Raw genomic sequence first — 226093 nt, forward strand, 5'->3', positions numbered from 1 at the left:
GAACCGGTGTACTTCCTCGACGGCTTCCAGCCCACGCGCTGACCCCGTCGATCACCGTGCCCGCGGGCACCCGGGTGTCAGTGCTTCCACCGACATCCCGGGAGGCACCATGCCCGCTCTCTCCGCCGCGGTCGTTCTCGACCGCCTCTCCTTCTGGTGGCCGGACGGCACGGTCGCGCTGACCGAGGTCTCCGGCACATTCGGCACCGGCACCACGGGCCTCGTCGGACGCAACGGCTCCGGCAAGACCACTCTGCTGCGCCTGATCGCGGGCGAGCTGCATCCCACATCCGGTCAGCTCACCGTGGACGGCGACGTGGCCGTGCTGCCGCAGCGGCTCACCCTGGACGCCGACCGCCCCGTCGCCGATCTGCTGGGCCTCGGCGAGGTCCTGGCCGCTCTGCGCGCGGTCGAGGCGGGCGACGTGGACGCCCGCCACTTCGACACGATCGGGGACGACTGGGATGCCGAAGCGCGCGCCGTCGCCGCGCTCGACGCCGCCGGGCTTCCCGGCGATGCCCTCGACCGGCGCATCGGGCAGCTCTCCGGAGGCGAAGCCGTGCTTGTCGCGACCGCGGGGCTGCGGACCCGCCGGGCGGCGGTGACGCTTCTCGACGAACCGACCAACAATCTCGACCGCGCGGCACGCGTCCGCCTGCGTGGCCTGCTCGCGGACTGGCCGGGCGCCCTGATCGTCGTGAGCCACGATGTCGCGCTGTTGGACGGGATGTCGGAGACGGCGGAGCTGTACGCAAACCGCCTGACGCGTTTCGGTGGCGGCTACCGCGCGTGGCGCGAGCACCTGGAGAACGAGCAGGATGCGGCACGCGCCGCCGAGCGAGCCGCCGCATCCGCCGTGCGGCGCGAGAAGCGCCAGCGGATCGAGGCGGAGACGACGCTCGCCCACCGCGTGCGCACCGGCAACAAGGCACAGGTCGAGAAGCGGGTGCCGGGAATCATCTCCGGTGCACGCAAGCGCTCCGCGCAGGTGTCGGCAGGCAAGCTCCGTGGCATGGTCGCCGATCGCGAAGCCGCGGCGCGCACGGCGCTCGAGCGTGCCGAACGGCGCGTCCGCGACGACGAGAGCGTGCACCTCGATCTGCCCGACCCGCAGGTCGCCGCGGGCAGGCGGCTCGCCGAGATCGGCGACGATTCCCGCACATGGATCGTGCAGGGCCCGGAGCGGATCGCGATCGTCGGACCGAACGGCACCGGCAAATCGACTCTTCTCGAGCGGCTGGCGGCCGGAGCGGCGCGCGAGTCAGCCGAAACGGGCCCGGATGCCGGGGGCGGCGACCGTCAGGTCGGCCCGAGCTGGCTGCGTTCAGCTCTCGCGGTGCTGCTCACCGATCGGTTGGGCTACCTCCCGCAGCGCCTGGACGGGCTGGACGACGACGCGACGGTGCTGTCGGTCGTCACCGACGCCGCACCGAACGTGCCGACGGCGCAGCTGCGCAACCGGCTGGCGCGATTCCTGCTGCGGGGCGCCACCGTGGACCGCACCGTGGCGACCCTCTCCGGCGGTGAGCGGTTCCGGCTCTGCCTCGCACGCCTGCTGCTCGCCGACCCGCCGCCGCAACTGCTCCTGCTCGACGAGCCGACCAACAACCTCGACCTGGAGACCGTGGACCAGCTCGTCGATGCGCTCTCCGCCTACCGCGGTGCGGTGATCGTGGTCAGCCACGATGACGACTTCCTGTCCCGCCTGGGCATCGACACGGTCATCGAGATCGACGAGGAGGGGATGCGGGAGGGCGAACCGTTCATAGATGACGTATAGGAGCGTCAAGGGCGCCGCCTGACCCTGTCGGACACGATCGAGCGACAACACCCGCCGACATGTCAGGAGAAGACCGTGGCACGCATCCCGGATGCCGAGCAGACCCCCCGAGGCCCCGCCTACGAAGGCCGCCTGCTGGATCGGCCGGGCGAGGAGGTCGTCGACCAGGGCGCCCCGTTCGATGTCCGCACACTGATCACCCGTCGCGGCATCCTCGGACTCGTGGGACTGGGGCTGGGCACCGCGGCTCTCGCCGCCTGCGCTCCCGTGAGCTCCGCGAGCACGACATCGACCGCGACACCGACGCCCTCGGGCTCCGTCACGCCCGGATCGGCATCGGGAACGCTCCCCGCGGGCGAGATCCCCGACGAGACGGCGGGCCCCTACCCCGGCGACGGGTCCAACGGACCTGACGTGCTCGAGCAGAGCGGGATCCTGCGCAGCGACCTGCGGACGAGCATCGGCTCCTCGACCGCGGTCGACGGAGTCCCCCTGACCTTCACCCTCCGAGTGACCGACATGGCGAACGGCGACGCGCCCTTCGCCGGGGTCGCCGTCTACGCCTGGCACTGCGACGCGCAGGGTCGGTACTCGATGTACTCCGAGGGAGTCGAGAACGAGACCTGGCTGCGAGGCGTTCAGGTGGCCGACGCGAACGGGCAGGTGACGTTCACCTCGATCGTCCCCGGCTGCTACACCGGCCGGTGGCCCCACATCCACTTCGAGGTCTACCCGAGCATCGACGACATCACGGACGCGACGAACGCCATCGCCACCTCGCAGCTGGCGTACCCCGAGGCGCCCCTGGCGGACGTCTACGCGCTCGCCGCCTACGACGGCTCGGCCCGCAACCTCTCCCAAGTGTCGCTCTCCAGTGACAACGTCTTCGGCGAGGACGCGGGCGCGCTCCAGGTCGCCACCGTCACCGGGGACACGACGAACGGCCACACCGCCGCGCTCGCCGTCCGCGTCGACACGACGACGACGCCGTCCGCGGGCCAGGCGCCCGGCGGACGACGTTGATCAGCGACCGCCGTCGCGCCCGGCTCCGCCGATGCCGGGCGCGCCCGGCTGGCCGTAGGGACCGTGGTCGCCCGTCGCACGGTGGTCCTGGATCGGACGCACCGACGATCCGACACCGCGCATCATGCGCCATACCCAGACCGCGGTGAGCGCCCCGATCACCACCACGACGGCAAGGATCACCGCGAGGCTCTGCGTCACGATGCCGAGGACGACGGCGAGCACGGCGGCGAGTGCCAGCATCCCGAGGACCACTCCCAGGATCGCGCCGATCGATGGACGCCGGAGCGGCTGCTGCTCGTCATAGGGCGATGTGTCGTTCGTCATCCGTTGGCTCCCGTCGATGAGGAACCGCCCACGTTACCCAGGCCCACCGTGTTCGGCTGGCCGAGCGGCCCGAACTGTTCATAACCCGGACGCTCGCCGGGGCGGTGCTCCGGCGGCGGGGTATCGCGCAGGACGCGGGGCACCCACAGTGCGCCGAGCACGACGACGACGGCGCCGGCGATGATCGCGGCGACCGGGCTCTGGGTGACGGCGGCGGTGAAGCCGCCGATGACACCCGCCAGGACCAGCATGATGGCGGCGAAGGCCACGACGCGCCACGCCGAGGAGCGCACCGGGCGATCGTTCTCGTGATTCGTGTCCATGTCCGCCACGGTAAGCGCGGGGCCGTCACCTCGCACCCCGGTTGACCTCGGCGCCACCGGCGTCTAGGCCTGCGCTCTGAGCGCAATCCCCGCCCTGGTGTCGGCGGCTGCGGCCACAATGATCGGGTGAGTGATGTGCTCGGCCAGTTCTCCCCTGCCACGCAGGACTGGTTCCGGGGCGCCTTCGCCGCTCCGACGGATGCGCAGGCCGGAGCCTGGCACGCGATCTCCCAGGGACGCCATGCGCTCGTGGTCGCACCCACCGGCTCCGGAAAGACCCTGTCGGCCTTCCTCTGGGCGATCGACAGCGTGTTCCGCGAGCGGACGGCGTCCCCGGCCCCCGCCAAGGATGCGCCACGCACCCGCATCCTCTACATCTCCCCGTTGAAGGCGCTCGGCGTCGACGTGGAGCGCAACCTCCGCTCCCCGCTCGTGGGCATCGGCCAGTCCGCCCGGCGCCTGGGCCTCGCCGCACCCGATGTGCGGGTCGGCGTGCGCTCGGGCGACACGACGTCCTCCGATCGACGCAAGCTCGTGAGCGATCCGCCCGACATCCTCATCACGACACCGGAGTCGCTCTATCTGATGCTCACGAGCCAGGCGTCCGAGACCCTGCGCGGCGTGCACACCGTCATCATCGACGAGGTGCACGCGGTGGCGGCCACCAAGCGCGGGGCGCACCTGGCCGTCAGCCTTGAACGCCTCGATGCGCTGCTCGAGACTCCGGCGCAGCGCATCGGCCTGTCGGCGACGGTCCGCCCGATCGACGAGGTCGCACGGTTCCTGGGGGGCGCGGCACCCGTCGACATCGTCGCCCCCCGCGCCACCAAGGCCTTCGACATGACGGTCGTGGTACCGGTCTACGACATGCTGCATCCGCCGCCGCCTCCCGGGCAGCCGGCAGAAGCCCGGGGCGAGGACTGGTTCGCGTCGGACGGGGGCGAGAGCACCGAGGTCACGGGGTCACTGTGGCCACACGTCGAAGAGGCGATCGTCGACCGCATCCTCCAGCACCGCTCGACGATCGTCTTCTCGAACTCGCGCAGACTCGCCGAGCGCCTCACCGGCCGCCTGAACGAGATCTACAGCGAACGGCTGGGGCTCGACCTGCCCGACCCTGCCGTGCCTGCGGCGATGATGGCGCAGGCGGGGTCGACCGCCGGTGCCGAACCGGTGCTCGCCAAGGCGCATCACGGCTCCGTCTCCAAGGAGCAGCGCGCCATCGTCGAGGACGAGCTGAAGTCGGGCGTTCTTCGCTGCGTCGTGGCCACGAGCAGCCTGGAGCTGGGCATCGACATGGGAGCGGTCGATCTGGTGATCCAGGTCGAGGCGCCGCCGTCGGCCGCATCCGGACTGCAGCGCATCGGCCGCGCCGGTCACCAGGTCGGCGAGGTCAGTCGCGCGGCGCTGTTCCCGAAGCACCGCGGCGATGTGCTGCACACCGCGATCGTCACCGAGCGGATGCTGGCGGGTCGGATCGAGTCGATCCGCGTGCCGCAGAACCCGCTCGACATCCTCGCCCAGCAGACCGTCGCGGCCGCCGCACGGGGCGCGATCGAGGTCGAGGACTGGTTCGAGACCGTGCGGCGCAGCGCGCCCTTCCGCACGCTCCCCCGCTCCGCCTACGAGGCGACACTCGATCTTCTGGCAGGCCGCTACCCGTCCGACGAGTTCGCGGAGCTTCGCCCGCGGCTCGTGTGGGACCGTGATCACGGGACGCTCACCGGCCGTCCCGGCGCGCAACGGATCGCGGTGACCAGCGGCGGCACGATCCCCGACCGGGGCTTGTTCGGTGTGTTCGTCGCGGGCGAGAGCCAGAACGCCCGCGTCGGAGAACTCGACGAGGAGATGGTCTACGAGTCGCGGGTGAACGACGTGTTCACTCTCGGCACGACAAGTTGGCGCATCGTGGAGATCACGCACGACCGCGTCAACGTGGTGCCCGCATTCGGCCAACCCGGCAAGGTCCCGTTCTGGCACGGCGACGGGCTGGGCCGGCCGGCGGAACTCGGCGAAGCACTCGGCGCCTTCTCCCGCGAGGTGTCGGCGGCCGAGCCCGCCCGCGCCCGGGAGCGCCTGTCCGAGGCCGGGCTGGACGCCTTCGCGCAGGACAACCTGCTCGCCTATCTCGCGGAACAGCGCGAAGCGACCGGTTCGGTCCCCACCGATCGCTCGCTCACGGTGGAGCGCGGACGTGATGAGGTCGGTGACTGGCGCGTCATCCTCCATTCCCCGTACGGCATGCAGGTCCACGCCCCGTGGGCGCTGGCGGTGAACGCCCGCATCCGGGAGCGGCTGGGGGTCGAGGGGTCCGCCGTCGCCAGCGACGACGGGATCATCGCGCGCGTTCCCGACGCCGAGGCGGAACCGCCGGGCGCCGAGCTGTTCGTGTTCGACCCCGACGAGCTCGAGCAGATCGTCACCGATGAGGTCGGTGGCTCCGCGCTCTTCGCATCCCGATTCCGCGAGTGCGCCGCCCGCGCCCTGCTCATGCCGCGGACGAATCCCAACCGTCGTAGCCCCCTCTGGCAGCAGCGACAGCGTTCGGCGCAGCTGTTGGAGGTCGCGCGTCGTCACCCCACTTTCCCGATCATCCTCGAGACCCTGCGCGAAGTGCTGCAGGACGTCTACGACCTGCCTGCGCTGACCGGGATCGCCCGCAAGATCGCGGATCGCCGCATCCGTCTGGTCGAGACGACGACGTCGCAGCCCTCCCCGTTCGCGCGGGACCTGCTGTTCGGGTACGTCGGGGCCTTCATGTACGAGGGCGACTCACCGCTGGCCGAGCGCCGCGCCGCCGCGCTCTCGGTCGACCCGGCGCTCCTGGGTGAGCTGCTCGGCAAGATCGAGATGCGCGAGCTGCTCGATCCCGACGTCATCGCGCAGTTCGAACGGGAGGCGCAGCGACTCGACGACGAGCGCAAGGCCCACGGCCTCGAGGGCATCGCCGACCTTCTGCGCCTGCTCGGGCCTCTCGGCGTCGACGAGCTCGCGCTGCGCCTGACCGACGGCGAGCAGGCGGCGCGGTACGCGACGGAGCTGGTCGACGGCCGCCGCGCGATCCGGGTCGGCATCGCCGGAGCGGAACGGATCGCCGCGATCGAGGATGCGGGGCGGCTGCGCGACGCTCTCGGGGCCGCGCTCCCGGTGGGTCTGCCCGTGGCGTTCCTCGAACCGGTGGCGGATCCGCTCGGCGACCTGGTCGCGAGGTATGCCCGCACGCACGGTCCGTTCACCGCCGACCAGGTCGCCGAGCGGTTCGGCGTCGGGGTGGCTGTCGCACGGCACACGCTTCAACGATTGGAGTCGTCGGGCCGAGTCACGAGCGGCTTCTTCCTGCCAGAGTCCGCGGCGCGCCGCAGCGACGACACCGAGTGGTGCGACAGCGAGGTGCTCCGACGATTGCGGATGCGGTCGCTGGCCGCCATCCGGGGCAGCGTCGAGCCCGTCTCCCCCGACGCCTTCGCCCGTTTCCTCCCGGTGTGGCAGCACGTGACCCGGCCCCTGGAGGGGATCGACGGCGCCCTCGCCGTCATCGAACAGCTCGCCGGCGTGCCGATCCCCGCCAGCGCCTGGGAATCCCTCGTCCTGCCCTCGCGGGTCAGGGATTACACCCCGTCGATGCTCGACGAACTGACGGCCACGGGCGAGGTCGTCTGGGCCGGACATGGCGCGCTCCCCGGCCGCGACGGATGGGTGTCGCTGCATCCTGCCGACGCCGCAACCCTGACTCTGGCCGTCCCCGAGGACGAGGTCGCGGCCGATTCGCTCGACGCCCGCATCCTCGAGGTGCTCGCCGCCGGCGGCGCGTACTTCGCCGCGCAGGTGCGCGAGCTCACGCAGGCGGAGAACGAGCAGTCCACCATCGATGCCCTCTGGCGACTGGCATGGGCGGGCAGGGTGACCAACGACACCTTCGCCCCCGTGCGCGGGCTGCTCTCCGGCGGATCGCAGGCGCATCGGGTGGCCCGGCGGGCGCCGCGCGCCCGGATGTTCCGCGGCACGAGCATTCCCCGGCCGACGGCTCCGGCGCGGCCCGCATCCGTCGGCGGGCGGTGGTCGCTGCTGCCGATGCCGGAGAGCGACCCGACGCTGCGTCACACAGCCGCGGCATCGCTGCTGCTGGATCGCTACGGCGTCGTGACCCGCGGCTCCGTGCAGAACGAGGGCCTGCCCGGCGGTTTCGCCCAGGCGTACCGGGTGCTCGCCCAATTCGAGCAGGCGGGACACTGTCGACGCGGCTACCTCATCGAGAAGCTGGGCGCAGCGCAGTTCGCCGCGTCGGCGACGATCGACCGGCTCCGCGAGTACGCCGCAGCGGGCGACCCACCGCCTCGCAAAGGCGTCACCCTCGCGGCGACCGACCCCGCGAACCCGTACGGGGCGGCGCTCGGCTGGCCGGCGCGCGAGGGCGTCAAGCATCGCCCCGGGCGCAAGGCGGGAGCACTGGTCGTGCTTGTCGACGGCGACCTCGTGCTGTACCTGGAGCGCGGCGGCAAGACGGCACTGAGCTTCACCGACGACGAGGACGCGCTGGCCGCCGCCGCAGCGTCGCTGGCCCAGACGGCGCGCGCCGGCAGGCTCGAGACCCTCACGATCGAGCAGGTCGACGGCGCCTTCGTCTTCGGCACGGTGCTGGGCCGGTTGCTGCGCGACGCCGGCTTCGTCGAGTCCACACGAGGCCTGACGCTGCGACGACTCACCGCCGGCGACGCCGCGCGAGCGGAGCGGTCGACGCGTGCCTGAGGGCGATACCGTCTACCGCGCGGCGGCCCGCCTGCAGGCCGCCCTCGCGGGGCGCGTCGTCGAGCGGTTCGATCTGCGCATTCCGCAGCTCGCGACACTCGACCTTCGGGGTCAGACGGTGCACGCGGTCGTGCCGCGCGGCAAGCACCTGCTCGCGCGCATCGGCGATCAGACGCTGCACTCCCATCTGAAGATGGAGGGCGAATGGCACGTCTACGCCCCCGGTGCCCGATGGCGCAAGCCCGCTTTCAAGGCCCGCGCGATCGTCGGCGTCGCCACAGCGGATGCCGTCGGTTTCGACCTGGCCATGATCGACGTCGTCCCGACGGTGCGGGAGGACGACCTCGTCGGCTACCTCGGCCCCGATCCGCTCGGCGCAGACTGGGATGCTGCCGAGGCGGTCCGCAGGCTCGGAGCCGATACTCGCGCCGCGCACGTCGCTGTGCTCGATCAGCGCAACGTCGCGGGCTTCGGCAACGTCTACGCGAACGAGCTGCTGTTCGTGCGGGGCATCCATCCCGAGACGCCCGCGACCGAGATCGACGCCGCCGGACTCATCGAGACCGGTGCCCGCATGATCCGCGCCAACCGGGACCGTGCGGCACGCACCTTCACCGGTCAGGACCGCGCGGGGCAACGCACGTGGGTGTACGGCCGCGCCGGCAGGCCGTGCCGTCGGTGCGGCACCCTCATCCGCGAGACGACGTTGGGCGCCTCGCCGACGGCCGAACGTAACGTGTTCTGGTGCCCGCGCTGCCAGCCCGCACCCGCTTGACCTCTCGCTCCCTGAACGGCTCCTCCCGACCCGCCGGCTGCCGGCCGCTGAGTTCCGCGGCCCGTCGTCGCCGCCCGGGCATGTCCCACTTTCCGCGGGCCATGTCCCACTTTCCGCAGAAACCCGGCCCGAAAAGTGCAGCAAGTGGGACATGGCGCGGGAAGCTCGCCCCAGGCGGTGGATGCGGGAGATGCCGGTGGCTGACGGGCCGGGAGATCAGTGGCCGATGTAGCGCCCGGGCCGGTGGTTCATGGCCAGGACCAGGTTCAGCAGCACCGCGCCGATCGCGCTCAGCAGCACGGCGGGCGCCGGGATCACCAGCAGCGAGATCAGGATGATCACGAGGTCGAGGATCAGCTGGGTCCAGCCGGCACGGAAACCGGTGCGCTCTTGGATCAGCAGAGCGACGATGTTGATGCCGCCCAGGCTCGCCCTGTGGCGGAAGAGGATCAGCAGACCGACGCCTGCCAGCAGGTTGCCGCCGAGCGTGCCGTAGATCGGGTCCAGGCTCTCGATGCGCAGGAGGGCGTGGTGCACGACCGACCACCCCGACACGAGGGCGATCGAGACCGCCGTCCGCAGGGTGAAGTCCCATCCCTTCTTCCAGATCGCGAGCACGGCGAAGGGAAGGTTCACGACGGCGAAGATCAGCCAGAACGGCCACGAGGTCGCATAGTCGAACAGCAGCGCGACGCCCGCGGTGCCGCCGGTGACCGAGCCCGCCGACTGCAGCAGGTACAGACCGAGCGAGGCCGCGAACGTGCCGGTCAGAATGCCGAGGATGTCCTCCGGCACGCTGTGCGCCGTCTGCTTGATGTCGAAGACGAGCGTCGAGGCGGTCTCGGGGGCGCTCGGGCGTGCTCCGAGCTCCGGTTCCATCGCGTCGACGGCGGGCTCGGGGGGCTCCGGATGCGGCTCGTTCACGTCGTCCATCGTGCCACCTGGAGGAGGCGGCCCCGATCCGCCGTCAGATCGTCGAGGCGTGCGGCGCAACCCGCATCCGATCCCGCGTCGGCTCCGAATAGGGTTCGAGGTCGGAAGAGTGCCGGGTCGGGAATGAAACCCCGTACCGGATCGTTTCGATCAGTGCTGGCACCTCGAGGTCCGGAGGAGGCGATCGTGGGCAAGAACTACATCGATATCGAGAACGAGCGCGGTGAGATGCTGCGCTACCGCAAGCACGTGAACGGACGCGGGCTCATCGCGAACGGCGCGAAGGTGCACCCGACGGCCGTCGTCGAAGCGGGCGCCTATGTGGAGCCCGGCGCGCAGATCGCTGCTGACGTCTATGTCGGCCGCGGGGCGTGGATCGAGAGCGACGTCGTGATCGGACCGAAGGTCAAGATCGCACCGCACGCGCACATCGGTTCCCGCGCACACGTGGGCGCCGGCGCGCAGATCGGCGTGCGCACGCAGATCGGCCCCGGCGCGAGTGTCGCCGGCGGTTCGCTGATCGGCGACGACCAGACCATCGCCCAGGGCGAGCGTGTGGCCACCGACCGTCGGGGGCTTCGCTCCGCCGCCTGAGCGCACCGCATCCGTCACCCGCTTCGTTCGCCTGTCCCAGATCGCGCCCACCGGCGCGAGATGTGACAGGCGAACTGTCGTTTCAGGACTGCGGATCACGGCACGGGGGCGGGATAGCCTGGGGGTATGGCTGGTCGAGGGGCACCGAAGGGCGGCAAGAAGCCCGCACGCTCCGCCTCGCCCCGCAGCAGCGGCGCACATCGGCCCGCCACGAAGAGCTCACCCCGCACTCCCCCGAAGAAGGCGGTCCCGACTCCGGCGCCGCAGATCCCCGAGGGCCCGTTCCGCCTCGGCGCGATTGCGGGGGCCACGCCCGGCAAGTGGATCGACATCTGGCAGGACCGGATGCCGCGCACGCCGCTCGAACTCGTGCCGCTCGAGGTCGCCGCGCAGGAGCAGGCGTTGCAGAGCGGCCAGGTGGATGCGGCGCTGGTCCGTCCGCCCGTGGACACCGAGCGTTGGCATCTCATCCGCCTCTACGAGGAGACGATCGTCGTCGCCTTCTCGGCCGACTCGCACCTCGCCGCGGGAGATGAGCTCACGCCGGATGACCTCGTCGGCGAAGTGCTCATCGTCCCGGCGGACGACGTGCTCGACCCGCACGTCGTCGGCACCGTCGCACCCGCCTTCGAGGCACCGCCGACGACGGCGGACGCCATCGAGATCGTCGCGTCAGGTGTGGGCATCGTGATCGTCCCGATGTCGCTCGCCCGACTGCACCACCGCAAGGACGTCGAGTACCGAACGCTCTCCGGCGCGGCGACCTCGCCCGTCGGATTCGCATGGCCGCGCGAGGGTGCGTCGCCGCTCGTCGACACTTTCATCGGCATCGTCAGAGGCCGCACCGCGCAGTCGTCGCGCGACTGAGCGACCGCCGCGGAGAGCACCACAGCCGCGCCATAGAATCGCAGGATGGATTCCCGCCCGCTGCTGTACCTCTGCGCGCGCCCGCAGCGGGATGCGGCCGAAGCGGAGTGGGCGTCGTTCCGCGTCGCGATGGGGCGCGACGCCGACGGACTCCACGCGTGGGATCTGGTTTCCGACGCGCTTGCGCCCGACGCGGTCGATCGCTACGCCGGGTTCGTCGTCGGCGGCAGCCCCTTCAACGTGACGACGTCCGATAAGGGAGCCGTGCAGAGCCGGCTCGAGGACGACCTCGCCCGCGTGGCCGAGGCGGCCGCATCCGGCGCGACACGGGCGATGTTCACCTGTTACGGCATCGGCGTCGTCACCCGCGTCTTCGGGGGCACCGTTGCCGACACGTATCCCGAGGGCACGGGGGCGACGACCGTCGCCCTGACGGATGCGGGGCGTCGCGACCCGGTGTTCGGCGACCTGCCCGCGCGATTCGACGCCTTCACGGCGCACAAGGAGGGCACCGACATCCTGCCCTCCGATGCCGTGCTGCTCGCCACCAACGAGGACTGCCCCGTGCAGGCCTACCGCATGGGCGAGGGCCTGTACACGACGCAGTTCCACCCCGAGCTCACGCCGCAGGACTTCACCGCACGCATGCGGATCTACCGCGACGGCGGCTACTTCGATCCGAGCGAGTTCGACGCGGTGGCGGCGCGCGTACTGGCCTCCCCGGTCACCGAACCCGCCCGCATCCTGCACGCCTTCGCGCGCCTCTGAGAGACGATCGTTTCAGCGGCGGCGCAACCGCTGCGCGACGCGCACGGCGGTGACGAGGGCTATGACCGTCGCGGCGCAGACGGCTGCCGTGCCGATCGCCGCGCTGTGCGGCTGATCGGTCAGGCGCCCCACGGCGAGCCACGAGAGTCCCCAGCACAGAGCGAGAGAGGGCGCGACGCGGCCGAACCAGGCGATACCGCATCCGATCGCCGCCACGACGACCAGAACGAGGATGCCCCAGACATCCGCCGCCTCCTCGGCACCGGCGGGCAGAATGCGGGTGAGCCACGCGGCGGTGTTCGCGACCGTCGCGAGCGTCACCCACCCGAGGTGGAGTCCGGTCACACCGTCGATCAGCACGGCGGACACGGCGCCCTCGCGCGGCTGCATGATGGCGCGGCGCCACGTGATCGCGAGGGCCGCGAGAAGCAGCACGATGACGAGCACGGTCAGCGGCAGCGTGGTGAACTGCGCCGAGACCAGCCAGAGCCCGTTGAGCACCTCTGTCGCAGCGATCAGCCACCCGAGGCGCCGCTGGCGCTCACTCGAGCGCTGGCCGGGCAGCGCCTGCCAGATCGCGTAGGCGATGAGCCCCAGATAGACGGCCGACCAGATCGAGAAGGCTTGCCTGGCGGGAGCGAGATAGCTCGCGTCGGCGTCGAGGGCACCGTCCTGCAGGTCCTGCACGGCGGTGCCGCCGAACAGCCCGGTGCCGACCATGGCCGCGACCAGCATGAAACCGGTCGCGGCCAGGACGGCGATCTGGCGCGTGAGGTCGGATGAGCGCGAGGTGGCGACGTTCATGCCTTAACGCTAGATAATCTAGCTATCTCGCGCCAGGGGTTGACAGCTTCGCCGCTCGCTCAGCGGTAGCTCGAGAGCACCCGCTGAGACTCGCGCTCCGCCTTCTCGTTCGCCTTCCCTTCGCGCGAGCCCGCGAGCTTCGCACGGATGTGGTCGCCCACGGTGATCGGTTCGTACAGATCCGGGTGCTCCGCGTCGACGCAGGACGGCAGGGTCTCGATGAGTGCATCGACGTCGCCGTCGTGGAAGAAGGCTGCCGATCGGCGACGCTCGATCGTCCCGTCGATCACGGGCGGCTTGACGCGGTGCAGGGTCGACATCCACCGCTCGTTCGTCCAGCGCGCCGTCACGTCGCCGAGGTTGATCAGGAGCGCGTCATCGGCGGGCGCGACGTCGTTCCACGACCCGTCCGCACCGAGCACTTGCAGCCCCTTCACCTGGTCGGCCCACAGGATCGTCACGATGCCGTAGTCGGTGTGCTCCCCCATCCCGATGAGGTCGCCGTCGAGCGTCACGTCGGTGCCGGGCGGCAGCGCGTAGTTGTTCATCCGCATGACGTCGAGGGAATGGCCGGTACGCCGGTCGAAGAAGTCGGGCTCCAGCCCGAGCGCGTCGGCGAAGATGCGGGTCATCGTGCGGGCCACGCGCGCCGCCTCGGCGAAGTACGCCTGCACCTGCGCCTCGAAGCCGTCGAGGTCGGGCCACAGGTTGTCGGCGTACTCCGGCTGCGGAAGATCCGGGGATGCGGGATAGTCGGACTGCGCGGCACCGACGTTGAACGCCTCGAAGAAGTCGTTCATCCGATTCGCCGACTCGACGCCGAGAGAGAGGCTGAGGGACTCGGACTTGGGCGGACTGTAGCCGCGGTTGATCTGCGGGGGTGTGCGATAGGACTTCTTCTGCTCCAGGTCGAGGGCGAAGAAGCGGTCCATCGCGTCGGTGAGGCCCGCGGTGACCGCATCCGGAATCCCGTGTCCGGTGATCTGGATGAAGCCGACCGTGCGGCAGGCGTCGTCGATCGCGCGCGCGACCTCGGCTTTCGCCTCGGGGCTACCGTCGGTGACGTATGCGGTGATGTCGACGAGAGGGACGTGGAAGGTCATGGCGACTCCTGGGTGAGGATCGCCCTCGGAAGGGCGACCGATGGGTATCGAGGTAGCCACTTCACGGTTTCCCACCGCGGCTTTCGACGGCCGCGGCGCGTGTTTACATGAACGCTGCCGTCAGGCTAGACGGCTCGCGTTTCCCCCGCGTTACATCTCGCACGGCCGCCCGGTCGAGAAGGGACGCGAGGCGCTTGTAGATTCGGAGGGTTCGCGATGAAGGGGGATCACCACCATGACGGTTGAGTTGCCGGGGCTTCCGCCCCTGACGTGGACCCACGGCGAGGGCCGGCACCACGGGGAAGGTGACGCGCTGGTACTCACCTCCGACGCGGAGGTCGACTGGTCGAACGACGCGACCGGCGCACCGGCGTCGCACACCTCGACGAGTCTCTCTTTCGAGATCGACGAGCCCTTCCAGCTGGTCGCCCTGGTGTCGGTGGACTCTCCCCGCACGACCTTCGACGCCGCCGTGCTCACCCTGTGGGTGGACGAGGACTGCTGGGCGAAGCTGTGCTTCGAGTACTCGCCGCACGGCGAGGAGATGGTCGTGAGCGTCGTGACGGATCGCTTCTCCGATGACGCGAACGGCCCCGTCGTCTTGGAGGGATCGGTCTGGCTCCGGGTGTCGAGCCTTCCGGCGGGCGCGTACGCGTTCCACTACTCCGTGAACGGGACCACTTGGCACTTCGTGCGTCAGTTCCGACTCAGCACGTCGACGCGCCCGCGGGTCGGTTTCATGTCGCAGGCTCCCATGGGCCCCGCCGCGACCTCGCGGTTCTCGCAGATCTCCCTCGTTCGCGAGCAGCTCGCCGACGTGCGCGACGGGAGCTGAGCGCCGCCGGGTGTCAGGGCAGCGGCGGGCCGAGCACCACGGCGGCGTCGGCGGGGACGGTGACGCCTGCCGTGCCCGGCGACGCCGGGACGGTGGCGAGCAGTACGACCTCCGCCGCGTCGAGCGGCACGTCCCACGGCTCGGCCGCGAGGTTCACGACGATCCGCAGCGGCCCCCGCCCCAGCACGAACCGCCGCGCCGACGGCGCCGCATCCGGTCGCTCGATCGCGGCGGACAGGTGCGCCGACGTGGGATCGGTGAGCTCGGGCCGCTCACGCCGCAGCCGCGCGAGGTCGCGGTAGAGCGCCAGGATGCGGGCGTGCTCACCCGTCTCGGCCTCCTCCCACGCGAGCTTGGCGCTCTGGAACGTCGCCGGATCCTGCGGGTCGGGCACCGCCGCCTCGTCCCAGTCGGTCTTCGCGAACTCCTCCGCACGTCCCTTCCGCACCGCCTCGCCGAGCCACTCCTCCGGATGCGAGGTGAAGAACGGCCACGGGGTCGACGCACCCCACTCCTCGCCCATGAAGAGCATGGGCGTGCCGGGCGCCGTCAGCGTCAGCACCGCGGCGACCGCCAACCGGTCGGGCGACAGCGTCGCGCTCAGCCGGTCGCCCGCGGCGCGGTTGCCGATCTGGTCGTGGTCCTGGGCGAAGGTCACGAGACGCCAGGTCGGCACCTCCGCCGGGATCGGATGCCCGTGGTGGCGCTCGCGGAACGACGAGTACGTGCCGTCGTGGAAGAACCCGCGCGTCCAGACCTTCTCCAGAGCGTCGGATGCGGCGAAGTCCGCGTAGTAGCCGCTGACCTCGCCGGTGAGCGCGACGTGCACGGCATGATGCCAGTCGTCGCTCCACTGCGCGGCCAGTCCGTAGCCGCCGGCCTCGCGCGGCAGGATCAGCGTGGGGTCGTTCATGTCGCTCTCGGCGATGAGGGTGAGCGGACGTCCGACATGCGCCGAGTGGGCGTCGACCGCCTCCGCCATCTCGCGCAGGATGTGGACGGGCCGCTCGTCGTGCAGCGCGTGCACCGCATCCAGTCGCAGAGCGTCGACATGGTAGTCCCGCAACCACATGAGGGCGTTCTCGACGATGTAGGCGCGGACGGCGGGCTCGTCGAGGTTGACGGAGTCGCCCCACGTGTTGCGCGTTCCCTCGCGCAGGTACGGACCGAACTCCGGAAGGTAGTTCCCGGAGGGGCCGAGGTGGTTGTACACGACGTCCTGCACGACGGCGAGACCCGCGGCGTGGGCCGCGTCCACGAAGCGGGCGTAGGCCGCCGGGCCGCCGTAGGCCTCGTGCACGGTGTACCAGGCGACGCCGTCGTAGCCCCAGTTCCAGACGCCGTTGAACCCGTTCACCGGCAGCAGCTCGATGTGGCTGACACCGAGTTCGACCAGGTGCGGCAGGCGCTCGATCGCCGCATCTAGGGTCCCCTCCGGTGTGAACGTGCCGAGGTGCAGCTCGTAGATCAGACCGCCCGCCAGCTGCCGGCCGGTCCACGCCGCGTCCGTCCACGCGAACGCGGCGGTGTCGACCCACGCGGATGCCGCGTGCACGCCGTCGGGCTGCCGGCGCGAGCGCGGATCGGGGCGCACCTCGCCGTCGTCGAGCACGAACCCGTACCGCTCGCCATCGGCGAGATCGGCCGGCGTCCGCCACCATCCGCCCGCCGCGGCGGCCAGCTCGGTCTCGCGGCCGAGTCCGTCACCCGACCGCATCCGCACGCGCCGCGCCTTGGGCGCCCAGAGTTCGATCATCGTCTCGTCCTCGTCTCGTGGCTCGGTCGTCATCCGCGCGGCGCGGCGAGCGCGACCGGCGTGAGCAGCGCGACCGGGTAGGTCGCGAGCAGTGCATCGAGCGGGATCCGCTCGGTGTCGAAGACCCGCCCGGTCAGCTCGTCCTGCACGGCGCCGGCGGGATGCAGCAGTGCGGCGTCGCCCCATCCGCCGCGGGCCGCGAGGCCCACCGGCAGCCGGGTCGCGACCGCGATCGCCCCGCCGCGATCGAAGGCCACCGCGTGCCCGGCAGCGGCGCCGGTCACGGTGACCGGCGTGTAGCGGGTGAACAGGTGCGGGCGGTCGCGACGCAGCCGCAGCGCGCGGGAGACCAGCAGGAGCTTGGCGGCAGCGCTCTCGTCAACGGGCGGCACGAGTCCTTCATCCAGCTGCGCGAGCGTGGCGGCGCGGGCCGCGAAGTCGACGTGGCGACGGTTGTCCGGGTCGACGAGCGACTGCTCCCACAGCTCGGAACCCTGGTACACGTCGGGGACGCCGGGGCCGGCGAGCTGGAGGATCTTGGCGGACAGTCCGTTCGAGTACCCGGCCGGGGCGATCTCGGCGACGAACGACTCCACGAGCGCGCGCGCCTCACCGAACGCGGCGTCGACGACGGCATGCATCCGCCGCTCGAAGTCCTCGTTCACGTCGAGCCAGCTGGTCGCGTCGCCGGCCTCGCGCGCGGCCTTCTCGGCGTAGGCGTGGAGACGCTCGGCGCTCGCGGGCCAGGCGCCGACGACGGCCTGCCAGAGCAACGCGTCGAAGGGCCCGTGACCGGTCGTCGCGATCTCACGCAGTGCGTCCAGCGTCTCCGCCCACCGCTCGGGGATCTCCGCCAGGACATCGAGGCGCGCCCGCACGTCCTCGCCGCGTTTCGTGTCGTGCGTCGACAGCGTGGTGAGCGAGTGCGGCCACGAGGCCTGCCTGCGGGCGAAGGCGTCGTGGAACCCCGCGACGTCGAGTGCGAACTCGGACGGGTCTCCCCCGACCTCGGTCAGCGACCCGAGACGCGTGAATCGATAGAACGCGGTGTCCTCCACCCCCTTCGCCATGACGGGCCCGGTCGTCTGCTGAAAGCGCTGCGCGAGCTCGCTCGACCCGTCGGCGAGCAGCGGCACGAGAGCGGCGATCGCCTCCGCGAGATCCGGACGGGCAGCGGATGCGGCCTCCGCCGCCTCGTCGAGCCACGCGCGGCCCGCCGGCAGGTAGCTGCGGTAGGTCGGGAACAGGGCGAGGAGTTCGGCCAGGGCGTCTCGCGCTCCGGGGACCGGGGTCGGCAGCAGGCGCACCAGCCGCGCGACCTCGGACGCCTGGATCGTGTCGGCGATCTGGCGCTTCGTGCCGTGGATGAGCTCGCCCCACGACGGTGCCGACGCAAGACCGGTCTCGATGCGCAGCTGCGCATCGAGCGCGTCGAGTCCCGCACGCCCCGCGGGGTCGACGAGCACGCGCTCGATCTCGCCGAGGGCGTCGTAGCCGGTCGTGCCGACCGTGTGCCACCAGGAGGGCAGCTCCTCGCCGTGCTCGAGGATCTTCTCGACCCAGACCGGCAGACCGTTCGTGACCTCGGCCAAGCGCGCGAGGTATCCGCCCGGGTCGCGCAGGCCATCGGGGTGGTCGACACGCAGGCCGTCCACGAGCCCCTCGCGCACCCACCGCAGGATCTCGACGTGCGCGTCGTCGAAGACGTGCGGGTCCTCGACGCGGACGGCGGCGAGCGTCGTCACGGCGAAGAACCGGCGGTAGTTCAGCAGCGCGCCCTCGTCGCGCCAGAAGCGCAGTTCGTAGTGCTGCCGGTCGAGCACCGCGGCGACGTCGTCGGGCTCGAGGCCGTCGAGCGAGCCCGGGGCGAGCGGCAGTTCGTGGTCGTAGTACCGCAGGAGTCCGTCGGGAGCGTCCGGGGCGGGTGTCGGGTCGATCGTGATCTCGCCGATCACCTCCGCGAGCGGGGCGCCGAGGATCGGCAGCCGCACCCGGCCGTCGTCGAGCGCACGATCCACATCGAAGGCGGCCGCGCGCCCGGACGCCTCACCGAGGCGGAGGTAGTCCCACCACCACGGGTTCTCGCGCGGGATCGAGACGCCCATGTGGTTGGGAACGATGTCCACGAGCACGCCGAGCCCCGCGTCATGGGCGGCGGCCACGAATCGGCCGAGCGCCTCACCCCCGCCGCGGGCGGGGTCGACGAGGGACGGATCGACGACGTCGTAGCCGTGATCGGAGCCTGTGGTCGCCTTCAGCAGGGGCGACAGGTAGACCCACCCCACGCCGAGGTCGGCGAGGTAGGGCACGACGGCGGCAGCCGCATCCAGATCGAAGCTCGGACGGATCTGCAGGCGGTAGGTCGAGGCGGGCAGCATGCGTCCTCCGGGTCAGTGCGGGAGCTCGGACTTGGGAGCCGCGCCGGGCACCTCGTCGACAGGGACCGTGAGGTTCTGCGTCAAGGATGCGGCGACCGAGTGATCGGGTTCGGCTTCGCTCTCGTGGTGCTCGCGCAGCACGATGAGCGACTTCGTCTCGACCGGGAGCACGTCGCCCGGGCGCACGGGGTCCGAGTCCGCACGGTTGCCCGCCGTGTCGACGAGCACATCCCACTCGGGCGAGAAATCGACGTTCGGCAGCGTGAACTCGACCGGCTCATCGCCGGCGTTGAAGAGCACGATGAAGTGGCTGTCGATGATCTGCTCGCCGCGGCGATCGCGTTCGCGGATGCCGTTGCCGTTGAGGAACACGCCGACGGCACGACCGAAGCCCGAGTCCCAGTCCTCGGGACGCATCGGCGTGCCGTCGGGACGCAGCCACACGATGTCGGGGACGGGCGCGTCCTCTTCCTGGAGCACCGGACGGCCGTCGAAGAAGCGGCTGCGGCGGAACGTGGGGTGATCGCGCCGCAGCCGGGACAGCGCCGCGGTGAACTCGATCAGCGGGAGGTCGATGTTCTCCCAATCGACCCACGTGATCTCATTGTCCTGCGCGTAGCCGTTGTTGTTGCCGCCCTGCGTGCGGCCGAGCTCGTCGCCGTGCAGCAGCATCGGGATGCCCTGGCTCAGCAGCAGCGTCGCGATGAAATTGCGCTGGGCGCGGGCACGCAGCGTCAGCACCTCGACGTCGTCCGTCGGACCCTCGACGCCGAAGTTGTACGAGCGGTTGTGGGACTCGCCGTCGTTGCCGTCCTCGCCGTTCGCGTCGTTGTGCTTCTCGTTGTACGAGACGAGGTCGCGCAGAGTGAAGCCGTCGTGCGCGGTCACGAAGTTCACGGATGCGACAGGCCTCCGGCCGGAGTTCTCGTAGAGATCTGCGGAACCGGTCAGGCGCGAGGCGAACTCGCCGAGCGTGGCGGGCTCGCCTCGCCAGAAGTCGCGCACCGTGTCACGGTACTTGCCGTTCCACTCGGTCCACTGGGGCGGGAAGTTGCCCACCTGGTAGCCGCCGGGTCCCACATCCCACGGCTCGGCGATGAGCTTGACCTGGCTGACGATCGGGTCCTGCTGCACGAGCTCGAAGAAGGCGGCGAGGCGGTCGACCTCGTAGAACTCGCGCGCGAGGGTGGCGGCCAGGTCGAACCGGAAGCCGTCGACGTGCATCTCGAGCACCCAGTAGCGCAGGGAGTCCATGATCAGCTGCAGCGCATGCGGGTTGCCCACGTTGAGGCTGTTGCCCGTACCGGTGTAGTCCGTGTAGTACCGCTTGTCATCGGCTTCGAGGCGGTAGTAGGCCTCATTGTCGATGCCCTTCATCGACAGGGTCGGCCCGAGGTGGTTGCCCTCGGCCGTGTGGTTGTAGACGACGTCGAGGATCACCTCGATACCGGCGGCGTGCAGCGCCCGCACCATCCCTTTGAACTCCTGCACCTGCTGACCGCTGCCGCCCGTCGACGAGTAGGTGTTCTGCGGCGCAAGGAAGGCGATGGTGTTGTAACCCCAGTAGTTCGACAGCCCCTTCTGCTGCAGGGTGTCGTCGTCGACGAACTGGTGCACGGGCATGAGCTCGATGGCCGTCACGCCGAGCTTCTTGAGGTGCTCGATGATGACCGGATGCGCGATCGCGCTGTACGTGCCGCGGATCTCCTCGGGGATCCCGGGGTGGAGCTGGGTCAGGCCTCTCACGTGCGCCTCGTAGATGAAGGTCTCCGAGTACGGCGTCTTCGGCTGGCGGTCGCCGCCCCAATCGAAGAAGGGGTTGATGACGACGGCCTTCATCATGTGCGCGGCGGAGTCATCGTCGTTGCGCGAATCCGGGTCGCCGAAGTTGTAGCCGAAGAGCGACTGGTCCCAGTCGATCTGGCCGTCGACGGCCTTCGCGTACGGGTCGAGCAGCAGCTTGTTCGGGTTGAACCGCTGGCCGGACGCGGGATCGTACGGACCGTGCACGCGGTAGCCGTAGCGCTGCCCCGGGCCGACGTTGGGCAGGTAGGCGTGCCAGACGAACGCATCGACCTCGATGATGTCCAGCCGCGTCTCGACGCCGTCGTCGTCGAAGAGGCACAGCTCGACCCGCTCGGCCCCTTCACTGAAGAGGGCGAAGTTCGTACCGTTCCCGTCGTACGTCGCCCCCAGGGGATATGCCGATCCGGGCCAGCTGTGCACGTCGTCGCCTCCCGGGGCATCGGATGCAGGGGCTTTCACACTAGTGGACGCGGAGGGCGCGGATTCGTCGGTCACCACCGGAGCATGGCTCATCAACGTGAGGGCGGCGCAGGGCTTGACGCGGACAGCCGCGAGGACTCCGGATCCGGGGCGCACCCGGGGCCGGGGAACACGGCGGAGCGCTCGCGACTTGTCGGAAGTGTGAAGACGCTCATCGTGACCGCCCACCCGGACGCCGCCTCGCTGACCGCATCCCTCGCCTCCCGCCTCGCGGACAGTCTCGGCGCAGACGAGGTCGAGGTCATCGACCTCGACGCGGAGGGGTTCGACCCGCGCTTCCGCGCCGAAGACCGCTCCGCGTATCGCGGCGAGGGCGCACCGCCCGCCGACGTGCGCGCCTACCAGCGCCGCCTCGACGAGGCGGATCAGCTGATTCTGCTCTTCCCCGTGTACTGGTGGTCGATGCCCGCGCTCATGAAGGGCTGGATCGACCGCGTCTTCATCAACGGCTGGGCCTTCGACATCGCCCCGGATGGCGGAACCCGCCGCCGGCTCGGCGACCTCACCGTTCACCTGTTCCTCGTGGCGGGCGACGCCGCCGGCACCTACGACAGACACGGCTACGAGCACGCCATCCTGACGCAGATCGTGCACGGGATCGTCGACTACTGCGGCGCCCGGCGCGGCGGCGTCGTCTTCCTCCACGAGTCGGAGAGCGAGGACGAGTCGGCCCGGCGCGCCGCCGCGGCGGAGGCGATCGAGCGAAGCGTCGCAGCCGTCCGACGCGCGCGGGGCGGCGACGCCGACCGGTGACGAAGGGTCAGGCGGCCGGCCAGGCGGCGGATGCGGCGGGCCAGGATGAGCCGCGCAGCTCGGCGAGCGCGGTGCGCTGGCGCTGCACGGCTTCGAGCGAGTCGGAGCGGAACGCCGTCGCGATGACGACCTCGCGCCAGTAGTCGTCCGGGCTGCGGTACACCTCGAAGGCCTTGGCGGCGAGCTGTTCCAGCAGCCGCCACGCATCCTCCGCATCCAGGTAGTCGGCGACGTAGGCGTAGCGCACACCGCCGATCGACCGCTCGATGTCGGCCGCCAGCAGAAGGCGGGGCGGGTGATGCTCGCTCCCCCGCGCGAGATCGTGGATGTCGAAGACGGGCAGGCCGGTGAGCGCGGCGACCCGCGACATCATGCGCTCGGCATCGTCGCCGCCCGCGATCTCCGCGAATCGGGCCGACAGCAGGCCCCGCGACAGGGTGTCGGCGACCATCAGCTCGGCATCCGATCCGGAGACGATCTTGTACTGCTCGTCGAGCGAAGCCCGCAGCTGCGCGATCGGCGGCAGCGGAAGGGCGAGCCACGGGGCGCCGCGCTGCCCGTCGAGGTGCTTCGCGCGCACCTGCTGCGGGAGTTCCGCGAAGGTCGGCGTGAACGCCAGCGAGGAGTTCCAGCCCCGGATCGCGAAGTCGCTGGCGGCGTCGAGCGCGAGGATCTGCTGCTGCCGCTCGGTGAGCGGAGTCCGGGCGGCGAGCGCGAGATAGCGCCGCTGCGCGCGCAGCGGCGCTGCGGCATCGACGAAAGACATCACGGTCGAGGCGATCAGCAGCCCCACCATCGTGCCCAGGGCGAAGAAGACGAACAGCGTGGTCGGCGTGCCCGTACCCCACCAGCCCAGCGACGCGACGACCGCGGCGATGCCGAACGGAGCCGCGATCGCGGTGACGGGAAGCGCGCGTCGGCGCATCTGGCGCGGATCGGCACGGCGGCGGCGCTCCATCGTCCGGGCGTACCGCCACCGCATCCGCACGGGGAACTCGACCTCGCCCGGGTGGTTCTGCAGGACGGTCTCGGGTGCACTCACCGGATCATCTTGACAGCCGGCAACGGCGGCGTCGGGCACCCTGTGAACAGAGCGCCGGATGCCGGGATCACGCTCCGGAGGGCGGGGTGCGGGCGAGGGCGACCCGCTCAGCGAGATAGGCGCCCAGCGGCATGAATCCACCGGCCGCGCTCCAGCGCACGAGCGGCCCGTCGACGCCGAGGCGCAACGGTGAGGATGCGGCGTCCACCGCGCCTGGATCGATCGGCTCCCAGCCGACGTGCACACTCTGCCCCTCGGCGAATCCACCGCGGAAGGCTGCCGCGGCGATCGCTGCCCGCTCCCGCTGCGACTCGGCCGCGAATCCGCGCCGCACCTCTTCGCGGGCACGGACGATCTCGCCCGTCGCGAGGACGGCGTCCTCCGTCAGCAGCAGCACGCCCAGGTGCCAAGCGGAGCCCGCCGGGACGATGCGGGGCGCCGCGGGGATGCCGAGGATGCGGCGGCTGCGCCACACGCCCAGCGCCTCGCGCGGAACCGGGCCCAGCTCTCGCCGGGCCGCATCCAGCATCTCGGCGACGGCGTCCACGCGGCGAGCCTAACGGCGCCCCGGGCTCAGACGCGGATGACGTTCGGTGCAGTCGCGGCCTGGCCCTGCTCGCCGTGCACCTCGCGGTGCAGCCGCTCCATGCGCTCGTCCAGGGCGGCGGCGGTCTCGGCCGCCTCGCGCAGGCTCTCGGTGAGCCCCATCGGAACCTGGCGGTCGTACTTGTAGTAGATCTTGTGCTCGAGACTCGCCCAGAAGTCCATCGCGATGGTGCGGAACTGCACTTCGACGGGCACCCGCACGGGGCCGGTGGAGAGGAAAACGGGCACCTCGACGATCGCGTGGAGGCTCTTGTAGCCGTTCTCCTTGGGCGTGGCGATGTAGTCCTTCACGGTGCGCACCGTGATGTCGTCCTGCTGGGTCAGCAGATCGAAGAGCCGGTACGCGTCGGTCGTGAAGCTGCAGGTGACGCGCACGCCGGCGATGTCGGTGATGTGCTCGCGGATCGAGGCGAAGTCCGACGGGATGCCCTTGCGCGTCACCTTGTCGACGAGGCTGTCGGGCGACTTCAGGCGGCTGGTGACGTGCTCGATCGGGTTGTACTCGTGCATGTGCAGGAACTCGTCCCGCAGGATCGAGATCTTGGTCTCGATCTCCTGCATACCGAAGCGGTACTCGAGCAGGAACCTCTGCAGCTCGTCACGCACCTCGCGCAACTGCGCCGGGGACATCATGATCTGTTGCTGCTCGAGCGGCACCTTCATGTCTCCGACCGTACGGGCGCCCGCTCGGTGGGTGCTGTGAGCACCGACCGGATCGGTCATGTCCCGTCCGGTGCTCACACTCCGTCGAGGATGCCGGCGGCCTGGCGCGCGGCGCCCAGCGCGACGTACTCGCCCGGTTCGGGAACCTCGACCGGCAGACCGAAGACCTCGGGCGCGACGCGGCGCACCGCCTCGGACTGGGCGGCGCCGCCGATCAAGAGCACGCGCTCGAGCGGCACGCCGAGCCCGCGCAGGGCGTCGAGGCCCGCGCCGAGTCCGGACAGCATGCCCTCCACCGCCGCGCGGGCGAGGTTCTCCCGCGTCGTCGAGGCGAGCGTCATGCCCTCCAGAGATGCGGTCGCGTCCGGAAGATTGGGGGTGCGCTCCCCCTCGAAGTAAGGGATGAGGCGCAGACCGCCCGCGCCGGGCTGCGCCGTCAGCGCGAGCGCGCTGAGCTCGGCGTGGTCGACCCCGAGCAGCCGGGCGATGGCATCGAGCACCCGCGCGGCGTTCAGGGTCACGACGATGGGCAGGAAGTTGCCGGAGGCGTCCGCGAAGCCGGCCACCGTGCCGGTCGCGTCGATCGTGCGTTCGGCGCTGACGGCGAACACCGTGCCCGAGGTGCCGATGGAGACGATCGCATCGCCCGGGACCGCACCGACGCCGAGGGCGGCACCCGCGTTGTCGCCGGCACCGGGACCGACGCGGCGGCCCGCCGCATCCGTGACCCACTCGTCGGGGCCAAGCACGCGCGGCAGGAGCGCGTCGTGGCCGAGTGCGGCGACGAGCAGCTCGCGGTCGTAGCCGCCCGTCTCGGGCGACCAGTACCCGGTTCCGGAGGCGTCGGAGCGGTCGGTGACGAGCTCGCCGAGAACGGGGCCGAGGGCGCTCTCGCCCGCGGGACCGTAGCCTCGCAGACGCCAGGTGAGCCAGTCGTGCGGCAGCGCGACGGCGGCCACGCGCGCCGCGCTGTCGGGCTCGTTGTCACGGAGCCACCGCAGCTTCGTGATGGTGAAGGACGCGACCGGAACGAGTCCGGTGCGCTCGGCGAGCGCCTGGGCGCCGTATTCGGCGGTCAGCTGGGCCGCCGCACCGCCCGAGCGGGTGTCGTTCCACAGCAGCGCCGGGCGGATGACGCGGCCGTCTGCGTCGAGAGCGACCATTCCGTGCTGCTGCCCGCCGATGGACCACGCCGCGATGTCGTCGAGACCGCCCGCATCCGCGATGGCCGACTGCAGCGCGTCCCACCAGGCCGCGGGGTCGACCTCGGTGCCGTCGGGATGGCTCGCGCGCCCGGTGCGCACGACGGCGCCCGATTCCGCGTCGATCACGACGACCTTGCACGATTGGGTCGACGAGTCGACCCCCAACACCAGCGTCATCGCTGCTCCTTCTTCTTCAAGACGTCCTTGCTCTTCTTCAAGACGTCCTTGCTCGGAACGTTCTCTTGCTCAGAGGGCGCCTCCCGCATCCGCTCCGCGCCGTGTCCCACTTCCCGCAGTTCTCGGGGTCGAATCCTGCGGGAAGTGGGACACGGAGTGCGGCACGTGGGACATGGGCGCGGCGGCATCCCGGATGCGGGGGTGACCCGCATCCGAGCCCGACGGGCGTGTCAGCCGCGGGCGCCCAGCAGGTGCTCGGTCGCGAGCTGCTGCAGGCGCACGAAGCCGCCGCCCTTGCCGCCCATGTAGGCGTCGGTGTCGAAGTCCTCGTAGGCCGAGCGGTCGGCGAGCAACTGCTCGTAGGTCTCACCCTCGTTGAGGGTCGGAACCGACAGCTCAGGAACCTTGGCGGCGGCGAGCGCCTCCTGCACCTCGGGGTCGGCACGGAAGGCCGCGGCACGCTCCTTCAGGAGCAGGTAGGTACGCATGTTGGCCGCGGCCGACTCCCACACACCCTTCTCGTCCTCGGTGCGGCTGGGCTTGTAGTCGAAGTGGCGGGGGCCGTCGTACGCCGGAACGCCGCCGGGGCCGCCGTTCTCGAGCAGGTCGACGAGCGCGAACGCGTTGTGCAGGTCGCCGTGCCCGAACACGAGGTCCTGGTCATACTTGATGCCGCGCTGCCCGTTGAGGTCGATGTGGAAGAGCTTGCCGTGGTACAGGGCTTGGGCGATCCCGGCGGCGAAGTTGAGCCCTGCCATCTGCTCGTGTCCGACCTCGGGGTTCAGTCCCACGAGCTCGGGGCGCTCGAGCGAGTCGATGAAGGCGATCGCGTGGCCGAGCGTCGGCAGCAGGATGTCGCCGCGAGGCTCGTTCGGCTTCGGCTCGATGGCGAACTTGATGTCGTAGCCCTTGTCGGTGACGTAGTCGCCGAGAAGGTTGACGGCCTCGCGGTAGCGCTCGAGGGCGGCGCGGATGTCCTTCGCACTGTCGTACTCGGCGCCCTCGCGGCCGCCCCACATGACGAAGGTCTTGGCACCGAGCTCCGCGCCCAGGTCGAGCTGGCGGAACACCTTGCGCAGCGCATAGCGGCGCACGTCGCGGTCGTTGGCGGTGAAGCCGCCGTCCTTGAAGACGGGGGCCGAGAAGAGGTTCGTGGTGACCATCGGAATGATCAGGCCGGTGTCGGCGAGGGCGCCCTTGAGGCGATCGATCTGCTTCTGCCGCTCGGCCTCCGTGGAGCCGAACGCGAACAGGTCGTCGTCGTGGAAGGTGAGGCCGTAGGCGCCGAGCTCTGCGAGCTTCTCGACGGCGTGGACGACGTCGAGGGCGGGACGGGTCGGCCCGCCGAACGGGTCGGTGCCGTTGTATCCGATGGTCCAGAGGCCGAACGAGAACTTGTCGGCGGGAGTGGGGGCGGGCATGACGCTCCTTCGCGATGCGAGGCGGATATGTTGTTATTCGCAACTTACTACACTGGAGCCATGGACGCCATCGGCATGCGGCAGCGCAACCTCTCCCGCATCCTTCGACTCGTGCACCGCGAGGGCGCCCTCTCGCGCGCCGCCCTCACCGAGGCGACGGGGCTGAACCGCTCGACGGTCGCAGCCCTCGTCGCCGAACTCGCGGCGCAGCAGCTCGTCGTCGAGAAGGCGCCCGACCCGGCGAGGCGCGCCGGACGCCCCTCCCCGATCGTCGCGGCGCAGTCGCGCACGGTGGCCATTGCGGTCAACCCGGAGGTCGACGCGGTCACCCTCGCCGCGGTCGGGCTCGATCTCTCCATCCCCGTCCGCGCGCGCGTGACGATGCCCGAAGCCCCCACGCCCACCGAGACCGCGGCGCTCGTGGCCGAGCACACCGACCGCTGGCGGCGGGCGGAGCTCGCCGAGCACCGCGTCGTGGGCGTCGGACTCGCCGTCCCCGGACTCGTCCGCACCGGCGACGGCCTCGTGCGCGACGCCCCTCACCTCGGTTGGCGCGACGTGCCCCTCGCCGACCTCATCCGCGACGCCACGGGGCTTCCCACCGCCATCGGCAACGACGCCAGTCTCGGCGTGCTCGCCGAGCACCTGTTCGGCGCCGCGCGCGGCACGGCCGACGTCGTCTACCTCAACGGCGGCGCGAGCGGCATCGGCGGCGGCGTGATCGTCGCGGGCAACCCGCTCGCCGGCACCGGCGGGTACGCGGGCGAGTTCGGACAGAACCGCCCGGGGATCGAGGAGACGGCGGACCGGCGGGTAGCCGGCGGCGTCCTGGAGGACGAGGTCAACCGCTCGCTCCTGCTCGCCTCCCTCGGGCTGGCGGATGCCGACGACGCACAGCTCACGGATGCGGTCGCCGCCGCATCCGGAGACGCCCGCGCCGAGATCGAACGGCAGCAGCGGATCCTGGCGACGGCCCTGGCGAACGCGGTGAACGTCCTCAACCCGAGCGTCGTCGTGCTCGGCGGGTTCCTCGCGGCTCTGTGCGCGAGCGACCTGGGCGAGCTCGGCGAAGCGGTCCGCGCCCAGGCGATGCCCGCATGCGCCGAGACGCTCGAGCTGCGCCTCGCCTCGCTCGCCGAGGACCGCCTGCTGATCGGGGCCGGCGAACTCGCCTTCGCCGACCTCCTCGCCGACCCCTCGGAGTTCAGCCCGCACGGAGGGTGAAGCGCGTGATGCGTGCCTCACCCGCTCCGACCGCCACCGGTCCGACCCAGGCGCCGATGAACCCCCGTGGCGGCTGCGGCGCCAGAGCGTCGAGTTCGCAGAAGGCCACCTCCTCCTCGCCCACGAAGAGCCGCGCGGTGAGGTTCCGGATGCGGAGGGTGAGCTCGAGTTCATCGCCGACGGCATAGCTTCCGAGCGGCACGCGTCCGATCTCGGCTCCCGCGAGCACCGCGATCGCCTCGCCCGCGCCGGTCACCGACAACTCCAGCTGCTGAGCGTCCGAGACCCGCAGCAGCACCCCCGCGCGGAACCCATCCTCTCCGGGAGCGATCCGCAGGCGCAGGGACGCCTCGCTGTTCTCGTCGGGCAGCCGACGGCCGAGGAACGACACCCCTGCCGTCGCCGATGGCTCGGCTCCCCCGGGCAGCAGCAGGCCGTTGCGACCCCAGGTCGCGATCTCCTCCGGCAGCCGACCGGCGCCGTTCCACTCGAGGTCGAGACGCTCGGCCGTGAAGTGTTCCTCGACGCGGGTGGGCCACGGCCGCTGATCCGGCACGCCCTCCGCTGTCACGACCTCCTCGACCCGCCCCACGCCCGGTGCGAACAGCGGACGCCCGTCCGCCCAGGAGACCGGCACGAGGGACGTCCGACGCCCGAGGATCCCCCGACGCCCGTCGACGGGGTGCAGCGCCAGCACCGTCGCCCAGCTGCGCCCCTCGGCATCGTCCACCAGGTCGGCGTGCCCGACGGCGACGATCGGCGCCACGGGTCCGAGATCGCGGTGCGAGAGGCGCGGGTTTCCCGCATCCCCCGTGTACGGGCCCTCGATGCGATCGGCGTAGGCGACGCAGACCGCGTGCTCGAGGTCGGTGCCGCCCTCGGCGACGAGCAGCATCCATCCACCATCCGGATGCGGCAGCAGGTGCGGACCCTCGGCCCAGACCGCCCCGACGGCGGCTCCCGTCCAGATCACGACGGGCTCGCTGCGCAGCGCGCCCGTGGCGACGTCGAGCTCGGCCACCCAGACCTCGGTACGGCCGGGCCAGTAGCCCTCGACGGCCTCCCGCGTGCCGCAGAGCCAGACGCGATCGCCGTCGACGGTGATCGAAGGGTCGAATCCGCCCACGCCGTCGATCCACACCGGATCGGACCAGGGCCCCTCCGGGGCGTCGGCCGTGACCAGGAAGTGGCCGGTGCGCCCGGCCCACTCGCCCTCCTCGGGTCCGACGACCGTGCACACCACGACGAGCCGACCGTTCACCTCGCGCACCGTCGGCGCGTACGTGCCGGAGGACGAGGTGAGCCCGGACAGGTCGATCTGCCCCGGGCGATGCAGCGCGTGCCCCGCGAGCGTCCAGTTCACGAGGTCGTCCGAGACGTGCACGGGAAGCCCCGGGAGGTACTCGAAGCTCGAGGTCACCAGCACGTAGCGATCGCCGAACCGGCAGATGCTGGGATCCGGGTGACAGCCCGGCAGGAGGGGATTGCGGTAACGACCCATGAATGCTCCTTCGCGTGATGGTCGGGTGCCGCCCACTGGGGCGGTGGTCTCAATGCCCCGCGCGGGGCGGGGCGGTGGTGGCGCGCGGGACGAGGCGCGTGGCGAGGCGGACGTGCGTCGCATCCAGCTCCTCGCCGTTCATGAGGGCGAGGACCATGGTGGCGGCCGCGGCGCCGAGGCGCTGCATGGGCTGGCGCACGGTCGACAGCGGCAGTGCCGCGCGCGCGGCCTCGGGCACATCGTCGAACCCGATGACCGACAGGTCCTCCGGCACCGAGAGCCCCAGCTCATGCGCGACGTCGATGATCGAGAGCGCGGAGAGGTCGTTGGCGGCGAAGATCGCGGTGGGGCGGTGGGGCGAGGAGAGCATCTGGACGGCAGCCTCGCGCGCGATGTCGCCGTGATAGCGGCCGACGCCGACGAGGTTCGGGTCGAACGGGATGCCCGCCTCGGACAGCGCCACCCGATAGCCGGCGTCTCGCGCGGCGGAGGAGCGCAGATCCGGACGTCCGGCGATGAAGCCGATGCGACGATGCCCGAGCTCGACGAGATGGCGAACCGCCTGCTGCGCGCCGGTGAAGCTGTCGGATTCGACGGTCGGGAGATCGGCACGCCCGGTGTGCGGATCGACCGCGACGATCGGCACGTCCGAGGTCACGTTCACGATCGTGGGCGTCACCATGATCGCTCCGTCGATGAGCGTTCCGCTGAGCCGGCTCAGCGATCGCCGTTCCCACCCCGTCCCCTCCTGGTGCGATCCGCTGTAGGCGAGGACATCGTGACCGGAATCGGCCAGAGCACTGCCCACGCCCTTGAGCACCTCCGCGGAGAAGGGCTCGAAATCGGCGACGAGAACCCCGATCACGCCCGTGCGTCGCGAGCGCATGCTCGAGGCGACGAGGCTCGACTCGTACCCCAGTTCGTCGACCGCCGACAGCACGCGTGCCACCGTCTCCTCCGCCACGCCGTACCGGCCGTTGACGGCTTTCGAGACGGTCGCCACGGACACACCGGCGGCGGCGGCGACATCGTGGATCGTGACCCTTCGGACCATGACGCCTCAGCGTAGACCACCGGAAAAGGTTTTCGAAAACGTTTGACACCCTTTCGGGCCCTTGCCACACTGACACCGCTCGGAACCCTTCGGGCCCCCGCACGACGCCACGTCGAGGCAGCGACGCCACGGATGCTCGTGCCCACAGCAGCACCTCGAGGTGCGACTCGATGAAGAGAAAAGGTGGATCACATGAGAACCAAGAAGTTGCTGGTCGGTGCTGCTGCGCTGGCCATGAGCGCGCTCGCGCTCGCCGGCTGCAGCGGCGGCGGAGACGGCGGAGACAGCGGCGGCGATGTCACGCTGACCTTCTGGCACAACTCGACCACGGGCGACGGCAAGCAGTACTGGGTCGACACGGCCGCCGCCTTCGAGAAGGCCAACCCCGGCGTCAAGATCGAGATCCAGTCGATCCAGAACGAGGAGATGGACGGCAAGCTCCAGACCGCTCTGAACTCCGGCGACGCGCCCGACATCTTCATGGCCCGCGGCGGCGGCAAGCTCGCCGACGTCGTGAAGGCAGGACAGGCCATGGACCTCACCGACGGCCTCTCGCAGGCGACGAAGGACGCGATGGGCGGCTCGCTCTCGGCCTTCGCGATCGACGGCAAGAACTACGGCGTTCCGACCGCCGTCCTGCCCTCCGGCATCTACTACGCGTCCGACCTGTTCACCCAGGCCGGCGTCACCGAGACCCCCACCACGATCGACGAGCTCGAGGCGGCCAACGAGAAGCTCCGTGCGGCGGGCATCGACCCGATCGCCGTCGGCGCGAAGGACGCATGGCCCGCCGCGCACTGGTACTACAACTTCGCCCTGCGCGCCTGCTCGAAGGATGCCCTCGACAAGGCGGCCTCCGGCCGGTCCTTCGACGACCCGTGCTGGCTGGAGGCGGGCAAGAACCTCGAGGCCTTCATCAAGACGAACCCGTTCAACGACGGCTTCCTCACCACGACCGCACAGCAGGGCGCCGGCTCGTCGGCCGGTCTGCTGGCCAACCACCAGGCCGCGATGGAGCTCATGGGCGCCTGGGACCCGGGTGTGATCGCCTCGCTGACGCCGAACGAGGAGCCCCTCGCCGACCTCAAGTGGTTCCCCTTCCCCGAGGTCTCGGGCGGTAAGGGCGAAGCGGGCGCCATGATGGGCGGCGTCGACGGCTTCAGCTGCTGGGTCAACGCTCCCAAGCAGTGCGTCGACTTCCTGAACTTCATCGCCGAGAAGGAGAACCAGGAGGGCTACGCTAAGGCGTTCCAGACCCTTCCGGCATCCACCGAGGCGCAGAGCGTGGTGACCGACCCCGCTCTGGTCGACATCCTCAAGAGCTACAACAACGCCCCCTACGTGGTCGTGTGGCTGGACACCCTGTACGGCCAGAACGTGGGCAACGCGCTCAACGTCGCCGTCGTCGACCTGTTCGCGGGCAAGGGCACGCCGCAGGGCATCGTCGACGCCGTCAACGCCGCGGCCGCGAAGTCCTGAGAGGTCGATGACGATGGCTTCCGTTCGCGAACACGCGAGTACCGTCGCTGACGCGACGGACAGCCTTCCGCCGGTGGACGGTGCCGCATCCGCGGCATCGTCCACCCGGCCCCGCCGAGGCGGGGGCAGGTGGCGCCTGCGCGCCGAGCTGCTCCTGCTCCTCGGCCCCGCCCTGATCGTCTTCGTCTCGTTCGTGATCTTCCCGGTCGCGATGGCGGCGTTCTACGGCTTCTTCAGCTGGTCGGGCTATGGCGCCCCCACCGACTTCGTCGGCATCCGCAACTACGTCACGATCCTCACGGACCCGGCCTTCCACGAGGCCCTGGGCCACAACGGCTTCATCGTCGTCATGTCGCTCGTGATGCAGGGGCCCCTCGCTCTGGGACTCGCACTCCTGCTGAACCGCAAGATGCGGTTCCAGTCCCTCATCCGCGTGCTCATCTTCGTGCCGTACGTCATCTCCGAGGTCGTCGTCGGCCTCGGTTGGGGCCTGCTGCTGCAGTCGAACGGCGCATTGAACGGGCTGCTCGAGAAGATCGGTCTGAGCGCTCTCGCGAACGACTGGATCTCGAACCCCTCGCTCGCGATCTGGACCCTCATGGTCATCATCACGTGGAAGTACGTCGGCTTCGCCGTCATCCTCTTCCTCGCCGGTCTCCAGGGCATCCCCGAGGAGCTGTCGGAGGCCGCCGCGATCGACGGCGCGTCCTACTGGCAGATCCAGCGCCACATCGTCCTGCCGCTCATGGGACCGACGATCCGGATCTGGGCCTTCCTCTCGGTGATCGGATCCCTCCAGCTGTTCGATCTCGTGTGGATCGTGTGGGGTCAGTACGTCGCGTCGACGGCGGGCACCTCCACCATGGCCACCTACATGGTCGCCAACGGGCGCAACGCCGGCAGCTACGGCTACGGCAGCGCGGTCGCGGTCGTCATGTTCCTCATCTCGCTGGCGGTCGCACTGCTCTACCAGCGCTTCGTCCTGCGCCGCGACACCGCCGGCGCCATCACGGGAGGTGCCCGATGACCGCCACCGCTGCCGTCGTCACCCCGGGCCGGCGCACGCCGACCCGCCGACACTCGAGCGGGCTTCCCGGCCAGCGGAAGTCGTCCAACCTCGCCGTCTACTTCATCGCCCTCGTCCTGGTCGCCCTGATGCTGGCGCCCGTCGCGTACGTCATCTTCGGCGGATTCCGCACGAACTCCGAGATCACCCTCGACCCGTCGGGTCTTCCGACGACGTGGAACTGGGAGAACTACGTCAACGTGCTGGCCAGCGGCGTCTTCTGGCGCCAGGTGGGCAACTCGCTCATCGCCGCCGTCGCCACGACGCTGTTCGTGGTCGTCCTGGGGCTCATGGCCGCCTTCGCGCTGGCACGGTACAACTTCCGCGGACGCGGTGCGTTCTATGCGCTGTTCACCGCCGGACTCATGTTCCCGATGACCGTCGCGATCACGCCCCTGTACATCCTGGTGCGCGACCTGGGACTCATGAACTCGCTCGCCGGCGTCATCGTGCCTCAGATCGCCTTCGGCCTGCCGATGACGATCATCATCCTCGTGCCTTTCCTCGCGGCGATCCCCCATGAGCTCCAGGAGGCCGCATCCATCGACGGATGCTCGCGCCTCGGCTTCTTCTGGCGCATGGTCGTGCCCCTCGCGGTGCCCGGCATCATCACCGTCGGCATCCTCGTCTTCGTGCAGAGTTGGAACTCCTACATGCTCCCCCTGTTCATCCTCAACAACGAGGCGTCCTTCACGCTGCCGCTGGGCACGCAGGCGTTCGCGTCGCAGTACTCGGTCGACACGGCCAAGGTGCTCGCGTTCACCTCGCTGTCGATGATTCCCGCCCTCGTGTTCTTCAGCCTCTTCGAGCGTCGGATCGTCGGCGGTCTGACCGGGGCGGTGAAGGGCTGATGTCGCTCGAACAGGATGCAGTCGTGTCCGCCTCCGCCCCCAGCTCGCGCGTCGTCGATCTGCTCGGACGCATGACCCTCGACGAGAAGCTCGCGCAGCTCGTCGGGTTCTGGATCGACCAGGGCGACGAGGTCGTGGCGCCGATGGCGGGCGAGATGGCCGGCTCCACGCGGTACGCGGATGCCTCGGTGCACGGCATCGGCCACCTCACCCGCGTCTACGGCACGCGTCCGGTCGACCCGGTCGAGCGCGCCGAGTGGCTGTGGTCGGAGCAGCGCCGGCTGCGGGAGCAGACGCGCCTAGGCATCCCCGCGATCGTGCACGAGGAGTGCCTCACGGGCCTCGCGGCGTGGAAGGCGGCGACGTTCCCGACCCCCCTCGCCTGGGGCGCGGCGTTCGATCCCGAACTCGTGGCCGAAGTCGGTGAGGTGATCGGCGAGTCGATGCGCGAACTCGGCATCCACCAGGGTCTGGCCCCCGTGCTCGACGTCATCCGCGACCCGCGCTGGGGACGCGTCGACGAGTGCATCGGCGAGGACCCCTACCTCGTGGGAACCGTCGGCACGGCATATGTGCGGGGCTTGCAGGATGCGGGTGTGCACGCGACGCTCAAGCACTTCGCGGCCTACTCCGCCTCGCAGGCGGGCCGCAACCACGCCCCCGTGCACGCCGGACGGCGCGAGCTGCAGGACGTCTTCCTGCCGCCGTTCGAGATGGCCGTCCGCGACGGCGGGGCCCGCAGCGTCATGAACTCGTACGCCGACATCGACGGCGTACCGGTGGCCGCATCCGGGGAACTGCTGACAGGTCTGCTGCGCGAGGAGTGGGGCTTCGACGGAGTCGTGGTCTCGGACTACTTCTCCGTCGCGTTCCTCGAGACGATGCACAAGATCGCCGCCGACCGCGGCGAGGCGGCGGCACTCGCGCTCGCGGCGGGAATCGACGTGGAGCTGCCCACCGGCGACGCGTACACGGAGCCGCTCGCCCAGCGCGTCCGCGACGGCCGGGTTCCCCTCGAAGACGTCGATCGTGCGGTGCTGCGCGTGCTCACCCAGAAGGAGGAGCTCGGCCTGCTCGATGCCACCTTCGAGGAGCCGGCACCCGCATCCGTCGACCTCGACACCCCGCGCCACCGCGCGCTCGCACGCCGCCTGGCCGACGAGTCGATCGTGCTGCTCTCCAACGACGGCGCCCTGCCTCTCGCCGAGCCCTCGCGCATCGCCCTGATCGGACCGAACGCGGATGCGGCCTCGGCCCTGATGGGCTGCTACTCCTTCGCCAACCACGTGCTGGCGCACCATCCGGGTGTGCCGATGGGCTTCGAGATCCCCTCACTGCGTGAGGCGCTGGTCGCCCGCTACCCCGACGCGTCGTTCGACGTCGCCGAGGGGTGCGCCGTGGAAGGCGAGGACCGCTCCGGCTTCACCGCGGCGATCGATGCCGCCCGCGGCGCGGAGGTGGCGATCGTCGCGGTAGGCGACCGCGCCGGGCTCTTCGGCCGGGGCACGGTCGGCGAGGGCAACGACGCGGAGTCGCTCGAGCTGCCCGGCGTGCAGCGGGAGCTGGTCGAGCGCATCGTCGCCACGGGAACGCCCGTCGTCCTCGTGGTGCTGTCGGGCCGCCCCTACGCGATCGACTGGGCCCTCGAGGGCGAGACCGCGCCGGCCGCCGTGCTGCAGTCATTCTTCCCCGGCGAGGAGGGTGCCACTGCCTTGGCGTCCCTCCTCGCCGGGGATTCGGTACCGTCGGGTCGGCTGCCCGTCTCCCTGCCGCGGTCGGCGGGCGCGCAGCCTTACAGCTACCTGCATCCGCTGCTGGGTGCGGCGAACGAGATCACGAGCGCGGACAGCACCCCGGTGCGCCCGTTCGGCTTCGGCCTCTCCTACACGCGCTTCGCACACCGCGACCTCGAGGTGGATGCGGACGCGAGCACGGCGGGCGGGTTCACGGCACGCGTCGTGGTCGAGAACGTCGGCGAGCGCCCCGGCGTCGACGTGGTGCAGTTGTACACGCACGACCCCGTCGCCTCGGTGACGCGCCCGGTCGCGCAGCTCGTCGGCTACGCCCGCATCTCGCTGGCCGCCGGCGAGCGCGCCACGGTCGAGTTCGCCGTCCCCGCCGCGCGGCTCGCCTTCTCCGACCGCAGCTATCGCCGGGTGGTGGAGCCCGGCGTCCTCGAGGTCTGGGTCGGACCGTCGTGCGACGAGCGCGAGACGGCCGCCGCCGCCGCCCTTGCGGGAGGGGTGCACGAGATCACGGCGCGCGACGAGCGACTCACCGTGGTGAGCGTCACCTCGTAGGCGCCGAGCGAGACGGGCCGGCGCGCGCTGGGGGGACAGATCGCGCGCCGGCCTCTTCGCGCCCGCCCGCATCCGCCGCACATGCGACGCAACTCGGGCAGGCAGAGGGGACCGTCCGGCGGGTACAGTTCGGCTGGGGCCGGGAGTATCGTCGGGCGCAACGAAAGGCGCCGACATGACTGCTGAGCCCGCACCGTCCTTCGATATCGCCGACCTGCAGAGCAAGGCGCGCGACCACCTCTGGATGCATTTCGCCCGGCAGTCCACGATGGACTCGCCCGATGGCGTCCCGATCATCGTCCGCGGCGAGGGGCATCACATCTGGGATGCGGCGGGCCGCCGCTACATCGACGGACTCGCCGGCCTGTTCGTCGTCAATGCGGGCCACGGTCGGCGCCGCCTCGCTCAAGCGGCCGCCCGTCAGGCCGAACAGCTCGCCTTCTTCCCGATCTGGTCGTATGCGCATCCGGCCGCGATCGAGCTCGCCGACCGGCTGGCCGATCTCGCCCCGGGAGATCTGAACCACGTCTTCTTCTCCACGGGCGGCGGCGAGGCGGTCGAGACCGCGTTCAAGCTGGCCAAGAACTACTGGAAGCTCGTCGGCAAGCCCGGCAAGCACAAGGTGATCTCCCGCGCCATCGCCTACCACGGCACCCCGCAGGGGGCACTCGCCGTCACGGGCCTTCCCGGCATGAAGCAGATGTTCGAGCCGGTGACGCCGGGCGGATTCCGCGTTCCCAACACCAACTTCTACCGTGCAGCCGAGATGGGCTTCTCCGGCACCTCGGAAGAGGAGTTCGGCCGGTGGGCGGCGGATCGCATCGAAGAGATGATCCTGTTCGAGGGCCCCGACACGGTCGCCGCCGTCTTCCTCGAGCCGGTGCAGAACTCGGGAGGATGCTTCCCTCCCCCGCCCGGCTACTTCACGCGCGTGCGTGAGATCTGCGACGCATACGACGTCCTGCTCGTCAGCGACGAGGTCATCTGCGCCTTCGGCCGCGTGGGCGAGTACTTCGCCGCCGACGCCTTCGGCTATCAGCCCGACATGATCACCTTCGCCAAGGCCGTCACCAGCGGCTACTCGCCGCTCGGCGGCACGATCGTCAGCGACCGCATCTATGAGCCGTTCGCCACGGGAACGACCAGCTTCGCGCACGGATACACGTTCGCGGGGCACCCTGTCTCGGCTGCGGTCGCGCTCGAGAATCTCGACATCTTCGAGGAGGAGCAGCTCAACGCGCATGTCCGCGAGAACTCGCCGCACTTCCGCACCGCGCTCGAGCGGCTGATGGATCTGCCGATCGTGGGAGACGTCCGCGGCGCCGGGTACTTCTTCGGCATCGAACTCGTCAAGGACAAGGCGACCAAGCAGACGTTCGACGACGCGGAGTCGGAACGGCTGCTGCGGGGGTTCCTCTCCAAGGCGCTGTACGACGCAGGGCTCTACTGCCGCGCGGACGACCGAGGGGATCCCGTCATCCAGCTCGCGCCGCCGCTCACGATCGGACCGGCGGAGTTCGACGAGATCGAGCAGATCCTGCGCGGCGTGCTCACCGAGGCCTGGCAGCGCCTCTGACACGCTGTCGGACACAGAGACGATTCGGGGGGATCATGTCGCACACCAGTGTCTTCGCCGCTCCTTTCGCGCGGTCTGCCGATCGTGACTTCGCGGTGCGCTGCGTGCTCGGCCTCGCGCCGTCCGGCGGCGCGGACATCGGCGAGGTCCTCGCCGCCGTCGGCGACGTGAAGGCGAAGGATGCGGCGACGTGGTTGTCGGCGTGGCAGGCGCTCGGGGAGCGCGTCGCGCGGGACGCGCAGGATGCGGCCGCCACCGGTCGCCCCGAGACGGCGCGCTGGGCGTCGCTGCGCGCGGCGAACTACCTCGCCGTCGCCGTGGACGCCGCATCCGCCGCTGACGACGAGGACCGCGCCGCGTCTCTCTTCGCCGCCCATCGCGCCGCGTGGGACGCGTTCGCCGAGGATGCCGGCGTGCGCATGAGCCGCATCGACGTTCCACTCGACAGTGCCACGATGCCCGGCTACCTGTTCCACGCGGATGCGGCCGGCCCCCGCCCGACGATCATCTTCGTCAACGGCAGTGACGGCTCGATCAGCTCGCTGTGGGGGACCGGCGTCGCCGCCGCCCTTGCGCGGGGCTTCCATACCTACGTCTTCGACGGCCCGGGCCAGCAATCCCTGCTGTTCCAGCACGGCATCCCGTTCCGCCCGGACTGGGAGAACGTGCTGGCCCCCATCGTCGACGAACTCGCGAGCCACCGCTATGTCGACGAGCACCACCTGATCGTGTGGGGCATCAGCCAAGCGGGTTACTGGGTGCCACGGGCGCTCTCCGGCGAGCACCGCTTCGCGGCTGCCGTCGTCGATCCCGGCGTCGTCGACGTGTCGACGTCGTGGACGGACCATCTGCCGCCCTCGCTCGGCAGACTGCTCGACGAGGGCAAGGATGCGCAGTTCGACCGCGACATGGCGCTCGGGATGCGGTTCTCCGGCGACCTCGCGTCGACATGGGCGTTCCGCGCCCGCCCGGTCGGACGCGGCGGGTATGCCGCAGTGATCCGCCGCATCCGGGAGTTCGCGCTCTCGGACGCCGAGACGGCGCGCATCGACACGCCCCTGCTGATCACCTCGCCCGAGGGGGAGCAGTTCTGGCCAGGTCAGTCGGAGAGACTCGCCGCCATGACGCCGGATGTCTCGCACGTGATGCGCTTCACCGCAGCTGAGGGGGCCGACGGGCATTGCGAGCCGCTCGCGAGGACGCTCGTGCACGAGCGCGTGCTGGATTGGCTCAGCGCGACGATCCGGGAGTGACCGGACCGTCCGTTCTCGGCAGCAGCTCGCCGTCGACCACGTCGATGCCGGGCACGCTGTCGAACAGCCTGCCCGCCTCGGGCGAATCGGGCTGCGCGTCGTCGTCGCGGGGGCGCATCGGCCTCACCTCCTGCGGAAGACAAGCCTGCCGCATCCGCAGGACGAACCCGGGCGCCCTTGACAGCCCGCGTCGGGCGCCGTAGAACTTCTCAGCCGTGTTCGACGGGCTCGTCTGCCGGCTCGGGCACGATCGAGAGCCCGTGCGGGCCGGATGCGGCGAGCATGAGGTCTTCGACCCAAGCGCGGTTGATCTTCGGCTGACGCGAACCGTAGAAGTGGAACTGCATGGGCACCGAGGGGTGCACCCAGAAGCTGCGGCGCCCGCTGCCGTCGCCCACCTCGACGTCGAACATGAAGGGCTCGCCACGGCGCAGCTTGTTCATCACGACGATGCGCAGATGCGCGAGAGTCCTGTCCTCGATCTCGACGGCGTTCGAGGCGGTGTCGTAAATGAATCGGCCCACGCTACGAGCATAACCAGCGCGGCCCGGATGCCAGGACCTCCCGTTCCCGGTGGGTCGCGATTAGGGTGTGCGCATGGGAACCATCTACTACGGCGGCGGCAGCACCCCGATCCACATCGAGGATCGTGCTCTCGCGCATCTCAAGGTCGTCATCGCGACCAAGCTCCGCCGCGGTGAGAGCTTCACCCTGTCGTGGCGGCACCCCGACGACCAGCCGCGAGGCCGCAGCACGCTCTGGCTGCATCCGTCGATCCCGCTGCGCTTCGTCTTCGACGACCCGGAGCCGGCCATGCTCAGCCGCGAATGGGTCGAGGAGCTGGCCAACTCGGCCAACTCGTCAGGCGGCATCATGCTCGTCGCCGAGCACTTCGACACCCACCCCGCCCCCGCGGCCTCCTGACTCAGGGTGTGGGGGTGAGCGGGCCCCAGTGTCCCGGAGCGGGAAGGTCGGCGTAGCGGACATCCACCCCGCCGGCTCCCCCGACGCTCGCCACGCACACGAGCAGCGACAGCGTCGGGATACCGAGGTGGCGGTGATCGCGGATGAGCGCACGGTCGTCGGTCGCCTCCAGCTCCGCGCTGCGCTCGATGACCTCGAGCCAGCTGCGCCACCAGTCGTCGCCGGACTCGTCATCGGCCAGCGCGGCGAACTGCGGCAGCCAGTGCGTGATGCGCGCGGTGCGCGGATCGTCGAGGTCGTCGTGAGCGATCATGTGGGTGCCGGGGCTGAGCACGCTCTCGCGCAGCGCCTCGCCGTCCCAGGAGATCACCCGGGCGCCGGCCCGCGAGACGTCGAGCAGGTTGAAGCCGCGCGTCGGCGGCGCATCCTCGGGCCCGCGACCCGCCACCGCCTCCAGCGGCAGAACGCCGCGAGAGGTGACCGCGTCGTCCGCGAGAGGTGAGGTGTCGGCGCGGTTCAGCAGGACCGCCAGCCGGGATGCGGCGGGGTCGGCCGCGAGCCATGCACCGCCGGCTCGCACGTCGTGCACCCCGATGACCCCCGGGTAGGTGCCCGGCCACCAGGGGCCCAGCCGGTTCCAGGGACGATTCGGGTCCTCGTCGCGGATCGCCACGATCCGCGTGGGCTCACTCGCGTCCTCGGGCACGCGGACGATCACGGTGCACATCGGCGGAACGGCCTCCTTCGGGCGGCGGGACCGGATGCGACAATCGAGACATGTTCGTCGTCGTCGCAGTCACGGGCGGCATCGCCGCATACAAGACGGTACATCTGGTGCGCGACCTCGTTCGCGGCGGCCACGAGGTCCACGTCGTCCCCACGGCCGATGCCCTCCGGTTCGTGGGCCTACCGACCTGGGAGGCCCTCAGCCGCAACCCGGTCACCACCTCGGTGCATGACGACGTCGCGCGCGTCCGCCACGTCTCCCTCGGACAGCAGGCGGATCTCGTGATCGTCGCGCCCGCCACCGCGAACACCATCGCCAAGATGGCGGCCGGCATCGCCGACGACCTGCTGGGCACGACGTTGCTCGCAACCACCGCACCGGTGGTCATCGCCCCCGCGATGCACACCGAGATGTGGCGTCACCCCGCGACGACCGCCAACATGGCGACTCTGCGCAGCCGCGGCGTGATCGTCGTCGGTCCCGACGACGGGCTCCTCACCGGCGGCGACAGCGGACCCGGCCGGATGAGCGAGCCGGCAGACATCCTGCGCACAGCTCTCGGCGCCGTTTCCGCATCCGACCTCGAAGGACTGCGGGTGCTCGTGAGCGCGGGCGGCACGCGCGAACCGCTGGACCCGGTGCGCTTCATCGGCAATCGATCGAGTGGCCGGCAGGGCATCGCCCTCGCCCTGGCCGCCGCCGACCGCGGGGCCGAGGTCGATCTCGTCGCCGCTCATGTGGAGGCCGCCGTCCTCGCCTCGGCCGCATCCCACCCCCGCATCCACATCGCACACGTCGGCACGACCGCCGAACTGCAGGATGCGGTCGTGGCAGCCGCATCCGTCGCGGATGTCGTCGTGATGGCGGCCGCCGTGTCGGACTACCGAGTGAGCGAGGTCGCCGACACGAAGCTCACGAAGGAGGGCGGCGACGGCACGCTGACACTGCAGCTCGTCGAGAACCCCGACGTGCTGGCGGGGCTCGCACGCGTACGCCACCCCGGCCAGACCATCGTGGGGTTCGCCGCCGAGACCGCATCCGGCGACGAGCTCCGGGAGCGCGGCCGCCGCAAGCGCGAGCGCAAGGGCGCCGATCTGCTCGTCGTCAACCGCGTCGGGTGGAGCGAAGGATTCGAGTCCGAGGAGAACTCCGCGCTGCTGCTGACCGAGAACGCCGAGACGGAGGCCTCCGGCTCGAAGCGCGAGGTCGCCGATGCCGTCTGGGATGCGGTGCTCGACCTGCGCTGATCAGGTCACGACCCTCTCGTTCGTCGCCTCCTCGGGAAGAGCGGGCACCACCACGATCGACACGTCCTGCATCTTCCAGTCGATCTCTGCCACGGCGCGACGCGCGTCGTCGAGTTCGCGAACGCGCACTTTCCGACGCCGCGGCACGACATACGCCTCGACGTGGAAGACCTGACCCATGTCACGCATGCGCACCGCGGCCTCATCCACCCACGGCAGCTCTTCGAGGCGCTGGACGATGCGGCCGATGAGGGGGTGGGCGCTGCGGTCGTCCTCCGTGCGCGCCCGCTGATCGATCAGATCGAGGATCGCCGTGCGCGCGTTCTTGATGCCGTCCCAGACGATCCCGACGGAGATGAACAGCGCCGCGACACCGTCGAGCCACCAGAGGCCGATCCCCACCCCGAGCACACCCACGATCGAGGCGACGGTGGTGGTCCAGTCGGCCTTGGCCATGTCGGCATCTGCGTAGAGCACCTTGTTGTGCAGGGCCGGCGCGAGTTTCGCCTTCGCGTGGCCGTAGAAGAACGGCCCCACCACGACAAGCGCCATGACGGCGACCATGAACCATCCGAGCCACACGGTCGCGCCGAACACGCGCACCGTGCCGATCGCCGGATGCTCGGCATTCACGAGCCCGATGACCGACTCGATGGCGAGGCTGCCACCGATCGCGAGCAGAGCGACACCGGCGACGAGATGCCCGACGCCCATCACGCGGTGGAGTCCGTACGGGAACGCGCGCGTGGGCCGGCGGCGGATGAACAGAAGAGCGAGCAGGAACGAGATCTGCGGGATGAGGGAGAGCATGTCCTCGATCCACGCCGTCTTCATCGCCTGCGATCCGCCCACGACCAGGGCGATCAGCACGATCGTGACGGTCGTGTAGCCGATCGTGAACCACTCCCAGCGGACGGCGGAGCCCAGCGCCTCCCGCTGCTCGTCAGGAAGATCGGTGCGCCCGACCGAATCGATCCGCATCAGCCGAGCTCCTCGTCGAGGAAGCGCTCGATCGCCGCCTGGAGTCCGTTCTCACCCATCGGCAGGAGGAGGACCACATCCGCTCCGTTCGCCCCCGGAAGATCCGGATAGGCGCGGGTGACCGAGACCTGTTCGGCCCACGGCGTCTGGGCGGTCATACCTCCGACGGCGACGTCGAGGCGCCCGGAGGCCAGATCGTCGACGAGATCCTCCTCGCTGTCGACCGTCCACTCGACGCGGGCGTCCCGCGACGCAGCGAAGTCCTCGACCACCTCCGGGAGGACGCCGGAGACCTCGCCTCCGTCCACGACCACGAGATCGCCGCTCGGCGATGCGCCGGCGCGAAGCACGCCACCGGTGATGCGATCGAGCGATCCGTCGGGGTCGGCGGGGACACCGCATCCGGCGAGCGCCGCAGCCAGTGTCACCACCATCACGCACGCCGAGAACACCCGCGGTCTCATGTTGCCTCCGTCCGCACGCACATCGCGGACGCTACCCTCACGCGCTGCGCGTCGCAGCCGTTTGACAGCGAGCCTCGCCTGCCGCATCCGCGGGCCCGGCGCAAGGCCCACGGCGGGAGGAGTCGCGGGGCTTAGCGTCGCTGACACCCCTCACGGAAGGACGACGCGATGACACGTTTCGGCTACACCCTCATGACCGAGCAGAGCGGGCCGCGCGAGCTCGTCGGCTACGCGGCCGGCGCGGAGGAGGCGGGATTCGACTTCCTCGTCTCCAGCGATCACTTCTCGCCGTGGCTGACGAGTCAAGGCCATGCGCCCCACGCCTGGACCGTGCTGGGAGCTGTCGCGCAGGCGACGAGCCGCGTCGAGCTGATGACCTACGTCACCTGCCCGACGATGCGCTACCACCCCACGATCGTCGCTCAGAAGGCCGCCACGCTGCAGCTGCTCTCGGAGGGGCGCTTCACGCTCGGCCTCGGCTCGGGCGAGAACCTCAACGAGCACGTCGTCGGCGACGGATGGCCTGCGGTGCAGATGCGCCAGGACATGCTCGTCGAGGCGATCGAGATCATCCGGGCGCTGCACACCGGCGAGCTCGTCACCTACGACGGCCAGTACTTCCGCGTCGACTCCGCCCGCATCTGGGACAACCCCGACGACGGCGTACCCATCGGCGTCGCGGTGTCGGGCGACAGCTCGATCGAGAAGTTCGTCGACCTCGCCGACCACCTCATCGCCGTCGAGCCGGATGCGGATCTCGTGAAGGCATGGGACGGCAAGCACCCTGCGGGCGGATCGGAATCGGGCGGGAGCCGCAAGATCGGCCAGATCCCGATCAGCTGGGATCCGGACCGCGAGGCGGCGATCGCCCGCGCGCATGACGAGTTCCGGTGGTTCGGCGGCGGCTGGGGCGTCAACGCCGACCTCCCGACCCCCGCCGGGTTCGCAGCCGCATCCCAGTTCGTTCGTCCAGAGGACGTCGCGGACTCGATCGCGTGCGGGCCCGACCTCGACGAGCTCGCCGAGAGCGTGCGACCGTTCCTGGATGCGGGCTTCACGGACGTCGCCATCGTGCAGATCGGCGACGCGCAGCAGGAGCGATTCGTGGCCGAGGTCGCCACTCCCCTGCTGGAGAGGCTCCGCGCGCTCTGACCCAGCGGCGTACGGGCGGGTGCTCGGGCGGTCAGTCGATGGGCAGGCGGACGGCCGCGCGGGCCGCGCCGAGCTCCGCGGCCGTGCGCTCGGGACTCCAACCGCGGGCCTCGGCCATGATGTCCGCGGCGAGACCGAGGATGCGCTCGCCGGGATCCTGCAGTCGTCCGATACCGGTGCGCCGCAGCAGCACGTCGGTGAGATGTTCGGGCGCCTCATCACGCACGGCCCATGCGACGGCCGCGAGCGGTTCACCGTCGGAGGTGGCGCGTTCGGCAAGACGCGGATCTGATGCGGCCAGCGCCAGCACGGAACGCGCCCGGCTGCCGTAGTGCGCGAAGAGCACATCGGCCGTGTCCGCGGCGAATCCGAGCCCCGCCGCATCCCGGCGCAGCACGGCCTGCGCGGCCGTCACGTCGTCGACATCCCCGCCGGGCAGGGGCGTCGTCGCCGTCCTCGAGGGCGCGGGGCGCAGACCGTGCGCGGGCAGCCGGTCGACGATCTGCTGGGCGAAAGCGCGGGAGGTCGTGTACTTGCCGCCGAGCGCCGACAGCAGACCCGCGACGCCATGACTTGCGTGATCGACGAGGTCGGATGCGCGGGAGGCCCGGTAGGTGTCGGCGCCCGCCGACTCGGCCAGCGGTCGCAGACCCCCGTACGCGGCCGTGACATCGTCGAGCGTCAGCCGCTCCGGGAGCTTCGCGCCCGCATTGATCTCGGCGATGAACCGCTCGATCGCGCCCAGAGTGAGCCGCCACTCGTCGACCGGGCCGGTGTAGGGCGTCTCGGTGGGTCCGATGAGGCTCCGGTCCCGCCAGGGGGCGACGCTGAAGTGCCCGCCGGACGACACCGTGAGCACCATCGTCTCGCCGAGGCGGCGGGTGACGAGATAGATGCCCTCGGAGCGCACCGCGGGCGCGGGCCCGATGACCTCGCGCAGTGCGGGTGTCCGGGCGAGGAAGTCGTGCGAGAACGAGCCGGTCGCGTCGATCGTGACCGTGGCCGCGATCTCCGCCGTCTCGTCCGACACGAGATCGTGCACCTCGGCGCCGACGACGCGGCCCGCGCGCACCAGCAGCCGCGTCGCCGGCGTGTAGGTGGAGATGGTGGCGCGATGGGAGGCGGCCGACTCCGCGAAGGCGAGCGTGAGACGCTCGGGTGAGAGCATCATCGCGTCGTAGTACAGGATGCCGTGCCGCATCCATCCGAGCCCGCGGTCGACGAGCTCGGACGCGGACAGCGACCGGTGCCGGGGGATGTGCGCGGCTGCATCCCCGATGCGATTGCGATCGAACGACAGCACGTCGTACGCGGTCAGACCGAGGTGCTCGATGAGTCCTGGTTCAGGGAGGACCATGCCGATCGGGCGCACGAGGTGCGGCGCGATGGAGAGCAGGGTGCGTCGCTCGGCGAGGGACTCGCGTACGAGGCGCACCTCGAGGTTCTTGAGGTAGCGCAGTCCGCCGTGGATGAGTTTGCCGGTGGCCGCGCTCGTGGCGCCGCCGAGGTCGCCCGCTTCGACGAGCGCGACCGACAGTCCCCGACTGGCGGCCTCGTAGGCCGTCGCAACGCCGGTGATGCCGCCGCCGACGACCAGCACGTCGACCGCACCGTTCGGCAGAGCGCGCCGCAGACTCATGCCGCTGCCAGGTCGGCGCGGATGCCGGCGATCATGCGCGCGCGCTCGGAGGGGATGTCGAGAAGCCCCAGCCGCAGCACGCGCGCGGCGATCTCCCACCGGTCGAGGTCGGCCACGCTGACGGTGCCCGCACGCAGGTACGACCGCAGGTAGAAGCGGAGGAGGATGCGGCGCACCGCCCCGTAGACGACACGCATCGGCGCGGACGTACCAGGGAAGAGCTCCGCCTCGCGGAACAGCAGGCGGGTGAGGGCCACGTCGGCGGCGGGCTGGCCGGCGACCGCCGTCTGCCAGTCGATGACGACGTTGCGCTCGGCCAGCACGAACACGTTCTGCGGGTGGAAATCGAGATGCAGCACCGCATCGCCGGCGGGGAGCGCGCGGATGCGGCGGGCGACCGCATCCCGTTCGACCGGCGTGAGGGCCGAGAGCGCGGGGGTGTCGAGCTGCGCGACGGCGAGCTCGCGCACATCGGGCAACCGGTCGGTGTGCGCGCGGTGGACGAACAGGTGCTCGGCAGCGAGCGTGCTGCCCACCTGAGGCAGGCGCAGGATGTTGCGCTCGGCCACGGCCGTGAGCGGGACCCCGTCGATGCGATCGAACACGATGCCGTGGCGTCCGTCCATCTCGACGCCCCCGTGGCAGCGCACCGGGGTGATGCCGAGCTCGTACGCGAGGCGCGAGGCGGCGACTTCCTGGGCGACGTCGGCCACGTCGATGCCGGGGAAGGAGAGCTTGACGACGCGGTCGTCGGCGACGGCGAAGACCTCGGCGGACCGACCGCGCGCAATCGGCCGGGAACCGACGGTGCTCATTGCTCGGCTCGCTGGGGCCGGCCGTACCCGCGGCGCGTGGCGGCCTCGACGACCGCGCGCTGCGCTGCCGCGTCGAGCGCGCGGGGTTCGCCGATGGCGCGCGCGTGCCAGTACAGGTCGCAGATCCACTCCGTCAGCAGCGCGTTCTCGACGGCGTGGACGAGGTCGCGCCCGAGGGCGACGGCACCGTGGTTGGCCATGAGCGCGGCGAGTCGCCCGTCGAGGGCTGCTCCCACAGCATGCGCGAGCTCGACGCTGCCGAACGGATGGAACGGGGCGACCCGTAGTGCTCCACCCAGAAGCAGCTGCTGGTAATGCACCACCGGCACCTCGTCGAGCACGAGCGAGAGGCTCGTCGCCATCGGCGCGTGGGTGTGGACCACGGCGCCCACCTGGTCCGCGGGCGCGTGCCGCAGCACGCCCAGATGCAGGGCCGTTTCGGACGTAGGCGCCCAGTCGCCCTCGACGGTCTCGCCGTCCAGGGTGACGATCGTCACCTGTTCCGGGGTGAGCTCACCGAGAACGGCGCCGGTCGCCGTCACAGCGACGAGTTCCCCCACACGCATGCTGACGTTGCCGGCCGTACCGACGAGCAGGCCGGCTTCGGCGAGGGTTCGGGATGCGTCGGCCACCGCGGCGCGCGCGGCGGAGATATCTGACGTCGTTGTCATGGCGCTAGCATGACCGCGAGGACAAACCAAAGTCAAGTTTGGTTTCTGACGGAAGGATGCGGCGGCCGTGACACCTCTCGCTGCGACGGAACCGGACTGGGACCGCATCCCGCTGCAGCGCGCCCCGCGTCAGCAGCGCTCGCGCGAGAAGGTGGCGCGAGCACTCGCGGCCGCATCCGAGCTCGTGGCACGAGAGGGCGTCGCCGCCCTGACACTCCCGCGCGTCGCCGAGGCCGCGGGAGTCAGCGTGGGCGCGCTGTATCAGTACCTTCCCGATCGCGATGCGATCGTGCGCGCGCTCGTCGCCGAGTACCACGCACGACTCGAGGCCCTGCTCGAGGACGCGGTCGTCCTGACGCGCGAGAGCACGCCGCCCGCCGATCCCGTCGGCCACGTGATCGACGCCGTGGCCGAGATCTACCGCGACCGCGACGTCGTGCGGACCCTGGGCACCGCGTCCGCCGGCGGACTGATCGACGCGGACCGGGCGGCCCACAAGCAGCGGATGGCCGAGGCCGCCGCGCGCCTCCTCCACGCCAGCGGGCTGACCCGCGACGAGACGGATGCGACGGCCCGCGCCCGCGTCGCGTTCCTCGCCGCCGACGCCGTGCTGCACGATGCGTTCGCCGCCCCGCCCGCCGCGCAGGAGCAGACCCTGCAGGAGCTGCGCCTGCTCCTGCGCCGCTACCTCCAACCCTGATCCCACCCCACTCCGGCTCCCGCCCCCATCCATTTCCCCGAGACTGCATTTTCGTCACGAGATCACGGGTAAACCCCGTGATGTCGTGCGGGAAATGCAGTCTCGCGGATGAAGGGCGCGGAGAGGACCGGATGCGGAGGTGGGTCAGCCGATGGGCCCACGCATGTCGTCGAACCCGGCCGCGCGAGCCGACGTGCGCACCCAATCGAAGACGATCTGGGTCTCGGTGGAGGCGACCGCGGGATCCATGCTCAGGCGCGTGGCGACGAAGTCGCGCAGCTGCTCGGGCGAGGTCGTGACGACGTGGATGAGGAAATCGGTCTGGCCGCCCAGGAAGAAGAGGTTCAGGACGTTCGGCAGACGCGACACCTTCTCGGCGTAGGTCTTGATCGCCGGCCGCGCCTGCGCGCGGAGCTTGACCGCCACGATGGCCTGGAGCGGCAGCCCCAGAGCGGCGAAGTCCACGTCGGCGTGCGCCGAACCGAGAGCGCCGGACTCCCGCAGGGCGCGCACGCGTGCGTGCGTCGCCGAGGGTGAGAGCCCGACCCGCGCGGCGAGCGCCGCATTGGTCTGCGACGCATCGCGACGCAGCTCCCAGAGGATGCTCTCATCGATCGGATCCGTCCGTCGGTTCTGCGCCTGCACCATGCCCCGCCCCGCATCCTGCCGGAGATCATCCCGAATTCCTCTGCTGCAGAGAATTCTCTTCGGCAGGTAGTGATTCTGACACGATTTTCTTCTAGATTCGGCCCGCTCCAGACGAACATCCTGATACATCGAAACGAAGGACGGCGCCCATGCGCATCGGAATCCCCGCCGAGGTCAAGAACCACGAGTACCGCGTCGCCGCCACGCCCGCCGGCGTGCGCGAGCTGGTGCGGCACGGCCACGAGATCGCCGTGCAGAGCGGCGCAGGAAGAGGCAGCTCGATCACCGACGAGGAGTTCGCCGCCGCGGGCGCGAGCCTGGTCGACGTCGCCGAGGCGTGGTCGGCCGAACTCGTGCTCAAGGTCAAGGAGCCGGTGGCCTCCGAATACGGCTACCTGCGCGACGATCTCACCCTCTTCACCTACCTGCACCTGGCCGCCGACGAGTACCTCGTCGACGCCCTCCTTGCGGCCGGCACGACGGCGATCGCATACGAGACCGTTCAGTTGCCCGACCGCTCCCTGCCGTTGCTCGCCCCCATGAGCGAGGTGGCTGGGCGCCTGTCCGTGCTGACCGGCGGCTACCACCTCCTCGGTTCGCAGGGCGGCCGCGGGGTGCTGTTGGCCGGGGTCCCCGGCGTGCGTCCCGCGAAGGTCGCGGTCATCGGCGGCGGCATCGCGGGCAGCAATGCGGTCGCGCAGGCCGTCGGGCTCGGCGCGGACGTCACCGTGCTCGACATCTCGATCCCGCGGCTGCGTCAGCTCGACGATCTGTACCGCGGCGCCGTGCGCACGGTGGCATCCAGCGCGTACGAGATCGAACGCACGGTGCTGGATGCGGACCTCGTCATCGGCGCCGTCCTCATCCCCGGGGCGAAGGCGCCGCACCTCGTCTCGCACGAGATCGTCGAGCGGATGAAGGCCGGCAGCGTCCTCGTGGACATCGCCATCGACCAGGGCGGCTGCTTCGAAGACTCCCACCCGACGACCCACGACGACCCGACCTTCCGTGTCGGACCCACGATCTTCTCGTGCGTGGCCAACATGCCGGGCGCCGCGGCCGGCACTTCTACCCCGGCCCTGACCAACGCGACGCTGCCCTACGCCCTCGCCCTCGCCGACAAGGGCTGGGAGCGCGCACTCGCCGACGACCCCGCCCTCGCGCTCGGGCTCAACACGCTCCGCGGTGCGATCGCGAACGCGGGCGTCGCCGCCGCCTTCCCCGACAAGCCCCGCACCTGACGCCGGCCGGATGCGGGGACTGCTCGCATCCGCCGCGCCGCACGACTCCGCCCCGCAGGACGATCTCTCCCGTTCGTTCTGCGGGGCGGTCGGCGTATCGCCCACGCGCCGCACGTTACGGCGGCGTTTCCCGCACCTGCGAATCACGGCGAATGCTTGCCCCCAACGGGGTGCGTGCGCTTTCATGAACCAACTTGGTCAAACGTCCAACTGCGACGGAGCAGGGACGAAGGAGGCGCTCATGCAGGAAACGCGACGACCCGTGGCGGTCGTGACGGGGGCGAGCTCGGGGCTCGGACGCGGATACGCGGAGCGTTTCGCCGCGCGCGGCCACGACCTGGTGCTCATCGCCCGCCGGGCGGACCGACTCGAGGAACTCGCCGCCGGACTGCGCACGAGGCACGGCCGGAAGGTCGACGTCATCCCCGCCGACCTCACCGACCCCGCCGCCCCCGCCCGCATCGCCGCTGAACTCGCGGAGCGCTCCCTCGCGACAGAAGTGCTGGTGAACTGCGCCGGGTTCGGGACCGCCGGAGCCTTCGCCGGCGAGGACCCCGTGCGGATCGCGCAGGAGATCGCGGTCGACGTGACCGCGCCCACCGTGCTCACCCGACTGCTGCTGCCGGACCTCCTCGCCGCCGACGGCGGCATCCTGCTCATGATCTCCAGCATCGCCGGCCACCAGCCCACCCCCAACCTCGCCGTGTACGGCGCGTGCAAGGCGTTCCTCACCTCGCTCACGGCGTCGATCTGGGAGGAGAACCAAGGTTCCCGGATGCGGGTGCTCGCCGTATGCCCGGGCCCGACGGCGACGGAGTTCTTCGAGGCGTCCGGATCTGAGCAGTTCAAGGTGGGACGCGTCGGCACGATCGACGAGGTGCTCGACGCGACGTTCGCGGCCCTCGACGCCCGCCGCGGACCCGTCGTCACGGTCGGCTGGCGCAACCGCATCCAGTCGATCGGTTCCAAGCTCGCTCCGCGCCGGCTCACGCTCAGGGTGGGACGCACCGCGACCGAGCGGGCGGGAAGGAACGCCTGATGCGCCGGCTCTCCTTCGAGGAACGACGCAGCGAACTGCTCGACGCGGCCGTCCGTGTGATCGGCCGCGAGGGACTGGCTGCGGCCACCACGCGCGCGATCGTCGCGGAGGCCGACATGCCGCTGGGGGCATTCCACTACGTGTTCGCCTCGCGCGACGACCTCATCGCCGCGATCGTCGAGCACATCACGGAGCAGGAGCGCCTCGCAGCGTGGATGGATGCCGACACCGACGCGACGTGCGCCGAGGTGCTGACGCGAGGACTGGACGCCTACCTGCGGCTCCTCGAGTCGGAACCCCAGCGCGAGATGACCCTGCTCGACGTCGCCACGCACGCCATGCGGCACGATCCCGATGCGGTCCAGCGCCAGTGGGCGACGTACCGCGCCGCCGCGCGCGCCAGCCTCTCGTATGCCGCCGAGCTCGCCGGCATCACCTGGACGCGTCCGCTCGATGAGCTCGCGTGGTCGCTGGCGAGTTGCCTGGACGGGCTCACCCTCTCATGGCTCAGCACGCGCGACTCGGATGCGGCACGTCGCCACATCCGTCTGCTCGCCGATGCCTTCGCCGCCTACGCCACCCCCGTGAAGGAGACCACCGATGCTGACTGAGACCGATGCCCGCGTGCTCGCGCTCACCAACGCTCGAGCCGTGCTGGGGGCGCTGCCCCGCCTGGTCGAGCTGGTGCCCGAGGCCGGACGGATCCTCGGGACCCTGCCCGCGCCGACGACGCTGTCGCTCGTCGCGCCGGGGATCCCCGTGACGCGATACCGCTTCTCCCCGGACGGCATCGCGCCGGTGTCGGAGGGCCGAGGGCCGACGCTGATGTTCCGTTCCGTCGACCACCTCAACGCCGTCATCGCCGGGACCGCGCAGCCCATCCCGATCGCCGGCCCCGCCGGCATCCGGTTCCTGACACGAGTGTTCACTCCGCTCACGGATCTGCTCGGGGTCTACCTGAAGCCCGCTGACGAGCGCCTCGCGGATGCGGAGTTCCGCCGCCGCAGCACCCTGCTGACGCTCGAGGTCGCGGCACGCGCGATCGCAGTGGTCGGCAACGAGGACACCAGCGGGCGCTTCTCCGCGGCGCACATGCCCGACGGGGATCTCGACCTCGAGATCGGCGATGAGCTGCGCTACCGGCTCGAGGTGAAGAACCACCGCATCCGCCTCGACGACGACCAATCAGACCCGCCGCGCGCCGCCCTCCGCTTCGCCGACCTCGACGTCGCGGGCGGCGTCATCAGCGGTCGCGACAGCGCTCTGGCCTGCGTCTGCGACGGCCGACTCGCCATGCGCGGCTTCATACCTCTCGTCGACAACACCAGCCGCATCCTCGACCGCGTCGGCGCCTACCTCGGAGCGTGATCATGAGCATCCCCACCCTGACCCCTGTCTACAGCTACACGAAGAGCAACGAGGCGTTCGCCCGGGCCGTGAAGGTCATTCCCGGCGGCGTCCCCGGCCATCTCGGCCCCTCCGAGGGCTGCTTCATTCCCCGATCGGCATACCCGCTGTTCTCCGAGCGCGCCGAAGGAACCCGGTTCTGGGACGTCGACGGCAACGAGTACATCGACTTCATGTGCGGCTACGGCCCCAACGTGCTCGGCTACGGCGACGCGGATGTGGCCGCCGCCGCCCAGGCGCAGGCACGTAAGGAGGACGTGGTCTCGCTTCCCTCGACCACCATGATCGATCTGGCGGAACTGCTGGTGGATACCGTCGCAAGCGCCGATTGGGCGTTCTTCGCGAAGAACGGCGGCGACACGACGACGCTGGCCATCATGACCGCTCGCGCCGCGACGGGCCGCCGACGCATCGTCTTCATCGAGGGGTACTACCACGGCGTCGCGCCGTGGACCCAGAAGCTCGACTACCCGGGCGTGCTCGACACCGACGTGCAGGGCAACATCGAGGTGCCGTGGAACGACATCGAGGCCATGCGGCGGGTGTTCACCGAGCATCGCGGCGAGATCGCCGCGCTCATCGCCCAGCCGTACAAGCACGGCAACTTCTTCGACAACACCCTGCCCGCCCAGGGGTACTGGCAGGCGGTGCGCCGGCTCTGCGATGAGCACGGCGTCGTGCTGATCGTCGACGACGTCCGCGCAGGCTGGCGCCTGGACCTCGCCGGCAGCGACCACTACTACGGCTTCGAGGCGGACCTCATCTGCTTCTGCAAGGCCATCGCGAACGGCTACAACATGTCGGCGCTCTGCGGGAAAGACAGCCTGCGCGAGGCGGTGTCGAGCATCACCTACACCGGCAGCTACTGGATGAGTGCGGTCCCCTTCGCCGCCGGCATCGCGACGATCCAGAAGCTCAAGTCGATCGACGGCCCCGCCCTGTTCCGCGAACTCGGCACGACGTTGACCGCCGGTCTCACCGAGGTCGCGGCGTCGCACGGGCGGACGCTCGTCGCCTCCGGCGAGCCGGCCCTGTTCTACCTGCGCCTGGCCGACGACGAATCGCTCATGCTCCACCAGCGGTGGATCGCCGAATGCGTACAGCGCGGCGCGTTCTTCAGCTCCCACCACAACCACTTCATCAACGCGGCCCTCACGAGCGCCGACATCACCCGGACGCTCGAGATCGCCGACGAGGCGTTCCGCGCGATCGAGCCATGACGGCGCTCCCGGCACTGCGCACGCGCGGGGCGGCCGTCGGCGCCGCCTACGCCGCGCAAGGCCTCGGCTACGCCACGATCGTCACCGCTCTGCCGACGATCAAGGACCGTGTCGACATCGGCGACGACGCGGTGTCGATGCTCCTGCTCGCGACCTGCCTCGCCGCTGCGCTCGGATCCGTCCTCGCCGACGTGATCGCCGTGCGGGCCGGCAGCAGACTCGCCCTCGCCTCAGGGCTCGCCGCCCAGGCGGTGGGGCTCCTCTTCGTCAGCTTCACCGCATCCCTTCCCGTGCTGATCGTCGCGATCGTGGTCTACGGCGTGGGACTCGGCGCGGTCGACGCGTCGTCGAACATGCAGGGCTCGCTCCTGCAGCGCCACCACGAGCGCCCGGTGTTCGGTCGGCTGTACGCCGGGTACACGGGCGCGGCGATCGTTGCCACGGGGGTCACCGCGGCGGTGCTGGCCACCGGCGCCCCCGCGGGCCTGACCTTGGTCATCGCCGCAGCGGCGCAGATCGCGATCGCCGGATGGGGGCTCGGAGCGTTCGACCCCACGCGCGCGGCGCACGAGGTCGACGACTCCGCCGCATCCCGACCGCCGCTGCCGCGCCGCGCGATCTGGGCGGTGGGTGCGATCGTGTTCGCGGCGTTCGTGGTGGACTCCGCGGTCGCGAGCTGGAGCACGATCTACCTGACCGACGGGCTGCGGGCCGACCCGGGCGTCACGCCCCTCGGCTACGGCGCGTACCTCGTCGCGATGCTGGCGGCGCGCCTGGGCACCGACCCGCTCGTGCGACGGATCGGACGTATGCGGCTGGGCGTCGCGGCGGTCATCGTGGCCGTATCCGGAGCCGTGCTGGTGGCGGCGGCCCCGTTCGTGCCGACGGCGATCGTCGGCTTCGCGGCGATGGGCGTGGCATCGGGGGCGCTCGTGCCGATCGCGTTCAGCCGTGCCGGCGAGTTGCTGCCCGAACGCAGCGACGAGGTGATCGCGCGCGTGAACCTCTTCAACTACGCGGGCGCCGTCGCCGGAGCCGTCGCGCTCGGGCTCATCGCCGCGGGGCCGTCGCTCGGCCCCGCCTTCCTCGTGCCCGCCGTGATCCTCGCCGCGCTCTCACCCCTGCTGCGCACCCTGCGCCGCCACTGACGCCCACCGGTTCCGCCTCCCGCCCCTGTTCCCCTGTCACAGATCGACGCCGGAGGCTCGATCTGGGACAGGGGAACAGGGAAGGGGTGCGCGAGCGGACAGCTCAGCGGGCGAGGGCCGCGCGGATGCGGGCCATCGTCTCCAGGGTGAGACGGGTGCGCTCCTGATCCTCGGCCGCGGCGGCCCCGCCCGCTTCGACGAGCGCGACGAACCGCTCTACCTCGCCGCGCAGCGAGTGACGCTCGTCAGGGATCTCGACAGCCTCCCTATCGCCGTCGACGGCGTGGCGCACCACGCGCCGCGGACTCACGAGGTCGTCGATCGACAGGGTCGCCTTCTCCCCTTCGATCTCGCTCGCACGCCCGGCATTCGTGATCTTCGAGTACGACACGTCCACGACGAGACCGGGGTAGCCGAGCAGGGCGACGCCCGCGCCGTCCGCACCGCTCGCGATCGGCACGTCCAGCGCCCGAACGGAATCGGGACGGCCGAACAGCAGCACGGCCGCGTGCACGGGGTAGACGCCGAGATCCGCGAGGGCCCCGCCGCCCATCTCGGGATCGAAGATGTTGACCCGGCGTCCGGCCAGCACGTCGTCGTAACGGGAGGAGCGCTTGCCGTAGTGCAGGGTCGCGCGACGAAGCACCCCGAGCGTCGTGAGAAGATCGCGAACGACGGCGATCCCCGGGTCATAGGCCAGCCGCATCCCCTCCATGAGGATCACCCGACGCTCGATCGCCTCATCAACGAGCGCGACCCACTCCTGCTCGGAGGCGACGGCGGGCTTCTCGACGAAGACGTGCTTGCCGGCGGCGAGCGCGGCGTGGATCTGTTCAGCGTGCACCGAGTTGGGCGAGCCGACGTAGACCGCGTCGATCGCCGGGTCGGCGAGCACGGCGTCCAGATCGGATGCGGCGTGCGGCGCACCTATGCGCCGGGCGATCTCGGCAGCACGCGCCGCGTCTCGCGAGGTCGCCGTGTGGAGCGAGATGCCCTCGACCTGGGCGACCGCACGCGCGAAGGCCTCGGTGATGATGCTGGAGCCGATCGTGGCGACGTTGATCATCGCACCAGCGTAGGCGGGAGCAACGAGCGTGGACCGCGCTCAGGCGAGCGCCAGCGCACGGTGGACGGATGCGACGGCGCTGGATCCCTCGCCGACCGCCGCCGCCACCCGCTTCATGGATCCGCGTCGCACGTCGCCGGCGGCGAACAGTCGGGGTAGCGAGGTCTCGAACGGCAGCGGCTCGCGGCCCAGCTGCTGCCAGCGGGAGATCGACTGCACGGTGACGTCGGTGCCGGTGCGCAGGAACCCGTGGTCGTCGCGGTCGAGCGATCCGAGCCAGGATGTGGCGGGCTCGGCCCCGATGAAGCAGAACAGCCCACGGGCGTCGACGTCGCCGACGGTGTCGATGCGCACGCTCTCCAGGACACCGTCGCCGCCCAGCGCCGTCACGTTGGCGGCCGTGTGGATGCGGACGCCGGGGCTCTCCAGCAGCCGGTCCACGAGGTAACTCGACATGCGCTGACGCAGGTCCGTCCCGCGCACCACGAGATGCACGGGGCAGCCGTTGCCGGAGAGGTAGAGGGCGGCCTGTCCCGCCGAGTTCGCACCGCCGACCACGACGGAGGGTGCCCCTGCCACCTGGTGCAGCTCAAGCGGCGTCGCCGCGTAGTAGATGCTGGAGCCTTCGAACCGCGACCACCCCTCGATGTTCAGTCGGCGGTAGGCGGCGCCGGAGGTGACGATGGCGGTGCGGGTGCGGATGAGGCGCCCGTCGGCGAGGGTGACCTCGAGCCCTTCGGGCACCTCGGTGATCGCGACGGCTTCGCACGGGGCGTAGACCCGCACCCCGAACTTGAGCGCCTGCAGCGTCGCCTGGCCGATGAGCTGGCCGCCGCTCACGCCGAACGGGAAGCCCAGGAAGTTCTCGATGCGAGAAGTCGCGGCGGCCTGACCACCCGGAGCGACCGCATCCAGGAGCACCGTGTTCAGCCCCTCCGACGCGCCGTAGATCGCGGCGGCGAGCCCGGCGGGTCCGCCGCCGATCACGACGAGATCGACGGCCGCGTCCGTCTCGGCCTGATAGCTGAGCCCCAGCCGGTCGGCAACGACGCCGGGCGTCGCACGGCGGACAGGCTCCCCCTGCAGGTAGGCGATCGGCAGGTCCTCGATCCGCACGCCATGATCGGCGTGCACGCCCATGTCGTCGGGATCCACCTCGACCGCGGTGTGCACGAGGTCGAGCCGCTCGGCGAAGCGGTCGAGGGCGAGGAACTCGCGCGATCCGCGCAGCCCGACGAACTTGAGCGTGAGAGCGGCGGGACCGGTCCGCAGCGACTCCCGGCGGTCCCACAGGGCGTGCAGGATCAGGTCGCAGAGCTCGTCGTCCTCCGCCATCAGCCGACGCAGCTGCGCGCGTGGCACCCGCAGGATGCGGCCGGGCTCGGCCACACGGGCGGACAGGAAGGCCCCCTGCCCGTTCAGCAGGCTCAGCTCACCCGCGAACGTGCGCGCACCCATGCGTGTGAGCACCACCTCGTCGAGCCAGCCCAGTCCGTCGCGCACGATCTCGATCTCGGCGGTGTCGACGAGGATCATGTCGTAGTCGTGATCGCCGGAGCGGAACACGTAGTCCCCGGCGGCTACCTCCTCGGGCGTGCCGTACGAGCACAACCGCTCCCACTGGGCGTCGGTCAGGTCGGACGGACGAGTCGGCACGGCGACGGTCTCGTGGCTCATACGCGGGATTTTCCTCGTCGGACCGTCCCGTTACAACTCGACGGGCGGGTCATCCGCGTTCGGGGCCCATGAGCGGGCGCAGAGCCCGCGTGAGGGCGGCGATGTCGGCGCGGTCCGACCCCGCCAGCACCTCGGCTTCCCGCCTCACGAGCTCCGTCATGGCCGCATCCACCGCCCTGATGCCCTCCTCGGTCAGCAGGATGTAGACGCTGCGCCCGTCGGACGGGTTGCGCTTTCGCACCACGAGCCCCCGCGTCGAGAGATTCGCCAGCCGGTGCGACATCGTCGCACTCGTGATCATCGTCCGTTCGATCAGCTGCGCGGGGCTCAGCCGGTGCGGGGGATCCGCGCGGCGCAGCGCCGCGAGCACGTCGAACTCCCACGACGCGAGACCCGCCGTCGCGAATGCGGCCGCGCGCAGTCGGTCGAGCCGGATAGCCGCACGACGCAACCTCGACATGACATCGAGCGGAGTGAGGTCGACATCGGGCAGGCGCCTGGCCCACGCGTCGATCAGCAGATCGACCTCGTCGTCTCGAGGGGCATCGCTCACACGACGACGGTAGCGCGCCAGGGCGACGCGCAGGCGGCATCACCGATCTGCCGTGCGGAGTGCGAGGATCGAAGCGGCTGACCCACCGGCGGACGGAGCACACCCATGACCTCGTACAACGATCACGTGATCGCCGAGTTCCGGCGCAACGGCGGCCGGGTGGAGAACTTCGGAGACGCGCTCATCCTGCTGCACCATATCGGCGCACGCAGCGCAACCGAGCGCATCTCCCCGCTCATGGCCTTGCCGGACGGGGCGGATGCCTGGCTGATCGCCGCGTCGAAGGCGGGAGCCGAGGACAATCCAGCTTGGTTCCACAACCTCCGCGCGTATCCCGACGTGACGATCGAGACGCCGTCGGGCGAGGTGCCGGTCACGGCTCGGGTGCTCGAGCCCACCGAGAGGGATGCGGCGTGGCAGCGCTTCCTCGAAGCGAGCCCCGGTTTCGGCGACTACGAGCGGCGGACGACACGCACCATCCCGGTCATCCGTCTGGAACGCCGATGACTCAACCCGGCGTCGACGTGCCCGATGCGCGTGGACGTACGGGTCTCGACCGCGCAGGGCGCGAGCTGGACGGCAATCCCAGGGTGAGAGTGCGCGAGGTCCGCGTGCTCACCTCCGATTGGTTCGTGACGCGCACGACGACCTTCGACTTCCAGCACTCGGACGGCACGTGGACCACCGAGCACCGCGAGACCTACGATCGCGGCGACGGAGCGTGCATCCTGCTCTACGACGCCGAAGCGCGCACCGTGCTGCTGACGCGGCAGTTCCGCTACCCGGTCTATGTCAACCGGCATCCTGACGGCATGCTGATCGAGGCGGCTGCGGGCCTGCTCGACGACGACGCTCCGGAAGCGGCGATCCGGCGTGAGGCCGAGGAGGAGACCGGGCGCCCGATCGGCGAGGTCGAGCACGTCTTCGACGTCTACATGAGCCCCGGCTCTGTGACCGAACGGCTGCACTTCTTCGCCGCGCCGTACCGTCGCGGCGATGTGGTCCCGGGAGCGCGAGCGGGACTCGCCGACGAGGGCGAGGACATCGAGGTGCTCGAACTCGACGTCGACGATGCGCTCGAGCGGATCGGTATCGACATCGTCGACGCGAAGACGATCATGCTGCTGCAGTGGGCGGCGCTGCGCGGACCGTTCTCGGCGGCCCGTTCGTGACGACGCGGCTGCTGCTGGTCTCGGACACCCACATCCCGCCGCGGGCGCGCACCCTTCCGGACGCGGTGCGTCGACGCGCGGACGACGCCGATCTGATCGTGCACGCCGGCGACTGGGTGGTCGATTCGGTGCTGGACGACCTCGCGCAGCACGGTGAGGTCGTCGGGGTCTACGGCAACAACGACGGCGCGGACCTCCGAGCCCGCCTGCCGCTGGTCGCGCACCGTCGGATCGAGGGTGTCCGCCTGCGCGTCGTGCACGAGACGGGCGACGCGCGCTCGCGAGAGCGCCGGATGGATGCGGCGTACCCCGAGACCGATCTTCTCGTGTTCGGACACAGCCACATCCCGTGGGACACTCTCACGCCCGGAGGGATGCGCCTGCTGAATCCGGGCTCGCCGACCGACCGGCGCCGCCAGCCCCACCACACCTGTATGACCGTCACGATCGACGACACGGATATCCAGGCGACGCTCGTCACGCTCTGAATGCTCGGTCAGCCCTCGTCCACCGAGGCGAACACCGACCAGATCGAGGGCGGGTCGCCCGCGGTGCGCTCGAGGATGACGTACTCGGTCTCGGGACGCTCGGCGATGAAGCGCCGCGCGTCCTCCAGCGACATCACTCGCTCCGTCACCTCATCGCCGTTGCGCTCCGACCAGGCGTTCTTGAACTGGACGCGGTACTCCTTCATGCCGTCCGGCTCCGTCACTGGATGCGGTCGACCTGCACGCGGATGAGATCCGCCTCCGGAAAACGTGACAGCAGCAGATCGGCGACCTCGCGGCCGGTGTCGGCTGCCCCCACCGACGCGTCCGCGGAGATCCGCACCTGGACGAGTTCCGGAGCCGCATCCCCCGTCAGGAGCGGGGCGACGGAGCCGATGGCGCCGGCCACCGCATCCGCGACGCGCGGCGGGAAGACCGCGGCGACGCCGGGAGAGGTGAGGACGAGTTCGGTCACCGCGTCCGGCGGCGTGGAGGGCAGGTTCATGACGCGTCCCTTCGCGGCGTGGGGGCGTGGATGTCCTCGATCGTGACGTCGATCGCGGCCACCTCGAGATCGGTGTGGCGCTCTATGACCTCCGCGACCCGACGGCGCACGTCATCGGCCACGGCGTGCGCGTCGAGATCCCAGGCGATGGATGCGGTGACGTCGATCGTCACCGCAGCGCCGAGCTGCTCGGCGTCGCCGATGATGCGCGTGCGTCCGATGAACACGCCGTCCAGTTCGTCGGCGGCCGAGCGCAGCAGGGTGCGCACCGCGCCCTCTGCGACGGTGATCCGCACCCTCGGGTCGGGGTGACGCACCGGCAGATCGCGCCCGGACCGTAGCTCCGCCGCGACCTGGTCGAGGATGCCGCCGAACCATCCCGCCGACGGCTCGGGAAGCGAGGCCGCGTCGGCGGCGAACAGATCGCGGGAGAGGTCTCCGACGCGGGAGAGGGACTCGAGGGCGTTCAGGCACTCCGGGCACTGCTCGATCTCGGCGTCGCGCGGCGAGCGCCCCGCCTCCAGATACTCGCTCAGCTCCTGGATCGTGCGTCCGCAGTCGAGGACGTCGGATGAGGCGTTCGATGCGGTCATCGCCATCCCTCCATCCCGATCATGATGCTCGCTCTGGCGCGGGCGAGATTTCCGCGGACAGTGCTCACCGGCACGTCCAGTTCCTCCGCGATCTCGGAGTAGCCGAGCCCCGCGGCTTCCCGGAGCAGCCAGGCCCGTCGCTGCGCTTCCGGCAGCCTCTCCAACGCGGCCGAGAGTGCCGCGAGTCTAGCGTTACGTTCGGCGACGTGCTCGGGCCTGGTGCTCTCGGGTGTGGACGGCTCCCAGTCCTCGAACGGTCCCTCCTTCGCGGAGCGGCGCAGGACCCGAAGTGCTTCGCGCGACGCGATGCGCAGCAGCCACGCTCTGACCGACGAACCGTCGCGCAGGTTCGGCAGCTGTCGCCACGCGACGACGAAGGCGTCCTGCACCACGTCGTCAGCGTCAGCCTGCGAGCGGAGCATGCGTGCGATGTACGCGCGCATGAGCGGGCTGTGCCGACGCACGATCTCCGCGAAGGCTGCGACGTCGTCATCGACAGCACGCTCCACCAGGATGCGGTCGGACAGCGCTGCGAGGCCTCTCGCCCCCGGTTCGGGCTCCGCCATCGGCCCCTCCGAAATCCGCCGGAACTTTTTTGTGACGATCCGGCGGGTAGGTGCCTCATGTCAGTAGGGCGAAGTTAGCGCCGACGACGAGAACCGTCTCGCGCTCTTGTCACCGCCCTGGCAACGAGATAAAGGAGCACATCATGGCCACGGAGCAGAAGACCACCCCCGCCGTCACCCCCGCCCGCGTCGACCGCGGCGCCGTCGGCACGACCGGAGTCGCCTCGACGGTCGCGGCCGCAGGTCGGACCGTCATCGCCGATGGCGTGGTCGCGAAGGTCGCCGGTATCGCGGCACGCGAGGTTCCCGGCGTCTACGCACTCGGCGGGGGCGGCGCCCGCGCTCTCGGCATGATCCGCGACGCCATCAACGCGACCGACCTCACGCAGGGCGTGAAGGTCGAGGTCGGCGAGACGCAGGCCGCGGCCGACCTCACGATCGTCGTCGAGTACCCGGCGCCCATCCAGGAGGTCGCCGCCGGCGTGCGTGCTGCGGTGGCCGGTGCGATCTCGCGCCTGGTGGGCCTCGAGGTCGTCGAGGTCAACGTCGAGGTCAACGACGTGCACCTTCCCGGTGACGACACCGACGACGACACCGAGGCGCGCGTCGCATGAGCGCCACGGTGAGCGGAGCGCTCGTGGGTGCGGTGCTCGCCGTGTCCGCCCTGCTGTTCGGCTTCTGGGGATTCCTCCTGGTCGCCCTGTTGATGGGCATCGGCGCGCTGGTCGGTCGCGTCGTGTCGGGTTCGCTCGATCTTCGCGCGCTCGCCAACGTGTTCTCCGGCCGCCGCACATCATGAGCACCGCGACCTGGTCCGCCCTCGGCGGCGGGATGACGCCCGCCGCCGAGACGGTCCTGCCGGGCCGCACGCTCGTGGCCGAGCGAGCCCTGGTCGCCGTGTGCGAACAGGTCGCCGCCCGGGCCGTCGGCCTCCCCCGACGCGAGATCACCGTCCGGCTCGGCGCGACCGCCGGCGCGCTGGCGGTCCGGGTGGAGGCGCCGCTTCCCATCCCCGACCTCTCGGATGAGGCGCTGCCCGCCGAATCCGAGAACGTCACCGCTCGCGGACACCGCATCCGCGAGCAGATCCGCACCGACGTCGCGGCTCTCACCGGGCGCGACGTGCGCCGCATCGACCTCACGATCACCGGCGCCCGCATCGAGAAGAGGAGGAGGGTCAGATGAGGAGCACCGCTTCGCCGGACCGCGCGCTCGCGCGCGTGCAACGGCGTGAGACCCATTCGCCCCGGTCAGCCGCGATGGTCACCGCCGTGATCCTGCTGATCGCGCCGATCGCCTACCTCGGGGTCGAGATCGTGCTCGTGATGGCGGGCGCACCGGCGCTCGTCGCCGCCCCGGCCGATCTCCTGCGCGGCATCTCGGCGGCGACCGGCACGCCCATGACCGCGATCGGCGCCGCCGTGGCGCTTCTGGGCGTGGTGCTGGTGGTGGTCGCCGTCACCCCCGGCCGGCTGGCGAAGCACACCATGGCCGCCGCCGACGGCACGATCGTCGTCGTGGACAACGGTGTGATCGCCGCGGCGCTCGCCCAGCATCTGAGCGACATCCTCGGCATCGACCGGCGCCGGCTCACCGTCGGAGTCGGCCACCGCCGCGTCGATGTCACCGTCCGGCCCGAGACCGGTCTGAGCATCGACCTCGACCAGGTGCGCGCCGCATCCGACGCGGAACTGGCCACGTACCGGTTGACTCCGTCGGTCGCGCTCAGCGTGCACAGCCGCCACGATAAGAAGGAGGCGCGATGAATCCCACCCGTCGTGGCCTCAACCGCTGCCTCGTCCTCCTCGTCGGCCTCATCTCCCTCGCCTCGGGAGGGGCCGCCGTGTGGGCGTCCGTCTCCGTCGACGCCCGTCGCCTGTGGGAGCAGGCCCTGGCCACCGCCGCCGCCGCCGTGGATGCCGCGCACACGGCGACCCTCGTCGGCGCGGGTCCCGTGTCATGGGCGGGCCTGGGCGCAGTCGCCGGCGCGGTGATCCTCATCGTGCTTCTGCTCGTCCCGGTCGGGCTGCTGGCGCACCGGCGTTCGCGCACCGTGCTGCGCAGCGCCGAGACGGATGCCGCGTCCGGCCGCGTCGTCGTCCGGGAGGGGTTCGCCTCCGACGCGGTCACGGCATCGCTCGCGCAGCGGGCCGACATCCTCTCTACGCGCGTCGTGGCCGACGACGTTCGCAACGCTCCTGTGCTCCACGTGGCCGTGACCCCGCGCCCCCAGGCGTCGCCGCGCGAGATCGCCGACCACGTCGCCGCCGTCGGCGCCCGTCTCGACGCGCTCCTGGACCGTCCCACGCGGACCTACATCTCACTTCACGCAGGACTGCGGGCACGTCTCGCCCCGGACCGGCGCACCCTCACGTGACCGCGCACCGCGCGCGGGTCATCCGAAAGAAGAGAAAGGAGACCCTCATGGGACTCGACGACAAGATCAAGAACGCTGCGGAGGACCTCGTCGGCAAGGCCAAGGAGGCCGCCGGCAAGGTCACGGGCAACGAGAAGCTCGAGGCCGAGGGCAAGGCCGAACAGGCCACGTCCGATCTCAAGCAGGCCGGCGAGGACGTGAAGGACGCCTTCAAGTAAGCCGGAACGGACGTGCCCCGCGGCCTCGGTCGCGGGGCACGTCGCTTCCAGGGATACCCATGCCGGGCTCCGACTGCGACGATCGACGGGTGTCCGCCGCCACCTCCCCCGCCCGCTCGCGGATCGTCGTCGCTCCCGACAGCTTCAAGGGATCGATCGACGCGACCAGTGCGGCAGGCGCCCTGGCCGAGGGGTGGCGGAGCGTCCGTCCCGACGACGAGCTGCTGCTGCGGCCGATGGCCGACGGCGGCGAAGGCACGCTGGATGCGTTCGCCGCCGCCATGCCGGAGGCGAGGCGAATGCCCGTCGCCGTGACGGGACCGACCGGGCGACGCATCGACTCCCACTGGCTGATGCTGCCCGGCGAGCGCCCCCGCACCGCCGTGGTCGAGCTGGCGTGCACCTCCGGCATCGAGCTCGTCGGCGCCGACGAGACGGTCAATCCGCTGGCGACGCACACGCTCGGGTTCGGCCAGGCCATCCGCGCCGCCCTCGCGGCAGGCGCCACCCGCTTGCTGCTCGGAATCGGCGGCAGCGTGTCCAGCGACGGCGGCGCGGGCGTGCTCACCGCGCTCGGAGCGGTCGTGCGCGATGCTCACGGCCGCCAGGTCGCCTCCGGAGCCGCCGGGCTCGCGCGCGCCGCATCCTTCGATGCCGAACGCCTCATCCCGCCGCCGGTCGACGGGATCCTCGTGCTCTCCGACGTCCGCGCCCCGCTCTTGGGCCCCGACGGCGCCGCGCGGGTGTTCGCTCCGCAGAAGGGAGCCGACCCCGATCAGGTCGACCGGATCGAGACCGCGCTGACGCGGTGGGCGCGGGTCGTCGGCGCCGACCCGGACGGAGCGGGAGCGGGAGCTGCCGGCGGATGCGGCTTCGGCCTGGTGGCCTGGGGGGCTCAGCTCGCTTCGGGGGCGGACGCGGTCGCCGAGACGATCGGGCTCGATGCCGCCCTCGCGGGTGCGGTGCGGGTGATCACGGGTGAGGGGTCCTACGACTCCCAGTCACTGCTGGGCAAGGCGCCGGGCGTCGTCCGCGCGTACGCGGAGGCTCGTGGTGTGCCCGTGAGCGTCGTCGCGGGCCGCTTCGGCGTCGCCGCCGGAGCGGATGACCTGTCGCTGGTCGACGTGGCGGGCTCCCCCTCGGCGGCCCTGTCGGATCCGCGACGATGGCTGCGCGAAGCAGGCGCCCGCCTCGCGCGCAGGCACACGGGGCGCGATAGCGTGTAGGGACGGTACCGGCGAGGCGAGGAGCGCACGATGAGTCTTCGCGCGCGACTGCGTCGGCGGGTCGAACAAGACCTGCGCAGCGCCCGCGTGCTCATCGACGGCGACGCCGAGGCTCTCATCACCGGCATCCGGCGCGTCGTCGGCCCCGACCAGCTCGTCCTGCCCCGCGTCGGCGATCGGCCGGCCGATCTCGGCGTCGTGATCATCGACCGCAAGGCGCACGGTTCCACTCTGCACCGTGCGCAGGAGTTCTTCGCCCGTATCGACGCGCAGCTCGTCGACGACGCACCGCGGATCTGTCTCATCGTGGGCGGCGCGAACTCGGTGGCCCCGCGCACCCTCGCGCGTCTGCTCAGCGCCGAGGTCGTCCACCAGATCGTGGTGAGCACCACGCCCTCGCTGGCTACCACGCGAGACCGGGCCGATCGCCGCCGCCTGCGCGCACTGGGCTGGCTCGGAATCGACATCCTGCGACTCGGGCGGGTCTGAGCGACGCCACTCGAACCGCAAGGAATGCGCAAGGAATGCGCAAGATCCGCAACCTCGCCGCAAGATTCGGGTGGTTCCGTCCGAATTCCCCGGCACGCCGTCCGCAGCCGGAACCACTCTCGTACCGTAGCTCCAGCAGCACTCCGCTGCTCTCGGTGAGCGCCCCGTCACCCGAAGACGTGGGCGCTCACCGCTCCTTCGGCAGGGGACGACATGGCGAAGACTCCTGCGCTTCCGAGCGCACGAAAGCGGCAGTGGGGATCCGAACGACGCCGCGAACCGCTGCCCACGCTCCACCCGCGTCCCTCGGCCGCGAAGATCGTCTGGGCACGCGTCGCGATCGCGATCACGGTCGCCGGCTGGGCCGCCTACATGCTCACGACGGCACTGCGCCAGATCTTCGCCTACGACGGCGAACACATCTGGCCCACGATCGAGGCCTGCATCTACGCCCTCGTCATCACAGCACTGAGCTTCTCCGCACTGATGTTCCTCGTGCAGCGAGAGGCGGCTCTCAGACGGTTCCGCGATCACGAGCGGGTGCCGCGCGCAGAACTCGACCGCCACTTCGACGACGAGCACGGCGACGGGATGACGGTTCTCATCCCCTCCTACGCCGAGGAGCCCGCGGTCATCCGCAAGACCATGTGGTCGGCCGCGCTGCAGGAGTATCCGTCGCTGCGGGTCGTGCTGCTGCTGGATGATCCTCCGTTCCCCACCGATCCGCACACGCTCGCGCGCTTGGAGGCGACCCGTCAGATCGCGCTCGGTATCGCCGAGGACCTGGCCGAGCCCGCGTACCGCTTCACAGAGGCACTGTTCGACTTCGAACAGCGTGCCGCAACGGGCGGCGTCGGCGAGTCGGAGATCCTCTCCCTGCGCGACGAGTACCGCTACGCGGTCGCCTGGCTGAACGACATGGCGGACTCCGAACCGCACGAGGACCACGTCGACACCTTCTTCATCGAGCAGGTCGTGCGCGGGCTGGCCGAGGACCTGGACCTCACCGCGTCCGCGCTGGAATCCGCGGCCGAATCGGGGACCGAGCTCTCGCACCAGCGTCTGCACGAACTGCACCGGCGCCTCGTGTGGATCTTCTCGGTGGATGTGGGCACGTTCGAGCGCAAGCGCTACGCGTCGCTGTCCAGCGAGGCGAACAAGGCGATGAACCTCAATGCGTACATCGGTCTGATGGGCGGTCGCTACCGGTTCGTCGAAGGTCCAGGTCGCAAGACCGTCCTGCGCCTGGTCGCGGGCGCAGGGCAGGAGGCGGATCTCGTCATCCCCAACTCGGACTACCTGCTCACCCTCGACGCCGACTCGCTGCTGCTGCGCGACTACTGCCTGCGCCTGGTCTACTTCCTCGAGCAGCCCGGCAACGAACGCGTTGCCGTCACCCAGACGCCGTACTCCTCGTTCCGTGGCGCCCCGACGCGCATCGAACGCCTGGCCGGCGCGACGACCGACATCCAGCACATCCTCCACCAGGGCATGTCCGGCTACGACGCGACCTTCTGGGTCGGCGCCAACGCCGTGATCCGTATGGAGGCCATGGACGACATCATGCAGATCGACGATGTCGACGGCTTCGAGGTGCGCCGCTACGTGCAGGACCGCACCGTCATCGAGGACACCGAGTCCTCGGTTGATCTCGCCGATCACAACTGGACGCTCGTGAACTACCCCGAGCGCCTCAGCTACTCGGCCACCCCGCCCGATTTCGGCTCCCTCGTGGTGCAGCGGCGGCGCTGGGCGAACGGCGGCCTGCTCATCCTGCCGAAGTTCCTGCGTCAGGTCCGCGCCCGCAGGCGCAGTTCGCGCCCGGTGCGGCTGGGCGAGTGGATGATCCGCGTGAACTACATGGCGTCGCTGGCGTGGGCCAGCTTCGCACTGCTCTTCCTGCTCACGTTCCCGTTCGACAGCGACTTGCTGAGTCCGCTCGTCCTGGCGGCTGCGGCGCCGTACTTCCTGTGTCAAGCGAGCGACCTCAAGTACTCCGGCTACCGCTACCTCGACATCCTGCGCATCTACGGCTTCAACCTCATCCTGCTTCCGGTGAACCTTGCCGGCGTACTGAAATCGATCGAGCAGGGCCTGACCGGCCGCAAGATCCCGTTCGCCCGCACCCCGAAGGTGCGTGAGCGGACGGCGACGACCCTTCTCTATGTCGTCGCCCCATGGGCGATCGTCGCGTTCTCGATCTTCACCGCGTGGTGGAGTTTCAACGCCCAGAACTGGGGCACGTTCTTCTTCGGCACTCTCAACGCGGTCTGCGCCTTCTGGGCCTGCGTCGAGAACATCGGCATCCGCAACTCGCTCGTCGATGTGTGGATGGGGCTGACCAACTGGATGTGGGTTCCCGTTCCCACCGAGACCGTGGGCCGCGCCGCCCCCGGCGAACCCGGCTTCGACTGGCAGGACGCGCTGTTCCACGGCTACCCCGCCGCCGGTGATCCGGTCCGTCGAGGGGCCCGACCCGCCGCATCCGCCGCGGCTGAGCCCGCGCCGTCGCGCGCGCTCGAGGCGCGAAGCGCAACGGGCCCTGCCGCATGAATCCACGCGTCGCCTACACCGCACCGCCCGCTCCCGGCCCATACGACGGCAAACGCCTCTCGCCGTGGCGGGTCGCGCTCGGGGTCATCATCCTCGTCGCCATCGTGGCCGGTTCGCTCGTCGGCTATCGCCTCCTCGTGGTGGACCAGGTGCGCGCGGTCACGGGAGCTGCATGGTTCGCGCCATATGTCGACGTCACGACGACACCGTTCTTCCCGTTCGAGAAGCCCGAGAACGCCGCTGACCGGGACGTCGTCCTCTCCTTCGTGGTGGCCGCCGCAGCGGATTCGTGCACACCGTCCTGGGGCGGCTACTACGACCTCGACGAGGCGGCGCGCGATATGGATCTCGATCGGCGCATCACGCGACTGCGCGCAAACGGCGGCGATGTCGTCCTGTCCTTCGGCGGGGCAGCGGGTACCGAGCTCGCCAACGCCTGCACCGACGAAGAGGGGCTCGGGCAGGCGTATCGGAGCGTCATCGACCGCTACGACGTGTCGACGATCGACCTCGACATCGAGGGGGAGAACCTCGAGGATCCCGTGTCGGGTCTGCGCCGGGCGGTCGCGATCGCCGATCTCCAGCGCGAGCGGCGGGCGGCGGGCGAGGACCTCGCCGTCTGGCTCACGTTGCCAGTCGCGCCCGACGGGCTGAACGCCCCCGCACGCACCGCCATCGCGCAGATGCTGGAGTCCGGCGTCGATCTGACCGGGGTCAACGTCATGACGATGGACTACGGCGTCGACCGCGGCACGCAGACCATGGCCGACACCGCCATCGACGCGCTCCGCGCGACGCATGCGCAGCTCGGCGCGCTCTACAAGGCCGCCGGGACGACGCTGACCGCGCCCACCCTCTGGGGCAAACTGGGCGCCACACCCATGATCGGTCAGAACGACGTGGCCGGCGAGGTCTTCACCCTCGACGATGCGGAGGCGCTGAACGCCTTCGCGCAGCAGCAGCGGATGTCACGACTGTCGATGTGGTCGTTGAACCGGGACCGGACGTGCGGCACCAATTACGCCGACACCTCGGTCGTCTCCAACGACTGCAGCGGCGTCGACCAGCAGGACGCGACATTCGCCGAAACCCTCCAGCCGGGATTCGAGGCCGCACCCGACGCGTCGGCCGGGCGCCGGACCACGCCGGAACCTGTTCCCACGGTGACCGACGACCCCGCAACGAGTCCGTACCCGATCTGGAGTGAGACCAACACGTATCTCTCGGGCGCGAAGGTCGTCTGGCGGCAGAACGTCTACGAAGCGAAGTGGTGGACGCGCGGCGATGATCCGGACAATCCGTTGGCGGATGCGGACTCGTGGCCGTGGCGGCTGATCGGCCCCGTGCTGCCGGGCGAGACCCCCTACCCGCAGCCCACGCTGCCGGCGGGCACCTACCCGGACTGGGACCCGGCGGCGACGTACACCGAAGGTCAACGGGTCATGTTCCAGCAGGTCCCCTACGAGGCCAAGTACTGGACACGCGGCGACAGCCCCGCCGCCCAGGCCACGGATGCAGACGGCTCGCCGTGGCAGCCGCTGACGATCGCGCAGCTCGAGCAGATCATCCAGAGCGGCCCCTGACACGGAGCCGCGTCAACCCCCGCGAAGGAGGACGCACTGCGGCGTAGCGTGCCGGCATCCGCTGGATCCGATCGAGAGGAGACCACGATGTCGAACAACACTTTCCCGCCCCCGGTGCCGCTTCCCGGCGACGGGGAGTCGGATGAGGCGCCGACGCGCGAGGTGGACGGCGAGGAGGTGCTCGACCAGGATCTCGACGACGGCCGGATCGACAGCGCCGACGCGGACCGCATCGCCTCTCAGGAGGGCGATGTGAGCTGAAACGGAGTCCAGGGGCCCGCGCAGATTCACCGAAGTGCTCGACGGTGCACTCGGGTGAGGCCCTCACAGCCTCGGCGCGGGCGGCCTCCTCGGAGAAACCCGTGCCCCGGGGCGGCGATCGCCGCCCCGGGGCACGGGTTTCTCGTCCGTCAGAGCTCGGAGCGACGCGCCCGCGCGCGCAGCCGGAGCATCGCCAGGATGCCGAGCCCGAGCATCGCGGCTCCGAACAGCGACGCCGACATCAGCGGCGCCGTGTCCTGTCCCGTCGCGGCCAGCGCACCCGCAGCCGCGCGTACGGTGACGGGCAGCTGAGCGAGGATCCGGTCGCCATCCCGCAGTTGGATGTGGTGCTCTCCGGGTGTGATGTCCGCCGGGATCGTCACGGTCGCACGCAGCGCGCCGTCGGTCACATCGACCGTGGCGAGTGCGCGATACGTGCTCGCGATGCCGATCTCCACCTTGGAGACATCGATCCCCTGCGCCGTCACCGTCACCGACTCACCCGCACGCACATCCGTACGCGACAGGACTGCGGTCACGTCGGAGCCGCCGGCCTCGCCCGGGTTTCCGGGGTTGCCGGGGTTGCCGGGGTTTCCGGGGTTGCCGGGGTTTCCGGGCTCGGTTCCCCCTTCAGCCGTGAAGGTCCAGTTGTCGACCTCCATGAGCTTCGAGTCCGCGCCGCCCTCGGGCTCCGCGAAGACGAAGAACACGTCGTGCTCCCCGGTCGCGCCGGTGACGTCGGCCGTCACGGTGGTCCACTCGCCCACGGTTCCGTCGACGGCGATCTCGCCGACGACGGGGCCGTCGACCTCGTCGAGGCGAACCTGGATCGACGCACCCTCGACGAGCGGCTTGACCCGAGCCGAGACCGATGCGGCACCTTCTCCGAAGTCGACCCCCGAGATTCCGGCGAAGTCGCCGTCGTCGATGGAGCTCAGCGCCATGTTGCCGCTGCCGTTGTGCTCGGGGAACTCGACCGACGCCGCATCCGTTGCGACCGTCTTCAGCCCGAGCTGCCATGCCAGCGTCTCGGCCTCGAAGGTGCGGTACGGGTCGAACGCCTCGACCTGCTCCACACCTGCGCGGGTTCCCTGAACAGGCTTGATGGTGCCGTCCTCGTTGAACTCGAGCTTGTCGATGTGCACCGACCGGTAGCCCTGGGTCGACCCAGGGGTTCCGAGTGCCGCCGCCCACGCCGCGCCACGCGTCTGAGCGTGGTACGTGAAGTACGTCTCGCCCTTGAACGTGAACATGTCGGAGTGGTTGTTGCCGCCGTTGCCCGCGCCGAAGAAGTTCGACTGGTTCTGGAACGCGACACCCGCGTACTTCGACGCCGGCAGGTTCATCGGGTCGTCGGTCATCATGTAGGCGATCGCGCCGGTGGGCGGGTAGACGCCCTCCTGCGGACGCACCTGGAAGTTCGACGAGTACGAGTAGTAGTACGTGTCGCCGCGCTTGAACATGCTCGAGGCCTCGAACATGCCGGGGCCGTCGATCTCCACGGGGTCGCCGTCGAGCGTCACCATGTCGTCCTTCAGCTTCACGACACGCGTCGACTTGGGGTTCTGCGGCCCCTGGACGTTGTCGCCCGAGCCGATCTGCGAGTTGCCGCCGAAGTACAGGTACGCCTGCCCGTCGTCGTCGATGAAGACCTCGGGGTCGAACAGCCACATCCCCGCCGGGAATCCCCCGCCGGCGATGTACTCGGGCGAGACGGTGTCCGGGATGATCTTCTTGCCCACCGGGTCGGTCCAGGGACCGAGGGGCGATCCGCCCACGACGACGGCGGTGCCAGTACCGCTGTCGCAGAAGTACAGGTAGACCTTGCCGTCCTTCTCGATCGCCGCCGGAGCCCACGAGTTGCGCGCCCACGGAGCTGCACCGCCCTCACGCGCGATCGGGACCGCGCCGTGGTCGACCCAGTTGACCATGTCGGAGGTCGACATGACGTTCAGGCGGGTGATGGCACCGTAACCGTTGGACTGCGTGGGCAGGCCGTTGGCGTCCTTGGTGTTCGCCTCGTACTGCTGGGTGTCATCCGTCGAGTAGATGTAGAGGCGGCCGTTGTAGATCAGGTGATGCGGGTCGGCGCCGAACTTGTGACCGACGAGCGGGTTGTGGTCGCCGATGGGCTTGGTCTGCACCTCCTCCAAGCTGCCGTAGGTCGGCGTCGCCGGAGCGTCAGCGATCTTGATGAGCGACATGTCGTCGACCTGGAAGTCCTGCAGAGCGCTCGATCCCCACGGCGTCTCCACGAAGAGCCAGTCCGCGGACGCGTGGCTCGCCGTGGCGGTGAACTCCTTGGAGAAGGTGCCCCACTCACCGCGCGTGTAGGTCTGACCGTTGTCGACGCAACCGTTGAAGTTGCTCGGGCAGAACGTGAAGTTGAACTGCTGGGTCGGCTCACCCTCGGTGTACTTCAGCTTGCCCCCGAGACGGTACGTGGCACCGGCTTCGAGCTTGCCCGTCACCGAGGCGAAGGGACCCGACTGGGTGTTGGTGCGACCGGTGACCTTGAGGGAATGTGCCCCGCTGGCTGCGTCATCGCTGAGCGCGAGCGTGCCGGAGCGCGGCGCGGTCCATCCGGTGAACCCGTCCACGAACCGGCCGTCGGGAAGCAGATTGCCGGCGACGGCGGGCGGCTCGGTCACGACGGGCGTGCCGGGGTCGGCGCCACCTGCCGTGGTCAGGGAGACATCGTCGATGACGAAGCTCTGCACGTTCGTGTTCCACGGTGTTTCGACGAACATGATGTCGTAGGTGGAGATCGCCGGGGTGAAGGTCTTCTCAAGGACCTTCCACTGGCCGGCGGTGACCGTGGCGCCGGTCACGACATCGCACTGGCTGCGCGAGCTCGTGCACAGCACGACGTTGAAGTTCTGCGTGGCCGCGCCCGCGTCGAACTTCACCGCGAGCGACAGGTCGTAGCTCTTCGCCGGGTCCAGGAGGCCGGTGACGGTGGCCGTCGGTCCCGACTGGAATGTGGTGCGACCGCTGATGGCGAGCGACTTGCTCCCCGACTTGGCGTCGTCGCTCTCGGCGAGCGTTCCGCCCAGGGGCGCGGTCCAGCCGCTGATCCCGGTCTCGAACGTGCCGTTCGCGATCAACGGGGTCGACGCCGCGTGGGCCGCGGGAATCGCGACCGCCGAGGACAGCGCGAGCGCGCCGATTCCCAGCAGCGCGCCGACTGTCCGTGGCCCGCGTGCGTGTGCACGGCGTGGGGTGCGTAGGGGTGGTCTCACGTCTTGTCTCCTTTGAGTTCGAGTGCCACCAGCGCCTCGTCTGCGAAAGCGCCGCTCCCGTCGATCTGTCGCCGGCCTCACCGGCCACGAACCCGGTTCCAACGCAGTGAGCCACCTTGCTCGCTGCACCCTGTCCGCGCACGGGAGGCCGCGGGACGCCGTCACCTTCACACGCAGGCTGGTCGCCGCTGTGAGGGGCCGACTCACCCTGCGTCGTCGGCGTCTGGTCGTCGGCGAGAACGCGAGGGTGGGGAACCGTTCGCAATGTTACCGGTACCATTAGCGCTAACACAATGGCTTCGCATAACAAACTCTCAGTTTCGACCGATTTTCGATCATCACACGCTGCCTTCGCGGCGTCCTGAGCGGCTCGGTATACGACAAGGCGAGGAAACCGACCGGACCTGCGACGGAATATCCCGGCGCGACCGAGGGGAGACGCCCCGCAGACTGCCGTACGGCCGGAGTCGGCGCTATCGTCGCCTCGTGATCTCTGCCCCGCTGGCGTTGCGAGACGTGTCGATCCGCTATCCGCGCGCCGGAGCGCCCGATCTCGTCATCATCGAGAACCTCTCCATCGATGTCCCCGCCGGACGCATGCACTGTCTCGCCGGCCGCAGCGGCTCCGGCAAGACGAGTGTGCTCAAGACGGCCGCGGGTCTCGTACGCCCGACCTCCGGCAGCGTGGCATGGTCGGGGGTCGTGGTCTCGGCACAGAGCGACGATGCGACGACGGCACTACGGCGCACCCACGTCGGCTACCTCGACCAGGGCGGCGTGCTGATCGACGGCCTGACCTCTCTCGAGAACGTGCTGCTGCCCGCCGTCCCCGACCGGCGCAGCCGCGATCTCGGGCGCAGGGCACGAGATCTCCTCGGCCGCCTCGGCGTCGGCGCACGGTCTCGGTCTCACCCGGGCGAGCTCTCCGGCGGCGAGCGCCAGCGGGTGGCGCTGGCGCGGGCGCTGCTGCTCGAGCCTCGTCTGCTGGTGGTGGACGAACCGACAGCGAGCCTCGATCGCCAGAACGCCGACGGCGTGATCGCGCTGCTGCGCTCGATCGCGGATGCGGGTACGGCCGTGCTCGTGTCGGCGCACGACCCCCAGCTCATCGACGCCGCCGACACCCGAACCGTGATGACATGAGAGCACGCGTGCCCCGCCGCGATCGCGCGCGCGCACCCCGCGCTCTCACCCGATTCCTCCGCCGGCGCCTGCGTCTCACCTCGCTCGCGCTCATCGGCATCGTGCTGGTGGCCGCATCCGGCTTGCAGAGCGCGTCCGCGGACGCACTGCGTGAGACGCTCGATGCCAACTGGCGCGGGGACTACGACATCCTCGTGACGGCAGGCGGCTCCTCACCGCTCAGCGGCGCGAGCGGGGGTCTGCTCGGCCCCGGCGCCCTGACCGATGCGAGCCTCGGTCACATCGCGAGCGCGGATGTGGCACGGGTCCAGGGCCTGGAGGGCGTCGAGGTCGCCGCTCCGATCGGCGCGTTCGCGACGCCCACGACCGATGTCGCGAAGGCGACGTTGCTCGTACCGCTGGACGGCTCCGCCACGGGGCCGCGCGCATACCGGGTGTCCACCACGCTGGTCATCGACGACGGCGTGACGCCGGCGCGCACCATCGATGCGAGCGTCGACATCGTCATCGACCAGACGGCGTGGGAGGGGTATCGCCAGCTGCAGGACGGCGAGAACCGACCGGTGCGCGCCGTCACCTCGGCCGGCGAGGTCGCCTACGGCGCGGAGACGGATGTCGACCGCAACGTTGCGTGGACGTTCGGCGGATGGGAATCGGCAGAACAGCCGCCAGCCGGCGAGGGGGTCGTGGCCCTCACGCTGCCGGTCGAAGCCGTCCGCACCGCGCATGTGGTGCTGGTCGACCCGGTCGCCGAGAAGAAGCTGCTCGGCGATGCCGGCGCCGTGATGGATCCGCTCATCGACACGAGCGCACTGATAGGCCGCCTGGGCGACAACTTCTTCGACCCCGCCGACCCCCCGTCGCCAGGCGATGACCTGAACACGCTGTTCGAGAAGGGCGTGGCAACCCAGCCCACACCGATCCTGACGCGAGCCGTCGATACGCCGGCCGCGCATCTGAGCGTGGCCCTGACTCCGCTGGACGCGCCGAACGACGAGCTGGCGGCGACCCTGGCGCGGGCGACGGCGGGCGATGATGTCTTCCCCGATCTCGACGCCGCGGGCACGGGCCCGACCACCACCCTGTACTCGGGTGAGCCCGGCGACGCCCTGTCCCCCCTCACCTTCGACAGCATCGACGTCCCGTGGCCCGGATGGACCCCGCCGCCGTCCGCACCCTATGCGCAGTACCCGATGTTCCGGCTCGCCGGCTCCCCCATCCTTTCGGCCGTGGATCCGCAGGCGACCACGCTCGCTCACGCCGTGTCGGCGGACGCGGCCGCCGACCAGAGTGACGCATCCGCGCCGCTGCTCCGGCTGCGCGCGACCGGGGAGTCCGACGGCGAGCTGCTCTTCTCGTCCCTGGCGCCCTTCCCCGGAACGGATGCGGGCACGGCCGGCCCGTACGAGACGAACACCTGGCCGGTCGGCACCTTCACCCCCGCCCAGCTGCACGAGGAGGGGTCGGCGCTCGGGCAGGTGGGGCTCGGATACGACGAGTCCGCACCGATCATCGCCGACGGCGCTGACGCCGCCGCCGATGGCACCGCGCTCCCCGCATCCTTCTCGGGGCTCGGGTTGAACACCTCCGGGGCCTTCGCGATCGCGGATCTGCAGAACGCGCAGTACCTGCACATGACCGATCCGGTCTCGTCGGTCCGGGTCCGCGTCGCGGGCATCGACGGGTACACCGCCGACGCCCAGGCCAAGATCCTCGACGTGGCGTCCCGCATCCGGGATCTGGGTCTGACCGCGACCATCGTGGCCGGGTCGTCGTTCGAGACCGTGCCGGTGGCGCTCGAGCCGCCGATGGGCACGCCCGGCGATGCGCAACCCCTCGTCGTGAATCAGGACTACTCGCGACTCGGCGCGGCCGCGATGGCATCCGAAGGCGTCTCGGGCACCAATCTGGCGCTGCTGGTGATGTCGATGCTCGCGGCGACCGCACTGCTGCTGTTCACGCAGCTGAGCTCGATCGCCTCGCGGCGGGCGGATGCGGCCGTCCTGCACCAGGTCGGGTGGACCCGCCGGCGCATCCGTGCCTGGTTCCTCTCCGAGGAGGCCGTCGCAACACTCCTGCTGGTCGCAATCGGTGCGCTCACGCTGCTGACCTCGGCCATGATCGAAACGGTCTCGTATCTTGTCGGGATCGCGGTGGCCGCGAGCCTCGTGGGATCCGCCGTGCTGGTGGCGCGCAGCGCGCTCGTGCGCACAGCCAGCGCCCGCCGAGCGCGTATCGGATCGGGTGCGGTCACGACACCGACCCTGCTGGGTCTGCGCAACGCCCGCACCAGCGGGGCCACGACGCTGGCGCTGGCCGCGGCTCTGGCACTCGTCGCCCTGGCCGCCTCGACCGCGGTCGCGGTGCTGATCGCGGGCCGCGCCGCCGCAGGAGAGTCGCGCCTCGGATCGTTCGCCGCGTCGCAGGCGCTCGTCCCGCAGGGCACCCTGATCGCCGTGACCCTCGGGGCCGCGTGCATCCTTCTGGTCGTCATCCGACGCCTCGGGCTCGAGCGACGCACGAGCGCGGAGCAGGCGCTGCGCGCGATGGGATGGCAGCGCACACACCTGCGGCGCGCAGCCGCCGCCGAGATCTTCACCGCGGCGGTGCCGGGCGTGATGGCCGGGGCAGCGCTCGCGACGGCGGGCGCACTCGCCTTCGCCCCCTCAGCCACCGTCGCGGCCGTCGTCGTCGGGACGATCGCCGCCACCGCCGCGGGACTGATCCTCGTCAGCGACGGGGCGCGGTCGTCGGGTCGGCCAGGATCGGCGCGAAGGCGAGTTCGGCGGGCCCGATGAGCATGAGGCGTGAGCGCAGCCGGGAACGCTCGAGGCGCACGACGCGCCCCTCCGCCCCCAGCGGATGCAGGCGCACCGCCGCCGACAGCCGCTCCCTGCTGACCGAGAGAAGCGAGCCCAGATAGCCCGAGAGCACCACGAGCTCAGGACTGAACGCGTTGACGAAGTTGGTCAGCGCGATCGAGAGCACATCGACCTGCCGCGCGACCTCCGCCATGACCTTCGGGTCGCGTGCGACCCCCAGTTCGACATCCAGTTCGTCCTCGTCGAGCCGTCGGCGTCCGAGCAAGGGCTCGATCAGGCTGAGATCCACCTCCGCCTCCAAGCATCCCCGCCGGCCGCAGACGCACCTGATGCCGCCGGGGTTGACGACCGTGTGACCGAGCTCGCCCGCGTAACCCGACGTACCGCGCAGCAGGGTGCCGTCCATGATGACCCCGCCTCCGATGCCGCGCAGCGAGCCGCCGAGGTAGAGCAGGTTGCGGGTCCCGCGGGCGACGCCGAAGCGCGTCTCCACCAGTGCGCCGATACTCGCGTCGTTGCCGGCGGTCACGTGCATGCCGAGCTTGTCGGACATCCGCGCGGCGATCGGTTCGTTCCGCCACTGCAGCGTCGGCGCCACCAGCACCGATCCGCGGGCATCGACCAGGCCCGGCACGGCGAGGCCCACACCGACCACGCGATAGTGCCGATCGATGTCGGCGCGCATCACGTTGATGAGATCGACGGCGAGCTGCACGAAGCGGCGCGGACTGACGGGCCGGGCGGTGTCGTGATGCAGGCGGGCGTGCACCGTGCCGCCGAGCCCGATGAGCGCGACCGTGACGCCGTCCGCATCCACGCCCACGCTGATGGCCGAGACCGCGTCGTCGACCTGCAGCTCCGAGATGGGCCGGCCCGCCTTGCCCGTCGAGGGCACCGCCGGCAGCTCCCGCACCAGAGCCGCGTCCATCAGCTCCGCGACGAGGCCCGTGATCGTCGAGCGGTTGAGACCCGTCTGGGCACTGAGCTGTGCGCGCGAGAGGGTGCCGTTCAGCCGGAGCTCCGACAGCACCGCCACGAGGTTCTGCCGGCGGACCGCGTCATTCGTGGTTCCACCCCCCGCGGAGCCCGCGGGGGGTGGAAGATCAGGCCCCGTCGCCACGGTCACCGCAGTCACCCGGCAATTCTGACACGGCGTCCGGCGGTCGCCCGGCGCGGGGCGCGGCGCTCACGCGCCGCCGCTGCGCCGCTTGTTGAAGATGTCGAAGGCGACCGCCAGCAGCAGCACGATGCCCTTGATCGCCATCTGCCATGCCGCATCCACGCTGAGGATCGACAGGCCCATGTTGAGCACGCCCATCACGAGGCCACCGATCACGGCGCCGACGACCGTTCCGATACCGCCCTGCACCGCTGCCCCGCCGATGAAGACGGCGGCGATCGCATCCAGCTCGTAGTTCTGACCTGCCGAGGCGACCGCGCTGCCGGCACGGGCCGTGCTCACCACGGCCGCGAGACCCGCGAGCACTCCCATGTTGACGAAGATGAAGAAGTTGACCCACCTCGTCTTGACACCGCTCATGACGGCGGCGAACAGGTTGCCGCCCATCGCGTAGATGTGCCGGCCGAACACCGTGCGGTTGAGCACGAACGTGTAGGCGAGCACGAGCACCGCGAGGATGATGAGCACGATCGGCGTTCCGTTGTACGTGGCCAGCGTCCACGCCGTCGCCATGATCGCCACGACAGCGACCGCGTTCTTCAGCCAGAACGACCACGCGACCTCGCGCGGCAGTTCCATACGGCGCAGTGTGGCGCGCGTGCGCAGCTGCTGAGCCACGAGCGCGACGGAGGCGAGCAGGCCCAGCACGAGGGTGAGCGCGTCGCGGTCCGCGACGTAGCCGAACACGGGCGGCAGCCATCCGGCGCCGATCGCCGTGAAGCCGTCGGGGAGTCCGCTGATCGTGCCGCCGGTGAGCAGAACGAGGGTGAGACCGCGGAACAGGAGCATGCCCGCCAGGGTCACGATGAACGCCGGTATCCCCACGAACGCCACCCAGAACCCCTGCCATGCGCCGACGACCGCGCCGACGACGAGGGAGAGGATGACAGCCGCCCACCACGGCAGCCCCCAGTTGTTCATGGAGATCGCCGCGATCGCGCCCACCATGGCCACGACCGACCCGACCGACAGGTCGATGTGACCGGCGATGATGACCATCACCATCCCGATCGCGAGGATCAGGACGTACGCGTTCTGCTGGATGAGGTTGTTGACGTTGCCGGGCATCAAGAGGCGGCCGCCGGTCATCACCTGGAACAGGACGATGATGATGACCAGGGCGGCCAGGATGCCGTACTGACGGAAGTTGATCCGGGCGAGCAGACCCCGCCTCTTCTTCGGCGGGGTGTCCACCGTCTGCGTCGACGCAGTAGCCATGTCAGTTCCTTCCGGCGGTCATGTGCCGCATGAGCGTTTCCTGGGTCGCATCGGCACGGTCGACCTCTGCCGTGATGCGCCCTTCGGAGATGGTGTAGATGCGGTCGGAGAGCCCGATCACCTCGGGAAGCTCCGAGGAGATGACGATGACCGCCTTCCCCTGCGCCGCGAGTTCGTTGATGATGCCGTAGATCTCGTACTTGGCCCCCACGTCGATTCCGCGAGTGGGTTCGTCGAGGATGAGCACGTCGGGTCCCGTGAACATCCACTTCGAGAGCACGACCTTCTGCTGGTTGCCACCGGACAACCTGCCCGTGATCGCCGCGACGCTGGGCGCCTTGATGTTCATCTTGTAGCGGTACGAATCGGCCACCTTGTACTCGCGGTACCGGTCGACGACCCCGAGCCGCGCCAGTCGCGCGAGCGCGGATGCGGAGACGTTGACCTGGATGTCGCCGATGAGGTTCAGTCCGTACTTCTTGCGATCCTCGGTGGCGTAGGCGATGCCGTGGCGGATCGCCGCATCCACCGTGCGCACGTCGATCCGCTCGCCGTTCTTGTACACCTCGCCCGAGATGCCGGTGCCGTACATGCGACCGAACACGCTCATCGCGAGCTCGGTGCGCCCCGCGCCCATGAGACCGGCGAAGCCGACGATCTCGCCCGCTCGCACCATGAAGGATGCGTCATCGATCACGACGCGCTCGGTGTCCACCGGATGGTGCACGGTCCAGTGCTCGACGCGGAACAGCTCCTCGCCGATGTCGGGCTCGCGCGGCGGGAACAGGCTGTTGAGGTCGCGGCCGACCATGGCGCGGATGATGCGCCCCTCATCCGTCTGCGGATCGTCCCTGCGCATCGTCTCGATCGTGCGTCCGTCACGGATGATGGTGATGCGATCGGCGATGCGCAGCACCTCCTTCAGCTTGTGGCTGATGATGATGCAGGTGATGCCCTGAGCGCGCAGCTGGTCGATGAGATCGAGCAGGTGGGCGGAGTCGTCGTCGTTGAGCGCCGCGGTGGGCTCGTCGAGGATGAGCAGCTTCACCTCCTTGGCCAGCGCCTTCGCGATCTCGACCAGCTGCTGCTTGCCGACGCCGAGCTCGAAGATCTTCGTCGCAGGGTTCTCCTTGAGGCCCACCCGCGCGAGCAGGGCCGCCGCTTCCCGGTTCGTCGCGTTCCAGTCGATGACGCCGCGCCGGGACTTCTCGTTGCCGAGGAAGATGTTCTCGGCGATCGAGAGGTACGGACTCAGCGCGAGCTCCTGGTGGATGATCACGATGCCGGCCGCTTCGCTGTCGTTGATCGAGCGGAACGCGACCTGCTCGCCGGAGAGGGTGATCGTGCCCTGGAAGCTGCCCGCCGGGTAGACGCCGCTGAGCACCTTCATGAGCGTGGACTTGCCCGCGCCGTTCTCGCCGCAGATCGCGTGCACCTCGCCGGGATAGACGTCGATGGAGACGTCCGAGAGCGCCGGCACGCCGTTGAAGGACTTGGAGATCCCCGCCATGCGCAGGATCGGTTCGGTCATGGTGTGTCCCTTCGCCGCCCGCGGGCGACGCTCGAGCGGCGGGGCGGGTGAGACCCGCCCCGCCGCGTGGATGGATCAGAGACCGACGTCGGAGGCCTTGAGGAAGCCGGAGTCGATGAGCTTCGACTGCACGTCGTCCTTCGTGACGACCTCGGGCGTCAGCAGGTACGACGGCACGACCTTCTTGCCGTTGTCGTAGGTCTTGGTGTCGTTGACCTCGACCTCCTTGCCCTGCGTGATCTCCTGGATCATCGTGAACACGCGGTCACCGAGCGCACGCGTGTCCTTCCAGACCGTCATGGACTGCAGACCGTCGAGGATGGCCTTGACGTTCGCCTTGTCCGCATCCTGACCGGTGATGATCGGGTAGTCCGCGCCCGCGGTGTAGCCCGCGGACTTCAGCGACGCCTCGATGCCGATCGCGAGGCTGTCGTTGGGCGAGAGCACCACGCTGACCTTCTTGCCGTCGCCGTAGAACGACGAGAGGCGGTTGTCCATCTCGGCCTGCGCCTTGTCGGACGCCCAGCCCTGGATGCCGATCGACGCCCACGCATCGTCGTTCGCAGGAGCCTTGCCGCTGGGAACGACCAGCTGGCCCTTGTCGATGTAGGGCTTCAGGACGTCCCACGCGCCGGCGAAGAAGAACTTCGCGTTGTTGTCGTCAGGGCTGCCGGCGAAGGGCTCGAGGTTGAACGGGCCCTTGCCGTCTGCAAGGCCCAGCTGCTTCTCGATGTACTGGCCCTGGAGCGTACCGACCTTGTAGTTGTCGAAGGTGGCGTAGTAGTCAACGTTCTCGCTGCCGTTGATGAGGCGGTCGTAGGCGATGACGGTCGCGTTCTGCGCCTTCGCCTCCTCGAGCACCGGGCCGAGAGTGGAACCGTCGATGGCGGCGATCACGAGGATCTTCGCGCCGCCGGCGAGCTGGTTCTGGATCTGGCTGATCTGCTGGTCGGTCTTGTTGTCGGCGTACTGCAGATCGACGGTGCAGCCGGCGTCCTTCAGCTTGGCCTGCAGCTGCTCGCCGTCATTGATCCAGCGCTCGAGACTGCGCGTGGGCATCGCGATGCCGACGTTGCAGTCGGTCGAGGCGGCGGCGCCGGACGGGTCGTCGCCGCCCCGCGTCGACGAACACGCGGCGAGGCTGATGGCGAGGGCGCCGACCGCCACGGCCGCAAGGAGCTTCTTCTTCATGTGATGTGCGTTTCCTCTCTGAATCGCAAGGCCGATAGCGGCGCGCCCGCACTGTCGCTGCGGCGGGCTCGGGGCTTCGTCGTCCCGGCTGATGACCGTCGGAATTATGACGGCTCCGTAAAATTAACCACCTCGGCTGATTTTGTCTAGAGGCACAACATAAATGCGTGGGAGCGATCTCTCCCCGAGGGAGGACCACGCACGCGCGGAGACAGCGAGCCGCTACTGGTTGCGGAAGGCGTCGTCGAAGGAGGCGGTGGGAGTGGGCCAGAGCAGGCTCCGGACGAACTCGACCGCTTGGGCGGCGCCGTGGCGGCGGTCCATGCCCGCGTCCTCCCACTCGATGGAGATGGGGCCGGTGTAGCCGATGGCTTCGAGGGCGCGGAAGGAGTCCTCCCAGGGCACGTCGCCGTGACCGGTGGAGACGAAGTCCCACCCCCGGCGAGGATCCCCCCACGGCAGGTGCGAACCCAACACGCCCGCCCGACCGTTACGGGGCCGCATCCTGGTGTCCTTGCAGTCCACGTGATAGATCCGGTCCTGGAAGTCCCAGATGAACCCGACCGGATCGATGTTCTGCCACATCATGTGCGACGGATCCCAATTGAACCCGAACGCGTCGCGGTGATCGATCGCCTCCAGCGCCCGCACAGAACTCCAATAGTCGTAGGCGATCTCACCCGGATGCACCTCGTGCGCGAACCGCACCCCCTCCGAATCGAACACGTCGAGGATCGGATTCCACCGCGCCGCGAAATCCTCGAACCCACCCTCGATCACCGAGGCCGCAACCGGCGGGAACATCGCCACATACGGCCAGATCGACGACCCGGTGAACCCGACGACCGTGTCCACACCGAGCTTGCGGGCCACCCGCGCCGCCCGCTTCATGTCCTCCGCCGCCCGCTGACGCACACCCTCCGCGTCACCATCACCCCACACGTACTCGCGCACGATCGCCTCATGACGAAAATCGATCGGCGCATCACACACCGCCTGACCCGCCAGATGATTCGAGATCGCGAACACCCGAAGTCCGTACCGGTCGAGAATCTCCCGCCGCGACGCGACATACGCATCATCCACATCCGCACGACGCAGATCCAGATGATCACCCGACGCCGCGATCTCCAACCCGTCGTAGCCCCAGGATGCGGCGAGGCGCGCGACCTCCTCGAACGGAAGATCCGCCCACTGACCGGTGAACAAAGTGACGGGATGCGTGTTCATCGGCTCTCCTCTGGGGTCCGGCTTCTGTCGGCATCCTGTCACAAGTCGCACACCCATCCGGCGAATCACAGAGAAGGAAGAGCAGAACGCGTGTGATTTACTACCCCTATGACGGACGCGGGCAGGGCCCTGGGGAGCACTCCCGCCGGCGCCGGCGACATCTTCCAGCTCCTCCTGGACGGTCACGCGCGCACCAAAGCGGACCTGGTACACCTCACGGGCCTGGCCCGCTCGACCGTGTCATCGCGCGTCGACGCCCTGCTCGCTTCGGGACTGGTCTCCCCCGCCGGAGAAGCAGCCTCGACGGGCGGACGGCCTCCCTCGCGCGTGGCGTTCAATCCGCGCGCGGGACTCGTGCTCGCGGTCGATCTCGGCGCCTCCCACGCGACCATCGCCGTCTCCGATCTGAGCGGTCGGATCCTCGCGACGGTCACGCATCCGATGGACATCGCCAGCGGACCGGTCGCCGTCCTCGACCACGTCGCCGAGCAGGGCACGGCACTGTTGGAGGATGCGACTCTCGCCGCCATGCCCCTCGCGGGGGTCGGAATCGGCGTGCCGGGTCCGGTCGAGCACTCGAGCGGACGCCCCTACAACCCGCCGATCATGCCCGGGTGGGACCGTTTCGACATCCCGTCCTACATCCGGCGCACGTTCGACGTCCCCGTCTTCGTCGACAACGACGTCAACCTCCTGGCGCTGGGCGAGCAGGCGGCGAGCTTCCCGGAGACGACCGATCTGATCTTCGTGAAGGTCGCCACCGGCATCGGCGCCGGAATCATCGCGGGCGGCCGCTTGCAGCGCGGCGCTCAGGGGTCCGCGGGCGACATGGGTCACGTACGCGTGCCTCACGTGAGCGCGTCACGCGGCCGCCGTGTGGAGGAGCTCGACCTCGAGGACCTCGCCAGCGGAAGCGCGATCGCCGCGACGTTGCGTGCCCAGGGCGTCGAGGCCGAGACGAGTCAGGACGTGATCGAGCTCGTCCGCGCCGGCAACGCGGCGGCCATCGATGCCCTGCGCCAGGCCGGACGCGACGTCGGCGAGGTGCTGTCGACGGTCGTCAACCTGCTGAACCCCTCCGTCATCGTGCTCGGCGGGAGCATCGCCCGCGCCGGGGAGCACCTGCTCGCCGGCGTGCGCGAGGTGGTCTACCGCCGCTCCATCCCGCTCGCCACCCAGCATCTCGCGATCGTGCAATCACCCACCGCCGAGCGCGCGGCCGTACTCGGCGCGGCCATGCTCGTCGTGCGCGAGGTGCTCTCTGCCGAGAACGTCAACATCCGGGTTGCGCAAGCCGCGGACTGACGCCGCCGTGTAAGCCCTGAGTGCCGCGCACGTCCAGCCCTTCCTTCGGCGGGCGGCCAGCCACCAAGGTGGACAACGTGGACATCACGGATGAAGTCGGCACCTGGGTCGCGCAGCAGCGGTGGTACGCCGGGAAGAGCCATGAACCGCGCTTCCGCGTGCTCGATGCCCAACCCGCCCCTGCTGCCACCCGCTATCTGCTGATGGACGACGCCGGCACGCTCCCTGCGCTGTATCACGTGCCCGTCGGCGTCGTCTCGCACACGAACGAGGGCGATGACGTGATCGGGCGGACGGTCGACGGGCTCCTCGTGGATGCGGCGCGCCAGAGCGCCTTCGCGATCGGCACTCTCGAGGCCATGGGCGTCGACGTGAGTCACGTCACAGGCTCGCGGGTGCTGGCGGTCGAGCAGTCCAACACGTCGATCATCTTCGAGAAGGACGGCCGCCCGTCCATCATCATGAAACTCTTCCGCACCCTCCACCACGGGGAGAACCCCGACGTCACCGTACAGCGGGTGCTGAGCGCCGCCGGGTCGCCGTACGTCCCCCGGTTCTACGGCAGCCTGGATGCGGAGTGGCCGGATGTGGGGCGCGAGTCCGGGGTGGCTCGCGGCACGCTCGCTTTCGCGCAGGAGTTCCTCCGCGGCGTGCGCGACGGCTGGTCGGTGGCACTGGAGGCGGCGCGCGAAGGACGCGACTTCACCGAGGCCGCTCGCGACCTGGGGACGGCGGTGGCCGGGGTGCACGGCGCTCTCGGTGCGACCCTCGGCGCATCCGCTCCCGACTCGGATGCGGTCGCGGCCGTGGGCGTCGCCTGGCGGCGGCGACTCCGGATCGCCGCCACGGAGGTCCCGGCGGTCGCCGACCGGCTCACCGCGATCGAGGGGGTCTATCGCGCCGCACTCGAGCGACCATGGCCACTCCTGCAGCGCATCCACGGGGACCTGCATCTTGGACAGGTACTCGCCGTTCCCCACGGCGGCTGGCGCCTCGTCGACTTCGAGGGGGAGCCGCTGCGACCGATGACGGAGCGGGCGATCCCCGACCTGCCGCCGCGCGACGTGGCGGGCATGCTGCGCTCCTTCGACTACGCGGGGGCGGTCGGCGAGGCGCCCGACGCCGCGGCGTGGTCCGCCGCCTGCCGCAGCGCATTCCTCGATGCGTATATGAACGCGCCGGGCGCCGTCGCGCTCGACCCCGTTCTGCTGCGCGCCCTCGTGCTCGACAAGGCCGTCTACGAGTCGATCTACGAGGCGCGAAACCGCCCCGACTGGCTTCCGGTGCCCCTCGCAGGCATCGACGCGGCGCTGGCCGGCTGACTCAGTCGACCTCGGGATCGGCCTCGGGCGCCCGGAGCATCAGGAACCGCGCGCCATAGGCGGGCAGCGACACCGCGAAGCTCTGCAGGTCGTCCACACGCCCCGCATCCTCGCCCGTCGCGGCGTCCGTCACGTCGCTCTGCGGCAGCAGATGCTCCGAACGCACCGTTCCGACGATCGGCTCGGCGGAGAAGTTCAGCACGGTCACCTGCATCGGCGCATCGGCGGCCGCATCCCCGTTGTCGAGTCGATGCACGAGGACGAGCATCGCCGCGTGCGCCACCTCCGGCACATCCACCTGGGTCGCCGTCGCGATGCCCGACTCCCGGCGCAGGTCCAGGATGCCGGCGAGGCGGTTAGCGAAAGAGTCGGCGTCGTCGAGCTGCGCGGGCAACGGCCCGTAGAGGGCTCGGCCGCGCGGCATTCCCGCCGCCGAGCGCGTGGCGGCGGGATCGGCATCGAGCAGGTCGTGCGCACCCCGCTCGATCCAGCGCGTGTCACCGGCCGAGATGAGATCGGCGACCTCGTCGGCGGGGACGGTCAGCATCCCGACCAGGTCCCAACCGGAGAGGGCGAAGACACCGGGCTGCCACGCGTTGTACGCGCAGAGGAGGAGGTGGGCGTCGCGGATGACCGGCACGTGCTCGTCACGGACGTCGTCGAGCCGCTCGATGCCCTGCGTCGCCGCGATCAGCGACGCCGAGGTGCAGGCGATCCCGTTCTGCGTGAAGACGCGGTTGTAGTCGGCGGTGCCCGTCAAGTGCTCGGTGAGCTCGGCGCGCACGAGTTCCGCGAGCTCGGCGCCTGAGATCTCATGTCCGCGGAATCGGTAGAGATCTTCGGCGTGGCGGGTAGCCCAGTGGACCAGCTCGTAGGTGAGCTCGTCGTGGTTCTGGAGCCCGTGGACGAGCTGCACCGGCGCGACACCCAGCTCGAGCGACGAGGTCAGAGCGAGCCGCAGGAACTCGGTCTGCCCCGTGGCGAGCGCATGGTGGTAACCGGGCCGTCCGATGAAGTCGTACGAGAGGTCCGCGCCGACGGCTCCGGTGTCGCGGATGTCCTCGATCGTCAGGTTCAGCTCCTGGAAGGTGAAGCCGCCGACCTTTCGCACCATGCCCGCGATGATGTGGTTCGCCGCGTGCGAGAGCGGGTGCCCCTCGGACCATGCCGGCAACCCTTCCGCGCTCTTCTCCACGCCGAGGAAACCGTTGGCGTCCAGACGCAGCGCACTCGTGCCGAGCTCCCCGAGCGAGTGCAGGGCGTCGCCGATCACCAGCCGCATCCCGGCGAAGGTCGGATCCAGCCAGTTGATCGAGGGCTGTCCCTGCTTGAAGTAATGCAGGTACACCCAGCGGCGGGTCGCGCCGTCGGGGCCGATGACGGGCGCGGTCGTGCTCCAGTTGGTCTCCTTCACCCCGGGCGTGTAGAAGATCACGCGCTGCAGGGCGCCGATGATGTAGCCGCGCTCTGCGAGCTCGTGCTCGGTGGCGGGGTCGAGGTTCACGCTGTCGACGCCGTCGGGCACATCCGGCAGCAGCGACCAGTCCTCCCGCGGGATCTCGACCATGTGATAGATGCCCGGGTAGTCCTTGAAGCCCATCTCTGCCAGGCGGAAGTCGGCTCCCTTGCCCGTGTGACCGGGAACGATGTCGTCGATGACGCTGCCGCCGTACGCGTCGGCGACGTCGCAGAGCGTGCGGAACTCGTCCTCGGTTCCGAAGGCGGGGTCGATCGCGGTGCTGATGCGGTCGAAATGGCCGTCGACGCTGGGGGTCTCCCCCCAGCCCGCGATGCCTCCGGCGCGCTTGACGGGTCCGGTGTGGATCGCCGTGATCCCGATGCGCTCGAAGACCGCCCACAGCTCCTCATCCCCGAGAGCCGCCAGGAAGGACTGGCCCGGGCGGGTGATGAGCGAGATCGGATAGGCCGTGAACCACACGTCGCTCGTGGCGATCGCCCGGCGCGCATCGGGACGGGCATAAGGATTGCGCCACATCGCGGGCTGGCCGGAGAGCTGTCGAGCGAGAACGTCCGCGTCCTTGAGCATCGACTGCCGCACGAGCCACTCGACGTAGGACGGATTCGTGCCGTTGGCGGTGCGCGGATCGGTGCGGATGCGGCGGACGCTGCCCCCTCGGAACTGGTCACGCGGGCGAAGCCGCCGCGGACGAGCCGGATACCGCTGTTCGTCGTAGCTGATCTCGGCGGCCTCGAGCTCGCCCTCGCCCGCCTCCGCGGCCATCTTGGGCAGGTCGATGGGGCCGGTGTAGAGGTCTTCGGGTCGGTCGTCGTCGCGCGCCATTCCTCCACGGTAGAGATTCCGCCCGCTCGCCACGAGCACTGGCGCGTATCTGCCGGAACAACTATGGGTGCGCGCCCGAGGGAGGAGGACGCTACGCCGACGCCTCCATCGCCTCCGGAGGTCGCTCGGCCTCGGCGGTCCCCGACGGCAGGCGAAGGGTGAAGGATGCTCCCTCCGCCACGTCGTCGGCCGTCAGCGAACCGCCGAGCGCCGCGGCCAGGGTGCGACTCACCGCGAGCCCGATCCCCGTTCCCGGCACAGCGCTCTCGCGGGCCGCGGACGCCCGGTAGAACCGGTCGAAGATGCGTTCCAGATCCCTTCGGTCGATGTGCGACCCGGTGTTCGCGACGGTGATCCAGACGGTCTCCGCTCCTGCGCCCGCGACCACGCGCACCTCGTCGCCCTCGCCCGAGTACTTCACTGCGTTCGAGACGAGGTTGCCGAGGATGGCGACCAGGGCGGCACGATCCGACCGCACGAGCGCATCCTGCTCGATGTCGACCGTGACCGTGCGCAGCTCCAGCTCGGGCGTCACGCACGGGTCGACGACCTCCGCCACGACCGAGCGAAGCGAGATGTCCGTCATCTCCAGGCGCGCAGACGAATGAAGGCCGTCGAGGAACCGATTCGACAGCGCGAGCAGTCGGTCGGCGTTGCGGGCGATGACATCGACGTGCGCGCGCGAGTGGGTCGGCAGCGGTTCGGACAGGAGGAGCTCGGCATATCCGATGATCGCGTTGAGGGGCGCGCGCAGTTCGTGCGACAGCGTGGCCAGCGCGTCTTCTCTCTCCCGCCCGCGGCGCAACTGATCGGTGATGTCCTGGGCGACGATCATCGTCCCCAGACTCGACCCGTCCGAGGCCGTGAGGCGCAGAGCGGTGGAGATCAGGGCGAGCTGCTCACCCGGCGGGCCGATCCAGAGCAGTTCTCCCTCGACCGCCTCTCCGCTGATGGCACGCCGGAGTGCCTGATCGGCGGGGGCGACGGGAGTCACGCGGTCGGCGGCGTACATGTGTGCACAGACGCCCGTCGTGGAGTCCAGTCCCGCGAGCTCTGCGAAGGCGCGCGAGCGGCGGTTGGTGATCAGGGCGCGCCTGTTCTCGTCCAGCACGACGACGCCGATGTCGGCGGTCTCGGCATAGCTGCGCAGAACGGCACCGAGACGCTCGATCTGCTTGCCACTCGCGCTCTCGCGCTCGCGCGCGTCGCTCAGCAGTGCCTGGAAGTGTCGATTCGTCTCCACGAGGATGCGGGCGACGACCACGAAGACAGGCATGACGATGGCGAACAGCAGCACGCTCGCCCAGTTGGCCGCGGTGAGCGCGACCTGCGTGAGCAGCGGCGGCGCGAGGATCGCGACGTAGACGCCCACGAGCCCGGCACCGGCTCCCCACCTGCCGCCGATCGTCGCGAGCCATACGGCGGGGAAGGCGGCGAGGGCGGCGATCGCACGGACGTCGTTGTACATGGACAGGGCGAGGCAGATGCTCGCGACCAGGTCGGCCCCCGCGATCGCCGACTGCCGCGAGAAGGGCCACCGCTCGAACGGCAGCGCGAGAGACATGGCGGTCGCGGCCGCGACGAGCAGGTAGCCGAAGACCGCCAGCAGCGGCTGCTCGGGCATGACCCCCAGAATCGCGGCGACGACCGCGAGCAGCACGAAGGTCGCGACGATCGCCGACTGCGTCTGCACGAAGAGATACACCCTCGCGCGCCATGCCGCAGCGCTGTCGGAAGCCACCCCTCCTCCGATCTGCCCGTCCCCACGACGGAACGCTTCCGTCCCCACGACGGAACGCCTGAGAGTAGCGCGTCCACCCCGATCGGCGCGCCTCTCTTCTCGCGCAGAAGGCCAGGGTGTATGTCCCCCGAGACGTGTCGAGCGCAATCTCGTCAGGTGTCCGGCGACCGGATGCGGGAACTCGGCTTGACTCGCCGCGAAGCCGCCCTCACCGCCGGCGGACACCGCGTGAAACGGAGACAGCCATGAGCAGCACACCCACCTTCGACCCGTCCGATTTCCTCATCGTTCCCGCCAAGACGTTCGAGCAGCTCGAGGTCGGGGACGTCTTCCGCGCCCCCAGCCGCACGCTGACGGACGCCCACGCCTCGGCGTTCCAGGCCGTCTCTGCCGACAACCACCCGATCCACTACGACGAGGAGTACGCCAGAGCGCACGGACACAGCGCTCCCGTGGTGCACGGCCTTCAGGTGCTGGCCTTCACGGCGCCGGGCGCGACGCTCTTCCCGCACTACATCGGCGACATCTTCATCGCGTTCACGAGCGTGAGCGCGCGCTTCCTGGGCGAGGTCCACGCGGGCGACACCCTCTACCCGCAGCTGGAGATCATCGATCTGTCCGAGGTCGACGGCGCGGGACAGGTCACGACGCGTGCCACCATCCACAATCAGCGCGGTGACCTCGTGCTCGACGGCAACCACACGTACCTGCTCACGCTCACACCGCAGGCCGGCTCATGAGCCTGCGCCGCTCGGAGATCATCGGCGTCGGGTGAGCAGCGCGTGCACGGGCCCCTCGACGCCCCTGTGGAGAACCACGGCGAGGGCCGATGCCGCGGCGAACGCCAGAACCGCAGCTCCGAGCGCACCCGCGTCCGTGCGCTCGGGAGTCAAGAAGCCGAGCACGCACTGGAGTACCAGAAGATGCACCAGGTAGAAGGCGAAGGATGCCGCACCGAGCTTCTGCAGAAGCGACGACGAGAGCCAGGAGCCTCGCCCGTCGAGGTCGGCCGTGGCGAGCGCCACGACGAGGAGCACGAAGCCGAGACTGGTCGCCGAGGCCGCACCGAACGGCGTCTCTCCGAGGAACGAGGCCGCGATGTATCCCCCGAGCGTTGCCGACAGCGGGAGGATGAGGCCGCGCAGACGCCAGCCGTGGCCGCGCACGAGACATGCCGCAGCGATACCTGCGATGAACTCGACCAGGCGCACCGGTGGAAAGCTGTACGGCGAGATCCCGGGCGCCGCCAGAGCGACCACGGGCGCGACCCAGGTCGCGGCGAGACTGAGCGCGAGGATCGTACGCGTCACGGTGACGCCGCGCGCGGCGATGACGCGGATCAGGAAGGGCGCACAGAGGTAGAAGAACACCTCGCACGCCAACGACCACGAGACCGGATTTCCCGTTTGCCACCAGGGCGACCACCAGGAGTTGACCAGCAGCAGGTTGGCGACGAACGAGCGCGGATCAGTTGTGCGGATGGCAGGGAACACCGTCGCGCCGACGCAGACCGCCAGCGCGACGCCGACGAGGTGCAGCGGATAGACCCGCGCGAATCGTCGCAGGTAGTAACGACCGATGCCCGTCGGGCGGTAGGAGTAGGCGAGCACGAACCCCGAAAGGATGAAGAACAGCGACACGGCCGTCGATCCCGCGCCGGAGAAGACCGACAGCAGCGTCTGCGCAGGCCCGTCGAAGTACTGCATGTTCCGCAGGTGGTAGACGAAGACCGCCGTCGCAGCCACCCAGCGCAAGCCGGTGAGCGATCCGAGCGACGCGGTCGCCACGGGACGACTCGGTGCACCGATGGGCGCGGGGGAAGCGAGCAGCGTGGTCATGGCACGAGCCCACTCGTCCGGGTGTTGCGGGAACGTTCGGCGCCCGCTTTACGCTGCGTTTAGGTGGGCTGTGTTCGACTTGCCGAGGAGGTGACCGCCGGTGCGCGTACTGATCGTCGAAGACGAACCGCTTCTCGCGGATGCGATTCACCGTGGGCTGCGTATCGAGGCGATCGCCGCCGACATCGCCAGGGACGGCGCCCGCGCAGTGGATGCAGTCGCCGAGACGAGGTACGACGTCGTCGTGCTGGACCGCGACATCCCGATCATCCACGGCGATGACGTCTGCCGCCGGATCACGACGATGAGCGACGCCCCGAAGGTCCTCATGCTGACCGCATCGGCGGCGGTCAGCGAGCGGGTCGCGGGGCTGGCGATCGGCGCCGACGACTATCTGACCAAGCCCTTCGACTTCGACGAGCTCGTCGCCCGCATCGCCGCCCTCTACCGCCGCTCCGGAGCCGCCCTTCCACCGGTACTGGAAGCGGGCGGCCTCCGTGTCGACACCTTCCGCAGGGAGGCGTACCGAGACGGGCGGTTCCTTCACCTGGCCCGCAAGGAGTTCGCCGTGCTGGAAGTCCTCGTCCGCGCGGATGGTGGCGTCGTGAGCGCAGAACAGTTGCTGGAGCAGGCATGGGACGAGAACGCGGACCCGTTCACGAACACGATCCGCGTGACCGTCTCGACCCTTCGCAAGAAGCTCGGACTCCCCTCTCTCGTCGAGACCGTTCCCGGGGCGGGTTACCGCATCCTCCGTCCGTCGACGCGAGCGGCCACGACATGATCGCCTCGCTTCGTCTTCGCACCGTCCTGACCCTGGTCGCTGCCGCCACGGCGGCCATCGCCGCGGCGTTGATCGGGCTGACGACGCTCTTAGTGCTGACTACTCGCGCCGTCCCCAGCACGGTCCAGGAGTCCGAGGGCTCGGTCATCTACGACAACGCCGTGACCGTCGGCCAGATGACCTCGCTCATGTTCGGGGTGGTCCTGCCCGTCGGCCTGCTGCTCATCGGCATCGTCAGCGTCGCGACGTGGTTCCTTCTCGGTCGCCTGACCCGTCCGTACGCGGATGCCGTCGCGACGCTCAGCGAGGCGGAAGCAGAGCAGGTCCTGGACGTACGACTTGTTCCGCCGAGCGGCCCGGCCGAGACACGTGAGCTGTTCGCCGCCGTCAACACGCTCCTGGATCAGGTGCAGGCCAGCGCGGAGAGTGGAAACCGCTTCGCCGCCAATGCCTCGCACGAGCTGCGTACACCGCTCGCGACCTCTCGCACCCTGCTCCAGGTCGCCCTGCGCGATCAGCCCTCCGATGAGGCAGCGGTCACGTTCCGACGCCTCCTGTCGGTGAACGATCGTATGATCTCCATCACGAGCGCCCTGCTGGAGCTCGCGTCCGCCGAGGCTCATCTGAACATGACGGACGTCGACCTGCGCGAGCTCGTCGCCGGACAGATCAGCGAACTCGAACCCGATATCCGCGAGCGTCGCCTCAAGGTGAGGCTCCGCCTCGACCCGGTGCAGGTCACCGGGAACCCGCAGCTGCTCGGGCAGCTGCTGTCGAACCTGCTCCGCAACGCGGTTCTCCACAACCGCGACGGCGGGACCGTGGCCGTCTCGCTCACCGCGGCGGGAATCCCCGTGCTGGCCATCGAGAACGACGGCGAGCACATCCCGCCGGAACAGCTGCAGACGCTCGCCGAGCCGTTCACCCGGCTGCACGCGCGCACCACCGCGAAGGGGCACGGGCTGGGCCTGTCGATCGCGCAGCGGATCGCCGAGCTGCACACGGTGGACCTGTCGCTGAGTTCTCGACCGTCGGGCGGCCTTCTGGTGACGCTCCGGTTCCTCGGCGGCTCGACGTCGGACGAGCGGTGACGCGACGAAGCGCTCGCGCGGCCCTGTGGGCGGCGAGCGTCTGCGCCGCGGCGGCCATCGCGACGACGGCGGTGATCGCCGGCATCCCGACGCCCAGAGACGCCTCCGCGACCGTCGTGATCGGCGCCTCGATCTCGCAGGGCTACCGCGCCACAGCCGGACACGATTGGCCGAGCCTCGTCGAACGAGCAGGCGACGCTGCGGCCCGCGGTTGCCAGCTGGTCAACCGGAGCATCAGCGCCACCCGCTTGCTCGAGTCCTCTCCGGATCTACCGAGCAGCCTGTCCCGCCTGCAAGAGGACGCATTGTCGATCCCCGGCGTCCGCAGGGTCATCCTGACCGACGTCATCAACGACATCCAAGCGGTACCCCACGAGTACAGCGCCGACGACATCCTCGCCGGCATCCGTCACTTCGCGGAGAAGGCTCATGCTGCGGGCGTCCTGACCGCAGTGACGACGCTCACGCCGTTCGGCGGGTTCGATCGTTGGGATCCGGCCGGCGAGCAGACACGCGTCGATGTGAACGCGGCGCTTCGCTCGGGTCGGATCGCAGGTGTCGATGTCATCGACTTCGACGCCGTGCTCGCCGATCCTGCCGATCCCACCCGCATCCTTCCCGCCTTCGACTCGGGTGATCATCTGCACCCGAACGACGCGGGCCAGTCCGCTCTGGCGGATCTCGTGGGCGGCACGGCTCCCCTCTGTTGATCCGCGTGCAGGCCCGCGCCGATCGGAGCAGCGCCTGCACGCGATCGGTGTTCAGTCAGCCGGCACGAGATCGAAACGCTGCGATGCTGCGTGGGGCGTCGGCACAGGGGACTCGTTCGGTGCCGGCTCCGGAACGACGTAGAGGCCCGTCGGCCCGCTTGCGGTGTAGGCGAGGGCTTCCAGCCATGCCCGATTCAGAGCGGGCTCACGTGTGCCGAAGAACTTGAACTGCACGTTGGCGTTCGGGTGCAGCCAGACCGAGGTCCGCCCGCTGCCGAGGCTCACGTCTTCCTTCCACGTGAGCGCGAACGATTCGTTGCGGCGCAGTTTGGTGAAGATCACCTGCTGAAGGTGAGCCAAGGTGCGGTCTTCGAACTCCGCCTTCGTGTACTGGTCGTAGATCAGCTTTCCCATGATGGACTCCGGCCTGCCAACGCGAAGTGAGCGACGATCAGCCGTTTGACGATGGTTCAGACCTGAGAAATCGACACGCTCCGAGCGGGCGGTTGACGAGCCACGATCCTCCGGATGGCTCCGGTGCGCAACCCCACCCGCCGATTCGGGGTTACGTCAGGAGCGAAACGGCTCCGCGACCTCCCAGTCAGGGCCGACGGCGATCAGGACATCGGCCATCGCGTCCGCCCAGTTCTCCGCGTCGACCTCGACGCCGTGCCCGTAGCGCTCGCCCGCGATCGGCTCGATCAGTTGCACGGGGACGACGAAACGCATCCCCCGTTTCTACGCGAACGCGGCGTGATCCTCTCAGTGCCTTGACGCTGGGAGGTGGAGCGCCTATGGGGCGATGTCGTCATCCTGGAAGGGCCCCACGCGTCCTGCGCATCACCAGGGCGACCAGGAGCGCATCGACCACGATCCACGCTGTCCAGGAGAGTGCCATGTAAGACCAGTAGCCCGCGCTGCTCGCCTCTGAGAGCGGCGCCATGAAGTTGTACTGCACCATCTGGAAGAGATTGTTGAACAGCGCATGCGCGAACACCGCCGGCCAGACGCTGCCCGACAGATAGCGCAGCGCACTCACCAGAACGGCGGCGAGGAGCAGATCGACAGTCTTCGACACGACGTCCCGTCCCTCGAGCTCGCCGGCAGAGGCGTACGCGAGCGTGAGGGGAAGATGCCAGAGCGCCCACAGCGCCGCGATCAGAGCCGTGGTGAACGCGAAGCCCTTCGGGGCGAGCAGCGTGGTGAGGTATCCACGCCAGGCCAGCTCCTCCCCCGCAACGGGAATCATGAAGATCAGCGAGACGGGCAGCGTCAACAGGACGGCGAGAGCGGCGCCGTCCGCCCACCGGAGTCCGATGAGCCCTGCGGCGCCCGCGACGACGACCGGCACGACGCAGACCACCACGAGGGCGGCGAACGCGAGCAGCGACGTGCGGATGATGGCGGGTCCTCTGCCGCGCAGCCCCACGGCCGTCGCGGATGCCATGGTCCAGGAATGTCCGGTGGGAACGATCGCCGAGCGGTGGCGTCTGCGGTGGATGCCGTGCAGGATCAGGACGGCGGCGAACGGCATCCACTGCAGCATCGGCGTCGACCACGTCAGGTACGTCGGGTCGGCGCCGGCGAACACGGGCAGCGTGGCGACCGTGACCGCGCCCATCACGATGACGGCGAATGCGGCGACGAAGGGGAGGATGCGGGGGCGTCGGGAATCTGCGGATGCAGGGGGTCGAGGGGTCACGCGTCGACGCTAGGAGAGCTGCAGCGCCGTCGAACATGGGGGAAGCCGCAGCACCGGGCGCGGAAAACCCGAAACACGAGCCGCGAAGAGTCGGCGTCGCAGTCCCGTAGAATTGTTGACGGCGCGTCGGGAAGTCTGGTCGACACTTCTGTCGAACGACCCCCGAGGAGCCTCATGTCGCCCGAGCCGCCGATCCGTGCACCCCGCTGGCCGGGGGCTGCCGAAGTCCAGCGCGTGACCCGCCTGCTGCGAAAAGAGGCGGTGGGGGGCGCACTGCTGGTGCTCGCCGCAGCGGCCGCCATCATCTGGGCGAACTCCCCCGCATCCGAGACTTACTTCGCCCTGCGCGACTTCCGGTTCGGGTACGAGCCGTGGCATCTCGAGCTCAGTGTCGGCGCGTGGGCCGCCGACGGCCTGCTCGCGATCTTCTTCTTCATGGTGGGCCTGGAGCTGAAGCGGGAGATCGTCGCCGGCGACCTGAGGCGTTTCAGCACCGCCATCGTGCCGATCACCGCCGCCGTGGGCGGCGTCGTCGTCCCGGCGCTCATCTACGTGGGCATCGTCTGGACGCAGCCGTCGCTCCTGGAGGGCTGGGCGATTCCGACCGCCACCGACATCGCGTTCGCGGTGGCCATCCTCGCGCTCGTGGGCTCTCATCTGCCGGGGCCCCTGCGGATCTTCCTTCTGACGCTCGCCGTGGTGGATGACCTCATCGCGATCGGGATCATCGCCGTGTTCTACACGAGCGACATCCAGGTGGTCCCCCTGGTCGTGTTCGCGGCGCTGGTCGTGGTCTACGGTGTCATCGCGCAGCGCGGCCGCGCGTTCTTCGCTCGGCATCCCTCGGCCGCGTGGCTCATTCTGCTGCCGATCGGGTTCGTGGCCTGGGCGTTCCTGCACGCGTCGGGGGTGCACGCCACGATCGCGGGCGTGGCGCTGGCGTTCACGATTCCGGTTCGCGCATCCCGACGCGGTGCGGGCGACGCGAGCGATCTCGCTGAGGCCTTCGAACATCGCTTCCGGCCGCTGTCGGCCGGCTTCGCCGTTCCCGTCTTCGCTTTCTTCGCCGCGGGCGTGGCTGTGGGCGGCGGGGAGGGTCTCGTGCGTGCTGTCACCGACCCGGTGACGATCGGAGTCGCCGCGGGGCTGGTGCTCGGTAAGCCCTTGGGGATCCTCCTGGGCGTTCGTCTGCTGACCCTCGTCACCCGTGTGCGACTGAACCCTGCCCTCCGCTGGATCGATCTGCTCGGCGTCGGGCTCCTGGCCGGCATCGGCTTCACCGTCTCGCTGCTCATCGCCGAGCTCAGCTTCGCCGACGGCTCCCCCCACAACGCCGACGCCAAGATCGCCATCATGGTGGCCTCGGTGCTCGCGTCTGTGCTCGCCGCGTCCGTACTGATTGCTCGGAACCGACGTTATGCCCAGCTCGCTCGGCAGGAGCAGATCGATATGGACGCGAACGACGTGCCCGATGTCTACGAGCAGCCGGTGCACACGAAGCGCGGCAGTGACGAGTAGAGTCGCCCTCGCAATCGGTGAGCCGGGAAGTCTGGTCGGCAACGGTCGTCGACCGTTCCCCGCAACAGAGAGCACGCCATGACCGACCGCATCCTGGTACTCGGAGACGCCCCGACCACGCCCCTGCTCGACGCCGAACCGGACTTCGTCACCGTCGAGGACCTGGGCGAAGCAGCGCGCGCCGATCCGCGCGCGATCGCGCAGTTCGCGGCCCTGCCGTCACGGCCGACGAGAGCGATGGTCAAGAGGGCGCTCCACGACCACGTGTTCGAGGCGGTGCGCGCCGCGCGTCATCACCCCCGCGTGCGTCATATCGTCGTCATCGTCGTCGCGGATGCGGAGCTGCCCCCGTTCTTCGACCGGCTCGCCTCGGCGGTCGCCACCCGTGCTCACGCGGAGCTCGAGCGCGTCAGCGGTCGCGACATCGAACTGACCGTGCTGGACGCCTCGGAGTGCCCGCGGGCGAACCTGCTGATCAACCGCATCCGACTCCGTTCCGCCGATCCGGCGGGAACCCACGGTGTCGTCGTCCTGCGCTGGGAGGACATCAGCACCCAGGACATCGCCCAGGCCGCCCGCGAGCAGTACCTCTGATCATGCGGATGTTCTTGGCCACCGCGGGGTCCCGGGGCGATGTCGAGCCGTTCGTCGCGCTAGCCGAACGGGCGTTCGCCGCCGGGCACCAAGTCCGTCTCGCCGTTCCCGAAATGGCAGAGGCGGCCGCGGGCATCGATATCGTCTCGCTCGGCGCGGATTTCAGCCGCGTAGTCGAATCACAGGGTGTCTCTCCGATGCGCGCTCTGCGCAGCTTCAGATCAGTCGTGAGGCCGCTCATGCGCAATGTCATCGTCGGAGCGGCCCGCGCGGCGGCAGAGTTTCAACCCGACATCGTCGTCGCCCACCCCAAGGTTCTCTCGGCACCGGACGCCGCCGGAGCACTCGGCGTGCCTCACGTCGTCGTCGAGACAGCGCCGACGCTGACCGCAACACGAGCCTTCCCCGCGGCGGGAACAGCGACGCGAGACCTCGGGCCGTTGAACCGGTGGACCTATAGCGCAGGACGAGCGGCGTCTGGCATGTTCCGTCAGGAGATCGCTGAAGCGCGCAGCCTACTCGGCGGCGCGTCCGGCGCTCCGCCCCCGGCAGCAACACTGATGCCCGTGAGCCCCGCCCTCCTCGCTCGCCCCGTGGACTGGCCCGAATCAGTGCACCTGACGGGCCCGTGGCGCCGTCAGGATCGGCGCCCGACGCTGGATGCGCGAGTGGAACGATTCATTTCAGAGGGTCCTTTCTTGTACGCCGGCTTCGGCTCGATGAGCATTTCCGGCGCGTCGGGGCGCGGGGAAGCGATCGTGGCGGCGGCGCGGGCGCGCGGTGCGCGCGTGCTCATCGCGACGGGTCTGGGCGGGATCGACGTTCCCGTAAGGCTGCGAGGACCCGACGTGCTCGAGATGAGCGGTGTGCCTCACGACGCGGTACTCCCGAGAGCGGACGCCGCCATCCATCACGGGGGAATCGGGACCGTCCAGGCGACGATGCTGGCGGGAACGCCGTCGATCATCGTCCCGTTCATCGCCGATCAGCCGTTCTGGGCCGAACGTCTTCGATGTGCGGGATTGGCACCAGCCCCCATCCGACCGCGCGCGTTGTCCGCGCAGCGACTCGGTGACGCGCTGGACGCGATCGCGCCCTATCGGCCTCGTGTCGCGACGGTCGCGGCGACGATGGCGGCAGAGGACGGGACCGGCGACGCGATGCGCGTGCTCGAAGCGCTGCGTTAGCTCAGACCATTCGGCGTTCGACCAGGAGGTCCTCAGTTCGGCGCTTCGGGCTTCATCCAGAACGGCGAGTAGTGGTAGCCGTCGGGATCGTCGAACTGTCGTTGGTACATGAACGGGTAATCGTCGGTGTCGCCGATCCGGCCGCCCGCGGCGCGAGCCCGCTCGACGAGGTCGTCGACCGCTTCACGGCTGTCGAGGTCGAACGACACCGTGATCTTCGAGGGTGTCTCCGGCCCACCGATGAGATCCTCGGTTCCCCCCACACTGGCGTACATCTCGCGGCTGCCGAGCATGACGTACTGATCGGGCGCGATCACGAAGCACGACACGTCGTCGTTCGACATCTCCGCATTCAGGGTCCATCCAAGAGCGGAGTAGAACGCGGTCGCACGCTCGACGTCTTCGACCGGGCAGGTGAGGAAGAGACTCATGGCGCACACACTCGCAAAGGGCGAACGATCACGTCAAGAGTCGGCCCGCAGCAGCAGCTCCCATGTCGCGGGGTCGTCCAGCGCGGCGAGCAACTCGTGCGTGCCGGGTTGAAGGGTCTCGATCTGTGCCAGCAGCGTCGCGCTGCCGGTCCGTCGTGCCGCCGCCAGGGTGCGAGCGCGGTCGTGGTGGTAGATGCCGGACGTCGCACGAAGCGCAGCATCGGCGCCTCGCAGTTGCACCTCGCGGCGCAGGTCGAGCAGCACGATCATGTCCTGCACGCGCTCGGGCAATCCGGCGAATTCCGCGGATGCCGGGAAGCCGTCGGGCTGCGACGGCCGCGCCACCCACAGGAAGCCGAGCAACTCGTCGGGCGGAAGATCTCGGACGGTGGATTCCGCGATCCGGAACACATCACCCAAGACGCCTCGCGCCGGAGTCTCAGCGCGCCCGTCGGGAGCCAGGCGGACGGCTGCTCTGCCGAGGAGCTGCTGCGCCCGCACCGCCCGATCCGAGAGAGGAGCGGCGCCCGCATCCGACTCCTGCCGCCGGTTGCGGGCGCGCAGCCAGAGCGAGGCCGCTCCGACGGTCGACGGAACGAAGACGCACAGGATCGCGAAGGCGACGACCGCAGCGCGCACGGCCCCGCCCGCGGACGCGTCGGTGGCGAGGAACATGATCGCGACGATGCCGCAGAGGGTCGCCACGGCACCGAGGACGGACCTCAGCGCTCGCCGCACGGGCCGCCCTCGTGCCGGAGCCTCCGGCACGCGATCAGCCCTTCGAGGTGAACGACCAGAGGTTGTCGACACCACCGGAGGTGGCGACCACGGCGACATCCTGGTGAATGTCGGCGCGGTCGAACAGCTGCGTGGCACACGCGCTGATCCCGAACCTCTCCTGGAACCACAGCGACAGCGCCTGCTGCTGCGAGATGCGCCAGGCGAAGAAGCTCGCCTGCTTGTTGTTGCGCGCCTTCCAGGTCACCTTCTCGTCAGCCTGAGTGAGGGCAACCGGCAGCGCCGTCTGGATCGCGAGCTCGACGGCATCGAGGTCGGGGCTCACGCGCGCAGGATCCCAGTAGGTGCGGATGACGAACCCGGTCCCCTTGCCGCCGGGTGCGTGGAAGCCCCGGTAGACGCCGACGTAGCGCGCGTCGGCCTGGTTCCAGATGTCGAGCGCGGCCTTCGCCGACTTCTTCACGCCGAAGACACCACCCTCATCGGTGAGCGCGAGAAACGCCTCCGGCGTCGTCAGGGATGCGGCGAGGACAGCGTGATCGGGCATGAGTGTTCTCCGTTCGGGCGCGGGATATCGGCGAGCCACAGCATAGGGAGAACACGGATCCGGCCGCGGGCGTCATTCACAGGCCCGACGCGGCGCCCGTCGTCAGGGCGAATCCGGCAGCACGACAGCGAGCTTGAACCCGACGTGCGAGTCGACGAAGCCGAGCCTGCGGTAGAACCGGTGAGCATCGACCCGGGCCGCATCCGAGGTGAGCTGCACGAGCGGAGTGCGAAGCTCGATCGCGGCGTCATCCACGACCCAGCGCATCAACGCACTTCCGATGCCGGCTGAGCGCTCCGCACTCGCCACACGGACGGCCTCGACGAGCAGCCGGTCGCTCCCTCGTCGAGCCATCCCGGGGATGATTGTCAGCTGCAACGTGCCGACGACGGTTCCCGCCGCATCCTCCACGACCACGAGCTCATTGCTCGGGTCCAGGATGATCCGCTCGAGCGCAGACGCGTACGCGGCGACGTCCTCCTCGCTCGCCACGTCGCCGCGGCTGGCGCTGATCGCGTCGTCGGCGAGCAGACGGATGATCGCGTCGAGATCCGTCAGTGCCGCTCGCCTCACCACCACGCCGGCGTCGCGTACGACGAGGGATGCGGGCAGGGTCAGGGCGTCGATCACCGTTCATCCTCCTCGGTGCCGGTGCGCGCGAAGTGCGCGATCTTCTCGTCCATCACCGCGATCGCGCGGGCGAGCACCTGCCGGCGCTCTTCCAAGGCCGCTCGCCGCTCGCGCAGGAAGCCGACGGGGTCGGGGGCGGCATGCGTGCCGTGCAGCAGATCGGCGAAGGTGCGCAGTTCGTCGATGCCGAGCCCCGCATCCTTCATGCACGTCACGACGTGGATCCAGGCGATGTCCTTGTCGCTGAACACCCGGTGGTTGCGGTGATCCCGGGCGAACGGCCCGATGATGCTCTCGTCCTCGTAGTAGCGGAGCGTGTCCGCGGTGAGGCCCGTCGCTGCGGTGGTCTCGCCCATCGTGAACGTCCGGGTCATGCGTCCTGCTTTCCGTCGAGTTCGGCGCGATCTTCGGCATCCACGTGAAGCTGGAGGGCATCCATCGCCTCATCCAGCTGAGCGAGGCCCGAAACTCCGATGATCGGGGTCACCGCGGGTGAGCCCTCGAGCAACCATGACAGCACGACTTGGTTCCGCGTCGCATCCCACCGCCGTGCGACCCGGTCCAGTGCGGCGAGGCGACGCTCCGTATCGAGATGCCGATACGCCTCCTGCAGTCGCTCCCCTCGCGCGAACGCCCCGCCGAGCAAGGTCGTGTAGGCCCACATCCCGAGCTCCTCGGATGCGACGTAGTCGATCGCTTCGGGGGATGCGACCACGTGGCCCCAGTCCGGAAGCGGTGCGAACGGAATCGGCTGGAGGTAGCTGTGCCGCAACTGCACGAAGCGGAAGGGCTCGATGTTGCGCGCCCGTGCCGCCGCGCGCGCTCTCTCGATGCGCCACATCGCGTGGTTGGACGCACCCAGCCGCCTGACCCTCCCGTCTGCGACGAGCGCCCCGAACGCCTCGACCTGATCCTCGAGCGGAACCGTGCGGTCTTCGACGTGCGCCCACAGCAGGTCGATCGTCTCGACGCCGAGCCGCTCCATCGATCCCGCGACCGCCTGGGCGATGGCGCCGGGGGCGAGCCCCTCCAGGAACGCCGCCCCGGCGCCGGGCTGTATCGGGTTCGCGCCGACCTTCGTCGAGATCGACACGTCGTCCCGTACGCCCGGATGACGGCGGAGCCATTCGCCCAGCACCGTCTCGCTCGCCCCACCCCGGCCGGACGGCGAGGCCCAGAAGGCGTAGTTGTCGGATGTGTCGAGCCAGCGTCCGCCGCGCGAGACGAAGCGATCGAGCAGCGCGAACGACGTCTCCTCCGAGAGCCGAGTGCCGAACCACATCGCTCCGAGGGCGAATCCGTTGCTGAGAGTGTCCATGGGTACGCAGCGAACCACCTGGAGCGCGCTCCAGGTCAAATCGGGTCGCCCGACGCGAAGCTCGACGATTCCCGACGTCGCGCCGGATGCGGGCGGATCGTCCCGTGCGTCACGGTCTTTGCCGCTCGGCGCGATCTGCGTCATGATGCCGTCATGCGCGCCTCCCGCCCCCTCCTCGGCGTCCTGCTCGCCCTTGTGACCGTGGTCGCCGCCGGGTGCGCCTCGTCGGGCGGCGGTCCGGCGAGCGCCGACGAGATCGCCGAGCGAGTCGGCGCGGCCGGCATCTCAACCGATCTCGTCTTCACGACCGAGGTGACGGGTTACACCCTCGCTCCGCAGTCGGTCGGCGTGTGGAACGACGAGGGCATGTCGGCGACCTGGATGCGCGACGGGTCTGGAGCGATGATCTCCCTGCGCACGCAGCGAGGCGACATAACCGCCGAGACCTGCGCGACACTGCCGATGTGGGACGACACCGAGACTCCCGTCACCTGCACCGAGCAGGACGGTATCTGGCACCGAGAGCGCAACGGCGCTCACGAGGACATCGCGGTGCGCGACGGCGCGTGGGTGCTCATCGTCGGGTCGGCCGGGGCCACGGCGGACGAGATCGACGCGGCCGCGAAGGCGGTTCATGTGCCCTCGTCGACGGAACTCGACCGAATGTTCTCCGACACCCCGAGAACGCCACCGACCCCGGTGGAGCGCGGCGATCTGCCCGACAACGGCGACGGCGCCCCCATCCAGCCGTCCGGACCGGGCGGCTGACACGCCCTCAACGCGGATCGATGACGATGGGAGCTGAACCCACGACTAGCTCAGGATCGCGTTGTAGGCGAGGCCGAAGATCGGCACGTAGACAAGCGCGACGAGAACGGTGTGGGTTGCGACGAACGCCACCCCCTCCAGTGCCTTGCCGCGGGCGGCGAAATGTTCACGGAGCTTGCGGATGAGGGTCGCGGGATGACGGACGTCCCAGCTGTTCAGTCGCAGATAGCGCCCGAGGTAGACGCCGACGGAGCCGAGCAGGATCGCGGCCGCAGCGAAGATCCAGCTCCACGCGGGCGGCCCGGACCCGGCTGCGGGATCAGCGATGACGACGATGAGGCCGAACTGGATGAGCGCGAGGCTGAGCACCGCGTTGGCGAGCCCGGATCCGGTGAGCGTGAGAGTGTGCACGATGTCGTACCAGAGCGGGACGGGGGTGTGTTCGCGGCGGTGACTGAAGTTGAGTTCGGTGATGAGGTAGATCGAGTTCGGGAAGAACACCAGCCACGCAAGTGTCGCGATGCCGAGGTAGATCCAGACGGCGGTGACCGGCAGGGCTGCCGATATGGCTCCCAGGCCGAGCGCCGCGGGGGTCACGAGGAGGAACCCGATGAGTCCGATGACGGCCAGCGCCACGGGCGCCAGCGACAACCCGATGTTGACGAGCATCGGCCGGTACAGCGGGACGCCGTACACCTTCGCGCGGAGCACGATCAGCAATGCCGCGTAGGCATTGAGCAGGAGGACGCACACCAGTGCCATGAGGATCGCGTTCATCGCTCTTGGCCCCTCTCGCTGTCCGTGACGACGATCACGCCGCCCCCACACGCGAAAACCCCCGATTCCTCGGGGGTTTTCATGGCGGTGACGGTGGGATTTGAACCCACGGTAGGGGGTTACCCTACACAACTTTTCGAGAGTTGCACCTTCGGCCGCTCGGACACGTCACCGCCGACCAGCTTACGTCACGCCGGGCCGAGCCGCCAATCAGCACGATTCCGCATCCCACACGCACCTCCGCGTCTCACTTACTCACGCTCACGGAGCCGTTTGTCTGCATAAGTGAGACACGGATGCGGGGAACTGCCGCGCCTTACCGAGCGAGCCGTCCGGACCTCCGCGGGACAAGCACCCCACCCCTGCGTGTCTCACTTATGCACGTTCCGCCAGCCGATTGCGTGCATAAGTGAGACACGGACGCGGGGGCCACGCGACCTTGGGTCACGGACCCTGGGCCACAGGCCCTGGGGCACAGGCCCTGGGGCACAGGCCCCGGCGGTTCAGCGGGCGAGGGCGGCAACGCCTGCGATGAGCTCGACCGCGCGAGCCGGCTCGTCGATGCCGGCCGCGAAGACATAGGTCGCCGCGAAACCCGCATCCGAGAGCGCGTCGACGCGCGTCGCGACCTCGTCCGGCGTCGAGGTCGGGTTGATCGCGATCATCGCGGTCTTCTCGATCTCGTCGTAGTCGCGTCCGACGTCTTCGCAGTGCGCGCGCAGCACGTCGAGCTTGTGGGTCGGCACCTCCGCCATCGCCGACAGGTTGCACGCGTCGGCGTACTGCGCGACGAGCTTGAGGGTCTTCTTCTCTCCCCCGCCGCCGATCATGAGGTACGGCTTGGTCACGTTCTGCGGCGAGTTGAGCGTGCGCTCGAGCTGCCAGATCGCGCCCTCATAGGGCTCCTCGGAGTCCGACCACATCTGCAGACAGATCTGGAGCGTCTCCTCGAGCTCACGGAAACGCTGCGCAACGGGCGGGAACGGGAATCCGAGCCCCATGCACTCCTCTTCGTTCCATGCGGCGCCGATTCCCAGCCCGACCCGGCCGCCCGAAAGGACGTTGAGCGTGCTGATCTGCTTGGCGAGCAGGGACGGATGCCGGTAGATGACGCCCGTGACGAGCGTGTGCAGCAGCGCCTTCTCGGTGTGCGCGGCGATGAAGCCGAGGGTGGCGTACGCCTCGAGCATCTCGTGCTCGACCGGGCCGATGCCCGGCAGCTGCCAGAAGTGGTCCATGACGGTGATGCGCTGGATGCCGGCGGCCTCCGCGTTGCGCACGTGCGCGGCGAGCGCGGGGCCCAACTGGGCGGGACCGCTCTTCCAGGTGAAGTCCGCGATGTGGATGCCGAATTCCATGGGCCCGTCCCGTCCGGACGAATGCCGCATCCGTCCTCCGCCGATCAGGGTACGACCCCCGCGGCACCCCGTGGGCGGATGCGGGTGAACTCATCGGAACATGATGAGCACCGGATGCGGCCGCCACCTCGACGCGCCGGGTTTTCTCCGGGCGAACACACCCGCGCGCGTCGGCCGTCGGGCCTGCCAGACTGGGGTCATGTCTGCGATCGAGAACTCGAAGCTCACCGTCGTCGGCGCTGGCAGCGTCGGCTCCAGCGTCGCGTACGCCGCCCTCATCCGCGGCTCCGCACGCCACGTCGCCCTCTACGACATCGCGACGGAGAAGGCCGAGGCCGAGGTGCTCGATCTCGCTCACGGCACGCAGTTCACCGGCACGAGCGACATCATCGGCGGCAGCGACCTGTCGGTCGTCGAGGGCTCGCACGTCGTCGTCATCACCGCCGGCGCCAAGCAGCGCCCCGGTCAGACGCGCATCGAGCTCGCGGGCACGAACGCCAACATCATCAAGTCGATGATGCCGCAGCTGCTCGAGGTCGCCCCCAACGCGATCTACGTGATCGTGACGAACCCCTGCGACGTGCTCACCGTGCTCGCGCAGGAGGCCACGGGCCTGCCCGTCGAGCGCATCTTCGCCTCCGGCACCGTGCTCGACACCTCGCGTCTGCGCTGGAAGCTCGCGCAGCGCGCCGGCGTCTCACCCTCGAGCGTGCACGCCTACATCATCGGCGAGCACGGCGACACCGAGTTCCCGCTGTGGTCGAGCGCTTCCATCGGCACCGTGCCGATCCTCGACTGGCAGACGCCGACGCACGACCGAGTGACGGTGGACGAGCTCGACGAGATCGCCGTCGACGTACGCGACGCCGCCTACAAGGTGATCCAGGGCAAGGGCGCCACCAACTACGCGATCGGCCTGTCGAGCGCCCGCATCGTGGAGGCGATCCTGCAGGACGAGCACGCGGTCATGCCGGTGTCGACCGTGCTGCACGGCTACCACGGCATCGACGGCGTCGCGCTCTCCGTGCCCTCGATCGTGAGCGCATCTGGCGCCGTCCCGATCCCCGAGACCGCGTTCAGCCCGAACGAGCTGGGGCTGCTCCGCCGCTCGGCCGACGCGCTGCGCGACGTCGCCGCATCCCTGCGCTGATCACATGATCGAGCTGGCGAACGCCACGTGGACCGAGGTCGCGGACTTCCTCGCCGCGGGGCCGCGCGTCGCGGTGCTCCCCTTCGGCGCGCTCGAGCAGCACGGTCCGCATCTGCCCCTGTCGACCGACACGCTGCAGGCGGATGCGGTCGCCCGCCGCCTCGCCGAGAGTCTGGATGCGGCGCTGCTCCCCTCCGTCGCGTATGGCAACACCTGGAGCAACGACGCGCTGCCGGGCACGGTCTCGATCGGCGCCGACACGGTCACCTCCCTGTGCACGGACATCGCCGCATCGCTCGATCGCGCCGGCTACGCGCTGCTCGTGGTCGTCAACGGCGACTACGGCAACCGCCTGCCCCTGCACCGGGCGGCCGAGCGCGCCGCCGCGACCGGTCAGCGGATGCCGGTCGTGGTGCTCGACTACCCCGGGCTGACGGAGATCGGGGATGCGGTGAAGGAGTCGCCGTGGGCGGCGCCGGGCCTCTGCCACGCCGACGAGCTCGAGACATCGATGGTGCTGGCGGTGGCGCCCGCACTCGTCCACCCGGATCGGTACGAGGCGTCCTACCCCACGCTGCCTGCGGACTTCGGCCTGCGGCAGATGCCGCTCGCGCCGCTGTCGCCGTCCGGGGTCTTCGGCGACCCGCGCCCCTCGACCGCGGAGAAGGGCGAGCGGATCCTCGCGCACGTCGCCGCGCAGAGCGAGCGCATCGTGCGCCGGGTGCTCGCCGGCCTCGCCTGAACCTCGCGCGATGGCGGGTGCCTCCCGGGGCTCTCCGCGCGGCTTCCGCCGACCGCGCCACTTGCCGCATCCGTGTCTCACTTGTGCACGATTCCGCGCACATTGACGTGAACGTTTGAGACACGCACCACCCCCGCGCACCGAACCCCGCATCCGTGTCTCACTCATGCACTCCACACGTCCGCCGGACGTGAACGTTTGAGACACCGAGGTGTCCGTGTCTCACTTGTGCACGAAATGCGGCGCCCGGACGTGCACAACCGAGACACGCGTCGCCTTCGCGCCCCGACCCACCGCATCCGTGTCTCAGTTGTGCACGAAATGCGGCGCCCGGACGTGAACGTTTGAGACACGCACCCGAGCACGCCCCGCGGGCCTGCACACCCCGCACACCGCGCCACCGCACACCGGCACCCTGGCACCGCTCCCGCACGCTGGCGCGGCTCCCGCACGCCCCGCGGGCCTGCACACCCCGCGGGCCGCACCAGCCCCGCGCGGGCCCCGCGCACCCACACCGGGCTCCGCGCCCGCGCGGGCGGTCAGTCGGCGGCGGCGGCGCCGGGGATCGCGCCGATCAGCTCCCGCGTGTACGGGTCGGCCGGGGCGTCGAAGATCCGCTCGGCCGTCGCCTGCTCCAGGATGCGTCCGCCACGCATCACAGCGACGCGGTCGGAGATCTGGCGGATCACCCCGAGGTCGTGCGAGATGAACAGGTAGGTCAGCCCGTGCTCGGCCTGCAGGTCGACGAGCAGCTGCAGCACCTGCTCCTGCACCGAGACGTCGAGCGCGGACACCGGTTCGTCGAGCACGATGAGCTCCGGACGCAGGGCGATCGCGCGCGCGATCGCGACGCGCTGACGCTGTCCGCCGGAGAGCTGGGCGGGACGCCGGGTGAGCAGGTCGGTCGACAGGCGCACCTGCCCGAGCAGGTCGCGCACGATCGAGGTGCGCTCCGCGCGGGAAACGCCGAACGCCTGCAACGGCTCCGCGATCAGCTTCGCCACGCTCATCCGCGGATCCAACGAGCCGAAGGGGTTCTGGTAGACGACCTGGATGCGGCGGCGAAGCTCGCGCAGCGCCGAGCCCCGGAGATCGGTGATGTTCTCACCGTCGAAACGGATCTCACCCTCGTCGCTCGGGATGATCCTGGCGACCATGCGCGCCGTCGTGCTCTTGCCCGAACCCGACTCGCCGACGAGCGAGAACGTCGTCCCGCGCGCGATGGAGAAGTCCACGGCTTCGACGGCGCGGTTGCCGCGGCTACCGCCGTACGTCTTGCCAAGGCCCGAGACCTCCAGCAGCGGCGCGCCGCTGTCAGGCACGACGCGGTCCACGACGCTCGCCGACGGGGTGAGCCGTCGCGCGTTGAGGCCGGGGGCTGCGGCGACCAGGCGCTGCGTGTACGGATGCGTCGGATCTGCCAGCACGAGCTCAGCCGGACCGCTCTCGACGATCTCGCCCTTCTCGACCACGACGATGCGGTCGGCGCGGTCGGCGGCGACCGCCAGGTCGTGCGTCACCAGCAGCACGGCGGTGCCGTGCGCCTCGGCGAGCGCCTGCATCCGATCGAGCACGTGGCGCTGCACGGTCGCATCCAGCGCACTGGTCGGCTCGTCCGCGATCACGAGCGCGGGCTCGCACGCCCACGCGATGCCGATGAGGATGCGCTGGCGGAGGCCGCCCGAGAGCTCGTGCGGGTACTGGCCCGCGCGCAGCGCGGCCTCGGGCACGCCCACCTCGGTGATGATCTCCACGGCGCGTCGGGCCGCATCCGTCCGCGACAGGCCGCGGTGGCGCCGCAGCGTCTCGGCGATCTGTTCACCCACGCGCATCAGCGGATTCAAGCTGTGGGAGGGATCCTGCGGCACGAAGCCGATCCGTCCGCCCCGGATGCGGCGCAGCGCCGACGCCGACGCGGTGGTGATCTCGGTGCCGTCGAAGGCGATCGATCCGCCGCGCACATGCGCCTCGGCGGGCAGGAGCTTCACGAGCGCGTGGGCGATCGTGCTCTTGCCGGATCCCGACTCGCCGACAACGGCGACGATCTCGCCGGGGTTCACCTCGAGGTCGATGCCGCGCAGCGCACGGTGGGCACGGCGTCCGGTGCCGTAATCGACGCGCAGATCCGTGACGCGCAGAAGAGGAGCGGTCATCGGTCACCTCCGATGAAGCGGGCGACGCGGTTGACGGAGAGGACGACCGCGAGGATGACGGCGCCGGGCAGCAGGCTCAGCCAGGGCGCGATGGCGACGAAGTCGCGCCCTGCCGACACGAGCGCTCCCCATTCGGGCGCCGGCGGCTGAGCGCCGAAGCCGAGGAAGCTCAGCGCCGACACCGAGAGGATGGCGAGGGCGAGCTCGAGCGAGGCCATCGCGATGATGGGCCGCGCCGCGTTCGGCATCACGTGACGCACGAGGATCGCGGGGCCGCGGGCGCCGAGCGTCCGGGCCGCTTCGACGTACTCCTCGCTGCGCACGCGCAGCACCTGTGAGCGCATGACGCGGGCGAACGACCCGGCCGTGCCGAGTCCGACACCGAGGGCGATCGAGAGCGGACCGAACCCGAGCGAGGCGACGACGATCAGCGCGAGCAGGATGCCGGGGATCGCGATGAGCACGTCGACGAAGCGCATGACCACGAAGTCGAGCGGTCCGCCGACGTAGCCGCACACGAGACCGACGATGGAACCGATGAGCACACCCGCGACGACGGCGAGCACGGCGGAGGACAGAGAGAGCTGGGCACCGTAGATCACGCGCGAGAAGACGTCGCGCGCGAGGTGGTCGGTGCCGAACAGGTGCTCCGCGCTCGGCGGCTCGAGCCGGGCGGTTCCCACCGAGTCGTACGGATCGTAGGGGGCGAGCAGCTGCGGGGCGACGACCGCGACGAGTGTCAGCAGCAGAAGGAGGAGGGAGAGCAGGAGGCCGGGTCTGCGAAGGATGCTCATCGCGCACCCGCCTTTCGTCCGACGAGCCGCGTTCGGGTACGCGGGTCGATCACGCCGTAGAGCCCGTCGACGATGAGGGTGACGATGGCGTACACGGTGGCCACGACGACGACCACGCCCAGGACGACGTTCACGTCGCGGGCGAGCACGGCGTCGACGGTGAGGCGGCCGATGCCGTCTCGGGAGAACACCGTCTCGACCACGGCGGTGCCGCCGGCGAGGTAGCCGATCTGCAGGCCGATGATCGTGATCGAGGGCAGCAGGGCGTTGCGCAGCACGTGCCGCACCACCACGGTGCGCTGGGCGAGGCCCTTCGCGTTGGCGGTGAACACGAAGGGGCTGGCGCCGGCGTCGAAGACCGCGGCCGAGAAGACCTGGAAGAAGATGGCTCCGGTCGGCAGCGCGAGGGTGATGCCCGGCAGCACGACGCTCACGAAGCCGTTGGTGCCGGATGCGGGGAACCATCCGAGTCCGAACGAGAACACGCTGATGAGCACGAGCCCCGACAGAAACGCCGGGATGGCGATGCCGAGCGGCGGGATCTGGGTGACGAACGCCCGCATCCACGCGGGGCGCGCGATGTAGGCCCAGACGGTGAATGCGAGGGCCGCGACGAAGCCGACCACGAGCGCGAAGACGGCCACCGCGGCGGTGTTCGGGAAAGCCCGGCCGATCATCTCCACGACGGGCTGGCCCGTCGCGATCGAGATGCCGAGGTCGCCGCGGAAGAGGGCGAGGAAGTTGACGATGTACTGCTGCCAGACCGGCCCGTCCAGCCCGTAGCGCTCGCGGAGCGCCGCGAGCTGGGCGGGGTCGGTCGTGGTGGCGTCGCCGCCGCGCAAGGAGAGCGCGGCGAGGACGGGGTCCCCGGGCAGCGCGTGGATCAGCAGGAAGGCGACGGTGTAGGTCGCCCAGATCACGAAGAGGCACTGCACGATCTTCGGGATCAGGAAGCGGGCGATCGACTGTGCCCGCCCTCCCGCTGAGGCCACGCGCTGCTCGGAGATGGTCATCAGTTCGAGACCACCGCGGTGTCGTAGAGGTGCAGACGCGAAGCCGAGTCGAAGGTGATGCCCTCGACGCCGGCGCGCGAGCCGTGCAGCTGCACGGTCTCCAGCGTCGGGATCACGTAGGCACGCTCGGCGACGATCTGCTGGATCTCGTCGACGATCTTCTGACGGGCGGCGACGTCGGCCGTCTGGGACTGCTTCTGCAGGAGACCCTCGAGCTCCGCGTCGTCGACGATGCCCCAGCGGGAGGGCGATGCCGTCGACAGCAGGGTGCGCAGCGCGTCGGGGTCGGTGCGGGTCAGACCCGCGCCGAGGGCGTCGTAGTCGCCGGAGGCGATGGCGCCGAAGAAGTCACCGGAGGAGACCATCTTCAGCTGCATGTCGATGCCGATCTCCTTGAGCTGGATCTGCGCCGCCTCGAGCACGTCCTGCGCGTAGAACGCCGTGACCGTGAAGCTGAGCGGCTGGCCGCCCTTCGCGTAGATGCCGTCGGATCCGAGCGTCCACCCGTCGTCCTCGAGCAGCTTCTTCGCGGCATCCGCGTCGAAGGCCAGGGTGTCGCCGAGATCGGTGTAGCCGGGGGTCGAGGAGGTCAGCACGCTCGTGGGCGCCTTGCCGCTCATGGAGCCGGCGAGCACGTTGATCTTGTCGCGATCGAGGCCCTTGGTGACCGCCTGGCGCACCGCTTCGTCGGCGAGCACGCCGCGCGAGGTGTTGACGACGAGCGAGTTGGGAACGCCGGGGTTGGCCTTCGCGTACAGGTGGTACTTGTCACCGGCGAAGCGCGCCTCGTCGACGTACGGCACGTCCTGGATGACGTCGTATTCACCGGACTCGAGGCCACCGGTGCGCACCGACGGCTCGGTGATGATCGGGAAGGTGACCGAGTCGAGGTAGGCCTCGCCCTCGTGACCGCGCAGCGACGACGCCCAGTCGTAGCCGTCGCGCTTGACGATCTTCACGGCGTCGTTGGGCACGTACGAGTCGAGCACGAACGGACCGGTGCCGACGACGGCCTGGCAGCGCGCCTCGGCGGTCTCGGCGACCGTGGCGGGCGAGAGGATGCCGAGCGACATCGTGGTGGCGCCCTGCTGGAACTGCACGTTGGGAGCGGAGAAGTTCACCGTGAACTCGGTGTCGCTCTTGACGTCGGTCCCCGCGTAACCGGCGAGGTAGCCGTTGGCGAGGGATGCGGATGCGCCGAGCGCCTTGATCGCGTCGAAGTTCGCGGCCACCGCCTCCGAGGTCAGCGGGGTGCCGTCGCTGAAGGTGACGCCGTCACGCAGGGTGAAGCTGTAGGAGGTGAGGTCGTCCGCGACGGTCCAGTCGCTCGCGAGCCACGGCACGATCTCACCGGTGTCGGGGTTCTGGTCGAGCAGCGAGTCGGTCAGCTGACGGCCGACGATGAGCGAGGTGGTCACCGACGTCTGCTGCGGGTCGAGGCAGGTCGGGTCCTCCTTGAGCGCGAAAACGATGTCCTGCGGCAGATCGGCGGCGGGGGTCGCAGAGTCGGCGGCGGGTGCCGAGGCGGCACAGCCGGCCAGGGTCGCCACGGCGAGTCCCGCGAGAAGCGGGAGGGCGACGCGTCGGGCGCCACCGGATCGGATGAGGGTCACGGGATCTCCTTGATGCGGGGAAGGGGTCGGGTGGTGCATGGGGGGAGGTCAGAGGGGAAGAGCGCCGGCGACGAGCTCACCGCGGGCGACGACGGCCACGAGGTTCTCGGGGCGCAGGGTCTCGATGTCCTGCCAGGGCTTGCCGCGGACCACGAGGAAGTCGGCACCGAGACCGGCCTTCAGGCGTCCGGTGGTGCCGGTCAGGCGCACCGCGTCCGCGGCATCCGAGGTGCCCGCGATGAGCGCGCGCTCGGAGCTCCACGAGAAGGCCGTCTTCATGAGGCGGAGCTCCTCCAGCTGGTCGCCGAAGCGCACCATGACGCCGTTCGCGTCGGTGCCGAGCACGAAGCGCACACCCGCCGCGGCTGCGCCGGTGAAGTTCGCGTCCCGCTCGATCACCACGGCGCGCGCCTTCTCGGCCGCTTCGTCGCTGACCGGGATACGGCGATCGGCGATCGCGTCGTTGATGAGCAGGGTGGGAGCGATCGGTACGTTGCGCTCGATGAGGGTCTCCCAGTGACGCTCCTCGATGCCGGTGCCGTGCTCGAGCGAGTCGACCTCGAACCGCAGGGCGATGTCGACGCCCTCCGCACTGTGCGTGTGGGCGGCCACGAGCATGCCCAGAGCGTGCGCCTCGTCGACGGTCGCGGCGATCTCCGCATCCGTCTGGTTGCGCCAGCCGACCTTGTCGCCCATCGAGAGCACGCCGCCGCTCGTGTAGATCTTGATGCCGTCCGCACCGGCGCGCGCCCACTGGCGCACGAGCTTGCGACACTCGTCGGGCGAGTCGGCCACCGGCGGACGGTGCGGGTAGTGCGGCGGCGTGAACAGGTCGCCGTGGCCGGCCGTCATGCCGACGGGACCGTTCACGAGCAGACGGGGCCCCGGGACGAGGCCGGCCTCCAGAGCGCGGGCCACGGCGTACTGCACCTCGCTGCCCGACAGATCGCGCAGGGTCGTGACGCCCGCGGCAGCCGCGCGCCGGGTGTGGGCGAGGACGTGCAGGGAGCGCTCGGCCGCGGGCGTGATGAGTGGCCACGTGAGCCAGTCGGCGCCGGGGGCGGCGGACGCGTCGAGGTGCACGTGCGTGTCGATCAGGCCCGGGATGAGGCTGTATTCGGGAGTGCCCTCGGCGCTCTCGACGGCCGTGATGCGTCCGTCCTGCCAGGACAGACGGGCAGCGCCCACCTCTCGTTCGCCGTCCCAGACGTGGAGGACGGGGGTGGTGACAGGCGTGGACACGGCGATCTCCCGGGGGCGAGGAGGGCAAAGGGGGACGGGGTGGGCAACGCTGACCGATCGTCACGATACCGAGGAACATGGCCAACAAATCGACAAGTGTTGACATTCGGCGGAATATTTACCGAAGCGAAACACGAGCAACACGCAGGAAATCGCCATCCGGCATGATCTGAGCAATCGATCCCGCGCCGTGGGAACGCTCACTTATCGACAAGCAGCCCACGAGGAGCTCCCATGCAGACCGCCGAGATCCAGACCGGGCGCCGTGTCGTCGTGGTGCTCGAGCCCGGGGACGAGATCCTCACCTCTCTCGCCGATGCCTGCCGTCGGCACGGCATCGCCCAGGCCGCGATCTCGACGTTCAGCGGAGCGTTTCGCACCGTGCGTCTCATCGCGGCCCACACCCCCGCCGCCGATCCCGAGGCCCCCATGCCGACGGCCGTTGACGTGCCCTACACTGAGGGCCTCGGCTCGGGAACGATCACGACCGCATCCGACGGCGCGCTCGTCGTCCACGTGCACGTGGCGGTCGGGGTGAAGGACGACGCCGCGCACGCCTACGCGGGGCACCTGCTCTCGGGCGAGACGCACTACGTCGTCGAGGTGGTGCTGGACGAGATCCTCTCGCCCGTCCTGGAGCGGCGTCCGCATCCGGGATCCGCGGGACTTCCGATCCTTCAGATCCCCACCGCGACTGCGCCATGATGTTCTCAGCCGTGCTCGCGACCCGGAAGGTCCCGCTGTGACGTATCTGCCGCTGCCTCGCCCGCTCGGCGATCGCGCCCACCTTCGCGTTCTGCACGGCCTGTTGCGCTTCGTGCGCGAGGCAGCCGCCAGCCGCACGCCCCTCCCGGGCGAGTTGGAGTTGACCGCGCGCCTCGAGTGCACGCGACAGCAGCTGCGCAACGCGATGGCCGCCCTTGAGGCGCAGGGGATCGTGCGCCGCAGGCAAGGTTCGGTGACGACCGTGGACCCGATCGCGCTGCGGTTGAGCGTGCGCCTGGAGGAGCAGTTCGAGCACACCGACCTGCTCGACCGCCTCGGCTACCAGTCGGAGGTCGAGACACTCTCCAGCGGGACGAGGGCCCTCGGCCCGGACGCCGGCGCGCTCATGGAGCTCGCGGCCGAAATGCCCGCACTCGCGGTGCGCAAGCGTTGGCGCGCCGACGGCGTCGTGGCCATGATCGCCGACGATCTTCTTCCACTGGACGGCGCGGAGCGCAGCTTCGACCCGGACGAGTCCGTCTTCACCGCAGCCGCGAAGGTCTGGGGCGAGCCGGTGATCTGGGAGGTGTCGACGCCGGGCGTCACCACCCTCCACGGCGAACTCGCCGCGCTGTTCGAGCGGGCGGAGGGCTCCCCCGTCATGACCTCCGAGATCGTGGGGATCGGAGCCAGCGGGCGCCGCCTCATGCACAGCTTCGAGTACCACGCGCCCGACATCGTGTCGTATTCGCTCGTGCGCACCGTCCGCCCGCCCTGGGGCGGCGTCTGAGCCCGGTCAGACCCAGAAGCCGACGTGCGCCCTCGCGGCCTCGTCCTCGAGCAGTGGTCCGACGACCTCGATCTCGCGCTGACCGCGCGCGAACACTTCGCGGCAGGGCAGTGAGAAGGTCGGGTTCTCGGGGTGGTCGCCCGTCAGCTCCAGCAGGCGGTGCTCGCTGAGCGCGTAGACCACACGGTCGATACCGCACCAGTACGCGGCACCGGAGCACATCGCGCACGGCTCGGCGCTCGTGAACAGCGTCGAGCCCTTCATCCCGTCCGCCCCCAGCACCCGGAACGCGGCGGCGACCGCCTGCAGCTCGGCGTGCTGAGTGGGGTCACCCTCCGGGGGCAGCGAGTTGTTGCCGCACGAGGAGACGACCTCTCCCGCCGCGCTCACCACGATCGAACCGAACGGGTGCGTGCCGTGCGCGACCGCATCCTCGGCGACCTGGATGCTCTGGCGCAGATGGGCGAGGTCGGCCTCTGTCAGTGGATGCGTCACGAATCTCTCCTTGTGAACAAGTGCTACGAACCGACTTTCACCGTAGCGGCCAGATCCGCCAAAATCCGGGGTGAGCATTACGCGGGTGTTACAAGTCGCGAACGAGATTCACTCCACTTGTCGACAAGTTGCGCGAAGCGGATAGCGTGCCGCTGTACCTCCCACCCGCATCCGAAGGGGACCCATGTCGCAGAACCACGTCGCACGCATCGACGAGACGGCGATCCGCGCGCTGCCCAAGGCCGAGGTGCACGTGCACCTGGAGGGCACGTTCTCGCTGCTCGACATGCTGACGCTGGCGAAGGAGAACGACGTCGCCCTGCCGGGGCCCGCCGCCACGCTCTTCGACATCTCCACGCACGACGCGTTCGCCGCACCCGATGTCACCACCGGCGGTGGCGCAGGAGCGGGCTCGGCGGGCCTCAGCGGCTTCCTCCGGTTCCTGGACTGGCAGTGCGGGCTGGTGCGCACCCCGTCGCAGGCGGCCCGGGTGGCCTACGCGTTCGCCGCACGCCAGAGCGCTTCCGGCATCCGCTACAGCGACGTCATCGTCAACCCCACGCACTGGAACGCGTGGCGCGGACGCGAGCTCGATCTGCTCGACGCGTTCGGTGCCGGCTTCGACGAGGCGCAGCAGGACGGCCTCTGCCAGGTGGGCGTCGCGTACTCCCTGCTGCGCAACCAGTCCGGCGCCGAGGCGGAGCGCCTAGTCGGAGAACTCGTCGCTGCCCGGCCGCGTCGCGTGATCGCCCTATCCGTCGACGGCGACGAGAAGGTCACCGGCCGCACCGGCGAGAAGTTCCGCGGCGCGTTCGCGCTCGCCGCATCCGAGGGTCTTCGCCGCACCGTGCACGCCGGGGAGTCGAGCGGCCCCGAGGGCGTGTGGGATGCGGTCGAGCTGCTGCAGGCGGAGCGCGTCGACCACGGCGTGCGCTCCATCGAGGATCCGGCCCTCATCGACCGGCTCATCACCGACGGCATCAGCCTCGGCGTGTGCCCGCGCTCGAACCTCACTCTCGGCATCTACCCCGACTGGGACTCCCACCCCCTCCCGCGCCTGCTGGCCGCCGGCGTCTCGGTCACGCTGAACACGGACGACCCGGCTCCGCTGGGCACCACGCTCGAGGCGGACTGGGCCGTGGCGGCCGAGCAGTTCGGCTTCGACTACGCCGATCTGGTCGGCTTCGCCGCGCGCTCCATCGACGCGTCGTTCGCCGACGTCGACACGAAGAGCCGGCTGCACGCCGAGCTCGCGGCCGTGAGCGAGGTCGCCCCGGTATGAGCGGTCGCCGTCGCCTGTCCCTCCTCGCCGCCGCGTGCGGCGCAGGAGCGGTCGTCGTGGCGACGGCACTGACGGGCGCGGCCCTCGTCCGCTCCGACGCCTCCGTCGAGCTCGCACCGCTCGTCGCCGGCTGGGATGCGCACTGGCAGGTCACCGGCACGAAGTCGGAGCCGCTGTACACCGAGCGCATCGACGTGCGCCGCGACGGCGACGCGTTCCAGGCGCGCATCGAGGTCATCGGTCAGGGCGACACCGCCCTCGGCACCCAGCGCAGCGCCGTCTCGGTGGATGCGGCCGGCACCATCGCCTGGACCGAGGGCTGCACCAAGGACGCCGCCGGCTGCGCCGACGACACGCAACTGCGCGGCTTCCTCGCGACCGCCGCCCTCATCTCCCTCGACCGCCAGGGGCGGCTGCCGGCCACCGGAACGGCCCGCACCCTGCACGGCACGCCGGTCGTCTGCGTGGCGGATGCCGCACTGCACCCGGATGCGGCCGCCGCCGATGTGCGGCTCGACCCGTGCTTCGACCGCGCCACCGGAGCCGTGCTCGCGCACTGGTCCCCCGACAGCGCGGCCTTCGTGGGCGCCACCCTCGCCCCCGGCTTCACCGTCTCGACCTCCTGACCCGCACCACCCGAACCCGCCACACCCACCCGAAAGGACACCGCAATGCGTCTTCGCCCCCTCCTCGCCGCGGCCATCGCCGCGACGGCCGCGCTCGCACTCGCCGGTTGCTCCGGCACCGCCGACGCCACGTCGTCCTCCGCCGCATCCGATCACGTGATCCGCGTCGGCGCCCTCACCCCCGGCAACGCGAACGACGGCGCCTTCAACCAGGCGCTGGCCGACGCCCTCGCCAAGCTCCAAGACGAGGGACTCATCACGTACGAGCTGCGCGAGCAGATGGCCGACCCCGCCACCAGCGAGCCTGTCGTCGCCGATTTCGCCAGCCAGGGCTTCGACCTGGTGATCGGGCACGGCATCGAACTCGGCGACGCGATCTTCTCCGTCGCCAAGGACTTCCCGGACACCCACTTCACCGCATCGGGCGGCGCCGACATCCTCGACAAGTACACCGACAACGTCGAGACCTGGACCTACAGCACGCCCGAGGTGGGCTACCTCTCCGGCTACATCGCGGGCCTCACCCAGGCATCGCCGATCGGACGCGTGGAGAGCCTGGAGCTGGACTTTGTGAAGGCGACGGACTCGTTCTTCCAGCAGGGCGCGCTCGCGGCCAACCCGTCGGCCGAGCTGCTCCCGGTCGTCTACGCGGGCAGCTTCGACGACGCGGAGGCCGCGGCATCCGCGACCACGGGCCTCATCGGTCAGGGCGCGAAGCTCGTCTACACGACCGGTGACGGCATCGCCGCCGGTGTCGGCGCTGCGGCCTCTAAGGCGGGCGTCCTCTCCGTGGGCGTCTCGCCCGCCGCCGGCGCCGAGGCGCTCAAGACCAACGTGTCCACGGTCGATCTCGACATGTACCCGATCGTGAAGGCATGGGTCGAAGAGGTCGCGGACAAGAAGTTCGGGGGCAAGGGCGTCACCTCGACGCTCGAGAACGGCGGCCTGGTCTACCAGGACATCAACAGCGTCGACGGTGCCGTGCCGTCCGACGTCGCATCGAAGGTCGAAGAGCTCATCGCGGGCCTCGAAGACGGAAGTGTCACCATCTCCTGATGACCACCCCCACCCCTGAGACCGACCGGGCGCTGGTCGCCCGGTCGGTCTCCAAGAGCTTCGGCGCCGTCCACGCCCTGGACGCCGTCGATTTCGCCGTGCGCGCCGGCACCGTGCACGCCCTCGTCGGGGAGAACGGCGCGGGCAAGTCGACGCTGGCGAAGATCCTCGCCGGTATCGAGTCGGCGGATGCGGGCACGATGACCCTCGACGGAACCTCCTATGCGCCCCGCGACCGCGCGGCCGGCAAGGGGAGCGGCGTCAACATGGTCCCGCAGCAATTGAGCCTCGTGGGCGAGCTGAGCCTCGTGGAGAACCTGCTGCTCGTCGGCTCGACGCGCATCGCCCGCCGCGGTGCCGCGCGCGCGGCCCTGGCCGACACCCTCGAGCGCGCCGGCGTGAGCGTCGAGCTCGACGTTCCCACCGCGCGACTGAGCCAGGCGCACCGCCAGCTCGGCGAGATCGTCGTGGCCCTCGCCGAGGGCGCGACGACCCTCATCCTGGACGAACCGACCGCCAGTCTCGGGCCCCGCGAAGTGGGGGGCCTGTTCGAGCATCTGCGCACGCTCTGCGGCCTGGGTACGGCGATCGTGCTCATCACGCACCGCCTCGAGGAGGTGCGTGCGGTCGCCGACGAGGTGACCGTCCTGTCGCACGGACGCCGCGTGCACCACGGCCCCGCGCGCGGCCTGTCCGCCGCCGAGGTCGCCAGACTCATGGTCGGCGACCTCGAAGAGCCCGCCGTGCGCGCACCCCGCGTCCCGGGCGAGACGGTGCTCGCCGTGCACGGCGTCCACGCCTCGTCCGACACGGATGCGGCCCTGACGGATGTGTCGCTCGAACTGCGCGCCGGCGAGATCGTCGGCATCGCGGGCGTCGCCGGCAGCGGCCAGAACACGCTCATCGACGTGCTGGCGGGGCTGCGGGCACCCGCATCCGGATCCCTCGTCTTCGAGCAACGCACGGCGCCCTCCGCCGTCGAGCTGCTCCGCGGGGGCGTGGCGTGGATCCCCGAGGAGCGCAGCGACGCGCTCGTTCCCGCGCTCTCCCTCGGCGACACGCTGGCGCTGTACGAGGCTGCCAGTGGCATGCGCACCGATCGCCGCACCCGCGGCGAAGCACGCGCCTCGACCGGCGAACGCCTCACCGCGTTCGATGTGCGCCCCGCCGTTGCGACGCTCGCCGCCGGCGGCCTGTCCGGCGGCAACCAACAGAAGCTGCTGGCGGCGCGCGAGCTCGGTCGCAGCTGGCCCGGGGGCGCTCCGCGCGTCGTGCTCGCCTACGGCCCGACCCAGGGTCTGGATCTGCGGGCGGCCCAGGCCGTCCGCGACCGCCTCGTCCAGGCCGCGGAGGCGGGCGCGGCCGTCGCCGTCGCCTCGCACGACCTCGACGAGATCCGCGGCCTCGCCGACCGCATCGTCGTCGTCTTCGATGGACGTATCGTCGCCGACCTGCCCGCGGCGACGGCGACCACCGCCCGCATCGGCGCCGCGATGGCAGGACTCGACCCTGAAGAGGAGCCCTCATGACCGACTTCACCGACCTGCTGCCGACGACCGAGGAGCTCGTGCACCTGCGCGCCGTCGCGGCGGGGCACACGGCGCCCGACCTGGTCGTGCGCGGCGGGCTCGTGCAGTCGCCCGGCACCGAGGAGTGGCTGGAGCGCGACGTGCTCATCGCGGGGCGGCACATCGCGACGCTGACACCGTGGGACCACGTGCCGACGGCGGGTGCCGAGATCGACGCGCGCGGATGCCACGTCGTGCCGGGCTTCATCGACACCCACCTGCACGTCGAGTACACGAACCTCACTCCGGGCGAGCTCGCCCGCCTCTCGGTCGCCCGCGGCACGACCACCGTGCTCACCGACCCGAACGGTGCGGCGAACGTCTGGGGCGCGCGAGGAATGGACCTGGCGTTGTCCACGACGACGCCACTGCACGTGTTCCAGCAGGTCTCGCCGACCACCCCCACCTCTTTCGCGCTGGAGCGCGGCGGCGCGGTCATCGCGGAGGAGGTCGTGCGGGCCCGCCTCTACGACGACAACACCGCGACCCTCGGCGAGTCCAACCCGTTCGACTACGGCGAGCTCTCCACCGGTCGTTTCCGCGAGGCGCTCGTCGCGGGTCGCCGTCTCACCGGCCACACGGCGGCCCAGACCCACGAGTCGCTCTGGGGCTACCTGGCGGCGGGCATCAGCGACGACCACAACGCGTCCACCGTCGACGAGGTGCTGGAGCGCACGCGCCTCGGCGCGATGATCACCGTCATGGGCTCGTCGCTGGCCGACAACACGGTCCCCCTGTTCGCCGATCTCGACGCGATCGAGCCCGCGCTTCGCCACCTGAGCTTCTGCGCAGACGACAAGCACGCGCTCGACCTGCACACGCAGGGTCACATCGACCACCATGTGCGCCAGGCGATCCGTTTCGGCGTCGATCCGCAGCTCGCGTACCGCATGGCCACCACGCAGCCCGCGCACTACTACCGGCTCGACCAGGTGCTCGGCCTGCTCGCCCCCTCCCGCCTCGCGGACCTCCAGGTCGTCCGCGACCTGGCCGAGGTGCGACCGGAGGCCGTGGTCGTCGCCGGACGCCTCGTCGCCAGGGACGGCGTGGCCCTCTTCGAGAACACCGACGTCCTGCCGGACTGGGCGCGCAACACGGTGCACCTGCCGGAGGAGCTCCCGGCCGATCTGCTGGTCGTCGCAGCCCCCGAGGGCACCACGCGTGTGCGCGTGCGCGCGATGGAGATGTACAACGGCTACTTCAAGCGGGAGTTCACCGCGTCCCTGCCGGTCGTGGACGGCCAGGTCGTGTCCGACCCCTCGCAGGACGTGCTCAAGATCGCGGTCGTCGACCGTCACCACGGCGAGGCGCTGGCCGGTCACGGGTTCGTGAAGGGCTTCGGCCTCGGCCGCGGCGCGATCGCGATCACGATGAACTGCCCGAACATGAACATCGCGGTGCTCGGTGCGGATGACGACGACATGCGTCTCGCCGTGGCGGAACTGGGCCGCATGGGCGGCGGGTTCGTGACGGTCGCCGACGGCGAGGTCCTCGCCCGCGTCGCGCTGCCGGTGGGCGGGATGATGAGCGACGCCCCGTTCGAGGAGACCGCCGCGGCGCTCGCGGCCGGGCACGCGGCGACCCACGGGCTGGGCTGCACGATCGCTTCGCCATACATCATCCTGTCGTTCGTGGGGCTCTACGTGGTCCCCGACCTCGGCCTGACCGAGCTCGGCCTGATCGACGCGGCGACGCAGCAGTTCGTCGACGTGCTCGTGCCCGGCCCCGTCGACGCCTGCGGCCATGACCCCGAGGAGCACGCGTGATCCGTTCCTCCCGGATGCGGTCCGTCGCCCTCACCGGTGGCGTGGTCGCCGCGGTCGTGCTGGTGGCGGTCGCACTCATCCTCTTCGCCGGCGCCGACCCGCTCACGGGCCTGCGCGGGCTGGTGGAGGGGGTCTCGAGCTCGCCGTACCGCGTGGGCGAGTTGCTCGTGGGGGCGGCTCCCGTGGCGATCGTCGCGCTGACGCTGATCCCCGCGCTCCGGGCGGGCGTGTTCTCGGTCGGCGCCGAGGGCCAGGTCACGATGGGCGCGATCTTCGCGACCGCCGCCATCCTCTGGGTGCGCGACGCGACGTCGGATGCGGCCCCCGCCGCCGTCTACGCGCTGGTCGGGTTCGTCGCGGGCGCCGTCGGCGGAGCGGCCTTCGCGCTGGTGCCGGCCTGGCTCGCGGTGCGCTGGCGGGTCAACGTCATCCTCTCCACCCTCCTCCTGAACTACGTCGCCACCGGCTTCCTCGGCTGGACACTGCGCACGTGGCTCGCCAGCGGCGAGGCGACGGCGACACCGCAGAGCGAGCGTCTGCCCGACGCGGCGGCCCTTCCCGCTCTCATCCCCGGCACCCGCGCGCACGTCGGCATCCTGCTCGTCGTCGTGGCCGTGGTGCTGTTCGAGTTGTGGCGTCGCTCGCGGCAGGCGACCCGCGTCGCCGTCTTCGCCGAGCGCCCCGCACTCGCGCTGCGCCTGGGCGCGACGCGGCAGCGGACCCTCTACGGCACCATGCTGGTCTCCGGCGCGGGTGCCGGCGTCGTCGGATGGCTGCAGATCGCGGGCGTCAACGAGCGTCTACTCGGCTCGGTCTCGGGCGGCGTCGGGTTCTCCGGGCTCGCCGTGGCCCTGCTCGGCGGCCTGCTTCCCGCCGGCATCGCCGTCGCGGCGGTCTTCTTCTCCGCCCTCACTGTCGGCGCGGTCGGGATGCAGTCGGCGACCGGAACGATCCCGTCATCCATCGCGGAGGTCATCAAGGGCGTGCTGCTGCTGGGCGTCGCGGTGATCGCCGCGTCGCGGCCGGGGCTCGTCGCCCCCGCGCATCCGGGGCCGGCTCCGGCACCCGACGACGGCGCGTTCTCCGCCGAGGAGATCACGGATGCGGCGGCCGCGTCCGGTGAACCGGTCGTCGAGGCCGGGACCGCTGCCGAGGAGGGCACCCGATGACCATCGCACTCTGGGCGTCGATCCTCGCCGGCGCCATCGCCCTGGCCGCGCCCCTCGTGATCGCGGGGATCGGCGAGGGCTTCGTCGAACGCGCGGGACGACTCAACCTCGGCATCGAGGGCATGATGATCCTCGGCGCGTTCACCGCCATCTATGTCGGCAGCTCGTTCGGCCCCTGGCTCGGCCTCGTCGCCGGCGCAGTCGTCGGCATCGCCCTGGCGCTGCTCATGAACGTGCTGGTCTACACGCTCAAGGCGAACGAGATCGTCGTCGGCCTCGCGATCACCATGCTGGGCCTCGGACTGTCGACCTACCTGTTCCAGCTCTGGATCCCCGCCGGCCGCACGAACGTGAGCGTTCCGACGATCTCGTCGATCGATGTGGGCCTGCTCACCGACATCCCGCTCATCGGACCGGCGCTGTTCGGACAGAGCCCCCTCGTGTACGCGACACTCGTGCTGCTGGCTGCGGCCTGGCTCGTCATGCGCTTCACCCGCTTCGGCCTGCAGGTGCGCGCCACCGGCTCCGACCCCGCATCCGCGGCGCTGCGCGGCGTACGCCCGCGCAGCGTCGGGGCGCGGGCGCTGCTCATCGGCGGCGCGACGGCCGGCCTCGCCGGCGCCGTGATCGCCGTCGGGGCGATCGGCTCGTTCACGCCCAACATGACGGCGGGACGCGGCTACATCGTGCTCGCGATCGTCATCATGGGCCGGATGAACCCGATCGGCATCGCGCTGGGCGCCCTGCTGTTCGGCTTCCTCCAGAGCTTCTCGTTGCTCTCGCAGTCGACCAGCATCCAGCTTCCCAGCGAGCTCTACACGGCGCTGCCGTACCTTGTCACCCTCGTCGTGCTCGTGCTCACCTCCCGCGCCCAACTGCGCCGTCAGCTGTCCCACCTTCGCCTGTCCTGACCCGAAAGGACCCGTCCATGCTCACCCGCCCGTCCCCCGTCGCCCCTCCCGCCGCCGAGCAGCACTGGGTCGACACCGCCCGCGAGCTCGCCGCCGGCTTCGCCGCGACCGTCGCCGCCGACGACGCCGAGGCGCGCCTGCCGATCGAGCACCTGCGCGCCCTTGCGGCCTCGGGGCTGGATGTCGCGTTCCTGCCGCGCGAGCACGGCGGCGAGGCGCTGTCGTACGCCACGCTCGGCGCCGTCGTGCAGACGCTCGCCACGGCCCACCCGGCGGTGGCCACCGTGTGGCTCATGCACCTCGGAGCGGCGCACGCCCTCGTGACTCTCTCCTCCGACGAACAGGCCGCCTTCTTCGCCGCAGAGCTGAAGGCCAGCAAGCGGTTCGCGAACGCCCTGAGCGAGCCGGCCGGGGGCAATCACTTCCTGGCGTCCCAGCAGGACGCGGATGCGGTGGGCCAGGACTGGTCGCTGACCGGCCGCAAGCTGTTCGTCTCGGGCTCCGAGGCGGCCGATCATCTGTTCCTCAACGCCCGGATCGACGGCGCCCCCGCCTTCTTCGGCGTGACCGTCGACGACACCGTCTCGTTCCCGCCGATCGAGGAGACGATGGGGATGCGGGCGACCCGCAGCCGCACGATCCTCTTCGAGGGCACGCCCCTGCTGCGCTCACGGTTGACCGGACCGCCGGCCCCCGAGTACGCGAACCTCATCACGGTCGGCTTCGCGTTCCTCTCGCTCGGCATCGCCGCATCCGCGATCGACGCGATCACTGTGACCGCCGGCAAGGTGCGCGGCGGCACCAGCCTCGCCGACGCGACCTGGGTCCGCCAGGAGACCGGCATGGCATGGGCGGAGCTGACCGCGGCCACGCTGATGGCCCAGCGCACGGCGTGGCTCGCCGACCAGCGCTCACCCGAGGCGATGCCCGCGGCGACCGAGACGAAGATGCTGGCCAACGAGGTCGCCAAGCGTACGGCCGCCCTCGCGGTGCGCATCGGCGGGGGCGGCGGGTTCCTCGTCTCCTCCCCCATCCAGCGCATCTTCCGCGACGCGCAGGCGGGCGCACTCATGGCCTACTCCGTTCCGTTCAGCTCCGAACTCGTCGGAGGCTGGGTGCTGAGCGGGTGAGACCCCCGGGTGCCGCCTTCGCCCCGCGAAGCGGCGCCCGGGTCGGGGTGCGTGGCGGCGATGATCCGCCCGAGGCACGCCGAGGACCCCCCTCCTCGGCGTTCCCGGCGGCCGTCGCCACGCATCCTTATCTTCGGCGTCCGGCCGTCTCGTCGTGAGCCCGGCCATGGATACGCTGGAATGATGAGCCTCATCGATCCCCGCGAGAAGGAAGCCCGCCGAAACGAGAAGTACCGGGGGAGCACGACGGCTCTGATCGCGACGCTCGTGTTCGGTGTCGCGTCGCTCGCGACGACGGCGGTCATCGGTTTCGGTATCGGCGGGTTCGTCGACCAGTTCCGCGTGATGAGCCTCAACAGCGTCTTCAGCACGTGGGACACAGCCATCCCGATCTGGCTGCGCAGCTGGTCGCTGCCGATCGGCATCGTCGCCACGATCATCATGGTCGGCGGCTACAGCACCTGGAATCACCGCTACTCCGGACGCACCGACGGCTACGCGTTCCTGGGACCTCTGCCCATCGTGCTGGCGGGTCTCACCCTCGGGTCCTGGTACGCCACCACGCTGTGGACGAACCCGGACGCCGTGGGCATCGCGGTCGACCCGACCTTCGGACAGAACGAGAGCTGGGATGCGGGCGCATGGATCATGTACGCCGCCCAGTGGTGGCTGCCCGGTATCTTCGCGCTCCTGACCCTGCTCACGTTGCTCGGCCGACTGGGCGCCGAGAAGCGCCGCCGCCTCAACAGCGAGCTCGCCGCGCGGCTGCTCCGCAGCGGCGCGAAAGTCGAGGCCGAGGTCACCGACGCCCCGCTTCGGGAGCCGAACTCTTCCCGGATGATGGCGGAGGTCACGCTGCGTTTCGAGGACACCGAGGGAACGAGCCGCTGGGTGAAGTCGATCGTCGTCGCGCCGACGAAGCAGTTTCCCATCACCGGCTCACGCCGCCCCCTGCTCTTCGACCCGGCGGATGCGGGCAACATCCAGCGCATCCTCTTCTCGCCGAGCGGCGGAACCAAGCCGGGCGACTTCGTCTCCGTCTCCGCGGCCGACTGAGGCGTCGCGGCGGCGGGGATGTCCCAGGCGCCGCGTAGCCTGAGACCATGGCCACCCGTCGCCCCGCTCCCGCGCCCTTCCGCTGCACCGAATGCGGGTGGACGACGGCGAAGTGGGCGGGCCGCTGCGGCGAATGCCAGCAGTGGGGAACCGTCGTCGAGGCGGCGCAGCCGACGGGCGTGATGCGCTCGCTCACGCCCGTGAGCCCCACCGCCGCACGCGCGGCCCGTCCGATCACCGAGTTCACGACGGCGGAATCTCCCCGGCGTGCGAGCGGCGTGGCCGAGTTCGACCGGGTACTGGGCGGCGGCATCGTGCCCGGTGCGGCCATCCTGCTCTCCGGAGAGCCCGGCGTGGGCAAGTCGACCCTGCTGCTCGAGGTCGCCGCCCGCGCGGCACGCGACGGGCACCGTGTGCTCTACGTGAGCGCGGAGGAATCGACAGCGCAGGTGCGCCTTCGCGCCGAGCGCACGGGTGCGCTGCACGATCAGCTGTACCTCGCCAGCGAGACCGACCTCGCCACCCTTATCGGCCACATCGACGACGTCGAGCCGTCGCTGCTCATCGTCGACAGCGTGCAGACGGTCTCCTCCTCGCTCAGCGAGGGTCTCGCCGGACACCCCAGCCAGGTGCGCGAGGTGGCGGCGACCCTCATCCGCATCGCGAAGGAGCGCGCGCTGCCGGTGCTCATCGTCGGGCACGTGACCAAAGACGGCTCGATCGCCGGACCCCGCCTGCTCGAGCATCTCGTCGACGTGGTCTGCCACTTCGAGGGCGACCGGCAGACGTCGCTGCGGTTCGTCCGCGCGCTCAAGAACCGATTCGGCCCCACCGACGAGGTCGGCTGCTTCGAGATGACCGGAGACGGCATCAGTGAGGTCCCGGATCCCTCGGGCCTGTTCCTCAGCAAGGGCGCTCCCGTGAGCGGCACCTGCGTGACGGTCGCCCTCGAGGGGCGCCGCGCGCTGCCGGTCGAGATCCAGGCGCTCGTCGTGACCGCATCCGGGCCTAACCCGCGCCGTGTCGTGAACGGCGTCGAGTCGTCACGGGTGGCGATGATCCTCGCCGTGCTGGAGCGACGCACCGGGCTGCGGGTCGGCGAGCGCGACATCTACGTGTCGACCGTCGGCGGCTTGAAGATCACCGAGCCAGCCACCGACCTCGCGATCGCGCTCGCCATCGCGAGCGCCGCGACCGATCGCCCCGTGGGGCACCAGGTGGCCGCGATCGGCGAGTTGAGCCTCACCGGCGAGGTGCGTCCGGTGGCGCAGCTGGCCCAGCGCCGCACCGAGGCCGGCCGTCTCGGCTACACGACGGTCATCGACTCCGGCGCGAAGGATCTGCTCTCCGCCCTCGGCCGGGTGCACATCCCCACCCCCGCCGCCTCCGGCCGCTGATCACGGCGCCGCTTCCGCTCCACCGGCCCGTTTCCCTTCCCCCGAACTGCGTCGCAGGTGCGCAACTGCCACACTTTTCCGCATCCGCCACAGAGAATCACTGCCGCAGCTGCGCAGAAGTGTGGCAGTTGCGAGGCCAGGCCCGGACCGACGGCCCGAGAAAGGGCCCGGTCCCGGCAGCCCCGGCGGCTCAGACCTCGAGGGCCGCGAGCAGGTCGGTGGGAGTGGCCTGCAACGGATGCGGGCCCGCGATGTCGAAGAACACGGTCGTGATCTCCTCGCGGTGCGCGCCCAGGAAGCTGCGGAGCCAGTCCGGGCCCTGCAACCCGACCGTGGGCGGCAGCGTCTCGGGCTTGTGCGCGGCATCGCTGAACAGCAGCAGCGCAACCTGCCCGGTGTTCGGGTCGCGGTAGGTCCACACCTCGCCGGCATCCAGCGGGTTGTCGCTCTCACCGGTCCGCATGAGCGGGACGACCGTGGGGCCGTGCCGCAGAGCGAACGCGACCGCAGCCATGTCCTGCGTCTGAAGCGCATCGGTCAGCGCGGTGTTGCGGAACTCCAGCGGAGGCTGCTGCTTCTTCCCGCGCTTCTGCGTACCGGCCATCCCCCCAGCGTATCCGCCGTGTCATCAGCGAAGCGGCATCCGCAGGCACACGAGACGCTCCCGCATCTCCCATGACGCAACCTCGACGAAGCCGCGGCTCCGGTACAGCCCGAGCGCGTCGTGCCGCCAGTCCCAGACCGAGAGCCGGAGGGATGCGGCCCCGGCCGCCATCGCGCGTCGCGCCGCCTCGGCGATCAGCGCACTGCCCGCTCCGGCCCCGCGCGCGGCAGGGTCGACCCAGAGCCGCTTGACCTCCGCATCCGCTCCGTCCACACGCACGACCACCATCCCGATGACACGGCTGTCGGCCTCGGCGAGCAACACCTCCGCACCCGGGAACGCCGCGGCGTCGATCTCGGCGGCATAGGCGGGAGCGAGCGGCCCGAACTCCTGCAGATCGTGCGCGACCTTCTCGGCTTCGGTGCTCTCGTGGTACGCATGCAGGAGTTCGGACACCGCTGCGGCGTCGCCGGCAACGGCGATGCGGACCGCGGCAAGGCTCATCCCTCCATTCCACACCCCCCGGCGCGGGAGAATGGACGGATGAGCTGGAGCCTGCGCGCGAGCACCCCCGACGATGCGGCGTGGATCGCGGAACTCCGGGCGGAGGTCATGCGGCCCGACCTCGAGCGGCTCGACCGGTACGACCCGGTCTACGTGCGACAGCGCTTCCTGAGGGCCTTCGACCCCGCCCTCACCCGCGTGATCGTCGTGGGCGGCCAGGATGCGGGCAGCATCGCGGTGCGACCCGCATCCGACGGGGTCTGGGTCGAGCACTTCTATCTGGCCACGGCGCACCAGGGCCGTGGGATCGGTTCACAGGTGCTGACCCTCGTGCTGGGCGAGAGCACCGGCGACGCGCCGCTACGACTCAACGTGCTGCAGGGGTCTCCCGCGCGGCGCCTGTACGAGCGATACGGCTTCGTGCTGTACCACGAAGACGAGGTCGACGCATTCCTGCAACGGGAACCGACTGCGCCGCTACCGTGAGCGCATGAACCGCGATCGCATCATCGGCATCATCGCCGCTGCCATCGGCCTCATCCTGGCCACCCTCTTCGTGATCTGGGACCTCAACGGCGCACCGTCGTGGCTGCACTACATCACCTGGATCGCCGGCGCGCTCAGCGGATGGGGGCTGGTGGCGGCCTTCACAGCCGGCAAGCGCGGCATGAGACCCTGAATCTCAGCGCTCCCGGTTGGCGGCGAGGAAGCCGGCCAACGCCTGCTCCGTCTCGCTGAGCGTGCGGATGCGGCCCGCGACCCGTTCGCGCATCTCGGCCACCCGGCCGAGCAGTTCCGCGTCACCGTGCGACTTCTCACCTGTGGCGCAGGGAAGGACGGCTCGTACGTCGTCGCGCGTGAACCCGAGCTCGAACATCGCGTGGATCGTGGCGACCGTCGGAACCGCCCGATCCGAGTAGTGACGGTAGCCGTTGTCGCCGCGCTGCGGGCTGATGAGACCTAACTTCTCGTAGTGCCGGATCGAGCGCGCACTGACGCCGCTCCGATCACTCAGCTCGCCGATGATCATGCGCCTGCCCCTCGACTTGACCTTGACACGATGTCAAAGCATATCGTGTGGTCGGGCACCAAGGCGGGGCCGGAGAGACGGAATCATGACGGAGCACATCGAGGTCGACGGGCGAATACGTACCTTCACTGTCGTCGGGGAACGGAGCGCAGGACAGGCCCTGATGCTCGTCTTCCACGGATCGAGGCAGTCGGGAGAGATCCATCGCCGGTTCGCGGGCGGAGCGTACGACACGCTCGGCGAGAAGGGCGCGCTCGTGGTCTACCTCGACGGCTACCGCGGCAACTGGAACGACGCCCGCCGCGAGAGCCGGTTCCCCGCACGGCTCGCCGGAATCGACGACGTCGCTTTCGTCCGCGCGGTGATCGCGCGGCTGGCCGGCACGCACGGAATCGATCCCGACCGCGTCTACGCGATCGGATACTCCAACGGCGGTCAGATGGTCCTGCGCCTGCTCCACGAGGACGCCTCCCCACTCGCCGGCGGCGCTGTCGTCGCCGCGACGCTTCCCGAGCCCGGCAGCTTCGTCCTGCCCCAGGTCGTTCCCGCGCCTCATCCGGTTCCGGTTCTGCTCGTACACGGAACCGCGGATCCGGTGGTCCCCTACGCCGGCGGGCGGATGGGGCGATGGGCGCAGCTCGTGTTCCGCGTCGGCGGGTCCTCGCTCTCCGCGCCGGAGACCGCTGCGTACTTCACGCGCCGCAACGGCATCGCCACTCCCCCGACGACCCACGCGGATGCGGCATCCCACCCCGACGGCACGCGCGTCGAGCGCACCGACTGGCGGGAGGCGGGCCACCCGAGCGTCACGTTCGTCACCGTGCACGGCGGCGGCCACACGGTCCCCGGGCCCAAGCCCGGCCCGCGCCTGGTCGGCCGCACGGCCACGAGCATCTCGGTCGCCGACCTCGCCGCGGAGGCGTTCGGACTGGGCGCCTAGTTCAGCAGGAACTGCGCAGACTGCGCGGAGGGGATGCCACCGATCGACACGGCTAGGTGGTACGACGCACCGCCGCCCGGCGCCTTGGGCCGGTTCGCGTTCTGGCAGGTGTCGACGGCGGAGCGCGTGCGGTCCCACGTGATGGGCGTCGCGCTCGTGACCTCCTGACCCGCGGTCAGGGTCACGACCATGTCGCTCGGCTCGCTCTGGCAATCGGTCGAACGCCACCACGTGTCCTCGCCGGACGTGACCGTGAAGGTCTGGCTCGTCGTGCCGACGTTGATCGTGCAGTCCGCGGCCGAGGTGTTCGTGAGCCGGATCGAGAGCTGCGGGTTCTCGTCGGCGGCGTAGGTCGACTGGTTGGTCAGCGCCTCCACACGCACGTCATCCTTGGTGCAGGTGGGGATGCCCGTATCCGTCGCCTCACCGCTGGCCGTCGCCTCGTCCTCGGGGGTATCGGTCGCGGGGGCATCGGTCGCGGCCGGCGTCGAGGGGTCCGGTGTCGCGGCAGGGGTGGATGCGGCCGGAGCGGGCGCGGCGGCGGAGTTCCACGGCTGAGCGATGAACAGCCACACCAGGCCGATCACGACCAGCAGGCCGATCAGCGCGACGAGGCGGCGACGGCGGTACACGGCCTTCGACGGGCGACGACGCGGGGTGGGAGAGCTCACGCATCCAGGCTACGTCGCACCCGGCACCCCGCACGGGCGGCTCTCCGCGCGCGAACCTCAGAGCTGCTTGAGCATCCTCGTGTTGCCGAGGGTGTTGGGCTTCACGTGCGCGAGGTCGAGGAACTCGGCGATGCCCTCGTCGGGACTGCGCACCAGCTGCGAGTAGACGTCCGGGTCGACGACGTGCTCCCCGATCGGCGCGAAGCCTCGTCGGGTGAAGAAGTCGACCTCGAACGTGAGGCAGAACAGCCGCGAGAGCCCGAGCGTGCGCGCCTGCTCCTCCAGACCTTCGACGAGCGCCCGCCCGACGCCGCGGTGCAGCCACGTGTCGTCCACGATCAGGGTGCGGATCTCGCCCAGGTCGTCCCACATGACGTGCAGGGCGCCGCATCCGATGAGCTCGCCGTTCGCGTCCTCCGCGACCAGGAACTGCTGCACCGCCTCGTAGAGCACGACGATGTCCTTGCCGAGCAGGATGCGACGCTGCACGTAGGGCTCCAGCATCCGGTGGATCGCACGCACATCTGCCGTCCGCGCCGGCCGCACGGTGAACTCGCTCACGGTGCAACCCTACGCCGGGATGCGGCAGGTACGCCGAAGGGCCGGATGCGGTGTGCATCCGGCCCTTCGTGCGTGTGAGGTGTCAGCTTCCGGCGACGATGTCCGGCGTCGCGGAGATCTCGCCCGCGACGCTCGCGCCCAGCGCGACCTTGTCTCCGCGGGGGGCGATGTCGAACGTGAACCGGCCGCCCTCGGCGTCGACCTTCACGTGGTCGCCCGCGTTCAGCTCGCCGTGGAGGATCCTCTCGCTCAGCTGGTCCTCGACCTCGCGCTGCATCGCACGGCGCAGCGGGCGCGCACCGAGCGTCGGGTCGAACCCGATCTCGATGAGGCGGTCCTTGGCCTCATCCGACAGCTCCACCGTGAGGTCGCGGTCGAGCAGGCGCTCGGCGAGACGCTTGGTGAACAGGCCCACGATCTGGCGCAGTTCCGTCTTGTTCAGCTGCGGGAAGACGATGACGTCGTCGACGCGGTTGAGGAACTCGGGCTTGAAGTGACGCTTCAGCTCCTCGTCGACCTTGCCCTTCATCCGCTCGTACGTGGTCTGCGCGTTGCCCTCGACCTGGAACCCGACCGGGCCGCCGGCGATGGCCTGCGAACCGAGGTTGGTGGTCATGATGATCACCGTGTTCTTGAAGTCGACGACGCGGCCCTGGCCATCGGTCAGGCGACCCTCTTCGAGGATCTGCAGCAGCGAGTTGAAGATGTCGGGATGCGCCTTCTCGATCTCGTCGAACAGCACCACCGAGAACGGCTTGCGGCGCACCTTCTCGGTGAGCTGACCGCCCTCTTCGAAGCCGACGAACCCGGGAGGGGCACCGAACAGCCGCGACACGGTGTGCTTCTCACCGAACTCGCTCATGTCGAGCGAGATGAGCGCACCCTCGTCGTCGAACAGGAACTCCGCGAGCGCCTTGGCGAGCTCGGTCTTTCCGACACCCGTCGGGCCGGCGAAGATGAACGAGCCGCTGGGGCGCTTCGGGTCCTTGAGGCCGGCGCGCTGGCGACGGATCGTGCGGCTGAGGGCGGCGATCGCCTCTTCCTGGCCGATGACGCGCTGGTGCAGCGCCTTCTCCATGAAGACGAGACGGCTGGTCTCCTCCTCGGTCAGCTTGAACACCGGGATGCCCGTGGCCTGGGCCAGCACCTCGGCGATCAGCCCCTCGTCGACGACAGCAGTGGTCGCCACGTCGCCGTTCTTCCACTGCTTCTCGAGACGCAGGCGCTCAGCCAGCAGCGACTTCTCCTCGTCGCGCAGCGACGCGGCCTTCTCGAAGTCCTGCTCCTCGGATGCGGCTTCCTTCTGCTCGCGCACCTTGGCGATCTTCTCGTCGAACTCGCGCAGCTCCGGCGGGCTGGACAGGATCGACAGGCGCAGGCGTGCGCCGGCCTCGTCGATCAGGTCGATCGCTTTGTCGGGCAGGAAGCGGTCCGAGATGTACCGGTCGGCGAGGTTCGCGGCGGCGACGATCGCGCCGTCCGTGATCTGCACCTTGTGGTGCGCCTCGTAGCGGTCGCGCAGGCCCTTCAGGATGTTGATCGCGTGGGGCAGGCTCGGCTCCGCAACCTGGATCGGCTGGAAGCGGCGCTCGAGGGCCGCATCCTTCTCGAAGTGCTTGCGGTACTCGTCGAGGGTCGTCGCACCGATCGTCTGCAGTTCGCCGCGCGCGAGCAGCGGCTTGAGGATGGATGCGGCGTCGATCGCGCCCTCGGCGGCGCCCGCACCCACGAGGGTGTGGATCTCGTCGATGAAGACGATGATGTCGCCGCGGGTGCGAATCTCCTTCGTGACCTTCTTCAGGCGCTCCTCGAAGTCGCCGCGGTAGCGGGAGCCGGCGATGAGCGAGCCGAGGTCGAGCGAGTAGACCTGCTTGTCCTTCAGCGTCTCGGGAACGTCGCCCTTCACGATCGCCTGCGCGAGGCCCTCGACGACGGCGGTCTTGCCGACGCCGGGCTCGCCGATGAGGACCGGATTGTTCTTGGAGCGGCGCGAGAGGATCTGCATCACGCGCTCGATCTCCTTCTCGCGCCCGATGACCGGGTCGAGCTTGTTGTCGCGCGCGGCCTGGGTGAGGTTGCGGCCGAACTGGTCGAGCACGGCAGAGCCGCCCTGCGCACCGGTCGTGGCCTGCTCGCCGGCGCCGGTCGCGACACCCGCGGGCTCCTTGCCCTGGTAGCCGCTCAGCAGCTGGATGACCTGCTGGCGCACCTTGTTGAGGTCGGCGCCGAGCTTGACGAGTACCTGGGCGGCGACGCCCTCGCCCTCGCGGATGAGACCGAGCAGGATGTGCTCGGTCCCGATGTAGTTGTGGCCCAGCTGCAGCGCCTCGCGAAGGCTCAGCTCCAGCACCTTCTTCGCGCGCGGCGTGAAGGGGATGTGGCCGGTCGGCTGCTGCTGACCCTGGCCGATGATGTCCTGGACCTGCTCGCGCACGGCGTCGAGCGAGATGCCCAGGCTCTCAAGCGCCTTGGCGGCGACGCCCTCGCCCTCATGGATGAGACCGAGCAGGATGTGCTCGGTACCGATGTAGTTGTGGTTGAGCATCTTCGCCTCTTCCTGGGCGAGCACAACCACGCGACGGGCTCGGTCGGTGAATCTCTCGAACATCGCGGCTACTCCTCCGGCGCCAGGTGACGCCAACATCGGGCGCACCCTCCGGCGCGCTGTACATCGAGGCTAACCAGAGCACGGATGCGGCAAGCCCGTGTTCGCCGTGGGCGCACCGCATCCGCTGCTTGCGGCCACACCCGTCATGCCATATCGTTTTTCGATAACAACGATATTCGATATGCCAGGGAGGACCTCATGACCACCCCCACTCCGTCCCGCGTGCTGCGCGGCAGCGACATCGCCGCGATGTGGATCTTCGTGGGCGCCGGGATCGCCGTCGTCGGCGTCACGCTCTTCTTCGCGATCGGGCGGATCGTCGATGCGCTCAGCGGCAAGGCGCTCCCGGTGGAAGCGCTGTTCTCCGACACGACGGTCGCTGCCCCCATCGGACCCGACGGGACGATGCGCGACATCCTGTTGGAGCGCGCGTGGATCACGCCCAGCGCGCTCTCGGTCGCGGGCACGGGCGCACTCGTGATCCAGCAGCTCGTGCTCGCCGCATCCGTCACCGCGGTCGTCGTGTGCCTGCTGCTGGTGACGCTGTCGGTGATGCGAGGGCGCGTCTTCAACGGGCGCAACACGGTGCTCGTCGTCGCCGCGGGCGCATCCGGTCTCGCAGGCCTGTTCGGCGTGCCCTTCTTCGGCAACATCGTCGCCAACGATGCGTTCCGCGACATCTCGCAGGGCACCTTCGACAACCCCGTCATGAGCGTGGATCTGCCACCGGTCATCCTCGCCGCCTTCATCGTGGCGATGACCAGCACGGTGTTCACGGTCGGCGACCGACTGCAGCGCGACACCGAGGGCCTCGTATGAGCCCCGCCGAGGACGACGGCCCGAGCGGCGTCCACTGCCGGCTCGACGAACTGCTGACCGAACGCGGGATGACCCTGGCGGAACTGTCGCGCACGGTGGGGGTGTCGGTGGTCAACCTCTCGGTGCTGAAGAACGACCGGGCCCGCGCCATCCGGTACTCGACGCTGTCGGCGATCTGTCGCGCCCTCGACTGCGAGATCGGCGACCTGCTCGTCCGCCAGGACTGACCCCGCCCCGGGGGCTCCCGCACGGGCCCGGGGCCTCACGCCGCCCGCCCCGCGTCGCCCCGCCCCGCCCCGGCGCGGCTAACCAAGTTCGAGGGACTCCTCTTGTCGCTCAATCGGCCGAAACCGCGCAGTTCGGGTCCCTCGAACAGGGTGTCTTCATGTTCGAGGGACCCGAACTGCGATGGCGCCCTCGTCGCGACGGCGAGAAGAATCCCTCGAACAAGTCCCCCTCCCGAACTCTGTCACCAGGACCGCTCGCGCAATGCCCGGCGGACGCGACCGGCAACCGCCGCGCCCTGATTCATCAGCTGCACGCCGGTGACCCGCACGACCAGCCACCCGCACCGCTCGAGCCTCTCCTGCCGAAGAATGTCGGAGGTCCACTGTTCGCGGTTGACCCGATGATGGTCGCCTTCAAACTCCACGACGACTCTCTCCCGCGGATAGACGAGATCACCCCATGCGATGACTTCGCCGGCGTGATCCCGAATGGGGTGATTGAGCTCTGGTTCGGGAATCCCGTTGCTCACCAGGAGCAGCCGCAGAAGCGACTCGGGGCGGGAGAGCGACCGCGTCCGCACGAGCGGTAGCGCCTCGCGAAGGCGGAGCACGCCGGGTCGCCTACCGGCGGATACGGCGGCCTCGAGCTCGTTCAGCGTGGCGAGTGCGCCGGTCCGGGAACCGAACAACGGCTCGCGAACCACGGAGTCTCCGACGGCCACGAGCTCGTGAGTGTCTGTCATCTCCCCCGCCAGGCAAGCCCAGGTGCTCGCTGGCGAGGAGACGCGGAGGCCCCGGTGAACGCGAACCGACACATGGGACGCCTTCACGTTGTGCCCAATCACGCGGGTACTGCGTGGGGTGCGGCCCGGGGCAAGGACGGCGACATCGATGCCGCGTTCAAGGCATCGCAGAAGCAGTGCCGGCGGCAGTGTCAGGTTCCACAGGACCGCAGCGGCGATGTGGGAGAAGAACTGGTCACGTGGCATCACCAGTGCGTATTGCCGGCAAGTGCGCCGAATATCCTCCGCGAGATCGGCGATATCCTCGCCGGCCGACTGAGCGGACTCGTCGACAACGACTCTCATTCCGCGAAAGGGCGACTCGAGATCCCGATGTCTCAACCGAGCCGCCGAGACGCCGACATCCCGCGCTTCCGCCACCGAAAAGGCGTGGCCCAGGTTCGGGGGCAACGCGGAAGGTCTCATGCCCCCAGCCTGTGCCCAATCCGGAGACGCCGCGGGTCGCAGACCCTCTCTTGGCGACGACACGCCGCCCCGATTCAGCTCCGGAGGACAGATGCCGTCCACGTTCGGCTACCACGGGATGTCGGGCGCACTCCGACCACACCGCATAGCGTCCCGCGAATCTCGTCGCTGCCCGGTCGAGGGACTGGAAATGTCGTGGTTCGGCGCGCACCACCGCATCACGCGTCCCTCCAACACCCCATCACCGTGTTCGAGAGACCCAAGATGTCGTTGTTCCGGGGAGACGCCGCGTCGCGAGTCCCTCCAACACCCGACGCCGCATCGAGACACCCGAAACGCCACCATTCGGCGAGAGACGGGACAGCCCGTGTCCCTCGAGAAGCCCGTCGCGGCCAGGCGACCGCGGCGGGTCAGAGAACGGGGACGCGGGTGTTGTCGAACGTGTCGCCGACGAGCACGAGCTCGACGCCGGCCCCCTCCGCCACACCGTCGGCAGAGCCGATCAGCGCCCGCGGCGCCATATCCATCGTGCAGGCCCGGTCTGCCGGCGGGGTCTGGAAGGTGACGGTGATCTCGGCGTCCGCCGTCTTCTTGATCGTGTCCACGACGGGCGCACAGGAAGAGGAACCCCACGTCACGAGCGCGAACCCACCGGAGGTGAGCCAACCCGCGCTCGGCAGGAAGTCGGTCTGCGTGGCGGGGCCGGCGAGACCCTCGACCCCGGGCAGCTCGACGCTGCCGGATGCGTTGCCGTAGCTCACGTCCACGCGGGTCGCCTGCGCAGGATCGATTCCCTCGGGAGCTGCGACGAGCGTGATGCGCGGCACGAAGTCCTTCGTGCAGGGTCGATCGGCATCAGCGGCAGCGTCGTCGAAGCTCACCGTGATCACTCCGTCCGCGAAGGTGGGCTCCCCGGCGACCGGCACACAGGTGGAACTGCCCTCCGTCACGACCGCGATCATCCGGCCGCTGTCGACCCAGCCCGCGTCCAGCTGCAGGTCGGCGACGGCGGACTCACCGGGCGCGGCGTCGCCCGCGCATCCGGTGAGCATCCCGGCGGCGATGAGCAACGAGCCGGTGATGGTGAGCAGGGTCGTGGTGCGGCGCATGGCGGCTCCCTCAGAGATCTGCGGATGCGGCCGCGATGCGGCCTCCGGTCTCTCATCCTGTCGCAGCGGCCTGCGCATCGCCGGAAAGCCCGGTAACGGCCGGGTCACGATCGCCGTTCAGCCCCGTCCACGTGTGGCCCATCGCAGGATGCGAGGCTGGTTGGCCGCTGCCTCCCGAGCCCGCGCAAGTTCCGCTTCAAGGCGGACAACTGCCTCCCGGGCCGCGTCGAGCTCGATCGCCATCGCGGACTTCGATTCCTCGACCGCGGTCAGCACCGAGCGGAGTTGACCGTTGGATGCCCGTGCTTCATCCAGCTCCTCAGCTACCTCCGAGGTTGTCTCGATGACCGACTCGATATAGGCCTCATCCAGCGGCCCGCCCGCGTCCCGGTCTGCGATCGGCACGACGGCGTCCGCGCCGTAGTCGATCGAGGGCAGCGCATCCGGGTCGAGACTCTCGCGCAACATGTCAACGTACGAATCGAGGGTGGCGGCACGGTGCCGCCCTAGTTCTGCACTCACTTCAGCAGCGCGACCGGCGAGCTCCTCGAACGCGGTCGTCAATGCGTTCGGCGCGGAGTCGAGGTCGACCGAAACGCTCAAGAACCCATCCGTCGTGTCCGACCGGAAGTCGTGTCCGAGGCTGATGCTGGGGATCCCCAGGGATGCGGCGATGCCGCACCCGTGGACCCGGGTGGAGATGACCATGTCGTAATCCGCAAAGATGTCGACATAGTCGGCAGAGTCGTAGGAGTAACGAAGAGCGCTGCCGGGGAAACGCTCGGCGACAACCGGGATCTCATCGATGTAGTGCAGAACGAACTCGAAGGTCACTTCGTCGGAAAAGCGGGTGATCAGGTCGTCGATCGACCGGCATGCTTTCTCGTAGAACGCCTCGTCGAGACCGTTCGCCCATACGGCGTCGGCATACGGCACCCCGACGACAATGCCCACGCGCTTTACATCATGCACCTGTCCCGCTGCGGGCGCCGACAGCAGTGCAGGGCATGGGAGATAGTCAATGCCGTGGCGTCGAGCGAGGTCCGTCTGGGCGAGCCTGCGACTTCTGGTCGTGACGACCGCTGCCTTGTCCAGCGCAATATCTAGGAACGGCGGGAGATCCTTGGGCATCGAGCCAAGCCCGAGACCCAGGAAGGGAAGACCATTGCGGAAGACATGATCGTAGAAGCTCCAGCAGCGAGGGGTCGCCCACTCGGGACTACCGGCGACCACGGCCAAGGACGCATGTGAGAGGTCGGAGTCGAACTTGACCGAGTTGCTGAAGAATCCCAACCGCAAGCGCGACGACAACGCCTCGAAGACCGCGCCCTGATGTTCGCCGACGGGCCGGCGCATGTTACGCAAGGCGACAGTAGAGCCATCCGCCGGACGGATGTCGGGGTTGCGGTCGTAGATCAGAGGATCGAAGGGCCCCAAGGCGGTGTCCACGATGCGACGAGAGCCAGCCAAGATGAACTCGTCCCCCGGGTTCCATTGCCGGGTGGCGGAGTACATCGCGAATCGATTCTGCTGTGCTGTCAACGTAGATCACCCAGGTGCTCGAGGATGGGAAGATGTGCCATGGCGCACGCGGAGCCGGGCGGCGAAAGGCATGTCGCACGAACGAGAAGCCGCAGGGGGCTGATCCCGCCGCACGGGCTCCGCACCGCCCTCAGCATCGACGTCGGCCGCGCCTCCCTCTCGATGCTATCAGTCGCCTATGACGAAAGCACCTGAGCCGATCGCCGCTACTGCAGCGCCGACGTCAACCGGGCGAGGTTGTCGAGCACGGTGGAGCGCAGGGGCTGGCGCAGCCACTCCTCGAGGGTGAGCTCGGTGCTGAGGCTGCGGTAGTGGTCTTCGACCTGCCGCATCTCCTCGACGAACTCCTCGCCGCGCACGAGCATGGAGATCTCCATGTTCAGACCGAACGAGCGCATGTCCATGTTGCTCGATCCGATGACGGCGACCTCGTCGTCGATCGTCATGGCCTTGGTGTGCAGGATGTAGGGCTTGCGGTACATCCAGATGCGAACGCCCGCACGCAGCAGCACCTCGTAGTAGCTGCGCTGAGCGTGGTAGACCATTGCCTGGTCGCCCTCTTCGGAGACGAACAGCTCGACCTCGACTCCGCGGTGGCAGGCGGTCGTGATGGCGTTGAGGATCGACTCGTCCGGCACGAAGTACGGGCTGACGAGGATGATCCGCTCCTTCGCGGCGTACATGAGCCCGAGGAACAGACGCAGGTTGTTCTCGAACTCGAAGCCCGGACCGCTCGGCACGATCTGGCAGTCGAGATCACCGGTGGCCTGGCGCAGGTCGAATTCGTCGACCTCCTCCGTCAGCAGCTCGTCGGTCTCGCTGTACCAGTCGGAGAGGAAGACGGCGTTGACGCTGCCGACGACCGGTCCCTCGAGGCGCACCATGAGATCGACCCAGTGCAGGCCGCGGCGGATGTTCTTGCGCAGGTTGTACGTCGAATCGGTGACGTTCTGCGAGCCCATGAAGGCGATGTCGCCGTCGACGACGAGGAGCTTGCGGTGGTTGCGCAGGTCGGGACGCTGGTACTTACCGCGCAGCGGCTGCACGGGAAGCATCAGATGCCACTGCGCCCCCATCGCGTCCAGGCGCTTCAGCGTGCGCCGGTAGTACGGCTTGCCCCTGTTAGCCCAGTGATCCAGGAGCACCCGTACGGTGACACCACGCTCGCTGACCTCTTCGAGCGCGCGGAAGAAGTTGTCGGTCGAGGCGTCGGTCTGCAGGATGTAGAACTCGACGTGCACATAACGGCGCGCGCTGCGAATGGCGTCGGCCATCGCATCCAGGCTCTCCTGGTAGTCGGCGATGAGGTGAGCCTCGTTGTCACCGGAGAGGGGCATGGCCCCGAGGTTGGTGTTCAGCCGCACGAGCGAGGTGAACCAGCCTGGCGCACCGGGGCGCAGCGTGCCGTGATCGAGGCCCGCCGTGGCCTGCTGGATGTACTCGTTGATCGCGCGCTGCTTGCGGCGGCGCTTGCGCGGCAGGCGCGGTGTGCCGATCACCAGGAACAGCACGACACCGATCACGGGGATGAAGTAGATCGCCAGCAACCACGCCATGGCCGCCGTGGGGCGCCGGTTGCGGGGGACGATGATGATCGCCGCGATGCGGATCACGACATCGAAGACGAAGACGGCGACCAGCCACCACGATCCGAGATCGATGTCGATGTTGATCATGTCGTCTCCCCCGCCCGCATCCTGCTCAGCGTAGCGGCCGGGTGCACCGGAGCCGCGTGGCGGGCGCTCAGTGGTCGGAGGCGATCGGAGGCAGGCCGCGCTTGGCGCGTTCTTCGGCCTCGATCTCCGAGTAGACGCGACGCTCGGTGCGGTCCATCCGCAGGATCGAACGCACGATGAAGAAGAACGTCGCCGTCACGACGATGGTCGGCAGAATCGACCACAGCGCCGCGACCCAGATGTTCTCCACCCCTCCATGGTACGCGACGGCTCCTCCACACCGGCCGGGCTCGGCGCGGCGGCCTGTGCGATCGGATCGGGACGGCGGCGACCGCCCAGCCTCGATGCATGACCACGATCATCAAGGCCCGGGATGCGGCCGACTTCCTCTCTCTGGTTCCCAGGCTGCTCGGCTACGAGCCGCGACGCAGCGTCGTGCTGATCCCCTTCAGCGTGGGTCGCACCGGCGGCGGCCTGCGCGTCGACCTGCCGACCGACACGGCCGACACGGATGCGGTGGCCTCCACCCTCATCGGCTTCGCCTGTCGCGTCGAGCACACCGACGCCTACGCCGTGCTCGTGTACGACGACGCCGACACCCCGACGCACGCGGAGCTCGTGGGGGCGCTGGAGGTCAGGGCGCAGGCGTGCGGGCTGCGCCGCATCGATGCGCTCCACATCTCGGCGGGACGCTGGCGCTCCTATCTCGATCCCGCCCTCGGCGGAACGATCGCGGTCGATCCGGATGCGGGCACGCACGGCCCCGCCGCCGACCAGGGCGCAGGAGCGTCCCTGCCGCACGTTGATCTCGCGCGAAGCGAGCGGGTCGGCCGGGCGTTGACCGAGTGCGCCCGCGCGTTGGAGTGGGTGCTGAATGGATCACGCCCGGCGGATGCCCGCATCCACCCCGGCGCCCTCGTCGCGTCTCTCGCCCTGGAGGATCTGCCCGCGTTCTTCGAGACCTGGATCACGCCCCACGGTGCGGTGCCGCCGCCGGGCGACGCGGAACGCGCCGATGCGCAGGATCTCGCGCTTCTGATCTGGTGTCTGGCGCGCCCTGCCCTCCGCGACATCGCACTGGCCACGTGGGTGCGCGGCGTCAACGGCGGGGATGCGGCGCTCGTCGCGCAGCAGGAGTGGGAGGCCGGTGTCGCGTACCCGGACGAGCTGGGCGCCTGGATGATGGGCGAGGGCGCGCGCCCCGACGTCGATCGCCTCACCGGCGCGCTCCAAGTGTGCCGGCTCGCGGCCGCATCCGCTCCGGCCGCGTATCGACCCGGCGCGCTGGCGGCGGGCGCCTGGCTCTCCTGGGCGCTCGGGCGCTCCACCCACGCCGCGCGCTACTGCGAGCAGGCACTCGCGATCGACGCGGAGCACGGCCTGTCGCTCATCGTGCTGTCGATGGTCGACGCGGGGCATCTGCCCGACTGGGCGTTCCGCGCTCAGCCCGGCTGACTCACTTGACGAGCGGGAAGAGGATGGTCTCGCGGATACCGAGACCGGTGACGGCCATGAGCAGTCGGTCGATGCCCATGCCCATGCCGCCCATGGGAGGCATGCCGTGCTCCATCGCCCGCAGGAACTCCTCATCGATGCGCATGGCCTCGTCGTCGCCGCGCGCCGCCAGCTTCGCCTGCTCGACGAAGCGCTCGCGCTGGATGACGGGGTCGATGAGTTCCGAATAGCCGGTGGCGAGCTCGAATCCGCGCACGTAGAGGTCCCACTTCTCCACGACGCCCGGGATCGAGCGGTGCTCTCGCACGAGCGGGCTGGTGTCGAGCGGGAAGTCCATGACGAACGTCGGGCGCACCAGGTGCGTCTTGACGAAGTGCTCCCACAGCTCTTCGACGTACTTGCCATGCGTCGCGTGCGGCGGCTCGTCGACTCCGGCGGCCTCGGCGATACGGGCGAGCTCCGCAACGGGAGTCTGCGGGGTGATGGGAACGGCGTCGATATCGGATGCGGCCAGCGCCTCGTTGAGCGAGTCGTACATCGAGAGGCGGTCCCAGTTGCCGCCGAGGTCGTATTCGGTACCGTCGGCCCAGGTCACGACATGGCCGGCTTCCGGTCGGCCGGCGAGACGGTTCGTGGCCGCCGCCGCGTTCTGGATGAGCTCCTGCGTGAGGTCGGCGATGCCGTTGTAGTCGCTGTACGACTCGTAGGCCTCGAGCATCGCGAACTCGGGGCTGTGGGTCGAGTCCGCCCCCTCGTTGCGGAAGTTGCGGTTGATCTCGAACACCCGGTCGAGGCCGCCGACGACGGCGCGCTTGAGGAACAGCTCGGGCGCGATGCGCAGGTAGAGCTCCGTGTCGAAGGCGTTGGAGTGCGTCACGAACGGACGTGCCGAAGCGCCCCCGTGCTGCACCTGCAGCATCGGCGTCTCGACCTCGATGAACTCGTGTCCCGCGAAGGTCTCGCGCAGACTCGCGTTGACGGCGGCGCGGGTGCGCACGGTCGCCCGCGCCTGGTCGCGCACGATGAGATCGAGGAAGCGCGAGCGCACGCGCGTCTCCTCGTTGAGCTCGGAGTGCAGGTTCGGCAGCGGTAGCAGCGCCTTCGACGCGATCTGCCAGTCCTCGACCATGATCGAGAGCTCACCGCGGCGGCTGGAGATGACCTGGCCGCGCACGAACACGTGGTCGCCGAGGTCGACGAGCTCCTTCCAGCGCTGCAACGACTCCTCGCCGACGGCGGCGAGCGAGACCATGGCCTGGATGCGGCTGCCGTCGCCCGACTGCAACGACGCGAAGCAGAGCTTGCCGGTGTTGCGGCTGAAGACGACACGGCCGGCGACGCCGGCGATGACGCCCGTCTCCTCCCCCGCCTCCAGGCTCGCGAAACGCTTGCGCAGCGCGGGGATCGTGTCGGTCACGGCGACGGAGACGGGATAGGCCCCGCCCGCCGCATCCGTCCGCTCCGCGATGAGTCGCTCGCGCTTGGCCAGTCGCACCGCCTTCTGCTCGAAGACGTCCTCTTCGGGGGTCTCGGCGGGCGCGGTGTTCTCGGGCTGAGAGGTCATCGTGGGGGCTCCTCGGAAGTCGCCGTCAAGTCTATCCGGGGCGCCTGCGGTGCCCGATTGCCCCCGGAGAGGCTCAGCGCACGAAGATCTCGGCGTTGTCGACGAAGCGGTGACCGCCGACGGATGCGGCGATCAGGGCGAGTGCGGGGCCCTGGTGACCCTCATCGACGGGCAGGAACGTCGCCGGATCGACGACGTTCAGGTACTCGAGCCGGATGCGGGACTCGCCCATGAGCGCGCTCTGCGCCGCGGCGATGCACGCGTCGACGTCGCGATCGGCGTTGGATGCGGCGGCCTCGAGCGCCCGCGGCAGGAGCGCCGCCGCGGCGCGATCAGCGGCATCGAGCGTGGCCAGCCGCGTGGAGACCGGCACGCCGTCGTCGCTGCGCACCGTCTCGGCTTCGACGATCTCGACGTCGAAGAAGAGCTCGCGCACCATCCGGCGCACGAGGAACACGCGCTGGCGGTCACGCTCGCCGTAGACGGCGACGTCGGGACGCACCAGATTGAGCAGCTGCGCCTCGACGGTGAGCAGCCCGTCGAAGTAGAACGGGCGCACCCGCCCCTCGTAGCGCAGGCCCAGATCCCCCGCGCTCACCTTGGTCGTGGCCTTGCCCGCGGGCAGCAGCTCGGCCGCATCCGGAGCGAACACGAGGTCCACGCCGAGGCGCTCGAGCAGCGCGGCATCCGCTTCGGGCGTGCGCGGATAGGCCTCGTAGTCGGCGTGCGTGGCGAAGCGCAGCGGGTTCACGAAAGAGGAGACCACCACGATCCCGGCGCTCTCGCGCGCGGTGCGGATGAGGTCGATGTGGCCGTCGTGCAGCGCACCGATCGTCGAGACGAGTGCGACACGCGTGCCCTCAGGAGCCGCGGCTCTGGCCTCAGCCAGTCGGGTGCGCAGCTCCGCGATGGTGCGGATCATCCGTCGATCGTATCGCCCACGGGTCCGCGCGGATCCGCACGTGTCAGGGCGTCGTCGACGGTCGAGCGCACGAGCGCCGACAGGTACCCGCCGGGATTCTCGACGCCGATGCCGGCGAGCAGCCCCGTCGCCTGCTGCACGATCACCCGGGAGAACTCGGTGGCGGTCGCGATCGCCTCCGCGTACGCGGGCCGGTCAGCCTCGGCGATCACGACCGGCTCGCAGCCGATCTCCACCGCGAGAGCTTGCGCGATCGGCAGAACGGCGGCCGGCGCGGTCACGGCCGCGTAGGAGGCGGCGAGCTGGCGGAGATCGATCGTGGTACCCGTGAAGGTGATGGCGGGATGCACGGCGAGACCGATCGCGCCGAGCCGCTGCGCGGGAGCGAGCACCTCAGTGCCGTAGCCCGGGTCGGTGTGCAGCACGAGCTGGCCGGGCTGCCAGGCGCCGAGCTCGGACAGACCCGCCACGAGCGGGGGGAGCTCCTCGTGCGGAACGGCGAGCACGACGAGCTCGCTGCGCCGGAGCACCTCTGCCGCATCCAGCACCGGCACTCCGGGCAGGATCGCCTCGACACGGTCTTGGTCGCTGCCGGCGGTGATGCCGGTGAGCGCGTGCCCCGCACCGCCGAGAGCGGCCGCCATGATGGGTCCCACCCGGCCCGCACCGATCACTCCGACGCCCAGACGGCCGTCACGCCTCATCCGTTCTCCTCCTCATCTCCCCGGTCGCTCGGTCGGACGGACGCTACGTCCTCGACGAACCACCGGTGCGACCTGTCACTGCGCGCCGCCGTCACCGCGCGGCGCGCCACATCCTCGAACATCCCCCGCGCCGCCTCGACGTCTATCGCGCCGAGGCTCGTGTCGACCGCTCCGGCGACGGTGTGCGCGCGAGCCGAGGCCACCCGCAGCGCGCGGTCGACCGGCCCCTGCTGCAGCGCGATGGACTGCAGCCGGGCGAGCGGCACCACGACCAGCGACCGCCAGAACCTCCCGCGTCGCAGGAACAACGCCGCATCCGTCACCGCGAAGCCGTTGCGCCGCCACGACACGGGGCGCAGGATGCGGGCGCGACGCGGCGTCGTCGCGAAGGCGTGGTCGTCGTCGGCGCCGAGCAGACCGCGGTCGAACAGGAGCGCGCGTTCGGCGTCGTCGAGCCAGGGCAGCAGCAGCGCGACGACGCGCTCCGCGTCCTCGCGTGTGCCCACCGGCAGCACGCGGGTGAACGCCTCAGCCGCCTCCTGGCCCGCGCGCGAGCCGGACAGCCGGTTGACGGTGATCGTCCACCATCCCGCGGGCCGCCAGAGGATCGGCTGGTGCACACGCACCGCGTGCACCCGCCCCGGCGGAAGGATCTCGGTCACGGTCGTGAGGATGCCGAAAACGATGCGCACGCCGTGGTCGGTCGGCGCGATCGCGTAGCGCAGGGCACGCACCGTTCCTCGTCCGACGTAGGTCGCGAACCCGATCATCGTGGGGAGGATGGCGAACACGAGCCATCCGGGCCCCGTCGCCGCCCAGACGACGAGCGCGATCATGATCGCCAACACCACGACGGTCGAGTCGCGCAGGAGCATGGAGCCGATGACGCGCCCGGGCGGGATGCGGACGACGGATGCGGGTTCCACCTCGGGCTCGTCGGTGCCCGCCACGAGCGAGTCCATCGCCTGCGAGGCCGTCTGCACGGCCGCCGAGCGCCACGACGTCGCGGCGCCGGCGCCGCTCGGACGGCTCTCGCCGAGCGCGCGGCCGGATGCGAGGCGCAGGATGTCGGCACGCACCTGTTCCGCGTTCGAGGTCGAGAGGTACTCGAGGCGCACGTTGGCATCGAGGCCGGCGCCGACGACCTCGAGCTTGGCAAGGCCGAGCAGGCGCGCAACCAGAGGACGCGTGAGGTTGACGCCCTGCACGCGGTCGAGGGGCGCCCGGCGGTTGGTGCGGAAGACGACACCGGAACGCACCTCGACGTCGTCGCCCGTGATGCGGAAGGTGTGGAACCGCCACGACATCCAGAAGACGAGGATGAGGGCGACGACCACCAGCAGCACGACGCCCAGCGCGAGCAGCACCAGGTCGTGGCCGAGCACGTAGTCCACCGGGTCCCCCGGGACCGGACCCGAGAAACCGGGAGCCAGCCAGGGCGCGAAGATCTCGATCAGACGGTCGCGCAGGTTGGCGACGACGAAGCCGAGGACGACCACCAGGAACAGCCCACCGCGAAGCAGAGGCGTCAGGGGGTGCAGCCGATGCCACTCGCCGTCGCTCAGCGCCGAGCGGCCCGCATCCGGTTCGGTCACAGTCCCGTCCGCCGGGATTCCGCCACCGCGATCAGTACGTCGCGCAGCTTCTCCGCAGCATCCTGCGTGAGCCCCGGGATCACGACGGCGGATGCGGCGGCGGCGGTCACGAGCTTGAGCTGTGCGATGCCGAAGGCACGATCGAGGGGGCCGTGGGTGATGTCGACGAGCTGCATGCGTCCGTAGGGAACGGCGACGACGCGCTGGAACAGGATGCCGCGGCGCAGCACGAGATCGTTCTCGCGCAACCGGTAGCCGAACGAGCGGATCTGGCGCGGGGTGAGGATGAGGGTGATCGCCAGCACGACCAGCAGCACGCCGGCGGGGATCCACACCCAGCCGGTGCCGGTGACCGCCGCGATGACCGGCGCCGCGACCGCCACGAGCACGAGTGCCGCCGTGAGCGAGATCAGCTGTACGGTCCGGTAAGCGCGGGCGAGCTGGTGCCACGACCCGTCGCGCACGAAGAGTCCCTCTCGGCGGGACTCGAGCAGCTCGTCGAAGGTGCCCGCATCCAGCACCGCCTCGTCAGAGGTGGGAGAGGGTGTCGCCTCCGGGGCTCCCGGCGTCGGGTTCGTCATCGTCGTCCTTCCGGATCGTGCACAGACTCTCGGCCACCAAGGCGGCCGCGACGAGGAAGACGCAGGCCACGATCGTCGCGATCAGGGTGCTGAACGAGCCTACCGAGGGGATGACGGGTCTCGTCAGCAGGAAGACGGACAGCCCCATCGCAACGCCGCCCATCGCCGCGCCGACGATGCTCGCGGCCTTGGCGAGCATCGCGATGCGCACCGCGCGGAACGGATCGAGCGGGCCTGCGGAGCGCCCGCGCGTCGCGCGCCGCACCCCGATGCCGAGCACGAGCACGAGCGCGCCGAGCAGCGCCAGAAGGATCGGCAGCGTCAGGACGGGGGTGAACGTCGCCTGCCCGGACGCTGTCAGCACCTGGTCGATGAGGAAGCCGACGCCCGCGCCGAGCACGACGGCGATCGCGAGGGATGCGGGCGAGGTGCGCTTCATGACAGAGCCTCAGCGAGGTCGGCGACGCGGCCGACACCGGGCAGCACCGCATCGGCGTCGAGGGCGAGCCAGGGCCGCAGGACGAAATCGCGCTCGGCGGCGCGCGGATGCGGCAGCGCCAGCGTCGCCGTCGCCGAGCGCACATCGCCGTAGGCGATGAGATCGAGATCGAGCGTGCGATCGCCCCACCGCTCGCGGCGGCGCCTGCCGTGGTCGGCCTCGATGCGGTGGAGGAACTCCAGCAGCACGGACGGTGCGAGGCGGGTGTCCACCAGTGCCACGGTGTTCAGGTAGCGGGGCGCGTCGGGGTCGGGGCCGTCGGGACGCACCGCGACGGTCTCCATGACGGGGGCGACGCGCACGTTCGTCGTCAGCGGCAGTCTCGAGAGATCGGCCGCTGCCTCGTCCAGCAGCGCGCCACGGTCGCCGAGATTGGAGCCCAGCGCGATCACCGCCGTGACGGATGCGGCCTCCCCGGGCTCCGCAGACCCGGGGAACCCCTGCGCGAGCCGGCGGTTCATCGCTCGCCCCGGGCGCGCACGATCGTCACGGCCGCGTCGGTGAACGGGACCGTGATGGGCGCCTGCGGCTTGTGCACGGTGACCGTGACCTCCTCGACGAGCGGGCGCGCCAGCACGACGGCGGCGATGCGCGCGGCGAGCGTCTCGATGAGATCGACCGGCTCGCCCGTGACGACCGCCACGACCTCCTCGGCGATCTCGCCGTAGTGCACCGTGTCGGCGACGTCGTCGCTCACGGCTGCCGGGGCGAGGTCGAGGCGCATCACGACGTCGACGACGAACTCCTGCCCGTCGCGCTTCTCATCGGCGTAGACACCGTGGAAGCCGAGGCCTCGCAGGCCCGTAAGGGTGATCGTGTCGTGGCTCATCCTGCTCCTCCCGAGCGCCACGCCTCCGCGATCGCGAGGGCGTCGGCGGTGGCCTGCACATCGTGGACGCGCACGCCCCATGCCCCCGCGTGAGCGGCCAGAGCACTGGTGACGGCGGTGGCCCGGTCGCGGCGGACGAGGTCGTCCGTGCCGAGCATCTCACCGAGGAACCGCTTGCGGCTGGTGCCCACGAGCACGCGCGGACCGATCCCGACCACCTGCGGCAGAGCCCGCAGCATCTCCCAGTTCTGCGCGCCGCGCTTGGCGAAGCCGACACCGGGGTCGAGCACCAGACGAGAAGGCGGGATGCCCGCGGACGCGGCGGCCTCCATCCGGGCGATGAGCTCTCCCGTCACCTCTCGGGCAAGGTCGCGGTACTGCGCCGGGGCGTACATGTCGTCGGAGTGCCCGCGCCAGTGCCCGAGCACCATGTCCACGTGCGCGTCGGCGGCCACATCCAGGATCGCGGGATCCGAGAGTCCGCCGGAGACGTCGTTGATGATCCGAGCACCCGCTGCCACGGCGGCGGCGGCGGTCGCCGCGTTCATCGTGTCGACGCTCACGGCCACCCCGGACTCGCTGAGCGCGTGCACCACCGGCAGGATGCGCTCCTGCTCGACTTCGACGCCGACGCGCTCCGCGCCGGGCCTGGTGGACTCGCCTCCGACATCGATGACCTGAGCCCCTTCGCCCACCAGGCGCAGCGCGTGTCGCACCGCCTCCTCGTGCGCGAGGAAACGGCCGCCGTCGCTGAACGAGTCCGGCGTCACGTTGACGATCCCCATGATCAGACAGCTCACGAGGCTCCTCCTGCGATCAGCGCGATGAGTTCGGCACGCGCCGCGGGTTCGGCCAGCTCGCCCCGCGCGGCGATGGTCACCGTGGTCGCGTCCACCTGGCGTCCGCCGCGCATCGTGACGCACTCGTGCGACGCGTCGAGCACGACCAGCACCCCGCGCGCTTCCACGCCCTGGGAGATCGCGTCCGCGATCTGCTCTCCGAGACGCTCCTGCACCTGCGGGCGGGAGGCGAGGATGTCGACCACGCGCGGCAGCGCGCCGAGTCCGACCACGCGCTCGGCGGGCAGGTAGGCGAGGTGCGCCTTGCCCGCGAACGGCAAGAGGTGGTGCTCGCACACCGAGCGGAAGCGCACATCGCGCAGCACCACAGGCCCCGAGGGCAGTGTCTCCGGCGCCGGCCCCTGCGCCACCGAGATCGTGTGCGCGAGCGGTTCGGACGCATCCTCGCCGACGCCGGCGAAGAAGTCGGCGTACAGCTCCGCGACGCGATGCGGGGTCTGCTTCAACCCGGGGCGGTCGGGATCCTCCCCGATCGCCTCGAGCAGTTGGCGGACGAGGTCCGCGACGCGAGCACGGTCGACGGCCACGACGGCCTTACGCGGTCGCGGGACGAGCCTGACCCGACGGACGCTGGCGCGGCGTCGCGGGCGCAGCAGCCGCACCCGCCTCCTGCGCTGCGGCCACACCGACCTGCGGCGCACGCACCGGCACGTCGACGGGGGGCAGCGGCGAGACCGGGCGCTCGGAGCTGGAGAGCCACTGCGGACGGGGCGGCAGGCGCTTCACATCGGAGAAGATCTCGGCGAGCTCGATGTGATCCAGCGTCTCCTTCTCGAGGAGAGCCAGGGCGAGCTTGTCGAGGATGTCGCGGTTGTCGTTGATGACCTGGTACGCCTCGTTGTGGGCCTGCTCGATGAGAGCTCGCACCTGCACGTCGACGCGCTCGGCCACCCGCTCGCTGAAGTCACGGCCGTGACCCATGTCTCGGCCCATGAAGACCTCGCCGGAGGACCCGCCCAGCTTGACGGGACCCACGTCCGTGGTCATGCCGTACTCGGTGACCATCTTGCGGGCGATGTTGGTGGCCTTCTCGATGTCGTTCGAGGCGCCTGTTGTGGGGTCGTGGAAGACGATCTCCTCAGCCACGCGACCACCCATCGCGTAGGTGAGCTGGTCCTGCAGTTCGTTGCGGGTGACGGAGTACTTGTCATCCAACGGCAGCACCATCGTGTACCCGAGCGCCTTGCCTCGCGGAAGGATCGTGACCTTCGTGACGGGGTCGGTGTGGTTCATCGCCGCCGCCGCGAGCGCGTGACCGCCCTCGTGATACGCCGTGATGAGCTTCTCCTTGTCCTTCATCACGCGCGTGCGACGCTGCGGGCCCGCGATGACGCGGTCGATCGCCTCGTCGAGGGCGCGGTTGTCGATGAGTTGGGCGTCGGAGCGCGCCGTGAGCAGCGCCGCCTCGTTCAGCACGTTGGCGAGGTCGGCACCGGTGAAGCCGGGGGTCTTGCGGGCGACGACCTCGAGGTCGACCGAGTCCGCCAGCGGCTTGCCGCGACCGTGCACCTCGAGGATCTGCTTACGGCCCTTGAGGTCGGGGGCGTCGACGCCGATCTGGCGGTCGAAGCGGCCCGGGCGCAGCAGCGCGGGGTCGAGGATGTCGGGACGGTTCGTCGCGGCGATGACGATGACGTTCGCCTTCGGGTCGAAGCCGTCCATCTCGACGAGCATCTGGTTCAGGGTCTGCTCGCGCTCGTCGTGACCGCCGCCCAGACCGGCACCGCGGTGACGACCGACGGCGTCGATCTCGTCGATGAAGATGATCGCCGGAGCGCTCTCCTTGGCCTGGTTGAACAGGTCGCGCACGCGGCTGGCGCCGACACCCACGAACATCTCGACGAAGTCGGAGCCGGAGATCGAGTAGAAGGGCACACCCGCCTCGCCGGCGACGGCGCGTGCGAGCAGGGTCTTACCGGTTCCGGGAGGGCCGTACAGCAGCACGCCCTTGGGGATGCGTGCGCCCAGCGCCTGGAACTTGGTGGGGTCCTTCAGGAAGTCCTTGATCTCCTGCATCTCTTCGATGGCCTCGTCGGAGCCGGCCACATCCTGGAACGTGACGGTCGGGGACTCCTTGGTCACGAGCTTCGCGCGGGACTTTCCGAACTGCATGACCTTGCTGCCGCCGCCCTGAGCGGAGGAGATGAGGAACCAGAAGATGATGCCGAGCAGCAGGATCGGGAGCAGGAGCGAGATGAGCCCGTCGAACCAGGTCGCACGGGGGACGACGTCGTTGTAGCCGTCGGACGGCTTGGCAGCGTCGATGGCCTTGACCACCTCGTCGGCGCGGGCACCGACGTAGTAGAACTGCACATCGTTCGCACCCTGGTAGGGCGCCGAGAGCTTCAGGTCGACGCGCTGGTCACCGTCGGTGTTGGTCACTTCGGTGACCGTGGAGCCGCTGAGCAGTTCGAGACCCTGCTGGGTCGTGATCTGCTTCGCCGCACCCAGGCTCGAGATGAGCGAGAAACCAACGATGAGGAACAGCCCGATCACCAAGACATACAGGAGCGGGTTGCGCGTGATCTTCTTGAAGTCCATTTCGCGGGGAGACCCCGGCCCTTTCGTCGACGTACCGCCTCCCGACGGTCGTTTCAGGGTAGCGCGGGCTCTCTATGCCGGGTCTGTGCATTCGCCCACGGCGTACAGGGCGCGCATCGGAGGTCGTCGGTCGAGCGCCTCCCGGTCGTTGAGCGAGCGCAGCGAGACGAAACGCAGCCCTGACCCTCGTCAGCTGTAGACGTGCGGGGCGAGCACCGCGACATCGCGCAGGTTGCGATAGCGCTCGGCGTAGTCGAGGCCGTAGCCGACGACGAACTCGTTGGGGATCTCGAAACCCACGTAGCGGCAGTCGACCTGCACCTTGGCGGCCTCGGGCTTGCGGAACAGCGCGAAGACCTCGACGGATGCGGCGCCGCGGGCCGCGAAGTTCTCCAGCAGCCAGCTGAGCGTGAGGCCCGAGTCGATGATGTCCTCGACGATGAGCACGTGCTTGTCGTGGATGTCGGTGTCGAGGTCTTTGCGGATCTGCACGACACCGCTCGAGCGGGTGCCGGTGCCGTATGAGGAGACGGCCATCCAGTCCATCGGCGCAAGGATCGGCAGGGCGCGCGAGAAGTCGGCCATGACCATGATCGCGCCCTTGAGAACGCCCACGAGCACGAGGTCCTTGCCCTCGTAATCGACGGCCACCTGGGCCGCGATCTCCTCGAGCTTGGCGAGGATCTGCTCCTCGGTGGCGAGAACGGTCGTGAGGTCGTCTGCGATGTCCGCTGCGCGCATGGATCGATTCTAGGTGCCGGTCTCTGCGGCACCCTGTGCGCCGGCCGGGTCAGGTCGAGGCGCTGAACACGATCCGCCCGCCCAGGCGGGCCGCGCGGCAGGCCGGGAGGTCGATGGGGCCCTGGCCACGCCAGTCGGTGACCAGCCGCTCGACCTCCTGCGTCTGGCGGTGCGTGAGCGAGACGTGGAACTCGCTGGCCACGACGTGGCGCAGGATGCGCGTACGCAGCGCCGACGGGTTGGCGGCGAGGGCGGCGACCGAGACGGCGATCCCGGCCTCGGCGGGCTCGACGATGTCCTCGATGGTCTCGTCGATCATCTCGGCGAAGGCCGCCGCATCCTCTCGCAGCTGCTCTGCGGTGCGCGCGAGCGCTTCGGCGATGCCAGGACCCAGCTCGCGCTCGAGCACCGGCAGCACCCGCTGACGCACCCGCACGCGGGTGAAGGCGGGGTCGTCGTTGTGCGGATCGTGCCACGGCTCGAGTCCGACGGCGGCGCAGGCCGCGAGGGTCGTGGCGCGCGAGACGCCCAGCAACGGACGCAGCCACGCGAGGCCGGCGTCGTCCCGGCTCTCCGGCGCCATCCCGGCGAGGCTGGTCGCCCCCGAGCCGCGGGCAAGTCCGAGCAGCACGGTCTCGGCCTGGTCGTCGAGGGTGTGGGCGAGCAGCACGGCGGAGGCACCGCGCCGCGACGCGGCCTCCGCGAGCGCCGCGCGACGGGCCTTGCGGGCGGCCGCCTCCGGTCCCTCTCCCCCAGCCGACACGTCGACCCTCACGACCTCGGCGGCGAGCCCGAGCCCGCGCGCAAGGTCGGCGGCGCGTGCGGCGACCGCATCCGATGCGTCCTGGAGTCCGTGATCGACCGTCACCGTGATCGCCCGCACGTCGAGGGCGACGGCTTCGAAGGCGACGGCTGCCGTGAGGGCGAGGGAGTCTGCGCCACCCGAGAGTCCGACGACGACGGTCTGTCCGCGCCGGGGCTCGAGCATCGTGCGGACGGCGCGGCGCACCTCGGCGGTGGCGGGGTGTAGTCCGGGTCGCATGTCACCACGCTACTGGCGGCGGCTGCAGCCGCTCGGCTGGCACGACTCGGCCAGAGCGCGCGTCCGTATCGGCTCCGCGCCCCCTTCGCCGGATTCTGGCTGAGTCCTGCCCCGGAGCCGCCGAGACGGGCCGACTAGGCTGTGTGGCGAATCCGCTGAACTTCCGAAGGAGCACAGGAATGGGCGCATACGACGCCGTCATCGAGATCCCGCGCGGCAGCCGCGTGAAGTACGAGGTCGACCACGGCACGGGCCGGGTCTTCCTTGACCGCGTTCTGTTCACGCCCATGGGCTACCCCAGCAACTACGGCTTCTTCGAGAACACCCTCGGCGAGGACGGCGACCCGCTCGACGTGCTCGTGCTGCTCGACCGCGACATCTACCCCGGCGTGCTCGCGAAGGTGCGTCCGGTCGCCGTGCTGAAGATGAGCGACGAGGCCGGCGGTGACGACAAGGTCGTCGCCGTGCTGGCGAAGGACCCGCGCTGGGCCCACATCCAGGATGTCGACGACATCGACGAATGGACCAAGGGCGAGATCGGCCACTTCTTCGAGCACTACAAGGACCTCGAGCCGGGCAAGTGGGTCAAGGTCGACGATTGGGCGAACGCGGCCGAGGCCGAGCGTCTCGTGTCGGAGGCCTTCGCGCGCTTCGAGGAGCACGAGGGTCAGACCAAGACGCAGGGTGAGGGCCAGGCCCCGAACTCCCTCTGAGACCTCTCAGACGAAGAGAGCGGATGCGGCACCTGCCGCATCCGCTCTCATTCTGTCTCTGGGCGGACTCAGAAGCCGACGCCGCGCGCAGCCATGAACGGCCGGGGGTTGACGGTTCCGCTCGGGGTGTAGACCTCGAAGTGCAGGTGGCAGCCGAAGGAGTTGCCGGTGTTGCCGACGCCGGCGATGACGTCGCCCGCATTGACCCACTGGCCGCGCGACACGTAGATGCCGCCGTTCGAGATGTGGGCGTACCCGGTGCCGTAGCCGCCACCGTGATCGATGCGGATGTAGTTGCCGTATCCGCCGTTGCCGCCGGCGAAGGTCACCGTGCCGGACGACGCCGCGTAGATGTTGCCCCAGCATCCGGCGCCGAAGTCGGTGCCGTAGTGGAAGCTGCTCGCGCAGTAACTCGGACCGCACTGCGCGTAGCGCTGGCCGTACTCGGACGTGATGCTGCCGCCGGCGGGGCGCACCCAGCCTGAACCGCCGCCACCGCCACCGCCGCCCCCACCGCCGCCGCCGCCGGGGTTGTTCTTCGCCGCTTCCTCCGCGGCGCGGCGGGCGGCCTCTTCGGCGGCCTTACGGGCTTCCTCCTCGCGACGCTTCTGCTCGGCCACACCGGCCTGGTAGTCGGCGACCGTCTTGGCGGTGGTGTCCTGCAGGGCCGCGAGCTGCGCCTGGAGCGTGCCGAGGTACTGGTTCTGCTCGTCGAGGGCGGCCTGCGCCGCATCCGCCGCCGCCTGCGCCTCCTGCATGGCCTGCTCAGCGGCCTTCTGCAGATTGTCGCGCTCGTCACGGGCGGAGGTGGCCTGCGCGGTGAGCGACTGCGCGGCGTTTCTGGCCGAGACAGCGGCCGCGTACACGTCCTGGTTGCGCTCGAGGAGTTTGTCCATCGTGCCGAGGCGGGCGAGCAGGTCGTCGGCGCCTGCTGCGGAGCCCGCGAAGAAGAGCTGCAGCGACGTGTCATCGCCGCCGGCCTTGTAGAGCTGACTGGCGACGCGACCGGCCTTGTTGGCCGCCTCCGTCGCGGCGGCCGCCTGCGCGTCGGCCTGCGACTGCAGATTGTCGGCACGCGCAGCGGCGTCGAAGTACGCCTGCTGGGCGGTGAAGTACTCCTGCGACTTCTGGTCGGCGACCGCCTGCTTCGCGACGACATCGGCCTGCAGCTGCGCGATGAGGTTCTGGATGCGCTGGATCTCGGCGCCCTTGGCGGCCTCGTTGTTCTTCGCTCTCTGCACGTCGTCCCACGAGGGGTAGCCGTCGATCGCGAACGCGCGGGGCTGCAGCGGGCCGGCCAACGCGGCGAGCCCGACGACGCCGAGCGCGCCGGCGCCGAGTGCGACACGGCGCGTCACCGTGGGCCAGAGGGCGCGCTTCTCTTGGGCGGTGGGGCCGCAACCGCAGTCCTCTTCCGCTCCGGACAGATCTTCGGCAGACACAACAGCCCCTCATTCACCGGCGCAACACCGACAACACTAACAACATCAGTCACATCCGCAACGGGTTCTTCGAGCGCAGGATGCGGGCGGTCCCGCGCCATCCTCTCCCCTCATCGACGGCCCGGCTTGGAGCGACGCGCGCGGGCGCTCCGACCCGATTTCGCATTTGCTGGAACCTCGCCTATGCTTGCTCTTCGGTAAGCGTGAGCCCGAAGGGTTCATCCGGCCCCATCGTTTAGCGGCCTAGGACGCCGCCCTTTCACGGCGGTAGCACGGGTTCGAATCCCGTTGGGGTCACACAACCGAATACAATTAAACAAGCATGGCCCTGTAGCGCAGTTGGTTAGCGTGCCGCCCTGTCACGGCGGAGGTCGCGGGTTCAAGTCCCGTCAGGGTCGCTCTGAGCGACGGGCCCTTCTCGAAGGGCCTTTCGTTTAGGACGCGGCATCGCGTCGCCTCGCGCGATACGGATACCGCGGGGCTCTGTAGCTCAGTTGGTAGAGCGCACGACTGAAAATCGTGAGGTCACGGGATCGACGCCCGTCGGAGCCACACGGACCGTCGTTACAACGGTCCCAGAAACCCTCGCCTAGCTTCTACATGGCGGGGGTTTTGCTTTGCCCTAGCGTTGTCGGAGCATCGCCGCTCCTCGGTCGCCCCGTGAACGCAGCGAGACGAAACACCCGGGCCGTCAACGCAGCCGCAGCCCGTCGAGCAGGAGCCGCACCATCGCGTTCGGCGAGCCGTCCGCCGATGGCGCACGGTGGCTCAGATCGCCGATGGCCTGCAGCAGCTGAATCGGATCGACGCCGGAGCGCACATCGCCCGCATCCACTGCTGCATCCAGGAGCATCCGGATCGCCGGCCCCAGCTTCGCGATGAGGTGGGCCGGCAAAGACTCGAACGCGGGGTCTCCGGAGATCAGCGCCGCCGAGAGCCCCTGCTTCGTGGCCACGAACCGGGTGAACCGCTCCACCCACCGGTCGAGGGCCTCCCCCGGCGGGAGCTCGTTCAGCAGCTCGGTGGCAGCCACGGCCGTCGCGTCGATCTCGGTCGTGAACACGGCCGCGACGAGTTCGGCGCGGTTCGGGAAGTGACGGTAGAGGGTTCCGACCCCCACGCCGGCCTCCGCGGCGATCTCACGGGCGGGGGCATCGACGCCCGAGCGGGCGAACACGACCCGTGCGGCGGCGAGGAGCGCGGCGGAGTTGTGGGCCGCATCCGAACGCGGACGACGAGGCGCTACGGCAGCCGGTTCTACAGACACGTCGGCGAGACCTCCTTGCCAAACGGAACAGCGTTCCGTATTGTGAGCGAGACCGGAACAATGTTCCGCATCCCACAGACTAGCGGAGGACCCCATGCAGTACCGCACTCTCGGCCGCACCGGCATCAAGGTGACCCCCTACGCCCTCGGCGCCATGATGCTCGGCTCCTACGGCAACCCGGACCGGCAGGAGGGCGTCCGGATCATCCACCGCGCCCTGGATGCCGGCATCAACGTCGTGGACACTGCGGATCGCTACGGCGACTCCGAAGAGGTGGTCGGCGAAGCCATCCGCGGTCGCCGCGACCAGTTGGTCATCGCCACCAAGTTCCACGGTCCGGTCGACGACGACATCAACCACCGAGGCGCGTCCCGCCGCTGGATCATGGATGCGGTCGAGCGCTCGCTCCGCAACCTCGGCACCGACTACATCGACCTCTATCAGCTCCACCGCCCCGACCCCGACACGGACATCGAAGAGACGCTCTCCGCCCTGACCGACCTGGTTCGCCAGGGCAAGGTGCGTGCCATCGGGTCCTCGTCGATGCGCGGCTCCGAGATCGTCGAGGCGCAATGGGTCTCCGAACGGCGCGGTTTCGAGCGTTTCCGCACCGAGCAGCCGAACTACTCGATCCTCGACAGGGAGATCGAGCGCGAGATCCTCCCCGTCGCGCAGCGCTACGGAATGGGCACCCTCGTCTACAGCCCGCTCGCCGGTGGCGCCCTCTCCGGCAAGTACCGCGCAGGGCAGACCAACGACAATTTCCGTGCCGGCACCGGCATGCAGCACTTCCGCAACGAGCGCCGACTCGCCACGATCGAGGAACTCGTCGCGCTGGCGGATGAGGTGGGCATCCCGCTCTCCCACCTGGCGATGGCGTTCACACTCGCCCACCCCGGAGTGACGTCGGCGATCATCGGACCACGAACGATGGAGCAGCTGGAATCCACGCTCGCCGGCGCGGAGATCGCCTTGTCGGACGAGGTGCTCGACCGCATCGACGCGATCGTCCCGCCGGGCGAGAGCATCGGCGCGATGGACATGGTCTACCGAGGACCGGAGGTGGGCGACGCTGCGCTTCGCCGGCGACCCGTGTCGGAGCGGATGGCAGGTTGAGCGCGGCGCGGCATCCGCGTTCTCTCCCACGGACGCGCGAAAGGAGGTAGCACCCTCGACGAGAGGGAACGCAGACCCTAAACGCGACCTCCCCGGAGGCCTGTACCCACTGACTGCGTTCGTCCTCGACGACAATGCGGCGCCGGCACCCGGCCAGATCACCCCGCAGCTCGGGTGGGGTGAGGACTCGCGCGGACCGTTTCTCATCCTCAACAAGTTCGACCAAGACCTACTGGCCGGAGGAGCGATCCAGGTGATCGGGCTCGCCGCTTGCGCCCTACCGGGCATCGGTTGGGTATCGTGCGGTGTCATCCAGGGAGCTCTGCTCGTTGCCAGCGCGGGGATCTCGCAGCTGCCGAAGCCGTGCCCCGACCAGGCAAAGGTGTACCTCTTCCAGGAGTACAACCGGGTCGGCTGCTACCCCTGAATCCCGGCGGCGTAGGAACCGCTGGAGGGCATCCCGCTCACGGGGCGCCCTCCAGCGTGAACAGGGAGTCGACGCGCTGATCCAGCTCCCGCGCGAGAACCAGTGCGAGCATCAGCGTCGGCGCGTGCGCGCCTCGTTCGATCGAGATGATTGTCTGGCGAGACACGTGGCAACGCCGACTCAGTTCCTCCTGCGTCAAGCCGGCGGCGAGGCGGGCCGCGCGGACGTTACTGACGAGCACCGCGGTTCACCCAAAGGCGCGAGACGCCGTAACCGATTACCAGCACCGCGAGCAGCCCGAGAAGGATGATCCAGCTCGGCACAGACGGTGACGCCATCCCGACCGCCAACGCGATGGCCGTCGCCACCAGAGCGAACACGTAGGCTCCAGCGCGCGCACGCACATCCTCTGCGTACTCGACGGAGTCGGGCGAGCTCGTACGGTCAGCCCGTTGCCGGCGGCGCTTGAGGAACATGGCGCCGAGTCCGACGAAGGCCACAGGGACGGTCAATGCGACGACGCGCAGCCACTCGAGCTCGTAACGGTAGGCGAGCCCGAGACTGATCGCCATGGCGGCGAGTCCGCTGAGGAGAAGAGCGAAGTACTTCCAGAACATGAGCCACCTCCGGGTCGCAATGTCAAAGACTCTTGACCAGCGACGCTAGGTTTACGCCATCGCAATGTCAAGCGGGCTTGACATTGCGATGCGACGACGTGTGTCGAGACGTCAGCGTGAGAGCCGAGATCGGCTCCGCGCGCGAGGGCCGCGGCGTCAGCCGTCGATGCCGAGAAGCTGCTTCGCGGCGGCGACGGCCGGAGTACCGCCGAAGTCGGGATCGACCCCAAGCTTCGTCTGCGTGAGCGTGACGTAGACCCCGGGCACGTTCGTGACCGTCGTGAGACTCCGGAGGTCTCCGACGACGCGGCCCAGGTTCGCGATGCCGCCTGCGGCCTCGAGTCCCGCATCCGGCACATACTCCAGTCCGGACAGCTCGATGATGTCCTTGGTGGGAACGTCGTCCGCGCCGTTGTTCGCGTCGACGGTCGCACCGAAGGACGCGATGACATCGGCATTGGTGGGCGATTTCCAGAGGCAGTCGACCGATTCACCGTCCACGACGTCGTCGACGATCTCCATCCCCTCGATCTGCGCCGAGACGAGCGCACCGATCGTGGCGCACGAGGGATAACGTGCGACGACATCCGCCACCGTGTACTCACCGCCGCCCGCGTGTGAGCCTCCGGCGGCCGGCTCGGAGGACTGTCCGCTGCCCGCATCCGGCTCCTGTTCTACTGGAGCGGGCGCGGCGGCCGCGCAGGATGCGAGGAGAGCGGCGCCGCATCCGAGTGCGAGGACGGCGAGGAAACGGGTGAGCGGGCGGGAGGTCGGCACGAAAGGAGCCTAGGGACGACCCTCCGCCCTTCCCGGGTTATCCACATCGCGCTCGCGTGCCCGACGCCCTGGGCACAGGCTTGGCACGCGGGACGGCGCCTCTGGTGCGGAGATGACGCTCAGGCGGGCTCGGTCACGCGGACGAGGCCGCAGTTCAGGCACGACCACGCGACAAGGAACGCCTCGTCGTCCAGGATCTCGAAACGCAGCGCATCACCGCAGGTGGGGCACACCCACGGGGGTTGTCGAGAGGTCACCTCTCGAGCGTAGAACCGCCTCCGGCGGCGAGGGTCGTCGCGACGTCAGCCGTCGATGCCGAGCAGCTGCTTCGCGGCGGCGACGGCCGCGGGCCCGCCGAAGTCGGGGTCGACCCCGAGCTTCATCTGCGTGAACGTCACGTATACACCGGGCACGGTCGTCGCGGTCGTCAAACCACGAAGGTCGCCGACCGTGCGTCCCAGATCCGCCCTCCCCCCTGCGGCTTCGAGTCCCGCATCCGGCACATACTCCAGTCCCGCCAGCTCGATCGTGTCGGTCGTCGGCACATCGTCGGCACCGTTGTTCGGATCGACGTTGACCCCGAAGGTCACCGCTTCCGCCCCGATGGGTGACTTCCAGTAGCACTCCACGGAGCCGTCTTCGATCGTCTCCTGCGCCAACTCGAGCCCCGCGACCTGCGCCGCCACCACCGCTCCGATCGCCTCGCACGAGGGGAAGCGCGACAGCACACCGTCGACCGTGAACGACCCTCCGCCCCCGGTGCTCTGCGGCGAGGAGGGCTCTTCGCTCACCGGCGCCGCACTGGAATCGGGGTCACCCTCCGCGGGAGCCGGAGCGGCGGCGGCGCACGATGCGAGCAGCGCGGCGCCGCATCCGAGTGCGAGGGCGGCCAGGAGTCGGGTGAGCGGGCGGGAGGTCGGCACGGAGGGAGCTTACAGACGGCCGCCCATCCGCCGAGCGTTATCCACACCACCGTAGAGTGAGCCCCAACCCTCGCTCACCTATACCCCCTCGGGGTATGCTGATGCCGGAACGGAGCACATATGATCCAGCGCATCGAGTTCGGCCGCACCGAACCCAAGGCAGCTTGCGCCTGCGGCGGTCACGGCGACCATCACGCATCCGAGCCGGCAGCCGCCGACGCCCAGGAGATCCTCGTCACCGGGATGACGTGCACGCATTGCGTGTCGGCCGTCACCCAGGAGCTCACCGCGATCGACGGCGTGACCGATGTGTCCGTCGACCTGCAGGTCGGCGGCGCCTCCCGCGTCACCTTCCGCTCCGCATCCCCCGTCGATGCCAAGACGATCGCCGCCGCGATCGACGAGGCCGGCTACTCGCTGGCCTGAGCCGCTCGCCGCACCGCCCCCGCGCCACGAGACTGCTTCTCTCGCACGAGATCACGGGTAATGCCCGTGATCTCGTGGCGGAAGTGCCGTCTCGCGGCTTACGAAAGCGTCATACGCGCGCGGCGAGCGCAAGAGCGTCATGCGGCGCGCGACCACGCGCGTCGTTGTCGAAGTAGACGTACACGTCACCCGACCACCCGGAGATCCGCTCCGCCCACGCGTCGAGCTCCGCATCCGAATAGCCGCTCGCGTACAGGTCGGTCGACCCGTGCAGTCGTGCGTAGGCGAAGGATGCGGTCTGCTCGTCGAACCCGGGCCAGGTTCCCGCCGAGTCGGCGGCGACCAGCGCGACGTCATGCTCCCGAAGCACGGGCGCGAGCGCCGGGGTCTCGAACGACCGGGCACGCGGCTCCAAGGCGTGGCGAAGAGGCCGGTCCTCATCGATCTCGAGCCACGCTCGCCCCTCGACCCGCGCATCGTGACGCCGGCCAAGTTCCACCGCGGCGCCCGTCGACCTCGGCAGGCGCGACAGGAAGTGCTCGAGCACATCGGCGTCGAACTCCTCCCGCTCCGGAAGCTGCCACAGCACGGGTCCGAGCTTCGGCCCGAGCGCCAGCACCCCCGATGCGAAGAAGTTCGCCAGCGCCTGATCGACATCGCGCAGGCGCAGCATGTGGGTGATGTACCGCGATCCCTTGATCGCGAAGACGAAGCCGTCCGGCACCGCATCCCGCCAGCGCTGATAGCTCGTGGGCCGCTGCAGCGAGTAGAACGATCCGTTGAGCTCGACGCTCCGCATCCGCTCGCCGACGTAGGCGAGCTCCCGTGCGTGCGCCAGCCCCGCGGGGTAGAAATCGCCCCGCCATGACGGGTAGTTCCACCCGGATATGCCCACGCGCACGTCGCGACCCATGCCACCTCCTCGCGCCCGCGACGCTACGGCGACGGATGCGGCCGGCGCACCCGATGGCGCTTCGGCGTGCGCCGTGCTACCGGGGCCGCCTCGCGACCCGTTCTTCCGCGAGACTGCATCTTTCGCACGAGATCAGGGGTAATACCCGTGATCTCGTGCTCGAAATGCAGTCTCGCGGAATGAGGGGTGCTCGCACGCTCGCGGGAATGAGGGGGCAGCGCGGGCGTCAGCTCACCGTCACGAGCGTGCGCTGCCAGCCGGACGAGCCGTCGGGGGCGATCGGCGCGGACTCCTCGATCTGCAGCTCGCCCGCGGCATTGATCGCGCGTACCGCGATGTAGTGCGAGCCGGGCGTGGCGTCCCATTCGAGCATCCACTGCACCCAGGTGTCGTTGTTGATGGGCGAGGAGAGGGTCGCGCGCTGCCATTCGCCATTGTCGATGCTCACTTCGACGGCCGAGATGCCGACGCCCTGCGCCCACGCCATGCCGGCGATCGGGACCTTCCCCGCCGCGACCGGCTTGCCGATCTTCGGGGTGTCGACGCGCGACGAGAACTTGATGGGCGCGCGTTCGCTGTAGCCGCGCGGCGTCCAGTAGGCGGTGTCGGCGGCGAAGGTCGTGACCTTCAGCTCCTCGACCCACTTCGTCGCCGAAACGTAGCCGTAGAGGCCGGGGACCACCATCCGCACGGGGAAGCCGTGCTCGAGCGGCAGCGGCTCGCCGTTCATCGCGACCGCGAAGATGGCGTCGACGCCCGGGTCCGTGAGCGACTCCAGCGGAGTGGATGCGGTGAAGCCGTCGACGCTGCGCGAGAGCACCATGTCGGCGCCGGACTGCACGCCGGCTGCGGCCAGCACAGTGCGCACCGGCACGCCCAGCCACCGCGCATTGCCCACGAGGTCGCCGCCGACCTCGTTCGAGACGCACGTGAGCGTGATCACGTACTCGTCGACACCGAGGGCGATGAGATCGTCGAAGCTCAGCTCGACGCGCTTGTCGACCATGCCGTCGACGACGAGACGCCATGTGTTCGGGTCGACCGTGGGAACGGTCAGCGCGGTATCGACGCGGTAGAAGTCCGCGTTGGGGGTGAAGAGGGGGGAGATTCCGTCGACGTCGAGCTCTGCGCCCGGCGGGACGGGAACCGTCGTCTTGGGCGAGGGCAGCCGGAGCGCGTCACGGATCTGCCGGATGGACGCGGTCGTCGCGTTGAGCGCCCGGGCGCCGAGGCCCACCACGACGGCGGACGCCGCGACGATGCCGGTGAGGATGAAGAACCCGCGGCGATCCATCTGCGCCTCGGACGGTGCGGACTTCGAGCGCCGTTCGGGGGACGCGAAACGCGGCGCCGGTCCGCCGGAAGCAGCATCACGGGTCCCTTCAACAGAGCTTGTGGCGGCGGCCGGACTTGTGGCCGCGGATGAGGCGGCGACGTGGAGCTTCCACCGACGCAGGCGAGCGGTGAGCAGCATCAGCATCCAGATGCCGACGGCAGCCCCGGCGACACAGGCGACTCCGGCGAGAGCTCCCGCATCCGCGCGTGTGACGACGGCGGCGGTCGCCAGAGCGGCGGCGATCGCGAAGAGCACGACGCCCCAGAGCGGCCGGATGGTCTCGACGACGCCGATGACGGCGGCGGCGATCACGACCGCCACGGCGAGCGAAGCGAGCAGCACCGGCTTGTCGGCGGTGCCGAACGTCGAGATCGCGAACTCCTTGAGCGGTCGCGGCACGATGTCGATGACGAACGAACCGACCGCGATCAGGGGGCTCGTGCCCCGGGAGACGAGGGCGGCGACAGCCTCGCTCACCGCGAGGAAGGCCGCCGCCGCGACGACACCGGCGAGCGAAGCCCAACCCCACGTCGTGCGCATCCGCAGTCGTGTCATGGTCGGTCTCCGCTCGCCGGTCCGGCGGGTCACGCCGGAGTGTCGTCAGTGTTCAGGGGATCACATGGGGGGCATCAGCACCGAGTCGATGAGGTACACGGTCGCGTTCTTGGTCTTCACGCCACCGCAGATGACCTTGGCGTCGTTGACCATGATGTTGTCACCGCTGCCGGTCACCGTCACGTCCTGACCCTCGACCGTGGTGTGCATGCCGTCGATCGCGTCCGGCGCGATCTGGCCGGGGACCACGTGGTAGGTGAGGATCTTGGTCAGCGCCGCGCTGTCGGTCTTCAGCGAGTCGATGGTCGCGGCGTCGATCTTGCCGAAGGCCTCATCGACGGGGGCGAAGACCGTGAACTCGCTGCCGTTGAGAGTGTCGACGAGGTTCACGTCGGGGTTCAGCTGGCCGCTGACGGCCGACACGAGCGTGGTCAGCAGCGGGTTGTTGGATGCGGCCGTGGCGACCGGGTCGAGCGACATGCCCTCGACCGAGCCCGCACCGCTCGGGACCATCGCGGCGTAGTCGGCGCAGCCGGCGCCGACGAGGTCGGATGCCGCATCCATCGTCTTGCTGGGCATCGGAGCTGCCGTCGAGGTCTCGGGCGCCATGGTGCTCTCGGACGTGCCGGCAGATCCGCCCGCACAACCGGCGAGTGCGAACCCGGCGACGGCGAGAAGGGTGAGGCCGCCGAACAGGTGCTTCTTGTTGGTGCGCATGATGTCCTCCGAATCAGAGAGTCGCTGTGTGCCGACTCGTTCAGAACACGCCCCGGTGCCGGGAGCGAGGTAGCCGCACTCTTGCGGCGTACATCCTCTGTTCGGCGTGCTCCGTGAAACGGATGGGAAGAATTTCTAGCGGATGCGCGCGGCCCTCCCGGAGACCACGATTCCGCCAGTGGAGGTCACGTCCACATCGAGCACGCTCGGCCGTCCGACGTGTGCGCCCTGGCGGATCCGGATGCGCCGCGGCGCGAGGCCGCGGCTGCGCAGGTATCCCCCCGTCGCCGCGGCGGCAGCACCCGTGGCGGGGTCTTCGGTGACGGTGCCGACGGGGAAGATGTTGCGCGCGTGCCAGAGCGCAGCGCTCTCGGGCCAGAGCACGATGATCGTGGCCGGCCAGCCGTTCGCATCCAGCAGACGGCGCGCGGCGACGGGGTCGAAGGCGAACGCGTCGAAAACCGGGCGCTCGGCGAGCACGAGCAGCGGATGCCAGTTGCCGCCGTATGCGAGAGCCGGCGGATACGAGGGATGCAGGGCACCCCGATCGATCCCCAGCAGCGCGAGGAGTTCGTCCAGCGTCTGCGGCGTCAGCTCCGCCGCATCCGGTTCGACGCTCGTGAACGACACGATGCGCCCCTGCTCATCGGAACGCGTCACGATCTCGATCCCGCCCACCGCGGTCTCGAACACGAACCGACCGTCGCCCTCGCTCTCCGCCAGCGCCGCGGCCGTGGCGACCGTCGCGTGACCGCAGAAGGGCACCTCCGCGATCGGAGAGAAGTAACGGATGCGGCGGGTTCCGTCCGCATCCGTGGTCGCGAAGGCGGACTCGGCGTACCCGAGCTCGGCGGCGATGCGCTGCATCCGCTCGTCGCTCCAGCCCTCGGCGGAGCGCACGACCCCGGCCGGGTTGCCGCCTGCGGGGTCGTCGGAGAAGGCGGTCCAGTGCTCGATCTCGCTCACGGTGCCACGCTACCCACGCCCGGGCACACCGGCCCCGGTCCACCCGGCGCTGCGTGGACCGGTCGGAGGTCAGCCCTTGAGGTCGGGGAAGTCGCTCTCGCGGAACTCGGAGCCGATGCGCTCGGCCCCGGCCGCCTCCTCGCGCTCGCGCAGCTCGACGCGACGGATCTTGCCGGAGATCGTCTTGGGCAGCTCGAAGAACTCGACGCGGCGCACCCGCATGTAGGGCGGCATGTGCTCGCGCGCGTGGGCGAGGATGCTGCGCGCGGTCGCCGCATCCGGCTCCACGCCCGCGGCGAGCGCGACGTACGCCTTGACCACGTTCAGCCGCACCGCATCCGGAGCACCGACGACACCGGCCTCGGCGACGGCCGCGTGCTCGAGCAGGATCGACTCCACCTCGAACGGCGACACCTTGAAGTCGCTGGCCTTGAACACGTCGTCCGTGCGCCCGACGAAGGTCAGGAAGCCGTCGGCGTCACGGACGGCGACATCGCTCGTGTGGTAATACCCGTCATGCTCGACCTTGGCCGTGCGCTCGGGCTCGCCGATGTAGCCGGGTGTGAGATTCAGCGGCCGCACGGGCGCCGTGGGCAGGCAGATCTCGCCCTCGTCGGCCACCTCGCCGGTGACCGGATCCCGCAGCACGATCTCGACGCCGGGAAGAGCGCGCCCCATGGATCCGGGCTTGAGCGCAACGCCCGGCGTATTGCCGATGACGGCCGTCAACTCGGTCTGGCCGTAGCCGTCGCGGATCTGGATGCCCCACCAGCGCTCGATCGTGGCGATCACCTCGGGATTGAGCGGTTCGCCGGCCGACAGCAGCTCGCGCAGCGCCCGCGGCTTGCGCTCGAGGTCGGCCTGGATGAGCATGCGCCACACGGTCGGCGGCGCACAGAACGTGTTGACGCCCGCGCGGTCGAGCTCGCCGACGAGCGCCACCGCGTCGAAGCGGCGGTAGTTGTAGACGAACACGGTCGCCTCGGCGATCCACGGCGAGAAGAACAGACTCCAGGCGTGCTTGCCCCAACCGGGCGCGCTGATGGTCATGTGCACGTCGCCGGGACGCACACCGATCCAGTACATCGTGCTGAGGTGGCCCACCGGGTAGGAGACGTGCGTGTGCTCGACCATCTTCGGACGCGAGGTCGTGCCGGAGGTGAAGTAGACGATCGCCGTGTCGGTGGAGTCCACGACGACTCCCGGGCGCTCGTCGGATGCGGCGTCCGCATCCGCGAATGAAGCCCAACCCTCTCGGTCTCCGCCCACGACGACCCGCACGAGCCCGGGGTCGAGAGCGTCGAACTTCTCTGCATCCGCCGCATCCGCGATCACGACACGGACGCCCGCGCGATCGATGCGCTCCGCCAGATCATCGGGTCCGAGCACGACCGAGGTCGGCAGGATGACGGCGCCCAGCTTCATGATCGCGAGCATCGCCTCCCAGAGCTCGACGCGGTTGTCGAGCATCAGCATCACGGCGTCACCGCGGCGCACGCCCTGATCGCGCAGCCAGTTCGCGACGCGGTCGGAGCGCACCCGCATCTCGTCGTAGGTACGCGACGCCTCGGTGCCGCCTTCCTCGAGCACCCGGAGGGCGAGGCGGTCGTTGCCGAGAGCGATCTCGTCGAACCAGTCGACGGCCCAGTTGAAGTGGTCTCCCACATCGGGCCAGACGAACCCGGCACGAGCGGCCTCGATGTCGTGGGAGTGGGCGAGCAGGAAGTCCCTGGCCTCGCGGAATGCGCGGCCGGCAGCGGAGTGGAGCATCGTGTCTTCGTTCTCGACGGGGAGAGGGTGCGGCGCTCGCGAGCGGGCTCTGGCGCCGTCCGGTCAGTCTAGAACCGCGTGTGTGCGGGCCGCGGCATCCGTTCCCGGGCGGCCCCCGATAGCATCGATGCGGTCGTCGCCGCCAGGGGGAGCCGACCGCACGGTACCGGGGGATTCATGGAGACGACCAGACGAGAACAACGTGGACGCCGCTCGGTGCTGCGCCGACGCAGAGCGCTCGCCGCGGCCGTCGGGGTCATCGCCGTGGTCCTGATCGCCGTCGGTGTCGTGGCCGTCGTGCGCGGAGCGGCCTCGACGCCCGCACCGGCGGCCCAGACGGCAGATCCGCCCACGCCGACGCCCACCCCCACGCCCACCCCGCTCACCGCGAGCCAGCAGCTGCTCGCCGATAGCGACGACCCGGCTGCGTGCGCCGTGAGCTTCGCCGGCGACGCGATCGCCGAGCAGCCACAGCTGCAGTCGCAGGGCAAGCTCTACGCCTATCTGCCGATCCCGCGCCGCGAGGGCGCCGTCTTCGCGGGCTGGTACGCCACTCCCGCCGACGCGCAGGCCTTCACGATCGCGGCTCGCGTGAACGGTGCCGACGTCGTCACGTGCACCGACGACGAGATCACCCTCTACGGCGCGTGGAAGAGCCCCGACGAGGTGGCGAGCGAGGACGTCGGCGTCCCGATCCTCATGTACCACCAGTTCACCACCCGTCCGGAGGGCGAGGACGGCTGGCTGAAAGGCAATTACGCGTACATCAACGACTTCGACGCGCACATGGCCTATATCGCCGAGAAGCAGTTCTACCTACCGACCTGGGACGAGCTCAGCGCCTTCATCGACGGCCGGCTCTCCCTCCCCCACCAGTCCGTGATCGTCACCGACGACGATGCGGACCAGACCTGGCTGGATCTGGCCGTTCCCGTGGTCGAGAAGTACGGCGTGCTGACGACGTCGTTCGTGATCACCGCTGCGCGACAGGCGCCGTCACCGGGCCTGCATGTGCTCCAGCGGTCCCACACGCACGACATGCACACGGCGGGCGACAACGGCAAGGGGCGGATGGTCAATTACTCGGTCGAGCAGATCGTCGCCGACATGAACACCTCCGCCGAGATCCTGGGTGCGAAGGAGGTCATGGCCTACCCGTACGGTCACTACAACGACACGGCCAAAGAGGGGCTGCGTCAGGCCGGCTACGAGATGGCTCGCACCATCGAACCCGGATACGTGCACGCCGGCACCGACAAGCTCGCGCTTCCCACCGTGCGGATGAACTACGGGATGGGCCTGCAGGATCTCATCAACCTGATCGGCTGATCCGGCGGATCAGATCTCCCCGGGCGAGATCGCCTGACGGTCGATCTCCTCGACGAAGTACCGGGCGCGCGAGGGTGCCGGGCGCGGCGACGAGGCGCGGCGGGGTGCGTAGACCACCAGCGAGTGGAACAGGAAGCGCACCACGAAGGCGGCGACGAGGGTGACCGCGGTGGCGATGACCACCGAGATGTGCCACGTGGAGATCATCAGCGTCGTGATCGGGATGCGGATCAACAGCTCGACGTTGTTGAACGAGAACGACTTCGCGAACCTGCTGCCGATCCCGGACGCCTGCTCTCGCATGTCCTGGAAGACGAACCGCTCCTGCAGCAGGAAGTTCGCGATGATCGTCGTCTCGGCGGCGATGATCATCGCCGCGAGGTCTGTGACGCCGGCGTGCGAGAGCAGCCACACGATCGCGACATTGGCCACCGCCCCCAGCGCACCGATGAGCGCGAAGGCGGACATCTTGCCGAAGCGGAGCATGGCGAGCTGCGCGAGGAACGAGATGCCCTGCGAGAACGACGCCTTCGAGGCGCCCGCGAAGCGGTCCGCGAACGCGAACGGGATCTCGGCGACGCGCAGCGAACGACGAGCGAGGATCTCGAGCAGGATCTTGAAGCCGCGCGGGCGCAGCTGGTCGAGATCGATGGCACGACGGTCCACGAGGAAGAACCCGGTCATCGGGTCGGTGACCTCGCGCAGGCGGATCGGGAACATGGCCTTCGTCACGGCGGTCGACCCCCGCGAGACGATGACGCGCGAACGGTCGGCGAGCCCGCCCGCGGTGCCGTCCGCGGTGTAGCGCGACGCCACCACCACATCGACGTCACCGTGCAGGTAGCGCCCGACCAGGCGGGCGATGTCCTCCGGCGGATGCTGCAGGTCGCCGTCCATGACGATGCAGACGTCGCTGGGCGAGGCATCCAGACCCGCGACGACCGCTCCGCTCAGACCACCCACGGGGTCGTCACGGTGGATGAGACGAACGGGGATGCTGGCGGTGGCCGCCACGCGCCGGATGACGTCCGGCGTCTCGTCTGTACTGTCGTCGACGAAGAGGATGTCGACGCTGAAGCCCTTCGCGGTTGCGGCGACCCGACGCACGAGCTCCGCCACATTGGGCGCCTCGTTGAACGTGGGGACGATGACCGTGACCTGCATGTGCACCGCCTGATGGAAGCTGTGAACGCCCGGATGCGAGCGACACTACCCATCCTGGCACGCTCCGGATGTCAATTCCCTGGGCTTGAGCATCCGCATAGGAATCCGCTAGCCAACTCGTAACCACCCGATCACGGCCCGTTTACCCGTACCCTGGAATCCATGAGCGAAACGGGATCCGGCATCACGATGTTCGGCGCCGAGTGGTGCCGCGACTGCCGCCGCACGAAGGCTCAGCTCGATGAGCTGGGCGTCGGGTACACCTATGTCGACCTCGAGGCCGACCCCTCCGCGGCGGAGGTCGCCCGCGAGATCTCCGGGCGCACCAACATCCCGGTCGTGGTCTACCCCGACGCGACCCACCACGTCGAGCCGTCCAACGCGGACGTCGACGCGAAGCTGCGCGAGCTGTCGATCATCTGAGCGGCTCCCCGCGACGGAGCGGGATGCCGACGCCGCAGAGCGTGGGACCGCTCCCCGTACACTGATTCCGGCTTTCGCCGGAATCAGCACGTGAACCGCACTCCTCCCCCCGCACCCCGCAGAGACATCCAGGGCCTGCGCGCCCTCGCTGTGCTCGCCGTCGTCGGCGCCCATGCCGTCGGGTGGCCCCGCGGCGGGTTCGTCGGCGTCGACGTGTTCTTCGTCATCTCGGGCTTCCTGATCACCGGCCTGCTGCTGCGCGAGGTCGAGGCGACGGGTCGGGTGAGCCTCGCCCGCTTCTACGGGCGGCGTGCGCGACGCCTGGTGCCGGCGGCCGTCGTCGTGCTCACCCTCACCGTCGGCGCCGGCTTCGTCGTGTTCAACGCCGTCGTCGCAGAGCGCACGCTTCACGATGCGGTCTGGTCCGCGCTGTTCGCAGCGAACTGGCACTTCGCCGCGGAGGGCACCGACTACTTCCACGCGACGGATGCGGCATCCGCCCTGCAGCATTTCTGGTCGCTCTCGGTGGAGGAGCAGTTCTACCTGGTCTGGCCCGGCGTCGTGGTGCTGAGCCTCCTGCTGCTGCCCGCGGCGGCGCGACGCGGGCGGCGCGGCCGTCTGACGGTGGCGGGGATCGCGGCGGCGGTCGTGCTCGCTTCGGCGCTGTGGGCCGCATCCCAGACGGCGTCGGAGGCGACCGTGGCCTACTTCTCCACGCTCACCCGGGCGTGGGAGCTGGGGGCGGGCGCGGTGCTCGCCGCAGCGGCGCCCTTGCTCGCACGCATCCCGCGGCCGGTCGGCGGGACCATGGCGTGGGTCGGCCTCGCGGGGATCGTCACCGCCTTCGCGGTGATCGATCCGGCCGTAGGCGGCTTCCCCGCGCCCTGGGCCGCTCTCCCCGTCGCGGCGACGGCGCTCGTGCTGGCCGGAGGGGTCGGCGGCGATCCGCGCCACCGTCATCTGTTCCCCCTGACGAATCCCCTCAGCGTCTTCGTCGGCGACATGTCTTACTCGCTGTACCTGTGGCACTTCCCGGTCATCGTGCTCGCCTCGGTGGTCCTCGCCGGGCGCGATCAAGCGCTCTGGCTCACCCTGGGGGCGATCGCCGTCCTGTCGCTGGCGACGTATCTCATCGTCGAGCAGCCGTTGCGGTACGCGCCGCTGGTGTCGCGGTGGGCGGATGCGATCGAGACCGCCTCGTCGACGCCGATGGCATCCCCGTCCACCGCGGTAGTGCCGGCCGCCCCGGCGCAGCCGCGTGTCGTGGCAACGCGCCCCGCGGGCTGGACGCCGGGCACCCGGTACTACCCGGGTTCGCCCCGGCCGCGACCCCTGACCGCCGACCGCGTCATCGAGCCGGTGCTCGCCGATCCCGATCCGGAACCAGTGGTGGTACCGATCGTCGCTCCGCAGGAGCCTTCCGCCGAGCAGGAGAACGCGGGCGGGTCCGCGTGGAAGGCCTGGCGTGCCCGCTTCGGAACGCAGATGGCCCTCGCCTCCTCCGGGCTCGGCATCGCGGTCCTCACCGCCGTGCTGGTGGCGCAGAGCATCTTCGGCGCGCCGGTGATCGGGCCGCTCTCCCCGCCCGCCGAAGCCCAAGCAGGTGGCGGCGACGACCCGATCGTCGCCATCCAGAGCGAGCTGGCGGCCGCCGCATCCGCCACGCAGTGGCCGTCTCTCTCACCGTCGCTGGACACCGTGATCGCCCGCGGCTCGGCGGACAATCCGGCACGGGACTGCTTCGCTCCCGACGTGACCCCGGATGCCGGCCGATGCAGTTGGGGGGCGGAGCAGGCCGCGACCCGCATCTACCTCGTCGGCGACTCGACCGCCATGGCCTACGCCCCCGCCTTCAAGAAGATGGCGGAGGACAGTGGCGGCACCATCCGCGTCACGACCGTCGGACTGTACGGCTGCCGGTTCACCGAGGTGGCGGTGCAGAACGACGGCGCCGGCGTCATGGCGGCCTGCGAGCAGCGCAAAGCCGACGTGCGCGCCATGGTGCTGGCCGACGCCCCGAGCATGGTCGTGATGAGCGACGCCTACACGCTGGGCCACACACCGGACGGGCAGGACCTCAGCGCTGAAACCCTCATCGCCTCGCAGCGGGCGGAGGCGGCGGGCTACGGCGCGCCGGGGCGGATCGTGCATCTCGCGCCTCCCCCGGAGGGCGCCGACCTCGCTCGCTGCTACTCGCCACTCACCTCGCCCTACGACTGCGCGAGCGCGGTGTCGCCGACCTGGCAGCAGATGGAGGCGCTGGCCGAGCGGGCGGCTGCCGCATCCGGTGATCACGCGATCAGCTCGCTGCCGTTCAGCTGCTGGGAGGGCGTGTGCCCCGCGTTCGCCGGGACGCTGCCGGTCAAGTACGACCAGACGCACCTCAGCGTGCCGTTCGCCGAGCACATCGCGCCGATCCTGCGGGCAGAACTGGCGGGTGCCGGGCTCCTCTGAGCGGCGGCCGTGATGGTGGGACCTAGGTCCCTATCCACCCTTGTCCGGGCGGAGGAGGGTGGAACCACCAAACACACACAGCCCCCAGGTTCCGGCCCCACACCGCCGCTCCGAGGGATCGAAAGGAGCACACCTCTCATGGCCACCATCACCGCAAACGTCCGGACGCAGGTCGCTGCCAAGCCGATCACGGCAGAGGCGAGCGTCGTCACCAGCCTCGCGGCTCGACGCACCGTCGCCATCGCACGTTTCGCGACCGGCTTCATCTTCCTGTGGGCCTTCCTCGACAAGACCTTCGGCCTGGGCTTCTCCACTCCGGTCGAGCGTGCCTGGATCAACGGCGGCGCACCGGCCCAGGGCTTCCTCAACAGCGAGGCCGTGAGCGGCCCGTTCAAGGGGCTCTTCCAGGCGATCGCGACGCCGCTGACCGACGTCCTGTTCATGGCCGGCATGCTCGGCGTGGGACTGGCCGTCATGCTCGGTATCGGGATGCGGGTCGCCGCCGTCGCCGGCAGCGCGATCATGCTCTTCATGTGGATGGCGGAGTTCCCGATGATCTGGGGTACCGGTTCCACCAACCCTGTCGTCGACTACCACATCATCTACGCCCTCATGCTCATCGTTTTCGTCGCACTTGCGGCCGGCGAAACGTGGGGCCTCGGCGCCCAGTGGCGCAAGCTGCCCATCGTGCAGAAGAACCACTGGCTCATCTAGCCGACCTGCTGGCCGCGTGACGGTGCGGCGCTTCCTCGCCCGGGGAGCGCCGCATCGTCATGTCCGCGTGTTCGCCGCACTCGCCCGCCCCGCCCCGGAACTCCGTCCACCTCGGGGCGGGGCGCATTTTGTGCGTTGGGGCGCACGTTCCGCACCCCGACGCGCGAATCGCGCCCCGGGGCCCTGATGCGTCGTGTTCGAGGGACCCTGGTCTCCGCCTGTTCGAGGAAACCGAAACGTCGCGCCCACGGCACGGGCGGGGCGCGGACGCGGAGAGCGCTAAGGAGGGCGGGTCAGGAGCGGCGCTGCTCGGCGCGATAGACCGCGGCCTGGGTGCGGCGCTCCATGCCGAGCTTGCGCAGCAGCCCCGACACGTAGTTCTTGACCGTCTTCTCGACCAGGTTGAGCTTCTCGCCGATCTGGCGATTGGTCAGCCCGTCGGCGATCAGGTCCAGGATCTGCCGCTCACGCAGCGTGAGGTCGACCTCGGGGGCGGCCTTGGCATCCGCGCGCGAGCGGACGAGCTCCGCGGCGCGGGTGCCGGTGAGGGTCTTGCCCGCGGCGACCTGGCGGATGCTGTCGAGCAGGCCGTTCGCGCGGATGTCCTTGAGCACGTAACCCGCCGCACCCGCGAGCACCGCCGCCTCGCTCGCGCGGTCGTCGTCGAACGCGGTGAGGATGAGGCACGCGATCTCCGGGTGCGCGGAGCGCACGTCACGGCAGACATCGATGCCGTCGCCGTCGGGTAGGCGCATGTCGAGCACCGCGACGTCCGGGCGCACCGCATCCACCCGCGGTAGCGTCTGCGCCGCCGTCGACGCCTCGCCGACGACCTCCATGTCGGGGGCGGCGTCGATGAGGTCGACGACCCCGCGGCGCACGAGTTCGTGGTCATCGAGTACGAAGACGCGGATCATGTGTCGGCCTCCTGCCGTGAGGTGTCGTCATCGGATGCGGCCGCCGGAGCTGCGAGCGGCACGCTCCAGGCGGCGAGGGTGCCACCGCCGGGGCGAGGCGTGAGTGTGAAGGTGCCGCCGCGGGCCTCGGCGCGCGCCTGCAGGTTGCTGAGGCCGCTGCGCCGCTCGCGGGCCGGGTCCAGCCCGCGCCCGTCGTCGCCGACCTCGATGACGATGCGGCCGTCACGCACCTCCACCCGCACTTCGGCGTGCGAGGCGCGGGCGTGCCGGACGACGTTCGAGAGCGCCTCGCGCACGACGGCCGCGGCCTCCGGGGCGAGGTCGGCGGGGACATCGTGGTCGACCGGACCTCGGAACACGAGCCGCGGCGGATCCGCCAGGAGAGCGCGATACTCTCCGACGACATCGACGATGCGGTCGCGCAGCGTGACGCCGCCCACATCGTCGTGCTGCAGTGCGAAGATCGCCGTGCGGATCTCGGCGATCGCCTCGTCGAGGGCATCGATCTGGACCGAGAGACGCTCGCCCACGCGCGGGTCGTCGACACCGGCGGAGACGACCTGTAGCTGCATCCCCGCGGCGAACAGGCGCTGGATCACGTTGTCGTGCAGGTCGCGGGCGATGCGGCCGCGGTCTTCGAGGAGCGCGAGCCGGTGACGGTCGGCACGCGCCCGGCTGAGCTCCCCGGCGAGGTCCGCGACGGAGGCCAACGCGGTCGTGCGCCGGATGTCGTCGTCGCTGAACGGCCGTTCGCGCAGGTGCCGGGCCAGCAGCACCCCCACATCCGCACCGTCCTGGCCGCCGAGACTCACCACGAATGCGTCGCCGAATCGCACGGTCTCGCCCTCGAACGTGGGCAGTGCCACCTCGGGGAGGACGGTGGCACCCGTCGACAACAGGGCGCGGGCGACCCGGTCATGGCCGGGCAGTTCGACGCTCTCCAGCTGGCGCGCCATCGCGTCGCCTCGCACGATCTGCAGCCGCACGGTGCCGCGCTCGGTGGAGGTGATGATCGCCACGAGCGCCGCACCGGTCAGCGTCGGCAGATGCTCGGCGAGCAGCCGGTAGGGTCGCTCGTCGTCGACCTCGAGGAAGACGGCGCGCACCTCTGCTGTCGCCGCGGCCCAGCGCTCCCGCATCCGCGCCGACTCGTACAGGCGCGCCTTCTCGATCGCGATGCCCGCCGTCACGGCCAGCGAACGCAGGAGTTCGGTGTCTTCCTCGGTGAAGTGGCCGTCCGGATGCTCGGCCAGGTAGAGGTTGCCGAACATCTCCTCGCGCACACGGATCGGGACCCCGACGAAGCTGTCCATGTGGGGGTGGTGCGCGGGGAATCCGGTGAATCGCGGGTCGGCGGCGACGTGATCGACCCGAACGCTCTCGGACACGATCGCGCCCAGCAGGCCCCGCCCGCGCGGCGGATGCCCCATCCGCGCCGCCGTCCTCTCGTCGATGCCGACGTGCACGAAGTCCACGATCGCGCCATCCGCCCCCAGCACACCGATCGCGCCGTATCGCGCACCGACGAGGTCGACGGCCGACTCGACGATCTCGCGCAGCACGGAGTGCAGATGGATGTGACCGACGATCGCTTGATTGAGCGAGAGCAGACTGCGCAGTCGCGCCTCGATGTCGGCCACGGTCCCCTCCCCTGATGTCGCGCCCAAGTCTAGGTCCGCCCCTGCCCGCGCCCTCCGACCTCCGCCGTGACTACCGCCCCGCCCACCCGGCTCGCCTGTCACAGATCGAGCCGGCCGGCGCGATCTGTGACAGGCGAACAAAGCGCGCGAGCTCGACGGCCGGCGCATTGTGCTCCAGGCCCGGTTCACAGCAGCCGGAACGCCGGGCGCGGCACACTAACCTGGTGGCCCACCCGAAGGAGAGCGCCGTGCCCGCGTCCGAGTCGTCTGCAACGCCTGCACCCGTGTCCGCGCCCGAGCTCGATCCGCGGCTCCGCGCCGCGATCGACGACGACCTCGTCGCGCTCCGCCAGGGCGCCGCCCTCTGGTCGCGCTCGAGCATCGTCGAACGCATCCGCGCACTCTCGGCCACGAGGGATGCGGTCGGCACCGCCGCCGCGGATTGGGCCGGCATCGCCGCGCGCGCGAAGGGGCTCGCGCCCGACCACCCGCTCCGCGGCGAGGAGTGGCTCTCGGGCCCCTACGCCGTGCTCGGCGCACTCGACGGCTACCTCGCGACGCTGCGCCGCATCGCCGCCGGCGGCAGCCCGCTCGACGGGGTGCGCCTCGACCGTGCCCCGGGCGACCGCGTCCGCGCGCACGCCTTCCCCCGCGAACCCATCGACAACCTGCTGCTGTCGGGATTCACGGGTGAGATCTGGCTGCGCCCCGGCACCGACGCGTCCTCGGCGATCCGCCGCGCGGGGCTCGCGCAGGTGTCCCCCGGCACCGCGGGTGTGGGACTCGTCCTCGGCGCGGGCAACATCTCCGCGATCCCGGTCCTGGACGTGCTGTACGAGCTGCTCGCCTTCGACCGCGTGAGCCTGCTCAAGGTCAACCCCACCCAGGACGCCCTCGTGCCCGTCTTCGAGCGCGCGCTCGCGCCGCTGATCGGTCGGGGCCTCGTGCGGATCGTGCGCGGCGGCGGCGATGTGGGCGCCTATCTCACCGCCCACGAGGGCATCGAGCACGTGCACATCACGGGCTCCGCCGCGACCTTCGACGCGATCGTGTGGGGCGACCGCGATCGCACGACCGACGAACCGCAGCTGAAAGCCCCCATCACGGCGGAGCTCGGCGGGGTGTCTCCGATCATCGTGGTGCCCGGCGAGTGGACCGACGCCGACCTCCGTTTCCAGGCGGCCCACATCGCGACGATGCGCCTGCACAACAGCGGCCACAACTGCATCGCAGGGCAGGTCGTGCTGATGAGCGCGGACTGGCCGCAGCGGGAGCAGTTCCTGCGGGCCCTGCACGAGGCGTACCGCGACGCCCCGGCGCGGCCGGTCTGGTACCCCCGCGCCGACGAGCGGCTGCACGCGCTCGCGGCGACGTATCCGAGCGCCGAATGGTCGGCAGGGCACAGCCGCGCGATCGTGCAGGTGGCGCAGGGCGAGGATGCCGCGGAGCTGGAGACGACCGAGTACTTCGCACCCGTGCTGGGCGTCGTGGAGCTGCCCGGTTCGGGTCAGGAGTTCCTCGACGCCGCCGTCGCGCACGCGAACGCGTCACTCGCGGGCACGCTGGGTGCCAACGTCATCGTCGACCCCGACGCGGAGGATGCGATGGGGGCGGGCTTCGAGCGGGCGATCGCCGAGCTGCGCTACGGCGGGATCGCGATCAACGCGTGGACCGGTGTCCTGTTCGCGACACCCGTGCTCAGCTGGGGCGCCTTTCCCGGCTCCGACGTGCGAGAGGTCGGATCGGGCATCGGCATCGTGCACAACACGTCGCTGCTGGCCGACGTCGAGCGATCGGTGCTGCGAGGCCCCTTCCGCCCGTTCCCGCGCTCGCTGGGCCCGGGACGTTTCTCGGTGCTGCCCACGCCGCCGTGGTTCGTCTCCGCACGCACGGCGGCGGCGGTGAGCGAGGGGCTGACCCGCTACCGGGTCGACCGCAATCCGCTCGGACTCGCCCTCACTCTCCTCAGAGCGATGGGCGCCTGAGCCTCACGCGAACCGGTCGGTGGCCGCCCGCAGCGCAGCCGCGATACCGGGCTCGGATGCGGAGTGCGAGGCGTCGTCCACGACGACCAGCTCCGATTCGGGCCAGGCACGGTGCAGGTCCCACGCGGTCATGATCGGGGTGCAGACGTCGTAACGGCCCTGCACGATGACGGCGGGGATGTGGCGGATGCGCTCCACGTCCTCGATCAACTGGCCCTCGCGCAGCCAGCCGTGGTTCACGAAATAGTGGTTCTCGATGCGCGCGAACGCGGTGGCCGCATCCGGATCCGTCATCGATGCCACCAGGTCCGGGTCGGGACGCAGTGTGAGCGTCGACGCCTCCCACCGCGTCCACGCGAGCGCGGCCGGACGGTGGACGGCCGGGTCCTCGTCGAACAGGCGTCGGTGGTAGGCCTCGATCATGCGGCTGCGCTCGAGCACCGGGATCTCGGCGACGTAGCCCTCCCACAGGTCGGGGAAGATCGCCGAGGCACCACCCTCGTAGAACCACTCGAGCTCGTGCCGACGGAGGGTGAAGATGCCGCGCAGCACGAGCTCGGTGACCGCCTCGGGGTGCGCCTGGGCGTAGGAGAGCGCGAGCGTCGACCCCCAGGAGCCGCCGAACACCTGCCAGCGCTCGATCCCGAGGTTGCGGCGCAGGAGCTCGAGGTCGGCGACCAGGTGCCAGGTCGTGTTGAACCGCAGGTCGGCTGCAGGGTCGCTCGCGTGCGGGGTCGACCTGCCGCATCCGCGCTGATCCAGCAGGACGATCCGGTAGCGCTCAGGGTCGAAGAAACGTCGATGCCAGGGCGAGGTCCCGCCGCCGGGGCCGCCGTGCAGGAAGACGACCGGCTTGCCCTCCGGGTTGCCGGACTGCTCCCAGTAGATCCGCTGCCCGTCGCCGACCAGCAGCTCTCCGCTCTCGTAGGGCTCGATCGGCGGGTACAGGATGTCGTCGAGCTCGGAGACCGTCATATCCTCACGGTACCTTGCCACCCCATCGTGTCCACGGATGCGCTATGGGGCTCACCGGGATGTGCCCGTCGCGGGGCTGCTCGTATGCTCATCGCATGAGCACAGCTGCGCCCACCACGATCACCATCACCGGCGCCGGGGGGCAGATCGGCTACGCGCTGCTGTTCCGCATCGCGGCAGGCGACATGCTGGGCCCCGACCGGCCGGTGCGACTGCGCCTCTTGGAGATCCGCCAGGGGCTGCGAGCCGCGGAAGGTGCCGCCCTCGAGCTGCAGGACGGCGCGTTCGAGCTGCTGCGCGACGTCGAGGTCACGGAGGATCCGGCCGTGGCCTTCGACGGTTGCAACATCGCCCTACTCGTCGGCGCGCGTCCGCGCGGCCCCGGCATGGAGCGCGCCGACCTGCTCGCCGCGAACGCGGGGATCTTCGGCCCCCAGGGCGCAGCGATCGCGGCGCACGCCGCATCCGATGTCCGCGCCGTCGTGGTCGGCAACCCCGCCAACACGAACGCGCTGATCGCGTCGGCCGCAACCCCCGACGTGCCCGCCGAGCGCTTCGCGGCGCTCACGCGCCTCGACCACAACCGCGCCGTCGGACAGCTCGCCGAGGCGGTCGGCGTCGGCGTGTCGGCCGTGAGCGACGTGACCATCTGGGGCAATCATTCCGCCACGCAGGTTCCCGACGTGACCCACGCGACGATCGACGGCGCACCCGCCCTCGACGTACTCGCCGCGCGCTTCGGCGACGAGGATGCGGCGATCCGCTGGCTCGACGACGAGTTCACTCCCCGGGTGGCGAAGCGCGGAGCGGAGATCATCGAGGTGCGCGGATCCTCCTCCGTCGCATCCGCGGCGAACGCGACGATCGCCCACATCCGCGACGACATCGCAGGCACGCAGCACGGCTGGACCTCCGCCGCGGTCGTCTCGCACGGCGAGTACGGCGTGCCGGAGGGGCTCTTCAGCTCCTTCCCGGTGCGCTCGGACGGCAGCGGTTACCGCATCGTGGAGGGTCTGGAGGTTCCTGCCCGCATCCGCCGCCGTCTGGATGCCTCGGTCACCGAGCTCGCCGACGAGCGCGAGGCCGTGCGGGCGCTGGGGGTGATCTGAGGTGGAGCATCTGGCCGTCATCGTCGGCGGCATCATCGTCGTCGCCATCGTGACGGCCCTGGGCCGGCGGCTCAACATCGCCGGCCCCCTCGTTCTCGTCGCCATCGGCCTCGTGCTGGCCGCCCTGCCGTTCGTGCCCGACATCCCCGAGGTCGATCCCGAGTGGATCCTCGTCGGCGTGCTCCCGCCACTGCTGTACTCGTCGGCCGTTCAGCTTCCCGCGATCGAGTTCCGCCGCGACTTCACCCCGATCGCGGGGTTGTCTGTCGTGCTCGTGGTGGGAAGCGCTGTGCTGCTCGGGTTCTTCTTCACCTGGGTGATCCCGGGCCTCGACCTCGCCCTCGGCATCGCCCTGGGCGCGATCCTCTCGCCGACGGATGCGGTCGCCACCTCGATCGTGAAACGGATGGGCATCTCCACACGCGTCACGACGATGCTCGAGGGCGAGAGCCTGCTCAACGATGCGACCGCCCTGGTGCTGCTGCGCACCTCGACCGCCGCGATCGCCGCGAGCTTCTCGTTCGGCGAGACCATCCTTTCGTTCCTCTGGGCGGTGCTGATCGCTCTCGTGATCGGCGGACTCGTCGGTTGGGTCAACCTGCGCGTGCGCACGTGGGTCGGTCACTCGGCGGCGAACACCGCCATCAGCTTCGCGATCCCCTTCATCGCCTATCTGCCCACTGAGGAGCTCAACGGCTCGGGGCTCGTCGCCGCCGTGGTCGCGGGCATCGTCACAGGGCAAGGCGCGGCGAGACGCTTCGCGCCCGAGCAACGATTGTCAGAGGAGGCCAACTGGCGCACGATCGAGCTCGTCCTCGAGGGCGGCGTCTTCCTCGTGATGGGACTGGAGCTCACGGACGTCGTCAACAAGAACCTGACCGAGCATGACGGTCTGTGGCACGGAACCTGGCTCGCCCTGTCGGCTCTGGGCATCATCGTCGCCGTTCGCGGCGTGTACGTCGCCTTCCTCATCTGGCAGCAGGGGCGCAGAGCGCGGCGATTCGCCGGCTTCGACATCGAGCGCGTCGACAACAGACTTCAAGGGATGGCCGACGGCACGGTACCGATCGAGCGGTCGAACCCGGAACGCGCCATGCGCCGCATCCCGTCGATCCGGAAGCGAGTCGCGCGCCTCGGGGCCGACCTGGACTACTACCGCTCCTCCCCCCTCGGGTGGAAGCACGGCACCATCATCGTCTGGGCCGGGATGCGGGGTGTCGTGACCCTCGCCGCGGCGCAGACCCTCCCGCGCGGCACCGACCACCGTCCGCTGCTCATCTTCGTCGCCTTCATGGTCGCGATCATCAGCCTGCTCCTGCAGGGCTTCACCCTGCCCGCACTGGTGCGCCTGCTCCGGATCCCGTCGGAGTCCGCGGGACCGACGCGGGACGAGCAGCGGCGCCTGGACGATGTGCTGCGCGAGGCCGCATCCGAGCGACTGCAGGACGACGGTCTGCGCCGGCGCGACGGGACGGCGTTCAGCGAACGCATCCTGACCAGAGTGGGCGCGCGCCTCGTGGACCCACCCGACGACGAGATGACGGCGGCCGCGCGCGAGGTGCTGGAGTTGCGCCTCGAGATGATCGACGCCATGCGCGAGCGCCTGCTCGAAGCGGGATCGTCGGGGTCGTTCAGCACCGCGGCACTGCGCCACGCTCTCGCAGAGCTCGACGCCGACCAGATCAGCCTCGAGCTGCGTCTGTCGGACGAGACGGGCGCCGAATGACACCGTCGTCCGATCCGGGGGACAATGAACGCATGATCACCGAGGGGACGGGCGCCGACGCCGGTGGGGGAGCCGATGCCGCGACCGCGCCACTGCACCTGCCCCACACGGCGGCCGACTGCCCCAAGTGCTTCACGGAGCTGCAGTCCGACCGCAACTGGTGGCGTGCCCGGCCGACCGGCGCCCGCCTCGTGGGCCTCGTCGTCAATCGCGACGACATGCCCTCCGTCGTCGAGCAGCGCGCCGAGCTGACGCGTTTCGGGGTGCCCATCGACGGCTTCCGACACCCGGCCCCCGACATCCTCGAGTCGTGGGAAGAGCGTCTGGGCCGCCTGTTCGGGCGCCTCACCCGCGGCGACGTCCTCGTGGTGGCGAGCGTGCATGCGCTGGGCCGCAACATCGACGAGGAGACCCGCACGGTCGCCGAGCTTCGCCGACGCGGCGTGATGGTGAAGGTGCTGGGCCACTCCGGCCGGCACCTGTTCGACACCGGCCGCTGACGCCGGCTCAGGCCGCGCGCCAGCAGCCGGCGACGTGGTCGTCGACGAGGCCTGCGGACTGCATCAGGGCGTACATCGTCGTGGGGCCGACGAAACGGAACCCCCACCGGCGCAGCTCCTTACTGAGCGCGATCGACTCGGCCGTCGTGGCCGGAACCTCCGCGAAGGATGCCGGCGGCACGTGCCCCTCGGGAGAGAACGACCAGATCAGGGCGTCGAGCTCGCCCGGCGCCATGGTCTGGACGAGACGCGCGTTGCCGATGACGGCCTCGATCTTGGCCCGATTGCGCACGATGCCCGTGTCGCCCATCAACCGCTCGATGTCCGCCTCGTCGAAAGCGGCGACCGCATCCGGTTCGAAGTGCGCGAACACCTCGCGAAAGCGCGGGCGCTTGCGCAGGATCGTGATCCAGCTGAGGCCGGCCTGGAACCCCTCGAGGCTCATCTTCTCGAACAGCGCTCGGTCGCCCCGGAGCGGGCTGCCCCATTCCTCGTCGTGATAGCGCAGGTACTCGGGATCGGCGCCGGCCCACGCGCAGCGCGCACGGCCGTCTTCTCCCACGAGGATGTCGGTCATCCGCCCACGCTATCGGCGGTCGCCGACACCGCTCACCGCTTCTTCTGCAGTGACTTCTCCGAGATCGGCGCCTCACCGGATGCGGCGAGCTCCGCGTAGTACGCGTGCGCCTCATCCTGGCGCTGCTGCTCGGAGCCCGACGCGATCTTCGCACGGATGTGCTCCGGCTCGAAGCCCCACGCATCCACGAGGTCCTGGGCGTGCGGGCGGAGCCGGGCCGACAGGCGACCGATGTAGCGCGACACGGAACCGGCGCGCTGAGCCGAGAGGCGTCCGTTGATGAGGTACCACGACAGGTGCTTCTCGATGAGGCTCATCCCGAAGAGGTCGCGCAGCCAGGTGAGCACCCGCAGCGTCCCGTCGTCACCGATGCGGTGCACGGCGTCGGTGAAGGCTTCCCACTGCAGCAGCTCGCCGTGCGCACGGGCGGCCTCGATCAGGTCGTACTGGCACTCGTTGAACAGCGCGGCGGCCTCCGCGGCGGGCAGCTTCGTCGCCGGACGCAGGCGCGCGGCGACGTCGGCGACCATCTGCTGCACGCGCCCCGCCAGCAGCTCGTACTGCTGGTCCTCGCGCAGGCCGAGCTCGACCGAGCGGGCGGTCGAGCCGAAGTCGGTGAGCGACTGTCCGAGCTGACGCAGGCCCGCGCCGTGGAACACCTTGCCCGCCGTGCTCCCGACGGCGAAGCGGGCGAGCGCGGCCGCATCCTTGCCCTTGAACTGCGAGGCGTAGTCCGACAGCAGACGCTTGCCGACGAGCTGGAGCAGCACGTTGTTGTCGCCCTCGAAGGTCACGTACACGTCGAGGTCGCTGCGCAGCCCGACGAGCCGGTTCTCGGCGAGGAAGCCCGCGCCGCCGCTCGCTTCGCGGCACTCCTGCAGGATGTCGAGCGCGTTCCACGTCGACAGGGGCTTCAGGGCCGCCGCCAGCGTCTCGAGGTCCTCGCGCTCCTCGGAGGTGTCGGTGCGCCCGGAGAACACCCCGTCGAACTTCTTGAGGAACTCGTCGTGCGCGAACGCCTGCGCGTAGACGGTGGCCAGGCGCGGCAGGAGACGGCGCTGGTGCTTGCCGTAGTCGAGCAGGGTCACCTCGGGCGTCCCCGACCCGGAATCGAACTGACGCCGCTGGTTGGCGTAGGTGACGGCGATCTTCAGCCCGAGGGCGGCAGCCGTGGTGGCGGCGCCGTCGAGCGAGACGCGACCCTGCACGAGGGCGCCGAGCATCGTGAAGAAGCGGCGGCCGGGGCTCGCGATCTCGCTCGAGTACGTGCCGTCGGCGGCGACGTCGCCGTAACGGTTGAGGAGGTTCTCGCGGGGGACGCGGACCTGGTCGAAGTGCAGGCGGCCGTTGTCGATGCCGTTGAGACCGCCCTTCACACCGTCGTCCTCGCCGCCGACGCCCGGCAGGAAGTCCCCGGCCTCGTCGCGGATCGGCACGAAGAAGCAGTGGACGCCGTAGTTGACGCCGCCCGTGATCAGCTGCGCGAAGACGGTCGCCGCACGCCCGTGCACCGCGGCGTTGCCGAGGTAGTCCTTCCACGCGCCGCGGAACGGCGTGTGGATGACGAACTCCTCCGTGTCGGCGTCGTACGTCGCGGTCGTGCCGATCGCGGCCACATCCGATCCGTGTCCGGTCTCGGTCATCGCGAAGGCACCCGGCAGCTTCAGCGTGACGACGTCGGCGAGCCACTTGTCGTGGTGCTTCTTCGTGCCCAGTTGCTGGATGGCGGCACCGAAGAGCCCCCACTGCACGCCGGCCTTGATCTGCAGGCTGGGATCGGCGAGCACGAGCTCCTCGAACCCGGCGATGTTCGCACCGTTGTCGCCCAGGCCGCCGTACTCGACCGGGTACGCGCGCGCCGAGACGCCCTGTTCGACGATGAGACCCAGCTGAGCGAAGACACGGTCACGGTGCTCGGCGACCGTCTGCCCGTCGATCCGCCAGAAGGCCGGATCCTTGATCATCTCGCGCGCCTCGCGCCGCGTCTTGCCCCACGTACCGAGCAGCATCTCGGTCACAGCGGGCAGGTCGATGCGCGGCTCGGCGGCCTCTGCCGCGGAGTGCGCTGCGGTGGGCGCACCCCCGGCGGGAGTGCGACGGTTGGTCGCAGGCTTGGCGGGACGGACGACGGCGTCGGTCATGGCATCACCCTTCGGTGGGACAGAGGAAGACGATCTCGACGGTAGGAGCACGACAACCGGAGCCCAACTCGGTTGCAGATCCTCTACAACCGGATGCGGCCACGTCGCCGCATCCGGTTGTGTGCTGGCGACATCGCCGACGAAGACGACCGGGTGTCGCAGCCCTCGGACACACTGGATGCAGGAGGTCTGCCCATGATGCTCGCCCTCACGCCCTGGTCCATCGCGGACCTTCCCGTGCTCCAGCGTGCGAACACGCCGGAGATGACGCGGTTCATCGGGGGCCCCGAAACCGAGGCGCAGGTGATCGCCCGCCACGAGCGCTATCTGCGCCTGAACGAGAGCGGCGAGGCGGAGATGTACCGCATCGACGTCGACCACGAACCGGTCGGTGCGATCGGATTCTGGCAGGTCGATCACGACGGCGTCCCGGCGTACGAGACCGGCTGGAGCGTCGAGCCCGCGTGGCAGGGGCGCGGCATCGCGTCCTCGGCCTTGCGGCAGCTCGTCGCGCGCGTGCGGCAACGCGGCGACCGCACGCTGCTCGTGGCCTCCCCCGGTACCGACAACGCCGCATCCCAGGGCGTCTGCCGCGCGGTCGGCTTCACACCCGGAGACACCTTCACCGAGCCCTGGCGGGGTGGATCGCTGACGGTGACCACGTGGACGCTCGACATGTCACCGCTCGAGATCGGCGACCGCGTGGCGAATGTCGACGAACGGTTCTCCGGGGCCCTCGACCGGGAGCGGTGGTGGCCGTACTACCTGCCGCACTGGGCGTCGCGTGCGACGACGAGCGCCAGGTGGCGCACCGGCCCCGCGGGGCTCGAGCTGCGCATCGATGACGACACCGCACCGTGGGCGCCCGACATCGACGGAGAGGTCCGCGTGTCGCATCTGCAGACGGGTCAGCGCTCGGGGCCCGAAGGGTCATCGGTCGGGCAGCATCGCTTCCGCGAGGGGCTCGTCGTGCGCGAGGAGCAGCCGGATGCTGGGCTGTGGCTGGTTCGGTACGGCGTGATCGAGGCGCGGTTGACGGCGGTGCGCGACGCGCGCGCCATGGTGGCGTTCTGGCCGATCGGCGTCGAAGAGCGCCCAGAGCACTCGGGGGAGATCTGCGTGTGCGAGATCTTCGGCCACGAGCTCGACGACGACGGCGGATGGGTCGGAGTCGGCGTCAAGGCGCAGCACGACCCGGGACTGCGCGACGATGTCGAGAAGATCCGCGTCGAGGGCGATCTCACCCAGCCCCATGACTACGCGGTGGAGTGGTCGCGCGGCCGCATCCGATTCTTCATCGACGGACGCTGGGTCAAGACCGTCAACCAGTCGATCGACTACCCCGTGCAGCTCATGCTCGACGTCTACGACCTCCCCCTCGCGCCGCGGGAGGAGTCGACCTACCCGTTCCGGATGCGGGTCGAACGGGTGCGCAGCTTCCCGCCGGCCTGAGGCCTGCCCGACTGCGCACGGCACCCGCTCGACGCGCGCGTTCTGCAGGTGATCTCCGCTGTGCAGGACCAATCCCGGCGAATCGGCCTGATGGGGGGATCTCTCCTGCGGAAGGGATGCGGAACCGGCTGGCGACGGCGCGGGTCAGGCAGCGGCGATGACCTCGAGCACGGCCTCGCCGTACGCATCGCGCTTCTTGGCGCCGATGCCGGTGATGCCGTCGAGGTCGGCGAGGGAGCCCGGACGGTGCTCGGCGAGCGCACGCAGCGTCGCGTCGCCGAAGACGATGTAGGCGGGGACGCCCTGCTCGCGTGCGGTCTGTGCACGCCACTCGCGCAGGGATTCGAACAGTGCGCGATCCCCCTCGGCCACGGCATCGGATGCGGCGGCCCGTCGCGCTCGGGGTGCGGCGGCGGGGCGACCGATCACGTCGCGCCGTAGGCGTACGGGAGTCTCGCCGCGCAGCACTCCGCCGGCCTCCTCGCCCAGCGCGAGGGTGCCGTACTCGCCCCGCGCGACGAGCACGCCGCGCGCGAGGAGCTGCCGGATGATGCTGCGCCAGTCCTGGTCGCTGAGGTCGGCGCCGATGCCGTACGTCGCGAGCTCGTTGTGCCGCTGTTGACGGATGCGGTCGGTGTCGGCGCCGCGCAGGATGTCGATGATCTGGCCGGCCCCGAAGGACTGGTTGCGCTCGCGCTGCAGGCGCACGACCGTCGACAGGAGCTTCTGCGCCGGCACGAGGCCGTCGAAGATCTCGGGCGGCGTGAGGCAGGTGTCGCAGTTGCCGCAGGGCTCGGCCTGCTCGCCGAAGTAGTTGAGCAGGTTCTGCCGACGGCACTCGACGGTCTCGCAGAGCGCGAGCATCGCGTCGAGGTGCTGACCCATCCGGATCTTGAACGCGCGGTCGCCGGGACTCTGATCGATGAGCCGACGCTGCTGCACGACGTCGCCGAGCCCATACGCCATCCAGACGACCGAGGGATCGCCGTCGCGGCCCGCGCGACCCGTCTCCTGGTAGTAGCCCTCGACGGACTTCGGCAGATCGATGTGCGCGACGAAGCGCACATCCGGCTTGTCGATGCCCATGCCGAAGGCGATCGTGGCCACCATCACGACGCCGTCGTCGCGCAGGAACCGCGACTGGTTCGCCGCCCGCGTCTCGGCCGGAAGGCCCGCGTGATACGGCAGCGCCTCGATCCCCTGCGCACGCAGGTAATCGGCCGTCTGCTCGACGCTCTTGCGACTCAGCGCGTACACGATGCCGGCCGAGCCCTCCGGCTGCGACCGGATGAAGGCGACGAGCTGACGGCGCGGATCGACCTTGGGCTCGATGCGGTACTGGATGTTGGGCCGGTCGAAGCTCGCGACGAAGTGGCGCGCGTCGCCGAGCGCCAGCCGCTCCGTGATCTCGCGGTGGGTGGCGTGCGTCGCCGTGGCGGTCAGCGCCATGCGCGGAACGCCGGGGAACAGGGCGCCCAGCTCGCCGAGGGCGAGGTAGTCGGGGCGGAAGTCGTGGCCCCACTGCGACACGCAGTGCGCCTCGTCGATCGCGATCACGCTGAGCCGGCCGCGCTTCAGCAGCGCGGTGGTCGCGGCCAGGTTCAGCCGCTCGGGGGCGACATACAGCAGATCGATCTCACCCGCGACATACGCGCGTTCCACGCTCTGGCGCTCACCGGGCAGCTGCGTGGAGTTGAGGTAGGCGGCACGCACACCGTTCGCGAGCAGCGCTTCGACCTGGTCGTGCATGAGGGCGATGAGGGGGCTCACGACGAGGCCCGTCCCCGGCCGCACGAGCGCCGGCACCTGGTAGGTGACGCTCTTTCCGCCGCCGGTCGGCATGAGCACGATCGCGTCGCCCCCGCCGACGACCTGATCGACGATGTCGGCCTGGTCGCCGCGGAAAGCGTCGTAGCCATAGACCTCGTGCAGCACGGCACGCGGGTCCTGCCCGGTGAAGTCGCGGCGCGGCGCAGCCACGGGAGCATCCTCTGGCGGCACCCAGCCATCGTCGGGCGGCACCCACCCGCTCTCGCCGTACGGATCGTAGGGCGGTTCGTCCTCCGGCGGGGCCCAGTCATCCGGTGGGGCGTCCCACGAGGACGGATGCGGCGAGCTCACCCCTCCAGCGTAACCAGCCCCGCCGACAGACTCGCCGCGCCGCATCCGCCCGCGCCGCCTCCCCCGCCCTGCCGGCTCCCGCGCCGCGCCAGCTCCCGAGCCGCGCCAGCTCCCGAGCCGCGCCTGCTCCCGCGCCGCGCCTGCTCCCGAGCCGCGCCTGCTCCCGCCCATTGCCCCCGCAACGCGCACAAGTGAGACACGCAACATCCCCGCACCACACGCATCCCTGCGTGTCTCAACGGTTCACGCCCCAAGCCCCCGAAACGTGCACAAGCGAGACACGCAACCGCCGCGCCCGCAAGCTCATCCCGCAGGCGCCCTTGCGTGTCCCACATGTTCACACCCAGAGGCACTGAACCGTGCACACGTGAGACACGCAGCTCCCCACACGCAGCGAGGAGCCGCGCTCAGCACCAGCGATCGGCGAGCGCTCCGACGACGTTGAGGTTGCGGTTCGTCGCGATGCCGAGCATCTTCGCGGCGGAGAGCGGATCGACCGTGCCGTCGTTGTACCCGGGCCCCAGAAGCGCGTGCGCGGCCCGGCCGGACACGACCATCTCGCCCTTGGCGCCGCTGGTCGCCTCGACGAGGGCCGCCTGCTCCGGGGCGAGTTCTTCTTTGAGCAGGTAGACGTAGTGCCGCGCCAGGTGGGGCCTGGCTCCGTTCAACGCCCGCGCGTCGTCGGCGATCCGCGCGAACTCCTCGGTCGTGAAGACGATTGTCGGCACGTCGAAGCCACGGTCGGCGTGGAAAGCACGCTCCAGCGCCGACTCGATCCGGGCGCGCGAGCGCATCCGCGTCGAGAATCGCACGTTGCCGGTGTTGAGGTGCGTGGTCACGTCCTCGAAGCCGAGCTCGGACACCACCCGGCAGATGTCGTCCTTGGGAAAGACCCGCTTCGCTCCGAGGTTGATGGCGCGGAGAAACCCGAGATACGTCGGCACCCGGCCCATTGTGGCCCGCTGCGCCCGATCCCGCATCCCCTGTCACTCGCCGGGGAACGTCTCCTTGAGCTTCAGGATGCGGGCGGCCGCCGCATCCACCTTCGCGGCGAACGCGGGGTCGGTCTTGGCCCGCTGCAGCACGGCCTGGTACATCTCGGGGAACACCGACGTGTCGGCCGAGAGCAGCAGCAGGTCGACGCCGGCGTCGACGGCGAGCACCGCTCGGTCGGCGGGTGTCCAGCGCTCCACCTGCGCCGTGGCCGAGATGTCGTCGGTCATCACGACGCCGTCGAATCCGAGCTCGTCGCGCAACAGGCCCGTCACGACGGGTTCGGAGAACGCGGCGGGCATCGAGGGATCGATGCGCTGATAGACGGCGGTGGCCATCATGACCGCGGCCGGACCCTCGCCGAGAAGGGTGCGGTAGACGTTCACGTCCGGCGAATCCGCACCGACGACCGTGTCGACCACGTCGGCCGCGTAGTCGGTGTTGCCGGTCACCCGGCCGAGCCCCGGGAAGTGCTTGATCGTCGGCAGGACGCCGGCCTCCCGCATCCCCTGGGCGACCACGCCCGCCTTGTCGGCGACGGTCGCCTCGTCGTAGCCGTAGTGGCGGTTGTAGATGCCGATGGGCTGGTTCAGCCGTGCGGTGTCGGCGCTCGTGACGATGTCGGCCACCGGCGCGAGATTCATGTCGACGCCTGCCGCGCGCAGCTGGGTGCCCCACCGCTCGGCATCCGCGCGCAGGGTCGCGTCGTCGCGTTGCGCACTCGTCAGCGCCGTCGGCATGGGCTCGAAACCGTCGCCCGAGAGCACCTGCACATCGCCGCCCTCCTGGTCCGTCGCGATCCAGGTGCGCGGGCCGTTCGCAGGCTCCACCGCCGTGAACTGCGCGACGAGCGATGCCGTGGCCGCCGCACCCGCGGAAGAACGTCCGCGGAGGAAGAGCCCGCCCACACCCGGGTCGACCATCGCCGCGAGAGCCGTGGGGTCGGGGGCGTCGGCCGGGGTTCCGACCATGAACAGCTGCCCGACGCGCTGCTCGAGCGTGAGGGCATCGACCGGGTCGGGCGTCGGGGTCGGTGTGGGCGTGGGGCTCCGGGTCGAGGGGGCGGCCGTCGGCGTCGCCTGCGTGGTGGAGCATCCCGCGAGCACCGCCACCGCGGCGAGAACGGCGAGCGCGCGAACCGTGATCGTCTTGCGCATCATCCCAGTGTGACCGACACCGCCTGGACGAGCCCGGGGTTGCGCTCCGCTACAGGCGCACGACCTCCGTGACGCTCACGTGCGCGGCACCCTCCTCCGCGGATGCGGCGAGATCGACGATCGCGCGGATGCGCCAGTCGTGGTCGCCCTCCGGATCATGGATCACCTGCTCGACGCGCCAGAGCCCGCCGGCCGTATCCGACTCGTCGATCGTGCAGAGCGCGGGCGAGCGCGCACCGGCGTCGGTGAGGACGGCGTCGTGCTCGTCGTAGTAGGCGTCCAAGGCATCGGGCCAGCCCGCATCCGGATCCAGCGCGACAAGGTCGTCGTCGCGCTGGAGAGCTGCGAGCTGCACGCGCCGGAACATCTCGTTGCGAACGAGCACGACGAAGGCGCGACGGTTCGCCACGACCGAGGGAGGTGCGGGAGGAACGACGGGCTCGCCCGCCTCATCCGCCGGGTTCACGAGCCGCTCCCACTCGTCGACGAGGCTCGAGTCCACCTGCCGTACGAGTTCGCCGAGCCAGGCGATCACATCCAGCAGCTCCTCCGTGCGCGCTTCGGCGGGCACGGTCTGACGGATCGCGCGGTACGCGTCGCTCAGGTAGCGCAGCACGAGGCCTTCGCTGCGGCCGAGCTGGTACCAGGAGACGAACTCCGAGAAGGAGAACGCCTGCTCGAACATGTCGCGGACGACGGATTTGGGTCGCAGCTCGAAGTCGCGCACCCACGGCTGGCTGGAGGCGAACACCTCGAACGCCTCGCCGAGCAGCGTCGCGAGGGGCTTTGGGTAGGTGATCTCCTCGAGCGCCGCCATCCGCTCGTCGTAGTCGAGTCCGTCGCGCTTCATCGCCGCGACCGCCTCGCCGCGTGCCTTGAACTCCTGCTGCGCGAGCACCGGGCGCGGGTCGTCGAGGGTCGCCTCGATGACGCTGACCACATCCAGCGCGTAGTGACCCGATCCCGCGGTGCGCGCCGGTCGGAGATCCGGCCCGATGTCGGAGGTCTCGCCGTCGATCCTCCGACCTTCGTCACCCTCTCCGACCGCGGAGGCCGCGGATACGGGCGGCGCCGCATCCGGATCGAGCAGCTCGATGGCGGCGAGCGCGAAGGGCGAGAGCGGCTGGTTGAGCGCGAAGTTCGGCTGCAGGTCGACCGTCAGCCGGATGCGGCCGTCCGCAACCTCGACGACGTCGGCGACGACGAGGGTGCGGAAGATCGCCAGCGCCCGACGCGCGAGCTCGTACCGCCGGGCGCGGGGCTCGTGGTTGTCGAACACGAGCGAGCGCACGTGCGCGAAGACGTCGCCGCCGCGGGCGATGACGTTGATGAGCATGGCCGCCGTCAGCTGCATCTGCGGAACCAGGGGTTCGGGCACCGCCTGTACGAGCCGCTCGAACGACCCTTCGCCCCAGTTCACCGCCCCGGCCGGCGCCTTCTTGCGCACGATCTTCTTGCGCTTGGCGGCGTCGCCCGCAGCTTTGCGCAGCGCCTGCTCGTTCTCGATCTCCCATTCGGGGGCCATGACGACGACCGTTCCGGCCGTGTCATAGCCCGCACGGCCGGCGCGGCCCGCGATCTGGTGGAACTCGCGTGCGGTGATCTGCCGCATCCGGACGCCGTCGAACTTGGTGAGCGCCGTCAGGAGCACGGTGCGGATCGGCACGTTGATGCCCACGCCGAGGGTGTCGGTGCCGCAGATCACGCGCAGCAGGCCCCGCTGCGCGAGCGTCTCGACGAGACGTCGGTAGCGCGGCAGCATTCCGGCGTGGTGCACGCCGATGCCCGCCCGGACCAGACGCGAGAGGGTCTTGCCGAACGCCGTCGTGAACCGGAAACCGCCGATGGCCTCGGCGATCTCGTCGCGCTGCGCGCGGGTGGCGACCTTCACGCTCGCGAGCGCCTGCGCACGCTCCATGGCCTGCGCCTGCGAGAAGTGCACGATGTACACCGGCGCCTCGTTCTCCTCCAGCAGCTTCTCGACCTGCTCCTGGATCGGGATGCGGGCGTAGGAGAAGTGCAGCGGCACGGGGCGCTCCACACCCGTCACCTCGACGGTCGGGCGCTCGGTGCGACGGGTGAGGTCGGCGGCGATCCCGGTCACGTCGCCGAGGGTCGCCGACATGAGCAGGAACTGCGCCCGCGGCAGGAGCAGGAGCGGAACCTGCCAGGCCCAGCCCCGGTCGGGCTCGCCGTAGAAGTGGAACTCGTCCATCACGACCTGGTCGACCGCCGCATCCGCTCCGTGGCGCAGTGCCAGGTTCGCCAGGATCTCGGCCGTGCAGCACACGATCGGCGCGTCCGGGTTGACGGAGGAGTCGCCCGTGACCATGCCCACGTTCTCCGCCCCGAAGATCTCCACGAGGGCGAAGAACTTCTCGCTCACGAGGGCCTTGATCGGCGCGGTGTAATAGCTCCGGCCGCCCCGCGCGATGCTCACGGCGTGCGCCGCGACGGCGACGAGCGACTTGCCCGTGCCGGTCGGCGTCGACAGGATCACGTTCTGGCCGGAGACGAGCTCGATGACCGCCTCGTCCTGCGCGGGGTACAGCTCGATGCCGCGCCCGGTGGCCCAGTCTCCGAATGCGTCGTACAGCGCATCCGCATCGTCCCCGGCGGCGCGGGCGAGCTCGGTGAGGGATGCGGTCATCCCTCGAGTCTGCCCGAAGCCGGCGGCGTCGGGCGGGTCGTGCTCGTCAACCGACGCACGCACCCTCTGCGGATGACGCAGCCCACAACCGCCCTCCCGCGGCTAGCGTGGGAGCACGCGAGCAGAGGAGAGCCATGTCGGACGAGCTGAACGTGCGCGTCGAACGCGGCGAGGACAGGTACGAGATCTTCCTCGACGACGTGCCTGCGGGCTTCACCGCCTTCTACACGGACGAGGAGGGTCGCACGGTGTTCCCGCACACCCAGGTGGACCCCGCGTTCAAGGGCCACGGCGTCGCCAGCATCCTGGTCCAACGCGCTCTCGAGGACGAAGCGAAGCGCGGCGAGACGATCGTGCCGCTCTGCCCGTTCGTGGCGAAGTACCTGCGCGAGCACGAGGTCCCCGGCCTCAAGGTCGCCTGGCCGTGACCCGACTCGACGCCCACGCCGAGGAGAGCCTCGAGCAGTCGGTCGAGTGTGACGGCCCCCGCGCCGTCGTGCTCGACGCACGCGAGGTGCCCCTGGGCGGGGTGCGCGCGATGCAGGTGCACCGAGCCCTCCCGCAGCGCGAACTGCCGATGGTCGGCGCGTGGTGCTTCCTCGATCGCTTCGGCCCCCAGCAGGTGCGGATGCGGGTGGAGCCGCACCCGCACATCGGACTGCAGACGGTCACGTGGCCCCTGGTGGGCGAGGTGCGCCACCGCGACGGCATCGGCAGCGACGTGCTGATCTCCCGCGGCCAGCTCAACCTCATGACGAGCGGACGCGGCATCGCGCACTCCGAGTACTCGGTCACCGACGACCCGATCCCCCTCGACGCCCTGCAGCTGTGGATCGCCCTGCCCGACTCGCGCCGCCACGGCGAGCCCGCCTTCGAGCAGCACACCGACCTCCCCGAGCTCGCGCTGGCCGGCGGCGGCAGCGCCACCGTCGTCATGGGCGAGCTGGCAGAGGTGCGCTCGCCCGCATCCGCCTACACGCCGCTCGTGGGGGCCGAGATCCGCGTGCCCGCAGGATCCCGCATCACCCTGCCGCTGCGCGAGGACTGGGAGTACGCGCTGGTCGGCGTCGCCGGGACCCCGCGTGTGCACACGGCGGATGCCGAGCACACCGAGCTGGTCGGACTGCAGCTGCTGTACCTCGGTCGCGGACGCCGCGAGGTGGAGATCTCGAGCGCCGAGGACGCCACCCTCTTCCTCCTCGGCGGTGCGCCCTTCGAGGACGAGATCGTGATGTGGTGGAACTTCGTCGGACGCGATCACGACGAGATCGTGGCGGCCCGCGAGGAGTGGGAGGCGGGCTCGGCACGCTTCGCGCACGTCGTCGGCCACGGCGACGAACGCGTCCCCGCACCTCCCCTCCCGGCCGTACGTCTGACGCGTCGCCGGCGCCGGCTCTGAGCGACGGAGTTCTTCCGGTCTTGCCGGGCCGCAGGGCGTCCTGGCGCCGATAGTCTGGGGAGGTGGCCCGCACCTCCGTTCTGTCGACGCGCGTGCTGCTCGTCTGCGCCGCGATCGGTGTGGCCACGGGCATCCTCGGCGGCATCGCCGGCTGGGCCACGGTGCCGCTTCTCGGTTTCGTCCCGCCCCTGTACGGCCTTCTGCTGGGCGTGCACGTGCTGCCCGGCATCATCGCGCAGGAGGTGCTGCGCCGGCCCGGCGTCGCCCTTCTGGCGCACCTGCTGGCCGCACTCGTCTCCAGCGCCACCGCACCGCAGTACGCACTGCAGTTCCTGGGGACCGCCGTGCTCTTCGGCGGCATCCAGGAGGTGGTCGCCGCCGCGACCCGGTACCGATCGTGGCGCGCATGGCGCTTCTTCGTGTCGGCCCTCGTGATCGGCGTCATCATCGCCGCCGCGGTCTTCTTCGCCGCACACCTGAAAATGCTGCCGATCTGGGCGCAGATCGCCTACCTCGCCATCTCGGTCCTCGCCCCCGTCGCGTGGACCGCCGTGGGTCTGTGGGTCGGCATCGGACTGCGCCGGGCGGGCGTCGTGCGCGGCGGGCGCTGAGTCGATGACCGACGGCGCCGACAGCCCGGAACGCCGCCGCCTCGCGCAGCTCGTGGCCGACCTCATCCTCGAGAACGGCCTCATCGACCTGAGCCTGTCCGGCATCGCACGTGCGGTCGGCTCCAACAACCGGATGCTGCTGTACTACTTCGGTTCGAAGGAGCGGCTGCTGGAGGCCGCATCCGAGATCGCGATCGAGCGCTTCCCGCACCTCGCCGCCGTCTTCGAGCGCCTCGCCGCCGACGACGTCCCGCTGCGAGAGCGACTGCTGCGGGCGTGGCAGGACATCGGCGCGCCCGAGAACCGGCCGTATCTCGTGATGTTCTTCCACCGTTTCGCGGTCGCTCTCGGGGATCCCGAGCGCTGGAACGAGTTCCTCTCGCACCTGGGCACGGGATGGGTGGGCCGCGTGCGCGCGGTGTTCGTCGCCGAGGGATGGGATCCGGATGCGGCCGAGCTCGCCGCGACGCGCGTCGTCGCCGAGTGGCGCGGTCTGCAGTTCGCGCTCCTGTGCGGAATGGGACCGGAGCAGCTGACGGCGGCCTACGAACGCAGTATCGACGAACTCCTGGAGAAGGCGAGTTAGGTTAGGCTAAGTTGGGAGGACCCGCCCGTCCGAACCCTGGAACACCCGTGCCCGCTGCCTCCGCCGATCGCGACGCCCCGCCCGCCGCATCCGGCGTCGACGCGCCTCTTCTGCACGTCGAGGATCTCTCGATCACCCACGAGGGCGCGACGCGCCCCTCCCCCGCCTCCGTCTCGTTCCGGATCGACCCGGGCGAGGTCGTGCTGCTGCTGGGCCCGAGCGGCTCCGGCAAGTCGACGCTGGCCCTGGCGCTGAACGGACTCATCCCGCACGACATCCCCGCCGAAGTCGCCGGGCGCGTGAGGGCCGGCGATCTGGATACCCGTGACGCCTCGGTCGCTCGGCTGAGCTCGCGGGTGGCGATGGTGTTCCAGGATCCTGATGCCCAGCTCGTGACCGGCACGCTCCTCGACGAGGTCGCCTTCGGCCCCGAGAACCTGCGCCTTCCCGTCGACGAGGTGCTCCGCCGCGCCGAAGACGCGCTGCGCCGGGTCGGGCTCTGGGACCGCCGGCACGAGAACCCGGACCGCCTGTCCGGCGGCGGACGCCAGCGTCTCGCGATCGCCGCCGCTCTCGCGATGGGCTCTCCGCTCCTGGTGCTCGACGAGCCCACCGCGAACCTCGATCCGCGGGGCATCGAAGAGGTGTACGCGACGCTCGCCGAACTCGTCGCGGCGGGCGATCGCGCCATCCTGCTGATCGAGCACAACCTGGATGCGGCCGTGCCGCTGATCGATCGCGTCATCGTGCTGGATGCCGCCGGCGCGGTCGTCGCGGACGGGCCTGCCGACGACGTACTGCGCACGCGCGCGGAGGAGTTGCACGAGCTCGGCGTGTGGCTGCCGACCTGCACCCTCGCCGCACTGCGTCTGCGGGCAGCGGGCTACCGCATGGAGCCGTTGCCCCTGAGCCCGGACGAGCTGCGCGCGGCGCTCGAAGCGCAGCCGGCACCCCCATCCGCCGCGCCCGCCGTCCGGGCGGATGCCCGGCCGGCAGAACTCAGCAAGCCGATCGTGCAGGTGCGATCGCTGACCCTGCGGCGGGGGCGCACGGAGGTGCTGCACGATGTGTCGCTCAGCGTCGCCGCCGGCTCCTTCGTCGCGATCGTCGGAGCCAACGGCGCCGGGAAGACGAGCCTGCTGCAGGCGATCGCGGGGGTCGTCGTCCCCCCGCGCGGCACCGTGACGGTTGCCGGGGCCGACGTCGGCCGCGGCGACGCCCGGATGCTTCCCGCCCGCATCGGCTTCGTGTTCCAGAACCCTGAGCACCAGTTCATCGCGCACACCGTCGCCGACGAGATCGCGCACGGTTTGCGCCGGCAGCGACTCGCCGACGATGAGGTCCACCGTCGCACCGACGAGCTGCTCGCCCGGTTCGGGCTGGCAGAGCGCGCCCGGGCGCATCCCTTCCTGCTCTCGGGGGGCCAGAAGCGGCGCCTCTCCGTCGGCACGGCGCTCGTGGCCGGCGCGCCGGTGCTCGCACTCGACGAGCCGACCTTCGGGCAGGACCGTGCACGTGCGGACGAGCTGCTCGCCCTGCTCGCCCAGCTCAACGCCGCCGGCACCACGGTGCTCGTGGTCACGCACGACATGCAGCTCGTGACGGAGTACGCCGATCACGTGGTCGTCGTGCACGAGGGGCGCGTCGCCGCATCCGGCCCCACGGCCGATGTGTTCGCCGACGCGGCACTCATCGAGCGAGCCGGGTTGCGTCCGCCGCCGCTGCAGCGCGCCCTCGCGCAGCTGGACGGGCATCCCGCTCTGGACGGGGTCGTGCGCTTGGCGGATCTGCCATGACGGCGACGATCGACCCGTTCGCGTCTCCCGCGGCGACCTCCGGGGCACGCTTCCTGTACGCGCTCAATCCGCTCGCCAAGTTCGCCGCCATCATCCCGCCGAGCCTCGGGCTGATCTTCGTGCGTGACATGACCACTCCGCTTGTATTCCTCGCCCTCGCCTATGCGCTGCTGCTCGTCGGGGCCCGCGCAACGCGTCAGGTGCTGCTCACCCTGCTGGTCGCATTGCCCGCCGCGACCCTCGTGCTCGGATGCGGCTTCGCGTTGTGGACGGATGCGGCCCAGGTCGACTCGACACCACTCGTGCTGCAGATCGGCGAGTGGCGGCTGTTCTCCGGCGCCCTCGCGGTCGGCTTCGCCACAGCGCTGCGCCTGATCGCGATCCTCGCACTCGCCCTGGCCGCGGGATTCACGACCTCGGGAGCGGATCTCGCCCGATCACTCGTGCAGCAGCTGCGCGTGCCGTACCGCATCGGCTACACGGCTCTCGCCGCGTTCCGCTTCGTGCCGCGGTTCGCGCACGAACTGGATGTGATCCGGCAGGCGCACCGGGTGCGCGGATCGCACGGTGGGCGAGGGCCCTTCGCCGCGATCGCGCGGTGGGGCGGGTACATCGTCCCTCTCCTGGCGGGCGCGATCCGTCACGCCGAGCGCGTCGCCCTCGCGATGGACGCGCGCGCGTTCGGCGCCTACCCCGACCGCACCGAGCGTCACCTGGTGCCCTTCCGCATCCGCGACGTCGTCTTCGTCCTCGCGTTCTGGACCGTCTCGGCGGCGGTCTTCCTCATCGCGCGCCCGTGGGCCGGCGCCTGACCCACCCGACAGAAAGGCTTCGCATGGCTCGGTTCTCCCGGCTCGTGAAACCCGCCTCGCCCGACCTCCTGCACCTGCGGGTGCTCGGCACCGAACGCCTCAGTGAACACTGGATGCGGGTGACGCTCGGCGAGGGGGAGATCGACCGGTTCGTCCCGCTCGGCTTCGACCAGTGGTTCCGCCTCTTTCTCCCCGTGGGTGGCGACGAAGGCCTGGAACGCATCCCCGCCAAGGCGAACCAGCTGCTCGGATACCTGAAATACCTGCGCATCCCGGACGGCGTGCGTCCCGTCATGCGCAACTACACCGTGCGCGCCTATCGGGCGGCGACACCGGACGCCGGCGCGCAGATCGACGTCGACTTCGTGTTGCACGGCACAGGGCCCGACGCGGGCCCGGCATCGCGATGGGCCGCATCCGCACGCGCGGGCGACAGCGTCGTGATCATCGACGAGGGGCTCGGGTTCGATCCGGAACGCGGCGTCGACCGTGTCATCCTCGCGGCGGACGAGACGGGGCTGCCCGCGGTGTCCGGGGTGTGCGCGTCGCTGCCGGCGAGCGCGACGGGCGTCGCCCTGATCGAAGTGCCGTCCGAGGCCGATGCGCTGGCGTTCGAGGCCCCCGCCGGCGTGGAGGTGCGGTGGCTCGTCCGCGACGCGCAGACCCGCCCCGGCACCCTCGCGCTCGCCGCCCTCGAGGACGTCCCGCTGCCCGCAGAGGGGACGCACGCCTTCATCGTCGGCGAGCAGTCGCTGCCGACATCCGCCCGCCGTGCGCTCGTGGCCCGCGGCCTCGACAAAGCCTCGATCAGCTTCATCGGCTACTGGCGGGTGGGCGCGTCCCGGCCCGCGTCGCCGTCCGCGAAGGTCGACGCATGAGCGCCCCGTCCGCCGAGGCGCCGCGAACGGCACGCGGCCGCATCCCGACCCTGGTGCTGCTCACCTGCGCGGCGATCGGCGTCGCCGGGGGCGTGGTGCTGTGGGGCGTGACCGCCCTGTCCACCCTGCTGTTCGCGGTCGCACCCTTCGCCTCGGTGGCGCTGGCGGGGATGTGGCTGCTGCCGGCGACCATCGCGCTGCGACTGCTGCAGCGCCCGGGCGTGGGCCTTCTCGTGGGCCTCATCTCGGGGATCGTCGTGCTGCCCTACATCGGCACCAACCTGTGGTGGGCGTTCTTCGCCGAGCTGCCGTTCCTGCTGGTGCTGTACCGCTACTGGGGCACCTGGCTGCACGCCGCCGGCGCACTCGTCATCGGCGTGGTCTATCCGCTCTTCGCAGCCGAGTACTTCGACCTGTGGACGATGACGCTGCCCGTGATGATCAGCTTCTTCGTGCTCACGATCGCCAGCTGCCTGGCGGGAACCGCGATCGGCGTCGTGATCGCCGACGCCCTCCGGCGTGCCGGCGTCGCACGCCTCGCCCGCCGCCAGACCCGCTGACCCCCGCCACGCATCTCACCGCACGACGTCTCACGTCCCTCGAACACGGACCCACACGGTTCGAGGGACCCGAGACGCGGCGCACCAACCCGAACCACGACGTTTTGGGTCTCTTGAACGCGGCGGATGCGGCTTCACACATGTTCGAGGGACCCGCGATGCGGCCGGCGCCCTCGCGCGGCGACATCACGGGTCCCTCGAACGGGACGGCGCGGCGGCTACTTCCGTCCGGTCACCTGACGCGCGACGATCTCGCGCATGATCTCGTTCGTGCCGCCGTAGATGCGGTGCACGCGGGCGTCGACGAACGCGCGGGCGACCGGGTACTCGAGGATGTAGCCGTACCCACCGTGCAGCTGAACGGCGGCGTCGAGCACCTCCCACTCGCGCTCCGTCGTCCAGAACTTGACCTTGGCGGCCTCCTCCGGCGTCAGCTTGCCCTCGCCGTACAGCGCGATGGCGCGGTCGACGTAGGCCCACAGCACGTCGACGGTGGTCGCCATGTCGGCGAGGCGGAAGCGCGTGTTCTGGAAGTCGGCGATCGCGTGGCCGAACGCCTCGCGGCTGCTCGTGTACTCGAGCGTCCAGCGCAGGCCCGCCTCGGCCGCCGCGGCCGCGGCCACGCCGATCGACAGCCGCTCGAGCGGGAGGTTGCGCATGAGCTGGACGAAGCCGTGACCGGGCTCGCCGCCGATGAGGTTCTCGTCGGGGATGAACACGTCGGTGAACGACAGCTCGGCGGTGTCGTGCCCGGCGAAGCCCATCTTGTGCAGCTTCTTGCCGTGGTCGAAGCCCTCCATGCCGTTCTCGACGAGCACGAGGCTGAACGCGTCGGGGCGGTTGCCCTCACCCGTCTTGACGAAGGTCACGACGATGTCCGCCGTCGCGCCGGAGGAGATGAACGTCTTGGCGCCGTTGAGGATCCAGCCGCCGTCCACCTTCTTCGCCACGGTCGAGATGCCGCGCAGGTCGCTGCCCGCACCGGGCTCGGTCATGGCCAGTGCGCCGATCACCTCGCCGGTGGCCATGCCGGGTAGCCACTTCTGCATCTGCTCCGGCGTGCCGAAGTGCGCGAGGTACGGGACGGCGAGATCGTCCTGGATGCCGAAGGCACCGGCCAGCGACCCGAGCCCGGCCTTGATGACCTCCTCGTTGACCACCGCGCGGAAGCGGTAGTCCTGCAGCATCCCCGCACCGCCGAACTCCTCAGGAACCGACAGTCCGATGATCCCGGCGTCGCCGGCGGCCCTCATGGTCTCGCGGTCGATCTGACCGGCCGCATCCCATGCTTCGCGCCGAGCGTTCGTGCCATAGCGCTTGATGAACTCGACCACGACCTCCCGGAAGGCCTCGTGATCCTCGTCGTAGATGTCGCGTTCCACGGACGTCTCCTCCATCTCGGGGCGCCTGCGTCGACACGCTGCGGCGCCATCGCCTGCCGCGATCCTAGACCGGCGGACGCGTCCTCAGCACGCCACGCTGTGGAATCGCATCCCACGCACACCGAAACCGAGTGTCGTGATTGTGGAGGCCCTCCAGCGGGTCAGTTCCCCTCGGTACGCACCGGGTCCGTACCGTCCGGGGCGACGTCGTAGAAGACCGAGCGGTAGTCGCCGTCGAACCAGAAACGCGCGCGCACCGGCCCCGCGTGCTGCGCGAACGTCGGCGAATCGATGTCGCCGTCGACCGCCCGCTCCAGCCGCAGTGCGACGCCGCTCAGACTGCCGACCCCCTCCGTGTCGGCTGCCGCCTGCATGGCGGTCCACAGCCCGGGCCAGGACACCTCGTCGAGCGAGAACTGCTCGGCGTCCGAATCCGGCTGCGATGACGCAGGACCGTCGCGGACCACCTCACCGCGGCGGTACTCCCAGCGGTCGGTATCGGTGGAGCCGGGCGTCACGGGAGCATCGACGAGGATGACATCCTCGCTGACGGAGATACTGACGACCCGGTCGTGCCCGATCTTCGCGGTGAGGGCCGCGACCGCATCGGCCGTCGTCGCCGGCTGGCGCAGATCCGCCGTGAGCCGCCCCTGTCCGAGAGCGGTGATGGTCTGCGCGACCGCGGTCGGGTAGGGCAGGGCCACCGCTGCGGCGGAGACGAGGAACGCAAGGGCGAACAGCACGAACCGCAGTCCCCTGCCCTTCGAGCCGATGCCGATCAGGGGCCCGCGTCGCCGCCCCTTGATCGTGACCGCCCCCGGCTCGGGCAGGCGGGGATCGCCGAGTTCGGCCTGCGCGGGGATGCGGATTCCCGCGTAGGGGGCCCGGGTGACGTCATCGTCGGCGAGCGCCACGGTGGCACCGTCCGCGCTCAGCAGCGCGACCGCGCGCAGACTCCCGGGCTGGACGCCGGGGATGTCGACGAGCCGCACGAGCTGGCGGACGCGCGTGCGATACGCGGGACCCTCCAGCGGCTGGACGCTGAGATCGAGGTCGCACACCGGCTGATCGTTGATGAGCGTGCCGGTCTGGGTGACGCCGTCGATGCGGGCAAGGGCCATCCTGCCCTCGGATCGCGCCGCGTCCAGGTCTGTGGTCGATGCGACGGGCATTCCTCGCGTGGCCCTCGCGATCAGGATCAGGATGCCGCCGAAGATCGCCAGGACCATTCCGGCCGGGAAAGTGATCTCGCCCGCGCCCGGCGGGCCGATCTCCGAGACGACGAGGGCACCGAGGGCCATCCCCGCCCCCACGAAGAACAGAAGGCGGATCACCCTTCCATGCTAACCAGCCGCGGAAACGCTCCGGATGCGGCGGGTCGGGGTCAGCCGGCGTAGGAGGGGGCAGCGGGAAGGCCGAAGAACTCCTCGAGCGTGTGCCAGCCGCCCTCGTGATATGCGCGTGCCAGCTCCGGACCGATGTAACGGAGGTGCCAGGGCTCCGCCTCGTACCCCGTCACAGGCGTGGACCCCTGCTCATAACGGACGACGAACCCGAACTGCCAGGCGTTCGCGGCCACCCACTGCCCCTCGGGCGAGGATCCGAAGTCGTCGAGCGTTCCGCATCCGCTCCCGCAGGGCATGAGGTCCATCGCGAGCCCGAGCTGGTGCTCACTGAAGCCGGGCCTCGCGCTCGAGACCTCCGCCTCGGCCTGCCCGCCGCGCGCCACGTTCTCCTGATAGGTCGACACCTGCGTGTCGTAGGAACGGTAGCCGCTGAGCTGTCCGAGGGAGCCGACGCCGGCCGTCTCGACGGCCTCCGCCATCTGCTGCAGCGCGGCGGCGGCATCCTGGCGGAGCACTCCGGCGTTGAAAGTCTTCAAACCCTGCACCTGCACGATGCCCTGCGGCTCGTAGTCGAGCGGGTTCAAAGGGCGCTGCTTGTTGACCACGACCCAGCGACGGGCCGCATCCGACAGCGAGATGCATGGCGCGGTTCCCGAGACGACAGCCTCACGGAACGACATCCCCCCGCCGGCGGCCACGATCACGGCCTCGTCGTCGCCGGCCGCGACCGCCGCGGCGACAGCCGGGTCGTCGCAGATGGATGCGGCCGCAGGTGCCCGGGTGAAGACCGGCGCGGGGATGCTCTGCGCGGCGGGCGGAGCCGCCGGCGCACCGGGAGCGGCTACCGGCACTCCCCCCAGAAGAGCGCTCACCCACAGCACCCCCACCACGATGGCGGCCATCGCGGCGCACGCGACCACGACGCGGCGGCGGCGGAGGCGCCCGGACGCGACGCGCGCAGCGCGGCGCGACGTGAGCGTCTCGGGTGACGCGGTGGAGATCACGCTCTATTGTGCCTCCCGCCTACGCACCCGGCGAGTCCGATCAGATTCCTGTACGAATCACGTCCGCCAGACATTGACATCCGATCGAATCTTTGTTCCACTTTCGTCATGCGATGGAACGGTCAGAAGGTGGGCGAGGAGGATGCGTCGGCGTTGCCCGGGATGGAGCGACTCGAGGGGCTCGTGCGCTCGGTGACGACGCCGGAGTTCGCGGGCATGACCTTCCACGAGGTGGCGGCGCGCTCCGCGTTGAATCACGTCCCCGGCTCTTCCGCGATGCCCTTCGACTGGACGATCAACCCGTACCGGGGGTGCAGCCACGCCTGCACGTACTGCTTCGCACGCGGAACGCACACGTACCTCGACCTCGACGCGGGTCGCGACTTCGACACCCAGGTCGTGGTGAAGGTGAACATCGCTGAAGTCCTCGAACGCGAGCTCGCCCGCAGCTCGTGGGGTCGTGAGCACGTCGCCCTCGGCACCAACACCGACCCGTACCAGCGCGCGGAGGGACGCTACCGACTCATGCCCGGCATCATCGACGCCCTGGCCGCATCCGGAACCCCGTTCTCCCTCCTCACGAAGGGAACACTGCTACGCCGCGATCTGCCGATGCTGCAGCGCGCGCGCGAGCGGGTCCCCGTGTCGATAGCGCTGTCGATCGCCCTGTTCGACGACGACCTGCAACGCTCTGTCGAGCCGGGCACGCCGACGGCCCAAGCCCGCCTCGACACGGTGCGGGCGGCGACGGATGCGGGCTTTCGCGTCACGGTCTTCCTCATGCCCGTGATGCCGCACTTGACCGACTCGATCGCGGCGCTCGACGATGCGTTGCGGCGGATCAAGGCGGCGGGGGCGGTCCGCGTCGTCTACGGCGCGCTGCATCTGCGCCCGGGCGTGAAGCCCTGGTTCATGGCGTGGCTGCGACGCGAGCATCCCGAGCTCGTCTCGAGCTACCTGGGGCTGTATCCGGGAGCGTCGGTGAGCGCTCCGAAGGCGTACCGGCAGTGGCTCGGTCGGCGCGTGCGACCGCTGCTGCGGGTGCACGGACTCGACGGCCGCGACGAGGAGGAGCCGGTGCGCGCGCGTCCGGTCGCACCCGGCGCGCGTGCGGCGGCGGCCGCCGCATCCGTGCGCGTCACGGGATCGGCACCGCAACCCGCGCGCCTGTTCTGACGCGAGATGCGGCAACGCCCCCTCGCACGAAGCGAGGGGGCGTTGCGTGACTCGGCGTCAGGCGGAGGCGACGTCGGCGAGCTGGCGCCCGGCGACCTCCTCGACGACGTCGTCGCCGGGGCGGACCTCTTCGAACGGCGCGTCGATCTCGGCGCGCGAGAGCAGCTCCGTCATGCGACGGCGGCGCTGACGCGGCACCAGGGTGACGACGGTACCGCTGCGACCGGCACGACCGGTACGGCCGGAGCGGTGCAGGTACGTCTTGTACTCGTCGGGAGCATCGGCCTGGATGACCAGGTCGATGTCGTCGACGTGGATGCCGCGCGCCGCCACATCGGTGGCGACGAGCACGTTGACCTTGCCGTCGGTCAGGCGCTGCAGGTTGCGCGTGCGCTTGGCCTGGTTGAGGTCTCCGTGCAGGGCGACGGCGGAGATACCTGCATCCTCGAAGTTCTCGACGAGCATCTCGGCGAACGCGCGGGTGCGCGAGAAGACGAGCGTCTTGCCGTCGCGGTCCACGAGGGACGCGAGCAGCTCGGCCTTGTCGCGGTGGTCGACGACGAAGACGCGGTGATCGATGGTTCCGGTCTCCTGCGTCTCGCCCGCGACCTCGTAGACGGCCGGGTCGACGAGGAACTCGTCGACGAGGGCTGCGACCTCGCGGTCGAGCGTGGCGGAGAACAGCAGCTTCTGGCTGCCTTCGCCCGTCAGGCGCAGGATGCGCTGCACGGGCTCGGCGAATCCGAGCTCTGCCATGTGGTCGGCCTCGTCGAGCACCGAGACCTGCACCTCGGACAGATCGAGCTTGCCCTGGTTGATGAGGTCCTCGATGCGGCCCGGGGTACCGATGATGATGTCGATGCCCTTCTTGAGCGCGCCGACCTGGCGCGCCTGGGGCACACCGCCGTAGATCTGCGTCGTGAACAGCCCGACGCTGCGCGCGATCGGCTGCACGGTGCGGTCGATCTGGAGCGCGAGCTCACGCGTCGGCGCGAGGATGAGCGCCTTGGGGCGGCGGCCGAACTCACGGCGAGTACCCGCCTGCGAGCGCAGGATGCGCTCGACCAGCGGCGCTCCGAAGGCGATGGTCTTGCCGGAGCCGGTACGACCGCGGGCGAGCACATCGCGTCCCTCGAGGATCGGGGGGATCGTCGCGGACTGGATCGGGAACGGGCTGGGGGCGCCGAGCTCGGCCAGCACCTTCACGATGTTCTGACCGAGGCCGAGCTCACCGAAGCCCTGGCCCTCGATGGTCTCGGCCTGGACGGCTTCGGCCTCGAGACGCTCGTGCACGACGTCGACGTGCTGCTCGTGCGCCTTGGACGTCGCGTTCCAATCCGCGCGGTTGCCGCTCTCGCGGCGCGCGGGACGGTCGTCGAAGGAGCGGCGCGGACGGTCATCGAAGGAGCGCGCCGGACGGTCCTCGAACGAACGACGCGGACGGTCGTCGAACGAACGCGCGGGGCGGTCGCCGTCACGACGAGCCGGACGGTCATCGAACGAACGACGCGGACGGTCATCGAAGGAGCGCGCCGGACGGTCATCGAACGAACGACGCGGACGGTCATCGAACGATCGCGCCGGACGATCACCGTCACGACGGGCAGGACGGTCATCGAACGAACGCGCGGGACGATCACCGTCACGACGAGCCGGACGGTCCTCGAACGAACGACGCGGACGGTCATCGAACGAACGCGCCGGACGATCGCCGTCACGGCGAGCGGGACGCTCGTCGAAGGAGCGAGCCGGACGGTCATCGAACGAGCGACGCGGACGGTCGTCGAACGAACGCGCGGGGCGGTCGCCGTCACGACGAGCCGGACGGTCATCGAACGAACGACGCGGACGGTCATCGAACGAGCGCGCCGGACGGTCATCGAACGAACGACGCGGACGGTCGTCGAACGAACGCGCGGGGCGGTCGCCGTCACGACGGGCGGGGCGGTCGTCGAACGACCGCGTGGGACGACCCTCGCGGATACCACGGGCCTCGTCGCGACCGGCGCGCTCGGCGGCGGTCCACCGGCGCTTGGGTGCCGACTCCGCGGCATCCTCGCGATAGCCGCGGTGGCCCGGGCTCTTGGAGCCGGTCGAGCCGGCCGAGGACTCGCCCGGGCGACGCTTTCGGTCCTGGAACGAGGTCTTCGCGCCGTAGCGGGGCTCGAAGTTCTTGGCCGGACGTCCGCCGGCGGGCTTCTTGTTCTTGGGCATGGGTGATTCTTCCTGGGTTCTCTTCGCACGAGAACAGCACCCGCTCAGAACGCGGGCATACCCGGACTACCGTCGGCCGGGGCCATTTTCGATGATGGTCATGTGCGCCGAGCGGCGCTCACCATCGGCCCCATGGACTCACAAACCCATCCGCGCACCACGCGGTGTCCAGAGCCGACATTCCAGAGTAACCCACGCGACTGGGAAAGTGCCTCACGTGAGTACGCTGAGAGGATGAGCGCCGATCCGACCGGAGTCCGTCACCGCCTGTCGTCGTCGAACGGATCGGCCGAGATCACCGAGGTCGGGGCGTCTCTGCGCGCGTTGCGGATCGACGGCGTCGACCTCGTCCCGCACTATGCCGACACCGCACCGACGCCCGCCGCATCCGGGGTCGTCCTCGTGCCCTGGCCCAACAGAGTGCGCGACGGACGCTGGTCGCAACACGGAACCGACTACCAGCTGGCGTTGACGGAGCCCAAGCTCGGCAACGCCTCGCACGGGCTGCTGCGCTTCACGCCCTACCGGGTGGTGGGTTCTGAGGCGGACGCGGTGACGCTCGAGGCCGACGTCTTCCCCCAGACCGGCTACCCCTTTCATCTCGCGACCCGCGTCACCTACGCCCTGACCGACGACGGCCTCGACGTCCTGCACCAGATCACGAACGTCGGCCAGGATGCGGCGCCTGTCGCGCTCGGCACGCATCCGTACCTCTGCATCTCGGACGTGCCCACCGCAGAGCTCCGGCTCGAAGTGGATGCCACGACATGGTTCCGCCTCGACGAGCGCAACCTGCCGATCGCGGAGGAGCCCGTGGATGCGGCGCACGACCTGCGCGCACCGCGCCGGGTCGGAGACCTCACGCTCGATACCGCCTACTCGACGCTCCGCCGCGGTGCGGATGGTCGCGTTCGCGGCATGCTCCACGCCCCGGACGGTCGCCGCCTCGAGCTCTGGGCCGGCGTCGGGTTCGAGTACCTGCAGGTCTTCACGACAGATCGCTACCCCGGCCAGGAGGTCGCTGTTGCGATCGAGCCGATGACCGCCCCCGCCGACGCTCTGAACTCGGGCCGCGATCTGCGCTGGCTCGAGCCCGGTGAGACGTGGGAGCTCGAGTGGGGCATCTCCCTCACACACTCGTGAGACGCCCGGCCTCCACCCGGCGCGGCCCCCACGCTCTGTTCCGCGTCCGCCGGTAACACGCATCGGGGTTGACGGTAACCTCCGACGGATATCGTTGACCCATGCGGTTTCGGCCGCTGCGGCGACGCCGACCGGCTGAGCTGCTCGCCAACCGGTGCGTGCAAGGGGCTCCACGTTTCCACCGGCTGGATCGGTGTCCGTCTGGGTGGAGGGTACCCGCATGCTGCGTACCGTGTTCGCGTCGTTTCCTGCTTCGAGCCTCAGGGGGGCAGATCCCACGCCGCCGCGCGTGCGCCTGCAGCGCGCGGTGACAGGGCTCCTGCAGGCGGATGCCCTGCGCCTCGCCGTGCTGGCGCTGACGATCCTGCTCACCGGGCTCGGGATCTCGATCGCGACGACGACGAATCCGCAGTGGTGGCGACTGCATTTCAGCGAACTCGGCACGTACGGCGACGCGTCCGCGATGTTCTTCAACGGCACGCTCATCCTCGGCGGCTCCACCGTGCTGCTGTTCGCACGCGCCGCCGCGCGTCAGCTCCGTCCGCTGGAGGGCACGCGCGTGCGCCGCGGCACGGCGACGACCGCCCGCATCCTCTTCTCGGTCGTCGGCGCGAACCTGGCTCTGGTGGGATGCGTGCCGCTGACGACCAACGGATTCGTCCACGACCGGGTCGCCGCCGCCATGGTCCTCGGCTTCGCCGGACTCCTGCTGACGAGCCCGTTCATGATGCACCGCTTCCCGAAGCGGCTGGTGCTGACCACAGGATTCGTGTTCGTCGGCCTGTTCGCCGGGGCCTGGGTCTTCGTCACGGGCACGATCAACCTCGCCCTGTTCGAGGTCATCGCCTTCAGCGCGATGTTCGGGTGGTCGGGTGTCTTCCTCAGCGCTCTGGCCGCGTGCGCAGCGCCCGCCGCCCAGACCGAACCGGTGGTGTCCGCATCCGCGGCGACGGAGCCGGTGGTCGTCGCCCACACCCCGGTTTCGGATGCCGAACCGCAGGGCGCGACCGGCACGGGCGCCGTCGAGGTCAGGACCCCCGCAGCGCCCGCCGCGTCGTCGGCGCATCGGGTTCCCCGGCGGTCTCGGGCGAGCCGGATGCCGGTTCGTCGGCGGCGCGTCGCGCACGCCGGCGCTCTCTCGCACCCTCGACGAGGTTGTAGAGCGTCGGCAGCACGAGCAGCGTCAGCACCGTCGACGAGACCAGTCCGCCGATGACCACGATGGCCAACGGCTGAGAGATGAAGCCGCCGTGGCCCGTGATCCCCAACGCCATCGGCGTGAGCGCGAAGATCGTCGCCGCCGCCGTCATCAGGATGGGACGGAGTCTGCGTGAGCCGCCCGCGACCGTGGCGTCGTGGGCGTTCAGTCCCTTCTCGCGGTACTGGTTGACCAGGTCGACGAGCACGATCGCATTCGTCACCACGATGCCGATGAGCATCAGCACACCGATGAGCGAGGCGACTCCCAGCGGTACCCCCGTCGCGATCTGCAACAGGATGGCGCCGGTCGCCGCGAACGGCACGGAGACGAGCAGCAACAGCGGCTGACGAAGCGACTTGAAGGTCGCGACCATGACGATGTAGACGATCAGGATGGCCGCGAGCATCGCGAGGCCCAGCTGGGTGAACGCGTCGGTCTGCTGGGTGACGACGCCGCCCAGAGAGGCGTCGGCCCCCGTGGGCAGAGATACGTCGGCGAGCGCCTTGTTGACGGTCGCGTTCGCCGAGGTCAGGTCGTCGCCCGACGGGGTGACGGTGACCGTGGCGGTGCGCTGACCGCGTTCGGTCGTGATCGAGGTGGGCCCCTGGCTCTGCTCGACCGTCGCGATCTGGTCGAGTCGCACGACGCCGCCCACGCTCGGGATGGTGAGGGCCCGCAGGTCGTCGATGGTCACCGGGACCTGAGATGCGGCGAGGTACACCGTCAGCGAGGTGCCGTCGATCTCCACCGAGCCGACCTGGCGCGGCTGCATGGTTCCGGAGACGAGCCCGCCGACGGCGACCTCGGACAGGCCGCGGGCCGCGGCCGCATCCCGGTCCACCGTCACAGCGATGTAGGGCAGGGACGCGGAGAGGTTGCTCGTGACCTGCGAGATGCCGTCCTTGCCCTCGAGCCCGGACTGCACCGCATCCGTCGCTTCCTGCAGTGTCTGCTGGTCCGGCGCGGTCACATCGATCTCGATGTCGCTCGAGCCGAAGCCGCCGCCGGAGGAGGCGAGCGCGATGGTGCCCACGTCGTCGAGATCGGCGAGAGCGGACTGCACGCGGTCGCGGAGCGCGAGCTGGTCGGCTCCGGCATCCGTTGTGATCGAGTACGTGATGCCGCCGCTGCCACCGGAGAATGCGTCGCGCACGGCGGAGCCGCTCGAGCCGATCGAGACCTGCACGGTCTCGATGCCGTCGACGCCCTTGAGGGCCTCCTCCACGCGGGATGCCGCGGCGTCCTCCGCATCGAGACTGGCCGCCGGCCCCAGGGTCTGCGTGATGGTCAGCGTGTTCTGACCGGAGTCGCCGAGGAAGTTCGTCTTCATCAGCGGGGCGAGCGCGCCGGTGCCGACCAGGACGAGCAGGGCGAGTCCGAGCGTCACCCACGAGTGCTTGAGCGTCCACGAGAGCACGGGCAGGTACGCCTTCTGCAGGCGCGAGGGCGGCGCGGACGGGTCCTCCGGATCGATGTGCTCGCCGTCGGGTCCCTCCACCGGCTTGCCGGGCTTGAGGAACCAGTACGCGAGCACGGGCACGATCGTGAGCGACACGAACAGCGATGCGACCATCGCGAGAGTGACCGTCAGCGCGAACGGACGGAACAGCTCGCCCGTGAGGTCTCCGACGAAGGCGATCGGCAGGAACACCGCGACGGTCGTGATCGTGGATGCGGTCACCGCCGCCGCCACCTCGCGCACGGCGAGCAGGATCGAGGCGCGTTTATCGGCGTCGCCGACGTAGTGGCGGCGGATGTTCTCGATGACGACGATCGAGTCGTCGACGACCCGGCCGATCGCGATGGTCAGAGCGCCGAGGGTCAGGATGTTGAGCGAGTAGCCGAACGCCTGGATGCCGATGAAGGTGATCAGCACGCTCGTCGGGATCGAGATCGCGGTGACGATCGTCGCGCGTACCGACAGCAGGAAGATCAGGATGACGAGAACGGCGAAGACGAGCCCGAGCAGCCCCTCCTGCGCCAGCGCCTCGATCGACTGCTCGATGTAGGGCGCCTGGTCGAAGACCACGGAGAACTGGGCATCGCCGCCGAGCGCATCGCTGAGCTGCGGCAGCGCGTCGGTCACGGCGCGGGAGACGTCGACCGTGTTCGCGGCGGGGAGCTTGGTGACGGCGATCGTCAGAGCCGGCTCCCCGTTGACCCGCGAGAGCGAGGTGACGGGGTCGGCCGCTTCGGCGACCGTCGCCACCTGCCCGATCGTCACGGTACCCGCCCCGAACTGCGCCGCTTCGGTGGGCACGAGCGGAAGCGCCGCGAGTTCATCGACCGACGTGATCTTGGCGCCGGTCTGCACGGTCAGGGTCTGATCGCCCTCGGTGATGGCACCGCCCGGGAAGAGCACGCCGTTCTTGTCGAGGGCGTCGGTGATCGCCTGCTGCGTGAAGCCGGACGCGGCCAGCTTCGCCGCATCCGGGGTGATGACCACACGCTTGCCGATGCCGCCGACGATCTGGGCGGCGTTGACGCCGGCGAGATCCTGGATCTCGGGGATGACGGCGGACTCGAGCTTGTCCTGGATCGCCTGTGCGTCGCCGTAGCCGGTGACGGCCAGCTGGATGACCGGCAGGTCGTCGATCGACACCGAGATGACGTTGGGCTCGACACCGGTCGGCAGCTGGTCCTTGATGCGCCCGATCGCGAGGCTGATCTTCTGCTCGGCGGTGGCGAGGTCGGTGCCGTAGGTGAACGACGCGCGCACGATCGAGGCGTTGGTCGTGCTCGTCGCCGTCGTGGATTCGAGGCCCGGCACGCCCTGGATCGCCGTCTCGATGGGTGTCGACACGTCGTTGGAGACGACCTCGGGCGAGGCGCCGGGGTACGTCGACAGGATCGACAGCTGCGGGAACTCCACCGAGGGGATGAGCTCCTGCTTGAGGCTCGTGAGCGCGAGCGAGCCGAAGATCGCCGCGACGATCGTGATGAGCGCGATGAGGGCGCGGTTCTTCAGACTGAGGACTGCCAGATGTGACACGGGAGCGCTTTCAGGACGGCCGACTCGAGAAGGGTGCAGCGGCGAGGAGGCACGATACAGGGTTGTATCGGGCTCAGTATCTCACGCGTTCTCGGGCCTTCGCCGGGCCCGTGCCGCTACCCGGCGACGAGCCCGCCGACCGCGAGACCGACCGCCGCAGCGGCGAGCGCCAGGATGAGTGTTCCGACCGTGTTGGTCGCGGCCGCCCAACCGCGCCGGTCGGTCGCCATGACGGCGCTGACCGCGGCCACCGAGCTGAAGGTCGTGAAGCCCCCCAGGAGTCCCGTGCCGATCACGGCGAGCAGCCCCGCATCCGAGATCGCGCCGGTCAGAAGGCCGAGCGCGAACGATCCTGTGACGTTGATGACGAGCGTCCCCCAGGGAAAGCGGGCGCCCACGAGGGTCGTGACGGCGAGATCGACGACGTAGCGCGCACCCGCACCGACGCCACCGGCGACGGCGACGACGAGGAAGACGAGCGGCGTCACGCGGCCCCCCTCCGCCCGAGCGCGAGACCCGCCCAGGCGGCGGCGAGGCCCACGGCGGCGGTGGCGAGGGTGAGAGCCACGGCCGCCCCATCGACCGCCTGCACCGCGAACGTGCTGTAGGTCGTGTACCCGCCGAGCACGCCGGTTCCGAGCAGCTGACGCAGATCTCGGGAGCCCGCGGTCTCGGCGCGGCGGGTGAGCACAGCGGTCAACAGACCCAGCGCGAATGCCCCCGTGACGTTGATGACGGGGACCGCGATCGGATGCCAGGCCGGGGCGTCGATGAGCAGGAGCCCGGCCCGCGCGGCCGTACCGATCGCGCCGCCGAGGACGATCAGCCCGAGATGCCGCCACGAGAAGCCTGCTGCCACGGGGCAACGCTACCCTCGCCGCGGGCATCTCGTTCCGACATCCGTCCGCGCTCCGTTCGTCACTCGCCGTGGGGACTCAGCCTTCGACGAGACGCCGGATCGCCGTCTCGGGCGAAACGCCCGACTCCAGCAGCCGCCCCTTTGCGTACGCACGCCACACGCGCGGGTCGATGTAGCTGCTCCGAGCGACGGACGGCGTGTTGCACAGCACCGCAGCCGTCGCCTTGACGGCGTCGCGCTCCGCCAGCTTGCGCGCCTTCTTGGTCTCCACCTGTCCGAGACGCGCAAGGCTCTCCGCCGCGGTGACCGTGCCCCGCAGCGTCCGGAAGTCCTTCGCGGTGAAGTCGCCGCCGGTGAGCACACGGATGTAGGCGTTCACCTCGCCGGGCGTGAGAGCCACGCGCCGTCGGCCGCGCCGGTAGGCGAGCAGCGGCGAGCGCGGGCGCCCCGCCGTCAGCTGCTCGAGAACGACGGCCAGATCCTCATCCTCGATACGGATGCGGGCGCGCACCCCGCTCTTGGCGGGGAAGTCGAGTTCGATCACCCCGGCCTCCACGTGGACGTCGCGGCGCTGCAGGGTCGTGAGGCCCCGCCCTCCGCCGCGACGCAGGTACTTCGTGGAGCCGATCCGGATGGCGCCCGCATCCAGCATCCGGAATGCGGCGGCGAGCACGGCCTCGCGCGAGTCGTCCGCTCGCCGCAGCGCCGCCGTCACGCGGCCGCGGGCGCGCGGCAGCGATTCCGCCAGGGCGAGGGCACGGGCGTACTTGCCCTTGTCCCGCTTGGTCGACCAGTCGCGGTGGTACAGGTACTGGCGGCGTCCGGCATCATCGGTGCCGACCGCTTGGATGTGACCGTTGTCCTTCGCGCATATCCACACGTCCCGCCACGCCGGTGGGATGACGAGGGCCTCGATGCGGGCACGCTCCGCCCCCGAGACCTTCGCGCCGTCGGGCCGCGTGTAGCTGAACCCCGTTCCACTGCGTGTGCGGGAGATCCCCGCATCCGATCCGGGATCTACCCGGGCCAGTCGCGCCACGTCAGTGGTTGCGCAGAGCCGAGATCAGCTCCGCCTTGCGCTTGCCGGAGTATCCGGTGAGGCCGAGTTCCTTCGCCCGCTTCCGCAGTTCGGATACCGTCCAGTCCTCGTAGTCTCCGGAGCGACCGCCGCGCGCGCCGACGGTCGAACGCCCGTCGCGCGCCGCCGCGTTGGAGATTCGCGCGGCCTTCTCCTTCGAGGCGCCCTCGTCACGCAACTCCTCGTACAGCTTCGGATCCTTGAGGCTGTTCGCCCCGCGTCCACCCGGCATGTCGACCTCTCCCGCCCCGCGCTCGCGAAGCGTCTCCCCGACGCTAGAGTGCGCCGCATCCGCACAGCAGCGGGCTTGACATGTGAGAGGACGCGCGCCTACGCGACTAGCACCGGGCGCTTTCGAGCGTCAACCCCTCTGACGCTGTGAGTGCGCAGTGGGAATGTTGGCATGTGCCCACGAGGCATCCGGGTCGCGCGGCGTCCCGGCGAGAACGAGGAGAGTCCAGATGAACATCGCACTGCTCATCATCATCGTCGTCGCCATCGTGCTGGCGATCGTCGGAGGCCTCAACACAGCGCTGAACTGGCTGCTGTGGGTGGCCCTCATTGTCGGCGTCATCGCGCTGATCGCATTCCTGCTCCGAGTCATTCGAGGCGGCAGCAAGGTCTGACACCTCGAGAAAGGGGCATCCGTCGCCGACGGGTGCCCCTTTTTCGTGTCCGGCCGTCCGCGGGTAGCGTGAGCGCATGGTCTCCGCGCGCGAGCACATCGATCCCACCCCGTTCGTCGAGGCGAACCGCGCCAACTGGGACGAGCGCGCCGAGCTCCATGCCGCCCGCGACGGATCGGGTTACGGGATCGAACGCTTCATCGACGACCAGGAGGCGCTCTCCGACGTCGTCCGCTTCGATCTGCCTCTGCTCGGCGACATCCGCGGCAAGCGCGCTGTGCACCTGCAGTGCCACATCGGCACCGACACGCTCTCCCTCGCCCGCCTCGGCGCGCGCGTCACCGGGCTGGATTTCTCGGAGACCGCGATCACCGAGGCCCGACGGCTCGTCGCCGAGGCCGGTGCCGACGTCGACTTCGTGCGCTCCGACGTGAGGGATGCGGCATCGGTGCTGCAGCCCGCATCCTTCGACCTCGTCTACACCGGTATCGGCGCGCTGTGCTGGCTGCCGCGGGTCGACGAGTGGGCGCGGGTCGTCTCGGCGCTGCTCGCCCCCGGCGGGTCGTTGTTCATCCGCGAGGGTCACCCCATCCTGTGGTCGGTCAACGAGACGCTCGAGGACGACATCCACCTCCGCTTCTCCTACTTCGAACCCGCCGAGCCGCTCGAGTGGGATGACGACTCCACCTACGTGCCGACGACCCGTCCGCTGACGGCGACCAAGACGTACGAGTGGAACCACGCCCTGGGCGAGATCGTGACCGCCCTGCTGGATGCGGGCCTGCGCATCGACGCGCTCGTCGAGCACGACAGCGTGCCGTGGGAGGCGCTGCCCGGCCGGATGACGCACCGGGCTACCGACGGTGAGTGGGTGCTGGGCGGCCGGTTCGCCGGCGTCATGCCGCTCACCTACACGATCCGCGCCACCAAGCCGGCCTGAGCTTCGGTCGTGCGCCGGGGCACTCCTCTCGCTTGAGTCCCCCGGTCCCTCACCGGCGCCTCCGTCGCGCCGAACTCCTGCAACTCCGCCACGTCGGCTGGCGCGGCGCCCGCAGTCAGCCGATGTGCAGGAGTTCGGGCCTTCCGAATCGAGATATATCGTGTTATCTTCACAACGCGATATATCTCGATAGACGAGGAGAACCGACATGGCACCGGAAAAGTGGCTCATCCACCCCGGCGAGACGCGCGTGATCGACCTGGACGACATCACGCACCTGAAGGTGGGCCTGGTCGGCGGTGAGATCGACATCGTCGCCCACGACGAACCCGGCGTGCGCATCGAGGTGCATGCCGTGACGACCAAGGATCTGCGCATCTCCGCCGAGGACGGCCGCATCGAGATCGACCACCCGCAGCTGCGGTGGGACAACTTCCTCGAGGTGTTCCGCAACTTCGGCTCCGGAGGCCCCAAGGCTGAGATCAGCGTCGCGGTCCCCGCGGACATCGCGCTCACCCTCGGCGTCGTGAATGCCAGCGCTCTCGTCTCCGGCCTCGCCGCGGACGCGCGCGTCAACACGGTCTCGGGCGATGTGATCGTGGACGGGCTGAGCGGCGACCTGACCGTGAACGCGGTCTCGGGCGACGTCCAGAGCCGCGGACTCGACGGCGCGCTCAACGCGAACAGCGTCTCGGGCGACGTGACGGCGACGGGCCGCATCACGAAGGCGACGGTCGACACGGTGTCCGGCAGCATGATGATCGACGCGATAGGCCCGGTGCACCAGATCGGTCTGAACACCGTCGCCGGCGGCACCACCATCCGCCTGGATGCGGGACTGCCCGCCAACTACGTCGTACGCAGCGTCAGCGGACGCGTCCAGATCGACGGGGTGCCGCACTCCGGCCGGGGCAGCGGACCGACCACGAACTACTCCGGCTCGATCGGCGAGCTCAGCGGCAGCTTCGTCGACGTGCGGGCGAACTCGGTCTCGGGCGACATCACGGTCCTGCGCCGCCCCACCGGAGAGGACGAGTGATGGCCCCGGTGTTCTCGCACGGCGACCTGCGCCTGTACCTGCTGAGCCTTCTCGACGAGTCGCCGCGCCACGGCTACGACCTCATGCAGGCACTCGCCGACCGCACGGGCGGCACCTACACGCCGAGCGCCGGCACGATCTATCCCCGCCTCGCGAAGCTGGAGGAGGAGGGCCTGGTCACCAAGACGGTCGACGGTCGCAAAACGGTCTACGCGCTCACGGATGCGGGGCGCGCCGAAGTCGCATCCCGTCGAGGCGAGCTCGAGGGCATCCAGTCCGATCTGGCCGACTCCGTGCGCCTCATCGCGCAGGAGGTGCGCGGCAGTGTGCGCGAGGCGATGCGGAGCCTGCGGGCCGACCTCGCTGCGGCGTCGAAGGCCGACCGGGATGCGCCCGCTCGCCCCCGCGAGGACGACGAGCGCAGCGCGGCGCGCGAGCAGCTGCGCCGCGCAGAGGCAGCCGTCACCGACTTCCGCACGCAGGTGCGCGCCGACATGCGTACGCATGTGGCCCGCGGTGGACAGCTCTCCGCATCCGCGGTCGACGCCTTCATCCAGGCGATGGATGCGGCGGCGCGCGAGCTCACCCGCGGACTGCGCGGTTAGGTGCTACTCGACCCAGGGATCGTCCGCATCGGCCAGGGGCTCCTCGAGGGGAACGACGAGCACCGGCCGGTGCTGTCGGTGCGCCAGGCGCGCGGCGACGGAGCCGGTGAAGAACTCACGCAGGGTCTCACCGAATCCGCGCCGGCGCGTGCCGACCACGATCATCACGGCGTCCACCTGATCGGCCAGATCCTTCAGCGCCATGGCGGGGTCGCCCACGAGCGAGCGCATCGTCCACGCATCCGGCGCGAGGAGCTTCTCGGCTCGATCACGCACTGCGTCCGCCTGCGCCTGACCCGCCGCCAGGTTCATATCGATGGGCGCGCTGTGCTCGACTCCATCGGGGTCGGCATAGGTGACGAACCGGGTCACATCCACGTACGCCACGATGAGATCTCGCCCGAGGAGCCGCGCGTAACGGGCGGCCTCGTTCCACACTCGATCGGGAAGGTCCGCGGTCGCTCCCAGCACGACCGGCCCGACAGCTTCTTCGCCCATGACTCCTCCGCGGGCGGCCGCGGGAGAGACCCCGCGAACCACCGTGTTATTGTTAATGCTACTCTTCCCGGTTCAGAAACCGGACTACGCGGATGCGATGGGCGCCAGCTGCAGCCCTCGCCGTCAGAATATGAGGGGGTCTCGCATGGGGCGTGGCCGTCAGAAGGCGAAGCACACGAAGATCGCCCGTGAGCTGAAGTCATTCAGCCCGTCGGTGAACTACGCGGCGCTCGAGCGCGAACTCGGTCACCCGAGTGACGAGAACGAGTACGTCGACAAGTGGGCCGACCAGTACGAGGACGAAGACGAGGACGAAGACTCGCTCGAGGGTGCCCGGTAATCCACCGGCGCCCCCGCAGCGGCACCTCGCCCGCTCGTCGTCACAGCCAAGCCGCACGGCGCACCGCATCGGTGCCCGTGCGGCTGCTGTGTGACGTCAGGACGTCTGCGTGCCCTCGACCCAGGCGAGGTACTCGTCGCTGACGGTCCCGGTCACATACCGACCGTCGAAGCAGCTCATGTCGAGATCGGCGATGTCCGAGCCCTCGAGGATCGCCGCCTTCAGGTCGTCGATCTCCTGGTACACCATGTAGTCGGCGCCGAGCTCCTCGGCGATCTCGGGGATCGTTCGGCCGTGCGCGACCAGCTCATGCCGCGAGGGCATGTTGATGCCGTACACGTGCGGGAACCGCACGGGCGGTGCGGCCGAGGCGAACGTCACCGAGAGGGCACCGGCGTCCCGCGCCATCTGGATGATCTCCTTGCTCGTCGTGCCGCGCACGATCGAGTCGTCGACCAGCAGCACGTTCTTGCCCTTGAACTCGCTCGGCATGGCGTTGAGCTTCTGGCGGACGCTCTTCTTGCGCACGGCCTGACCGGGCATGATGAACGTCCGGCCCACGTAGCGGTTCTTGTAGAAGCCCTCGCGGTACTCGATGCCGAGCTTGCGGGCGACCTGCATCGCCGCCGGACGCGACGAGTCCGGGATCGGCATGACCACGTCGATCTTGCCCTGCGGGGTGTACTTCGCGATCGTGTCGGCGAGGCGGTCGCCCATGCGCAGCCGCGTCTCGTACACGGAGATGCCGTTCATGACCGAGTCGGGACGAGCGAGGTACACGTACTCGAACGAGCACGGGGCGAGCGTCGTGTCGCTCGCGCACTGACGCGCGTGCAGCGTGCCGTCGAGAGCGACGAACACGGCCTCGCCGGGAGCGACGTCGCGGACGACCTCGAAGCCGGCGTTGTCGAGCACGAGCGACTCTGAGGCCACGACCCACTCGTCTTGACCTTCGGGGTTGGACCGGCGACCGAGGATCAGCGGGCGGATGCCGAACGGATCCCGGAAGGCCAGCAGACCATGACCGGCGATCAGGGCGATCGCGGCGTACGAGCCCTCGACCCGCTCGTGCACCCGCGCGACGGCGCGGAAGACCTGCTCGGCGTCCAGCTCGAGACCGGGGATCTCGGCCTGCAGTTCACCGGCGAGCACGTTCACGAGCAGTTCGGTGTCGGAGCTCGTGTTGAGGTGGCGGCGGTCCTTGCGGAACAGCTCCTCGGTGAGCTCTCGCGTGTTGGTCAGGTTGCCGTTATGCACCAGGACGATGCCGTAGGGGGCGTTCACGTAGAAAGGCTGCGCCTCTTCTTCGTTCGACGCCGTGCCCTTCGTGGCGTAGCGCACATGACCGAGCCCGATCTCACCGAGCAGGGCCCTCATGTCACGGGTGCGGAACGCCTCGCGCACCTGACCCTTCGCCTTGGCGATGTGGAAGACGCCCGTGCCCTCGGCGGTCGCGATGCCGGTGGAGTCCTGTCCGCGGTGCTGCAGCAGCAGGAGGGAGTCGTAGATGTCCTGATTGATCGGACCCTGCCCGACCATTCCCACGATGCCGCACATGAGGTGTTACTTCGCTCCGTCTCGCGTGCTGTCACCGTAGGCGCCCACCAGGCGCACGGCACCGCCGTCGACGCCCTTGGCGCCCTCGATCCATTCGCCCTCGGCCCGGGCTCCCTCACCCACGACACCGACCTGCCACGCATCGATCCCGTACCGGGCGAGGACGGATGCGGCCGCATCCACACGCTCGGCGGAGACGACCGCGAAGAATCCGACTCCCAGGTTCCACGTGCCCTCGGTGGCCTCCAGCTCCAGGTCGCCGAGATCGGCGAGAACCCGGAACACCGGAGCGGGCGACCACGTGGAGCGGTCGACCTCGACCCAGCTGCCGGGCGCGAGGACGCGGGCGAGGTTCGCACCGATGCCTCCGCCGGTCACGTGGCTGAGGCTGTGCACGTCCGCGCCGAGCTCGTCGATGAGGGTGAGGATCGGCGTCGTGTAGAGACGGGTGGGCTCAAGGAGGGTCTCGCCCCACGTGCGACCGAAATCTGCGGCATGGTCCCCGTACTGCACGCCCGCTCGCGCGACGATGTGACGCACGAGCGAGTAGCCGTTGGCGTGGAGTCCGCTCGAGGCCAGGGCGATCACGGCGTCGCCGGGGCGGACGCGGTCGGCGCCCAGCACACGGTCGGCCTCGACCACGCCGGTCGCGGCACCCGCGACGTCGTAGTCCGCGACCCCGAGGAGCCCGGGGTGCTCTGCCGTCTCGCCGCCCACGAGCGCCGTTCCGGTGGCCTCGCAGCCCCCGGCGATGCCGCGCACGATGGCGGCGATGCGCTCGGGGACGACCTTGCCGCACGCGATGTAGTCCGTCATGAAAAGCGGCTTGGCGCCGACCACGACGATGTCGTCGACGACCATGCCGACCAGATCCTGACCGATCGTGTCGTGCTTGTCGATCGCCTGTGCGATGGCGACCTTGGTGCCCACGCCGTCGGTGCTGGAGGCCAGTAGCGGCCGGCGGTAGCCGAGAAGAGCGGAGGCGTCGAACAGTCCTGCGAATCCGCCGACGCCGCCCAGGACCTCGGGGCCCTGAGTGCGACGCACGGCCGACTTCATGAGTTCGACGGCCAGATCACCCGCGGCGGTGTCTACACCCGCGGCGGCATAGGGATCGGGAGCCACACCCTCAGCCTACCCGGCCGAGCGCACCGTCGCTCCGCGGCGGGAGGGCGGTGCGACATCCGCAGGATCGGTGGGGCGCACGTCTACGCACGAGGCGCGTGAGCCGACCGGGATGCGATCGGTCGTGCACACGTCGGCGCACGGATGCGGGTGAGCTGCGCGTCGGGGCGCAACTCACCCCGGTGAGGGTCGGGCCGCCCCTACAATGTCGGCATGCCGAGCGCCGAGAGGCCGCAGTGGGTGGTCCGTGAAGACGCGGGGCCGAGCGTGCTCGCCGCGCTCTACCTGCGGCAGATGCTCGGCATCCGCAGTCCCGAGGAACTGCCTGGGCTTCGTGGCGTGCCCACCGACGCGCCCGAGGCGGATGCGGTGCTGGAGCGGCAGTGGCGGGCGCTGTGGGCGATGACCGTGGAGCCGCTGGCGCACCCCTCCGAGGTGCCGTTGGAGCTCATCGCGGGCATGGACACGCTGCTCGCGCTCCCCGCCGACGGCGCCGACGAGTTGCGGGCGGCGATCGTCCCGCACGCGGGCGCTGCGCTCGCCTTCGCCCGGTCCGCGAGCGCCTTGCACACCGATCGCGTGCGCGGCTCGTCCTACCGCGCGTACGCGAGCGCGATCGCGGTACACGAGCGCGAGGTGGGTCGGCGCGCGCACTCGTTCGAATTGAACGTGCAGGTGCTGCCGCTCGCGCAGCGCGGGCTCTGGTGGATCGGTTCCCTCACGATCGCCGTGACCGACGGGCTGCGCGGGGATGTGGTGGCCTTCGACGCAGCGATCCACCCGATCATCGCGGAACTGGCCTGAGCTCAGTCCTCGTCGCGGCGGACGTGGGCCACCTCGACCGAGACGTCGCGGGCGCGTCGCGCCATCGCCCGGTCGAAGAGGAGGGCTATGACCCCGCCGACGGTGAGGCCTACCACGGCGCAGACGAGGGCGAGGAAGCCGAAGACCTGCATCTGGGTGTACTGCACGCCCGCAGCGCTCGGCTCATCGGTGCCGTGGAACACGAAGGTCAGGATCATCGCGACGAGCACACCCACGGCCGCACCCAGAACGAGGAAGACACCGTACTTGGGTGCGCGACGCACCCGCAGGGTCTCGACGTGTTCATCGGTGACCGTGCGGGGGGTCTGGGGGTCCTGCGGCTCGGGGGCCATGCCTCCATTGTCTCATCCACGGCGCACACGGCCGGGCCGCTCCGCTGCCGCATCGCTCCTATCGTGGTTCGAGTGAGAGCAGCGGTCGATCTGATGGAGGGTTTCACCCTCCGCCCTCTGACGTTGAACGATGCGCGCGAGCTGGCCGCGGCGTACCGCCGCAACACGGCGCACCTCGCCCCGTGGGAGCCGCGGCGAACGGATCGCTTCTTCACGGAAGCCGGCCAGGAGGAGGACCTCGCGATCCGGCTGGCGGCGAGCGCGGCCGGCACCGGGTACTCCCTGGGACTGCTTCATGGCCCGCGCATCGTGGGGAGGTTCAACCTGGCGGGGATCGTCCGTGGTCCGTTCCAGAGCGGAGGGCTCGGCTACTGGGTCGATCGCGACGTCGCGGGGCGGGGACTGGCGACGGCTGCGGTGAAGACGATCGTGTCCGCCGCGCGCGGCGAGCTCGGACTGCACCGCGTGGAGGCGAGCACTCTGACGCACAATCTCGCGTCGCAGAGCGTGCTGCGCAAGGCCGGCTTCGAGCAGATCGGCATGGCTCCGCGCTACCTCGAGATCGAGGGCCGCTGGCAGGACCACAACCTGTACCAGGTCATCCTCCACGAGTGACAGGGCCCCGCGGCGCGCCGAAGCGCCGGCCCCC

218 protein-coding genes, 4 tRNA genes and 2 pseudogenes are annotated in these 226093 nt (G+C 70.1%); 107 read left to right on the plus strand and 117 right to left on the minus strand.

The features are described from left to right. Positions 1–109 precede the first annotated feature (109 nt). Positions 110–1780 (plus strand): ABC-F family ATP-binding cassette domain-containing protein, encoded by a 1671-nt coding sequence (locus SK224_RS02610; RefSeq protein WP_320433241.1) that lies wholly within the window; start codon positions 110–112, stop codon positions 1778–1780. A gap of 75 nt (positions 1781–1855) precedes the next feature. Continuing rightward, positions 1856–2803: an intradiol ring-cleavage dioxygenase gene (locus SK224_RS02615; protein WP_320433242.1), complete on the plus strand. Its 948-nt coding sequence runs from the start codon at positions 1856–1858 to the stop codon at positions 2801–2803. Here SK224_RS02615 and SK224_RS02620 read toward each other — a convergent pair whose 3' ends face one another. Then, entirely contained in the window at positions 2804–3130 is a 327-nt protein-coding gene (locus SK224_RS02620) for a hypothetical protein (RefSeq protein ID WP_309734907.1), read from the minus strand. Beyond that, complete coding sequence (locus tag SK224_RS02625; protein ID WP_320433243.1) at positions 3127–3453, minus strand: hypothetical protein; 327 nt, start codon at positions 3451–3453, stop codon at positions 3127–3129. Before SK224_RS02625 ends, SK224_RS02620 begins: the two co-directional genes overlap by 4 nt. A gap of 126 nt (positions 3454–3579) precedes the next feature. On the opposite strand from SK224_RS02625, the gene SK224_RS02630 reads away from it, so the two are divergent. Together SK224_RS02630 and SK224_RS02635 are read left to right on the plus strand one after the other, a co-directional pair. Continuing rightward, positions 3580–8199, plus strand: a complete 4620-nt coding sequence (locus SK224_RS02630) for an ATP-dependent helicase (RefSeq protein WP_320433244.1) — start codon at positions 3580–3582, stop codon at positions 8197–8199. Beyond that, positions 8192–8974 carry a DNA-formamidopyrimidine glycosylase family protein gene (locus SK224_RS02635; protein ID WP_320433245.1) on the plus strand — a complete coding sequence of 261 codons (783 nt, stop codon included), beginning with the start codon at positions 8192–8194 and terminating at the stop codon, positions 8972–8974. The genes SK224_RS02630 and SK224_RS02635 overlap by 8 nt, the downstream gene beginning before the upstream one ends. Before the next feature lie 216 nt (positions 8975–9190). Here the strand turns inward: SK224_RS02635 and SK224_RS02640 are convergent, their stop codons facing one another. Further along, positions 9191–9853 (minus strand): YitT family protein, encoded by a 663-nt coding sequence (locus SK224_RS02640; RefSeq protein WP_320433788.1) that lies wholly within the window; start codon positions 9851–9853, stop codon positions 9191–9193. Between the two features lie 240 nt (positions 9854–10093). Between SK224_RS02640 and SK224_RS02645 the strand changes: the two genes are divergently transcribed. From SK224_RS02645 to SK224_RS02655, 3 genes are all read left to right on the plus strand, one after another. After that, positions 10094–10501 (plus strand): transferase, encoded by a 408-nt coding sequence (locus tag SK224_RS02645; RefSeq protein WP_137418107.1) that lies wholly within the window; start codon positions 10094–10096, stop codon positions 10499–10501. 126 nt (positions 10502–10627) lie between these two features. Continuing rightward, the gene (locus tag SK224_RS02650; protein WP_320433246.1) at positions 10628–11368 is read left to right on the plus strand and encodes a LysR family substrate-binding domain-containing protein; all 741 of its coding nucleotides are present in this window, start codon (positions 10628–10630) and stop codon (positions 11366–11368) included. Positions 11369–11413: 45 nt separating this feature from the next. Next, positions 11414–12136 carry a glutamine amidotransferase-related protein gene (locus SK224_RS02655; RefSeq protein ID WP_320433247.1) on the plus strand — a complete coding sequence of 241 codons (723 nt, stop codon included), beginning with the start codon at positions 11414–11416 and terminating at the stop codon, positions 12134–12136. A 12-nt stretch (positions 12137–12148) separates the two neighbouring features. Here the strand turns inward: SK224_RS02655 and SK224_RS02660 are convergent, their stop codons facing one another. Further along, positions 12149–12940 carry a tryptophan-rich sensory protein gene (locus tag SK224_RS02660; RefSeq protein ID WP_320433248.1) on the minus strand — a complete coding sequence of 264 codons (792 nt, stop codon included), beginning with the start codon at positions 12938–12940 and terminating at the stop codon, positions 12149–12151. A gap of 59 nt (positions 12941–12999) precedes the next feature. Then, a complete protein-coding gene (locus tag SK224_RS02665; protein WP_320433249.1) occupies positions 13000–14043 on the minus strand; it encodes an isopenicillin N synthase family dioxygenase in 1044 nt (347 codons plus the stop codon). A gap of 235 nt (positions 14044–14278) precedes the next feature. On the opposite strand from SK224_RS02665, the gene SK224_RS02670 reads away from it, so the two are divergent. Next, positions 14279–14878 (plus strand): DUF1349 domain-containing protein, encoded by a 600-nt coding sequence (locus SK224_RS02670; RefSeq protein ID WP_320433250.1) that lies wholly within the window; start codon positions 14279–14281, stop codon positions 14876–14878. A gap of 13 nt (positions 14879–14891) precedes the next feature. Here SK224_RS02670 and treZ read toward each other — a convergent pair whose 3' ends face one another. Genes treZ through glgX form a run of 3 tightly spaced genes read right to left on the minus strand, consistent with a single transcriptional unit; the run spans position 14892 to position 21238 of the window. Continuing rightward, the gene (gene treZ, locus SK224_RS02675; RefSeq protein ID WP_320433251.1) at positions 14892–16634 is read right to left on the minus strand and encodes a malto-oligosyltrehalose trehalohydrolase; all 1743 of its coding nucleotides are present in this window, start codon (positions 16632–16634) and stop codon (positions 14892–14894) included. 29 nt (positions 16635–16663) lie between these two features. Next, complete coding sequence (gene treY, locus SK224_RS02680; RefSeq protein WP_320433252.1) at positions 16664–19012, minus strand: malto-oligosyltrehalose synthase; 2349 nt, start codon at positions 19010–19012, stop codon at positions 16664–16666. Positions 19013–19024: 12 nt separating this feature from the next. Beyond that, positions 19025–21238, minus strand: coding sequence for a glycogen debranching protein GlgX (glgX, locus tag SK224_RS02685; protein ID WP_320433789.1), 2214 nt, complete (start codon positions 21236–21238; stop codon positions 19025–19027). A gap of 216 nt (positions 21239–21454) precedes the next feature. On the opposite strand from glgX, the gene SK224_RS02690 reads away from it, so the two are divergent. Next, entirely contained in the window at positions 21455–22051 is a 597-nt protein-coding gene (locus SK224_RS02690) for an NAD(P)H-dependent oxidoreductase (RefSeq protein WP_320433253.1), read from the plus strand. A gap of 7 nt (positions 22052–22058) precedes the next feature. Here the strand turns inward: SK224_RS02690 and SK224_RS02695 are convergent, their stop codons facing one another. From SK224_RS02695 to xylA, 5 genes are all read right to left on the minus strand, one after another. After that, positions 22059–23093, minus strand: a complete 1035-nt coding sequence (locus SK224_RS02695; protein WP_320433254.1) for a DUF1266 domain-containing protein — start codon at positions 23091–23093, stop codon at positions 22059–22061. Positions 23094–23160: 67 nt separating this feature from the next. After that, a complete protein-coding gene (locus SK224_RS02700) occupies positions 23161–23640 on the minus strand; it encodes a glutaminase (protein WP_309734881.1) in 480 nt (159 codons plus the stop codon). 26 nt (positions 23641–23666) lie between these two features. After that, complete coding sequence (locus tag SK224_RS02705) at positions 23667–24362, minus strand: GTP pyrophosphokinase family protein (RefSeq protein ID WP_320433255.1); 696 nt, start codon at positions 24360–24362, stop codon at positions 23667–23669. 74 nt (positions 24363–24436) lie between these two features. Next, entirely contained in the window at positions 24437–25744 is a 1308-nt protein-coding gene (xylB, locus tag SK224_RS02710; protein ID WP_320433256.1) for a xylulokinase, read from the minus strand. Between the two features lie 230 nt (positions 25745–25974). After that, a complete protein-coding gene (gene xylA, locus SK224_RS02715) occupies positions 25975–27165 on the minus strand; it encodes a xylose isomerase (protein WP_320433257.1) in 1191 nt (396 codons plus the stop codon). A 60-nt stretch (positions 27166–27225) separates the two neighbouring features. Here xylA and SK224_RS02720 point away from each other — a divergent pair, with 60 nt between their 5' ends. Further along, positions 27226–28389 (plus strand): ROK family protein, encoded by a 1164-nt coding sequence (locus tag SK224_RS02720; protein ID WP_320433258.1) that lies wholly within the window; start codon positions 27226–27228, stop codon positions 28387–28389. On the opposite strand, the gene SK224_RS02725 is transcribed toward SK224_RS02720, so the two are convergent. Continuing rightward, the gene (locus SK224_RS02725; RefSeq protein ID WP_320433259.1) at positions 28370–29890 is read right to left on the minus strand and encodes a glycoside hydrolase family 43 protein; all 1521 of its coding nucleotides are present in this window, start codon (positions 29888–29890) and stop codon (positions 28370–28372) included. The genes SK224_RS02720 and SK224_RS02725 overlap by 20 nt on opposite strands. Positions 29891–29939: 49 nt before the next feature. Further along, entirely contained in the window at positions 29940–30944 is a 1005-nt protein-coding gene (locus tag SK224_RS02730) for a LacI family DNA-binding transcriptional regulator (RefSeq protein WP_137418122.1), read from the minus strand. Between the two features lie 192 nt (positions 30945–31136). Here SK224_RS02730 and SK224_RS02735 point away from each other — a divergent pair, with 192 nt between their 5' ends. The 6 genes from SK224_RS02735 to SK224_RS02760 all read left to right on the plus strand — a co-directional run bounded on the left by SK224_RS02735 (position 31137) and on the right by SK224_RS02760 (position 39469). Next, positions 31137–32423, plus strand: coding sequence for an extracellular solute-binding protein (locus SK224_RS02735; protein WP_320433260.1), 1287 nt, complete (start codon positions 31137–31139; stop codon positions 32421–32423). A gap of 13 nt (positions 32424–32436) precedes the next feature. Further along, positions 32437–33450, plus strand: coding sequence for a sugar ABC transporter permease (locus tag SK224_RS02740; RefSeq protein ID WP_320433261.1), 1014 nt, complete (start codon positions 32437–32439; stop codon positions 33448–33450). Beyond that, entirely contained in the window at positions 33447–34340 is an 894-nt protein-coding gene (locus SK224_RS02745; protein WP_320433262.1) for a carbohydrate ABC transporter permease, read from the plus strand. The genes SK224_RS02740 and SK224_RS02745 overlap by 4 nt, the downstream gene beginning before the upstream one ends. Next, positions 34340–36640, plus strand: a complete 2301-nt coding sequence (locus SK224_RS02750; RefSeq protein WP_320433263.1) for a glycoside hydrolase family 3 N-terminal domain-containing protein — start codon at positions 34340–34342, stop codon at positions 36638–36640. The genes SK224_RS02745 and SK224_RS02750 overlap by 1 nt, the downstream gene beginning before the upstream one ends. A 175-nt stretch (positions 36641–36815) precedes the next feature. Further along, positions 36816–38216 carry an aspartate aminotransferase family protein gene (locus SK224_RS02755; RefSeq protein ID WP_320433264.1) on the plus strand — a complete coding sequence of 467 codons (1401 nt, stop codon included), beginning with the start codon at positions 36816–36818 and terminating at the stop codon, positions 38214–38216. A 35-nt stretch (positions 38217–38251) separates the two neighbouring features. Next, positions 38252–39469, plus strand: a complete 1218-nt coding sequence (locus tag SK224_RS02760; protein WP_320433265.1) for an alpha/beta hydrolase family protein — start codon at positions 38252–38254, stop codon at positions 39467–39469. Here SK224_RS02760 and SK224_RS02765 read toward each other — a convergent pair. Together SK224_RS02765 and SK224_RS02770 are read right to left on the minus strand one after the other, a co-directional pair. Next, positions 39447–39587, minus strand: coding sequence for a hypothetical protein (locus SK224_RS02765; RefSeq protein WP_320433266.1), 141 nt, complete (start codon positions 39585–39587; stop codon positions 39447–39449). The genes SK224_RS02760 and SK224_RS02765 overlap by 23 nt on opposite strands. Before the next feature lie 91 nt (positions 39588–39678). Then, positions 39679–39993: an ATP-dependent DNA ligase gene (locus tag SK224_RS02770; protein WP_309734854.1), complete on the minus strand. Its 315-nt coding sequence runs from the start codon at positions 39991–39993 to the stop codon at positions 39679–39681. Between the two features lie 73 nt (positions 39994–40066). Here SK224_RS02770 and SK224_RS02775 point away from each other — a divergent pair, with 73 nt between their 5' ends. Continuing rightward, positions 40067–40393, plus strand: a complete 327-nt coding sequence (locus tag SK224_RS02775; RefSeq protein WP_320433267.1) for a hypothetical protein — start codon at positions 40067–40069, stop codon at positions 40391–40393. 1 nt (position 40394) lies between these two features. Here the strand turns inward: SK224_RS02775 and SK224_RS02780 are convergent, their stop codons facing one another. Next, positions 40395–41120 carry an NRDE family protein gene (locus SK224_RS02780; protein WP_320433268.1) on the minus strand — a complete coding sequence of 242 codons (726 nt, stop codon included), beginning with the start codon at positions 41118–41120 and terminating at the stop codon, positions 40395–40397. Between the two features lie 50 nt (positions 41121–41170). On the opposite strand from SK224_RS02780, the gene coaBC reads away from it, so the two are divergent. Further along, on the plus strand, positions 41171–42367 hold the full coding sequence (gene coaBC, locus SK224_RS02785; RefSeq protein ID WP_320433269.1) for a bifunctional phosphopantothenoylcysteine decarboxylase/phosphopantothenate--cysteine ligase CoaBC: 1197 nt from the start codon (positions 41171–41173) through the stop codon (positions 42365–42367). On the opposite strand, the gene SK224_RS02790 is transcribed toward coaBC, so the two are convergent. Further along, the gene (locus tag SK224_RS02790; RefSeq protein ID WP_320433270.1) at positions 42368–43348 is read right to left on the minus strand and encodes a cation transporter; all 981 of its coding nucleotides are present in this window, start codon (positions 43346–43348) and stop codon (positions 42368–42370) included. Beyond that, a complete protein-coding gene (locus SK224_RS02795) occupies positions 43348–43812 on the minus strand; it encodes a transporter substrate-binding domain-containing protein (protein ID WP_320433271.1) in 465 nt (154 codons plus the stop codon). Before SK224_RS02795 ends, SK224_RS02790 begins: the two co-directional genes overlap by 1 nt. 168 nt (positions 43813–43980) lie before the next feature. On the opposite strand from SK224_RS02795, the gene SK224_RS02800 reads away from it, so the two are divergent. Further along, complete coding sequence (locus SK224_RS02800; RefSeq protein ID WP_320433272.1) at positions 43981–44964, plus strand: LLM class F420-dependent oxidoreductase; 984 nt, start codon at positions 43981–43983, stop codon at positions 44962–44964. Between the two features lie 31 nt (positions 44965–44995). On the opposite strand, the gene SK224_RS02805 is transcribed toward SK224_RS02800, so the two are convergent. From SK224_RS02805 to SK224_RS02815, 3 genes are read right to left on the minus strand one after another with little or no spacing between them, the layout of a single operon-like run. After that, positions 44996–46603, minus strand: a complete 1608-nt coding sequence (locus SK224_RS02805; RefSeq protein WP_320433273.1) for a glycerol-3-phosphate dehydrogenase/oxidase — start codon at positions 46601–46603, stop codon at positions 44996–44998. Further along, a complete protein-coding gene (locus tag SK224_RS02810; RefSeq protein WP_320433274.1) occupies positions 46600–47418 on the minus strand; it encodes an aminoglycoside phosphotransferase family protein in 819 nt (272 codons plus the stop codon). Before SK224_RS02810 ends, SK224_RS02805 begins: the two co-directional genes overlap by 4 nt. Beyond that, the gene (locus SK224_RS02815) at positions 47415–48089 is read right to left on the minus strand and encodes a class II aldolase/adducin family protein (protein WP_320433275.1); all 675 of its coding nucleotides are present in this window, start codon (positions 48087–48089) and stop codon (positions 47415–47417) included. Before SK224_RS02815 ends, SK224_RS02810 begins: the two co-directional genes overlap by 4 nt. Positions 48090–48156: 67 nt before the next feature. Between SK224_RS02815 and SK224_RS02820 the strand changes: the two genes are divergently transcribed. Next, positions 48157–48789 (plus strand): helix-turn-helix domain-containing protein, encoded by a 633-nt coding sequence (locus SK224_RS02820; protein ID WP_320433276.1) that lies wholly within the window; start codon positions 48157–48159, stop codon positions 48787–48789. A 144-nt stretch (positions 48790–48933) separates the two neighbouring features. Here SK224_RS02820 and SK224_RS02825 read toward each other — a convergent pair whose 3' ends face one another. Continuing rightward, positions 48934–49437 carry an Lrp/AsnC family transcriptional regulator gene (locus SK224_RS02825; RefSeq protein ID WP_320433277.1) on the minus strand — a complete coding sequence of 168 codons (504 nt, stop codon included), beginning with the start codon at positions 49435–49437 and terminating at the stop codon, positions 48934–48936. A 149-nt stretch (positions 49438–49586) separates the two neighbouring features. Here SK224_RS02825 and ald point away from each other — a divergent pair, with 149 nt between their 5' ends. The 6 genes from ald (at position 49587) to SK224_RS02855 (ending at position 55492) form a co-directional block, all read left to right on the plus strand. Then, positions 49587–50678 (plus strand): alanine dehydrogenase, encoded by a 1092-nt coding sequence (gene ald / locus SK224_RS02830; RefSeq protein ID WP_320433278.1) that lies wholly within the window; start codon positions 49587–49589, stop codon positions 50676–50678. 241 nt (positions 50679–50919) lie between these two features. After that, positions 50920–51717, plus strand: a complete 798-nt coding sequence (locus SK224_RS02835) for an SDR family NAD(P)-dependent oxidoreductase (protein WP_320433279.1) — start codon at positions 50920–50922, stop codon at positions 51715–51717. Further along, on the plus strand, positions 51717–52328 hold the full coding sequence (locus SK224_RS02840; RefSeq protein ID WP_320433280.1) for a TetR/AcrR family transcriptional regulator: 612 nt from the start codon (positions 51717–51719) through the stop codon (positions 52326–52328). The genes SK224_RS02835 and SK224_RS02840 overlap by 1 nt, the downstream gene beginning before the upstream one ends. Continuing rightward, positions 52318–53085, plus strand: a complete 768-nt coding sequence (locus SK224_RS02845; protein ID WP_320433281.1) for a hypothetical protein — start codon at positions 52318–52320, stop codon at positions 53083–53085. The genes SK224_RS02840 and SK224_RS02845 overlap by 11 nt, the downstream gene beginning before the upstream one ends. 2 nt (positions 53086–53087) lie before the next feature. Beyond that, the gene (locus SK224_RS02850; protein WP_320433282.1) at positions 53088–54344 is read left to right on the plus strand and encodes an aminotransferase class III-fold pyridoxal phosphate-dependent enzyme; all 1257 of its coding nucleotides are present in this window, start codon (positions 53088–53090) and stop codon (positions 54342–54344) included. Further along, entirely contained in the window at positions 54341–55492 is a 1152-nt protein-coding gene (locus SK224_RS02855) for an MFS transporter (protein ID WP_320433283.1), read from the plus strand. Before SK224_RS02850 ends, SK224_RS02855 begins: the two co-directional genes overlap by 4 nt. Before the next feature lie 103 nt (positions 55493–55595). Here the strand turns inward: SK224_RS02855 and SK224_RS02860 are convergent, their stop codons facing one another. From SK224_RS02860 to SK224_RS02870, 3 genes are read right to left on the minus strand one after another with little or no spacing between them, the layout of a single operon-like run. Continuing rightward, positions 55596–56558, minus strand: coding sequence for a Gfo/Idh/MocA family oxidoreductase (locus tag SK224_RS02860; protein ID WP_320433284.1), 963 nt, complete (start codon positions 56556–56558; stop codon positions 55596–55598). A gap of 39 nt (positions 56559–56597) precedes the next feature. After that, positions 56598–58235 carry an FAD-dependent oxidoreductase gene (locus tag SK224_RS02865; protein ID WP_320433285.1) on the minus strand — a complete coding sequence of 546 codons (1638 nt, stop codon included), beginning with the start codon at positions 58233–58235 and terminating at the stop codon, positions 56598–56600. 49 nt (positions 58236–58284) lie between these two features. Beyond that, positions 58285–58788 (minus strand): MarR family winged helix-turn-helix transcriptional regulator, encoded by a 504-nt coding sequence (locus SK224_RS02870; RefSeq protein WP_320433286.1) that lies wholly within the window; start codon positions 58786–58788, stop codon positions 58285–58287. A gap of 105 nt (positions 58789–58893) precedes the next feature. Here SK224_RS02870 and SK224_RS02875 point away from each other — a divergent pair, with 105 nt between their 5' ends. Genes SK224_RS02875 through SK224_RS02885 form a run of 3 tightly spaced genes read left to right on the plus strand, consistent with a single transcriptional unit; the run spans position 58894 to position 60448 of the window. Beyond that, the gene (locus SK224_RS02875) at positions 58894–59295 is read left to right on the plus strand and encodes a nitroreductase/quinone reductase family protein (RefSeq protein WP_320433287.1); all 402 of its coding nucleotides are present in this window, start codon (positions 58894–58896) and stop codon (positions 59293–59295) included. Then, positions 59292–59960 (plus strand): NUDIX domain-containing protein, encoded by a 669-nt coding sequence (locus SK224_RS02880; RefSeq protein WP_320433288.1) that lies wholly within the window; start codon positions 59292–59294, stop codon positions 59958–59960. Before SK224_RS02875 ends, SK224_RS02880 begins: the two co-directional genes overlap by 4 nt. Continuing rightward, positions 59957–60448, plus strand: a complete 492-nt coding sequence (locus tag SK224_RS02885; RefSeq protein WP_320433289.1) for a metallophosphoesterase family protein — start codon at positions 59957–59959, stop codon at positions 60446–60448. Before SK224_RS02880 ends, SK224_RS02885 begins: the two co-directional genes overlap by 4 nt. An 8-nt stretch (positions 60449–60456) precedes the next feature. Here the strand turns inward: SK224_RS02885 and SK224_RS02890 are convergent, their stop codons facing one another. The 4 genes from SK224_RS02890 to SK224_RS02905 are packed head-to-tail and all read right to left on the minus strand — an operon-like array spanning position 60457 to position 62112. Next, entirely contained in the window at positions 60457–60672 is a 216-nt protein-coding gene (locus tag SK224_RS02890) for a hypothetical protein (RefSeq protein ID WP_320433290.1), read from the minus strand. After that, entirely contained in the window at positions 60669–60953 is a 285-nt protein-coding gene (locus tag SK224_RS02895) for a hypothetical protein (protein ID WP_320433291.1), read from the minus strand. Before SK224_RS02895 ends, SK224_RS02890 begins: the two co-directional genes overlap by 4 nt. After that, positions 60950–61546 carry an Asp23/Gls24 family envelope stress response protein gene (locus SK224_RS02900; protein WP_320433292.1) on the minus strand — a complete coding sequence of 199 codons (597 nt, stop codon included), beginning with the start codon at positions 61544–61546 and terminating at the stop codon, positions 60950–60952. The genes SK224_RS02895 and SK224_RS02900 overlap by 4 nt, the downstream gene beginning before the upstream one ends. Then, the gene (locus tag SK224_RS02905) at positions 61543–62112 is read right to left on the minus strand and encodes an RNA polymerase sigma factor (RefSeq protein ID WP_320433293.1); all 570 of its coding nucleotides are present in this window, start codon (positions 62110–62112) and stop codon (positions 61543–61545) included. Before SK224_RS02905 ends, SK224_RS02900 begins: the two co-directional genes overlap by 4 nt. Before the next feature lie 143 nt (positions 62113–62255). Here SK224_RS02905 and SK224_RS02910 point away from each other — a divergent pair, with 143 nt between their 5' ends. The 11 genes from SK224_RS02910 to SK224_RS02960 all read left to right on the plus strand — a co-directional run bounded on the left by SK224_RS02910 (position 62256) and on the right by SK224_RS02960 (position 70819). After that, a complete protein-coding gene (locus SK224_RS02910; protein WP_320433294.1) occupies positions 62256–62726 on the plus strand; it encodes an Asp23/Gls24 family envelope stress response protein in 471 nt (156 codons plus the stop codon). Then, the gene (locus SK224_RS02915) at positions 62723–62911 is read left to right on the plus strand and encodes a DUF2273 domain-containing protein (RefSeq protein ID WP_320433295.1); all 189 of its coding nucleotides are present in this window, start codon (positions 62723–62725) and stop codon (positions 62909–62911) included. Before SK224_RS02910 ends, SK224_RS02915 begins: the two co-directional genes overlap by 4 nt. Then, positions 62908–63297, plus strand: a complete 390-nt coding sequence (locus tag SK224_RS02920; RefSeq protein WP_320433296.1) for a hypothetical protein — start codon at positions 62908–62910, stop codon at positions 63295–63297. The genes SK224_RS02915 and SK224_RS02920 overlap by 4 nt, the downstream gene beginning before the upstream one ends. Continuing rightward, positions 63294–63878 (plus strand): DUF6286 domain-containing protein, encoded by a 585-nt coding sequence (locus tag SK224_RS02925; RefSeq protein WP_320433297.1) that lies wholly within the window; start codon positions 63294–63296, stop codon positions 63876–63878. Before SK224_RS02920 ends, SK224_RS02925 begins: the two co-directional genes overlap by 4 nt. Then, the gene (locus SK224_RS02930) at positions 63875–64489 is read left to right on the plus strand and encodes a hypothetical protein (protein WP_320433298.1); all 615 of its coding nucleotides are present in this window, start codon (positions 63875–63877) and stop codon (positions 64487–64489) included. Before SK224_RS02925 ends, SK224_RS02930 begins: the two co-directional genes overlap by 4 nt. A 47-nt stretch (positions 64490–64536) precedes the next feature. After that, complete coding sequence (locus SK224_RS02935) at positions 64537–64707, plus strand: CsbD family protein (RefSeq protein ID WP_320433299.1); 171 nt, start codon at positions 64537–64539, stop codon at positions 64705–64707. A gap of 89 nt (positions 64708–64796) precedes the next feature. Further along, positions 64797–65933 (plus strand): glycerate kinase, encoded by a 1137-nt coding sequence (locus SK224_RS02940; RefSeq protein ID WP_320433300.1) that lies wholly within the window; start codon positions 64797–64799, stop codon positions 65931–65933. A 30-nt stretch (positions 65934–65963) separates the two neighbouring features. Continuing rightward, positions 65964–66422: a hypothetical protein gene (locus SK224_RS02945; protein WP_320433301.1), complete on the plus strand. Its 459-nt coding sequence runs from the start codon at positions 65964–65966 to the stop codon at positions 66420–66422. 213 nt (positions 66423–66635) lie between these two features. After that, a complete protein-coding gene (locus SK224_RS02950; RefSeq protein WP_320433302.1) occupies positions 66636–68975 on the plus strand; it encodes a glycosyltransferase family 2 protein in 2340 nt (779 codons plus the stop codon). Further along, the gene (locus SK224_RS02955; protein WP_320433303.1) at positions 68972–70558 is read left to right on the plus strand and encodes a chitinase; all 1587 of its coding nucleotides are present in this window, start codon (positions 68972–68974) and stop codon (positions 70556–70558) included. Before SK224_RS02950 ends, SK224_RS02955 begins: the two co-directional genes overlap by 4 nt. Before the next feature lie 87 nt (positions 70559–70645). Next, on the plus strand, positions 70646–70819 hold the full coding sequence (locus SK224_RS02960) for a hypothetical protein (protein ID WP_320433304.1): 174 nt from the start codon (positions 70646–70648) through the stop codon (positions 70817–70819). Between the two features lie 149 nt (positions 70820–70968). Here SK224_RS02960 and SK224_RS02965 read toward each other — a convergent pair whose 3' ends face one another. After that, the gene (locus tag SK224_RS02965; protein ID WP_320433305.1) at positions 70969–74061 is read right to left on the minus strand and encodes a carbohydrate binding domain-containing protein; all 3093 of its coding nucleotides are present in this window, start codon (positions 74059–74061) and stop codon (positions 70969–70971) included. Between the two features lie 486 nt (positions 74062–74547). On the opposite strand from SK224_RS02965, the gene SK224_RS02970 reads away from it, so the two are divergent. Together SK224_RS02970 and SK224_RS02975 are read left to right on the plus strand one after the other, a co-directional pair. Then, positions 74548–75204 (plus strand): ABC transporter ATP-binding protein, encoded by a 657-nt coding sequence (locus SK224_RS02970; protein WP_320433306.1) that lies wholly within the window; start codon positions 74548–74550, stop codon positions 75202–75204. After that, positions 75201–78002: a hypothetical protein gene (locus SK224_RS02975; RefSeq protein WP_320433307.1), complete on the plus strand. Its 2802-nt coding sequence runs from the start codon at positions 75201–75203 to the stop codon at positions 78000–78002. Before SK224_RS02970 ends, SK224_RS02975 begins: the two co-directional genes overlap by 4 nt. Here SK224_RS02975 and SK224_RS02980 read toward each other — a convergent pair. The 5 genes from SK224_RS02980 to SK224_RS03000 form a co-directional block, all read right to left on the minus strand. After that, the gene (locus SK224_RS02980) at positions 77935–79161 is read right to left on the minus strand and encodes an ROK family protein (RefSeq protein ID WP_320433308.1); all 1227 of its coding nucleotides are present in this window, start codon (positions 79159–79161) and stop codon (positions 77935–77937) included. The genes SK224_RS02975 and SK224_RS02980 overlap by 68 nt on opposite strands. 51 nt (positions 79162–79212) lie before the next feature. Continuing rightward, on the minus strand, positions 79213–80424 hold the full coding sequence (gene mmsB / locus SK224_RS02985; RefSeq protein WP_137418164.1) for a multiple monosaccharide ABC transporter permease: 1212 nt from the start codon (positions 80422–80424) through the stop codon (positions 79213–79215). Between the two features lies 1 nt (position 80425). Beyond that, on the minus strand, positions 80426–81955 hold the full coding sequence (gene mmsA / locus SK224_RS02990; RefSeq protein ID WP_320433309.1) for a multiple monosaccharide ABC transporter ATP-binding protein: 1530 nt from the start codon (positions 81953–81955) through the stop codon (positions 80426–80428). A gap of 75 nt (positions 81956–82030) precedes the next feature. After that, positions 82031–83146 carry a multiple monosaccharide ABC transporter substrate-binding protein gene (gene chvE / locus SK224_RS02995; protein WP_320433310.1) on the minus strand — a complete coding sequence of 372 codons (1116 nt, stop codon included), beginning with the start codon at positions 83144–83146 and terminating at the stop codon, positions 82031–82033. A gap of 222 nt (positions 83147–83368) precedes the next feature. Continuing rightward, the gene (locus tag SK224_RS03000; protein ID WP_320433311.1) at positions 83369–84376 is read right to left on the minus strand and encodes a sugar phosphate isomerase/epimerase family protein; all 1008 of its coding nucleotides are present in this window, start codon (positions 84374–84376) and stop codon (positions 83369–83371) included. A gap of 108 nt (positions 84377–84484) precedes the next feature. On the opposite strand from SK224_RS03000, the gene SK224_RS03005 reads away from it, so the two are divergent. Both SK224_RS03005 and SK224_RS03010 read left to right on the plus strand, forming a co-directional pair. Next, a complete protein-coding gene (locus tag SK224_RS03005) occupies positions 84485–85681 on the plus strand; it encodes an ROK family protein (RefSeq protein WP_320433312.1) in 1197 nt (398 codons plus the stop codon). A gap of 77 nt (positions 85682–85758) precedes the next feature. Continuing rightward, on the plus strand, positions 85759–87003 hold the full coding sequence (locus tag SK224_RS03010; RefSeq protein WP_320433313.1) for a maltokinase N-terminal cap-like domain-containing protein: 1245 nt from the start codon (positions 85759–85761) through the stop codon (positions 87001–87003). 1 nt (position 87004) lies between these two features. Here the strand turns inward: SK224_RS03010 and treS are convergent, their stop codons facing one another. Together treS and SK224_RS03020 are read right to left on the minus strand one after the other, a co-directional pair. Then, on the minus strand, positions 87005–89305 hold the full coding sequence (gene treS / locus SK224_RS03015; protein ID WP_320433314.1) for a maltose alpha-D-glucosyltransferase: 2301 nt from the start codon (positions 89303–89305) through the stop codon (positions 87005–87007). Positions 89306–89396: 91 nt separating this feature from the next. Further along, positions 89397–91046 carry a sensor histidine kinase gene (locus tag SK224_RS03020; protein WP_320433315.1) on the minus strand — a complete coding sequence of 550 codons (1650 nt, stop codon included), beginning with the start codon at positions 91044–91046 and terminating at the stop codon, positions 89397–89399. 245 nt (positions 91047–91291) lie between these two features. Here SK224_RS03020 and SK224_RS03025 point away from each other — a divergent pair, with 245 nt between their 5' ends. After that, positions 91292–91786 carry a MaoC family dehydratase gene (locus tag SK224_RS03025; RefSeq protein WP_320433316.1) on the plus strand — a complete coding sequence of 165 codons (495 nt, stop codon included), beginning with the start codon at positions 91292–91294 and terminating at the stop codon, positions 91784–91786. 18 nt (positions 91787–91804) lie between these two features. Here the strand turns inward: SK224_RS03025 and SK224_RS03030 are convergent, their stop codons facing one another. After that, positions 91805–92884, minus strand: a complete 1080-nt coding sequence (locus tag SK224_RS03030; RefSeq protein WP_320433317.1) for an acyltransferase — start codon at positions 92882–92884, stop codon at positions 91805–91807. 100 nt (positions 92885–92984) lie between these two features. Between SK224_RS03030 and SK224_RS03035 the strand changes: the two genes are divergently transcribed. Genes SK224_RS03035 through SK224_RS03045 form a run of 3 tightly spaced genes read left to right on the plus strand, consistent with a single transcriptional unit; the run spans position 92985 to position 95469 of the window. Beyond that, positions 92985–93668 (plus strand): response regulator transcription factor, encoded by a 684-nt coding sequence (locus SK224_RS03035; protein ID WP_320433318.1) that lies wholly within the window; start codon positions 92985–92987, stop codon positions 93666–93668. Beyond that, positions 93665–94759 carry a HAMP domain-containing sensor histidine kinase gene (locus tag SK224_RS03040; protein ID WP_320433319.1) on the plus strand — a complete coding sequence of 365 codons (1095 nt, stop codon included), beginning with the start codon at positions 93665–93667 and terminating at the stop codon, positions 94757–94759. Before SK224_RS03035 ends, SK224_RS03040 begins: the two co-directional genes overlap by 4 nt. Next, the gene (locus SK224_RS03045) at positions 94756–95469 is read left to right on the plus strand and encodes a GDSL-type esterase/lipase family protein (protein WP_320433320.1); all 714 of its coding nucleotides are present in this window, start codon (positions 94756–94758) and stop codon (positions 95467–95469) included. The genes SK224_RS03040 and SK224_RS03045 overlap by 4 nt, the downstream gene beginning before the upstream one ends. Before the next feature lie 51 nt (positions 95470–95520). Here the strand turns inward: SK224_RS03045 and SK224_RS03050 are convergent, their stop codons facing one another. The 3 genes from SK224_RS03050 to SK224_RS03060 all read right to left on the minus strand — a co-directional run bounded on the left by SK224_RS03050 (position 95521) and on the right by SK224_RS03060 (position 97171). After that, positions 95521–95883: an ATP-dependent DNA ligase gene (locus tag SK224_RS03050; protein ID WP_320433321.1), complete on the minus strand. Its 363-nt coding sequence runs from the start codon at positions 95881–95883 to the stop codon at positions 95521–95523. A 156-nt stretch (positions 95884–96039) separates the two neighbouring features. Continuing rightward, a complete protein-coding gene (locus tag SK224_RS03055) occupies positions 96040–96198 on the minus strand; it encodes a hypothetical protein (RefSeq protein WP_320433322.1) in 159 nt (52 codons plus the stop codon). A gap of 79 nt (positions 96199–96277) precedes the next feature. Further along, a complete protein-coding gene (locus SK224_RS03060) occupies positions 96278–97171 on the minus strand; it encodes a CPBP family intramembrane glutamic endopeptidase (RefSeq protein ID WP_320433323.1) in 894 nt (297 codons plus the stop codon). A 174-nt stretch (positions 97172–97345) separates the two neighbouring features. On the opposite strand from SK224_RS03060, the gene nhaA reads away from it, so the two are divergent. From nhaA to SK224_RS03075, 4 genes and pseudogenes are all read left to right on the plus strand, one after another. Next, a complete protein-coding gene (gene nhaA / locus SK224_RS03065; RefSeq protein WP_320433324.1) occupies positions 97346–98689 on the plus strand; it encodes a Na+/H+ antiporter NhaA in 1344 nt (447 codons plus the stop codon). A 78-nt stretch (positions 98690–98767) separates the two neighbouring features. Next, complete coding sequence (locus SK224_RS03070; protein ID WP_320433325.1) at positions 98768–99283, plus strand: hypothetical protein; 516 nt, start codon at positions 98768–98770, stop codon at positions 99281–99283. Between the two features lie 8 nt (positions 99284–99291). Next, positions 99292–99597, plus strand: a pseudogene (locus tag SK224_RS16765) (glycosyltransferase); the annotation flags it as partial. Positions 99598–99849: 252 nt separating this feature from the next. Continuing rightward, positions 99850–100470, plus strand: coding sequence for a glycosyltransferase (locus tag SK224_RS03075; protein ID WP_320433326.1), 621 nt, complete (start codon positions 99850–99852; stop codon positions 100468–100470). Between the two features lie 32 nt (positions 100471–100502). Here SK224_RS03075 and SK224_RS03080 read toward each other — a convergent pair whose 3' ends face one another. From SK224_RS03080 to SK224_RS03105, 6 genes are all read right to left on the minus strand, one after another. Continuing rightward, positions 100503–100901, minus strand: coding sequence for a VOC family protein (locus SK224_RS03080; RefSeq protein ID WP_320433327.1), 399 nt, complete (start codon positions 100899–100901; stop codon positions 100503–100505). Positions 100902–100934: 33 nt separating this feature from the next. Further along, entirely contained in the window at positions 100935–101639 is a 705-nt protein-coding gene (locus SK224_RS03085) for a hypothetical protein (RefSeq protein WP_320433328.1), read from the minus strand. A 34-nt stretch (positions 101640–101673) separates the two neighbouring features. Further along, the gene (locus SK224_RS03090) at positions 101674–102186 is read right to left on the minus strand and encodes a hypothetical protein (RefSeq protein WP_320433329.1); all 513 of its coding nucleotides are present in this window, start codon (positions 102184–102186) and stop codon (positions 101674–101676) included. Positions 102187–102288: 102 nt separating this feature from the next. Next, positions 102289–102816: a GNAT family N-acetyltransferase gene (locus SK224_RS03095; protein ID WP_320433330.1), complete on the minus strand. Its 528-nt coding sequence runs from the start codon at positions 102814–102816 to the stop codon at positions 102289–102291. Then, complete coding sequence (locus tag SK224_RS03100; RefSeq protein ID WP_320433331.1) at positions 102813–103190, minus strand: MerR family transcriptional regulator; 378 nt, start codon at positions 103188–103190, stop codon at positions 102813–102815. Before SK224_RS03100 ends, SK224_RS03095 begins: the two co-directional genes overlap by 4 nt. Then, on the minus strand, positions 103187–104134 hold the full coding sequence (locus SK224_RS03105) for an aldo/keto reductase (RefSeq protein ID WP_320433332.1): 948 nt from the start codon (positions 104132–104134) through the stop codon (positions 103187–103189). Before SK224_RS03105 ends, SK224_RS03100 begins: the two co-directional genes overlap by 4 nt. A 153-nt stretch (positions 104135–104287) precedes the next feature. On the opposite strand from SK224_RS03105, the gene SK224_RS03110 reads away from it, so the two are divergent. Next, positions 104288–104902, plus strand: coding sequence for a hypothetical protein (locus SK224_RS03110; protein WP_320433333.1), 615 nt, complete (start codon positions 104288–104290; stop codon positions 104900–104902). Positions 104903–104947: 45 nt separating this feature from the next. Here SK224_RS03110 and SK224_RS03115 read toward each other — a convergent pair whose 3' ends face one another. The 3 genes from SK224_RS03115 to SK224_RS03125 all read right to left on the minus strand — a co-directional run bounded on the left by SK224_RS03115 (position 104948) and on the right by SK224_RS03125 (position 107037). Then, positions 104948–105679, minus strand: a complete 732-nt coding sequence (locus tag SK224_RS03115; RefSeq protein ID WP_320433334.1) for a DUF1361 domain-containing protein — start codon at positions 105677–105679, stop codon at positions 104948–104950. 82 nt (positions 105680–105761) lie between these two features. Further along, positions 105762–105852: transfer RNA gene (locus SK224_RS03120), tRNA-Ser, on the minus strand. Positions 105853–106182: 330 nt separating this feature from the next. Next, positions 106183–107037: an LLM class F420-dependent oxidoreductase gene (locus SK224_RS03125; RefSeq protein ID WP_320433335.1), complete on the minus strand. Its 855-nt coding sequence runs from the start codon at positions 107035–107037 to the stop codon at positions 106183–106185. Positions 107038–107236: 199 nt separating this feature from the next. On the opposite strand from SK224_RS03125, the gene SK224_RS03130 reads away from it, so the two are divergent. After that, a complete protein-coding gene (locus SK224_RS03130) occupies positions 107237–108187 on the plus strand; it encodes an L-lactate dehydrogenase (RefSeq protein ID WP_137418207.1) in 951 nt (316 codons plus the stop codon). Between the two features lie 4 nt (positions 108188–108191). Beyond that, positions 108192–108929, plus strand: a complete 738-nt coding sequence (locus SK224_RS03135) for a creatininase family protein (protein WP_320433336.1) — start codon at positions 108192–108194, stop codon at positions 108927–108929. Between the two features lie 539 nt (positions 108930–109468). Here the strand turns inward: SK224_RS03135 and SK224_RS03140 are convergent. The 5 genes from SK224_RS03140 to SK224_RS03160 are packed head-to-tail and all read right to left on the minus strand — an operon-like array spanning position 109469 to position 115744. Further along, the gene (locus SK224_RS03140; RefSeq protein WP_320433337.1) at positions 109469–111082 is read right to left on the minus strand and encodes an ABC transporter ATP-binding protein; all 1614 of its coding nucleotides are present in this window, start codon (positions 111080–111082) and stop codon (positions 109469–109471) included. Next, positions 111079–111876: an ABC transporter permease gene (locus SK224_RS03145; RefSeq protein ID WP_137418210.1), complete on the minus strand. Its 798-nt coding sequence runs from the start codon at positions 111874–111876 to the stop codon at positions 111079–111081. Before SK224_RS03145 ends, SK224_RS03140 begins: the two co-directional genes overlap by 4 nt. Then, positions 111873–112889, minus strand: coding sequence for an ABC transporter permease (locus SK224_RS03150; RefSeq protein WP_320433338.1), 1017 nt, complete (start codon positions 112887–112889; stop codon positions 111873–111875). Before SK224_RS03150 ends, SK224_RS03145 begins: the two co-directional genes overlap by 4 nt. Then, a complete protein-coding gene (locus SK224_RS03155; protein ID WP_320433339.1) occupies positions 112889–114502 on the minus strand; it encodes an ABC transporter substrate-binding protein in 1614 nt (537 codons plus the stop codon). The genes SK224_RS03150 and SK224_RS03155 overlap by 1 nt, the downstream gene beginning before the upstream one ends. 48 nt (positions 114503–114550) lie before the next feature. Then, positions 114551–115744, minus strand: a complete 1194-nt coding sequence (locus SK224_RS03160) for an amidohydrolase family protein (protein ID WP_320433340.1) — start codon at positions 115742–115744, stop codon at positions 114551–114553. A gap of 234 nt (positions 115745–115978) precedes the next feature. On the opposite strand from SK224_RS03160, the gene SK224_RS03165 reads away from it, so the two are divergent. Next, positions 115979–116449 (plus strand): PPC domain-containing DNA-binding protein, encoded by a 471-nt coding sequence (locus SK224_RS03165; protein WP_320433341.1) that lies wholly within the window; start codon positions 115979–115981, stop codon positions 116447–116449. A 37-nt stretch (positions 116450–116486) separates the two neighbouring features. After that, positions 116487–117239, plus strand: coding sequence for a GntR family transcriptional regulator (locus tag SK224_RS03170; RefSeq protein ID WP_320433342.1), 753 nt, complete (start codon positions 116487–116489; stop codon positions 117237–117239). Positions 117240–117245: 6 nt separating this feature from the next. Here SK224_RS03170 and SK224_RS03175 read toward each other — a convergent pair whose 3' ends face one another. Continuing rightward, positions 117246–117734, minus strand: coding sequence for a nucleoside deaminase (locus SK224_RS03175; protein ID WP_320433343.1), 489 nt, complete (start codon positions 117732–117734; stop codon positions 117246–117248). Positions 117735–117918: 184 nt separating this feature from the next. Here SK224_RS03175 and add point away from each other — a divergent pair, with 184 nt between their 5' ends. From add to radA, 10 genes are all read left to right on the plus strand, one after another. Then, on the plus strand, positions 117919–119016 hold the full coding sequence (gene add / locus SK224_RS03180; RefSeq protein WP_320433344.1) for an adenosine deaminase: 1098 nt from the start codon (positions 117919–117921) through the stop codon (positions 119014–119016). Further along, complete coding sequence (locus SK224_RS03185) at positions 119013–119642, plus strand: hypothetical protein (protein ID WP_320433345.1); 630 nt, start codon at positions 119013–119015, stop codon at positions 119640–119642. Before add ends, SK224_RS03185 begins: the two co-directional genes overlap by 4 nt. A gap of 45 nt (positions 119643–119687) precedes the next feature. After that, positions 119688–120698, plus strand: coding sequence for a BMP family ABC transporter substrate-binding protein (locus SK224_RS03190; protein ID WP_320433346.1), 1011 nt, complete (start codon positions 119688–119690; stop codon positions 120696–120698). Next, on the plus strand, positions 120698–122227 hold the full coding sequence (locus tag SK224_RS03195; RefSeq protein WP_320433347.1) for an ABC transporter ATP-binding protein: 1530 nt from the start codon (positions 120698–120700) through the stop codon (positions 122225–122227). Before SK224_RS03190 ends, SK224_RS03195 begins: the two co-directional genes overlap by 1 nt. Beyond that, positions 122224–124032 (plus strand): adenine deaminase C-terminal domain-containing protein, encoded by a 1809-nt coding sequence (locus SK224_RS03200; RefSeq protein WP_320433348.1) that lies wholly within the window; start codon positions 122224–122226, stop codon positions 124030–124032. The genes SK224_RS03195 and SK224_RS03200 overlap by 4 nt, the downstream gene beginning before the upstream one ends. Beyond that, on the plus strand, positions 124029–125201 hold the full coding sequence (locus tag SK224_RS03205; protein WP_320433349.1) for an ABC transporter permease subunit: 1173 nt from the start codon (positions 124029–124031) through the stop codon (positions 125199–125201). Before SK224_RS03200 ends, SK224_RS03205 begins: the two co-directional genes overlap by 4 nt. Then, entirely contained in the window at positions 125198–126112 is a 915-nt protein-coding gene (locus SK224_RS03210; RefSeq protein ID WP_320433350.1) for an ABC transporter permease, read from the plus strand. The genes SK224_RS03205 and SK224_RS03210 overlap by 4 nt, the downstream gene beginning before the upstream one ends. A 17-nt stretch (positions 126113–126129) precedes the next feature. After that, positions 126130–127242, plus strand: coding sequence for an acyl-CoA dehydrogenase family protein (locus tag SK224_RS03215; RefSeq protein WP_320433351.1), 1113 nt, complete (start codon positions 126130–126132; stop codon positions 127240–127242). Positions 127243–127425: 183 nt separating this feature from the next. Continuing rightward, positions 127426–128298 (plus strand): hypothetical protein, encoded by an 873-nt coding sequence (locus SK224_RS03220; protein ID WP_320433352.1) that lies wholly within the window; start codon positions 127426–127428, stop codon positions 128296–128298. Positions 128299–128345: 47 nt separating this feature from the next. After that, positions 128346–129695: a DNA repair protein RadA gene (radA, locus tag SK224_RS03225; RefSeq protein WP_320433353.1), complete on the plus strand. Its 1350-nt coding sequence runs from the start codon at positions 128346–128348 to the stop codon at positions 129693–129695. Between the two features lie 190 nt (positions 129696–129885). Here the strand turns inward: radA and SK224_RS03230 are convergent, their stop codons facing one another. Beyond that, positions 129886–130299 carry a dehydrogenase gene (locus tag SK224_RS03230; RefSeq protein ID WP_320433354.1) on the minus strand — a complete coding sequence of 138 codons (414 nt, stop codon included), beginning with the start codon at positions 130297–130299 and terminating at the stop codon, positions 129886–129888. A gap of 24 nt (positions 130300–130323) precedes the next feature. Beyond that, the gene (locus SK224_RS03235; protein ID WP_320433355.1) at positions 130324–130803 is read right to left on the minus strand and encodes a GNAT family N-acetyltransferase; all 480 of its coding nucleotides are present in this window, start codon (positions 130801–130803) and stop codon (positions 130324–130326) included. Between the two features lie 39 nt (positions 130804–130842). Here SK224_RS03235 and SK224_RS03240 point away from each other — a divergent pair, with 39 nt between their 5' ends. Both SK224_RS03240 and SK224_RS03245 read left to right on the plus strand, forming a co-directional pair. After that, a complete protein-coding gene (locus SK224_RS03240) occupies positions 130843–131289 on the plus strand; it encodes a GNAT family N-acetyltransferase (RefSeq protein WP_320433356.1) in 447 nt (148 codons plus the stop codon). Between the two features lie 4 nt (positions 131290–131293). Next, on the plus strand, positions 131294–131482 hold the full coding sequence (locus SK224_RS03245; RefSeq protein WP_320433357.1) for a hypothetical protein: 189 nt from the start codon (positions 131294–131296) through the stop codon (positions 131480–131482). 3 nt (positions 131483–131485) lie between these two features. On the opposite strand, the gene SK224_RS03250 is transcribed toward SK224_RS03245, so the two are convergent. Next, positions 131486–131833, minus strand: coding sequence for a MerR family transcriptional regulator (locus SK224_RS03250; RefSeq protein WP_320433358.1), 348 nt, complete (start codon positions 131831–131833; stop codon positions 131486–131488). 85 nt (positions 131834–131918) lie between these two features. Here SK224_RS03250 and SK224_RS03255 point away from each other — a divergent pair, with 85 nt between their 5' ends. After that, a complete protein-coding gene (locus SK224_RS03255; RefSeq protein WP_320433359.1) occupies positions 131919–132773 on the plus strand; it encodes a hypothetical protein in 855 nt (284 codons plus the stop codon). Here the strand turns inward: SK224_RS03255 and SK224_RS03260 are convergent. The 3 genes from SK224_RS03260 to SK224_RS03270 all read right to left on the minus strand — a co-directional run bounded on the left by SK224_RS03260 (position 132770) and on the right by SK224_RS03270 (position 136613). Next, entirely contained in the window at positions 132770–133444 is a 675-nt protein-coding gene (locus SK224_RS03260) for a hypothetical protein (RefSeq protein WP_320433360.1), read from the minus strand. The genes SK224_RS03255 and SK224_RS03260 overlap by 4 nt on opposite strands. Positions 133445–133501: 57 nt before the next feature. Next, on the minus strand, positions 133502–134005 hold the full coding sequence (locus SK224_RS03265; protein ID WP_320433361.1) for an amino-acid N-acetyltransferase: 504 nt from the start codon (positions 134003–134005) through the stop codon (positions 133502–133504). A gap of 82 nt (positions 134006–134087) precedes the next feature. After that, the gene (locus tag SK224_RS03270) at positions 134088–136613 is read right to left on the minus strand and encodes an ATP-dependent Clp protease ATP-binding subunit (protein ID WP_320433362.1); all 2526 of its coding nucleotides are present in this window, start codon (positions 136611–136613) and stop codon (positions 134088–134090) included. A 198-nt stretch (positions 136614–136811) separates the two neighbouring features. Here SK224_RS03270 and SK224_RS03275 point away from each other — a divergent pair, with 198 nt between their 5' ends. Together SK224_RS03275 and SK224_RS03280 are read left to right on the plus strand one after the other, a co-directional pair. Then, positions 136812–137432 (plus strand): hypothetical protein, encoded by a 621-nt coding sequence (locus SK224_RS03275; protein WP_320433363.1) that lies wholly within the window; start codon positions 136812–136814, stop codon positions 137430–137432. Then, entirely contained in the window at positions 137429–137659 is a 231-nt protein-coding gene (locus SK224_RS03280; RefSeq protein ID WP_234074327.1) for a helix-turn-helix domain-containing protein, read from the plus strand. The genes SK224_RS03275 and SK224_RS03280 overlap by 4 nt, the downstream gene beginning before the upstream one ends. Positions 137660–137901: 242 nt before the next feature. Here SK224_RS03280 and SK224_RS03285 read toward each other — a convergent pair whose 3' ends face one another. The 5 genes from SK224_RS03285 to SK224_RS03305 all read right to left on the minus strand — a co-directional run bounded on the left by SK224_RS03285 (position 137902) and on the right by SK224_RS03305 (position 143444). Continuing rightward, complete coding sequence (locus SK224_RS03285; RefSeq protein ID WP_320433364.1) at positions 137902–138867, minus strand: endonuclease domain-containing protein; 966 nt, start codon at positions 138865–138867, stop codon at positions 137902–137904. Between the two features lie 410 nt (positions 138868–139277). Continuing rightward, the gene (locus tag SK224_RS03290; RefSeq protein ID WP_320433365.1) at positions 139278–139976 is read right to left on the minus strand and encodes a hypothetical protein; all 699 of its coding nucleotides are present in this window, start codon (positions 139974–139976) and stop codon (positions 139278–139280) included. Between the two features lie 117 nt (positions 139977–140093). Continuing rightward, the gene (locus SK224_RS03295; RefSeq protein ID WP_320433366.1) at positions 140094–141491 is read right to left on the minus strand and encodes a polysaccharide pyruvyl transferase family protein; all 1398 of its coding nucleotides are present in this window, start codon (positions 141489–141491) and stop codon (positions 140094–140096) included. 233 nt (positions 141492–141724) lie between these two features. Next, entirely contained in the window at positions 141725–143194 is a 1470-nt protein-coding gene (cls, locus tag SK224_RS03300; protein ID WP_320433367.1) for a cardiolipin synthase, read from the minus strand. Between the two features lie 67 nt (positions 143195–143261). Then, positions 143262–143444 carry a hypothetical protein gene (locus SK224_RS03305; RefSeq protein WP_137418240.1) on the minus strand — a complete coding sequence of 61 codons (183 nt, stop codon included), beginning with the start codon at positions 143442–143444 and terminating at the stop codon, positions 143262–143264. A 98-nt stretch (positions 143445–143542) separates the two neighbouring features. Here SK224_RS03305 and SK224_RS03310 point away from each other — a divergent pair, with 98 nt between their 5' ends. Then, the gene (locus tag SK224_RS03310; RefSeq protein ID WP_320433368.1) at positions 143543–144649 is read left to right on the plus strand and encodes a DUF4192 family protein; all 1107 of its coding nucleotides are present in this window, start codon (positions 143543–143545) and stop codon (positions 144647–144649) included. 1 nt (position 144650) lies between these two features. On the opposite strand, the gene lysS is transcribed toward SK224_RS03310, so the two are convergent. From lysS to tilS, 13 genes are all read right to left on the minus strand, one after another. Then, positions 144651–146213, minus strand: coding sequence for a lysine--tRNA ligase (lysS, locus tag SK224_RS03315; protein WP_320433369.1), 1563 nt, complete (start codon positions 146211–146213; stop codon positions 144651–144653). Between the two features lie 73 nt (positions 146214–146286). Then, complete coding sequence (gene panC, locus SK224_RS03320; protein WP_320433370.1) at positions 146287–147135, minus strand: pantoate--beta-alanine ligase; 849 nt, start codon at positions 147133–147135, stop codon at positions 146287–146289. Beyond that, the gene (locus SK224_RS03325; RefSeq protein ID WP_320433371.1) at positions 147132–147839 is read right to left on the minus strand and encodes a Rossmann-like and DUF2520 domain-containing protein; all 708 of its coding nucleotides are present in this window, start codon (positions 147837–147839) and stop codon (positions 147132–147134) included. Before SK224_RS03325 ends, panC begins: the two co-directional genes overlap by 4 nt. After that, entirely contained in the window at positions 147836–149434 is a 1599-nt protein-coding gene (locus SK224_RS03330; protein WP_320433372.1) for a PH domain-containing protein, read from the minus strand. Before SK224_RS03330 ends, SK224_RS03325 begins: the two co-directional genes overlap by 4 nt. Then, positions 149431–150015, minus strand: coding sequence for a PH domain-containing protein (locus SK224_RS03335; protein ID WP_234074318.1), 585 nt, complete (start codon positions 150013–150015; stop codon positions 149431–149433). The genes SK224_RS03330 and SK224_RS03335 overlap by 4 nt, the downstream gene beginning before the upstream one ends. After that, the gene (locus SK224_RS03340) at positions 149963–150454 is read right to left on the minus strand and encodes a DUF3180 domain-containing protein (RefSeq protein ID WP_320433373.1); all 492 of its coding nucleotides are present in this window, start codon (positions 150452–150454) and stop codon (positions 149963–149965) included. Before SK224_RS03340 ends, SK224_RS03335 begins: the two co-directional genes overlap by 53 nt. After that, positions 150451–150975 carry a 2-amino-4-hydroxy-6-hydroxymethyldihydropteridine diphosphokinase gene (gene folK / locus SK224_RS03345; protein WP_320433374.1) on the minus strand — a complete coding sequence of 175 codons (525 nt, stop codon included), beginning with the start codon at positions 150973–150975 and terminating at the stop codon, positions 150451–150453. The genes SK224_RS03340 and folK overlap by 4 nt, the downstream gene beginning before the upstream one ends. After that, positions 150972–151343, minus strand: a complete 372-nt coding sequence (gene folB, locus SK224_RS03350) for a dihydroneopterin aldolase (RefSeq protein ID WP_320433375.1) — start codon at positions 151341–151343, stop codon at positions 150972–150974. Before folB ends, folK begins: the two co-directional genes overlap by 4 nt. Further along, positions 151340–152128: a dihydropteroate synthase gene (gene folP, locus SK224_RS03355; protein WP_320433790.1), complete on the minus strand. Its 789-nt coding sequence runs from the start codon at positions 152126–152128 to the stop codon at positions 151340–151342. Before folP ends, folB begins: the two co-directional genes overlap by 4 nt. Positions 152129–152139: 11 nt before the next feature. After that, a complete protein-coding gene (folE, locus tag SK224_RS03360; RefSeq protein WP_320433376.1) occupies positions 152140–152730 on the minus strand; it encodes a GTP cyclohydrolase I in 591 nt (196 codons plus the stop codon). Between the two features lie 7 nt (positions 152731–152737). Continuing rightward, positions 152738–154744, minus strand: a complete 2007-nt coding sequence (gene ftsH, locus SK224_RS03365; protein WP_320433377.1) for an ATP-dependent zinc metalloprotease FtsH — start codon at positions 154742–154744, stop codon at positions 152738–152740. Positions 154745–154933: 189 nt separating this feature from the next. Continuing rightward, positions 154934–155485, minus strand: a complete 552-nt coding sequence (gene hpt / locus SK224_RS03370) for a hypoxanthine phosphoribosyltransferase (protein ID WP_320433378.1) — start codon at positions 155483–155485, stop codon at positions 154934–154936. A gap of 49 nt (positions 155486–155534) precedes the next feature. Further along, a complete protein-coding gene (gene tilS / locus SK224_RS03375; RefSeq protein ID WP_320433379.1) occupies positions 155535–156527 on the minus strand; it encodes a tRNA lysidine(34) synthetase TilS in 993 nt (330 codons plus the stop codon). A gap of 179 nt (positions 156528–156706) precedes the next feature. Here tilS and SK224_RS03380 point away from each other — a divergent pair, with 179 nt between their 5' ends. Further along, positions 156707–157240, plus strand: coding sequence for an inorganic diphosphatase (locus tag SK224_RS03380; RefSeq protein WP_320433380.1), 534 nt, complete (start codon positions 156707–156709; stop codon positions 157238–157240). A 68-nt stretch (positions 157241–157308) separates the two neighbouring features. On the opposite strand, the gene SK224_RS03385 is transcribed toward SK224_RS03380, so the two are convergent. Continuing rightward, positions 157309–158682 carry a M23 family metallopeptidase gene (locus SK224_RS03385; protein WP_320433381.1) on the minus strand — a complete coding sequence of 458 codons (1374 nt, stop codon included), beginning with the start codon at positions 158680–158682 and terminating at the stop codon, positions 157309–157311. 224 nt (positions 158683–158906) lie between these two features. On the opposite strand from SK224_RS03385, the gene SK224_RS03390 reads away from it, so the two are divergent. From SK224_RS03390 to SK224_RS03400, 3 genes are all read left to right on the plus strand, one after another. After that, positions 158907–158979 (plus strand) — tRNA-Glu (locus tag SK224_RS03390). A 27-nt stretch (positions 158980–159006) separates the two neighbouring features. Further along, positions 159007–159080: transfer RNA gene (locus SK224_RS03395), tRNA-Asp, on the plus strand. Between the two features lie 81 nt (positions 159081–159161). Continuing rightward, a tRNA-Phe gene (locus tag SK224_RS03400) sits at positions 159162–159234 on the plus strand. Between the two features lie 139 nt (positions 159235–159373). Here SK224_RS03400 and SK224_RS03405 read toward each other — a convergent pair. Then, positions 159374–159949: a helix-turn-helix domain-containing protein gene (locus SK224_RS03405; protein ID WP_320433382.1), complete on the minus strand. Its 576-nt coding sequence runs from the start codon at positions 159947–159949 to the stop codon at positions 159374–159376. A gap of 94 nt (positions 159950–160043) precedes the next feature. Between SK224_RS03405 and SK224_RS03410 the strand changes: the two genes are divergently transcribed. Both SK224_RS03410 and SK224_RS03415 read left to right on the plus strand, forming a co-directional pair. Then, a complete protein-coding gene (locus tag SK224_RS03410) occupies positions 160044–161066 on the plus strand; it encodes an aldo/keto reductase (protein WP_320433383.1) in 1023 nt (340 codons plus the stop codon). A 253-nt stretch (positions 161067–161319) separates the two neighbouring features. After that, positions 161320–161493, plus strand: coding sequence for a hypothetical protein (locus tag SK224_RS03415; RefSeq protein ID WP_320433384.1), 174 nt, complete (start codon positions 161320–161322; stop codon positions 161491–161493). Positions 161494–161530: 37 nt separating this feature from the next. Here the strand turns inward: SK224_RS03415 and SK224_RS03420 are convergent, their stop codons facing one another. From SK224_RS03420 to SK224_RS03440, 5 genes are all read right to left on the minus strand, one after another. Next, the gene (locus SK224_RS03420) at positions 161531–161734 is read right to left on the minus strand and encodes a helix-turn-helix transcriptional regulator (RefSeq protein WP_320433385.1); all 204 of its coding nucleotides are present in this window, start codon (positions 161732–161734) and stop codon (positions 161531–161533) included. Continuing rightward, positions 161721–162110 carry a hypothetical protein gene (locus SK224_RS03425; RefSeq protein WP_320433386.1) on the minus strand — a complete coding sequence of 130 codons (390 nt, stop codon included), beginning with the start codon at positions 162108–162110 and terminating at the stop codon, positions 161721–161723. The genes SK224_RS03420 and SK224_RS03425 overlap by 14 nt, the downstream gene beginning before the upstream one ends. A 156-nt stretch (positions 162111–162266) precedes the next feature. Then, positions 162267–162887 (minus strand): hypothetical protein, encoded by a 621-nt coding sequence (locus tag SK224_RS03430; protein ID WP_320433387.1) that lies wholly within the window; start codon positions 162885–162887, stop codon positions 162267–162269. 119 nt (positions 162888–163006) lie between these two features. Next, positions 163007–163144, minus strand: a complete 138-nt coding sequence (locus SK224_RS03435) for a hypothetical protein (protein WP_192900640.1) — start codon at positions 163142–163144, stop codon at positions 163007–163009. Positions 163145–163189: 45 nt separating this feature from the next. Continuing rightward, the gene (locus tag SK224_RS03440; protein ID WP_320433388.1) at positions 163190–163810 is read right to left on the minus strand and encodes a hypothetical protein; all 621 of its coding nucleotides are present in this window, start codon (positions 163808–163810) and stop codon (positions 163190–163192) included. A 120-nt stretch (positions 163811–163930) separates the two neighbouring features. Here SK224_RS03440 and SK224_RS03445 point away from each other — a divergent pair, with 120 nt between their 5' ends. After that, positions 163931–164236, plus strand: coding sequence for a heavy-metal-associated domain-containing protein (locus SK224_RS03445; protein ID WP_320433389.1), 306 nt, complete (start codon positions 163931–163933; stop codon positions 164234–164236). A 109-nt stretch (positions 164237–164345) separates the two neighbouring features. Here SK224_RS03445 and SK224_RS03450 read toward each other — a convergent pair whose 3' ends face one another. The 5 genes from SK224_RS03450 to SK224_RS03470 form a co-directional block, all read right to left on the minus strand. Then, complete coding sequence (locus SK224_RS03450; RefSeq protein WP_320433390.1) at positions 164346–165149, minus strand: DUF72 domain-containing protein; 804 nt, start codon at positions 165147–165149, stop codon at positions 164346–164348. Positions 165150–165375: 226 nt separating this feature from the next. Then, positions 165376–167040 (minus strand): molybdopterin-dependent oxidoreductase, encoded by a 1665-nt coding sequence (locus SK224_RS03455; RefSeq protein ID WP_320433391.1) that lies wholly within the window; start codon positions 167038–167040, stop codon positions 165376–165378. A gap of 60 nt (positions 167041–167100) precedes the next feature. Continuing rightward, positions 167101–167757 (minus strand): fasciclin domain-containing protein, encoded by a 657-nt coding sequence (locus tag SK224_RS03460; RefSeq protein WP_320433392.1) that lies wholly within the window; start codon positions 167755–167757, stop codon positions 167101–167103. 135 nt (positions 167758–167892) lie between these two features. Then, positions 167893–168723 carry a PhzF family phenazine biosynthesis protein gene (locus SK224_RS03465; RefSeq protein WP_320433393.1) on the minus strand — a complete coding sequence of 277 codons (831 nt, stop codon included), beginning with the start codon at positions 168721–168723 and terminating at the stop codon, positions 167893–167895. A 69-nt stretch (positions 168724–168792) separates the two neighbouring features. Further along, positions 168793–170493, minus strand: a complete 1701-nt coding sequence (locus tag SK224_RS03470; protein ID WP_320433394.1) for an AMP-binding protein — start codon at positions 170491–170493, stop codon at positions 168793–168795. A gap of 177 nt (positions 170494–170670) precedes the next feature. Between SK224_RS03470 and SK224_RS03475 the strand changes: the two genes are divergently transcribed. Next, the gene (locus SK224_RS03475) at positions 170671–171822 is read left to right on the plus strand and encodes a polysaccharide deacetylase family protein (protein WP_320433395.1); all 1152 of its coding nucleotides are present in this window, start codon (positions 170671–170673) and stop codon (positions 171820–171822) included. 9 nt (positions 171823–171831) lie between these two features. On the opposite strand, the gene SK224_RS03480 is transcribed toward SK224_RS03475, so the two are convergent. Then, entirely contained in the window at positions 171832–172986 is a 1155-nt protein-coding gene (locus SK224_RS03480) for a glycosyltransferase family 2 protein (protein WP_320433396.1), read from the minus strand. 162 nt (positions 172987–173148) lie between these two features. On the opposite strand from SK224_RS03480, the gene SK224_RS03485 reads away from it, so the two are divergent. From SK224_RS03485 to SK224_RS03495, 3 genes are all read left to right on the plus strand, one after another. After that, the gene (locus tag SK224_RS03485; protein WP_320433397.1) at positions 173149–173409 is read left to right on the plus strand and encodes a glutaredoxin family protein; all 261 of its coding nucleotides are present in this window, start codon (positions 173149–173151) and stop codon (positions 173407–173409) included. A gap of 90 nt (positions 173410–173499) precedes the next feature. Next, the gene (locus SK224_RS03490) at positions 173500–175863 is read left to right on the plus strand and encodes an acyltransferase family protein (protein WP_320433398.1); all 2364 of its coding nucleotides are present in this window, start codon (positions 173500–173502) and stop codon (positions 175861–175863) included. Between the two features lie 138 nt (positions 175864–176001). Further along, entirely contained in the window at positions 176002–176577 is a 576-nt protein-coding gene (locus SK224_RS03495) for a DoxX family protein (protein ID WP_320433399.1), read from the plus strand. Between the two features lie 293 nt (positions 176578–176870). Here the strand turns inward: SK224_RS03495 and SK224_RS03500 are convergent, their stop codons facing one another. Continuing rightward, on the minus strand, positions 176871–177494 hold the full coding sequence (locus SK224_RS03500) for a response regulator transcription factor (protein ID WP_320433400.1): 624 nt from the start codon (positions 177492–177494) through the stop codon (positions 176871–176873). After that, positions 177491–179134, minus strand: a complete 1644-nt coding sequence (locus SK224_RS03505; RefSeq protein ID WP_320433401.1) for a GAF domain-containing sensor histidine kinase — start codon at positions 179132–179134, stop codon at positions 177491–177493. The genes SK224_RS03500 and SK224_RS03505 overlap by 4 nt, the downstream gene beginning before the upstream one ends. A 224-nt stretch (positions 179135–179358) precedes the next feature. On the opposite strand from SK224_RS03505, the gene SK224_RS03510 reads away from it, so the two are divergent. After that, a complete protein-coding gene (locus tag SK224_RS03510) occupies positions 179359–181119 on the plus strand; it encodes an aldehyde dehydrogenase family protein (RefSeq protein ID WP_320433402.1) in 1761 nt (586 codons plus the stop codon). 3 nt (positions 181120–181122) lie between these two features. On the opposite strand, the gene pip is transcribed toward SK224_RS03510, so the two are convergent. After that, positions 181123–182094 carry a prolyl aminopeptidase gene (gene pip / locus SK224_RS03515; RefSeq protein ID WP_320433403.1) on the minus strand — a complete coding sequence of 324 codons (972 nt, stop codon included), beginning with the start codon at positions 182092–182094 and terminating at the stop codon, positions 181123–181125. 95 nt (positions 182095–182189) lie between these two features. Here pip and SK224_RS03520 point away from each other — a divergent pair, with 95 nt between their 5' ends. From SK224_RS03520 to SK224_RS03530, 3 genes are read left to right on the plus strand one after another with little or no spacing between them, the layout of a single operon-like run. Next, positions 182190–183203 carry a malate dehydrogenase gene (locus SK224_RS03520; RefSeq protein WP_320433404.1) on the plus strand — a complete coding sequence of 338 codons (1014 nt, stop codon included), beginning with the start codon at positions 182190–182192 and terminating at the stop codon, positions 183201–183203. A gap of 1 nt (position 183204) precedes the next feature. Next, a complete protein-coding gene (locus tag SK224_RS03525; RefSeq protein WP_320433405.1) occupies positions 183205–184929 on the plus strand; it encodes a sodium:proton antiporter in 1725 nt (574 codons plus the stop codon). 32 nt (positions 184930–184961) lie between these two features. Beyond that, positions 184962–185429, plus strand: coding sequence for a recombinase family protein (locus tag SK224_RS03530; RefSeq protein ID WP_320433406.1), 468 nt, complete (start codon positions 184962–184964; stop codon positions 185427–185429). Between the two features lie 7 nt (positions 185430–185436). On the opposite strand, the gene SK224_RS03535 is transcribed toward SK224_RS03530, so the two are convergent. Together SK224_RS03535 and SK224_RS03540 are read right to left on the minus strand one after the other, a co-directional pair. Then, entirely contained in the window at positions 185437–186006 is a 570-nt protein-coding gene (locus SK224_RS03535; protein ID WP_320433407.1) for a DNA-3-methyladenine glycosylase I, read from the minus strand. Positions 186007–186038: 32 nt separating this feature from the next. Next, entirely contained in the window at positions 186039–188147 is a 2109-nt protein-coding gene (locus SK224_RS03540) for an acyl-CoA dehydrogenase (RefSeq protein ID WP_320433408.1), read from the minus strand. 195 nt (positions 188148–188342) lie between these two features. On the opposite strand from SK224_RS03540, the gene SK224_RS03545 reads away from it, so the two are divergent. Then, positions 188343–189599 (plus strand): GNAT family N-acetyltransferase, encoded by a 1257-nt coding sequence (locus tag SK224_RS03545; protein WP_320433409.1) that lies wholly within the window; start codon positions 188343–188345, stop codon positions 189597–189599. 144 nt (positions 189600–189743) lie between these two features. On the opposite strand, the gene recQ is transcribed toward SK224_RS03545, so the two are convergent. The 4 genes from recQ to SK224_RS03565 form a co-directional block, all read right to left on the minus strand. Beyond that, complete coding sequence (gene recQ, locus SK224_RS03550) at positions 189744–191765, minus strand: DNA helicase RecQ (RefSeq protein ID WP_413816752.1); 2022 nt, start codon at positions 191763–191765, stop codon at positions 189744–189746. Between the two features lie 362 nt (positions 191766–192127). Continuing rightward, a complete protein-coding gene (locus SK224_RS03555; RefSeq protein ID WP_320433411.1) occupies positions 192128–192673 on the minus strand; it encodes a DUF1697 domain-containing protein in 546 nt (181 codons plus the stop codon). A gap of 33 nt (positions 192674–192706) precedes the next feature. After that, the gene (locus tag SK224_RS03560; protein ID WP_320433412.1) at positions 192707–193870 is read right to left on the minus strand and encodes a glycoside hydrolase family 3 N-terminal domain-containing protein; all 1164 of its coding nucleotides are present in this window, start codon (positions 193868–193870) and stop codon (positions 192707–192709) included. A 49-nt stretch (positions 193871–193919) separates the two neighbouring features. After that, positions 193920–196520 (minus strand): DEAD/DEAH box helicase, encoded by a 2601-nt coding sequence (locus SK224_RS03565; protein WP_320433413.1) that lies wholly within the window; start codon positions 196518–196520, stop codon positions 193920–193922. 134 nt (positions 196521–196654) lie between these two features. Between SK224_RS03565 and SK224_RS03570 the strand changes: the two genes are divergently transcribed. From SK224_RS03570 to SK224_RS03605, 8 genes are all read left to right on the plus strand, one after another. After that, positions 196655–196948: a GNAT family N-acetyltransferase gene (locus SK224_RS03570; protein WP_320433414.1), complete on the plus strand. Its 294-nt coding sequence runs from the start codon at positions 196655–196657 to the stop codon at positions 196946–196948. After that, positions 196945–197919, plus strand: a complete 975-nt coding sequence (locus SK224_RS03575; protein ID WP_320433415.1) for a pirin family protein — start codon at positions 196945–196947, stop codon at positions 197917–197919. The genes SK224_RS03570 and SK224_RS03575 overlap by 4 nt, the downstream gene beginning before the upstream one ends. Positions 197920–197981: 62 nt before the next feature. Then, positions 197982–198530 (plus strand): ECF transporter S component, encoded by a 549-nt coding sequence (locus SK224_RS03580; RefSeq protein ID WP_320433416.1) that lies wholly within the window; start codon positions 197982–197984, stop codon positions 198528–198530. A gap of 4 nt (positions 198531–198534) precedes the next feature. Then, on the plus strand, positions 198535–199116 hold the full coding sequence (locus tag SK224_RS03585; RefSeq protein WP_320433417.1) for a TetR/AcrR family transcriptional regulator: 582 nt from the start codon (positions 198535–198537) through the stop codon (positions 199114–199116). Positions 199117–199163: 47 nt separating this feature from the next. After that, positions 199164–200912, plus strand: a complete 1749-nt coding sequence (locus SK224_RS03590) for an energy-coupling factor transporter ATPase (RefSeq protein WP_320433418.1) — start codon at positions 199164–199166, stop codon at positions 200910–200912. Then, a complete protein-coding gene (locus tag SK224_RS03595; RefSeq protein ID WP_320433419.1) occupies positions 200909–201724 on the plus strand; it encodes an energy-coupling factor transporter transmembrane component T in 816 nt (271 codons plus the stop codon). Before SK224_RS03590 ends, SK224_RS03595 begins: the two co-directional genes overlap by 4 nt. A 23-nt stretch (positions 201725–201747) precedes the next feature. Continuing rightward, positions 201748–202602, plus strand: a complete 855-nt coding sequence (locus tag SK224_RS03600) for a siderophore-interacting protein (RefSeq protein WP_320433420.1) — start codon at positions 201748–201750, stop codon at positions 202600–202602. Further along, on the plus strand, positions 202599–203162 hold the full coding sequence (locus SK224_RS03605; protein WP_320433421.1) for an ECF transporter S component: 564 nt from the start codon (positions 202599–202601) through the stop codon (positions 203160–203162). Before SK224_RS03600 ends, SK224_RS03605 begins: the two co-directional genes overlap by 4 nt. A 218-nt stretch (positions 203163–203380) precedes the next feature. Here SK224_RS03605 and SK224_RS03610 read toward each other — a convergent pair whose 3' ends face one another. The 3 genes from SK224_RS03610 to SK224_RS03620 all read right to left on the minus strand — a co-directional run bounded on the left by SK224_RS03610 (position 203381) and on the right by SK224_RS03620 (position 206894). After that, positions 203381–204544, minus strand: a complete 1164-nt coding sequence (locus SK224_RS03610) for an acyl-CoA dehydrogenase family protein (RefSeq protein WP_320433422.1) — start codon at positions 204542–204544, stop codon at positions 203381–203383. Positions 204545–204705: 161 nt separating this feature from the next. Beyond that, entirely contained in the window at positions 204706–205878 is a 1173-nt protein-coding gene (locus SK224_RS03615) for a hypothetical protein (RefSeq protein WP_320433423.1), read from the minus strand. A 50-nt stretch (positions 205879–205928) separates the two neighbouring features. Further along, entirely contained in the window at positions 205929–206894 is a 966-nt protein-coding gene (locus tag SK224_RS03620) for a M15 family metallopeptidase (RefSeq protein ID WP_320433424.1), read from the minus strand. A 108-nt stretch (positions 206895–207002) separates the two neighbouring features. Here SK224_RS03620 and SK224_RS03625 point away from each other — a divergent pair, with 108 nt between their 5' ends. Next, positions 207003–208070, plus strand: coding sequence for an Rv2578c family radical SAM protein (locus SK224_RS03625; protein ID WP_320433425.1), 1068 nt, complete (start codon positions 207003–207005; stop codon positions 208068–208070). Between the two features lie 57 nt (positions 208071–208127). Here SK224_RS03625 and SK224_RS03630 read toward each other — a convergent pair whose 3' ends face one another. Then, entirely contained in the window at positions 208128–210284 is a 2157-nt protein-coding gene (locus tag SK224_RS03630) for a DEAD/DEAH box helicase (RefSeq protein ID WP_320433426.1), read from the minus strand. A 234-nt stretch (positions 210285–210518) separates the two neighbouring features. On the opposite strand from SK224_RS03630, the gene SK224_RS03635 reads away from it, so the two are divergent. Next, positions 210519–211427: an aldose 1-epimerase family protein gene (locus tag SK224_RS03635; RefSeq protein ID WP_320433427.1), complete on the plus strand. Its 909-nt coding sequence runs from the start codon at positions 210519–210521 to the stop codon at positions 211425–211427. Positions 211428–211647: 220 nt separating this feature from the next. Further along, positions 211648–212295: pseudogene (locus SK224_RS03640) on the plus strand (DUF998 domain-containing protein); the annotation flags it as partial. A gap of 160 nt (positions 212296–212455) precedes the next feature. Here the strand turns inward: SK224_RS03640 and SK224_RS03645 are convergent. The 5 genes from SK224_RS03645 to SK224_RS03665 all read right to left on the minus strand — a co-directional run bounded on the left by SK224_RS03645 (position 212456) and on the right by SK224_RS03665 (position 217789). Next, positions 212456–215620: an efflux RND transporter permease subunit gene (locus tag SK224_RS03645; RefSeq protein ID WP_320433428.1), complete on the minus strand. Its 3165-nt coding sequence runs from the start codon at positions 215618–215620 to the stop codon at positions 212456–212458. Between the two features lie 116 nt (positions 215621–215736). After that, a complete protein-coding gene (locus SK224_RS03650; protein WP_320433429.1) occupies positions 215737–216108 on the minus strand; it encodes a fluoride efflux transporter FluC in 372 nt (123 codons plus the stop codon). Continuing rightward, complete coding sequence (locus SK224_RS03655) at positions 216105–216479, minus strand: fluoride efflux transporter FluC (RefSeq protein WP_320433430.1); 375 nt, start codon at positions 216477–216479, stop codon at positions 216105–216107. The genes SK224_RS03650 and SK224_RS03655 overlap by 4 nt, the downstream gene beginning before the upstream one ends. A 76-nt stretch (positions 216480–216555) precedes the next feature. Then, positions 216556–217518: a DNA topoisomerase IB gene (locus tag SK224_RS03660; RefSeq protein ID WP_320433431.1), complete on the minus strand. Its 963-nt coding sequence runs from the start codon at positions 217516–217518 to the stop codon at positions 216556–216558. A gap of 1 nt (position 217519) precedes the next feature. Next, entirely contained in the window at positions 217520–217789 is a 270-nt protein-coding gene (locus SK224_RS03665) for a Rho termination factor N-terminal domain-containing protein (RefSeq protein WP_320433432.1), read from the minus strand. A 229-nt stretch (positions 217790–218018) separates the two neighbouring features. On the opposite strand from SK224_RS03665, the gene SK224_RS03670 reads away from it, so the two are divergent. The 4 genes from SK224_RS03670 (at position 218019) to SK224_RS03685 (ending at position 220767) form a co-directional block, all read left to right on the plus strand. Beyond that, positions 218019–218183, plus strand: a complete 165-nt coding sequence (locus SK224_RS03670) for a DUF2207 domain-containing protein (RefSeq protein ID WP_137418322.1) — start codon at positions 218019–218021, stop codon at positions 218181–218183. 76 nt (positions 218184–218259) lie between these two features. Further along, positions 218260–219123 carry a class I SAM-dependent methyltransferase gene (locus SK224_RS03675; RefSeq protein WP_320433433.1) on the plus strand — a complete coding sequence of 288 codons (864 nt, stop codon included), beginning with the start codon at positions 218260–218262 and terminating at the stop codon, positions 219121–219123. Between the two features lie 208 nt (positions 219124–219331). After that, positions 219332–220162 (plus strand): DUF4097 family beta strand repeat-containing protein, encoded by an 831-nt coding sequence (locus SK224_RS03680; RefSeq protein WP_320433434.1) that lies wholly within the window; start codon positions 219332–219334, stop codon positions 220160–220162. Then, a complete protein-coding gene (locus tag SK224_RS03685; RefSeq protein WP_320433435.1) occupies positions 220162–220767 on the plus strand; it encodes a PadR family transcriptional regulator in 606 nt (201 codons plus the stop codon). The genes SK224_RS03680 and SK224_RS03685 overlap by 1 nt, the downstream gene beginning before the upstream one ends. Before the next feature lie 3 nt (positions 220768–220770). Here SK224_RS03685 and SK224_RS03690 read toward each other — a convergent pair whose 3' ends face one another. Further along, positions 220771–221265 (minus strand): universal stress protein, encoded by a 495-nt coding sequence (locus SK224_RS03690; protein ID WP_320433436.1) that lies wholly within the window; start codon positions 221263–221265, stop codon positions 220771–220773. Positions 221266–221410: 145 nt separating this feature from the next. On the opposite strand from SK224_RS03690, the gene SK224_RS03695 reads away from it, so the two are divergent. Continuing rightward, entirely contained in the window at positions 221411–221605 is a 195-nt protein-coding gene (locus tag SK224_RS03695) for a DUF3073 domain-containing protein (protein ID WP_137418327.1), read from the plus strand. 96 nt (positions 221606–221701) lie between these two features. Here SK224_RS03695 and purF read toward each other — a convergent pair whose 3' ends face one another. Both purF and purM read right to left on the minus strand, forming a co-directional pair. Beyond that, complete coding sequence (purF, locus tag SK224_RS03700; RefSeq protein ID WP_320433437.1) at positions 221702–223162, minus strand: amidophosphoribosyltransferase; 1461 nt, start codon at positions 223160–223162, stop codon at positions 221702–221704. A 6-nt stretch (positions 223163–223168) separates the two neighbouring features. Then, on the minus strand, positions 223169–224221 hold the full coding sequence (gene purM, locus SK224_RS03705) for a phosphoribosylformylglycinamidine cyclo-ligase (protein WP_413816757.1): 1053 nt from the start codon (positions 224219–224221) through the stop codon (positions 223169–223171). Between the two features lie 279 nt (positions 224222–224500). Between purM and SK224_RS03710 the strand changes: the two genes are divergently transcribed. Further along, positions 224501–225091, plus strand: coding sequence for a zinc-binding alcohol dehydrogenase (locus SK224_RS03710; RefSeq protein ID WP_320433439.1), 591 nt, complete (start codon positions 224501–224503; stop codon positions 225089–225091). Positions 225092–225093: 2 nt separating this feature from the next. Here SK224_RS03710 and SK224_RS03715 read toward each other — a convergent pair whose 3' ends face one another. Further along, a complete protein-coding gene (locus SK224_RS03715) occupies positions 225094–225444 on the minus strand; it encodes a potassium transporter Trk (RefSeq protein ID WP_320433440.1) in 351 nt (116 codons plus the stop codon). A 93-nt stretch (positions 225445–225537) separates the two neighbouring features. Between SK224_RS03715 and SK224_RS03720 the strand changes: the two genes are divergently transcribed. Then, the gene (locus SK224_RS03720; RefSeq protein WP_413816758.1) at positions 225538–226059 is read left to right on the plus strand and encodes a GNAT family N-acetyltransferase; all 522 of its coding nucleotides are present in this window, start codon (positions 225538–225540) and stop codon (positions 226057–226059) included. The last annotated feature ends 34 nt before the right edge of the window (positions 226060–226093 follow it).

Source organism: Microbacterium sp. BG28 (assembly GCF_034044005.1).
Classification (GTDB): Bacteria; Actinomycetota; Actinomycetes; order Actinomycetales; family Microbacteriaceae; genus Microbacterium.

What these genes read in the sequence shown, in the direction of transcription:
- SK224_RS03565 (WP_320433413.1), bottom strand. Translation starts at nt 196,520, where the DNA reads ATGACCGCATCCCTCACCGAGCTCGCCCGCGCCGCCGGGGACGATGCG.
- SK224_RS03275 (WP_320433363.1), top strand. Translation starts at nt 136,812, where the DNA reads ATGACCACCCCCACTCCGTCCCGCGTGCTGCGCGGCAGCGACATCGCC.
- SK224_RS03535 (WP_320433407.1), bottom strand. Translation starts at nt 186,006, where the DNA reads ATGACCGACATCCTCGTGGGAGAAGACGGCCGTGCGCGCTGCGCGTGG.
- SK224_RS03285 (WP_320433364.1), bottom strand. Translation starts at nt 138,867, where the DNA reads ATGAGACCTTCCGCGTTGCCCCCGAACCTGGGCCACGCCTTTTCGGTG.
- SK224_RS03135 (WP_320433336.1), top strand. Translation starts at nt 108,192, where the DNA reads ATGATCGAGCTGGCGAACGCCACGTGGACCGAGGTCGCGGACTTCCTC.
- SK224_RS03680 (WP_320433434.1), top strand. Translation starts at nt 219,332, where the DNA reads ATGGCACCGGAAAAGTGGCTCATCCACCCCGGCGAGACGCGCGTGATC.
- SK224_RS03000 (WP_320433311.1), bottom strand. Translation starts at nt 84,376, where the DNA reads ATGAACACGCATCCCGTCACTTTGTTCACCGGTCAGTGGGCGGATCTT.
- SK224_RS03570 (WP_320433414.1), top strand. Translation starts at nt 196,655, where the DNA reads ATGTCGGACGAGCTGAACGTGCGCGTCGAACGCGGCGAGGACAGGTAC.
- SK224_RS03595 (WP_320433419.1), top strand. Translation starts at nt 200,909, where the DNA reads ATGACGGCGACGATCGACCCGTTCGCGTCTCCCGCGGCGACCTCCGGG.
- hpt (WP_320433378.1), bottom strand. Translation starts at nt 155,485, where the DNA reads ATGCGCGCAGCGGACATCGCAGACGACCTCACGACCGTTCTCGCCACC.
- folK (WP_320433374.1), bottom strand. Translation starts at nt 150,975, where the DNA reads ATGAACCGCCGGCTCGCGCAGGGGTTCCCCGGGTCTGCGGAGCCCGGG.
- chvE (WP_320433310.1), bottom strand. Translation starts at nt 83,146, where the DNA reads ATGAAGAAGAAGCTCCTTGCGGCCGTGGCGGTCGGCGCCCTCGCCATC.
- SK224_RS03050 (WP_320433321.1), bottom strand. Translation starts at nt 95,883, where the DNA reads ATGGGAAAGCTGATCTACGACCAGTACACGAAGGCGGAGTTCGAAGAC.
- add (WP_320433344.1), top strand. Translation starts at nt 117,919, where the DNA reads ATGTCGCAGAACCACGTCGCACGCATCGACGAGACGGCGATCCGCGCG.
- SK224_RS02865 (WP_320433285.1), bottom strand. Translation starts at nt 58,235, where the DNA reads ATGAGCCACGAGACCGTCGCCGTGCCGACTCGTCCGTCCGACCTGACC.
- SK224_RS02805 (WP_320433273.1), bottom strand. Translation starts at nt 46,603, where the DNA reads ATGAGTCTGCGGCGCGCTCTGCCGAACGGTGCGGTCGACGTGCTGGTC.
- SK224_RS03130 (WP_137418207.1), top strand. Translation starts at nt 107,237, where the DNA reads ATGTCTGCGATCGAGAACTCGAAGCTCACCGTCGTCGGCGCTGGCAGC.
- SK224_RS02670 (WP_320433250.1), top strand. Translation starts at nt 14,279, where the DNA reads ATGACGGTTGAGTTGCCGGGGCTTCCGCCCCTGACGTGGACCCACGGC.
- SK224_RS03090 (WP_320433329.1), bottom strand. Translation starts at nt 102,186, where the DNA reads ATGCCCGATCACGCTGTCCTCGCCGCATCCCTGACGACGCCGGAGGCG.
- SK224_RS02780 (WP_320433268.1), bottom strand. Translation starts at nt 41,120, where the DNA reads ATGTGCACCGTGATCGTCCGCGTGCCCGAGGACGCGAGTGAGCCCACG.
- SK224_RS02650 (WP_320433246.1), top strand. Translation starts at nt 10,628, where the DNA reads ATGGCTGGTCGAGGGGCACCGAAGGGCGGCAAGAAGCCCGCACGCTCC.
- SK224_RS03710 (WP_320433439.1), top strand. Translation starts at nt 224,501, where the DNA reads ATGCCGAGCGCCGAGAGGCCGCAGTGGGTGGTCCGTGAAGACGCGGGG.
- SK224_RS03145 (WP_137418210.1), bottom strand. Translation starts at nt 111,876, where the DNA reads ATGAGCATCCTTCGCAGACCCGGCCTCCTGCTCTCCCTCCTCCTTCTG.
- SK224_RS03230 (WP_320433354.1), bottom strand. Translation starts at nt 130,299, where the DNA reads ATGGCCGGTACGCAGAAGCGCGGGAAGAAGCAGCAGCCTCCGCTGGAG.
- SK224_RS02925 (WP_320433297.1), top strand. Translation starts at nt 63,294, where the DNA reads ATGAGGAGCACCGCTTCGCCGGACCGCGCGCTCGCGCGCGTGCAACGG.
- SK224_RS03380 (WP_320433380.1), top strand. Translation starts at nt 156,707, where the DNA reads ATGGGCGCATACGACGCCGTCATCGAGATCCCGCGCGGCAGCCGCGTG.
- SK224_RS03080 (WP_320433327.1), bottom strand. Translation starts at nt 100,901, where the DNA reads ATGAGTCTCTTCCTCACCTGCCCGGTCGAAGACGTCGAGCGTGCGACC.
- SK224_RS03695 (WP_137418327.1), top strand. Translation starts at nt 221,411, where the DNA reads ATGGGGCGTGGCCGTCAGAAGGCGAAGCACACGAAGATCGCCCGTGAG.
- SK224_RS03040 (WP_320433319.1), top strand. Translation starts at nt 93,665, where the DNA reads ATGATCGCCTCGCTTCGTCTTCGCACCGTCCTGACCCTGGTCGCTGCC.
- SK224_RS02910 (WP_320433294.1), top strand. Translation starts at nt 62,256, where the DNA reads ATGGCCACGGAGCAGAAGACCACCCCCGCCGTCACCCCCGCCCGCGTC.
- lysS (WP_320433369.1), bottom strand. Translation starts at nt 146,213, where the DNA reads ATGACCTCTCAGCCCGAGAACACCGCGCCCGCCGAGACCCCCGAAGAG.
- SK224_RS02765 (WP_320433266.1), bottom strand. Translation starts at nt 39,587, where the DNA reads ATGCGCCCCCGCGACGACGACGCGCAGCCCGATTCGCCCGAGGCGGGC.
- SK224_RS03410 (WP_320433383.1), top strand. Translation starts at nt 160,044, where the DNA reads ATGCAGTACCGCACTCTCGGCCGCACCGGCATCAAGGTGACCCCCTAC.
- radA (WP_320433353.1), top strand. Translation starts at nt 128,346, where the DNA reads ATGGCCACCCGTCGCCCCGCTCCCGCGCCCTTCCGCTGCACCGAATGC.
- SK224_RS02955 (WP_320433303.1), top strand. Translation starts at nt 68,972, where the DNA reads ATGAATCCACGCGTCGCCTACACCGCACCGCCCGCTCCCGGCCCATAC.
- SK224_RS03450 (WP_320433390.1), bottom strand. Translation starts at nt 165,149, where the DNA reads ATGGGTCGCGACGTGCGCGTGGGCATATCCGGGTGGAACTACCCGTCA.
- SK224_RS02775 (WP_320433267.1), top strand. Translation starts at nt 40,067, where the DNA reads ATGGGAACCATCTACTACGGCGGCGGCAGCACCCCGATCCACATCGAG.
- SK224_RS02935 (WP_320433299.1), top strand. Translation starts at nt 64,537, where the DNA reads ATGGGACTCGACGACAAGATCAAGAACGCTGCGGAGGACCTCGTCGGC.
- purF (WP_320433437.1), bottom strand. Translation starts at nt 223,162, where the DNA reads ATGTGCGGCATCGTGGGAATGGTCGGGCAGGGTCCGATCAATCAGGAC.
- SK224_RS03425 (WP_320433386.1), bottom strand. Translation starts at nt 162,110, where the DNA reads ATGTTCTGGAAGTACTTCGCTCTTCTCCTCAGCGGACTCGCCGCCATG.
- SK224_RS03100 (WP_320433331.1), bottom strand. Translation starts at nt 103,190, where the DNA reads ATGACCCGGACGTTCACGATGGGCGAGACCACCGCAGCGACGGGCCTC.
- SK224_RS02860 (WP_320433284.1), bottom strand. Translation starts at nt 56,558, where the DNA reads ATGATCAACGTCGCCACGATCGGCTCCAGCATCATCACCGAGGCCTTC.
- SK224_RS03240 (WP_320433356.1), top strand. Translation starts at nt 130,843, where the DNA reads ATGAGCTGGAGCCTGCGCGCGAGCACCCCCGACGATGCGGCGTGGATC.
- treY (WP_320433252.1), bottom strand. Translation starts at nt 19,012, where the DNA reads ATGCTGCCCGCCTCGACCTACCGCCTGCAGATCCGTCCGAGCTTCGAT.
- SK224_RS03485 (WP_320433397.1), top strand. Translation starts at nt 173,149, where the DNA reads ATGAGCGAAACGGGATCCGGCATCACGATGTTCGGCGCCGAGTGGTGC.
- SK224_RS02790 (WP_320433270.1), bottom strand. Translation starts at nt 43,348, where the DNA reads ATGCGGATCGATTCGGTCGGGCGCACCGATCTTCCTGACGAGCAGCGG.
- SK224_RS03720 (WP_413816758.1), top strand. Translation starts at nt 225,538, where the DNA reads ATGGAGGGTTTCACCCTCCGCCCTCTGACGTTGAACGATGCGCGCGAG.
- SK224_RS02960 (WP_320433304.1), top strand. Translation starts at nt 70,646, where the DNA reads ATGTCGAACAACACTTTCCCGCCCCCGGTGCCGCTTCCCGGCGACGGG.
- SK224_RS03270 (WP_320433362.1), bottom strand. Translation starts at nt 136,613, where the DNA reads ATGTTCGAGAGATTCACCGACCGAGCCCGTCGCGTGGTTGTGCTCGCC.
- SK224_RS02730 (WP_137418122.1), bottom strand. Translation starts at nt 30,944, where the DNA reads ATGGTCCGAAGGGTCACGATCCACGATGTCGCCGCCGCCGCCGGTGTG.
- SK224_RS03030 (WP_320433317.1), bottom strand. Translation starts at nt 92,884, where the DNA reads ATGACCACGCTGCTCGCTTCCCCCGCGCCCATCGGTGCACCGAGTCGT.
- panC (WP_320433370.1), bottom strand. Translation starts at nt 147,135, where the DNA reads ATGATCCGCACCATCGCGGAGCTGCGCACCCGACTGGCTGAGGCCAGA.
- ftsH (WP_320433377.1), bottom strand. Translation starts at nt 154,744, where the DNA reads ATGGACTTCAAGAAGATCACGCGCAACCCGCTCCTGTATGTCTTGGTG.
- SK224_RS02915 (WP_320433295.1), top strand. Translation starts at nt 62,723, where the DNA reads ATGAGCGCCACGGTGAGCGGAGCGCTCGTGGGTGCGGTGCTCGCCGTG.
- SK224_RS03635 (WP_320433427.1), top strand. Translation starts at nt 210,519, where the DNA reads ATGAGCGCCGATCCGACCGGAGTCCGTCACCGCCTGTCGTCGTCGAAC.
- treS (WP_320433314.1), bottom strand. Translation starts at nt 89,305, where the DNA reads ATGGCGCGCGACGACGACCGACCCGAAGACCTCTACACCGGCCCCATC.
- SK224_RS03555 (WP_320433411.1), bottom strand. Translation starts at nt 192,673, where the DNA reads ATGGGCCGGGTGCCGACGTATCTCGGGTTTCTCCGCGCCATCAACCTC.
- SK224_RS03005 (WP_320433312.1), top strand. Translation starts at nt 84,485, where the DNA reads ATGACGGACGCGGGCAGGGCCCTGGGGAGCACTCCCGCCGGCGCCGGC.
- SK224_RS03115 (WP_320433334.1), bottom strand. Translation starts at nt 105,679, where the DNA reads ATGAACGCGATCCTCATGGCACTGGTGTGCGTCCTCCTGCTCAATGCC.
- SK224_RS02745 (WP_320433262.1), top strand. Translation starts at nt 33,447, where the DNA reads ATGACCGCCACCGCTGCCGTCGTCACCCCGGGCCGGCGCACGCCGACC.
- SK224_RS03340 (WP_320433373.1), bottom strand. Translation starts at nt 150,454, where the DNA reads ATGAAGCGCACCTCGCCCGCATCCCTCGCGATCGCCGTCGTGCTCGGC.
- SK224_RS03255 (WP_320433359.1), top strand. Translation starts at nt 131,919, where the DNA reads ATGACGGAGCACATCGAGGTCGACGGGCGAATACGTACCTTCACTGTC.
- SK224_RS03625 (WP_320433425.1), top strand. Translation starts at nt 207,003, where the DNA reads ATGCGATGGAACGGTCAGAAGGTGGGCGAGGAGGATGCGTCGGCGTTG.
- SK224_RS02625 (WP_320433243.1), bottom strand. Translation starts at nt 3,453, where the DNA reads ATGGACACGAATCACGAGAACGATCGCCCGGTGCGCTCCTCGGCGTGG.
- SK224_RS03605 (WP_320433421.1), top strand. Translation starts at nt 202,599, where the DNA reads ATGAGCGCCCCGTCCGCCGAGGCGCCGCGAACGGCACGCGGCCGCATC.
- SK224_RS02740 (WP_320433261.1), top strand. Translation starts at nt 32,437, where the DNA reads ATGGCTTCCGTTCGCGAACACGCGAGTACCGTCGCTGACGCGACGGAC.
- SK224_RS03215 (WP_320433351.1), top strand. Translation starts at nt 126,130, where the DNA reads ATGCTCACCCGCCCGTCCCCCGTCGCCCCTCCCGCCGCCGAGCAGCAC.
- purM (WP_413816757.1), bottom strand. Translation starts at nt 224,221, where the DNA reads ATGAAGTCGGCCGTGCGTCGCACTCAGGGCCCCGAGGTCCTGGGCGGC.
- SK224_RS03540 (WP_320433408.1), bottom strand. Translation starts at nt 188,147, where the DNA reads ATGACCGACGCCGTCGTCCGTCCCGCCAAGCCTGCGACCAACCGTCGC.
- coaBC (WP_320433269.1), top strand. Translation starts at nt 41,171, where the DNA reads ATGTTCGTCGTCGTCGCAGTCACGGGCGGCATCGCCGCATACAAGACG.
- recQ (WP_413816752.1), bottom strand. Translation starts at nt 191,765, where the DNA reads ATGCGGCGCGGCGAGTCTGTCGGCGGGGCTGGTTACGCTGGAGGGGTG.
- SK224_RS03055 (WP_320433322.1), bottom strand. Translation starts at nt 96,198, where the DNA reads ATGCGTTTCGTCGTCCCCGTGCAACTGATCGAGCCGATCGCGGGCGAG.
- SK224_RS03665 (WP_320433432.1), bottom strand. Translation starts at nt 217,789, where the DNA reads ATGCCGGGTGGACGCGGGGCGAACAGCCTCAAGGATCCGAAGCTGTAC.
- xylA (WP_320433257.1), bottom strand. Translation starts at nt 27,165, where the DNA reads ATGCCCGCCCCCACTCCCGCCGACAAGTTCTCGTTCGGCCTCTGGACC.
- SK224_RS02850 (WP_320433282.1), top strand. Translation starts at nt 53,088, where the DNA reads ATGAGCATCCCCACCCTGACCCCTGTCTACAGCTACACGAAGAGCAAC.
- SK224_RS02895 (WP_320433291.1), bottom strand. Translation starts at nt 60,953, where the DNA reads ATGAACCTGCCCTCCACGCCGCCGGACGCGGTGACCGAACTCGTCCTC.
- SK224_RS03190 (WP_320433346.1), top strand. Translation starts at nt 119,688, where the DNA reads ATGCGTCTTCGCCCCCTCCTCGCCGCGGCCATCGCCGCGACGGCCGCG.
- cls (WP_320433367.1), bottom strand. Translation starts at nt 143,194, where the DNA reads ATGATCAACATCGACATCGATCTCGGATCGTGGTGGCTGGTCGCCGTC.
- SK224_RS03070 (WP_320433325.1), top strand. Translation starts at nt 98,768, where the DNA reads ATGACCGACCGCATCCTGGTACTCGGAGACGCCCCGACCACGCCCCTG.
- SK224_RS03630 (WP_320433426.1), bottom strand. Translation starts at nt 210,284, where the DNA reads ATGCCCAAGAACAAGAAGCCCGCCGGCGGACGTCCGGCCAAGAACTTC.
- SK224_RS02755 (WP_320433264.1), top strand. Translation starts at nt 36,816, where the DNA reads ATGACTGCTGAGCCCGCACCGTCCTTCGATATCGCCGACCTGCAGAGC.
- SK224_RS03165 (WP_320433341.1), top strand. Translation starts at nt 115,979, where the DNA reads ATGCAGACCGCCGAGATCCAGACCGGGCGCCGTGTCGTCGTGGTGCTC.
- SK224_RS03475 (WP_320433395.1), top strand. Translation starts at nt 170,671, where the DNA reads ATGGAGACGACCAGACGAGAACAACGTGGACGCCGCTCGGTGCTGCGC.
- SK224_RS02945 (WP_320433301.1), top strand. Translation starts at nt 65,964, where the DNA reads ATGAGTCTTCGCGCGCGACTGCGTCGGCGGGTCGAACAAGACCTGCGC.
- mmsA (WP_320433309.1), bottom strand. Translation starts at nt 81,955, where the DNA reads ATGACCGAACCGATCCTGCGCATGGCGGGGATCTCCAAGTCCTTCAAC.
- SK224_RS03690 (WP_320433436.1), bottom strand. Translation starts at nt 221,265, where the DNA reads ATGGGCGAAGAAGCTGTCGGGCCGGTCGTGCTGGGAGCGACCGCGGAC.
- SK224_RS02835 (WP_320433279.1), top strand. Translation starts at nt 50,920, where the DNA reads ATGCAGGAAACGCGACGACCCGTGGCGGTCGTGACGGGGGCGAGCTCG.
- SK224_RS03335 (WP_234074318.1), bottom strand. Translation starts at nt 150,015, where the DNA reads ATGACGAACCCGACGCCGGGAGCCCCGGAGGCGACACCCTCTCCCACC.
- SK224_RS02905 (WP_320433293.1), bottom strand. Translation starts at nt 62,112, where the DNA reads ATGGCGGAGCCCGAACCGGGGGCGAGAGGCCTCGCAGCGCTGTCCGAC.
- SK224_RS03495 (WP_320433399.1), top strand. Translation starts at nt 176,002, where the DNA reads ATGGCCACCATCACCGCAAACGTCCGGACGCAGGTCGCTGCCAAGCCG.
- SK224_RS03675 (WP_320433433.1), top strand. Translation starts at nt 218,260, where the DNA reads ATGGTCTCCGCGCGCGAGCACATCGATCCCACCCCGTTCGTCGAGGCG.
- SK224_RS03600 (WP_320433420.1), top strand. Translation starts at nt 201,748, where the DNA reads ATGGCTCGGTTCTCCCGGCTCGTGAAACCCGCCTCGCCCGACCTCCTG.
- SK224_RS03195 (WP_320433347.1), top strand. Translation starts at nt 120,698, where the DNA reads ATGACCACCCCCACCCCTGAGACCGACCGGGCGCTGGTCGCCCGGTCG.
- SK224_RS02900 (WP_320433292.1), bottom strand. Translation starts at nt 61,546, where the DNA reads ATGACCGCATCGAACGCCTCATCCGACGTCCTCGACTGCGGACGCACG.
- SK224_RS03455 (WP_320433391.1), bottom strand. Translation starts at nt 167,040, where the DNA reads ATGACACGACTGCGGATGCGCACGACGTGGGGTTGGGCTTCGCTCGCC.
- SK224_RS03235 (WP_320433355.1), bottom strand. Translation starts at nt 130,803, where the DNA reads ATGAGCCTTGCCGCGGTCCGCATCGCCGTTGCCGGCGACGCCGCAGCG.
- SK224_RS03560 (WP_320433412.1), bottom strand. Translation starts at nt 193,870, where the DNA reads ATGCGCAAGACGATCACGGTTCGCGCGCTCGCCGTTCTCGCCGCGGTG.
- SK224_RS02750 (WP_320433263.1), top strand. Translation starts at nt 34,340, where the DNA reads ATGTCGCTCGAACAGGATGCAGTCGTGTCCGCCTCCGCCCCCAGCTCG.
- SK224_RS03140 (WP_320433337.1), bottom strand. Translation starts at nt 111,082, where the DNA reads ATGACCGCTCCTCTTCTGCGCGTCACGGATCTGCGCGTCGATTACGGC.
- SK224_RS03500 (WP_320433400.1), bottom strand. Translation starts at nt 177,494, where the DNA reads ATGATCCGCGTCTTCGTACTCGATGACCACGAACTCGTGCGCCGCGGG.
- SK224_RS03325 (WP_320433371.1), bottom strand. Translation starts at nt 147,839, where the DNA reads ATGAGGCGTGACGGCCGTCTGGGCGTCGGAGTGATCGGTGCGGGCCGG.
- SK224_RS03105 (WP_320433332.1), bottom strand. Translation starts at nt 104,134, where the DNA reads ATGGACACTCTCAGCAACGGATTCGCCCTCGGAGCGATGTGGTTCGGC.
- SK224_RS02800 (WP_320433272.1), top strand. Translation starts at nt 43,981, where the DNA reads ATGACACGTTTCGGCTACACCCTCATGACCGAGCAGAGCGGGCCGCGC.
- SK224_RS03715 (WP_320433440.1), bottom strand. Translation starts at nt 225,444, where the DNA reads ATGGCCCCCGAGCCGCAGGACCCCCAGACCCCCCGCACGGTCACCGAT.
- SK224_RS02950 (WP_320433302.1), top strand. Translation starts at nt 66,636, where the DNA reads ATGGCGAAGACTCCTGCGCTTCCGAGCGCACGAAAGCGGCAGTGGGGA.
- SK224_RS03220 (WP_320433352.1), top strand. Translation starts at nt 127,426, where the DNA reads ATGAGCCTCATCGATCCCCGCGAGAAGGAAGCCCGCCGAAACGAGAAG.
- SK224_RS03295 (WP_320433366.1), bottom strand. Translation starts at nt 141,491, where the DNA reads ATGTACTCCGCCACCCGGCAATGGAACCCGGGGGACGAGTTCATCTTG.
- pip (WP_320433403.1), bottom strand. Translation starts at nt 182,094, where the DNA reads ATGACGGTCTCCGAGCTCGACGACATCCTGTACCCGCCGATCGAGCCC.
- tilS (WP_320433379.1), bottom strand. Translation starts at nt 156,527, where the DNA reads ATGCGACCCGGACTACACCCCGCCACCGCCGAGGTGCGCCGCGCCGTC.
- SK224_RS02795 (WP_320433271.1), bottom strand. Translation starts at nt 43,812, where the DNA reads ATGAGACCGCGGGTGTTCTCGGCGTGCGTGATGGTGGTGACACTGGCT.
- SK224_RS02640 (WP_320433788.1), bottom strand. Translation starts at nt 9,853, where the DNA reads ATGGAACCGGAGCTCGGAGCACGCCCGAGCGCCCCCGAGACCGCCTCG.
- folB (WP_320433375.1), bottom strand. Translation starts at nt 151,343, where the DNA reads ATGAGCCACGACACGATCACCCTTACGGGCCTGCGAGGCCTCGGCTTC.
- xylB (WP_320433256.1), bottom strand. Translation starts at nt 25,744, where the DNA reads ATGACGCTGGTGTTGGGGGTCGACTCGTCGACCCAATCGTGCAAGGTC.
- ald (WP_320433278.1), top strand. Translation starts at nt 49,587, where the DNA reads ATGCGCATCGGAATCCCCGCCGAGGTCAAGAACCACGAGTACCGCGTC.
- SK224_RS02825 (WP_320433277.1), bottom strand. Translation starts at nt 49,437, where the DNA reads ATGGTGCAGGCGCAGAACCGACGGACGGATCCGATCGATGAGAGCATC.
- SK224_RS02815 (WP_320433275.1), bottom strand. Translation starts at nt 48,089, where the DNA reads ATGACAACGACGTCAGATATCTCCGCCGCGCGCGCCGCGGTGGCCGAC.
- SK224_RS02735 (WP_320433260.1), top strand. Translation starts at nt 31,137, where the DNA reads ATGAGAACCAAGAAGTTGCTGGTCGGTGCTGCTGCGCTGGCCATGAGC.
- SK224_RS03310 (WP_320433368.1), top strand. Translation starts at nt 143,543, where the DNA reads ATGACCACGATCATCAAGGCCCGGGATGCGGCCGACTTCCTCTCTCTG.
- folP (WP_320433790.1), bottom strand. Translation starts at nt 152,128, where the DNA reads ATGGGGATCGTCAACGTGACGCCGGACTCGTTCAGCGACGGCGGCCGT.
- SK224_RS02720 (WP_320433258.1), top strand. Translation starts at nt 27,226, where the DNA reads ATGGACGCCATCGGCATGCGGCAGCGCAACCTCTCCCGCATCCTTCGA.
- SK224_RS03150 (WP_320433338.1), bottom strand. Translation starts at nt 112,889, where the DNA reads ATGACCATCTCCGAGCAGCGCGTGGCCTCAGCGGGAGGGCGGGCACAG.
- SK224_RS03200 (WP_320433348.1), top strand. Translation starts at nt 122,224, where the DNA reads ATGACCGACTTCACCGACCTGCTGCCGACGACCGAGGAGCTCGTGCAC.
- SK224_RS02930 (WP_320433298.1), top strand. Translation starts at nt 63,875, where the DNA reads ATGAATCCCACCCGTCGTGGCCTCAACCGCTGCCTCGTCCTCCTCGTC.
- SK224_RS02725 (WP_320433259.1), bottom strand. Translation starts at nt 29,890, where the DNA reads ATGGGTCGTTACCGCAATCCCCTCCTGCCGGGCTGTCACCCGGATCCC.
- SK224_RS03290 (WP_320433365.1), bottom strand. Translation starts at nt 139,976, where the DNA reads ATGCGCCGCACCACGACCCTGCTCACCATCACCGGCTCGTTGCTCATC.
- SK224_RS03125 (WP_320433335.1), bottom strand. Translation starts at nt 107,037, where the DNA reads ATGGAATTCGGCATCCACATCGCGGACTTCACCTGGAAGAGCGGTCCC.
- SK224_RS03110 (WP_320433333.1), top strand. Translation starts at nt 104,288, where the DNA reads ATGCGCGCCTCCCGCCCCCTCCTCGGCGTCCTGCTCGCCCTTGTGACC.
- SK224_RS02660 (WP_320433248.1), bottom strand. Translation starts at nt 12,940, where the DNA reads ATGAACGTCGCCACCTCGCGCTCATCCGACCTCACGCGCCAGATCGCC.
- SK224_RS03210 (WP_320433350.1), top strand. Translation starts at nt 125,198, where the DNA reads ATGACCATCGCACTCTGGGCGTCGATCCTCGCCGGCGCCATCGCCCTG.
- nhaA (WP_320433324.1), top strand. Translation starts at nt 97,346, where the DNA reads ATGTCGCCCGAGCCGCCGATCCGTGCACCCCGCTGGCCGGGGGCTGCC.
- SK224_RS03470 (WP_320433394.1), bottom strand. Translation starts at nt 170,493, where the DNA reads ATGCTCCACTCCGCTGCCGGCCGCGCATTCCGCGAGGCCAGGGACTTC.
- SK224_RS03025 (WP_320433316.1), top strand. Translation starts at nt 91,292, where the DNA reads ATGAGCAGCACACCCACCTTCGACCCGTCCGATTTCCTCATCGTTCCC.
- SK224_RS02760 (WP_320433265.1), top strand. Translation starts at nt 38,252, where the DNA reads ATGTCGCACACCAGTGTCTTCGCCGCTCCTTTCGCGCGGTCTGCCGAT.
- SK224_RS02665 (WP_320433249.1), bottom strand. Translation starts at nt 14,043, where the DNA reads ATGACCTTCCACGTCCCTCTCGTCGACATCACCGCATACGTCACCGAC.
- SK224_RS02840 (WP_320433280.1), top strand. Translation starts at nt 51,717, where the DNA reads ATGCGCCGGCTCTCCTTCGAGGAACGACGCAGCGAACTGCTCGACGCG.
- SK224_RS02620 (WP_309734907.1), bottom strand. Translation starts at nt 3,130, where the DNA reads ATGACGAACGACACATCGCCCTATGACGAGCAGCAGCCGCTCCGGCGT.
- SK224_RS02655 (WP_320433247.1), top strand. Translation starts at nt 11,414, where the DNA reads ATGGATTCCCGCCCGCTGCTGTACCTCTGCGCGCGCCCGCAGCGGGAT.
- SK224_RS02810 (WP_320433274.1), bottom strand. Translation starts at nt 47,418, where the DNA reads ATGAGCACCGTCGGTTCCCGGCCGATTGCGCGCGGTCGGTCCGCCGAG.
- SK224_RS03250 (WP_320433358.1), bottom strand. Translation starts at nt 131,833, where the DNA reads ATGATCATCGGCGAGCTGAGTGATCGGAGCGGCGTCAGTGCGCGCTCG.
- SK224_RS03520 (WP_320433404.1), top strand. Translation starts at nt 182,190, where the DNA reads ATGAGCACAGCTGCGCCCACCACGATCACCATCACCGGCGCCGGGGGG.
- SK224_RS03445 (WP_320433389.1), top strand. Translation starts at nt 163,931, where the DNA reads ATGATCCAGCGCATCGAGTTCGGCCGCACCGAACCCAAGGCAGCTTGC.
- SK224_RS02855 (WP_320433283.1), top strand. Translation starts at nt 54,341, where the DNA reads ATGACGGCGCTCCCGGCACTGCGCACGCGCGGGGCGGCCGTCGGCGCC.
- SK224_RS03460 (WP_320433392.1), bottom strand. Translation starts at nt 167,757, where the DNA reads ATGCGCACCAACAAGAAGCACCTGTTCGGCGGCCTCACCCTTCTCGCC.
- SK224_RS02705 (WP_320433255.1), bottom strand. Translation starts at nt 24,362, where the DNA reads ATGAAGGTGCCGCTCGAGCAGCAACAGATCATGATGTCCCCGGCGCAG.
- SK224_RS03480 (WP_320433396.1), bottom strand. Translation starts at nt 172,986, where the DNA reads ATGCAGGTCACGGTCATCGTCCCCACGTTCAACGAGGCGCCCAATGTG.
- SK224_RS03185 (WP_320433345.1), top strand. Translation starts at nt 119,013, where the DNA reads ATGAGCGGTCGCCGTCGCCTGTCCCTCCTCGCCGCCGCGTGCGGCGCA.
- SK224_RS02845 (WP_320433281.1), top strand. Translation starts at nt 52,318, where the DNA reads ATGCTGACTGAGACCGATGCCCGCGTGCTCGCGCTCACCAACGCTCGA.
- treZ (WP_320433251.1), bottom strand. Translation starts at nt 16,634, where the DNA reads ATGATCGAACTCTGGGCGCCCAAGGCGCGGCGCGTGCGGATGCGGTCG.
- SK224_RS03685 (WP_320433435.1), top strand. Translation starts at nt 220,162, where the DNA reads ATGGCCCCGGTGTTCTCGCACGGCGACCTGCGCCTGTACCTGCTGAGC.
- mmsB (WP_137418164.1), bottom strand. Translation starts at nt 80,424, where the DNA reads ATGGCTACTGCGTCGACGCAGACGGTGGACACCCCGCCGAAGAAGAGG.
- SK224_RS02920 (WP_320433296.1), top strand. Translation starts at nt 62,908, where the DNA reads ATGAGCACCGCGACCTGGTCCGCCCTCGGCGGCGGGATGACGCCCGCC.
- SK224_RS03585 (WP_320433417.1), top strand. Translation starts at nt 198,535, where the DNA reads ATGACCGACGGCGCCGACAGCCCGGAACGCCGCCGCCTCGCGCAGCTC.
- SK224_RS03670 (WP_137418322.1), top strand. Translation starts at nt 218,019, where the DNA reads ATGAACATCGCACTGCTCATCATCATCGTCGTCGCCATCGTGCTGGCG.
- SK224_RS03245 (WP_320433357.1), top strand. Translation starts at nt 131,294, where the DNA reads ATGAACCGCGATCGCATCATCGGCATCATCGCCGCTGCCATCGGCCTC.
- SK224_RS02610 (WP_320433241.1), top strand. Translation starts at nt 110, where the DNA reads ATGCCCGCTCTCTCCGCCGCGGTCGTTCTCGACCGCCTCTCCTTCTGG.
- SK224_RS03280 (WP_234074327.1), top strand. Translation starts at nt 137,429, where the DNA reads ATGAGCCCCGCCGAGGACGACGGCCCGAGCGGCGTCCACTGCCGGCTC.
- SK224_RS03530 (WP_320433406.1), top strand. Translation starts at nt 184,962, where the DNA reads ATGATCACCGAGGGGACGGGCGCCGACGCCGGTGGGGGAGCCGATGCC.
- SK224_RS02975 (WP_320433307.1), top strand. Translation starts at nt 75,201, where the DNA reads ATGAGAGCACGCGTGCCCCGCCGCGATCGCGCGCGCGCACCCCGCGCT.
- SK224_RS02880 (WP_320433288.1), top strand. Translation starts at nt 59,292, where the DNA reads ATGACTCAACCCGGCGTCGACGTGCCCGATGCGCGTGGACGTACGGGT.
- SK224_RS03545 (WP_320433409.1), top strand. Translation starts at nt 188,343, where the DNA reads ATGATGCTCGCCCTCACGCCCTGGTCCATCGCGGACCTTCCCGTGCTC.
- SK224_RS02875 (WP_320433287.1), top strand. Translation starts at nt 58,894, where the DNA reads ATGACCTCGTACAACGATCACGTGATCGCCGAGTTCCGGCGCAACGGC.